A 230,686-nucleotide genomic window follows, 5' to 3' on the forward strand; every position below is an offset into this window, starting at 1 on the left:
GATAAAAGGTGAATTATTAGTGCGGCTGGAATAGTGCATTTTTTTTATGTAAAATGGCGATTCCGGCATCAATATTAAAAAAATAAAAAAAAATAAACGGTAAGTTGTTGCTTTCGATTATTTTATTAACTTGTGCGCTCTACATCTAAAAATGTGCAAAAAAACAGGTTGTTTGATTATATTTTTATAGTAGAATTGTGCAATCAAGCTTAACTAACACAAAAATCAAAATTAACTTTTTCACTAACTAAAAATTGAATGTCATGGCAGAAACAAAACCATCTGTAAAACCAGCTACTTCGGTACAGGTAAAAAAATCTAATAATGCAATTTCTTTGTTGGCTCCTGTTGTGTGTGTAATAGCAGGTTATTTGATCTGGCGATTCCTTTTGGGTAGCGCAAGCAATTTCACCAAACCAGGAACAGGTGCATTCTGGCCAAACCATGAAGGACCTAAAACTGCCTTGAGCAAAATGTATTTGGGAGGTATCATCGTACCGATCCTGATTGGATGTTTTTTAACTGTAATCACTTTTGTGATCGAACGTTTTTTAACTATCAGCAAAGCAAACGGAAGTGGCAACAATGCCGATTTCATCCGCAAAGTGCAATATCACCTGGCTAACAAAAATGTTGATGCTGCCATTGCTGAATGCGATAAACAAAAAGGAAGTGTTGGTAATGTAATGAAAGCAGGTTTACACCGCTACAAAGAAATGATCAGCAACTCTGAATTAACTACCGATCAAAAAGTACTGGCTATCCAGAAAGAAGTGGAAGAAGCTACTGCACTGGAACTGCCAATGCTGGAAAAGAACCTGGTATTCTTATCAACTATCGCTTCTGTAGCAACCCTGATGGGTCTGTTAGGAACGGTATTGGGTATGATCCGTTCATTCTCTGCCCTGGGTGAAGGCGAAGGCGGTGGTGATGCTGCAAGCAAACTGTCTGTAGGTATCTCTGAAGCCTTGTATAACACTGCATTAGGTATCGGTACTTCAGCTATTTCAATTATATTCTACAATATGTTTACCACCAAGATCGATGGTATTACCTATGGTATTGATGAAAGCGGCTTTACGCTGACCCAGAGTTTTGCATCATTGTACAAATAATTTTGGTACAACAGGTGTATGGATTTTATCAATATTTGAATCTAATTAATAAATAATCAATCATGGGAAGAGCCAAAATACCCCGCAAGAGTACCAATATAGATATGACGGCGATGTGCGACGTTGCGTTTCTGCTGTTATCGTTCTTTATATTGGCTACCAAACAAAAGCCGCCTGAAGCTGTGGCTGTTGTGGCGCCAAGTTCCGTATCATCCAAGGCAGCTCCTGAAAAATCTATCCTCATTACTTTAACAAAAGAGGGCAAGGTTTTTTTGATGATGGGAGATGACACCAAAAAACTGGATATCTTAAATGATATCAATAAAACCAAAGCACTCGGGCTTTCTGACGCAGAAGTGAAAAAGCTGGATAAAATGAGTTTTATTGGTATGCCACTGAATAAATTAAAAGGCCTTGCCGACCTGGCGGAACCTTTGCCAGCCACTAAAATGGAAGGTATTCCTATTAAGGACAGTGCCACCAACGAAATGGTTGACTGGATAAGGAGCATTACCAATGCTTATGCCGGCGGAAGCCAGAAAGAGCTGGAAGAAATGCTGCTGCTGAAAGGAGACGGGGATGCATTGTATCCTGATTTCAAGAACATTAAATATGCTTTGAAAAAGAATAACATATTAAAGTTCAAGATCGTAACTAATTCAGAAAGCGCACCAGTAGGTTCCGAGTTATATAATTTCAATAAGTCGGGAGCCAAAGAATAATTTTAATTAACTAAAAAATAGTTGCACCATGGCAGAAATGGACACCTCGTCGGGTGGCGGTCATAAGAAAGGCCCCGGCGTCAAGAAACCAAAAAAATTATCTACCAGGGTAGATCTTACCCCGATGGTGGATCTTGGCTTTCTGCTGATCACATTCTTTGTGTTTACCACCACTATGAGTAAACCCACTGCAATGAATATGAATGAACCTAAGGATGATAAACCGGAAGACCAGATGAAAGTAAAGGAATCGGCAGTAATGACGATCCTGCTCGGAAAAGGCGACCAGGTTTATTATTACAATGGTAATTTAACCGCAGATAATGCCACTGAGATATTTAAAAGCACCAACTTTAAAGAAATCCGCCAAATCATTTTAGACAAGAAAAGAGCTGTTCCGGACGGGGACAAATCTAAAAGTGATTTGATGTATATCATTAAGGCCGATAAGGAAAGTAAATTTAAAAATGCCATCGACATCCTGGACGAGATGCAGATCAACAAGATACCTACCGGTCACTATGCCGAAGTGGATATCAACGATGTAGAAGAAATGCTGATCAAAAAGACCGAGGAAGCAAATGGTATAAAATAATTTATGGAATTTACCGGAGTTTGAATCTAATTTAAAAGCAGTATACAATGGATATAAACAAAATTTTAAGCGCAGACATCCTCGATATCATTTTCGATGGGAAAAATAAGCAATATGGTGCTTATGAGCTGCGTAAGACATACAACAGGCGCCTGCTCAAGGCCCTTATCATTACTGCATCCATTGCATTATTGATATTCCTGGGCTCGGTGTTTGCCAGTGTGTTCAAAAAATCGGGCCCTGAGGTCCTGGAAGTAAAAGATATGGAAATGGCCGAGGTTAAGAAGGATGAACCGCCTCCACCACCGCCACCACCACCACCACCAGTACCACCACCACCACCTGAGATCAACCAGGTAAAATTTACCCCTCCTAAAATTGTTAAGGATGAGGAAGTGAAGCCTGAAGAAAAGATCGAAGAGATCAAGGACGACCAGGTGATCAGTACTAAAACCGTAGAAAGTGATAATAAGGAACAGATAGTACAGGCACCTGTAGAAGATAAAGGTACCGGCGCTGTGGAAGTTCCGAAAGTGGAAGATGATGAAGGTAAGATCTTTACCAAGGTGGAAGTGGAAGCAGAGTTCCCTGGCGGACCTGGAGCATGGAATGCCTTTTTAAAGAAAAACCTGAACGGTGATGTTCCTACAGATAATGGCGCTGCAGAAGGTACTTACACTGTAGTGGTAAAATTTGTAGTGAGCAGGGATGGTAGCTTAAGTGATATCACCTGCGAATCTGATCCTGGTTTTGGTATCTGCGAAGAAGCCAAAAGGGTTATCAAAAAAACCAAGAACTGGACTCCGGCTATTCAAAACGGACGTAATGTAAATGCATACCGCCGTCAGCCGATCACCTTCCTGGTACAGGCTCAATAAGCACAAGTACAAACAAATTCGATACGCAACTCCCGGTTATACCGGGAGTTTTTTTATGCCTTACTGTAAGGGCTACACTAAAATTTTAAAAATGTTTATGGAAGAAATTTTGTTTTGTATCTAAATAAAAAAACTACTTATTATGGAAGCAAATAAAATTTTAAATGCCGACATTCTCGACATTGTCTTCGACGGACGAAACAAACAGTATGGCGCTTATGATCTGCGCCGCTATTACAGCAACCGTATGCGCAAAGCGCTGTTAATAACGGGATCGGCTATACTAATTTTGATCTGCGGATCGGTATTCGCTCATTTTTCCGGCAAAGGAAAAAGTGACGGCCTTGAAGTGAAAGATATCGATATGGCAAACGTGAAAGAAACGCCGCCGCCTGTTACACCACCACCGCCTCCTCCACCTGTGCAGGCGCCGCCACCCGATCTTAAACAGGTAAACTTTACGCCACCGGTTATTATGAAGGATGAAGATGTGAAGCCGGAAGATAAGATACAGGCGATAGATGATGATGCAATGATCAGCAACATTAACAAGGAAAGCGACAATACCAACCAGGTGGTGCAGGCCCCTGTTGAAGAACCCAATACCGGCGCTATTGATGTACCTAAAAGCAATGATGATGAGAACAAAGTATTTACAAAGGTGGAAAAGGAAGCAGCTTTTGATGGCGATTGGGGCGGCTTTTTAAAAAGATACCTGAATCCTGATGTACCCAATGATAATGGAGCCCCGGAAGGTTCGTATACCGTAGTGGTAAAATTCATTGTAAGCAAGGATGGCAGCCTGAGTGATATCAGTTGCGAAAGCGATCCCGGTTATGGTATTTGCCAGGAAGCGATCAGGGTAATTAAAAAAACCAAGAACTGGATACCTGCTGTGCAGAACGGTAATAACGTTACCGCCTACCGCAGGCAGCCTATCACTTTCCAGGTGCAGGCACAATAATTTTTTCGCCTATGATCATTAAAAAAACTTCCGGCTTATACCGGAAGTTTTTTTATGTAAATGCTTATGGAAAATAAAAAACAAATGGTCTCATTTAAAACTTACTACTATGGCAGAAATACAATCAACCACTGCAGCAAAACATTCCAAAGGTAAAAGGATGAATAAAAAAAGTACCCGGGTGGATCTTACTCCAATGGTGGACCTGGGTTTTTTACTGATCACTTTTTTTGTGTTCACCACCACTATGGCCAAGCCAAGAGTGATGGGGCTTGTTTCGCCCAACGATAATGACCCTACGGTACAAAGCAATGTTTGCGAAAGCTGTGCTATCACCATCATCCTGGATAAAAATAACAGGATATTTTATTACGAAGGCATACCGGACAATAACGCAGTAGTTAAAGAAACTTCTTTCACCAACGATGCTGTAAGAAAAGTACTGACGGATAAACTTGCCTCTGTGAAAAAAATAAAAGGCACCACGGATGATATGGTGATGATCATTAAGGCCAATGACGAAGCCCTGTTCAAAAACTTTGTGGATATTGCTGATGAAGTGACCATCAACAATGTGAAGCATTATTTTATTGATGAAGTGAACGATACGGACAGGAAACTGATAAAACCGCTGCAATAAGTATCTTTGCGGCATGCAAAATACGCTTTCGGGATGGGATGATACTATTGTGGCCATAGCCACGCCACAGGGCGTTGGCGCCATTGGGGTGATAAGATTGAGCGGGAAGGATGCGATCGCTATTATTGACCGTTTATTCGCTTCTAAAGAGCTTACAAAGCAGGCTACGCATACACTGCATGTGGGCTTGTTAAAAGAAGCAGGCATTGTGATAGATGAAGTGGTGGTATCGCTGTATAAAAATCCTAAAAGTTATACCGGTGAGGATGTGGTGGAGATCAGCTGCCACGGCAGCCCCTATGTGCAGCAGCAGGTGGTGGAAGCCTGTATACGTATGGGGGCCCGCATGGCCAAACCGGGAGAGTTTACACAGCGTGCTTTTTTAAACGGCAAGCTGGATCTTACACAGGCAGAAGCGGTGGCCGACCTGATAGCTGCAGAAACGGAAGCAGTGCATCAAACAGCATTGCAGCAAATGAAGGGTGGTTTCAGCAATGATATCAAACAATTAAGGGAGCAACTGATCCACTTTGCGGCGTTGATAGAGCTGGAACTTGACTTTGGCGAAGAAGATGTTGAATTTGCCGACCGCAAAAAACTGGAGGACCTGGTAGATGAGATTTTACATTCGGTGCAAAAACTGATCCGCTCCTTTAAACTGGGCAACATTATTAAGAATGGTGTTACCACGGTTATTGCAGGCAGGCCCAATGCCGGGAAATCCACTTTGCTGAATGCGCTGCTAAATGAAGAGCGGGCGATCGTAACAGCTATTGCCGGTACTACCAGGGATACCATTGAAGAAAAACTGGTGGTGAATGGTATTGCTTTCCGGTTGATTGATACAGCCGGTATAAGGGAGGCGACCGATGTAATCGAAAAGATGGGTATTGAAAAATCCATGGAGAAGATCAACAGCGCCGGTATATTGATGTATGTATTTGATGTGAATACCAATACAGAAAAAGATGTACTGGACGACCTGGAAAAACTGCAGCAACCTAACCAGCAGGTTCTGATAGTAGCCAATAAAATAGATACAGCTGATAAAGCGCAGTTAGATCAGCTGCATGCAGGTATCCATGCGTTCAATAAAGATAACCGGCAGGTATTTGAAATATCTGCATTGAATAAAACACAAATTGACGAGCTGGTGAATTATCTTCCTTCGCTGGTGCTTTCTGAAAAAATTAATACGGGGCAAACCATCGTGGTCAATTCCCGCCACTATGCCTCTTTACTGGACTGTGAAACTTCGTTGCTGAAAGTACAATCGGGACTGCGATCCGGCATCAGTGGTGATCTGCTGGCGCTTGATATCCGCCATGCCTTGCAGGCGCTGGGCGAAATTACCGGTGAGATACTGCACGACCGGGATATACTGGGTACGATCTTCGGTAAGTTCTGTATCGGTAAATAAATTATTCTTTACAATGACTTTTTTTGAGCGGCAAAAATTATCCATAGCTTCCAGCTTCTTTTGCAGATAAACCATTTCTTTGCAGATGCCTTTTACGTTCTCGCATCCTGCAGTTGTATTGCCTTTTTGTAATGTAAAAAAGATGTGCCTTTCTTTTACCGGATTGGTTGCAGGCAGCATTATACCTGATGTAGAGTTTTTATTGCGCCTGCGCAATACAGAAAATTTAGGCCATACCTGGTACGGCATTTTTTTGATCGATATGCCCATGGCGATCGTGTTCAGTTTTATTTTTCATAATTTGATCAGGGACATAATGGTGCTGCATTTACCTGCTTTCTTCCGGCAACGATTATCGCTGATGCCTGCATTTAACTGGACGGAATATTTTAAACAGCACAAATTAATTGTACTGCTTTCGATCTTCATTGGTATCCTTTCGCACCTGATACTGGATGTGTTTACGCATAAGAATAAATTGATCGGCCATATTTTTAAACCATTCAACAGCGAACTGATGATAGGAGGGCACGCAGTGCACCTGTATTTTATTTTGCAGGTAGGCTTTTCAATACTGGGGTTGCTGTATATGCTTTGGTTTGTTTGCAGGATGGAAAAACAGGTTTTGCTTCCTGCGCCGCCAACCCTGCTGCAGTACTGGATAAGTTTGTTGCTGATCGCTGTTCTACTATTTGCTGTAAGGGTAGTGGTTGACAGGGTGCATCAAAGCAGCGACGATATCATTATTGCTGCAACCGGCAGCCTGGTATATGCTTTACTGATCGTGTCGGTATATTATTTTAAAAAGCAAAAGGCCTTTAAAAAAATATCCCCGGCTGTTTAAACCGGGGATACATACATTTTTATAGATCAATTACCTGAAGCTCCTTTTTTCTTTCGGAGCAAAGGTTCTTTTTCTTTCTCTTCCATGCCCTTCATCATTGGGGCGTTTAAAACCGCCGTCTGCTTCGTTCATACGAATAGTACGGTTGTTGTAACGCTTGCCATCTATTGCTGCGATCATTCTGCCTGCTTCTGCTTTATCCACTTCCACCCAGCTATTCATATCCCTCATATCTATCTTACCCAGTACTTCTTTCTTTAAATTGCTTTCATCTAAAATAAACTGCAGGAAACTTGCTTTATAAAAACCATCTTTTGTTCCCAGGTTCACAAACAATCTTGTATAACCATTGTCTCGCCTGTTGAAATTGCGTTCGCCACGGTTGTCTCTTCCTTCGCCGGAAGATTGCCTTCTTTCGCCACGGAAATCATTCCTGTTAAGGTCTTCAGCATTCTCATAATATTTTAAGAAATGACTGAATTCCAAAGCAGCAACACGTTGCAATACTTCTTCCTTACTTACGTCTGCAAATTTTTCCATCAGGTCGGGGATGTAAGTTTCATAATCGCCATGGCTTACATCTGCCTGCATCAGTTTATCCATAAAGTGGAAGAACTGTTTACGGCATACTTCTTTACCAGTCGGCACATCCACTTTGTGAAACTGTGCATTGATCATCCTTTCCAGCGATTTGATCTTATAAGTTTCCCTGCTGTGGCAGATAGAAAGACAGATACCGGTTTTGCCCGCCCTGCCTGTACGGCCGCTGCGGTGGGTATATACTTCCATATCATCGGGTAATTCAAAATTGATCACGTGCGTTACGCCATCCACATCAATACCACGTGCTGCAACATCGGTTGCTATCAGTAACTGCAGACTTTTTGTACGGAACCTGCCCATTACTTTATCACGCTGCTGCTGTGTAAGATCGCCGTGCAACGCTTCTATTTCGTATCCTGATTTTGCCAGGCGTTCGCTTATTTCCTGCGCATCTACTTTGGTACGGGTAAAGATGATGCCATACATTCCGGGATTAAAATCGATCAGTCTTTTCAGTGCTTCGTAACGGTGCTGTTGCGGCACTACAAAATACTGGTGATCGATGTTAACGTTACCGCTGTTCTTTTTACCTACGGTAACTTCTTTAGGCGTATCCATGTAGTTTTTGGATATGGCCCTTACTTCGGGTGGCATAGTGGCGCTGAACAGCCAGATGCTTTCCCTGTTGATAGTATTCTTCAATACAAAATCAATATCATCACGGAAACCCATGTTCAACATTTCATCTGCTTCATCCAATACTACATATTTTACTTTCTGCAGGTCGATGGCTTTTCTTTCGATCAGATCGATGAGCCTGCCCGGTGTTGCAACAACGATCTGCACACCTTTTTTAAGATTGCGTATCTGCATGGTGATAGATGCACCGCCGTATACTGCTTCGGTGAATATATTCCTGCTGTGTTTCTTGAATTTTTCGAGGTCGTTGGTTATCTGCAGGCACAATTCCCTGGTAGGGCAAACCACCAATGCCTGTGCATGCCTTTGTGATGGATCGATGAGTTGTAAAAGCGGTAAACCAAATGCCGCTGTTTTGCCGGTACCGGTTTGGGCAAGCCCTATAAAATCGGTGGTGCCGGATAATAATACGGGAATGGATTTTTGCTGTATTTCAGAGGGTGTTTCAAATCCCAGGTCGGTTACAGCCTGTACCAATTGTTCGTTTAAGCCTAAGGCTTCAAATGCATTCATTTAAAATTGTTTTGTGATAGCCACATGTTTGTCGCGGTATTCTGTCACCGGATGTCATGCTTTGGCCGTTGGAGAACCTTGCTGGCACCGGGCCCCGGCAAAGGTTATTTGTGATAGTGAAAACTGCTTGCAGTGATCTTCTTTCAACAGCAACTGAGCATGGTCATGTAATTCTCAGTTATTAGTAATTGGGCGCAAAGGTAAGGCTTTTCGGCCGTATAACCAGCTAATTGCCGAAGTTTGCGTTTAATTAACTAAATTTCAAAGGCTGTTAAACTATTTTTGAATTACCGAGTCCAAACCAACTCACCGGATTGTATGCAAAAAATTTACCTTGTCTTATTGCTATGGATATCTGCGGTTCCTGCTATTGCGCAACTGGATTCCCTGTCTAAAAAAGATAAGGCTATGCTGGACTCGATGATGGCCAATGATGAGTTCCTGAAGCTTTTTAAAGAGCAATCTAAAAATTCGCTGGATGTGAGTGTTGGTATCGGCAATGGCGCTTTCAGCAGTCATAACAATGCTGCCAATGCCACCGGGGTGGATAATAAAATGATCTATACGCCTTCCATTGTATACCGTTTAAAAAGCGGTTTTAATTTTGGTGTCACCGGTTTTATTACTACCGACAGCGCTCATAAAGCAGAGCTGTATCAAACCGGTGTTACTGCAGGGTATGATTATTATGGCGATAAGATCAATGCGGGACTTTCGTATACCCGTTACCTGAGTGACCGTGATAAATACAATACCAAATCTTTGTATCAAAATGATATTTACGGTTATATCAAAAAAGCAAAGGGTATTATACAACCGGGCCTTGCCATCGGTTTTGCCAACGGCGATTATAAAGAATACAGTTATACCAGTTTTTCAAAAACGGTACACTTGCTGTTGCCTCTGCCTAATGGAAGAGATTCTACATTCACTGTTTCGGGTAATGATTCCACGGATAATAAAGTAAGTTATTTTTCTGCGTCGGTAAATATTGAACATGATTTTAGTTTTTACAAACTGTTTGATAAAGATGATGAACTGGATTTTACTCCTTCGTTGATATTGAATATGGGCAGTGATCAATTCTCTCAAACGCATACCAATAAAATATTCGACCGGCCCCGTATAAGAAAACTGGCAGGGATTAAAAAAACAGAATCGACCAACCAGTTCCAGGTACAATCCATTGCTGCTTCGTTTGATTTTACTTATGGCGTTGGTAAATTCTTTTTGCAACCCAACTTTTACCTGGACTATTATTTACCTGAAACAACGGGCAAAAGGTTCACTGCGATCTTTGCTGTTACTGCAGGCTTTTCGTTCTGATCCTCTTAACAAAACATTACCGTACGTAAATAACTGTTGGCATATAAGTTGGACGTATTCTTCAACTAAAAACAATTTTATTTATGAAAATCAAACTCCTTTTAACCGTTGCGATCAGCATGGCCACCATCACCGCTTTTAGTCAAAGCATTAAAATAGGTGTAAAGGGTGGCGCCACTATGAACAAATTAACCGGCCAAACCTTTAAAGAAAATTTTTCTTATGGATATCACCTGGGTGGTTTTGTTACACTGGGGCTGGGCAAAAAGTTCGCTATTCAACCCGAGGTATTATTCAACCAGGTAAATGTTGACACTTCTGATAAATTCAGTTCGATCTATCAATTCAATAAACTCAACAGTGTACAGTTGAAATATCTTACCATTCCTATTTTACTCAACTATAATGTAGGCAAGCTGCTGTCACTGCAGGCTGGTCCGCAGTTTGGTATACTAATGAACAAGAGCAATACTTTTATACAGAATGGAAGAGATGCTTTTAAGAGCGGCGACTTTAGTATGCTGGGTGGTGTGCAGTTGAATATTTCTCACTTTAGGTTATATGGCCGCTATGCGGTAGGGTTAAATAACCTGAATGATATTGATGATAAGGATAAGTGGAAAAGCCAGAGCATTCAACTGGGTGTGGGCTTAACGTTATAATATTTCAGGAACGTATGATGGTGAGAGAGCCATCGGCGTTCCATTTTACAATAGCAGACGGTGCTGACGGAGTTAAATCATCCTGGCGGTGTTGAACTATATAGTCAACACCGTTTTTTATTACTATATCCACATCATTGTATACTGACGGTGGCGGATACCCTGAAATATTAGCGGATGTGGAAACAATGGGTTTCTTAAAACGCCTGATGAGCTCCCTGCAAAAATCATCTTTCACTATCCTTATTGCGATGCTGCCATCTTTGTTTACAAGGTTGTTTGCCAGGTTGATAGCACCTTCGTAAATAACCGTAGTAGGTTTATGAATGCCTTTTATATAATCAAACACTTTTGCATCGGCCTGTGTTACATACCGGGGTAATTCTTTTTCTTCTGCCACTAATATAATCATGCTTTTTTCGTCGGCACGTTTTTTTAAACGGTATATAGCAGCCACTGCTTTTTCGTTGGTGGCGTCGCAGCCAATGCCCCAGATGGTATCGGTTGGGTAGAGGATGAGCCCGCCGTTTTGCATGGCGGCGATGCTTTTTTCTATATCGTTGTCAAATCCTACTGGCATATCAGGAAGGTAATGTTTGTAAAAGTTGTTGCGTGGTTATTGTGTAGCCGCATTTAAAATGCTGCAATGGACATTCTTTTTTTCCGTGCAGTCCGCAGGGCCTGCAGGTCAATGTTTCTGTTGTTTCCACAATAAAGGATGCATCGGATAATGGTGTAAAACCAAATGCCGGTACGGTGGAACAAAATATGGCTGTGACCGGTGCGTTGGTGGCCGATGCAAAATGCAGCGGCGCAGAATCGTTCACATAATTCATCACGGCGCTTTGCATTAATGCTGCTGATTGCAGGAAACTTAATTTACCGGCCAGAACAGTTACGTTCTTATTTTTTGCAGCCGACTGTATGGCTTCACATTCTGCCGCATTATCTTTTCCGCCCAGCAGGTAAACTGTATATCGTGCAGGTAAATTATCAATGAGTTCGATCCATTTTTCGTATGGATATTTTTTAGTGAACCATACGCTCGACGGAGTCATGGTAACAAAAGCTTGCTGCGTATATTGCTTTACCGATTCAACGTCATTTGCAGCAGGATACAATTTAGGTCTTATAATAGTGTTATCAGTAAATGCTGCTACCAGGTCGTTGTTCCTTTCCACTTCGTGTTTATAGGGCGCTGTGGTACTGATAATGTGTGGTATCTTTTTGGTAAATAAAAAACTCAAGGGATTTTTATTGAAGCCAATGGTTGTTTTGGCGGCAGAAAAAGCCGTGATCAAACCGGTGGAAAAAAAGCGCTGCAGGTTGATCACACAATCATACTTGGATTTCCTGATCTGTTGAATGATACCAAAAAGATTCCGTGTTTTATGCTCTTTTTTATTCCAGATAAGTATGTTGGTGATATGCGGGTTATTGGCCAGCAATGCTTCGTTGCCTTTGCGTACCAGGAAATCTACCTGTGCATCCGGGAAATACTGACCCAGCTTTTCCACCACGGCAGTTGCCAGTACCACATCGCCTATAAAAGCTGTTTGTATGACCAGTATTTTTTTCATGTGCCCCGCAAAGTTATTGATTAAAATGCTTTTCCGGTTATTGAATCAACATTGTACATTTGCCAAAAATTAGTAGCATGAAAGAAATGATCAATGAAGCCTGGGGCAACAGGGAATTACTGAAGGATGTAAAATATGCCGATGCTGTAAGAAAAGTGATTGAAGAAGTGGATAAGGGCAGGTTGCGTACCGCATCGCCTGCGGAAGATGGCCAGGGCTGGGTGGTGAATGAATGGGTGAAGCAGGCAATACTGATGTACTTTGCTATTCAGCAGATGCAAACCTATACTTTGCCTCCGTTTGAATTTTATGATAAGATGAAACTGAAAAGTGATTATGCTTCGCTGGGTGTGCGTGCGGTGCCGCATGCGGTGGCGAGGTATGGCAGCTTTTTGGCTAAGAATGTGGTGTTGATGCCGAGCTATGTAAACATCGGCGCTTACGTGGATGAAGGCACGATGGTGGATACCTGGGCTACTGTGGGCAGCTGTGCACAGATCGGTAAGGGCGTGCACCTGAGCGGCGGTGTGGGCATTGGCGGTGTGCTGGAACCATTGCAGGCCAGCCCCGTGATCATTGAAGATGGTTGCTTTATTGGCAGCCGTTGCATTGTGGTGGAAGGTGTGATAGTTGAAAAAGAAGCGGTGCTGGGTGCCAACGTGGTACTGACGCAATCCACCAAGATCATTGACGTGAGCGGTGCTGAACCGGTGGAAATGAAAGGCAGGGTGCCTGCACGAAGCGTGGTGATACCGGGCAGTTATACTAAAAAATTTCCTGCAGGTGAATATGGTGTTGGCTGTGCGTTAATTATCGGGCAGCGCAAACCAAGTACCGATCTTAAGACGAGTTTGAATGATGCGCTGCGGGATTTTAATGTAAGCGTGTAATAACAGCGAATGTGACCATATCGAATGTCGAATATTGAATGTTATTTGTATTAAAGGACATTCGATATTCGACATTTTATATTCGATATATTAATGAAAAGGGCTGCTGAAAAAATATCAATCACCGGTTTTATCATCACTTTTATTGGTGCTATTTTATTTTCCACCAAGGCGGTGATCGTTAAAAAAGCATTTGCTGATATTAAAGCCGATGCGTTGAGCCTGCTGGCGGTTCGCATGATCTGTTCGGTGCCGGTTTACCTGGCCGTAGCATTTTATAAAAGCGGGCAGCAGCAGAATGTAAAGCTTACGCGAAAACAATGGTGGCAGTTGCTGCTGTTGGGCCTGATGGGTTACTATATCAGCAGCCTGCTGGATTTTGTGGGCCTGCAATATATTTCTGCCGGGCTGGAACGCCTGATACTTTTTTTATATCCCACCATTACGGTACTGATCACTGCTGTGTTCTTTAAACAAAAGATCACCCGGGTGCAACTGACAGCGCTGGTGCTTACCTATACCGGTATTGCTATTGCTTTTTTAGGTGAGCTAAAGGTAGATGCCCGTAATCCTCATTTTTACCTGGGCAGCCTGCTTATTTTTCTTTGCGCCATTACCTATGGTTATTTTATTGCCGGCAGCGGACAGCTGATACCGCAGGTGGGCGCTACTAAATTTACCGCCTATGCCATGACGGTGGCTTCGATAGGTGTATTGCTGCATTTTGCCATTAACGGCAATTTTACTGTGATCGCATCGGGCGACAACCGTTTCTGGATGTATGGTGTGCTACTGGCCATTGTAGCCACGGTGATCCCCACTTTTATGATATCGGCCGGTTTAAAAAGAATGGGTTCCAACAATGTGGCGATCATTTCGAGTATCGGGCCTATTTCCACCGTGATACAGGCGCATTTTATACTGGGCGAAAGGATCTTTGCTGCGCAGGTGGTGGGTACGGTGCTGGTAATTGCAGGAGTTGTGATGATTGGCTGGAAAACTAATAAAAGATAGTTTTTTGCAACGATTTTTGTTATACATTTGCAACCCGGCTGATAGATCGGTTGATCAAAACAGCTATGGAATGCCCAGGTGGCGAAATTGGTAGACGCACTGTGTTCAGGTCGCAGCGTTCGCAAGGATGTGCTGGTTCGAATCCAGTCCTGGGCACTGAACAGGACAAATCGAAATTTTCTTCGGTTTGTCCTTTTTCTTTTTCGCTGAAACCCTTGCCCAGACTGTATATCAGCTCAACAGCCTCATTGAGCCGGGCGGTTCGAAAATTAAAGCCGTCAAAAACTAACTTTTCAGGATATATCGAACCAATTATTTCCCGCTTAACTTTATTATCGCTGGTTTCGTATACCTCATCCAGTGACCCAAGGGATGTCAACGCATCGTTTATCAGTTTGTCAATGTCATTGGTATCTTTAGACATTTCCATCAGTTCTGCTTCCAGTGCCGTTATCCTCTTTTCATAATCACCTTTTATTATCCTATAATCTGAAGTGTCTAAATCGCCAGCCAATAAAAGTTTACGGGCATTTGAAAGTTCCGTATTGGCTTTTGTCAAAGAGTCCTGCATTTCTTTGACACCTGCTCTTTGTAATTTTGCTTTTGACCGAAACTCTTGTTCTATAACAAGCTTATAGACTTCTGCCATGCCTAGCTTTGGAATTAATCTTTTTAACTCTTTTGAAAATAACTGGTTGGCATTTTCTGCCTTAAATCTGGTTCCGCAAACGGAATTGCAATGGTAATAATAGTATTTGCCATTTCTGCCAGTGGAAGCACTACCGGTTAATACCTTTCCACATTTAGGACATAATAGATAACCTCTTAATTGCAAAATATCAAGGCTTCCAACCTTAGTACGGTAGTTAATTTTTTTGCCATTGAGATAATCCTGTACCCGGTAAAATAAAGCTTCAGAAATAACTGGTTCATGCAGACCTTGCGCATGTTTTACCGGTTCGTCTTTATAAGCTGATATATAGATGCGGCCACAATACACTGGATTTCTTAATGCATTCCAGAAATTTGACTTTGAACATTTGATACCTTTTGCGAAAGCTTCTTTCATGATTTGCTCAATGTTAAACTGTCCCTCATCAATTGTTTCAAAAACCCATCTCATTATATCTCCATCTGGATAACTCGGCGCTATGTACTTCTTGCCATTTTCAGCAACTTTGTTTCTGTATCCTACAGGAGCAGGTCCCATCCAACGTCCTTCCTTCTTTGCTTTTCTCATACCAAGCAATACATTCAGTGCCCTGCGATCATTTTCAACTTCAGGCGCAGCGAGATAAAATGCAAGCATTAATTTATTTTCAGGAACTGAAAGATCTAATGGCTGTTCTATTGCCTGCGGCTCAGCACCAAGGTGTCTGAGTGTATTTATCATTTGGTATGCATCACCTGCATTGCGACTGAATCTGTCCCATTTTGTAAATAGGATAAAGTCTACAGCATTTTTTTGCTTTTTCAAACTCAACAGCAACTCTGACCATCTGGGACGATTAAAGGTTTTTGCCGAATGATCTTCAAAAATTACTTTGCGAATTCTGATCTTGTTATTATCGCAGTATTTTTTCAAACGATCTTCCTGGTCTCGCTGTGAATAACCTTTGTCAGCCTGTTCGTCTGTACTTACCCGTATATATAAATCTGCTGTCATGATTCTTTTTCTTTTTGGTTAATAACTATTTTCGCCAGCTTCTGCATAAATGCTAAAATCAATACCGCCTCTTCCATTGATATTTGCATATCATGCTGCTTTAAAATTTCGACTACCTTTTCAGGATTCACATTTTCCATATCACACCTCCGCTTTAATCTTACAAACACGTTTATAAAATTAATACTCTTTTTTATGGAGGTAATGACTTGACTAAATATCAATCATAAGTCTTTATTAAACTTATTGGCGTTTTGGCCGCATATAAAAAATTATAAGCGGCCAAAACCTATTTTGTTCATTGCCTGAATAAGGTGTTCATGTCTAGGCTTTGTTGTATTAATTTATCTGAATAATCATTTTCTTTAACGCCATAAGTCGTGATCATTGTCATGAATATGGTACTTACGTTACTGTTCTTTTGTTTAAATACACTCTCTTTTTGTTCTAATGTTCTGGCATAAGTTTTATCTATCGTGAAAGCACTGTTATAGAATTTTATTTCACAGAGATTCACAATCCCATCCTTCCTGTCAAGAACTAGATCAATCTGTGCTCCTTTATCTTTACTGCCTTTGGCTGGAACAAAACGCCATACAGAGGCTTCTGCGCCCTTTCTTATTTTAAGGCCTTCAATGATTTGCTCAACATGTTTAAGGCATACGGCTTCAAAGGCTATTCCACACCAGATATTATATGATGGTTCTGCGCTTGCTTTTGACCACGAGTACCTGTCACCCGATTTTCGTTTATCCATAAACTTTAGATAGAAAATTGAAAATTCATCGATCAGGCGATATACACTGTCTTTCACTACTTTTCCGTATGGTATAGATTGCTGGATGAAGCCTGATTTTTCCAATTCTTCAATTACTATTGTAGCCCTGCCACCGGAACTTAAGCCACACTTTTCTATTATCTGCTGCCTTGTTAAACCTTTTCCGTTACGTGCAAGTTCCCGGACTACTTTTATGTGATTAGATGCGAGTTCAAACAAAGAGTTGTACAGTTTATCAAATTCTCCTTTTAAGAGTCCCTGTTTGGAGAAACAGGTTGCTTCAATTACCTGGGTAGGGCTTTTATCTTTGTCTACTGATTTCAAATAGTGCGGAATACCCCCGAATGTCATATAGAGTTGTAATATCTGGTATCTATCCAGTTTGCAACCCTTTGCCCTTAGAAATTCTTCTGTCTCGGCCAATGTAAAAGGTTCTAATACTATAGTTCTTGTTAGCCGATTATATAGCCCACCTTTATTATGAATGATGTTATGCAACATCCAGGATGCAGAAGATCCGCAAACTACCAGGAGAATTTGGGAATGACGGCTCGCCCAATTATTCCAAAAATGTTCAAAAGCAGAAAGAAAACCAGATTTTCTTCCGTCAAGCCAGGGAAGTTCATCCAGAAATACCACAAGCTTCTTTTTGCTTAACAAAGGCTGTAGATACTGTTCTAACGCATTAAAAGCAGCAATCCAACTCGACGGAGCCACCATTGGCAATGCAGCGCCACTGGATTTTTGTAGTGACAGGCTGAACTGGAGCAATTGATTTTTTAAAGATGCCTGGTACATCCCGGTAAGATGAAATGTTATATTGCCTTTAAAATAGGTTTCTATCATGTAAGTTTTACCTACACGCCGTCTTCCATATACAGCAAGAAATTCTGCAGATTTTGATTTCAGTAAATTACCCAGAATCTCTTTTTCGATTTCCCGGCCAATCAATTCCTCCATCTCGTATAAATTTTGTCTCTTAAAGATATGGATTTGGCCAGATATAAAAAATATAAACGGCCAAATATTTGCTATTTAAAACTGTTTTGGCCGGATATAAAAAAATATAAACGGCCAAATTACAAAAAATAGAAACATGGAATATTAGCCTGATTAAAAAATGGCCAGGAGGTGAAACTTAAGATAATAATGTTAGCACTTACATAGAGGCATGGTCTGTCTTAAAGTTTTTTATGGGTATAACCATAAAGGGTGATTAACTCAAAATCTTCTCTCTTTGTTTTTGCAATTGCACCCCTTACTCCATCTGAGGGAACAAAGCCCAACACAAAAGCGAAGGAATGGTTCTCTTCGGTCTTTTCTAAAAAATCTTTCAGTTGGTCTGCCGAATAATTTAATCCTTCAACCCTCACGTCAAGATCATTTAATATGTCCCAGATTTTTAAGTTGACCTTGTTTGCATCCACAGGATTAATTTCCAGGTGAGGGCGCGCTTTCGCTTTTTCTGAAAGCCTGTTATAAGCCTCGTCTGCTTCCGCGGCAAAGATGTGATCGTAATCGTCATAAGTAAGTACAACAACGGATGGCTCTTCGTCTGACGCACCTGCAACAAACTGGACTCCGCTTGCCTGTTTAAATGCATCGCCGATTTCAAAGCTAACCAGGCGAAATGGCGGCGAATTATATTCACATGCCCGGCCTTTATCTGTAATGTCTAACCATATGCCCGTACTAATGAACTTTATGTTATTGTCCTTCAACTTCGCAAGCGGTGGGTAGCTTTTTTCGTCTTTTCCTGTATCAAATCTGAAAGCAAGGTCAGTATCTATAAAATCAAATTGGAGAATATAATTTCCACTGGTTTCATTGATAGAAATTTGCAGATTGAAGGCGTTATGCCGAAAAATATCCATCAGTTTGCTGCTGGTCGCCTTGTCTTTGCACATCAGGATCAGAAGTCCTTGTCCAGTCGGTGTAGTCTGGATGGAAATATCGTTGCACATTGCTTCATTTAGATCTTGCTCAGATAAAGTAGGTTTAGGCATAACTTTGCAGTTGAGAATTATTTTACATTATTACAAATTATTAAATAAAATACAGAATACAAACAGGCGAAAGCGACAAAGTTTAAAGATGTCAACTCACAAGCTCCATATTTTTTCAAAAAACAGGGATGCCGTTGCGGCACAGAAGGGCTACTCGTTTCAACAATTGAAAACTTTGGAAGACTGGATCGAAAACAGGATTGCAGGAGCTGATGAAGAAATTTACTGCGATTTTGAAGACGACATTTTTTCAAGGAATTTATCGAAATCCGAAGTAACGTTCAAACAGATCAAACTCTACAGCACAGATTTTTCTTTTTCATCTGAAGCTATAAAAAAGGCCATTGCTCATTTTTTTTCTTTGTACGTAAAAGGCGAATATAGTTTTGATAAAACAACTTTTTATTTTGAAACCAATGCTTCAGTGGTTGGAAGGGATGTTAAAGATAATGATGCAGCTTTGCTAACCGAATGGAATGAAAATCAGAGCAACATCTCTGACGATTTACTCAAACGTATCAGGATCAGAGTTAAAAAGATACTCGGAGAGTATATTGCCGAAAGAGTGGAAGAGCTAAAAGAAAACGTTGATTTAAAAAGCGATCTGCAAAGGGCTAAAAACATTTATGATAATCTTACCGATGAAGATTTTGATGCTTTTACCAAAAGTATAAACTGGCAATTCGACGACGAAGAGACCAATGAAGCTGTTGAAAATATCCTGGGTAGAATAAGCGGTCTTATACCAAAACTTCCCCTGCCACTGGATGCGGCCAAAACAACTATCTATTCGTCATTGCTGGTCAGTGAAGTGTTTATGCGCTCTATTCAAGATGAACCAGAAGGTAGAAAGCTTACAAAAGATTTACTTGATGCTGTATTGCTCAGCGCGGGTAAAAAGGAAGATCAATGGTATCCCGAAGCAATACAGCAATTTAGAGGAGCTGATATCACACAATTCTATCCTGGAGAATTCCAGGCAGCAATAGCCGGCGCGAGGTATTGCAGATGGAATCAAATGGATGAAGGGCACAAACTTCTTTGGATAGGTGTACTTACTCAATACATTGAGTTGAGTGATATCCCGGATGCAAACAAGCGTAAGGCGATTTACGAATATATCTTCCTGAAGATAGGGCATGATTTAAAACAAAACAGAACAGCCAGTCCCGTAATTGATGATATCGGGCTCATAAATTATTATATCGCCAACTGGAAGCCTTCATACCGCTTAAGAGATATAGAAGACGACGTGTCTTTCCTGCAATTGATCAAAAGTCAGATATTGTTATTGGGACTACCATTCCCCGTAGATCAGGTAACAAAATGGGAAGCTGATATTAAAAATTATCTGGAAACAGAAGCAGCTAAAGAAAAGAAAATTGATCGGCTATGCGAAATACTGGAGATACAGGGGCATCTTGCTCATCAGTGGGATTTTAATGATCGAATCAAGGGGTATAAAGCGGGCTTTGAATATTACAGGAGAATTCCGCCGTTACTGGATAAAACGCAATATTATTCATTGACTGGCCTGTATGACCAGTTGGGAGAGATGACGAAGATGCTGATCAAACATCAAATCGGTGGTGACCTTATACCAATGATTGATGAATTTATGGGTGAGATTCAGGAGCATGCAGATAAAACTGGTCTTAGGCATAAAGCTGCCCAAAGTTTCATTGAAAGAGGCGCACTCTATCTTGCTCATCATGATCTACCCAACTACCTTTTAGCGTTGGAACAGTTTCACAAAGCCAAGGAAAAATGGAGGCTTGAATACACAAAGGAAGGATACATTATTTCTCTTTTAGGTATCGCAAGTATGTATGAAGCATTAGGCATGACTTTCGCCGCCAAATACTACTCTCTGGTGGCTTTTTGGAATACATGGCATTTTGCTGATCCCAAACTTTACAAATACCTTCCAAAGGCATTGTCCCTAGTTTTGGATATTGATCATAAACACGGAGCATGGATATCTGGTATAAATGACTTTGAACATTATCTCTACGCCAAAAGAGAATTCGATGAGAAGGGTTTTGATATGGCAGGCGATGAATATTACGAGAAGGCCGTATTCCAAATGGGCACAATAATGCATGCAATCCCTTTGTTGCATCCGGAAATGAATGAGTTTGTTGAATCTTTGAAAAAATCCCTGGGCTTTATATGGACTGATCAAATCAGCCCATTAATTGACGCGATGAATAAAGAAGCGCCTGATAGGGATTCTCTCATCAAAATTGTGGATCATCATCTCGTTGATTTCCCGTTGAATGATGTGGGAGCGGTAAGAAATATTCATTTCAGAGCTTTGGAAAATAGCTGGCACATGCAGTTTGAGAACAATGAATCGATGGCTCCAATAGCAGAGGAGTTCATCAGTTTTCTGCAGGTAACGCTATGTGAGATAGCCAGGATTAATTCTGCAATACTGAATACCGGCAGGAAAATTTCCATAGTTATTGAAAAAGGGCATTTCCAAAAGCAAATGCACAGTGCAAATAACTGGGTTATCACAATTCCGGAATTTGACAGCAACGAAACAAGAGAAGTTCAAATGCATTATTTGTATATCGGATCGCTAATCATTTCGATTCTGCAAAATATCAGCACTGTTACAAACGATGAGTTCAGACTTTTTTACAATGAAGAACTGCTACACAAACATAATCTGGGGGGCAAAGTTATTGAAGGGGTTTCTTATCAAAGAGTGTTTAGAAATACGACTGGCGCTTCTTCTGAATTAACAAAGCAAAAAGCAGACTTCCCTTCTTTAAATACTGACGGATTTAATAAGCACTACAGGGATTGGCTGGCGGTAAACAAAAATAGGTTGCCCGCAAAGAAATAGCCCCTGGCAATTTTTAGTACTGTCTTATTTACTGGCAAGAATTTTTATTTCCTCTATATTAACTTGATAGATGGTAGGAAGACGAATTGCCCACCTGCTTTAAAAATATAAACGATACCATATTTGAATATGCTATCTCCAAATCGACCCAGTAGGGTGTAACAACAAAGGGTACACTATACGGTGTCTATAATGCAGTGACCGAGTATTTTCAAAATGTGGGCACTTTCAAGAATGATGAAGCAAAAATCCCCCCCTGCGGTATGGCGGAACCGCACCGTTGAGAAGCTAGAAGGCTTTGGACCTTTGCGGAAATTTTGCGAAAGGAAGATCACTGGACTTTATTAATCAATAGCACCTAAAGAGCGAGTAAAGGCATTGGAAACGATGCCTTTATATTGCCTGGAAAGCCCCCGCTGCTTAAAGTAACGTTATTAGATTGCAGGACAGCAAGAACTGCCTTTCATTGCTTACTGCATATTGGTTTTCAAAGGTATTTACAAAAAAAAAGTATTTGTCAAGCTAAATTTAAAAAAATGATATATATTTAACATACATAACTTCTTTTTAACCTAACCAGACTACCTATGCAGATACAGTTTGATTGCACCCTCAAAAAACATGCGAAGACAAATTTTGAGCAAACATTAATAAAACTATGTCTCCAAAATAATCTCATACCACCCTTTTTTGAATCGAGAAAATACGTACGCTATAAAGGGTTGGTGAAGTTTGCGAATCTGGATACGCAAAAAAAATTCTATGGTTATGTCGCCAACTTGCGAGGCGGTGGCAGTGCTTGGTTAGAGAATTATTCTGCAAACTAATTAGTAAAATAGCCCTAACTACATATGCCTAAACCGTCCTTCAAAGTGAGGAGGTTATCAATGGCGAACTCAAATGACGAAAACCTATTACGTAAAATAAATGTCTATTCTACGGAAAGGGAAAAGAGCGCCCCAACCTTCAATACAAATGACAAAACAATTCTTAGTTTCCGAGGAAAAGTAAGACCGAATCCGGATGCCAACTATTTGAAATTCTACAAACAGCATAACGTTTGGCTGAGTAAGGTTATCAAAGAAATCGAAGTTGGCAAAAAAGTAGCATTCGGGGCCTTTAGAAATTATACACATCCGACTGGAGATTTGTTTAGTGGTAGTATAGCGCCAGAAGAATGCTTAATTGGCTCTGTAATTATAAAAAAGGGACATTCAGGGCAAATCGAATTGAAAAATCTCCTAACAGATCATTATGAAATCCGTAAATGTTTTGGCGAGGAATTGACTACAACGGAACAGTTGAGAGCCTATAAAAATAATATACGGCAAAAGTTAATTGACCGCTGCGAAAACTTTTGCTCTTTTAGAAATTATCGTCGAATAGAAATGGAAATTCATTCTGCAAACTATGAATTAATAAATCTCTTTCTAAAAAATGAATACAGAATAATACACACCAGAAGATCAAAATATAACGACAGCGATTATTTTTATATTTTTTCAAAAAATTTATCCAACTTTCAAGGCAACGATCCTTATGACTACCAATTTCTGGTTAAGAATATTCTGACTTTCTACTTTCCGTTTCAAGAAATTAAAATGCCATTGCAATCCTCGGTCCTTGGAGACGACTCAGGAACTTTGCATTATGTACTTAAATCTTCGAATGACAGTGATACTCTGGCCTTAAATAGCATTTTAGATATGGAGGAAAGAAACATCGATTTGCCTGCTGAAACATCAACGTCTCCTGTCTTAGATGAATCTGAAGTTGCGGAGTTAAAAAAGTTAGATTTAACGGTAGAATGCAAAGTCGACTTTGACCTCGCAAGAGAAGGTAATAGTGACAATGATGTCATTATAATAAACGATCAGTTTTTACAAAAATATGATTCATCATCAAATTTGAAAATCCTATTTACTGATAAAAAGGTATTTAAAGAAAATGAAAGTTTGGATGAAGGTAGTAAAGCAATAAAAGTATTGGAGTGGAAAGATTTCGAGAAATTAGAAAATGTAAAAAAACTCTATTTGAATAAACTATTGCGGAAGTCTGAGATAGGCGGTTTTTTGCTTGTTGTTGAAGAGAGATTTAAAGAACGCATTGTCGAATTTTCTAAAAAAGACGACGTGTATACTATATGTATGTTCGACGGTTGTGGAAATTATCTTCAAAATGCTGACAATGTTGATTATCATAAAAATGTTAAGATTTTTTTCTATTCGCATTCTTCTGATAAAAATGTGAAGGAAGGTATTTGGGGATACGCTAGTCTCGAAAGGTATTCAGGTGGGGCTAAAAATTTTTTTGACGACGAGGACGAAGAAAACTACACCCAGCAAGTAGATATTTCTAAATCAATTTATGATGATGCTGACTTAAACTATTTTTCTTTCTATAACGATGAGAAAAACAAAAATGTTATCAAGTTACATATAAGGAATATTAGGTTATTTGATACGATCATGCCTCTTGAACCAAAGATACTTTCTCAGAAAATGATAGAGTACGTATATTATAGAGAAGGAGGCGGTGATCAGTGGTTCGACACTTTCTGGTTTAATTCTTACTTTGATCGTACAACTGTCGAGAATATTTTGAAATACGACCATAATTCACAACCAATTGCAAATACATTGACAAACAATTTAGAAAAATTAGTTACTTCTCAAACACAAGAAAGCGACAACTTAATTAAAGTCGTGATTTTAACGGCTATCATTGAAGAATACTTGGCGGTTAAGGAGCATCTTACAGCGATTAAAGATGCAACCAAAAATGATACAAGTTATGAGGAGGGTATATTTCAATATAATGGAAAAAGGATTGCCAAAGTTATAATTAGAGAATGCGGCCAAGGAAACGCCACTGCAGCGGCCGAAACCGAAAGAGCAATTCAGAATTTCCATCCACAATGCATGTTTTTTGTTGGCATAGCAGGGTCAAGAAAATCTAATGATTTTAATGTTGGAGATGTTGTCTTTCCAGAAAAAATTTATTATTATGAAGGCGGTAAATCTAAATTAGAGAGCTTTTCGGCCAGACCAGATGTAACGAATTTAAGTTTTACTTTTAAGGAGTTGGCAAAACGGGAGCGTAGAAAATCAGATTGGAAAGATTTAATCAAGGGCCATGAAACGTTGAAGAAGAGTATAAAAGCTGATTTGGGAGTTATTGCTTCAGGCGAAAAAATAGTTGAGCATCATTTGTCCGAAGTCGGAAAGATATTAAGTGAACATTATGAAGACACTTCTGCAGTTGAAAAAGAGGGTTTCGGGTTCGCAAAAGTCATAACAACCTTTCAGGGGAGAAACACTGGTCATATTTTTGTTGGAGTAGTAAGAGGAATTTCTGACATTATAAATTTTGAAAGTAATGATGCAAATTTATCTATTGATAAAAGGCCTAAAGGAAATAAACAGGTGGCCTCGGCTACGGCTTCCGCCTTTGCCTTTTGGCTGATACTCAAATTTGTTGAAACTCCAGTTCAATAACAACATCGCTGAAAAATTTGAGATAAACTGATTTATCATGAAATTTGATTTATACTTTTCAAGTATTGAAAATTGTTAAATCTGGTAGTAATTACAGAGGTTAATCAATTCCTTTTTTTCTCCAGAGTTCATTGATGTCATCTTCAAAGGGTCTGATGAAAGTATAATACATATGGAAGTCATCATCGGCTCTTTCAAATTTATCTTTATACATAACAGTTCCTCTATAAGCAAAAATATATTCTATGTTCCCATCGCTGTCAACGGCGTAATCTTCCACTCCCAAAATTTTAAAATTATAGTCTTTAAAGTGCCCATATTGAATAAACCCTCCAACTGAAGGTTCAGTATCGTCATTGCAAACATCACGAAGAACCTTTAATAATTGGTTGTCTACTGGAATGTTATTAATGCTGATATTTTCTGCCGCTTTATCTGTTCCGCTTCCCATGATAATCATATCACCATCATCTACCAGCACCTCGTCAATCATCGCCTTATAATGTGTATTATAATCAACCAGTTCAAATTTGTATACCAATATATCATTCTGTTCAGGACAAAAACCACCTATTAAGAACTCCATCTGGGGATCCCAATTGGAACCGTTTCTTAATTGGTCCGATGTATGTTCAAAAAATTTGGCAATGACTTTACATATTGACTTTAGGGAAAAATCCGTATGTCCCGGAAGCACCTGTAAATGCTGCAGGGCTTCATATATAGTTTCCTTAATCACGTATGCATTAATAGTGTCGCCACAAAAGCACATACCCAATTTATAGTTGTAAATTGTATCTGTGATTCCGGTTTCAGATGAAGTCGGGTTTTTAATAACGACAGGAACATCCATCACCTTAATTGCTATATCTGAATATTCTGCACCACTCACAGATAATCTAGAATCTGATGCGAATTTAATTGCACCACCATTTTTCCATGCAATACAAAGGGTCATAGTTATTTATTTTTATGTAAATGAACGGTATCTTCATCCGGTATATTTTTTAAATAGGTTAAACCATCCATAACGTCCGGTGTAAAAGTGTTCACATCATAAAATAGTTTTCGCTGTTCCTGGATCCATATAAGCCTGTGTAATTTCGCTGCTGTGGGCTCAATTAGATAACTGATCATGTGCATACGAAGGTTAAGATTTGGATGTATGTAGCTGAGATCTCCGAAACGTTTTGCAGGCTCAGCTAAAACTAATCGAAGACCTCCACCGTGAATTCCATACCTGCTGTCATAATAATAATCTACCTTATCGTAAAGAGTATCTATAGATTTTTTTAAGGCAATACCGGCATCCCCGGTATTTGTTTTAACCATTTCGGCTGCGAAGAAATCTGCAAATATTTCTTCTTTCATTGGGCCGGAATTTTTAAATAGCATCGAGTCCAGTGTAATTTGTGACCCTTGTATTTTCTCGTACCCGTTTTTCCCGATGAGGTGACCAAGTTCATGAAGCAAAACAAAGACCAGCGCATTTGTGCGTAAAATAGAATCTTCATCTGTAAGACGGAATGTTTCATTGCAAATAATTCTCCACGAAGAAGAAACAAAAATGGAATTGTTTTCTTTAGAATTCTGGGCAATCGTTTTTGCGGGCAGGCCATCGGGCTGTGTCAAAAAATAATATAACTCTGTTTCATCAAAGACTTTGCATTCCCACCCACACAAAACCGGTTTCAATTTGTGCTGCTGGATTAAACCATTTACAATATCCATTGCACGGTACAACTCTTCTCTTCCGATTACTGATTCTATAAGACCCATGGAAGATAATTTATCTTCAGCAGGTTTAGTTATGCAGGAATATAATGTTGAAAGGATGAAAGTTGAAAATATTATGCTGCGGTATATTTTGTTCATCCTAAAAGCTGCTTTGGAGTTTTAGCTTTTCAATAATTAAAGTTATTTCGTTAGGCTTGGCCTGCTGAATGTCTTTATATGAAGCAATAATCAGATCTCTTATTTCGATTCCCTTAGCCCTTTTTGTTTCAGCTTCTTCTTTAGCCTTAACAGAAAATCCGGTCGAAAGGGTAGTAGCGGCGGCCAGGATGCCGAGAATTTTAGTTAAGGCTACTTTATCTTTTATCGAAGCCTGAAGGTTCTCCATTGAAATGTTATCGGTTTTGAAATATCCCAGATAACCAGCAAGCAAAGTAATGATGCCTCCAAGAAAAAAGGCAATCCATGATGAAACAGTTGATGAACGGCTCCATTTTTTATAGGAAGTTACATTTTCAGCCATTGCCGTTTCCGCTGTAGCAAAGGCTTGCTTTACGGTTGGGTCTTCTAGAATTTTCACATCGGAAAATCCTTTGACATTACCAGGAAGACTAATCGTTGTGCTGTCACTGTAGTGAGCAATCTGGTAAATTGAAAAAATAATGCCGCACAGTAAAAGGGTGATACCTAAAGGTTTGAAAAATTTGATCATACAAAAGCTATTATTTTGGTGTTACGTAAACAAATTGTAGAGTAAGGTTACAATTGATTGTTTTCAATGAATACGGAGATTTAATATTTGTATTCCTGTTATGATATGACACCCAAAAGATAAACAATTATACAAAAACAAAATGATAGATGCTTACGTAGAAACACGGATATTTTAAAGTGATTTAACTGGCTGTGCATCATTGTTTATCGATACGAACAAGTGCTTCTTTTCCCAATCCTAACAATAAAATCAGGCTAGGATTACCAGAAGCAGAGGAGGGAATGTATTTTATATACCCAAACTCATGTAAGTTATTCAGACATTTGTTATAGGTACTTCTGGCATTTATCTTTGCCATCCTCATCACAGCAACCCTCGTTATCCCAAAAGGATTTATGCCACCGTTGGCATTATATATTTGGAGCAAAGAAAGATAAACACTGATATGTGATGTATTGATCCTTACATCATCCTCAATGGCATCGAAGAATTTCGTCAGCGGTTCGAACTGTTCCATTGCCTATTCTATTGCTTTGCCTTTCCTGTTTGCTTTAGCATAATTTCTTTTGCCTTTACTTTCGCTGGTTTGTTTTTGATCCTTTGAAGATTTGTCAGAAGAAAAGGAAGCCTTTGTTTTTATATTAAATTCCTTCACCAGTTTTTGATGGCGCAAAAACCTGATGCACTCATTCACAGTGATGCTTGGCTGATTTTCAAAAAAATAAAATCGTTGCACAAAACCCTGTTTGTCTTTAATTACTTTGAATGGACAATATAGATTATAATATGCAATAGCACCCCAAAACCTCGACCTGATATCGTTAGCATAGGCTTTGCCTTCAGGTGTTTTTTCAAGTTCTCTTACCTGTTCAATGAGAGTAGCAACCCTTTGTTCCGTATCCCAGCTATTTTTATCATCTGCCTTCCAGTCTTTGAATGTTGAAGGATTAAATAATGCAGCCCAGTCAATTTTTTCGAATGATTTTTCCAATTCAGCTAACTGAATTCCATTAATTTCATTTTTTTGAAAATTTTTTTCCGCTGCGAGGATTGCATCATAATACATCAGTTTATATAGTTCATCACTACTAGCCATTTCAAAAGAGATTTCGAAATTCACCTTGTCGTTTTCAGACTCTGATGTAAACGAAAGAAAAAAAGAATGTGGCATAAAGCAGATCTTTCTTAACAGATCATATCGTAAACCGTTGAAGCCAAGTGATTCAAGTTGGACTGCCAGCGCAGCAACGTTTGTGATATTCATAATAACCCAGTTGTTATTTTTAAATGAAGGTTTGGAAGTATTTACTTTACTCCCAAACCTTTTTTATTACTTTCTCTTTTTTTAGGCAGCAGGCTGTCATTATTCTTCTGAGTCTTCGCTTTCTCCTGTTTGTTGTCCGGCTTCAAATCTTTTTTTTTATCCTGTACCTCATCATTTTTCACTGCCACAGCCTGGGTTGTAGAAGGAGCAACTGACTGGTATTTTCCTACAGCTTCCTTTTGAACTACTTTCATATTGCTGTCAAACAGGTTGACGATTTTATCTTTAGGATTTGCCTCAATGAACATCTTATGGCTGCTGCCGTCTTTTTCAATGGTAACGGATTGTACATTGCCTTTCATGAGTGATGCTATCAAAGCTCTCTCTTTATCAGGGTCTTTGAGTTCCGCAATGGCGAATTTTCCAACCGCTTCTTTCAAATCATATCCATGTTTTTCATAGTACGGCTTTATCTCAAAGTTGTTGTGCTTGTCCTTGTTTTCAAAGTCAAGCTGCAGCCAGGCTTTGTAAGGAACATTTTCTTTGTTGACAAGATCCTTATGCACTGCACGGCCATCCAGGAGGTTAAAGGCTTCCTTGGATGTAATTCCTTTTCCTTTGTTGATGTAAAAGGTTTGTTCCATTTTTTCACCGCTGCTTCTTTCCAGTGACGCATTATAACTGTTGAAAAAATAGTTACCGGTATTTTCGGATTTTTTGAAGTTCAATGTGGCTTCAAACGGCTTATTACCGAATTCAGTTGCAAACTGCAACTGGAACTCCGCTTTTCCTTCCTTCATGTTTTTTTCAAGTGCTTCTTTGAGATTCTCACCGAAGCCCATATACTTGATGTTATCTGACAAGTACTGTAAATTCTCGCTGTTCATATTTTTTGTTTTTAATTGTGACTGATCATTATTCTGTTGTTTGGAGTAATGGAAATTTTGCAGGTTTTGATGCATCTGTGTAGCAGTAAGGCCAATGAGGTCTTTGCCGTTGATGGTTACAGTAGAAACATGTTGTCGAACAAACGCAAAATCAATTGGCGAAAATCCAATTCCAAGATGCTGGTTGAATTTGAACATCAAAAGTTCTGCGGCTGCTTTTCCTTCCTTACTATGGGAGTATAGTTGTCCGAGATCACTGATAGCTGAAAAAGTAATATCCTTTTTAGGAGCGTCCATTCTTGATGCAGGGCTAAGCACATTCAGACCTTCAGATTTGTATAACCTTGCTTCCAGTTCCTTTATATCAAGGCCGCCTATGGTTTTTTCCGGGATAGCAATTGAGGTAATTTCAAGTTCTACCTCAACAAGTTTTATTTCTTTTTTTGAATTGGTATGGAAGAAAAGAGCGTATTGTAAAAATTCATCCTTCTGCCGTTGGTACAAGGCAATATGAAAATCATCCACGCCTTTTAGCCCGAACCCCACCGCCTCATTGATGGCTTTTTCGAAACCCATGTTGATCAACTGTTCATTCAATGCTATCGTTACTTTTCCTGCCATGATTATTTTAAGTCTGGAAGCAAAATGGCTTTTACAATTTTGTTGTTGTGTACTTTGAGTAACAGGTGACGCCCGCCGTTCTTTTCATTGATTTCAATGGCCAGGTATTTGGCATCAGGAATTGTGAATTTTTCCAGGGCAATGACAATGCAGCTTTTAGTGTTTGCTTTCACCTGCGTCGTATTACCAGATATATAAAGGGGAAGTAATTCATTTTCCTGTGCTGCCGTTCTTTTACTTTTCTTTTTGTCCCAGATATAAAATCGCAGAAATTCAATATCATAATCGATGCTGCTGTGATTATGCAGCGCAAGTTGATAATACAAGGTGTTATCCTTGATGTATATGCCTGAAACTGCTGCATCCATTTTCCAGCTCTGGTCACGGATACCCCGTATAGTTAGTGGATTGTCGGCGATACCGTTGGCATAGGTTGACACTGCTGTTTTTTGCTGCGGCGGGACCTGGTAGATCCAAAGAGAGGGTTCTGGTGCATATTCAACAGGAAAAGAATACACACTGCCGTCCACAGTCACAACGCTCAGGTTGGTGTAACTGAATTCCTTGCTGGCAGCTTTTACCAACAGGATATTATCGGCATCCTTTACAGGTTGAATCAGTATGTCTTTTGTGCCACGGTCTGCATGCCTGATTGCAAATGGAAATACAAGGGTTGTCGTTTTATCAGTGCTTACCTGCACTTTTTGTGCTGTACATGAAAGCTGCAACATGCAAGCTGTAATAATGGTGAGTAAATATTTCATAAGTATGTTTTTAAGCGTTAAAAATTATTGTTGTTTCGTTTTTAATAAAATTTTGTAGCCAGCTTTTACCTGTACTTTTACCAGTTTCGCCTTGCGGCTTAAGAGTGTTTTTGCAGTCTCTATACCTGCGCTTGCTGCCTGTGCCCCGATGGAAGGATTTAGGCTGCCGAGTGTCACTGACTGCAGGGCATTGTCGCCCGACTGTTTTGCTACATCCCTGGTTATTGCTCCGGGTATATAAATGCCAGCAAGGCCGTCCATATCATACACTTCCATCTTTACAGGGAAAAGGGAGTTGCCGTCCCTGATAGAATTGATATTAATTTCAAGCCGCTCATTATTCAGGGTGGCAATACCGAAAACAAAATTGTCTTTGGGAATACAATGGTCATTGATACAGATAGGAGAGCAGAGCCTGAGCTTTATAACGGCACCGGTTACCAATGTTTGGGTCTCGTGTACCACGGCTTCAATGGAATTTTGAGCCTGTGCGGTGCTGCCATCATTCCAGCTGAAAAATCCGCTACTATTGTTACCGTCAGTTTTTGATGAAGTGTCGATGAGGCTGAAGGTTGAACTGAAGATTGGTCCGCTGATTTTCGATGGCGGCTGCATATCTTCAGCAGGATTGTTCTTTAGTTTTTCCGTTAACCTTTCCGGATGCTGGATATCCAGTATTTTTTCCAGCATACCGTTGAGTTGCTTCATTTCGGGATCTTCCGTTTTGGTATCATTGGCTGCCCGGAGCATTTGCTCCAGTTTTTCTACATCGCTGTTACTGCTTTCACTTGTAGCGTAAGGGTTATCTTTTGCAGTTTCATTGCCGTTGCTACTGCTGTTTGTTTTTAGCACCATATTTAACTGCGCCAGTTTTTGATACACCTTGGCCTCATTGGGATCGTTGTAACTGCTTCCTGTGTAGCCTTTCCTGTAATCCTGCGAAGCATTTTTGATATCAGCTTCACCAAATGATTTATCTGCGAAGGGAGCAAGAATACTGTCTGTGGCTGCAGGCGGTTTAATAAAATAAGGGTCTTCCTTCATCTGCTGGATGATCTTTTCTGAATCCGATTGCGCCTTGTCATAATACGCCATCTTGTCCATGCTCCGGTCATCTTTTAATGCGGCGCTGGGTAATTCAAGGTTCAGACCGGAACTTGTCTTTGGCGTTTCTGTTACGCCACCTTTGCCGCCACCAAGTGCCCAGAAGGCCATCGTAATAAAGGGCAGTACCAGCGCCGGTAATACCAGCAGCATTTTTCTTTGTCTTTGCTTTTTTAATGATAGTTGTTTCATGATTTATTTTTTAATGTTTTGTTGCAATTCATACAATCTGCGTAGTTCAAGGGAACTGTCCAGGAGACCGGGCCGCCGTTGAATGATACTGTCAGCAATTCTTTTTCCTGAAATGGTTTGGTTCAGGCTGTCCATGTAGTGATGAAATCTGACGATCTTGTTGTATTCATTTTCAGGAATAATATTTTTAGTGAATAGCTTTTCATCACCCGTTTGTGTGGCGTGAGAAGAAACATGAATTTTTGAAATGGTGTATGTTGCTTTGGGCTTTTCGATCAGGCTAGCAGCAATTATATACAGGCTGTACACAGAAGCAAATAAAACAATAGCTATTGTTGCAACTTTTTTAGACCTGCAGGATAATCTGTTGCTGGCTTTTTGCATGTATATGGCCCATTTAGTCTGGAATGCTGTCACATTCGTAACGATCTTGGTGGCTACTTTATCCTGAACCAAATCCCGATGCAGCACCTCTTTCTTTTTTCTGAAAAATTTTAACATGTCTACCTGTTTTGAACTTTGATGTCCTTGTTTAAAATTGTTGCCCAGCGCTCGATTAAAAATCCATGCGGGTTGTTGTCTGACCGGGAGATATTCCTTAACCATCCCTCAGTGACTAAGCTTCGGGTTACTGTACTGGTTGTACGAATAATGTATTCGGTGGCATAACAGCGGAAATAATAAGGAGATTGGTTAACATCTACCATAACACTGTCCACGTTAATGGTCTGGCTGATATTACCCGATATTATATTGGTGTAATAACCGCTTTCCTTTAGGTTGTCGTATTGCCTTTTAGCAGAAATATCGGCCAGGTAAAACGCTTTGGTAATATTTGACTGAATGAGTTTTTCATCCGGGTCAAGTGTAAAAAAGTAATAGTGGAAGATCTTGATGTGGTCTTTCGCTTCCACCGGCACATTATCTTTCCTCTCGCCGATGCTTGCTTCCAGGGCTTTGCCATTGGACAGAATATAGATTTTTGACTGGATATGACTAACCAATTGGAAACTTTTATACACTGAATAACAGCAGATGCAGGCGCAGGCGATGATCACCAACAGAGTAAAATTCCTCATATACCTGAAAGCACTGTCAATATTTTTCATTTTTGTAAACATCACGGTCTTTTTTTCTGATTTACTTCCCGGAAATTTTGTTTTTCATATAATCACTTCCGCCTTTGCTGCCAGAGGTATTGTGTGTCGGGGAATAGCTGTCGTAAATATGGCCAGCAATATTGCTGCCTGTGGTAATCGTGTTATTGGTTACACTTCTTGAAGTGGCATTGAAACCGGAAGTCACTTTGTGCAAGAAGCTATTGTGACCACCGGCTTGGATAATATAATTGGCAACACTGGGTATGGTAAAATAGCCTGTAATGCCGATGATCATAAAAACCAGGTATGCCATATCAGTCGAAGAAAAGAAAGTGTCGCCCTGTGTTTCAATCTGGGATATATCCAGCTTGAGCATGTTCTCCTGTATCTTGCCCATGATAGCGCCGAATATATTGGCTACTGGCAACCAGAGGAAAAAATTGAGGTATCGGGCAATCCACGATGTTAGAGTATGTTGGAATCCGTCAAAAACGGCTATCCCGAAAACCAGTGGGCCGAGTATTGCAAGAACAATTAAATTAAACGTTCGGATGGTATTAATACAGAGAGCGGCCGCCTCATAAAATACTTTCAGAATTTCTGACAACCATTCCTTTATGGAATTTTTAAAATTGTAATAAAATTTGCTCATTGCAAACTGTACCGAATTGCCGACCCCTTCAATCCAGCCTTCCTCTGAAGGATCTTCATTGTACGTGTACTGGTACCACTTATCTCTGTCACCTTCGCCTGAAGCCCCCACGTACATTTGCCAATAGATCGTTTTTTTGATTGCAGCCTCTTTCGCTTTTAACAAAGCTGCGATAGCTTTATCCGAATTTTCGACCATGCCTTCCGTCGCTGTTACGGTAGGCTTCATTACGCCATTAATCATAGCAATAACAGAAGGAAAAATAAGTACGGCGAAACCCAATACAAATGGCCTGAACAATGGGTAGAAATCAATAGGTTCAGCATTGCTGATATGACGCCATACCCGTACAGCAATATACCATGTAGCTGCAAATCCTGCAATGCCCCGTCCAACACCAATTAACTGACTGCAAAGTGGCATCATGTCGTCGTATAACCCATCAAGCACGGAATGAAGGCTATGAATTTCCGTTGCGACCTGCGCCTGCATAAAATATGGAATCATCATTCCCACGGTTGCCAGAAAGGCAATTCTCACACACTTTACCATAAAATTATTTTTATCTATTTCACATCATGGAGTTTTTGCATAACGTCCACGTCATTCTTTTCTTTTGACCGCTGGATACCTAGTACTGCAGTATTGCTGTTGAATTGTCGAAGGAAAACCAGCTTATCCTGCATGCCAGTAAATATCTGATCAATCCTTTGCAGCCTTTCGTCGTCACTCATGCGGAGTTTATTGTCGGTGATAACTGTAGCCAGATCGTCCAGGTGCTGCAGGCTTTTGCTGAAAAGATTGCTGTAAACCTTTGATAGGTATTCAATTTCTTCCGGCCTAAACAAGGTGTTGTTTTTGAAACGGCTAAATGCAGCTTTGTACTCTTTTACTATCTGGAGTTGAAGACTGATGATATCAGCAACTTTTTTATACTTCTGTACCGCCGGGCTTACTTTAAGCAGGCCGTCGAGAAAGGTTTGGTGGAGATTAAAATTACCTTCTGAAATATTCTTAATCGTCGTATAACCGCCGTAGAGAATTTCATAAGCCTTCTTGAGGTTAGTCAGTATCTGTTTGAACTGGGCGAGTTTTTCAATATTGAGAGCCAGTTGTTCCAATTCCTGGGCCTGCGCATTTGCTTTGCAAAACGAGCAGAAGAGAACCATGATAATCAATAGCTTTTTCATGTGACCTGTTTTAAATTTATTCAATACACTTTACTTGATGCCATACCAGTCCCTGCTTTGTGCAACTTCATTTTTTTCTTTCATTCGCTGGACGGCCATTATAAGTGTTTCTTTACTGAAATGCTGGGTAAACACAAAACTGTTTTTCATTTCTTCATACAACATATTAATCCGTTTGATTCTCTCATCATCCTTCATTTGATACTGATCCGACGCAAGCACCCTGAATAGTTCTTCAAGATTGTTCGCTGTTTGATCCATGAGTTTGGTAAATACAGAATAGATGTACTTCACTTCCTGTCCTGTGAATTGCTTGCTTTCTTTGATCTGCCGGTAACTGCTTTGATAATTTTTTATTATCTGCATTTGCAGCGTGATGATATCGGCAACCTTTGCAATGTTTTTTATTTTCGGATTGACTGCTTTCAATTTGTCGAAGAAGATGCGGTGCAAACTGAATTCCCCGTTTTTTATATCTCCGATAGTCGTTAAGCCAAATTTTGCAATGCTCATGGCCTTTTTCAGGTAACCAATGAGTACTTCGTTTAGACCAATCTGTTTAAGATAGACTTTTACTTGTTTAGACTGGGACCTTGCTCCGCACGTAATGCAAAGGATGAAAAGCAGTATAGTGAATTGTTTTTTCATGTTGGTTTATTTTATGCCGTAAAGTGAACGGATAACATCCACATCCTGCTGGTCCTTGGCCCTATGCAGGCTGAGTAATTTATTTTGTGTATTGAATTGCACGAGATCTGCATAGTTTCTGTCTACCTGATCTGCAGCACCGTCGATAATTTCCAGTCGCTTCGCATCAGACATTTGAGTATTAAAGGAATTGATCACAATAAATATCTGGTCGATGTTTTTTGCGCTTTGTTCCAGTATGCCGGAATAGACTTTTTGCATGTAGGCAATTTCTGAAGCCGTGAAATGTTTATCCTCTTTGAATAGTGTGAATGCTTTTTTATAAGCCTCCACCAGCAAAATATTTTTTTGCGTGAGATCTTTAACACGCTGGTAACAGGTAATTATATTTTTCACTTTCTGGAGTTCTTCAAAATAATCTTTGTACAGCTTTCGTTGCTTTTCCACCCAGCCGGTTATTTCGTCCAGCTTCAACTTGGACATAACATTCTCCAATTTTTTCTGTGCATTCTGCAACCAGATGGTCTTATTTTGAACTTTCTGCACAGCCAGATCCATAGCCTTAATAATTTTTTTGATGATCTCTGTCCATGGAATTACTGCGTGACTTTTCTGTGTCGGTGCCACCATTAAGCCAAAACTCAATACGGTCACAAGAATAAACTTCTTCATATTGGTAAATTTTGTTGTGATGAAATATTTTTGCGTTACAGTTTTTTATAGGTAATGACTCCCATGATTAGCTGCTTTTTATTCATATCAAACAACAGCACCCGGCCATTACTATTGATGGTTACTGTTTTGTTAGCCGAATTATAAATGCCCAGCCAATTTTCAATCTTATATTCCGGTGGCCGATTCTTTGCAGCATTGATAAAATCCACATGCATCCGGCGGGTGATTCTGTAGCCCTCGCTGCCATTTTCGGCCATCGTCTCTATTCGTAAAGTGTCGTTGGATTCACTAAAAGCTGTCTTCCAACTTGAATAATATATGCCTGGGATAAAACTTTTAACCGAATCATTTTTCATTATGCCATTACATCCTGCCAGCAATAGTGACAAAGCGATAATGATGAGTATTATTTTCATGATTGTTAATTTCATTTTTTAGGATTGTCGCATTTCAGCGGCCATTGCAGCAATACCTTTTTGGATACTGCCGTATTTTTTGGCATAGGCCTGCATTCTTACTTTTTCTGTTTCTTCGGTCGTGTAGGCCAGGTATTCTTCCAATGAAACCTCCGTGCGGTAAACCCTTGAAAGGATACCTCCAAGTGAAATAAATACTTCCTTATATTTTCTAAGGGGATCGTTGGCCTTATTAACTGACAGCACTAGCGCTTTTTCTTTTTCAGTAAGTCCCAGCAATTCCTGGATCAGGTCGAACTTGTTCTGGTACTTGCTCTGATCCAGCAATATTTTGCAATCGCTGTTATTGATGATCGCCTGCTTTACAACAGGGGAGGAGATAATATCTTCCACTTCTTGCGTAACCACAATCGCTTCCCCGAAGAACTTGCGAACTGTTTTAAAAAGGTATTTGATGTATTCTGCCATGCCTTCCTTGGCAATAGCCTTCCACGCTTCTTCTATCAGGATCATCTTGCGTATACCTTTTAGCTTTCTCATTTTGGAGATAAACACTTCCATGATGATAATGGTCACCACCGGAAACAGTATCGGGTGATCCTTGATGTTATCCAGTTCGAACACAATGAAGGGCTGTTGCAGCAGGTCAAGATTTTCCTTCGCGTTAAGCAGGTAATCAAATTCGCCACCGCTATAGTAAGGGCGCAAAACGTACAGGAAATTACTTACATCAAAATCTTTGTCCTTTACATTATCGCTTTGCAGTACGTTTACAAATTCATCTTTAAGGAATTCATAGAAACTATCGAAGCAGGGAAATATATCTGGTTGCTTTTCCAGCTTGTCAAAATAAAGTTGCAATGCATTGGACAAGGCCACATATTCACTGCGGTTAAAGGATTCGTTGTCTTTTTTCCATAAAGCCAGCAGCAGCGTTTTGATGCTCTCTTTTTTTTCAGTGTCCAGCAGGTCACCGTAACCAATATAAAATGGATTGAACCTTATTGGATCTTTTTCTGAGTAGGTGAAGTAATAACCATTCACCATATCGCATAACCCTTTATAGGAATGACCGACATCAACCAGGACTACATGCGTTCCCTGTTCATAGTAGGAGCGAACCATATGGTTGGTGAAGAAGGATTTACCGCTGCCGGAGGGACCAAGTATGAATTTGTTGCGGTTGGTGCAGATGCCTTTGTTCATAGGTTCATCTGAAATGTCTACATGTACCGGTCGGCCTGTGAGGCGTTCTCCCAATCGTATGCCTACAGGGCTTAAAGAAGATTTATAGGAAGTCTCCAGGTTAAAAAAACAGGTGGCTTGAGGTGAGAAGGTATCAAAGGTATCGTTCATAGGGAAGTCCGCTTCATTACCCGGGATGCCTGCCCAGAATATCTGGGCTGCCCCTTCAGTTTCTATTTTCGGATTGGCATCCATCTGTGTCAGTGCTGATGAGCATAGATTACGTATCGATTTCACCTCTTCCCTGTTGGAAGTCCAAGCCATAATATTGAAATGTGCCTTTACCGGAAGGCGTTGTTCGGCAATAGCTTCATTGAGGAATTGATCGGTAGCTTCCTTTGCGATACTGTTTTCCCTGCTATAAGCCGAAAGGGATTGCAGGCGAAGTTTTTTGCTTTCCATCTTTTGCAACAGCTTCGGGGTATCTTCAATGAAAACAAACTGGTTATAGATATGATTGCAGGCCAGTAACTGACCTACCGGTGAGGCAAACCCTACACTGAACTTTGTTTTATCGGTAGAGTATTTGTCATAATTGATTCTTGAACCGCATAGTGAGGGCACATATTCGGCATCAGCCATCGTATATAGCTGGCAGTGATTTTCACCAATCATCCATTCGGGCTGAAAATTGATATCACGGACAATCTGATCATCTGTCTGCAGGTTGACATATTGTACCACCAGTTTCAGTAATTCCTCATCCCCGAGCCGGTGCATCTTTATAAAGCCGCTGTCACTGAGTATCTTTTCAAATTGCCCGATTTGGTTGGAGAACTCCTGGAAATGCCTTGGGCGGATAGTTTCTTCAGGCACTATACTTCTTTTTAAAAGGCTGGAGAAAACAGAAGTAGATACTTTGCGGCTTAAGGGTTTTTTGGTGAGGAATATATAGGAATGGTGATCCAGAAAAGGTCGTTCGTTGAAAAACCTGTCGCTGCTGCGGCTCAGAAAACTTTGCTCAGGTTTATTGAAATCAGGCTTGAATGCAGCCTCAGCAAACCAGTCCTGTTTGTGCAGTATGCAATGTGCAGGCAGTACTTTTATTGCCTTGATCCATGCATGGTGAAAAGATTCATATTCCTCATTACTGAGCGTGAATAATTCAGGCAGGTCGATTTTAAAGCCAATGGTTACATCACCCATTTTGGACAGCAATGCATCATGCTCAGCACCGTATACCGGTAGTATGTCTTTTAAGTTTCTTTCCATCACTATTCTCTTTCACGTTACTTAATTCCTATTCTCTTATGTATTCCTGCAAATGCTTACTACTCACTTTTTTTTTATGATTGTCAGCGAGTAATTCTTTATCACTTTTGGAATTCCTTTTTTGGCAACTTTTTTCATCAACCCGAATTCACCATATTTATGACTTAGCCTGTATACGTACATAAATAAACCTGTTCCTGAAATGAGTATAACCGGAAGGCAGATAAATATATTGATGCCACAGATGTACATAACGGCAAAGACTACCAGTAATGATACCAGGCCGCCTCCGAGGTACCATATGTATTGTGCCTTAAGTCCCCTGAACTCTACAGGCTTATTGATGCCCTTATTGATTTGATAAACGCTGTTGCTCATTTAGAGTTTATTACCTTTACTATATACCGAAAAAGCTTTTTATCACTGTAGCCACAACTACCAGGAATACACAGCTGCCAAACCAGGCCGCTGCAACCTTACCGGTATCATGGTCACCACTGTTCCATTTTTGGTAAACCTTTACCGCCCCGATCAAACCCACAACAGCTCCGACTGCATACATAAGGTTTGTCCCGGCAGCGAAATAACTTCTCACTTTGGTGTTAGCCTCATTAATACCGGCGTTACCATCCTGAGCCCTTGCAATGACATTAAGTACAGATAATAAAAATGCAGTCAAGCTTAAGCGTAAAACCGCCGCTTTGTTTTCATTCATTCTCTTTTTCATTCTTCACTATTTAAAAGTTAAACTTCAATTCAATAAAGCTTCATTCCTGCATGACATTCTCTCGAATATCGTGCAGGAACGAAGCTGTGTAAACCCTCAGCCGTTCCACAAAAAAGCCATATCCTCCTCATCCAATGCAATGGCACAATTGTTTTCGCATGACATTGCAATTGTGCTGTTAATTTCATTCTTGTATGCTGAATCCTTTAATACCGAATATTTGCTGATTATCTTTTGCAGCCCCAATAGCACCTCGGTTCTTTCATGACCACTCCCTGTTGCTTCGGCGAAGGCTATAAGCTCATCTTTAAGCACCGACACCAATGCAGGAATATCATTGTCTGCCGTGTCAATGGAATGTTCAGCGTTGTTGAATTTTTTAAAGGCCCCCGGCTGCTTTAATATCGTAACCAGTTCATAACGGAAATATAAAAGCCCGATAGTGATATAGTACAGCAACAGAGCAATAAAGCACCAGGTGAAGTATGTTGGCCATGAAATGTTTTGTAGCATTGTAAATATTTTTTGTTAGTCAAAAATAATAATCGCTAAAGCGGTTTTCCCTCCCAACCCTCATAGTAGGCCGTTCAACAAATTGATTTTCACATAAAATAAATTTAAAAAATTATTTTTCGTTTTGATCTTGCGGTCCATGGATCACAGAATATAATAAATGATGTAATAATTGGAATTCGATATAATTGAGCTATCAGTCGACAGGAATAAAATAAATCCATATACAATAAAATCGTGTTGTCGTTGACGGTATAGCAACAATGGAATACTCGAAGGGCAACATGCGCATTAAATTGAATTTGCAGAATATAAAAAACGCCCTCCGCATGGAGGGCGCTGGCCATATGCTCAATGATTGGCCTATGTTGAAAACCGCCTTACTGTTTCATCACTTTTGTTGATAGTGTACTGTTTTCACTGCTCATGGAAAACATGTATATGCCCCGGGCAACAGGAGGAATATCAATACTGAACGTATTTATTCCAGCCCTCAACCGTCGCTCCGCTTCAAATACTACTTTCCCATCAACTGAGATCAGTCTGAAGATAGCCAGTGTGGGGTAAAGTGATGAAGTCAAAACCCTTAACTGGTCACCAAACGGTGATGGGGATACGCTAAAACTACTTTTTAAATCAGCCCCTGCCTTCAGCACCAATACCTGCGAATAGAAAGCTGCACCATTTGTGCTGTACAGTTTAAGCCGGTAATAGGAAGTAACGCCCATCTGGTCGTGGAAACTGGAGATAGAGGCTTCGTTTGTGGAATACACTACTGCGTAATTCAGCCCGTCAACTGACCGCTCTAATTCAAGCCTTGCAAAATCACTGGTATCGGCAAGCGTCCAATGCAGCGTATTTACGCTCGGAGAAGAACGAACTCCTTCAAAACCCAGCAGCCGTACCGCTAGCACCGATGGCGTATAACAGCAATTGATCACGATGTTATAATTCGCAGGCTCGCCCAAATCAATGGAAGAACAGTTATAGTAACCCGTTCCCACACATTCCCAGATACACTGCTCCTGCCAGATCAAAACGTGGTCTACCCGCCAGTTATCGCCATAATCAGAAGAAGGAGGCAGCACTGCTGCACAATCATAATTATAAATGATATGGGGATCGTCAATAGTTCCTGACGAGCCAGGCACATCTCTTACGAAGGAAAAAAATCTTGGATCAACGGGTACCGGTATGGTAAAATTCGGATCAGCAAAGAGTTCCATTTTGCAGTCCAGGAAATCTCCTTCTTCAGTGTCATAATGCACGGTGCCGTCGGGGCAGGTAACCGGAGAGGTATTATGAACAGGTACGTGGTAACGGTCAGTCGTGAGCTTTACATAGAAACTGTTTTCCCCGCAGGTAACCAACCCTGGAACAACACGGATAGGTGGTTGTGCACTTGCTTTGAACAGCAATACAATCAAAAATGAAGTCAAAATCTTTTTCATCTTGTTTTATTTTTTTGGGTTTTGAATATTTTGTTCTCATCGGTATTGATTTTGAAAAATTAAAAGTGGCTCCCTCCCCGCATCCTGCTGCACAACTCCTGTCTTCATCGGGTGGGGAAGGAGCCTTTCAGTTCTGCCACAGGATGGCGATATTGTAATCTTCATTGGATATAGGAACATTTTCATGGTACTGTGTCCATGAAATTTTTTGTAGCATCTGTCTTAATATGTTTAATTTCCCTTTGCCTGACAAATGTAATCTTGGAGTATAGTGCCTTTCCCTCCCACACCTCCTACTAGGCTGGTTAACATGTTGATGTTCATAGCAGATAAATTTGAAAGTATTTTCGGGATTATCCGATTTTACGGCTGAGATGTACCAGGCGCATGAGGATATCATAAAGGGAACGCTTGGTCGAAGCATCGATCTTGTAGTACTTACCGTGCAGGTGACCGTAGGAGAAACTCTCTTTATGGAGCGTAGTGAAATGTGCGGCTACAGTCTTAAGGAGTTCGGATTGATTGGGATTGGTGATAAGCTGTTCCTCTTTCAGCAGCCGGAAAAGCAACGCCAGCTGTGGCACAGAAAGCGTGGTGTGTATCTTGCCTTCACTGGTATTGCCTGCTGTGGGCAGTGCGGCTGACAATGTATGTTCCAGCGTATAGAACTCCAGTTCCTCACCAAGCCAGTGCAGCAATTGTTCACGCAATGATGGAAGATCGGGGTACAGGGAAAGTCCCGGATGTACCGGTGCCTGATTGATCTCCTTGGACTGTAGTTTAAGCAGCCTGATTTTACCTTGCACTGAATCCTCCTCCGTCACCATACGGTCAAGCATACCCGTATAATGCCTCACGATTTCAGGAGGGTTATAGTCGAGGCTCACCAGCAGATTGCAAAGCTGTGGACCCTCATGGGCCGCAACTGCGGAAGTGTCCAGCGCAAGAAACGCCGTCGCTGCCGTCCTGATATACTGTGCCGTCATGTAGGTGCTGGAGTCGCTCTGTACAAAGTTTTCCAGGGGCCGAAGAATGATTTTATTCAAATCATCAGGCAGCAGCGCATGACGCAGGACTTCACTTATTGTAGTGATCTGTGATTGCAGTTCCTTTGCCGCATGTTCAATTTTTATAGAAGCCATTTTCTGCCGGTTGTTGAAATACCGGGAATAATGTACCTGGAGAAAGCAAAGCAGTTCGTTGAGTTGGTCGAAAAGCTGTTTTGCAGGGAGCTGCATTTCGTCCTGGCGTTTCAGTGAGCGACGGAAATCATGTAACAGGTCCATCAGCCTGATCAGTACGGCCTGGTATCTGTCAATGATTAGCATGAGAGCTGCTTCGTCGGGTGCGGCGAATACATCCTCCATGATCTTTAGCCGCAGGTGCTCTTTTTCCTGCGCATACTCGGCAAGCAGCGCCGGTATCTTTTCCTTGCCGACAGGTTCACTCGACCTGCCGGCATTTATCAGTGATATGGTAAGCAACTCAAAACGTTCCATGGTGTAATGCATAAACTCCTTTTTACTGTGATGGCGACAGTGGCTACAGGAAAATTTTGCAATGGGAGATAACACAATATATGATGGGGATAATCAAAGGGATTTATCAAATGGGAATATTATCGCATTGAAATTTTTGCCGAATAATTTAAAAGAGAAATAAAAAAACTATGCCGGAAAGAAATAGGGGCAGGCTTTTAATACCTGCCCCTGTTCATGCTTGAACTATCTGTTGTAAAAAATATCAGGAGGTCTCATGAATGGCTTAAATAGGAGGGATCCAACTTGCCGTTCCCTACCTTCGCCTGTCCAAGCAGTGTCAAGCTTGGACAGGCGAAGGTAGGGATTGTTAATTTTAAATACCTTTAAAAAAGAATTACATTTTGCACAAATTACTTTCAAGGCAATTGCCTTTTGTTCCATTTTATGTCGGTGTCTGTTAATGGTGAAGTTGTAACAGGTTGATTGGTAAATTATCATATACTTTTTTGATAGAATTTTCATAGAGAACCGGCACATTACGACACATACTGTTTATAGTTTTGGCTATATTAAGCATATAAATTAATGTAATATTGTTACCTCTTTCCTTATTTTTGTAGCAATGGAAAATGTACATAAGCATATAGAACATTCAATATCAAGTAGAAAGAAAGCTGACTTAATATTCCCATCTGACTTTAGGAATAAAGGTACTCAAACCCCTGTTAAGACAGCATTGTCACATCTGAGCAGGTAATGGAGATTAAAATGGCTGGCGCAAGGGATTTATTATGTATCTAAAGTAGTTCTTTATTGGGTGCCATTTATCCGGTACCCCAAGAGGTTGCTGAAGTAATTGCCACTAAAGAAAAGGTCGGGATAAAACCTCCGCACGGATACACGAATATATCCTGAAACTTTCACGCAAATTAAAGCATAGTGTACTTTAACGCAGGCGCTTATATCTATTTCCTTTTTAAATTCAGCCTAAATGGACGACAACGATATTAAAAGAGTTTCACGGCTTACAGCTATTCTAACCTTACTGCAAACTAAAAGAGTAGTTACTTCATCAACTCTTGCCCGGAAATTTGGGGTAAGTGTACGGACAATTTACAGGGACATAAAGGCACTCGAACAGGCAGGGGTACCTATAATTGCAGAAGAACGAAAAGGATATACTTTAATGGAGGGATACAGGATTCCACCGGTAATGTTTACTGAAAACGAAGCAAATGCATTAATTACCCTGGAGCAGCTGGTGCAAAAAAACAATGATAGCTCGCTCAGTAAAGAATATACCGGGGCAGTCAGTAAAATAAAAGCAGTGTTGGGATATGCTGCAAACGACAAAACAGATCTACTTTCAAAAAGAATTGCTGTAAGCCCTCTGGTGGCCAACACCGGTACCACCAGTTCACTTGCACTTATTCAGAATGCCCTGACTGATTTTAAAGTACTGAAAATCTCTTACAAATCCGAAAGCGAGGGGAAACTCACCAATCGTCATGTAGAGCCATTCGCCCTGTATTATAATTTACAGGAGACGTGGACGCTTATTGCCTACTGCAGGTTAAGGAATGACTACAGGATGTTTAGACTGGACAGGATACAACAAATAGAACAGCTTGCTTTACCATTTCAACCCCATAAATTGACACTGAAGGAATTTCTGGAGGCCAAAGAAAAAAATTTTGGTATACCTGACATACCGTTGTCATAACCCCATTTTAATTTTGTTTTATTAATCAGTAAAAACAAAGAAAAATGAAAAAAACAAATTTGGTATCATTAAGAATTATCACTGCTGACATCAGGCGTTTGGTTGATTTTTTTGAAGTAACAACCGGCATAACAGCGAAATGGTTAACAGAAGATTTTGCGGAGATTGTCACCGATTCTTTTACACTGGCTATTGGCAGTACACGAACATTGGCCTTTTTTGGGGAAGCTGTTGCCCAGGCAGCAAGCAATAAAAGCGTTATTATAGAATTTCTTGTTGAAAATGTAGACGATGATTATGAAAGGATTAAAGATACAGTCAGCGACATTGTTCAAAAACCTACCACCATGCCATGGGGCAACCGTTCATTATTGTTTCGGGATCCTGATGGAAACCTGATTAATTTTTTTACACCAGTCAGTGAAGAAGCCATCAGGAAATTTTCTTAATAATAATAAGCTGCTCTCGGACAAGCAGGTTGGTAAACAACCTGTTTGTTTGTAAACACCACAAGGGATTTGAAATGGCAGTTGTTGAAAATAAATGTAAGTGACAGGAGGCATACCAGTATTGTCAAAGATGGTGTCTTGATAATATAGCTGGGTCAGGGTGGATACCAGCTCGTTGTTTTTGCCAATAATGAAAAAATCACAGCTGCTTTTATTAAGCTTTAATAAATTACTTGTAAAAGGGCTGCAGTATTCTGTATAGTCTAACGAGGCTTTCGCTCCAATCTCCTTAAAGAGGATTTTCGCTGTAATCCTGTATGGTTTTGGAATTGATATTTATAAGAATTTTTTTTTGCCCGAATCTGTCAGTTAATCAGTTTGAGAAATTAAGTTTGGATATTATTAATCAAAAAATTAAAATTATGCAAACTGAAAACATCGATGACAAAAGATTACAACAGCTCGAAAAGGAATTAAAGGAACAGATAAAAATCTATCTTGCTGCAAGGAGCCCAAACCGTACTTATGGGATTGCTGATAACATGGCATTCCTTTTATTTGATGACGACTGGCGCTGGATGGATAAGAAATACGCAATGAAAGAGGACCTGCTTTCATTAATGCAACTAGCTGCTGATGCAAAAGCAGTAGTACCTGGATCAGACTCTGTAGGTATGACAGGTACGCTAATAAAATTCCTGCGTTTACTCGATTCCTTAGATGATGAATACGATGAGGCACTGATTGATCTGTCAATTATAAAGAATGGAGATATTCCAGTGCAACGATTAAATGTAATGATAAAGGATTATCAGATTAAAACAGAAATGGAAAAATTAGGAAATAAGCTACAGAAAAAAAATGCCGTATAGTATATTGAGGTGTAATGAAAGTTACACCTCAATATAATTTGGAAAACCAATTAGGTAAAAACTACCTATTTTTTTCAAGGGGTTTCCGCTAATTTGTCCTGATCATATAAACTAGCAATTAATTTATTATGCTACTTTTCTAAATTAAAAAAATGATGACAAGAGAAGCTGTTGAGAAAGAAATTAAAATCATCGAAGGTACATTGTCTTATTTCATGACTTCAGGTGATACTACTACGAAATCGTACTTGTAAATAATTTGATAAGTGTCTTCCGTAAGTGTTTTGTCATTACTATACCTGATCCTTAATGGCCTCAAATCCACCACTACCCATTTTTCCTTATCATATAATTTTAAAAACTCCTTCGGGTATTCGTTATCGGGATTTTCCAGGTCGTCAATTATTTTTCCTTTTTCAGTGGTGTACCTGTTTACGAAAAATACATTGATGAAATTTGTTTTATTGTGTTGCGAAAGTTCATAGGCTGAGTTGCCTATATCGTATAAATGTGTCATCAAATTTAATCCTTTCGCCAAATGATTAGCGCCCATTTTGAAGAACACTTTTTCATTTTTAGATTTTGAATTATCATAGTAATTGTAAAAGTTTTTCTTCATTAATGTTGCTCTCATCTGGGCATCGTCTTCGTAGTAAATTGTCCGTGATATTTTAATATCATCCAGGACCATTCTGAGATTATTTTGTTTAATACCGTTTTTCAGGCTGTCAAGTAATTTTACTTTAGGCATCCACCATCTTGCAACCAAACTGTCATATACAGCTTTATACTGGGCTTTTATTTTTGCTGGCTGCGCATTGTATACTTTAGCTAAACAATAAGGGAAAGCCATCTGGTATTCCTGATCAATACCCCAAATAGTATAATTATATTTATTAGCCGCTACAATCATTTGTGCATCCTCCCTGGTTTTAAAAAAAGGGAAGGTACCGTATGATCCTTTATCTCTTGATATCTCAACAATAGAATCTGAAGGATTTTTTGTTTTTGCTATGCGCATTAATTCAGATGCCACAAATGGGCTGGTTTCAACGCACCAGGTTTTGAAACCGTATTTCGATGCAGATTCAAGCGCATAACATGACAGTTGAGAAAGCAAAGGCGAATTATGATATTCTCCCCAGGCTACAAATTGATTAGCGGCAAATTGTTTTTCCAGACTCGCCCAACCATCACCAACAGGTTTTTGACCGTCAAAAATGAATGAGGTCGTGTTTTTAATTACATGCTGGTTGAATTTTGCAGAGTCACTGATTGCTTTTTCTGTTTGTGCGGGGCAATAAATAGTTGTTAGGATCCCAACTATAGTTAAAATTTTTCTCATTTAAAATCTGTAATATTGGGCTGTAGGTTAAGAACCGGTTGATTTGGAGGGCAAAAGTACAAACAATGCGAAAATGAAAAAAATGTATTCTATCACATATTAAAATATGTATTTTCAGGAAAATGATAATTGAGCAACTCCTTTTCAAATAAACGGGACGATCAGACGATTAATCATCCTGATATAAGAAGAAAAATATAGTATGTTCAGGCACCAAGGGAAAAACCGCACTTTAAATCATAATTTAAAAATAGCTTCATTATTATCCTTTATTGCGGGGATGGTAAATGTAGCTGGTTTTTTAGCAGTCCAGCGCTTAACCACTAATGTGACCGGGCATTTTGCTTTTTTTGTAGATGAAATTTTCAAACTTAATTTTTGGCTGGGGTTAGTTTACTTCCTTTATATATTTTTCTTTTTTCTGGGTTCCTTCGTATCTAGTCTACTAATTGAAGTTATTTCACGAAAAAATAATCACCATGCTTATACCATCCCCGTTTTAATCGAATGTTTAATCTTATTGTATATAGCTTTACAGGGCCCAAAATTAGTAATGAAAAGCGCTGATACTATAGCATTTGGTTTGCTTTTCGCTATGGGACTGCAAAATTCTCTGGTAACAACAATTTCTGGTGCCAGTGTAAGGACTACACACCTTACCGGGCTTTTTACCGATCTGGGGATTGAAATATCACAATTATTTTTTTATAAAGAAAGAGGACAGAGAAGTAAACTTATATCGTCAATAAAATTACGTTTTACAATCATCAGTTTCTTTTTTATCGGAGGTATTACAGGCGGAATTTTGTATTCAAAAATGAAGCTGCATACTTTACTAGTTGCTGCGATACTGTTGATAATTGGAGTGATCTATGATTCTGTAAAATTCAGGTTGATTAAGATCAGGCGGAGAATTAAAACCAATTAAGTTAGGCGACAAATTAATTATACCCGTTTTGGACATGCCATGACAAATGTTTACTCTAATTGAGATTTGATAATTCCATCTATTATGATGACGGCTCAATTGCTACCATCTCTAAATTAATTCAGAGTAATTGTTTTTTTGTTGAGCTGTAAAAAGAATATATTACTGGAATTAGAACCTTAATGTATTTTGGTGAACACAATAAGCAAGATGAAAAAAATGACAACCCTTAATCTGCATGTATTAAATAAAAGTAAACAATACATTAGACCACTACGGGATAAAATATTGGAAATGCTTGGTGATACTGTTTTTGAATGTGAAACTAAACAGGATTTTGCCTTTGAAGCACTTAGGCTGATGTATCCTGTAAATAAAGGATTAGAAAATAATATCAACTCTATTAATAATGCCTGCGATAAACTATTTACGATTCTGCCTATTTATAGCGGCACCATTGAAGTTTTTACAGTTGGAACCGGCACAAGGGCAATTGTTCCTGAAAAGGACGATCGGGAACCGATGCAAATCTTTTTGGAGACTTATCTGCAGTTTGAAACATCCCCGGGCATGACATTCAAATATCTTGAGCATATTGTAAAGGAAGATATGATTGTTATACAGGGACTTATTAAATGGTATGAATCAACGACGTTTGTTTCTGCCCATCTAAATAAAGGGGTATCTCCAAGGAATCATGAAGAAAGAGTGTTGTATGATTTTTACCAGCGTTGTATAAAACAGCAAAGAACAATTATTGAATATTATCTTTCTGGAATAAAAAAAAGGGCCATCGCAAAGGCTAATTATTGGGGAAAAAGTATAAAACAGTTAATGGCTTTCTCTGAGCGGTACCGGGACAGGCCGTATCATTTCGCTACCTACAGGGGATATGCCTATTATGACTGCAGGAAAATAGACCTTATTGCCAATAAGGTTGCTGATTTCCCAATGGATAGCTCCCGTAAGCTGGAAAACCTGTACGAAAATAACAAGACAAAATTTTACCGGCTGCTTTTTAAAAAACATGATCCGGCAGGTATTTTCCAGGAGTTCAAATTTTATCTCGCCCACCTGCCACTTGCAAATGACAGGACACCAATCTTTAGGGAGTTGGAAGTATTACTTAAAAGGAAAAACTGGATTGGTTATTATTCGTTAGCCCTGACCCAGGTAGAAGGGTTATTTTCTGAAATGTATGAAATATTGAATGCCTCGGGCACATCGGGCGTGAAATCACTACCTGACAAAGTACAATACGCCAGGGATTTCCATGAGATGAGTGACACCTACTTTGATTATTATCAATACCATATTCCCCGGCTCAGGAATAAATTTATGCATACAGGCTATGACGAAGATTTTAAACTGAAGTCTTTTGACCTTTTATTTGATTTATGGCATTTGCTGAAGATATTTTCTGAACTGAATAACCCTTTCGTCAAAATAAAGCGATTGCATACCCGCAGAAATTATGAGGATTTTATCGCCTGTGCTGAATTTGCCACCTATTTCGGATTATTGAATAAACTGTCCAAAAAACAAAAAGAAGATATTGATAAAGAGATAAAAGATTTCGAGCTTAACTTCCTGGTTAAAGAATGTAGTGTTGAGTACATTTGCCTTGAAATAGCGGACACTTTACCAAAGGATATGTCAAAATTTATTGATAGTGCAGAACGGCAGTTATCTGCAAAAGGAAAGAGTTTTGATTTTTCAGAGAGAAATTTTTCAAAGATAGAGGTTGCAATTAAAGCTGATACTGAGCTATCCTCATTACTCTCAGATTGTTACCTTTTTAGTCATCATGAAGCCCAGGCATTACTGGATTGCCAGGTATTTCTCAGTAACTATGCAAAATACCTTTCTTCTTTAGAAAGTGAATATTTGAAAATTCTAGGTGATCTTAATAAAAAATACCAGCTGCCATTACTGAATATTTACCGGGTTAAAAACTTAGTTCGATCGGAGGATGAGGTCTGAAATATAAAATTGGTTATTAATGTTAGTTGCGCTGGTTTCTTATTTGCCAAAAACTACACGGGCGTATAGATAAAATAATATCATAATACTGTTACCTTTTCCTTATTTTGGTAACAATGAAAATGTACATAAATATATAAAGTATCAGTTTTCAATTAGAGAAAATGGCAAAGTGATATTCCGATCTGATTTCGAAGTAAACGTACTTAAGCTGCTGCTAAAACAACGTTCTAGTGTTTAAGGAGGGAGAGGAAATTAACAAGACTGAAAATTGAAAAGTAGAATTATACATTAAAGTTTACCAGGGAAAAGACAAATGGATATCTGAACAAATAAGTATCAACTAAAAAGCCATTGGGTCAAATATTTTGTTTAAATGGATTATCAATCGCTCATAAAAAAATATGAGATCCGGGACATACAGGAACTATATCGGTTGTTTGATCAGGAGATCATTTACGACTGGATTAAATTGTATGAGGATATATCAGTACACGGAGAGATTACCATACAGAATTTCTATGGGTACACATATGCAATTGATGATGGCAACCAGTTTATACCTGCAGGCCAGCAGCCAAAGGAAATGCTCGAAGGCAGGGTAGTAGCGGTATATGGAATCTCAAACAATAAGATCAATCATAGCAACAGAAAAACAATGCGTAAATGGATAGGGCCTACCGGGGAGATCTTCAAACCCTACGGAGATAATTATGATAAAGGACATTTTATTGCGCATGGGCTTGGAGGTCCGATAGACGTTAACCTGTTCCCACAACGCCGGGACATAAACAGGGGATGGAGTGAGAAGGGCAAATTATACCGGCAGATGGAAAAATTTATTGCTGCTAACCAGGGGACCTTTGTGTTTTCAAGACCACTCTATACCGACTTATCGTTTTGCCCGACTGCATTGGAGTTTGGGTATTGTGATAAAGCATTGAATTTTACTGTGAATGAATTTCCGAACAAGTGATTATTAATTGTGATATGCCGTTTCCCGCCGGTGGCAGGACCAGGCTCTTCATTGCAATCTTCTGGCGAAGGATTTACATTGCGATCCTTAACGGATTTATAAACCGTTCATCTGAATAAGCCGATCTAAAGAATTGTAAAGGAGTGGGTTCGGTTATAGTAATCTCGGGGTATTTTTAAAGCACTTTGTATTCAATGGTTTAGTTTGTAACTTTGATAATAAAAAAAATATAAACACTTGGCAGGCATACCGATACCAAAACCATCTTTCCTTGATGAATGTATCTCATCGGGGGCCAGGAATGGTAGTAAACGTTGGAGGTCGGAAAACGGCAAAAGATTATATACCTGGGATTCTTTGCACGGAGAAATTGAGGTTTTTAATGCACAGGGTTATCATTTAGGTGTTTTGGATGCAGAAGGTAATTTTATAAAACCTGCAGTAAAAGGCAGAAAAATCGATGTCTAATTTTATAACATATTGTATTAATGGCGACGCGCTGATGTCAGAGATTGATGATTACATCGCTCAATGGCATGATAATGCCATTGAAACAGAATTGCATGATTTTCTTGGTATGTCAAAAAAGGAATATGCACTCTTTGTTGAAGATGAAAATTATCTTGGGTTAATTATTACGGCACACAGGGACAATATAGATATCAAATTAATTATACGCAATGAAATGGCGATGGTAGCACGCTCAGACAATCCAGCCAAATCAAGGCGCCTGCAAGAATGGCTTGAAAGCGAAGGTATATGGGAATAGTTCACCGTCCGGAAGTTAAGATGGCCAGGAGGCTGATTGAAAAGCACTCATTGGAAATTCCATTTGATTTAAGACAGCTTGTAGAAATCTATGCAGATGTTATTTTTAAGCATATTCCCTTAGAAGGAATTGATGGCGTTTCCATGCATCTTAAGACTGCCGGCAGAAGACCAAAAATAATCGTAAATACAAATGCTTCTGATACAAGACAAAACTTTACGCTGGCGCATGAACTTGGTCATGTGATCATTCCCTGGCATTATGGTACAATTGTCGATGAAATTGAAGAAGGGAAACCCCAGTTCAATTCTCCTTACTGGAACCTTGAACATGAAGCAAATCGCTTTGCATCAGAAATATTAATGCCCTTTAAATGGGTTTATGCTCTATATCAACACTACCCTGATTCGAATTATCTGGTAAGCGAAATATGCGATCATTGCGGCGTCTCTGAAATTGCTGCTAAAATCAGGGTGAGAAATGTCCTTAATGAAATTGAATATATAGTCTTACCCGACACCGTGGTACTTAGAGCGTTTGTAGAATGTAAAGATTTAGCTACCACACAGAACAGGCTTATCAAACTAAGCGGTTTTAATCCGTGGCGGGTAGCCGACATAATGGTTCGCGAATTAAAGGGTAAAATAGCTTACTGTATTGAAGAAAAAGACAAGGTTATAGTATCAGGTGGAAGCGCTGAAGGTCATCCAAATTACCAATACCAGGGCCACGATTTTAACAGAACGCCCTACAAATATTTTAAAGAATACTCTCTGCTTTCTTATGGGGACTTCAATACGCATTGGTGGGATTTGGATGTAACCGTTGCTATTCCTGACGATACAAGGTCATGGAGAGAAATTTTGGATGCAATTGTAAAGGATGTTGCACCAGGTGATGAACAAAAACTAAAAGCTACGGTGAATGGTAAAGTGTCGGGGTCTCACGGCAGCTGGAAAAAAAAGGACAAAGGCAGTGTTGAGGGGTTTATACAAGATGTTATTTCCCGGTTTGATGATCCCAGGTACACAGCTTTATTGAACCACCCTGATTTTTTAACTTTTGTTAAAAAGAGATGCAAGTCCTTTTTCAATAACATATAGTTTTTAAAATACGCAATGTTTTTGTCTTGCAAAGGCGATAACGGAGTCATTTCAAAACCCTCTTTTTGCATTCTAACATCATAGTAACTTTTCTGCATCACGAACAATGAGTTCCGTTAAGGATTCAAAAGGTAAATTTTGATTTTTTCGGATATACTTAAAAATTAACCATCTTAACCTGCTTACAATACGTGGAATTGTAAGTTCAAGTTTAATGTGTGCTTTGGGGTGAAGTAAGTTGGAATGTGTAACGCTGTTTCTTGATTCGTAAAGTTCAAGTAACAGGCTGTGATAATAATCATACATCTTCTGAAACCTTTTCTTGGTATGTTTTTTCCCGTGTATTTTTTTTAATTCTTGGAAGAACGGGTAATCAAAATTATTCAGGAAATATATTGTCTTTTTATCTCCGAGCTTATTGCGTATTGAGATAAACTGTGATGGTGTCATTCCAAAGCGCTTATAGTCAAAATTCCAGGGAAGTGTAGAGCCGAAAAGATAGTCGGTGACATTATGATTTCTTTCCGATTTTTCATTCAGTAATAAAATGGTGGCAATAGTTTCGATAATTGTTTTTGCACCTTTACCGGCAAAGAGGTTTTCAAAATATTTCCAATAACCTTCAATGTCATCGTTTTTAAATGCCGTGATTATAGTTGCTTCCTGTCTTAAAATATGTGTTGTGGATGGCCCAACATAATTGTTTAGAAAAATATATGGAGTATCTGACAATTGATTAGTATCCCTTTTACCAGCCTCTCTGGGTATGGCCAATTTCCAGTACACTTCATCGAAATCTGAAGTGATCATATAGCTTTCAGCATTAATAACAACGTTCCTGTCCATAGACAACCCCAGGAATGCTGCGGCATCCCGGAATGGCTTTAAAAATTGAGATATGATAAGTTCGTCTTCAAAAGAATCTACGGGCATAACTGCGAGCATATGATTACTTGGTTCAAAAAAGAATGCCGCATTTTCTTTATCCAAAGCCCACATCTTTTTTTTAATCGTTTCAAGCTGGGTATGATCAACCCCCAAAAAACGAACAACATTATAACTGAAATCATAGTCTTTTTCCATCGATAAACCTGATGCTTTAAGGATAAGAAATCTTCTTGTTGGAGGTTCATTGATGAAATTGACAATGCCTTCGAATTGCTTTTTAAAATCACGCTGTTGGAGATACTCTCTTTTTTGTTGATCTGTAACCAAATCTTTTGAGAAAGGAAACTTTTCAATGTCTTTGCTGAGTAACCTGAAAAAGACGTTCAGAATTTGACTCTTGCTTCTTCCTTTAAAGTAGGCCTCGCTTACTAATACTTGTGTAATATAGATGATGCTCTCTTGGTGAGTTTCGAGTGGATGATTACAAAGTAGAAATACAACGAGCTCATCAAATGCCCGGCGAATCATCGACTCATCAAGTTCCTTTTTTAGTTCTTCCAATGCGGGTAACAGAGTAGTATTATTCTGAAGCCATTTTCCTCTTTTGGTATGCAAATCGTTCTCATTTCTACCCACGATTGCTTTGAAAACTAAAATCTCTGCTTTAACCGCTGGGTACTTTTTAAATTGTTTCAGGAATGTATCTTCCCTGAAATAATGATGCTCAAAATAATTGTGGACGTAATTACCTTTCTTTATATGGGGGTTGCTGGTTAATTGAAAAATGATTTTTTCAGTTAAGGAAAGGGGATTCTCTGGCTCTGTTTCATAGAATCTTCCTACTTTCTCGGCATAGAACCCGAAATAGTCAGCAAAGAAAGAGGTCTTCCTTTCTACAAGCTTGTTTTCATTGGTTATTATAGCAATTCTGGCCATTATAAAAATTATACTTTACAATTGAAAGTGCTAATTTCTTCATTAGATAATTCCATACTTTTGTAAGTAGAATTTAATCTCAACTAACACCATTCGGAAGTAAAGAGAAAAGTAGTTCGTGATTTATTTTATTTCCTTTTTTGTCTAAGTAAATTTTCTTTCTGATATAAAAATAAAATATTTTAATTAAAATATTTTTGAGCTCAAAAAAGAGTTCATCCATTCCCGGCTTATCACTTGATTCGCTTTTCTTTTTTCTGGAATGTTCCATAAAATCAATAGCGGTATTTCCGTGTACAATTTTATTGCGTAATGTAAAGCAAGTCCTGATTATTTCCCTTGTACTTTTCATGTCTGAAATATTATCAGATATTAATAACGGAATTGTTAAGGTGATATAATCGTTGGAAATATTATCACCGAAAAAACTTTCAATCGTAAAAACCAGCTTTATAAAATTAGTTGATGTAACATAATTGCCTTTTAAGGCATCCAGAAAAAAGTGTATAGAGGAAATATCGTTACACCAGAATTGTGAAGTTGTCCCCATTAAATTATTCATATTATCATTGTTCCGTTCGTACAAAATATAATGAGATAGCAGATCAATCTTTTCTACTTCGAAGTATTGATTTTTATTTTCTGAAGTAACCGTAAATCCTATCAATTCCGCTTTGTCTTTTATCGAGTGCGTATATTGATGCGTTAAAAAATTCAGGTGAAGATTAAATATAAAAAACTGAGCAAATTCACATAGTATTGACTTTATTCTTTTCAACTCATCCCATGATTCGTAATGTTCATTACTTAGGGTGGCCATAACTTTTTCGACATCCTTCTCATCCTTATACTTAAGATTTGAATTAAGTATTTTATCGGAATCGAATTCAGTCTCAATAACAATAATTTTTTGTGCCTCACTTATGCCAGAAACAAAAATTTTATTTTTTTCAATTTTCGATAGGTTTATATATTGTTTTAATATTGATTCATACCCATGGAGATTTGTAAAGGGTGTACGATCAGTATGCACATAAAACTTTACTGATTTTATTTTATCGAAATCAGCTTGCGAAAACTTTTCACGGTATTCAGTTCGATACGGCGTTTTTTCCCAGAGCCTGCTTTTCTTAAAAGTGGGTATAAATGGAGTTAAGTCAAACTCAAACTCCGTTTCATCTTTACAGGCAATATTCGTAGTTGTAAACCAATGTAATTTTCTCATTCAATCAATTTGATATTATTAGTTCAGCTAACCTCAATAATAACAAAACTACTAATTCAAGTTAGTCAAAAGACTATATTTTGCAAATAAAAAACAATAAATTAGAGAATGATAATTCTTCCGACAAATACTGCAAATGACTCACAACAAGACAATGATGTAGTTAAGGCTTGGGAATGGTTCAAGTCTTTTATTCCTGAAAAGGAATGGAAAAAGCGAAAGGCTGACATAGAGAAAACAATTACAGTTGAGTCTCGTACAACCGAACCTTTTTCAGAATTTTTAACCTCTGGGACTCTGCTTTCAATCAAAGATGATGTGATCGGCTGGTACTTATATCTTATTGAGATGTTATTAAATGACCCGCTTAAGTATGAGCCCTTTCAGGGTGCAAGAGTAATTCCAATCTTTAAGCGGTTTGGAATTGACTTAGAATTACTAAAAAACATAGAAGGGATTGAAAGAAGAATAAAAGGCATGATAAAGAAACGAAGGTCGGAAGCTGATGCCATTCTTTTTGAAATATTGACTGCATTACTATGGGCCAGGAATGGTTACAAAGTGTCTTTTGTTCCGGAACGGCACCAAGGGAAAACTCCAGATTTGATAGCTGAAAAGGGCAATGAAAAATTAAGTATTGAATGTAAAAGACAAACGAAAACTGGAGAGTACAGTTATCAAGAGACTGCAAAAAGGCAAAAAATGGTTTCTTTTATCAATGAGCTTTTAATGAAAAACAATATTTTATTGAACATTGTTTTTCATGTGGAGTTAGAAACTCTGCCGGATGATTATTTATTACAATTGCTGAAAACGAAACTGAAATTGGCTATTCCTGGAAAAATAGTTTCCAATAAAGAAGTCGATATTGATCTGTCATTTGTTGATATTTTTGCGATTAAAGAGTATTTGAACAAATATGGGTTTATCAAAAATCCTTCTCCGACATTACACAAACTAATAGGAGGAACTCCAGTTGATAACAAAAGTTTTACTTGCGGCGTGTACGCAAATTTTACGAAACTAGATGATAGCAATGTAAGCAATGCATACATCAGGGACATAAGCAATGCTTACGGAGTGTATTGGGATTGTGATGCGGAAGAAGTTATTTGGAAAAAAGCAAGAGATATAAAAAAGCAGATTTACAAAGCTATTCAACAATTTACATCCGACACCACCGGCGTAATACATGTTGGCATGGAGACCTATGAAAATTATAAAGTGGAAAATAAAAGATTTGAGAAAATCAAGGAAACAATTAAAGATATTGATCCAAACAAGTCCAACTTGAGATGGATATTCTGTCATTTTTTTCAGTCATATACTCCCTCTGATCTAGATTGGATTTTTGACGAAACCGTATCAACGATTTCCCCATATGTAAACAAGGAATCTCCACTTAATCCCAAGTTAATGATTGTTCCTGAAGACAAAGACACGATGAATGATATATTACACTGGGACCGACCTTTACCTTAAGCGTTTTAGTACTGCCAATTAATCGTTTCTTTTGACAGGTTATTTAAGAAATATTCTTTAACGGTAAAACCAGAATCCATCCTTAATTATAATCATGGTTCTTTCAGGCTTTTTAAAGTGACTCGAAACTATTCGGGGAAGTTGCCACAATAATTGTCGTCATAGTCCTTCATTAATTAAACACACAAACATTCCTGTTTTGTAAAATAAGAACTTCCCGTTTCTGCCTCATAGTCTTTTTATTATCTATTGTGTCTATTAAATTCTAACGTATTATCTTATCGCCGATTTGTTAAGAAGGAGAAAACACTTTATACTATTTTGTCTTACTCAATCGCTTCTTTATTAAGGAATATTTCTTTCAACGCATCAATTTCGGGTTTGAATTGCCTGGAGAATTTTTGATAAAAAACAGCATAAGCGCCTTCATCTTTACTTATCAGCTTAATGTAATTTTCAAAATAAGTAACTACTTCGCTGTGCAGCAATCTGGGATTTATTATAAGGAACCCGTTATCGAAATACAGGAAGGGATATTCATACGAAAACTGTCCGCCGTTTTTCACTCTTCCTTCATGCACAAGACCATTGCGGAAATAATCGTCAAAAGCTTTCACCAACGCTTTTTTTTGATCTTCAGAAAAGTTGTCAAGAGAGGGTGATTGCCTGATAAAATCCTTGATATGGTTTTTGCCTCCAATGGAATAGTTGGCTATCGCATCGATGGCCGACATAAGGATAACACCACTGGCAAAAGCGTAACCAAGATGATTCAACTGGTTGGCTGCATCAAGGTAATAGGAAAAGATACGGTCTTTGAATCCGTGGAGGATCTGCTCTTTATTGTTCATCTCTAAATCGATCACCTTTACTTGCGGTGAGAAATAAAGTACATCGTCTATTCTCATGATGTTGTTTTTTTTAGGTAGTTGTTTTGTTTTTGACAGTGCTTAGCTTGAGTTTTTTATTGATCTTCGGCAAAATATAAATACTGATAAGCACATGGTTTACGATTTCCAGCGCATAGCCAAGCTTGTCTATCGATACTGTTTTTAGGTCATGTGTAGCATCATTGCCGATTTGTCTTAGCTTATCCAGTATAGGCAGTTCTGCAGATGATATAAGCCCTGAGATTTGTAAGTTTTCTATTTTGGTCTTTAAAATCCTTCCTGGTATTTTCTGGTGCACGCAGATAGCCTCAACTAATGTCCTCAAACCAATCCCTGCAAGCACTTTACTCTCAGTTTCAAATGCATCAATGATTTCATCATACAGGTCATACAATGCCTGAGGTAACTGCTCTTGGTCAATATCTCTCAGGAAACTATATTCATCATATGTTAAGTCGTCATTGGGGTAGTGCTTGTCGATAACCACTATTTCGTTCTCCGAAGATGGATCTGTAAACATATCACGCTTCATAAAGGAAATGCTGCCGCATCCGCCACATTCCAGTGTCATGAATTCTTCTATTTCAATATCTTTAGCATTGTCAGGATCAGCGGTCTTTACTCTTTTTAAAAATAGAATGCGCTGCTTTGTTTCCCGGTCACAATCTGAACATTCAGTGAGTATCTGTTTGAGAGTGGTCGCCATACTGGTAATGTTATTGGTAAAATTGTTTAGTAATCAAAATAGACTCTTTATGGATAAACTTAAAGAATTTTTTTCAGAAAACGATGTACGTATTGGTATCGGTAAAGATTTTACCACTAATCCCCCGGTTTATTATTCGTCCCTTGACGAAGCGTTTTATCACTATTTTTTGACTTTCAGGGATAAGAAGGAAACCTACCATTTCCTGTTTGATATTCATTCCTGGTCACGGGAAAGCCTGGCCTTTAATTTTACTGGCGGCATTTCCAATATCGTTGCTGCCATTTTAGGTTTTCACCGGTTTATAGAACTGTGGTTAAAGGACATTTTGAGAAGAATCGATCCGTTTTTATCAGTCAAATTTTTGGAGAAGGAGGAAGAATTATTTCAGTACCTAAACGGTAAGCTTGCAGCAGAGGATGTGAAGACAATTGAGTTCAGCGAAGCTTTGAAAAGAATAAAGCAGGCTTTCAAATCTTACGAGGAAACTTCCCAAACATACATCGACCATTTAAAACCCTATGAATTTATCAAGTTGGAAGGTAATATAGAAACGCTTAAATATTTGTCAGAATGGAGAAACAGGATCATGCATAACGGTTCTACGCTACCCAATCTTTTTGCTTTAGAATTTTTGGTATCTCAAAAAGTGATTCCTTTGATCGCTGAAGTGCTGGAAGCCGAAAAAAAATACCTTAAGGGATATAGTCCTCGATATTTTAAAACGCCAACGGGTATCAATGTCATGCAGGAAATACTGACGGTTAAATTTGAAGCCGGAGATTTTAACGATATTAGAAAATCAGATGATCTGGGGTTTGCATTATTGAAACTTGGTCACCTAAAGGAAATAGGCAGATCAGCTTATAATCTTACCTCAACCTTCATCGACGGTAGAGCAATAACAGAGTCTTATTATAACAGTCCTGTAAAAAGAGATGAAAAATTTGCAGCAACCGAGCGTACGCACGAAGATTTCTTTGAATTGAAGAATTGCATTTGTTGCGGTGTTAATGCAATGGTGATTTACAGGCAGGACGTCTTTGACTTTGCTTCAAACAGTAAAACTTTCATCAGCTGGCTGCAGTGTTATCATTGCGGATATTCGCTTAAAAATAATGTTGGAGACCCTGCTTTTTTTGAATTGTGCGACATCCCTTTATTTGCAACAATCTGAATGTTTTGCTGAACTACAGCTTTTCGATGTTTAATTTTATACGTTCCAGCAATTCTTCAAATGGAGGTTGTCCTTTATAATATAATTTTCTGCTTTCCTCGTATCTTTTCGTATAGTCTTTTCTGATATCTTCGGATTCCAGCAAAAAGGCTTGGTTCTCTTTCACCGGGATTTCGTAGTCTGCAGGCGGAAACCTTTTCTTCTTATGCGCTTCGTAATCGGGTGTGCCGATAAATTGGAGGACATCTTCACGGGCTAAAAGAGAATACACATCATAGTATTGCCGCATAAAATTCACCTTCTTTTTATCTCCCAGTTGTTCCTGCCTGTATTTTGTAGCAATGGTTTGTAATTTCTCCACGAACGTGTAGCCGGGATCGTAACAGACAATATCCTTAGCCCTGTTGTCAATAATTTTTATTTCCGTATTCTGTATGGCTCTGTCATATGCCCAGGAACTGATAGTGATTTTGTGATTGGGCGTTACATTGTCAAACCCTGCTTCCAGCAAGATGCCTTCCTTAATACCGTCAATGGGCAGGGTTTTGTTATCATAGCGTAACCTGATGCCCCCGCTTCTATAGTTCTGCTCATCATCGAATGCGGTATCACGCTCTATCGAAACGATTCCGTCAATTTTAATTGTATTGGCGAGCCAGTCATAGAAGTCCTTCCTTTTTGCGCTGTTATTTGGGTTGGTATTTTTAGGATTTTCATTGATGCCAAACGATGCAGGCGGTTTTATGTGAATATCGATATCCTCTGAAAAACGGTCAATAATTTTGTAAGCCTTCGACAAGGAAGTCCCTCCCTTTAATTCAAACTCAAATTGCTGACTCTTTAGTCCAAATAAAACATGCATGATCCAATAGTCTTTTTCCACAAGAAAGGGATTTATACTTTCTTCATCAGCTATGATTCTTATAAGGTCAATAAAATCGCTGCGTTCGTGAAGGTATTGTTCAGGCATGTTTTAATTATCGTAATAGAGGTTCAAATATTTTCTTGGCCCTGTTGCTTCCATATAAATTTACGGAATGCTTTAATTTGGTATGATCCATCAAAGCCACTTTGTTGGAAACATTTTTTAAAACTTCCTCCCGGTCTTCAGCCAGTTTGTCCAAGTTATTAACCAGATCAACCATTAGGAATTCCTTTGTTAGTTTATCGGGGAAATGATGCTTCAACTGGAAATCAAATTTCCTGTTGCCGAGTTTGAATTCTCCATGACGTTTGTGGTTGTACACCGTGCTTTGATTATACAATTGCGTTGTACCGACACCGAGACTGTTATAAACATTCGGAGAAGTAACGAGGAAACGGTCATCTTTCAAAAAGCTGCGTACCAATGTTTCCTCCTCGGGAGGTGTATTACCAAATGCAGATTGCTTTGGAAAATAGTATACCCCTTGGGACATCTTTTCCAACGTGCCGTCCTTAACCAGGGCAGCAAGATGCCTGTCAACGGATGTGGTCCATTGTTCCAGGTCTGAACGCCGGTAAACGTTGCCCTGTTTTAAATGCTTTTTTAATTGATCTAATTTTGCCATATGATTTTTGTGACATAAAAATACTATTTTTTATTGGAATATGAATGATATTTTATTAAAAGTTCATGCAAAAGGAAGTAAATTTAACTACTTGTTTGATTATCAATAATTTCTGTTTTATATTTTCGAGTCGATATTAAAGCCTTAGTATTTAACTAATTCAAGAGCTTAAGCTACTAGTGAAGGCACTATTTTTTAATTGAAGAGACATTAATGTGTTTTAATATAAATCAATAAAAACCGTGAGTGATTTTTTTATAATATGTAGGTATATTTGATGAGTGATACCTTTAATAATAATAAGCACATAATGATCAATATAAATTTTTTACCCTTTAAAAATCAGGAATTTTCTGTAGCTATATTTCGTCGGTTGCATGAAGGAGAGAGAGAAAAGGACGTCTTTTACTACAATTTCTATTCTGACCATGGAACTCCAACGCTATATGAAATCAAATTCAGTCATACGGAAGGCTTTGAAAAATTTGAACTCTCCGGATATCATAATACTAATTTAATAGCTAAGTGCATTTATAATAAATTATTAAATGAGCTTTCAAAAGACGATATTATCGTCAGGAAACCTGGTGATTTCAACAATAAGAAAATTCACTTTATAATAGAGAACCATACAAAAGGAAAAAAGTGCGTATGGGTAGAACCCTATTATATGAAGAGTGGAAATTTATGGGGGCTTTTAATAGATTACAATTTCGTTGTAGAAACAGAAGCAGAAGGAAATCAAAAATTTAAACTGGATAAGGATATTCTGATAGCAAGTGGTACTTTGAATCAGCAAGGGAATAGTAATGTTGATTATTACCTTTTCAAGCACGATTATCTAAAAAAATTTTTAAGGCGTTTTTTAGAAGCGATCAATAATGTATTAGACGTAGGCATATCAGGCGATTTGCTTGAAGTTAATTCAAATCAATTAGCCCCTAAGAGTTACCTTTTTGGAAATAACGCTGTGAATGCTTCTTCTTATATGGGGTTGGTGAAAAATCCCCCGTTAAAAGGCACTGCAACCGACATTAATTTTTATTTTATCTATAAAAAGGATAATCGTGATGTGGCAGTATCATTACTTAAAGGCTTACGAGGCGAAACTAATCCATCAACATTTGCCGGTATGGCAAAACTCTTCCGGCTTGGTTTTTCTAACGAGTTAATTAAAGGAACTGCGTTGGATGTATTTGACGATGCATCAATTGATGCAGAAATAAAAAAGATAAAAGAAATCGGTAGGATTGTTATACCAATAATTATAACCAACGCAAAGAAAGATGAAGACGATGAAAGGTTATATTACTGGCTTAAACACAAATTTACTAATGCTGGAATACCGTGCCAGGTTGTAACTAAAGACCTAATAAGAAATGAATACTCTTTAAAATATTCATTAAGCAATATCGGCCTGCAGATATTTGCGAAAGCTGGCGGGCAGCCCTGGAAAATGAAATCATCAAGTGCAGAGTACCTTATTTTAGGAATAGGGCAATCATATAATATTGAACATACGACCGATGGAAATAAGATAGAAAAGAATATTACCTATTCTGTGTTAACCGATTCAAGTGGATTATTCCGGGATATAAAAGTGTTAGGAGAAGGGGTAGAAGATGAGAATTACTACAACCAATTAATAACAAATATTTCGGCTATTATCAACGGAACAACGTATAAGAAGGTGTCAATCCACTGTCCTTTCAGAATGAGCAAACTCAAGATACTTGAAAAAGTTGTTAAGCGAATTGCACCAGACCTTGAACTGAGTGTACTGGTTATAAACAGCAAAAGCGATTTTTTTGGTTTCGATTATAAAAATAATGGCCTTGTACCATTTGAAAGCACTTACATAAAATTGGCAGCCGACGAATTTTTGGTGTGGTTTGAAGGGCTGCAATATAATAATCCGAAAATAACTAAACGTTTCGGCAATCCATTACTTATCAAATTTTGGTACAGCAATAATGCCCAGGCATTTAAAGAATTCCAATACAAGGAAAGTTTATTACAGGATTGCATCAACTTATCTGGTGCTAATTGGCGTGGTTTTAAGGCAAAACAATTGCCGGTATCTGTTTTTTATTGCCAACGTATTGCTGAATTTATAGCAAAATTTAAAGAGTACGAACTTGAGCATATTGAAATTAGTAATCTTAAACCATGGTTCCTGTAAATATGAGAAAGCAATTTGGAAAAAATAAGATCATTATCTTACTTGGCGCAGGAGCCAGTTGTGACGCAGGATTGTTTAATTCAATCCAAATGATAAATGAGATCGAAAAAAAATTGGATGGAGATTGGCTTCCATATAAAGCACTTTATAACTATATACAAAGTTCGCATTTTCATTTGGAACGGATAAAAGGCATCGCAGCCAAGGAAATTATGTTCAATATTGAAAATCTTGTTGGTTTGTTAGATACCATAATAAAGATTGCAAAAAAAGAACTGGATGTTTATCCGTTTGTTGGAAGTTGGGAAAAAGAATTGCTTTCGGTTACCGGAAATAATTTTGACCAGGCTCAGCAGTTCAAGAATAAAATACTGGAGAAATTGAAAGGAGAATGGCTGGCACCCGCAAATTTTCACGGCCCTTCTAGCTATTATAAAAAATTGAAAGAAACCGGCTATACATACCCGCTAAAAATATTCTCCCTTAACTATGATATGTGTGTAGAGGAAAATCTTCAAAGTGATACGGTTTCTTTAGAAAGAGGTTTTAATGATGAAAAAATTTGGGACTACCGGCAATATGACCTACAGGGAGATAATGTGAAGGATTTTTATTTATACAAATTGCATGGCTCTCTTGATTGGCAAAGAGATGAAGAGAAAAGGCTGACTTATGTTGACCTTATTCAGCGGGTAGTATCCTTTAAGGATGGAAATTATTTTTGGGGTGCAGAATAAGCTACAATCTTATGACCCCTACCTTTTTTACTTCTATGCATTTAGAGAAGCTTCTTTTGATGCGGAACTGATTGTCACAAGTGGTTATGGTTTTATGGATAAGCATATAAACGATAACCTCATTAATGCCTTTAAACTTGATACCTCTAAAAGGCTTCTTGTTAATATTTATGACCGGGAAGATATTGATGGCACTAAAACAAAAAGAGATATATCTCAACGGCTGCAAATACCTGAGGCGCAAATAACCATAGAGAATAAGGCGGCAAAAGATTTTTTTACAACAAACCTGAATGTTGATTATTTTTCATCTCTTTTTCCGGAGGAAGATGAAGAAGAAGTGTTGCCTTAATTTTTTTAAAATTTGTCGTCTTAATAAAACTGCTTTAATGTCGTTTGAGCCAAATAAAATATTAAATCAACATATAATAGAGGCAGCCTATAACATAGAAAGGGATAAGATTAAACTTAATCCTTCGATAGGCTATGATGTCATAATAAATGATAAAAAATATCCGCCAAAAGAAATTGTACGTATTGCTTATCGGCTTGCAACTGGACAAGATGCGGGAGTAATATACGGCGGTGATCAAGTAAACAGCATTTTAAAGAATTTGGGATTTGTAGTGGTTGAGAAGGCTTCGGTTTGGAAATTAGGTTGCAACTGGGGTAAAGGAGCACCGAGCTTTTACGAGTTTATTAAAAATGAAAAAATCGTTCTTGGTACTACTGAGTATGTCTACAAAATTGGCGACCTTATTATTATAACAGAAGGATTTAGAGTTTATGCCATTGCCAAAATTACGGAGGAATTTAAATCAGTCACTTCAGTTGAGCATTATGAAGAGTTTTTCAATTATTATCAGATTGAGTATGAGGAATGGGTAACCTTTGCCCATGCAGAGTGGTATGAATTGTCGGAGACGGAATCATTTATTTATGAATTGCAGCAAGGTATTAGACGTGTACAAAAAAGGGATATTAAAGAAAAAGTATTTAATCTATGGGAGAATAGATATAGTTCAATTTCTTCGTTGCATTTTTATACAAAACCTCATAATGAATCTCCTAAGCAACTTTGGATTTATCCATGCTTAGTGCTTTCAAAAAATTCTTGGGATGACTACGGATATAAGACGTCTTTTGATTTATTTCATTATAAGGATGCAACAAATCGAATAGAGATTGGGCAAGTCAAAATTTTACACGCAATAGAAAAATCTACTTCAGTTGAATCTGATTTTGATAAACTTGATAGTGCATATTGTTCTTTGGGAACAACTTTGGAGTACTACAAAAGACTAAAAAGCGAATTTCCTAATAACTATAAACAGGTTTTACGGGCATTAAATGATGCGGCGTTTTTTGATTCCGTACGCAAAGAGTTTGTAAAGAATGACGGTTTTCAAACATCACTGCTGAGATCTACGGAATCTCAACTGGCATTAAATGATGCAAAAAAATGGCTTGAAGAACCTATTATGTCCAGTAAATTTAAATTCTCATTTGAGTACCAAGTTGATGGAGCCTTGGACTCTCATAAAATTGATTTTGAATTTAATTACAATTCTGCAATATCGAACAACCTTTTTTGTATAGTTGGAAAAAATGGGACTGGAAAAACAAAAATTATCTCCCAACTCGCAAATAAACTAACTGATAACAATGAAGCAGGTATTTTCATGCCGGATCGCCCTTTATTCTCGAAAATAATTGCAATATCGTTTAGCTATTTTGATAAATTTAAAATACCTGAACGGCAAGATACCAGCTACGAATTTATCGGTGTAAAATCTAAAAGCGAAATTTTATCTGATACAGAAATTTCTAACCTGTTATGGAGTTCTTTTAAAAAAATTACTGAAGACAAGGCGAGAAGTAATTTGTGGTTAAACTCCATTAAAAGTTCTTTGGAGAATGAGTATTTAGATTTTAGTCTCGACGAAATTGTCTCTGTGGGAACTAAGAAGGAATTTTTAGAAAAGACAAGTGATATTTTTAGTTCCGGTCAAAAAATCGTTTTTCATTTTATAACGAGATTGATTGCTGTAATTGACAAAAAGTCTTTACTAGTATTCGATGAACCAGAAACCCATTTACATCCTAATATAGCTGGACGACTTCTACGTACTCTGAATTCGATTTTGGAGGATATGAATTCATTTTGCATTCTATCGACTCACTCATCTGTTATTGTACAAGAAATCCCTTCCGAATTTATACGAATTTTCGATCGACAAAATAACTTTCCATTAGTTTATTCTCCTTCGATTGAGACATTCGGTGAAAACCTGTCATTGATTAGTAATGCAATATTTAAAACCGATGAGCAAACTGAATTATATAAGTCTGTATTTCAAAACCTGGTGACAAGATATTCCGAGAAAGAAATTAACGATATTTTTCAAGGCAAGCTGAGTCTAAATGCTAAGCTATATCTTCAAACCCTATTGTCAAATCCTGATGATTAATTGTAAGTATTTAAATTACAATGAAGTGATATCGTTTGGTACTATAGCAAACGAAAAGAATAACCCTGCGAAGACAACTCTGCAAGGTATAAGAACTAGAATTGCAGGATGCTATACAGAATATCTAAACAGATTTGCTACGCTAGTAAATAAAACAAACTCAGAGTTTAATGTAAGTGAGACCGATGAAAAAGCTGCATTACGATTATGCTATTCAAGTCCTACTAAATCGTTCGAGTTTATTAAAGGGAAGATTTTTGCGGAACAGCCTAATCAACTAAAACAGCTTTGCCCTTATTGTTTAATTAATTCGCCTAAAACCCTTGATCATTATATAGGGCAAGCCGAATTCCCAGAATTTGCTATATTAATTCGAAATCTTATACCTGCATGCTTCGATTGCAATAATAAGAAAGGAGAGAATTGGCGAAAAAATAGAACAAGACGGTTTATCCACTTTCACAATGATAACTTTTTAAATCACAAATTTTTATTTGCAAGGTTAATTTACAGAAGAGGTAAAGCTATTCCAGAGATTTGCTTTTTTTTGAACAAACCGGCAGCGATGACAATAGATGAGTTTCGTTTAGTAAAATTTCATTTTAAAGATTTTGCACTCCTTGCCGAATATAATGGGAAAGCGAATACAATATTGTCGTCTGAAATTAGTATCATTCAACAGGCAAAAGCTCGGGGAAACAGTATGCTTATGATTAAAGCAAATCTTTTGGACCGAGGCACTATATTGGCAAGAGACTACGGAGTTAATTATTGGTCTGCTGTGCTATATCAAACTTTGGAGGGGAATTACAGATTTTTAAATTCAGTTTAGCTATTGCGCTTTGCCTGCACCTTAGTCTTATTAATTTGACCAAAGATAAACTTCAAAACCATTTGTACGTCTATGCCAACTAACTCGGCAAATCTTATTAATTCGTTTAGGGTGAAATCGCCTGGACTATTAACTTTATTCCTGAAAGTAATAAATCCCATTCGTAGTTCTGTTGCAAATCTAGATTCAGCCATCACTGCGAATATTTGCTCAAAACTAATAATCTTACCGGCTTCGAAATCGGTTTTAATTGAATCTAGTTTATGCTGACGTTTTCTTAAATCCTCTTGGTTTTTAATTTTTTCTGAAATTTCACGTCTTTTTTTTGCCATCTCAACATTTATTTATGCTGAAAATTTATAACTATACCTAATAATGGCAATAATATTTGATAAAATCTAAATAATAAACTCTATATTAATAATAAAAAACTACATATTGGAGTATTTTACTAAATTTGATATGATAGAATAAATTAATTTTGCAATACTTCGAACTAATTTGAGGTATTTGCTTACAAGTCTCGTCGTACAAACCTGACAGTTTTTAAAGAACACGAGAGTAAGTAAAGTGCCCAATGCCTTACACTAGGGTTGGGCCTACTTATGTCTTTGTGTTCAACCATCGAAAGATGGTGGCCTTGTCAGGGCCAGTACGACAAAGTTCAGGGTAGGTACCAGCTCTATTGTAATTTTATCACTACTGCTGTTAATCTCCTTCGACTTTTGACTTGCATTTTTTAATAGTAAATGTAAGTATAATGATTTCAGTGTTTGACACTAATCCTTCTTATTCTCATTATTATCCTGTATTATATAGATATGCCAGGCTATTAATTAAAGATCATGCAACTGCTATCGAAATGGCGCATAATGTACTTGCTGACCAATACGATATTGATTGGCTTACGCCTTCTGAAGTGCTACGCATCACATTAATGACTGATATTAAGCAACGCTGTTTTGTTTTCAATAAGTCCAAGGTATTTGATCGCCCACAAATTAAAATACCCTTTACCTGATTTTCCTATGAGAAGTGTTTACCATAATCCTCTTGTTCAATGGCTCAAATGTCTGTATGAGCGCAAGCCAAAGAACCCTACTTAGCGGGTTCTGCGGCCACACGATTTAATCCTATTTTTTAATTTTTTAATTGACTGCAATGAAACTGTTTTATTGCTTAATGATACTTCTATGCCCTTTGATGAATATGGCACAAATATCAGCTTTGACGCCGTTAACGATAGGAGATAAGGTGCCCGACCTTAAACTATCTAAAGTACTTGATGTACCATATTCTGTAACAAGCCTTGCTGCCTCTAATGATAAATTGCTGCTGTTGGATTTCTGGGCGACCTGGTGCGCTTCCTGTATCCGGGAATTTCCAAAACTGGATTCCCTGCAAAACCTTTACGCTGGCCAACTCCAGGTAGTCTTGGTGAATAATTATAAAAGCGGGGACGATCAAAAAAAAGTGACCGCATTTTTTGATAAAAGAAAGACCAGTTCCAGAAGCAGGTATAACCTACAGGTGGTATTTGATTCCGGCAGGCTCGAACAGCTTTTTCCGCATAAAACCATTCCCCATACAGTCTGGATATATAAAGGGAAAGTGGTGGCCATTTCAAGCCCGGAAGAAGTAACGGTATCAAATATTGATGCCCTTTTTGACAATAAGCCTTTGCGGGTGACCTTCAAATCCGAACAGCTTGATTTTGATGCACACAAACCTTTATTGCTCAATAACAATGGGGGAGGGGTAGAAATCCTTTTGAGCCGCTCTCTCTTCACCCGCTACATTGAAGGGGTATGGAATTCAACAGGGATTTCTCTTGATATGACCGGCTTTAAGCGTTTATACCTGGTGGATCATTCACTATTACGGATGTACGCCATTGCATATTCCGGCATTGCTGCCAACCGCTTTATCATTGATTCTTCCGTTTACAGGGAGTTGATCAATACTACCAACGACAGGGACTGGAAAAAGCAACATCATTTCTGTTACGAACTGACAATGCCTGTTTCAATTTCACTGCAAGGTATGCACGACCGCATGCGTAAAGATCTGGATAATCAATTTGGATTGTACAGCAGGCTGGAAAAAAGAACTCTTGACTGTTACGCATTGGTGATGCTGCCATCAGCCGGTTCATCATCCATATCAGGTATGACACAACTCGGCAATAAATCTGCTGGTGAAGAGTATTTCCGGCTGGAAGGACAATCGCTATCTGTATTGGTCGAACGGGTAAATGAACAGGTTCCCGCGACAGCCATAAAACCGGTTGTACTGGATGAGACAGGATATAGCGGTAACGTAAACCTGCAAATAAAATCAAAAGACCTGGATGATATTCCTGGGCTTCGACGGGCGCTGCATCCCTTCGGGCTGGACATTGTTCCTTGCAAGCGGGAATTGATGGTGGTTGTTATCTCAAAATCAAATTTCTAATTTTTAAACTAACTGACATGAAATACCTTTTCTGTTTACTTTTTTTAATACCCTGCAGTCATAAGGCATCAGCGCAGGATCAAAAACTAAAACCGGATTCTGCGAAAAAAGCAACTGTCCCTGTACTCGACAGTGTAGTGGTTTTTAATACCGGGTACCAGAATATTTCCAGGTACCGTGCAGCAGGTTCTTTCACCCAGGTTGATAACCGTGTATTGAACTTACAGGTGGGGAGTAATATTATTAACAGGCTGGAGTCAGTAGCCTCCGGTGTATCATTTAATAAAAAGAATTCCACCGTACCGGCACTTGCTGTAAGGGGCCTGAGTACTATTAACGGGCCAACTGCACCGTTGATTATACTGGACAATTTTCCTTTTGAAGGTGATATCAATACCATCAATCCTAACCTCATTGAATCAATTACTATCCTCAAAGACGCAACTGCTGCATCTATCTGGGGTACCCGTGCAGGTAATGGGGTTATTGTTATAAACACAAAAAAAGCACGGTATAATCAGCCCTTTACAATTGATTTCAACTCAATGGTACAATCCATTTCTAAACCTGATCTGTTTTATAGTAAACCAATTGCCTCGTCAGATTATATTGATGTGGAATTATTTTTATTCGGAAAAAGTTATTACAACAGCATCCTCACTGATTTTTTTCGCCCGGCAGTTTCTCCTGTAGTTGAATTGCTGGACAGGCAATCAAAAGGATTGGTAACTCCCGCTGATGCGGCGGCACAGATAGCAGCTTACCGAAATGTGGATGTACGCAACGACTACAGTCGTGGAATTTACCGCAATGCATTAAACAGCCAGTATGCTATCAACTTCAGTGGGGGTAATGAAAGATCAAGCTGGACAGCAGCAGGCGGGTTTGATAAGAATACCGGTGAATTATCCCAGCAGTACCAGCGTTACAGCGCACGTATTGAAAATGTTTTTCGCCCGGTTGCGAACCTTAAATTATACGGCAGTATGTATTATACCGGCAGTGAGGCAAAGACCGGCAGGGAAGGCTACGTATCCCAGCAATATGTATATCCCTACACAAGCCTGTGGGATGCGGCCGGCAATCCTTTGCCTGCAGCAAGGGAATACCGGATGGGGTTTACTGATACACTTGGGGGAGGCAGGTTGCTGGACTGGCACTATTATCCGGCTGATGATTACAGGCACAACGTTACTACTACTGATACACGAAACATACTGTTGAATTTCAGTGCACAATACCAGTTTGCAAAATCATTCAGCGCCGATTTCAAGTACCAGTATGAATACCAGCAGATCAACGCATCAGGGTTGAAAGATGCCCAGAGTTTTGAAGCAAGGGCAAACATTAACCTGTTCTCCCAGATTAACAGCACTACAGGTGCAGTTACCTATATCGTTCCGAAAGGAGGCATATTGGATATCACCAATTCCCGGATCAGGTCAGAAAATTACAGGGGACAACTTAATTATAATAAGAAAACCGGGGAGCATCTTATTGAAGCACTGGCGGGCGCCGAAATCAGGGCGGTCAGTAATAATGCTCAAAGCTACCGCACCTACGGATACGACCCGCAAACGATTACAGGCACAAGAGTTGACTTTAAAAACACCTATCCAATCATTACTACCGGTGATTATAATACGCTGAGTGGCGGTGATAATAATTTTGAGGAACAGTTAAAAAGGTTCGTATCATTTTATGCAAATGGTTCCTATACGTATAAATCGAGGTACACGGTTACTTTAAGTGGAAGGCGTGATGCATCCAATCTCTTTGGTGTTTCTACCAATAATAGGTGGACACCGCTCTGGTCAGCTGGCGGAGCATGGAATATATCCAGGGAACCATTTTACAGGATAGGTTTTTTACCTTACCTGAAATTCAGGGCATCTTACGGCTATACAGGAAATGCTGATCCCAGGCGTTCGGGCATCGTAACAGTGTACGCAGTAAGTACATCAAGCACAACCGGCTTCAGGAACTTTCGTATCCGCCAGTTCCCAAATCCTGATCTCCGCTGGGAACAGGTAGGCATAACAAATTTGGGATTGGACTTTGCAACAAAGGACAATATTTTTTCGGGTAGTCTTGAATGGTATAATAAAAAAGGCACTGATCTTTTTGCAATGGCACCGGTAGACTATACTGCCGGTATCAATGCCAGCGGCATTTTAAAAAATGTTGCCAATATGCGGGGCAGAGGCCTCGACATGGTATTGAATTCCCGTAATTTAAACGGCAGGCTGGGATGGAAGACCAATGTATTATTCAGCTCTAATGCTGATAAAGTTACAAAGTCCTACCTGACAAGCCTTATTGCTGACCGCTATATCAGTACCGGCGATGGTATTTCAGCTCTGGAGGGACAAAGTGTTCATGCGGTAATTGCCTACAAGTCTGCAGGGCTCGACCATAACACTGGAGACCCGCAAGGCTATATCAATGGCATGGTGAGTAAAGATTATGCTTCCCTGACGGGAACAGGTACTTCCATTGCAGACCTTGAATACATCGGGCCGGGAGTGCCTAAATATTTTGGTTCCCTGACCAATTCATTTTCTTATAAAGCAGTATCACTGGATATCTGTATCAGCTATAAACTGCATTATTTTTTTACAAGGACGCCGCTGGTGTACAGCAACCTTTTCAACGGAGACAAAAAAAGTACAGCGGATTTTGCTGCAAGATGGAAACAACCCGGCGATGAATTGCATACAGATGTACCATCAATGGTTTATCCTGTTGATGGCAACAGGGATTATTTTTATGCAAGGTCTTCATCGCTGGCGGAAAAGGGTGATCATATCAGGCTACAGTTTATCAACCTTGCTTATAATTTCAAACTTTCGGCTAAAGCATCTCGAAGCCAGCAGCGTGGCCAGCTCTATTTTAATGCAAATAATATCGGTATTATCTGGAGAGCCAATAAACTGGGTATTGATCCCGATTATGCCGTAACAGATATTCCTCCCTCAACATCATTTGCAGCAGGTATCAGAATTTTCATTCAATAATTTATTTAAAACAAGTATTATGAAAAAATATATGATTTTTGTTTTTTTTACGGCTCTGGGTTTGGGCGGATGCAAAAAATACCTGGATCAAAAGCCGGATCAAAAATTACTGTTGCCCAATACCATAACTTCCCTGCAGGCATTGATGGACGGCGAAAGCACCATGAACCTGAATAATCCGGGTACAGGAGAAGTAAGCGCAGATAATTATTACCTGGCCGATGCAACCTGGTCAGCACTTACCAGTGCGGCACAAAGGAATATGTACACCTGGGAAGCAGACATTACCGTAAACGAATACCCGAATCACTGGTCACGGTTGTACGATGTAGTTGCAGCTGCTAATGTTACGCTGGAGAATATTGCAAAAATACAGCCACTCCCCAATGAAGTGACGGATTGGAACAATGTAAAAGGTTCAGCTTTGCTCTACAGGGCAAAATCCCTGCTAACAGCAATAGGCTATTGGGGTAATGCATATGATCCCAATACATCCGGTATCGACCTAGGTATTCCGGTAAGACTGTCTTCAGACTTTGCAGCATTATCGGTAAGGGCGAGTGTAAAAGAAGGATATGATCAGGTACTTAATGATTTTAAAGAAGCTGCTACACTGTTACCTGCCTTACCCAAACATGTAATGCGCCCTTCTCAGGCAGCAGCATTCGCGTTACTGGCAAGAACCTATCTTTTCATGGGTGTTTATGACAGTGCAGCTGTTTACGCAGATAAATGTTTGGCAATTTCATCTTTGCTGATAAATTACAATACGCTCTCCACCACAGCCTCCAACCCGGTGCCGCTCTACAACGTTGAAGTTTTGATGCATACACTTTATCCTTCTCCTGCTATATTGGCAAATTCGAGGGCAAGGATTGATTCAAACTTATATGCATCCTACGCCGCCAGTGATTTGAGGAAACTGGTGTTTTTTAAAAGTAACGGCAATGGTTCCTATGCATTTAAAGGCAGTTATGCACAGGGTAACGGTATGTTCAATGGAGTGGCAACAGATGAGCTCTATCTTACCAAAGCAGAATGTCTGGCAAGGGGCAATAAAATAAATGAAGCTATGGCTACAATAAATGCCCTGTTGATAACAAGGTGGAAGACGGGAACCTTTATTCCTTTTTCGGCAACAAATACTGCTGACGCATTGCAGGTAATTTTAAATGAAAGAAGAAAAGAACTCATCTTTAGGGATATCAGGTGGATGGATTTGAAAAGGCTGAATAAAGAAGTTCTTTTCCAGCAAACTGTATACAGGAAGCTGAACGGGAAAGAGTATACACTTTTACCGAATGACAAACGCTACGCCTTACCGATTCCGGCAGCGGTAATTGAAATGAGCGGAATGCCCCAAAATCCAAGATAGTTTCAAATAAAACATCCTGCACTGTAAAAGTGCAGGATGTTTTATTACCAGCTGCTTACGGAGCGGCTTTTTCCACTTCAACCGAAACACCTTCGCTGTTACTGTAAGGGTTGGTTGGATTGGGGAAATCAGGATGATTGCCCATACCATCTGTCCCGGGAGCTGAAATAATACATACCACTGCACTTCCCTGGCTGCAACCGCTGCTGGATGAAGTAAATACATAATTAGCAGGGTTATCCTTGCCTGTATTATTTGTCAGCGTGTAACGGTAAAGGTGATTTTCAAGTTTGTTTTTCTTAATGGTTTGCGGAGTAGTGAATGCCGCAAAGCCCACTGCCATTAATACGGCTATTAGGCCGAATGAAAATCTTTTCATAAATGTTTTTTTAATGATTAGGAAAATTGTTTTGTGAAATTTTATTTTGCTGTTTCCTTTAAAACAGCTTTGGTGAATAAAATTGGCTTACTCTTTTAAAGGTTTTCAGCTTACTCCCTTTTACGGATACCCGTTAAGTATATATTGAGAAATGCCAGGACAGTAAAAATGATGTTGAACCATAAATGTTTTCTCCATGTCAATGCCTTCATTACGCCACCGCAGCTGCAGGGTAGTTTTGTTTTGTCACCTGCAAGCATTGCTGCCACATAAATGGTAAAAGCTGTCATCAGAATTGCTGCTATCCATAGGCCAATCCTCATGGTTGGTTTGTAGGAAATTGAAAGGCCTGCAAGAATCTCTATTGCCGGTAATGCAATCGATATAAAACCTGCAAATGGTTTAAGAAATGTTATTGCTTCCAGTTGTTCATGAAATTTTTGGTACTCAATTAGTTTGCTTGTTCCAGTGTAGACAAACAACAATATCAACAGGAAATTAATTGCAGTTACAATCCATTTTGTATTTTTCAAAAGCATACTGTAAATCTCTAAAACTTGATTTATCAATGCGGGCGCAATGTTTATCAGTATGGATTTATTTTTTTTGTTTTTTGATGCGATAGGCGCCGGGAGCTGTTTTGTAGTAATCGGTAAACGCTCTTGTAAAATTGCCGATGTAATGGAAGCCGGTTTCCTTCGCTACCTGCTTGATGGTTTTCTGTGTTTCTCGAAGCAATCGTGCAGCTTTGATCATTCTTTGCTTTCTCAGGTAGGCATAGACGCTGGATTTGTATTTTCCCCTGAATCCTTTCTTTAATTTGGTGGAACCTATACCGACTGTTCTTGCGATATGTTCAATGGAGTAGTGGACACTGGTATCAGTATCAATAAGGGCTTTTGCTTTTTCAATGCATTCGATATCATAATCAGTAATTTCCATAATTTGTTATAATCCTGTTGGCCGTCTGGCTTCACCTGGTGTGAAGCCGTGATAACGCCTAAAAGTGGTCACAAAACCAGCAAAGCTTTCATAGCCACATTCTATAGCAATATCCTTTATTTTATATTGGGTGTTGGTCAACAGTTGATTCGCTTTATGCATCCTGAGTTGCAGTACATACTGGTAAATGGAGATGTTCATTATTTGTTTGAACATTCGCTTTAATGTGCATTCATTGGTACCAGCTTGCCTTGCCAGTTGCTTGATAATAATAGGGCTGCCGATATCCCGTCTGATAATGCAGAGTGCTGTCTCAACGAACAGTATATGCTGGATAAAAGCAGGAGCATGGTTGGTCGCTTGATTTTCCATATTACTCTGCAACTTTTATCTTTTTTGTATTCTTTCGGCTCACAGAAGAATACACGGCAAGTTGTTCCATGTTGTAACTGTCATAGCTGTGCATATAGGCATATACCTTTTGCGCATGTGCACCGAACTTCTGTTTTTCAAGGCCTGCCGAAAACCCGAGCAGTACTTTAGACTTACCCAGCTTCTTTGCCCTTAACATGATCTGATATAAAGCCTGCCGGTAAATATTGAACTCGGCATTTTCTTCATAGTCCATGCCTATGATAAGCGGTATATAACTGTCGCCTGTTTTGTAACTGTAGACCATGCAGCAGGGCTTGCTGTCATTTTGCAGTCCGTCATCATGAAGGGTAAGCTGGAGCACTTCCCAGTTTTCATCAAGAGCAAGATTCTTGAATAATTTTAAAGGCAGTGAGAAGGTATTTAGCTCAAGGCTTTTTTCCTTCACGTTCTGGTAGAGACTAAACCAGTGTTCCACTTCTTCAAGCCAACTGGAAACTTTTACTACTTCAACGTTGAACCTGGCAGTGTGGCGAAGCACCTTTTTTCGGATATGACTGCGGTTGTTGACTGAAAGCGAATCATAGAATTCCTGCGGAGAGTTCCAGGATAGCGATCCGACAACATGGCTATCAGGAAGAGATACCCTGAAAAAGCCGTTATCGACCATAAGACTGTCAAGGTCTCTGTGTATGCCGTGAAAGTCACGCAGTACAATATGATTGGCCTGGTGCAGTTCACGGATCAGGTAAATGCGGTCGAGGATCATCACTACCGCTTCCTTCCAGTGGGCATGATTTCGGTTGATAAAAAAGTGTTCTCCTTCGGTCAATAGAGATCCGCTGCACAATACAGTGCTGGTAAGGTATTCCGGATTTTGCTTTCTTTTTTCCTCTACCTGCTCCGAAACCGATGCAGGCGAGAGCATATCATCTTTCCATATTGCAGTGGTGAGAAAGGTAGCACTTACGGTTTTGCCTTCGATATCTTTAACAACTAAATAATTGAATACCCAGTTATCCTTCGGAAGCGGGTTACCGTTAAAAACAGTCTCCAGGGTTTTTAACCCATCCCAGTCAAAACTGCCTTTGCCTTCGAAAAGATGATTCCATTCAGCTTTATCTATTTCTTTGATCGAAGTGTATTGCCTGATGACAAGGTTATGGGTTGATGCAATATCTACAGGTTTGATATCGCTTGCTTCGGGAATGGCGATCTTGAATCCCTGGTAAATAGATGGAAGTGAAATATTTTCTTCCTTCATCGCAAGGGCAAATTCTTCAGCCAGGGTTTTGATCATTGCCTGTATTTCTTCTCTGGTATGCAGGGCAGTGACGGTAAAACGTACACCGGTCTTGCGCATGGGAACGGTTGGGAAAATACCAAGGTTCACAAAAAAGCCTCTCTTGATCATTCTTGCTACAAGATTATGGCCGAGTCTTGGATAGCTTACAGCGACAAAAAAAATAGCGGCACCGGCTTCTGAGATTTGCGGCAGGTTGTATAGCTTAAGCATTTGTGTGGTGAAGGCAATATTCTGTTCTAATTTTTGCTGCAGCCCTGGCAATTCTTCACTTAGATGGATTTGCGCAGAAGCAATGGCAGCGCCGAGGCCAGATGGTTGCATGGGGCCTGAGCTTAACAACGGGCCTCCTACATTGCCTATTTTTCTGGCGGCTTCCTTATCACCACACACCAACACGCCGCCACCCGATGCGAATGCTTTGTTCATTGAAGTGGCCATTACCATTTTTGGATGTATATCATGGCGGCTTAAAACATATCCACGGCCATATTTCCCATGAATGCTCATGCCGTGTGCATCGTCAATATATAAATGCAGTTCAGGATATTTATCCAGGAAGCTATAGACTGTATCAATCGGGCAGGCATCACCAAACATGGAATAGATACCATCGGCCATGTACCATATTTTCTTATGTAGCAGTCGCAGTTCCATGATACGCTCTTCAAGCTGTTCCATATTGTTATGACGTATGATTTCAACATGCACACCGTTTGGCTTTACCAGTTGGACAGCTGTTTGAACAGAATTATGCACCTGCTGGTCCATGATAACTGCAGCATCATTCTCAATGAGCACCGGAATTGCCGCAATATGTCCGAGTGTAGTGGTTGGTGTTATGACGCAAGGGGCATTGAATATTTTTTGTAAAAGTTCTTCGAGTTGGGCATAAAGGCCCAATGAAATGTAAGCCCTGGATGCGGAGAACTGACTACCATATTGTTCTATGGCAGCCTTGGATGCAGCTTTGATAGCGGGATGAAATTCCAGCCCCAGGTAACTGCAGGAGCCAAAATTAATCAGTGGCTTCTCATCAATGATGATTCTGGTGCCGGTAATAGGTCTCTTTGAAGTGTTAAGATGGAATATTCCCTTTGATATGCCGTAGCAGGCAATCTGGTCGATGGTGTCGTAAAATGAATGCTGTTTACTCATGAGCGATAAAGTTTTTGCAAACCTGCTCATTTATTTTGTGCCTGAAAACGTATAAAAAACTGATTTTTAAATACTTAGATAAAAACTTCCTCTACGTATAAACACGTATAAAAATTTCAAACTATATATTTAGCTTTATTTAATGGAACACGAAAACCCTTACGTGCACCTTTATATCAAGGATCAGATACTTGTGGGAGACTACAAAGAAAAGCTGCACATCAACCTTGAGATTGCAAAGGAGATTGTAAAGTGGAGACTGGAATTTACCGGGGGAAAGCCAATGGCGACAATGATATTAAGCCACGGCATTACCAGTATGGACAGACCTGCCAGGACTTACCTTTCTTCTCCTGAAGCTACTGTCGGACTTATCGCCACAGCTATCGTAATTGACTCGGAATTCCAGCGCATTGTAGGGAATTTTTTTATTGCAGTTAACAGAACGGCAATGCCTGTTCGATTATTTAAGAATCCTGCCAGTGCCCAAAAATGGCTTAAAAAATTCATACAATAAAATTTTGCATGCTATGGACCCACGTTTAAAACAGATCAACGCTTTGATAAGCGGTTACTCCCAGGGTAATTTTGACAAACACATAAAGATCTCCGACAGCCTTGACGAAATCGATGGTATAGCTACAAGTGTCAATATGTTGGGAGAGGAATTAAAAGCTGTTATGATTTCGAGAAACTATTTCACAAATATTTTTAATGCGGTAACTGATATAGTCCTGGTGGTGAATAAAAGCGGGGTTATTGAAGATGCCAACCATGCAGCTGATGTACAGTGCAAATTTGAAAAGGGATACTTGAAAGGTAAGCCATTAAATATCCTGATGTTTAGGGGGATTCCTCATTTTCGAAAAATGCTCGCTATCCTAAAAGAAAGAGGGGCGGTTCATTATGAATCGTGCAGGCTTAAAACTGCACTTGGGAATATTATACCTGTCAAGGTCAACATAGTTTACTTCGAGGACGGTAACAGGAAACATAGGATTCTACTAACGGCAACGGATATCAGTTATCGCATCAGGACAGAGAACCTGGTCATAAGGGCAATGATTGATACGCAGGAACAGGAACGCATACGCCTGGCAAAAGACCTGCATGACAGTCTGATACAGCAAATGTCAGGGATCAAATTTTTTATTAGTACTACTGCCGGTCTCACAAAGGATAAGGGCAAGCAGCAGGTACTCCAGCAGGCAAACACTGCAATGGCTGATATGATCACCGACGTGCGTAATATTTGCTTTAATCTTATGCCACGTTCATTGGAAGAGTTTGGCCTGGTGAAGGCAGTCGAAGTGTTTTGTGATTCGGTTGTTATAGGAAACAATGTAAAGTTTGATATCCGTGAAGAAATGCAGCTGCCTCCAATGCTTTCTTCATTGAATATTGATCTGTACCGGGTAATTCAGGAATTTATACATAACGCAATCGTGCACGGTAAAGCTGATCAGGTAAGTGTTGTGTTCAGGAGTACCAAAAATATGCTTTCATTAAAATTGCGGGATAACGGATGCGGGTTTGACTTGCTTACAGTCTCAAATGGTATGGGCCTGAAAAATGTTGAATCAAGGGTAAGATCTCATGATGGCAAATTTGAATTGACAAGCGTCTTGGGCAAAGGGACGACTTACAAAATTAATATACCCTTAAATTAACCAACATGATCAGCGATGAAACAGATTTACTTACACTCAGCCTGCTCATAATTGATGATCATAAAATGGTTCGTCAGGGCTTTAAGATGATGCTGCAGTCATTGAAGAAATTACTTTCGTTCAGAATTACAGAAGCCGAGAGCGGGGAAGAAGGACTGAAAAAGTCCAACCGTTATGACTACGATCTTATTATTATAGATTACCAGTTACCCGGTATCTCAGGAGTGGAAACCATTTATCGGATTCTCAGACATAAACCGTTAACTAAAATTCTGGTGTTAAGTCACTATGATGAACTCCCCTGTATCCAGGCGATGATGGATGCTGGTGCAAAAGGATATGTGTTGAAAAGTATTGAACCTGCAGAAATCTATAACGCCATTAGGTCTGTATTGGATAATAAACCTTATTTCAGTAACCTTGCTGCGCTGAAGTTGATCAATTCCAGCAAAGAAAACAGTATCATACAACTACAGGAACCTTCACAACTTACTCCACGGCAATTAGAAATTTTGAAAATGATTGCTATGGAAATGACGAACGGCGAAATTGCTGAAACCCTTTCCATCACCAAAAGAACGGTAGACACACACAGGCAGAATCTATTAAGTAAGCTTCATGCGAAAAATACAGCAGGTTTGGTTAAAGCAGCTTATCAATTGAAAATACTGTAAAGGAGAAATGTGATATTTGTTAAAAATCCAATGCTCATTTAATCATTTGCTAATGGATAACAATCAATTTTATGTTCCCTGCCTTGAATGGGAAGCAACTGTATTTCCACTCGAAATTACCAACATACAATTTGAAAAGATTGAGTATGGTATTCCTGCAACTGCAATAATCCGGATTGACCGTGATAACGATTATAAACTCTGTGGAAAAATTGAAACTTTCCTGTCTCAACCTATGGATGTTGAAGAAGACATTTTTGTTGGCAAAGGGAATATCATCAAACAGGATACAGTGACAGGCAATGATAAAAATGGAAATACAATCACACTGTCTGGTTGTATTTTGGGAAACCTTCACAGCAATTCATGGGAAAGGCAGGGTGATGCATACGGCTTTGATATTGATATTCATTTCGATGCACTGCACATCAGTTTTATAGAATCTAATGGGTTAGCTGATAAAACCAGGCTCGAATGGTTTGTATGCCCGCAAATACCTGATCACTTTGACGAGACTACTTACAGGAATTTGAATTGTCTGATTAAAAGGCAAAGAGTAGGGATAGACGAAAATGACAAAGCAGCGGGATTCTACTCCGGTAGTTCTTCATCAAGGGACCATATTCAGGTGAATTTGCCTGAAGTGAAAGTTATTATAGCAAAAGTTCCAAAGGTTTTTCTTGCTGAAGGGATGCAAGGTATTTGTTTTGAATTCCGATCTGTAGAGATTGGAGAAGCATACAATCAATTGGTAAGAAAGCTGAAACATTTTATTTCTTTTATACTGGGAAATAAATTGACACATGTCGGCTATTCCGAAATTAGTGGTGAAGTGTTAACTCAAGCCTTTTTTCATAACGTATCCCGCCTATACCAGGAAGAAAATAAAAGCGCCATGCCGCCGGTAAAATTTAACCGGAAATATGAGTGGGGTAATTTTTCGTGGTTAACAAATCAGTTGTTACCAACTTATTTAAAGCTTGCGGAAATACTGGCACTTAACCAGGTGTTGTCACGGTACTGGATTGCCAAAAGGCTTCCGGTAGGAGTTAATCTTCCTTTACTGGCCAATGCACTCGAAATTTTAGCGGGCAAATACCTGAAGCATACCGGCAAATTCAAAATGGAAAACATGCCTTCAAAACAATACCTGGATTTGATAAAAGAAGAACTGGAAAAACTGGAGAAAAAATTATCTGGCCTCGAATGCGGTAATGTCATGCTCAATAAAATAAAAGGAGCAAATCAAAAAGTACCAAGCGAAAAAATCAATTTTTTCTTTTGTCTTTTGGGATTGGATATAGGTGACAATGAAAAAGCAGCGATCAACCTCAGGAATAAAATGGCACATAGTTCGAGGGATTACAAAGACGATGAAACGGCTTATGACGACTTGATATTAACGAGAACTTACGAAGTATTGTTTAACAGGGTGATATTAAAACTGCTTGGGTATAAAGATTACTATATTGATTACACTATCACGGGTTGTCCCTCAAGGCAGGTTAATGAAAGTTCTGGGAAAGAGTAAATTTGATAAGTATAATTGAACAGGAGTTCTTAGTCTCTTACAATTTTTTGGGCGATGTATTCAAACAATCTGTATTCTTTACGGTTTTTCCAGTCACAGATAAAACCATCGGTAGAAAAATTTTGGGTGAAATTTGAATGTAATTCTATGACAACTGAAAGAGCTTCATACAAATAAACTGATGCCACCAGTTTGTTTTCTAATTTGAAGATCAGTATGTAATGACATGCAACTGGAAGGTTGATACCAATTTCTTTTACAGGGCTGTAATTATCCTTATTTAACGAGGCAAATTTATTATCCCCACCAGTTACAATCCATTGCCTGGGAGGATCGAACTCTTTGGATAAGACAAATTCACTGCCTTTGAGAAAAGCAAGGAAATTAAAAGCCATCTTTCCATAGAGGCGGAAATAGTCAAACGAAAATTTTGCCTTCCCATTGGATTGAGGCATATAGCTTTTATGTTGCAGTGGAATTCCGTTATAGTGCAGGCTCGCTCCAATGGCTTTTATTTTTTCAGCACTAACTGTTATTTCCTCTGAGGCTGTCGCAATGAAGCAGTTAAAATTTTCTTCAATATTTTCTTCAATGCCTATAAGTATCTGATGCTCTGTGAGCAGTTCGCATATAATATTTTTAATGCGCAAGTTTTCAACGTCGGCGCATCTATTTTTAAATTCTGCAATCGCCTGTCCCATATTGGAAACTGTCGTGCTATCAAAGCTTATTGAAAATTCGCTGGTAGAAGTATTCAAAAGAACTTGCGGGATTTCATATAATCTTCCTTTCTTGATATATCCCAGTGAAAAGGTACTGTCTTCATTTAGGCTCTGAATTACTGTTATTGGCGATTTTGTCGCATACTTATCCGCTAATTTTCCCCTCTTGCCAGGGCCTTCCACCTGTCTGGCTATTCCAACAAAAGACTTTCGGATGAAATCCAGTTCCAATTTGGAAATATCATAATTGAACTGATCACTGACTGTACCAGGCAATAGCTTTTGTATGCCTCCGATTGCAGCAGGAAAAATATGTTCTCCGCTGATATAAGTAAGGCCGGTTTTGTCTGTATAGTAGATACACATAGTGATAAATGTTTGCAATTATGGTATTTCACGATTTTTAGTCAATTTTCAAACGGGAAAATACAAAATCAAAAAAATAGGACATGAGCGGCTACAGTTATAGTGACATTATGTAAGCTGGCGACGCTATTAATTGCCAATCAAGGTCGAAATAACTTTAAGTATGAATTTATGATTGAGACTTTCCTGTTCCAGTCTTCCATTTATAGTAAACAATATTTCAAGGGCCTTCGCTTCAGCCTCCGCCAATTCGCTGAATTGCCGATGTTTATAGGCAACCGGCTGAATCCTTATTTCTTCCAGATGGTATTCAACAGTATCGGCATCCATTAATACTCCACGGACCCGCGGATATAATTTTCGGCACTGGCTGAGCATAGAAAAGCCTTCTTCATCTAGGTCTCCCCAATAGTACAATGCAACATCATTGAATAAAGGAATATCCTCTAGTAATTCCAACGCTTTGCCACGGCTCCATATTACTACTGAATGCTCACGCTTATCAAACATGTAAAGCGCCGTCTCATTTTCGACAAGCCACACTTCTTTTACTTGCCAATGCTGTTTTTTTAAATTTTCAGGCGTGATTCCAAAAACTTCCATTCCATGACTGTAGCGTGCAGCCAAAGACTCATCCAACCAGCGAACTGTAAACAAAACAGGTTTTCGTTTTATACCTATGACTCTACTCAACTTAGTATCTTCACTCCTAAATCTCTCAGGATCGAAATGTCGGATCAATGCCAAAATTAGACTTTCATTTTCTTCAATAAATTTTGTATGTACAGGAACCGGTAGATTACGCATGTAAAAAGTAGATACATCATGCAACAATAGAAAATCAATAACTGATTTCAATCCTTGCCATCTATCCAAATATCTCAATATTGCCTCAGGCTGTTCAATAAGCCAACTACTTATTTCAGGTCTCCATTTTCTTAATTCCTCCAGTTTTTGATCAAACAATAAAATCTCGTTTTCTTTTTTTATTAAAAAAAGAAAATCTTCCTCAGTCTGTACCTTTATTTGAGCGGGCCATCTTTGCTGTCCCAGTTTTTTGCTGAACCAATTTTCCCATTCAATATACCAGCCTTTCCTTGTATCATTCTTTTCATACTTTAAAAACAGCCCTACGCTCTCATGCAGGTCGATTGAATTTGAAGGTTTTGCCTTTCCTCCACGCAATACAATTTGCTCGAATTGATTTTCGGCAATTCGGTTTTTTAAAAAGTCCCGGTATCTCTTTTCCAGCTGTACTATGAAATCAAATTTGTTCATTGGCAAATTATACGTTCTCCATTTTATCTTTTAATTCCTTGATCGTCATATTATAGATCACACTGTTTCTGTTGTTGACGCGCTGCACCAGGTGAACATGGGCAATAAAATCCTGTACGATCTGTATCTTATCACTGGGCGTAACGACTAATAGCTGCAGGTGCAGTTGTTTACAGAGTTCCATAAGATAGGTGGCTTTCTCTTCGTCCTGGTTGCTGAAGCTTTCGTCAACGGCTATAAAGCGAAGGCTTTTGCTGTTTTTGCCTTCCTTGGTAATACCAAACTGGTATGCGATGGCACTGCAAAGGATCGTATAGGTTAGTTGAGCTTTTTCACCACCCGAAAGTTGTCCCATCTGCCGATACGTTTTTTTCAGTTCCTCAGTGCTCCTGTATTTTTCGTCCGCCCAGAACTCAAACCAGTTCCTCACATCCAGCACTTTGTTTCTGTAATTTTCATTGGCATCGAGGCTCTCGATCAGCGGATGAATTTTTTGATTAAAGTGCTGTGACTTTTCTTCAAAACTGCTTTGCTGCCAGTTGGCTGCCTGTGGCAGGGCATCCAGTAGCTCTGTTCGGAATTGCCTCACTTCAGTACCCGCCGGAACAGCCTGTTTCCTTAATTGAACATAAGTATCCGGCATCCGGTTGAAATTAATTCCTCTCAGCGATTCATTTAGCCTCGTTATGCTCAGGCTCACATCCCGTTCCCACTTCTCCAGCTCTTCGTTGAGTCCACCGATCTTATAAGTAATGGTGACATTGATGTAATTTTCAAAATCCTTCTTGTATTTCGGCAGATTTTCTGTCGTCAGTTTTTCCATCCACTCCATGTACTCGCCGGCATACTTCACGTCTTCTGGCAGGCCTGTCACATCTCCCAGCCAGTCCGGATATTTGTTGATAATGTCTGAAGGAGGGTTTTTGATTTTATATAACGATTGGCTTAAAGCCTTTTCAGCATCTGTAACCTCCCGGGTCTTTTTCTCCATTTCTGTTTCATTGGCATCCCTGAAGCTCCGGTATTTTTCGTCCAGGTTATCAAGCGATATTGATGATAACATGCTGTTATGCTGTTGCTGAAATTTCAGCAGTTTATCTTTGTCCTCTTCCCGGAACTCCTGAACAACAGTGGTTAACTCTATGATTTGCTTGGCTATACTTTCTTGTTTTTCTTTTGCTACTGCTTCACTTCGCACGTACTGGTCTTTCAGGTCAGATGCCTTACTGGTGCTTTTCTCAATTTCTTCGAGTTGCCTTTTTAACTGGCTTAAAGCTTTGTCCTCTTTGGTAAGTAAATCCAGCTGTTCCTTGATTTTATGCATTGCAAGCTGCAATCCGGCAACATTGAGTTCCTCAAATCCAGGATGCTCCTTGATCCTGTTGTTTGCATAAAACTGCTCCTGCAGGCGTTTTAATTTAGCCTGGCAACGGTACAATACTTCGCGAGCTTTCCCAATTTCTTCAGTCAGTATGTCTCTTCTCTTCAGGAGTGCCTGTTGTTTTCTTTCATTATTCCAACCCATTACGTAATTCAAAGGGTCATTGCTACTTGCGCGATCATCCTTTTCATGCCGCTGGCCGTTTTTACTCAGTCCGTTAATAGTAACTGCTTTGTCAAAACGATCAAAAGTTCGTTCATCCTCAACACATGCATAATCATATAATCTTATGATCTGCTGATTCGCCCATTTACTCAATTTTTGATCGGGGTTAAATTCCAGCTTCTCATGAACCGTTCCTTCTTCACCTAATTGGTTAAGTGTAGTATCTCTTACATGCTCATACACCAGCCTGTTCCTGAGATTTTCTTTATTAACGTACTTGCTTACTTTTTTATAATGCTTATCCGGTACGGCTAAGCGCAGACAAAAGGGCCTCAGTAATTTCTCAAGTGCCGGCTGCCATGACAATTCTTCGGACTTTACCTGCATAAGTTCCCCAGCAAAAGGAAGTTCATCTGTGGCTATACCAAGTGCTTCGCTTATTTTCCTACGAATCTCTACGAGATATAAAGGAATATTGCTTTTACTTAGTAGCATACCATTGAGTTCATTTTCTATATGCGCCTTTTCTCGCTCTCCGTTTTCAGCAATTTTCCTTGAATCATATTCGTCATCCCCGTTGAGCCGCTGCTCCCTTTCGAGGGTAAGCGATTTCCTGTCATTCTCCTTTTTAACGCGTAGGTAAGACGCCTCATCTGAAATGTTGTTTTCAGTCAGATGGAGTTTATTCACCCATTGATTAAATTCCCCAAGTCTCGAAGACGCGAGATCTTTTTTGTCCCCAGTTGCCCGAAGCTCACGCTCCAGATGCTGCAAACGCTTGCCTGCTTCATTCTGGTCTATCTGGTTGCGAAGCTGTCTGCCTTCTTCGGATAGCCTTTTTACTTCTTTTTCTTGAAGCTGTATTTTGTCGGTATACACTGCTATCTCAGCGATTAGCTCATTTGCTACAGTAAACAAAAGGCTATACCGGGTGTATTTATGCCATATCACCCCAGTATCAAGCATTTCCCTGAATTTCTGTTGAGCCTCTTGGGCAGCCGTGTATTTTTCGAAATGTTTTTTTGCAAAGGTCAACATAGACAGCTGCTCCTCGCACTTTTCAATATTCCTCCGCGCATCAAGCAGCGTGGAAAGATGCTTTTTCAGCTCCTGAAACTGCTCTTCTATATTTCGGTACTCCAGCATATGCGTCCTGATAAAATCATCAAGGTTTCCGAGAACCTTGATACCCACCGTTTGATTGAAAAGTTGGAGCGCCTGTATACTTTGCATACCCAGCACAGTTACTATACGCTGCGCATATTTGCTTGCAGTATCAAACCATTCCACAAACTTCCGTGGACCTTTGTTATAACGCTGGTCGATAGTCCGTTTCCAGTTGCCCCCCAGATCAAATGGCTTAAAATCATCTTCAATCTTGATTTGCTTGTGCGCAATACCGTAATACTTTTTCATATCGGCATTGACGAAATAGCGCACCTGGAAAAGGGTTACTGAATGTTCGGCTTCGTTGGCAAAATGTGCGAGTATGATGCTATAAGCCGTTTCCTTATTTTCACGTAGGTATAAGGTCTTTGTTGAGCTGCCGGATTCGGTGTTGATCGACCCGTAACCACCGAGAAGATACGTCTCTTCGGTCCGGTCTCCCTTTTTCTCGCTGCCGCTGCTCTGGTTGTAAAATCGATATCGCTTTTCGGGAACGATAAGAGTAAGTAGCGCATCAACGAAAGTCGTCTTTCCGCTACCGTTAGCTCCGGTCAGTAAGCTGGTTTCGCCGCCGGGATGAATGCTGTGAATGGTTTCATCAAAAGTTCCCCAATTAAAGACTTCCATATATTGTAGCCGGAAGCCGCTCTTTTCATTGTCAGTACTAAATACGTTTAGTTGCATACTTGCTGTCAAACTTTAGGGTCAGGCAATTGTTTTTTTGATCGGTGTTGTGTTAGCTGTAGCGTAAAATCATCGATCTGTTCGCTGCTGATTTTCGCCTTAATGATTTTTTTTATCCGGAAACGCTGCTCATCCAAAACTTCCTGGTCATCAACAAGGGTCAGGAAACCGAAGTCCGCTGCTTTGTCAATGAGACGGTCTATCTCTTTTAGAAATTTTACCCTGCTGGCGTTTTCCTTGAAAAACAATTCAGCATATTCTTTTATCTCCCGCCTTTTCCTGATCAGCTCCCTGTTGCTGCTTTCGCTTGTTTCAAATTCGGCCATCATATCACGGAGAAGAATCAGCATGATACTCTCTTCATAAGTAAGAGAACGCCGGGTGATCCAGCTTACCGCATTTTCATCTTCCTCCTGCGAAGTCTGTTCAATATAGGCGTAGCCGTCTTCTTCCTCTAAAACCAGTTGCAAGCCCATCTGCGGTAAAAAAGCAGTAAGTTCCTTTTTGTATTGTAATAGTTTTTCCCAAATAGACTTTTCGGTATAATCGACCGGTCCCTTGACGAGTTTAATAAACACCCCTATATAAGGCAGTATTTGAGATTGCATGATAAAATTTTTATTTACTGAATAAAAGATAAGGTACTTCTGCAAACCTGGTTGCCTCCGTGTTTAAAGGAATAAGTTCCGTCGCATTACCGATAACCTGCACCCTTGATTTCTTGTCACGCATAAAACCATAGTAACTTACGATTTCTGCGATACCGTTTTCAAGCGGCTGCTCTTCCAGGATTTCTTTAAGCGTTGCAGTTGCTTTTTTTTCAAGGGCGACTTCTACTTTCAGCCATAATTTCTTCCTGTCTATAAAAGAGGTATTGACCATTTTACTGAAACGTTCAGGATCAGCAATCACTTGCTTTTGTGCCAACGGTTGCTGAATAATGCCGGCACCTTTTTTTTGTTGCAGCGTCAGCTTACGTTCCATCACCATCTTTATATTCGGGCCTTCTTCCAGGTACATACCGCACATTACATCGTCATCATCCATAAGGTCAAAGATCAATTCTTTAACTGCTGCGATCTGCCTGCGCAACCTGCGGTGTTTGGTAATCTCTTTTTCTGTAATTATACGGCTAAGCTTTTCTGCCATTTTATCATTCGCGTCATACACTGTTTTACCTTGTTGCAGCAACATCGACTTCACGTTCTGAAGAAAATAGCTGTCGCTTGGAATCTCTCTTTCATTGACGAGTTTAACCACTCGGTCAGTAAGTTCGGCCCAGTGCTGATTACCGACCCTTGATATTAGGAAATCCCAAAACGCGTAAAAGCTTTTTCCCTGCGGGTTTTGTCTCAATGCGTCATAGGCTTCAAAGGCAAATCCCACAATAGCTCCTTTGGACTGTTCCGTTTTGGTATGCTGCTCAACGATACTTCTGTGGATCTGCTTGAAATTGTCTTCGACTTCCCTGAAGTCACTGATCAGCTCATAGCTTAATCTCGTGAATAATTCCAGCCGCTCCTGTACCTGTTCTCCGGAGTAACTTTCAGGTTGCACTCCTAATTCAATTGCTTTAATCTCTTTGTCGATCTCAGCTCTTTTATCTTTTAAAAGCGACAGTCTTTTTTGGTTATCTTCTTCTGTATGCTCGACGATATCCTGCAATGAATTAAACAAAAGACGGAAACGGCTTTCCGTTCCAACATGTTTACGCACTTTAAGGGTCTGCATCCATTGAAAAACTTTTTCAGTGCTGGCGCTGAGTTGATAATACACCAGCCCGTCGGTATGCTGGAAATCTTGCAGCAATCTTTTTTGCACCCAGTTGGTAAGGTATTTACGGCTTCTAGTTTGTTCATCGTCACCAAAGATGATTTTTGCTTCGGATACATCTTCGATGCCGTCCTCATTGGCAATCAGTGTTTCAATCAGTAACTGTATTAACTGGGATTCCTGGAGTACGGCCCGGTTTTGCTCTTTGTAAATACCAAACAGAAAGGGTAAGACCCAATGGGCATTTTTCAGCCGGATGATATGGATTGCCGGATTAGTTATGAATATATCGTAGAGTTCCTCCCTTTTCATGGTTTAAAATACAAAAACTAGTGATACAAAGCGAAATTAAATACGGTGAACGGCAATCGGATTAATTAAGGACCTAATCTTTTTAGGGTTAGGAAAGTGCGTAAAATGGTACAACGTAAATAGTTGTTCGTCAGTTTCCTGCAAACGGATTTTAGTTACTTTTTTTTAAAGAATCCAGATTTCTTGCCTCCTTTTTAATGCCCGGAAATAGATATTCTTTGAAAACATGAGTTGTTGTTTATTTCCGTGTGTTCGTTTTCAGGAAAATTTAGCTATTGCCGAGAAAATATTTAAGTTGTTCCTCTGCTTTCACTAGTTGTGTATTGCCTTTATCGAAATGTAATTTAAAAATATTAACGGCTTTATTTTGCTCAAGTATTGCTTCTTCGATAAGACCTTTCTTAAATAAAAAATAGGCATAATTGTGATGTGAAGCCCCCAGGGAATGGCTGGTTGGCTCATAATATTCCGTCAGGACCAACATTGCTGCATGCATCAATCTGTAGCCCTCATCCCAGTTTTCTTCAAGCTTATAGATCATTGCCAGATCTTCCTGAATTTTCATAGTCTTATGGTGCTCATTGCCAAAAATTTTTGACCGTATTTTTAACGAATCTCCAAAAGAATTTCTTGCATCTTCATATTTGTGCTGTCGTTTTTCTAACTGTCCTTTTAGGATCAACGAGGTAGCCAGCTCTTCTAGGTGATCCTGGTCGGGTGACAGAATATCAACAGCGGTTTGTAAATGAGTCAGGGCGGTTTCCTGATACTTAGAATCTATATCACTCATTTTTTTATAGATCACTCCCAAATTATGGTGTGAGATAGCAATATTAAAATCGTCGGGTGCAAGATTAAGTTGCTGTAATCTCAGGGCTTCAGTCTGCAGATCAAGTGCCTCCTTCAATTCATTCTGGTTTATTTTAACAGCCGCTATTCCACACAGGACTTCGGCAAGGGAAGCTGATCCGGGTTCCTTTTTTTCCCTGTATCTTTTTGCAATGTCATGATAAGCCAGCGCCTCTTTTGGCCTGCCTATATTTCTCAATAATACCGCATAGTTGTAAGCAAGGTTTGCTACGGCAGAATTTTCTGTTTTTTCAAAAGTATCTATGACCGTCTTAATATAGCTGCTGAACAAAAACAGGACAGCTGATGGCATTGCATCGAATGACTTGGAGATATCAGTAAGAGCTTCTATTAGCTTTGCTGTTTTTTCCGGCGTTACATTACTGTATTCCCTTGTAACTTCCTGTATCACTGGATGCATATGATATCCCTTGTCACTTTTCACCAGCCAGCTTGTATCAACCAGTTTTTTCAGCGCGTTATTAAAAATAACCGAGTCGCCTGCGGAAATTTCAAAAATCTTTTCGATTGAGAGGTAACTGATAGGTATAGGCGGTAATACGGAAAAATTTATCAGAATAGATTCCAGAAGGGGTTCTTTAGAAAATCCGTTAATATCGAAAGCAATTTTGAGGCAGGCATTGGTAGTTGTTCGGACAGTCTCCCGACCCGACTTTTCTTGGGCATAGTTAGTCTTTATCTCATAATCCGGCACAGCTTTGATCCCACCTGTTGTCAAAGCTTCCAGTAAATGCTGTATGGTAAATCCGTCATTTTCACGGATTGTTTTGGCGAGTAGCTCAACAGTCAACGTATGACACCATACCGCACTTACTATTTTTTCGACGATAGGCACAGTAACATTTGTTCGATCTATTTTTGCGTAGTAAAAAAAGAGATTTACGGTACTTCTTAAACTAAGGAAGCCTAGACGGTAGATTTCGAAACCCTCTAGAAGATCTCTTGAAGTAACAAGAACTTTCCAGTTATTTGTCAGTGAGAGAACCGGAGCAAGAACTTCCATTTTTTCATCAGCATCGTCGATAACAAGCAGACCATATTTTTCCAGAGTCCTTAGCCTGTTCACTAAAAGATCAAAGCAGCGGTTGATTCCACTTTGTTTACCGTCATTGAGTTTCGCAATTTCTTCTGATATACCGAGATTATCGATCAGGGCTGTGCTATTAATGAAAGCTTCCTTAACGCCGATTTTTGCGTCCAACCAGATCAGGTGTTTGTAACTGTCCTTATAGCGGTTAAATAATGCGTTGGCAAGACTGGTTTTTCCAACACCGCCCATAGCATTGATCAATAATAACCTGTCGGATTTTTCTAGGGATTCCCTCAAAACCTCAAGTTCATCACCTCTTTCAATGAAATCATCCGAGGTCGCGTATTGCGTCAGGATTTTTTGCGGACCGGGCTTTTTTTTTGATCGCTAAAAATAGAAACAAGCAGCTTTTCCATCTCCATAAGATGTTCAGCAAATTTTACAAGCAGTTCCTTTTGTTTGGAACTATCTTTCGGAAGCAAGTGAATTGCATTACAGGTTTGAAAATGGATCTCGGCCTGCATTCGAAGCCTTTCACTAGCGGCTTGGGGAATACTTGAGTAATTAATCTCACCAAGATTGCCGGAGAGCTTTTTACCAGTAACACTTTCGAATGAAGAACTGAAACCTTTAAAATTGAATGTTTTCGTTTTTTCATTAAAAAACATTTCACACGGCTTCTTTTTGCTGAAAATGCTCATAAGTTTCGGGTTAGATTCCTAAATATACAAAAAATATATTATTTGCTAATCGTCTAAATGCGATAGCGGATTAATTTTCGTCCGAACACGCCTGTCACCATACCGGCTTTTTTATTATTTTTTCTCATTAATTTTTGCACAAAGTTCGTCTGTTTTGTTTCTGTAGCGTCACCGAAATTCCGGCATAAACCGCTGCGCTATTTATTCCGTTGCTTCGGCTCCTTGGTCAACAAAAAGACGGGGATGTTTCATAATTAATTTTTTAAAACTTTTAAATTAAATTTTATGAAACAGGAAATGATTGATCAAAAGGATTGGACCAAAGTTGCTGAAGTGGAATTGGTTTACAAAACCAAAATTAAACCATCAGAAAGACCGCTGATAACTTCATCACAAGATATCTATAAAGTGTTGATGAGTATATGGGATAAAAATAAGATTGAGTTCCAGGAAGAATTTAAAGTGTTAATGCTTAACAGGAGTAACAGGATATTGGGAATTTACCCGGTATCTTCCGGTGGTATCACCAGCACTGTTGCAGATCCGAGATTGATCATTGTATCCGCATTGAAAGCGATGGCTGTTTCACTTGTATTATCGCATAATCATCCAAGCGGAAGTATTCGTCCAAGCAAAGCAGATGAAGAATTGACGTCCAAGATTTCAGAAGCCTGCCGGTATCACGATATTCGGGTGATTGATCATCTTATCGTTTCAAATGAAGAATACTTTTCATTCGCTGACGAAGGCTTTCTGTGAAAGAGATTAAGATAGATTCTTGATTTGAAATTCCTGCAGATTTGCTAGGATTTTTTTGTCAAAAAAACTTTCAACCATTCCAAATTAATTTCAAAAAAATGAGAGCAAACTATTCTAGGAAGCTGTAATTTTATTTTGTATCAATCGCAGATTTTAGCGTTCTGATGATTGACTTATCCTGGTCTGTTTTCGGCTCCTCCACGTCATACCAGTTGCCTTCTTTTGTACGGTACAATTTGTAATCAATTCTGGTATCATTATCCATCATCCGGGTAAAATGATATTCCTGTAAAATCGCTACAACATTTTCAAGTGCATTTAGTATTTCGAAGGGAGATATTGTATAAGAAAAACTCTGATTATCCGGTAAGCTTATTTGATGATATAAGGTATGTTGCGAAGTATCAATCATGGCACAATGATAAATGTTTTGTAATAAATAAAAAAAGCGAATTTATCAACATGCCCAATATTTGGTCAGGTAACATTTTCTACTGCTTAGGAAAGTAATTTTAAGGTGTAAATGTTTTACGAACGGTGACTATTGCTGAAATAAGATGTCTTCAGGAATAATGTGCCGGTCTTGCACATGGCAAGATGTACAAACGTGCCACGTTTGAAATCTTGCCCCTTCACTCCGGAGTCGTGCGGGGAATGAAAAGATCATTTGAAATTGTTGAAAACGAAATGTAAGTGAAATGAAAAAAGAGGAAAAGAAAGTGCGTAAACATTTTGTAAAAACCCGTATGAACGATGCAGAACTAAATGCAGTAATTAAACTGCAACAAAAAACTACAGAAAAGGATATCAGCAGCTACCTCAGAAAAATTGCCCTTCAAAAGCCTGTCACTATAAAATACCGTAACCAGTCTGCAGACGATTTTCTTAACGATATGCTTGGCTTAAAAAGAGAGTTAAATGCCATAGGCAACAACTTCAACCAGGCAGTGCACAAACTTCACCTTCTTGAAAAAATTCCTGATTTCCGGCAATGGATAAATCAGTATGACGACCTGCATAAAATCCTCATAGAAAAAGTGGAAGAAATAAATCAAAAAATAAATCGCCTTTACGAAGAATGGTTGCTAAAATAAACATATTGAAAGGAGTGAAAAGTGCACTCAATTACAACGAAAAAAAAGTGCAGCGTGGAGTAGCTGTTTGCCTGCATGCAGCTAACTATTTGAAGGAAGCAAAGCATTTGAACTTTGCGGCCAAACTTTTGGGTTTTGAAAGACGCAATAGTTTAAATGAAAGAGCAGAAACTAAAACCGTGCATGTGTCCTTGAATTTTGATCCCGCTGAAAATATCCCCAATAAAAAAATGCTTGAAATAGCTATCACCTACATGCAAAAAATTGGTTTTGAAAAACAGCCTTTCCTGGTTTACAGGCATAACGATGCAGGTCATCCGCATATCCATATTGTGAGTACCACAATCAAAGAAAACGGGAAGAGAATAGATACCCATAATATTGGTAGAAACCAATCTGAAAAAGCCCGCAAGGAAATCGAAAATACATTTGGTTTGATCAAAGCTGAAGGCAGACAAAATTCACTGGGTGCAGAAATTATACCTTTAAAGCTGCAGCCGGCAGATTACGGCAAAGCAGCAACTAAAAGGGCCATTTCCAATATTGTAAATAAAGTTTTTCAGCAATACCGTTTTAGTTCTCTTCCCGAATTCAACGCAGCATTGAGACAGTTCAATGTGATCGCAGACAGGGGCAGGGAAGAGGGAAGGGTATTTAAACACAGGGGATTACTTTTTAGTATGCTTGATGGTTCAGGAAAAAAGGTGGGTGTGCCAATCAAGGCAAGTTCTATTTCATGTAAACCAACCCTCGATAATCTTGAAAAAATATATGAACGTAATGAGGCGCTTAAGGCACCCTTGAAGACAAGGTTACAAAATGTAATTGATGCCTGCCTTAATCAAAATTTTGGGGATATAGAAGTACTGGCAAGTGTTCTTTCGCATTTTCATGTTTACGCATCCCTTAGACGAAGCCCTGATGGAAAATTGTATGGGGTAACTTTTGTAGATAATGAGAACAAAGCAGTTTTTAAAGGCAGTGATTTGGGAAAAGGGTTTTCTGCTGCTGCCCTTGAAAAACGGATGACTCAAATTCCAGCGCCCGAAATAATAAAAGTTGATAACGAAAAGCCTGTAGGCAGCGGGTCTTTTTCGCAAGGAAAACAGATACACAAACAACAGCAAAAATTGCTGCCTAACATTCCGAAACAGCATAGTATGATCGATATACTATTTACAGCAAACGATCATTTTGAACCTACTAATAATTTACTGCCGAAAAAGAAAAAAAGAAAAAAAAGGAAGAGTAATAGTTAATAAAGAATTGTTGTGTCATTGACAGGAGAAAACGAACAGGGGCTCAGGAAAATCATTGATCTCACAAGATTGGCGGGAATATTTATACTCCTGCTCAATTTTTATTATTACTGCTACAGGGCTTTTGAAATTTGGGGAATCACCAGTCTTATTACAGACCGGTTACTTTCAAATATTGTAAAGACAGGTCTCTTTAACAGCCAAATAAATTCAAGAGTATTGGCAGTTGGATTATTGGGTATCTCACTCATTGGGGCGCAGGGGAAAAAAGAAGAGAAAGTACAAAAGAAAGCTATCTTCTTCTATATCTGTACCGGCCTTATTTTGCTTGTCATTACTCCTGCATTTTTGCGGTTGGATTATACGATTCAAACAGTAGCGATTGTATACATGTCTTCGAGCAGCCTTGCTTTTTTGTTGTTGCTTACGGGGGGAAATTTGTTAAGCAGGCTCATTAGGGTAAATCTATCCAAAGATGTTTTCAATGAATTAAATGAGACTTTTCCGCAGGAGGAAAGATTACTGGTTAATGAATACTCCATAAACCTTAAAGCACAGTATAATCTAAAAGGAAAATATAGAAACAGCTGGATTAATATCATCAATCCCTTTAGAGGATTGCTGGTGATTGGAAGCCCGGGGGCTGGTAAGAGTTGGTTTGTAATTCAACACGTCATCAAACAGCATATTGAAAAAGGATTTTCGATGTTTGTTTATGATTTTAAGTATGATGATCTGACCAGGATTGTCTACAACTGGCTGCTCAAAAATTTGAATAAATATCCTGTCAAGCCTTCTTTCTATGTCATCAATTTTGATAACCTTTCTGTATCACATCGTTGCAATCCTTTAAACCCGGCAGCAATGAATGATATCACTGATGCTACAGAATCGGCACGCACAATACTACTGGGATTAAACAGGGAATGGATAAATAAACAGGGCGATTTTTTTGTAGAGTCTCCTATCAATTTTGTTACCGCCGTAATATGGTTTTTAAAATCCTATGAAGAAGGTAAATATTGTACGCTGCCCCATGTTATCGAATTGATGCAGGTCGAATATGATCAGCTGTTTCCTGTATTGAATACCCAACCCGAAATTGAAGTATTGATAAATCCCTTTATCACCGCTTACCAGAATGATGCCATGGAACAGTTGGAAGGGCAGGTTGCATCAGCGAAAATAGGAATGGCCAGGCTTTCATCCCCGCAACTTTACTGGGTCTTATCCGGGAATGATTTTACGCTTGATATCAATAATCCGGCAGCACCGAAAATAGTTTGCGTGGGTAATAATCCTGAAAAGCAACAGATATATGGTGCAGTGCTCTCCTTATACATTTCCAGACTGGTGAGGCAGGTTAACAAAAAGGGGATGCTGAAAAGTAGTTTGATCTTTGACGAATTCCCCACGATTTATTTCAATAACATAGATAGTTTGATTGCCACTGCAAGAAGTAATAAAGTGGCGACTACTTTGGCCATGCAGGATTTTAGCCAGCTGAAAAAGGATTATGGAAAGGAGCAGGCTGACGTAATAGTTAGCATAACTGGTAATATTATCAGTGGGCAAGTGATGGGAGAAACATCAAAACTGTTGTCAGAAAGGTTTGGAAAGATTATGCAGGACCGGCAAAGCATGTCTATAAACAGGACCGACACTTCAATCAGTCATTCCAGGCAACTTGATAATGCCATACCGGCATCAAAAATCGCAACCCTGTCATCGGGAGAATTTGTGGGGCTTGTTGCGGATAATCCTGATGAAAAAATTAAATTAAAAATGTTTCATTCCGCTATAATAAATGACACAGGTAAACTAAATGCTGAAACAAAGAACTTTAAAGAAATTCCCCAGGTATGTAGCGTAACTAAACAGCAGGTCATTGATAACTTTTATCAGGTCAAACTTGATATCAAAAAAATTATTGCTGATGAAGTAGCCAAACTAAAAGCAAAACAGGATTCAGATTCTGATGCCTGAAGTAGTAATTCCATTAGTGAAAAATGCAGGGATATATTAATCGTGCAATTTAAATGTAGATGTCAATTTTGGGATTACAGAAAATAGTCAGCTAAGAAGAAAGTTACACTCCCTGCACAACTACCCCTCTTGAAGCCGGTATTACGGTTGGGAAAATTTGGTCTGAATACAAATGAAAGGGAAATTACTCAGGCATACCATATCCTTCCCTAATGAACTTTACTAAGCTTTCTGTCACGTGGCCGGTCCACCCAACCTCACAATCTTCGTAACATTCACATCCTGGTAACAGCCCAACATGGATAAAATTAATTTGAGTTTTATTTTTTTCTGATGCTATTTCAAAAACAACATCAGTTCCATTCCATTCTTTTTTGTTATTGATCCAATGCAGGTTACAGTCTGTCACTGTCCAAACTATTTTTTTGCCTGGCACCAATTCAGTTATTTGAAAATCAACGAAAGTTTTACCGAAATCTACCCTGAATGTATCGTTGAGCTTTTCAGATTTTCCTGTTACTTTTTTTGCCCACCATTTGTTTACTAGGTTAATTTTTTTAGTAACTTCTTCTCCGGAAGAATTAACTATTACGGATAGTTGAAAATTTCTCTTTGCCATCTTAATTTGATTTTATCGTTCGTATTTACTTAGATCTTCATTAATGTCTGCCAGTCGAAATACCTGTCCGCCGGGTGCCTGGAAATACAAATGCGGATCAGGCACTTCAAGCACTTTGACGCCGAAAGCAATAATTTTAGCTTTCATCTCTTCTACATCACTTGTCTTTAATTCGAGAAAGATCGCTTTCAGGAAATGATCGGCACTCAATGGTTCATCGGCTGCATAGTTCACGCCTTTATCAGCGCCCTGCCCGTTTCCCGCTGCATATAAAAAGCTGATATAGAAATTGCCGCCGATGCAGATATCATCCTTGCTGTCGAATGTTCGGGTGAGTTTAGCTCCCAAAACATCGAGGTAGAACCTGCGGATGTCTTCTCTATCTGAGACCGGCACTCTTACGGCTGAGTGGTTACCAAAAATTACTTTTATCATGATTATATTCTTATGGTAATAGATCACCTTGTTTGAATTCTCCTTTGCCCATCATCAGGTAAGAGGAGAGCTTCATGCTGATCCAGTGCGTCCAGCCAAAAGAACGATCCTTGAAACATTACTTTTCAGGTCGAAATCCGTCGTGTGTTTTTCCATTTTATTTTGTTTTAAGCATCTCTTCCCGGATCTCGGGAGCTTTGGGCATGTCCGGAGATGCCGCACCATGAGCGATGTAATAGGATAGCCAATCGTTGATGACCATGGTCCACCCTTTGGCACATAATGCATAACATTCGAGGTCAGGGGTAAGGCCCAGGTGGGTGAAGTGCAATGTTTTATTATCATCACTTAGCTCAAAGGTCATTTTAGTATTCGTCCATTCCTTCCTGTTATGTTCTAGCCAAGGCATTTCACTTTCCATTACCAGCCATACCAGTTTTTTATTCCGAATTACCTCCACCACTTTTTGCTTTGAGTAATGCTGGTCAGGGTGATCGATGGTGAACTCATCATCTGATTTACTACAGGCCCCTTCAAAATCCTTTGTCCACCATGCAGGGATACTGTTGATGCAATGGAAAATTTTTTCTGCTGGTGCGAATACTTCAATGGATGTGGTAAAGCTTTCAAGGCATTTATACAGCAGATCTTTAATGCAGTAATCGCATATCTCTTTCAGCTTGTTCTGTTCGTTATCAAAAACAACGCCGTTATAGGTGAATATTACTTTTGTGCCGCCGCCCGTTGGTAATAACTCAAAGATCATCTTCGTGCCGGTCCAGTCGAAATTATCGCTGCTGCGCCGGCTTTCGGTAGTGACCCACGTAAACTTCCTGCCTGGTAGAAATTCGATTACTTTGTTTTTGGAAAAGTGTGCATCACCCATTTTTAAAATGAAAGTTGAATCGGCTTGCAATGCTTCACCCACAAATTCTTCCACCCACCAACCCGAAAGGTTGGTAATAAAATTGAAAACAAGATCCGGTGATTTTGAAACTTCAGTAGATATGGTATAATTTGTATTGAGCATTTTTAAAATTTATTCGGCAATCCTTTGCCTTCGGTGATGAGTTTGTATAAACTTTGCTGGATATAGCCGGTCCACGCATTCATGCACTGGTTACCGCAGTCCAGTTCCGGTAAACCTATATGGGAAAAACTGATCCTGGTAGCGCCATGCTGATTCGAGATTTCCCAAACAATTTCTGTTCCTTTCCATTCTTTGATGTCAGTGTTCCAGGGAAGATTGCAGTCTGTCACAAGCCAAACGATTTTTTTGTCCGGGATAAATTCAGTGATCTTAAAAGATTTCCATGTGGTGCCGGCTGCAACGGTAAACTCATCATGGAGGTGGCTGGTTTTACCATGTACAGTCTTTATCCACCAATCTGATACCCGGCTGATCATTGCAAAAGCTTCGGCAGGAGTAATATCGGCATAGATACTACAATTGAATTGGTTATTTTGCATCTTGAATTATTTTTCATTTAAACCAGTCAAGTTTCCCTTTACCGGTAGCAATTAAACTTTGCAAACTCTGCTGTACAAATCCTGTCCATGCCCAATCGCAGGCTTTATAACAATCATTGGAAGAAACTAAACCATATTGGGTAAACACCAACTCTGTTTTACCACCTTGTTTTAAAATGTCAAAAGTTATCTTGTTTCCTACCCATTCACTTTGGTCTTTGGCGTTTTTGAAATAATTTTCTTCTACCAGCCAAACTACTTTTTTATCGAGGATCATTTCTATCACCTTCATTTTGCTGCGGTGGTTGTCACCGAACTGGTAATTCCACTCGGCATTGAGCTCGTCGGTTGTACCTGTGATCTCTTCGCTCCACCACGCACGGGGATTAGTGATGGCTTTATAAACTTCAGCCGGTGTTTGATCAACAACTATCGAAGTGGTAAAATTTTGATCGTTCATTTTTTAATTTTTTAGTTTGTTATTTAAAATGGATTGAAGCTTCCCGAGTTTTGCCGCCCAGAATTTATCGAAATAGTTGATAAAGTCCTGTACCTCGTCAAATCCATCCTGCTTTAATACACAATGCCTTTCTCTGCCAATATCCTGGATAGTAATAAAACCACCGTTATAGAGGATTTTGACATGCTTGGATACGGCCGGCCGGCTCATATCAAAGTTCTCTGCAATGGAATTGATCGTCATGCTGTCTTTAGACAGCATCATCAGCATCTGCCTGCGGCTTGGGTCGGCAATGATCTGGAATGCATCTAATGTCGCTGTGCTCATTTTTGTTGCTTTATAAGGTTTTCCATTTTTGTTAAACAACTGTTCCAGCCATTGGAATGGGTAAGGATATCTTCCAGGACGTTGAATCCGTCGTGGCTCAGTTGCAGTTCGGTGCCATTCTCTGTACGGGTAAGCGTCCAGGTTACTACTGAATTGTAACTCCTGCTTTTATCCAGTGTCGACCCGTTCCAGGAGTAGGAGAGTTTTGAAAAAGGCGTGATCTCCAGAACCTCGCATTCCACTACCCCGTGGTATTGCGCTTCCGGTTTTGCCTGGAAAGTGAACTGGAATTTTGCGCCCTTTTCAGGTTTGAAATTGGTCTTCATCAGCCATAGTTCTATAAGCTCCGGGTTGGTGAGGTATTCCCACACCTGCTCAGGTGTTGTATTAAACTGCCAGGTTTGTTTGATCTTCTTCTCCATAATATGTAACTTTAAAGTTACGCAAATATATGTAACTTTTGGGTTACGCAAAATTTATTTTCAAAAAAATTTTGAAACGTTATACCAGCTCTTCTTCTTTGATCAATGCCAGGTCGATGCCCATTTTTTTAAACGCTTTCTCGCCTTTGGCAGTTATAAAGAAATGTTTTCTGGTGGTTTTTTCAAGCCATCCGTCAGCAACGAATTTTTCAAACAATAAGGTACCTAGCTTGCCGCCGACATGTCCGAAACAGAGTTTTGCAGGTTTGATTGTCATAGTTATATTTTTTTCTCAAAGCCATCCTGGCTCCAGTTTTCACTACCTGCACCGTGGTGCATAAAGAAGAGACCGGTGGGATCGTATTTCTTTTTCACAGCTTTTAGCTTTTCATAATTATTTCCCCAAAAGGAGTGTTGCCAGCCCGCTTCAAAGAAGCTGCTCTCTGAAACATAAGAACCGCGTTCGGGCAATACTTTGGTGAGTTCATTCATGGATTGGTCGATAGCGGCCCGTGCTGACATTGCTTTCTTCATATCAGGTTCCTTGTCAGTTGTTCCCCCGGCGATGATCGCAAGTGCAAATGATTTGCTGACAAGCGGATTCATGGCAGTATGCGATGCCTCGTTACGCACCGCTTCACTGCTGCCTGCAAGCCCTTTATTGAAATGCAGGGAAACCGTCCATAGCGAACCAGCTTTGAAAATAGCTTCGGCTAAGCGTTCCAGCTTGGCATCGGACAGGAGTTCTTCCGGTATCCAGGCGGAATGATAGGCGTGAAGAAATTGCCCCGCTTCTTCACCATCGCCTGCCCAGTAAATATTACTTTCGGGCGCACCCGGGCGGTCATCAATCTTTATTGCATCAGGAGCATATTTTTTAAGGAAAGCCCCGTTCCATAAATGCTGCGCAGGTAACGCTACCACGTTAAGCGTTGTATCCCATTTTATACCCTGCTGTTCTTTCACCCAGTCCATAAAAGGTTGCCAGTCTACGTTAGCCTGCTCCTTTGTCAATCCTGCGAACATCATATTAATATCTATCCGTCGGTTGGTACGAAATCGGATCTGCTCTCCCCAGTTGGGTTTTAAGAGATGATCACGGTAATGGCTCATCAAGCCGCTGATTAGATGCTTGTATGCTTCATCTGATGAAGCAGATATTTTTCCCGTAGCAGCCCCGAAAAATTCAGGTAATACATGCGTGCGTAATTTCAACTTGATAACAACAGCAAAATTCCCACCGCCACCACCTTTCAATGCCCAGAAAAGATCAGGATCATTTTGCTCATTCACCGTTTTTATTTTCCCGTCTGCTGTAACGACCTCTGCTTCCAGCAAACCGGCTGCAGCAAGGCCGAATTGTTTAGAGAAACTTCCGAAACCTCCGCTTTGTATAAGTCCTGCTACACCTACAGTTGCACAACCGCCCCCCTGCACGTAGCGTTTACCCTTTGTCGTAACTGCATCGTATGCCTGCATCCAGACAGCGCCCGATTCAATAGTTACCGTATCATCCTGCAATTCAATAGCGTTCATTTTTCTTGTCCATATCAGCAAGCTGTCTTTTGAACAGCTGTTACCCTGGTAACTGTGGCCGCCACCTTTTACGACAACGCGCAAACGATGTTGGTTTGCAAATCGTATTGCCTCCGAAATTTCCTGTGCATTATGTGCTTCAAGTACCCATGCGCTTGGATTGGAGGTCCATGCTTTGAACCATCCTCTTGTCTGTGTAAGCGAAGGATTGTCTCCGATGGCGTAAGGGTTTTTAAAAACAGCTTCGTTATAGGCTACATCTTTCAGCGGGTACAGGTGACCGCTAACTGCTTTACTGAGTTCCATCCATTGTGCCTCCGTCGGCCATCCTTTGTCGTCCGGCCGGTTTTTTCTGAACATTGAATCCAGCAACGCCATTCCTGCCTTTACTTTGGATTGCAGCAAAAAAAGTGCTGTTGTGAATGCGGATGCCCGGATGAAGTACCGTCTATGCATATCTTATTTTTTTAAACAAAGTGCAATGATGCAACAGGTTGCCGCAACAAAACTAAAAATCGCTGCCATCGGGAAAAAGCAAATCCATTCCATAATTCCCCAGCATACAAGGAACAAAGTAATTAGCACAACCACTCTCCGGCTTTCAGGACTATTGGTATTGCCCCACCAGAGCAGCAGCATGACAAGCAGCATCGAAATGGTACCAGCCCATCCGTAGCCTTCATAGAATTTCCCGAAACTGCTTTTACGCCCCATGAACATGAATTTGTTGTTTTGCATTGCATCGATGGCAAGCTTTTGTCCTGCTTCCTTCGCTTTTGTCCAGCCCAGGTGCCCGATGGTATGCCCGATGTTATGGATCAGCATGATCACTGAAGCGATCTTCAGGAATATCTGCGCTCTCATTGCTTTTGGATATTTGCTTTGAAAAGATCGAGGATCATGCCCCAGCCGCCGTCCATTTCTTCAAAAGTCTTATGCTGTGAGAATTTAGACAGGCCTCGGTGAGTGAATTTGATCAGCGTATTGTTATCACCTTCCGCAATGAAGAGCACCTCTACTTCCGTATCAAGGTTCGGGTCGTACTGAAACGCTTCATTCACGTTCCAACTGAGGACGAGTCGTTCATATGGCTGCCAAACTTTTACGTTACCAACATTAGCTTCCGATCCGTCTTCATGTGTAGAATACCACCTGCCGTTCACAAAGGGTTCAATGATAAGTTCTTTCATAGGTGCTGCACCGATGTGGTGCGAGGAAGGCCACCAGTTGTTTATCCCGTTGGTGAATACTTCAAAACTGGTTTGTTGAGGAGCTGCTACAAGCAGCTCCTTTTCAATGGTGTCTTTATTCATGGCTATACTGTTTTTACTTTTTCTTTTTTGCTTCGGCTTCTGCAAGTCTTTTAAAATTACTGAGCGCTGTATCCCACAGTTTGTCAAGATAAGCGTGCATGGAGCTGATGCCCTCCGCATTGATTTGGTAAAGGCTCTGTGTTCCCTTTTTATGCATGGTTACCAGTTTTGCTTCCCGCAGTACTTTAAGGTGCTGCGAAACTGCCGGACGGCTTATGGTCATTCCATTATGTATCTGTGCGACGCCCATGCCGCCCCGGCTTAGTTTTTCCATGATCACCCTTCTATTGGGATCGCCCATGGCGTCCCATGTTTTTGCTGTTGCTGTCATATCATTTGGTAAGTATTAACTTACGGTAAGTGCAAACTTACCATATTTTTTTATACTGCCAAATTTTTTTTGAATCTTGGGATAATTTCTATTTGATTAACTGCAAGTGTCAATGGATGTACACAATTATGCGGAACCCTTGTGCAAGGGATAGGAGAAGAGATAGATAAGCAATTTGATACAGAATCAAGCTTTACCAGAGTGGGCAATGGAACATAGGTAGCTTCCCCGAAAAATATTTCAATGGAACTTTTAAGGTCAACAGGACAAGATGGATTCAGTTTTATTTAAACTCGTATATTGGACCAGAAAAAATTTTCATGCTGTAATAACTAATGATAGGTAAACTTACACAGAGACGAAGCATTTGAGCATATTCTCCGCTGAAGTGCAGAAACTAAAATCAATCACAGGTAAAATTTAAAAACTTTATCTGTTAACCGGATGCTTCAATGTTTTACAAGTTCAACAATTGAGAAGCTTGCTGTGACCATAGTAAATGCATACTAAAGCTGCTTGTTTTAGTATGCATTTTTTTTGATCATTTGCTGATATCTTATTTGGTGTACCTGGCCTTTGTTGTCATATCACCCCTTGGCGAAGAGGATTGTGTGACAACAGATAATTCTCCGTCCTTGGTAAGCGTCCACGTCTCTGTTGATTTAAATTCATTGGTTTGCCCGTCTCTTTCAAAACTAACAGTATTGCTGATCGTAAGCGTCTGGCCATCATCAGACCATTTTGCTGTTGACTTGCGTTTGGAACCTCCGAATCCTTCTGATTCAGTTACTTTACCGTCAAAAGTCAGAGTTACCGTTGTGGTCCTGGGATCACCGCCATTAAACCCTGGTGTCGTTCTTGCAATAGTAATAGCGTTATCTTTTTGTTCTGTTTTTAATGCAGTAGCCGTAAAATTTGCGAAATCTCCCAGCTCGCTTTTTGATTCATTTAATTTCCAGTCGCCTGAAAAATTGGCTTTGTCAGTATTCAATGAAAAAGAACACAGCATTACAGCTGGTAGCAATAATAAATAAACTGCTTTGTTTGAAAAGAAATGTTTCATGATCATTAGTTTTTATTTTTTAAATATGAATGAGAAATACGATGCTGCTAAAATGGCCCCGGCAATATTACCGGGGCATGAAACCTGAAACTGTATGAGAAAAAACAACTGCTAAAGGTTACACAATTTTCAATGCTATTTTTTTCTGCTGATCACCTTTTTTGCCGCAGCGACAATACTTAGTGCATCCAAACCATATTTCTTCATTAGCTCTTCCGGTTTGCCACTTTCTCCAAAACTATCATTGACGGCGACATATTCCTGGGGAACAAGGTCATTCGAAACAATTAACTGGGACACACTGTCCCCAAGACCGCCAATCCTGTTATGCTCTTCTGCTGTAACAACGCAACGTGTTTTTGCAATGGACTTCAACACGCTCTCTGTATCGAATGGTTTAATAGTATGAATGTTGATGATCTCTGCACTGATACCTTCGTTGGCAAGCATTTCACCCGCTTGTATAGATTCCCATACCATATGCCCTGTAGCTATTACAGTGACATCCTTTCCTTCGTTAACAAGCCAGGCCTTACCTATTTGAAAATCCTGGTCGGGGTCTGTGAAGACCGGTATAACGGGACGGCCAAAACGCAGATATACCGGACCCTCATATTCAGCTATTGCCATTGTCGCTGCCCGGGTTTGATTATAGTCACATGGATTGATAACCACCATGCCTGGTAACATTTTCATCATGCCGATATCTTCCAGGATCTGGTGAGTAGCACCATCTTCACCTAGCGTAAGACCTGCATGAGAAGCACATATTTTTACATTTTTGCCCGAATAAGCGATACTCTGCCTGATCTGGTCATAGACACGACCGGTGCTGAAATTCGCAAAGGTGCCCGTAAAAGGTATAGCACCGCCAATAGTCATTCCCGCAGCAATCCCCATCATATTTGCTTCTGCAATACCTACTTGAGTAAACCTGTCAGGAAATTCTTTAATAAAGGCATCCATTTTTAACGAGCCTATCAGATCTGCACATAATGCCACAACACGATCATTTTTTTTTGCTGCTTCCAGAAGACCGGCACCAAAACCTGACCGGGTATCTTTTTTTTCTGTGTATGAATATTTTTTCATTTTAATTTTTACTTTTAATAATCGCCAATTGTTTCAGGTAATTGTTTAAGTGCACTTGCCAGTTGCTCATCATTTGGTGCAACACCATGCCATTTATGACTCCCCATCATGAAATCCACGCCGTATCCCATCTGGGTCCTCATAAGATTACATATCGGTTTTTCTTTTCCTGATAGCTGCCTGGCCATTTGCAGGGCATTTACAATATCACTCATGCTGTTGCCATTACTATGAATAACAATCCATCCAAAAGCCTCAAATTTTGCCTGGAGATTGCCTAGCGACATAATTTTATCAACTGGGCCGTCAATTTGCTGTCCATTCACATCGATATTCATAACGAGATTATCAATTTTGTGATGGGGAGCAAACATGGCTGCTTCCCATATCTGACCTTCCTGGAGTTCGCCGTCTCCGTGCAGCGTATATACCAGACTGTTATCACCTTTTCGTTTTTTAGTAATTGCAGTGCCTATTGCTACAGAAAGTCCCTGGCCAAGGGATCCCGAGGCAATCCGGATGCCGGGAAGGTGTTCATGAGTCGCTGGATGTCCCTGTACTCTTGAGTTAATTTTGCGGAAGGTAGACAGTTCACTTATATCAAAATAACCTGCTCTTGCTAGCACACTGTAAAAAAGAGGTGATATATGCCCGTTAGACAAATAAAAAACATCTTCATTAACTGCATCCATATTAAATGCTGGGTCATGTTTCATTTCTTTAAAGTAAAGTGCTACAAGCAGATCGGCACAACCTAAAGAGCCGCCGGGATGACCTGATTGACAACCATGAACCATTCTTACAATATCCCTTCTTACCTGAAAGGCGATTTTTTCTAATTCCTGTATCTCCATTGTTTATTTTATATTTTTAGTATTTTAGAATAAGTTGTACCTAACTGAATTTTTTTGCATCTTCAAGGAAAGTTGCGAGGCCAATATCTGTTAAAGGATGTTTTAATAACCCTAAAATTGGAGCCAGGGGGCAGGTGCATACATGAGCTCCTGCTGCCGCACATTCTATAATATGGTTGGCACTTCGAATAGATGCAGCAAGAATTTGAGATTTAAATTCCTGTATTTTATATATCGCTGCAATCTGTTCTATTAATTGAATCCCATTCCATCCGCTGTCATCAATACGGCCAATGAATGGAGAAATATAAGTGGCACCGGCTTTTGCAGCCAGTATTGCCTGTCCCGCACTGAATATTAAAGTGCAGTTTGTTTTTATACCATTATCCGTAAACCATTTGATGGCTTTTATACCATCCTTGATCATCGGTACCTTTACTACAATATTCGGGTGTAAAGCCGCCAGGGCCTTTCCTTCAGTAATGATGGCATCAAAATCTGTGGAAATTACCTCGGCGCTGATATCACCGTCGACAATTTCGCAAATGGCCTTATAATGGTTGTAAACAGCTTCTTTCCCCTTTATACCTTCTTTTGCCATCAGGGAAGGATTAGTTGTAACGCCATCCAGAATGCCTAAATCATTTGCTTCGCTTATCTGAGCGAGATTTGCAGTGTCAATAAAAAACTTCATACTTATTATTGGTTTATTTGTTTCAATTTTATTAAATAAAAAGGGGAGCGATAGGAATAAAGCTCCCGTGTTGTTCTTGCGCATTACTGCTGCATATGAAAAAAAACTTTTTTAAATAGTTTTTGAACTGTTTTATTTTTTCTGTACTCTGTTAGTAATATCTTCATGATAATTTTTTTTAACAAAACGAATTATTGTACAATCTGCGTTTTTGCTTTAACCGGATCCTCTTCTGGTCTTTTACAGATTTTATCTGTGCACACATAGATTATTGTTTTGCCCGAAACGAATTTATCTTTAAGTAATTGGAATGAATCCTTAACCATACTGCCCATAATCGTACTGGTTGGTAAAAAACTTTGCTGCAGTATTTTGTTTTTCTCAATTGCCTCTTTCCCCATGATGACGATTTCATAGGGCTTCGCAGATAAAAGCCCGGCAACACTGCACCACTCGGTATGAAAGCGTGCCAGTTTTTTTACCCTTTCAGCAACTGAATTATACATTTGTACTCCCATAACTGTATAAACAGAATCTGCGTATATCGTACCGAGTTTATACAAAACCTTTGCCATCACAGCATTTGAAGAAGGAATAATATTGTCAGCGATCTCTGTCTTTCTTATGACCAGTTCCTGTTGACCTTCTGTATAATAAAATAAGCCGGTTTTTTTATTGAGAAAATTTTCAATGGCATAGTCTGTGATGGTTTTACTCAGTTGCAGCCAGTGTTTATCAAAACTCACTTCGTACAATTTTATAAAAGCTGCTGCTGTCCAGGCATAATCATCAAGAAAACCATCTATGGACGTCCCTTTGTCGTTGTAGCTTCTCCTCAGTTTCCCGCCTTTTGCAATCCTGTTTTTTTCCAGGAATGATGCACATGATACTGCCCTGGTAAAGTAATCTTCATTGCCTGTAGCGGCATATCCATCTGCTAACGCTTTAACAACAATTCCATTCCATCCTGTTAATATCTTTGCATCAACACTGGGTTGTTGACGCTTGTTTCTTTCTTTCAAAAGATTTGCTTTTGCTGCATTTAAGGCTGTATTAAATTTATCAAAGGGCAGGTTATTGTCTTTGGAGAACTGTTCTGCTGTTTGATTAGCATATAAAATATTGTTTGCTGTTTTCCAGTTGCCCTCTTCTGATACATGAAAATAATTGGACAGCATAATATCATTCCCTGTGATTGTTGAAAAATCCTTTTTTGTCCAGCTATAATATTCGCCTTCTCCGGTTTCAGTATCAGCATTTAAAGAACAATAATAACCTCCGGCAGGTGCACGTAAGTTTTTATCAATAAAAGAGAGTGTCTCTTCAACAATTTTTTTATAGAAATTATCCTTTGTCAATTGGTAGGCATGTGCATATGTACTCACTAAAAGCCCGTTATCATATAACATCTTCTCAAAATGAGGAATGTGCCAGGTACTGTCAATGGAATACCTGGAGAAGCCTCCGGCTATCTGGTCATATATTCCACCAAGCGCCATCTTTTTCAAAGTGGTAGTTGCTGCAACTAATGATTGGTTATTACCGCTGGTATAGTAATGTTGTAACAAAAAATCAACCAGGGAAGGCATAGGAAATTTAGGAGCTCCTTTTAAACCGCCATTCACCTGGTCCGACCATTTGTAAATGCTGTCAAATAATTTATTGTACGTTTCACGCTGTATTCTTTCAGTAGAAAGGTTAACGGTATCAATAAAAGAAAATTCTTCTTCGCTCATACCATTCACAAGCGCACCGGCTTGCGTGGCAACGAGTTTTTGGTTGGCAGAATAGGCTTTAGATATATTCAACAACAAACTGGTCCAGCTCGCCTTTGAATAATACGTTCCCGCAAAAAAGGGTTTCCCGTCAGGCAAGGCAAATGCATTTAAAGGCCAGCCTGTATTGCTGGTTATAAGTTGCAACGCATTCATATAAATACCGTCTATATCAGGTCGCTCTTCCCTGTCCACTTTAATACAAATAAAATTTTCATTCATAATTCTTGCTACAGCGGTATCCATAAAAGATTCCTGCTCCATTTGATGACACCAGTGACATGAAGCGTATCCGATACTTATCAATAATGGCTTGTTTTCTTTTTTAGCCCTTGCCAAAGCCTCTTCCCCCCATTGGTACCAATCAACAGGATTGTCGGCATGATCTCTTAAGTAGGGGCTGGATGCATCCTTCAGGCGATTACCTTTTTTTTGCACTGAATTGCTGCAGCACATCAAGGCCGGTATTAATCCAAGGGTTATAGATAATCTTATCAACCTCATATTTAATTCGCTGCTTTAGTAACGCTTGTTTTTTGCCATCACTTATTTATTTTTTGCTGAAAACACGCGCAAACGGTCATTGTTTGAACTCACAAGCAGAGACCATTGATCCTGCATTTTTATGAGCTGCATGTCTTTCACATTATAGGGTACAAAAAAGCCGCTTTCCAAAGGTTTATAACTTTTGAAATCATTATTGCCTATTCCTTTGAGAAAAACTCCTACAGAAGCGTCTGCGGGAGTGGTCTCCACTTCAACATCAAATTTGTTTCCCGCAATCAGAATATCTTTTTTCCCATCGCCATCAAAATCTTTTACTATAATGCTATTGGCAGTTGATAACTGGGCTTCCATCGGCAGTTTTTTCTGAACGAACTTACCCTTGTCATTTATAAATAGGACGGTAGAAAATAAATGTGCCTGGTAATGCAGAGCAGACTTTAACTGATCCTCGCCTAATATGCCCGAAAGATCAGAACTCGCAAATGAAAGGTAGGTGGGAAATTTTTCAGCGATCATGGGGCATTGCTGCGAGGTACATTCACGGCCGCGTATCGGCACCATTAAGTCATTAAGATGCTTTGCCAAAAAGATATCATTAGTGCCATTGCCATCAAAGTCTTTAGCATATACTTCAAAAGGCTTTTGCACACTGGCCTGGAATTTATAATTTTCTCCCAGATTACCGGCGATAAGGTCTACATCTCCGTCCCCGTCAATATCTTCCGCTACTAATTTATCCCACCAGCCCTCCGTGTTTTGAAAATTATAACTAGCACTCACATCACTCAATCTGCCTTCCCTGTAACTGAAAACTTTTACCGGCATCCACTCACCGGCAATAACTAGTTCTGGCATCTTGTCTCCATTCAGATCTGCCCATACCGAGGATTTTACCATGCCCACTCTTGAGAGTTCAGGCGCCAGTTCTTTAGTTTTATCTGTCAGCTTTCCCTTTTCGTTTATAAGAAGATAATTTAAAGGAGGTTGCGGGTATTTGTGGGCCACCACCTCACCTCCGCGGAAAATATCCATATCACCATCGCCGTCAAAATCAAAAACTGTAATACATGATCCGCTGCTTAGGGTAGGGGGAAGCGTTGCTTTGGTAAAATTGCCTTTCCCGTCATTGAGATACAACCTGTCCTGGTACATAGCAGAACCTTCATCAAATTCACTGCCACCACTGACCACATACAGATCAAGGTCCCCGTCTCCATCCACATCAAAGAATACCGAACTCATATCTTCATATTTTTTATCAGCCTCAAATACCGGTACAGTCTTTCTGATAAACTTTCCGTCCTGTTGAATATAAAGAGCACCTGCCTGATCTTTTGCTCCTCCAACATAAAAATCCTCCTTGCCATCAGCATTTACATCACCGGAAGCAATAAAAGGACCATCACGGGTGAACTGATGCGGCAATAATACCTGATCGGTGAATTCATTGTAGTTATCCTCTTTGTGAACAAAAGACGGTGATAATGCCTGCTCAGTTGTTTCTGCAAATAAGGGATGGTATACGGGATTGTGGTTAATGCCATCCCTGGCGTCTTTATAATTTACTTTGATCACCTGGTTAGTGCTGATACCCGTCAATGTATTTGATTTGCCATCAGGCCATACTACAATAACGCTGTCAACTTTTTTTACATCCCCCATACCAAAATGTACAATTGGCTCATTGGAAGATAAATAACCACGCACTAACTTCTGCTGAAAGAATTGCTGCAATTTGCCTTCATAATACAGGGAAAGCTTGGCACCGATACCATCTGGATTTTTTAAGGGACCTTCCAGTTTTATCCTCAGGTATTTGTTTTTATTATCCGTAATATTTTTATACAAGTCTGCTTCACCATCCAGATTATTAATAACAAGATCCAGGTCGCCGTCATTATCAAAATCAGCTACTGCAGCGCCATTGGCGAAAGTGCTGTCTTTAAAACCCCATTGTTCCGATAGATTTTCAAACCGCATATCCCCCTTATTGTGAAAAAGATAATTCCTGACCTTGATCGGACTGTATATTTCCATATAATCTTTAAAACCTTTTTCAAACATTTCAGCAGCGGAAGAATATTTATTCATGTTTGCCTTAACATACATGTCCTGCTTTTTCTGGATATCACCATCGAACAGGTCTCTGCGGTAACCGTTCGAAACATAAATATCCCGCTTCCCATCGTTATCAAAATCTGAAGCCAGCGTTGCCCAGCTCCATTCCGTTTTGGCAATGCCTGCCATTTGGGATACATCAGAAAAAAAGCCATTACCCTGGTTCATGTGCAATGCATTGTGCATGTATTGTTTTTCAAATCCACTGTCCACTATGGCCCAGAAGCCCTGGATATCCATACGGGGCATAGAAACTTTAGATCGCTTGTAATCTTCAGAAAGCATTTCCATCACCAGGATATCTTCAAAACCATCGTTATTCAGATCAGCTATATCTGCTCCCATTGAAAAAAGAGAAAGATGATTGGTTCTTTGCTTTACTTCATCCTTAAAAGTGCCATTCTTCTGGTTGATGAACATATAATCATTATCAGCATAGTCATTTCCTACAAATATGTCTTCATAACCATCATTATTCAGGTCAGCTGTCACTACGGATAACGCATACCCGAAAGTATGTTCTACACCAGCCTGTTTTCCTATTTCAACAAATTTGCCGTCGTCATTGCGGTAAAGCTTATCCCTGCACATATCCGGCGGGTTCTTTTTTCCCGTAACCATCCGCGAAAGGCCCAGGTAAAAAGAATCCGGCCTGGTAGTAAGGTACATGTCCAGGTCATTGTCGTTATCCATGTCAAAAAAAGCCGCATGGATAGAGTAGCCTTCATTGTCCAGGCCATACTTTTTTGCCTCCTCTTTAAAAGTAAGATTGCCTTGGTTTACATACAGCACATTTCTTCTTTCTTCACCGGTATCTTTATAGCCCCCTTTACAAATGTAAATGTCAAGTAAACCATCATTATTTATATCAACAAGTGTTACGCCATTTTTCCAACCCCTGCCGCCGTCTACGCCTGCCGATTCAGTAATGTCTTTAAACTTCATATTACCCTGGTTAATGTATAGTTTATTGGGGACTTCATTCCCTGTAAAATATATATCCTGCAGCCCATCGTTATTAAAGTCACCAACTGCCACACCCCCTCCATTGTATACATAGGCAAATGTGTCGAAATAGTTTTTTTGGTAATTCTCATCCACGTTATTTGCGAATGTAATGCCACTCTGTGCAGAGGGTACTTTGTCGAAGATCGGGGCAATGTCAGTAGTGTCCTTGCTTCCTTTGTTTTTACAGCCCGGAGACAGGCTTAAAAAATAAAGCGCTAAAATTACTACCGGTAACGATAACACTATTTTCTTTATCATTTTTTTATTTTTTATTATTTTGGCCAGTATAGTATAAATACTTCCTCCATACTACTGCTGCGATATTCCTGCCCAGTTTAAGGCCTTCTTTATTTTCGCATTGGATATGATATCCCCCAAGCACACGGGAGATACCCGCCATATTTGCGGTCTCGGTGAAACTGGGGAACTTGAGTGTGACTTCAGCGCCGATACGAACAGGTTCTGTCAGTTCTCCCGGCCTGCGTTTTACTTCAATACCAAACTTATCGTCACCGGTAAATAGTTTCAGGATTTCAGCGCAGGCTCCGCTCACAGTACTGTGACCGGAAATATAACTTGGGAAAGGGGGGCATAAAAAGGTTTCGGGTGAATAAGGCCGCCAATCTTGTCCCTTCATATCCACCATTCCTTTCTCCGGACCACCCCAGCCCCTGATGGTTTTATTCTTAAATAAATAGTGAACCAAAGTATAAGGGCGGGCAAAATCATAAGTCATCTTGGTATCCCAACAGGCAATAAATGCATCCATCGCTGCAGCTTCCACAGCAAAGTACATTTTTACGTCCTGGTCTAAAGTATGGTTATCCCTTACCGATACATCCTGTGCAAAGATGAACCAGTGCCCCGCTTGCTGGACCGATTTGGGACCATCACGCATAAATTCAACCAATGCTTTTTGATCATAACTAAGATTAGATTGCAGGTCCACAACTTCTTTTACTTCTTTGTCGAGTTCAACCGAGCCGATTGCCGGTGGGGGTACACAGCGAAACTCATTGGCTGAATCCAGCATCAATGGTTTTACTTTGCCCCAGTGGGGGGTAAGGCAACCTGGCGCAAATCTGCCACCTTTGCCATCAGAAAAATATTTAGGTTGCCAGTGTTCGATACTGTTTAATGTATCAGCACTGTTTACAGGTTTATACCCGGTGTAATCGGAATAAACATTACCGTTAGAACCGGGCATATTGCCCAGTTGATTAGATCCGTCGTTGATCCTTGCTTCAATAACAGTTTTTGCTGCAAGATTTCCTATGCCTTCAGGTGTTGTAGGGTCTAGTGATGCATTATTGGGATCATATCCAAATTCTTTCATTTTATTGCGTAGCATTACTGAGTCAGAATAATAATAGGTAAGCATTGCTCTGTAAGCTGCATAGCTTATTGCAGTTTCTTTATTTTTCAATGTTCTTTGATCTTCGGGTACCCTTTCCACATTTTGAAGATAAACAGGTACAGCATTCGCATCAAACCTTGACCAGGCATCAAATATAGATGTCCATACCAGGCAAAACATACGCGAAGTAACAGTTGGCCGGGGCCTGAATTTTTCTGTGTCATTGGCAGTGGCTTCTAAAACTATTTTACCCCATTTATAAGCAAGATTTGATGCTCCCTTCGGCTCTTCAGTATTCTTTTTATTTTCAGTACAGGATGAAACAATACTTACAACCAATAAAATTTTTATTATTCTTTTCATATGATCTGTTGCTTGAACAAGTATAACATGTCAATACTTTTATAAAAAATGACAAGAAAGTATTCGGTATAAATCTCAATTAACATCATCCTGCATTACACAATTCTGCCAACACTGTTTGATAACAAATTGCACGCTGATTCTTAAAACAAAGTTTGCAGGTTATTTCATTGACGGATTATCCTTTAACTGAGTTATCAGTACTTGTAGAATTTATTTCAATAACTAAAAATTTAATTAAAATAAAAACCGAGGAATAAACAATGTTATCCCCCGGTTTAATTACCATTGCTGCTATTATGAGAAAAGAACTAAATGCCCGTTAATAACCCGGATTTTGCGGAAATGCCGGTCCTTCAGTAACCAAACTGATCTGTGTTTGCGGGATGGGTCTTAGCATATTATAAGACTGTACGCCCGCTGATCCTTCAGAATTCCATAACTGCACACGCTCTACCAGTTTCTTTGTTCGTGACAAATCCCACCACCTGGTATCTTCTGCAAATAATTCACGGCTTCTTTCGTCCAGTATAAAATCAAGTGTCACTTGTGCTGCAGTAATCTGTTGAGCAGCAACTGCGGCTGTATACTGAGCAGGAGTTTGATTGGCTTTTAAAGCGGCTCTTGTACGTAGTACATTGATCATATTGGCGGCATCCTGTAAAGTGGCACCGCCTTTAAATGCGGCTTCTGCAGCAATAAGATACAAATCTGCAAAGCGGAACATGATATAAGGCCTGTCAGAATAATCATTCATATCAGCTCTCGTTGAGTCATCCCATTTTCTCATACTTGGGTAAAAGGCTGTTGTATATGGCACAGTTGCACCTGCTAAATGTTCGGGTTCAAAAATTACTCCCTTGAAAGCAGCTCTTTCGGCCGGAGTTACTATCCTGTCTGCCATCCAGATAGAAGTATCAACCTGGTTTATCAGGGTTCCCCTTGGCGTGGTTACACCTGTTGAGCCCTTTACAGAAGATGCTGTACTGTTGGACAACCATACTGTTTGAAACGTACCATCATACCTGGAGTCTGTGGCTCTGTTTGCAAATGCCTGGTCGATAATATATTTGGTGTTTGGCCTGATACGTTGAAAAGGTCTTCCGTTGGCAACATCCCTTACGGTCATGTTTGCACCACCTGCTGCAGGATAGTTAGCATTAACATTCGTATAGGTGGGGCGCCAAAAGAAATTTGACTGGTTTGCTCCTGCACCGCCACCACCTGAACCAGTTGCATTATTCTGTCCATACTTCAGATCTTTGGTATGGTCTATAACAAACAAAACTTCCTTACCATATTCGTTTCCTTCAACAAAAACTGATGGGAAATAAGGTAGCAAGTCCAGGTTATAGGTGGCTTTGTTATCGATTAAATTTTTTGCCGTTGTATAGGCTGTGGTAAAATCTGTCGTCTGGGCAGCAGCCGACCAGCCTCTCCAGAGATATGTTTTAGCCAAAAGGTATAACGCAGTTGCTTTGGTAGCAGGTTTACCATTGTTAGCAGCCGGTGTATTAGGCAAATCAGCCGCTGCTTCGTTTAAGTCTTTAATAATTTGCGCATACACGTCAGCCAGTGGAGATGGAGCATCTGCAGCTGATGCAGACGTGTTGAAATTAGTGTGCAATGGTACAGCACCAAAGGTGGTTACCAGATAATAATAACAAAAGCCCCGGAGGAATTTTGCCTGTGCCAGCAACTGGGTTTTTGTAGCAGCAGGTATATTGGCATCAGCACCGTATTGCAATATGCCATTGGCAGTATTGATATCAATAAACAGCGTGTTCCAAAAACCAAGATAATCGTCTGTATTACTTTTTATCGCAGGATTGTTGTAAGTAAACCAGTGGGTTACATCAGCGGCAGAACCACGCTTACTTTCATCAGTACCGCTATTGAATAACTGGGTAAATATTTGCGTTCCCCAAAAGCCCCGAAAACTGGAATAGATACCTGCAATACCGCCCTGAAGACCATCAGTGGTAGTAAAGAAGGATGGTGTAAAGGACGTTCTTGGTTGTTCTGTCAATATCTTTTTACAGCCGGAAGCTCCAAAAAGGAAAACAACAATAAGACTGTACCGAAAAAATTTATGTTTCATATGAATGGTTTTGTTATGTTAAAATTTCAGGTTTACTCCAAAAATAACCTGGCGGGTTGGAGGCACACCCATGCCGACTACTGTGATGCTGCCGGTATTAGGCCGTACAGCCGCCTGTCCGCCCTGGGAACCTATTGCATTACCAAAGTTGTTGCCATTACCTTCTGGATCAAGACCCAAACCATCTCTTCTCAGTGGAGCCCATACAATAAATGGATTTTGTGCAGATACGTAAACTCTTAATGACTGAATTTTTGCTTTAGTGAGCAATTTGCCTGGCAGATTATAACCTAAATCAATAGTTCTTAATTTAATAAAAGAGCCATCACGATAAGTAAGCGTAGATGTAAAATTCTGGCCATCCCTTCCTGCATCTGGTTGAGGGAAATCGTTTGTAGGGTTGGTCGGTGTCCAGTAATTTACCTTTAATTGCTCAACCCTGCTGTTACCGAAGAAGGGATACCCCGCTCCGCTACCATCAGCTGACAGGTAAGTTACGACTGCTGTTTGTCCAAAACGGCCAAACAAAACAAAATTCAAATCAAAGTTTTTGTATTCAAAATGATTGGTTAATCCTGCTACCAATTTTGGCTGGAACGTTCCAATTATTTGTCTGTCCGCAGCAGTGATTGCGTTGTCACCGTTAACATCCTGTATTTTGATATCACCTGGTGCAACACCATAAACTGCAGCTTGTGCAGCTTCGCTGGTTTGCCAGATACCAATTTTTTTATAATCATATATCACCGATAGCGGCTGACCAACAAACCATCCGTTTCCAATATCCTGTTGTAAATTATTTTGAAGTGCAGTGATTTTCTCCCTGTTGAATGCTGCATTGAAATCAGTCCGCCACAAAAATCCATCATTCTTAGCACTCTTATAGTTTATACTGCTAAGCGTAAATTCCATACCATGAGAAGTTGTTGCACCAATGTTGGTTGTCTGTGAATTTATACCGAGACTACGTGGCAAACTTTTAGTTAACAAAATGTCGTAGGTATGCGTGGTGTAATATTCTATTGATCCTGATAAACGATTGTTGAATAAACCAAAATCAACACCAATATTGGTGCCTCTGGTTTTCTCCCATCCTAGTTCAGGGTTAGGAGCCGTATTAATTTGATAACCATTTTGATTGTTGGTACCGAAATTATAGAAATTTGAGGTTAAGCTTCCCAGTGTGGTATACGCACCTATACCAGCGTTAGAACTGATACCCCAGCCTGCTCTTAACTTTAAACTGGACACGAATTTCACATTTTGCATAAATGATTCTTTGTCAATATTCCATCCTGCAGATACCGCGGGATAGGTCGTCCATTGATGGCCGGGCGCAAGTACCGAAGCACCATCTGTTCTAACCGTAGCAGTAACTAAATACTTATCATCAAAAGAATAAAGAGCTCTACCCATATAACCGATCAAACCAGTTTCATTGAAGTTTCCGGCTTGTGGTGTAACCGTAGTGACCAACTGCCAGTTATAATTTTGAATAAAATCAGCCGGAACGCCAGTGCCATTTATTTGCTGTGACTGGAAATGATTTTTTTGCACTTCCTGTAAAGCCAGTACCTGCAGTTTGTGTTTTGAAATGGTTTTGTTATACTCCAATGAATTGTTAATGGTGTACTGCCATCCTTCTGCATTAGCCTGGCTCAGGCTTGAACCAGCCGTTGTAGCATTGGTATTAAAAACGGTATTGGGACCCGTGTAATTGTCATTAAATGTTTGAGACCAACCATAACCGAACGTTGTCCTGAATTTAAGGTCTTTGATTATTTTCAATTCACCATACACATTATACTGAAACTGGTATCTCCGCTGAAAGGCCCTGATCAGATCATTGTTACCAATGGATGTAAGCGGGTTGATCTGGGTTTGATCAGCACCCTGCTGAATGGCAGGTTGAAAATTGAGCGAACCATCGGCCTTATAGGGTTCAAACAAAGGCGATAACCTGGTCGCTGCACCGTAAGCGTTTGTACCAGTTCTGTTTGACCTGTTCATGGTATTGAAACTACTGAAACCCACCTTAATTCTTTCAGACATTTTATGATCAATATTCACATTAAATGAATAACGTTCCAAATATTGACTGGCTATTACACCTGTTTCTCTGTAATAGCCCATACCAAAAAAGTATTGCGTCTTATCATTTCCACCCCTGACATTTACATCATGACTTGTTCTTATCCCGGTTCTCAATAATAATTTTTGCCAGTCAGTACTTACACCTTTTGCAAGGTTGGCAGTTTCATCCGCTGTAAGAGCATATAAATTCTGACCTGCAGTATTTGAGTTGCCTACTGCAGCATCTGTTTTAAACTGGGCATATTCAGGACCATTAAACAATCTGTAAGTGCCGATAGCATCTACCAGTCCTACATATCCATTGTAACTTGTCACTGCTTTTCCAGATGTACCTCTTTTTGTTGTTATAATGATTACACCGTTAGAACCACGTGAACCATAAATCGCAGTAGCAGATGCATCTTTTAAGATATCAAGCGTTGCAATATTTTCAGCATCAAGATCATTAAGGCTACCGCCATAGGCCATACCATCTACAACAATCAATGGACTATTATTTCCGCTTAAAGAGCGGCTGCCGCGGATAAGGATTTGACCGGTTGCACCGATGTTGGAACTGTTGCTGACAATATCAACACCGGCAGCTCTTCCTTGTAACTGGTTATAAATATTAGGTGCTTTGATTTCATTAAGTGTTTCTCCTTTCACAGACACAGTGGCTCCTGTAACATCCTTTTTCTTCTGTGTACCATAACCAATAACCACTACTTCGCCTAAAGCTTTTTCGGTACTGGTTAATGCAACTTTCATTAACTGGTTTGCAGAAGAAATTTTAATTTCCTGGGAAAGGTAATTAACACTACTTATTATCAGGGTGCTTCCTTTAGGCACGCTAATCGAAAAATCTCCGTTTGCATCTGTGGTTGTTCCGCTTTCAGAGCCTTTTATAGTAACAGATGCTCCTGATAAAGGCACTCCCTTATCATCTGTTACCCGTCCTTTCACAGACAAGTTTTGAGCAAAAGCTACGAATGCAAAAAGCTGAAGTGCAATCGTCAGGCAAAATAGCTTTGCTTCTTTTCTTTTAATCATAATTTAGGTGTTTTTGTTTTAAGCATTTTGTTTGGTAGTATTGATTATTATCTTTACTAATTGAATTTTTTTATGAGGTGGTTTTTAAACAGCATTTTATCCTGAGAGAAAGAATAATTCAATTTTACTTCGGGGAAATACAGTAAGTGGAAAATTTGGGTGAATATGAAAGCTGCGAATAAACCTGTTAGAACTAAATAGCATGCAAAGGTTAATAATACTCTTGCAGGTATTATAAGAATATGAAGTTTGATCAGATGGGGATACCCAAATTTTCATATAGTTGCAGTTGTTTTAATAATCAGCCAGCTTATCTACAAATGTAATCGGTTGCATTAATGGCTGTAATTATACACTTTTGCATCAATTTTCTGAGGAAAATTTGAGAATGATGGAAAATAGCAACTTTACAACCTGCGAGAAATTACTTTGCAACAAATCAATCTTCTTAGTCCTTTTCTATTGATAAAAACGTCTTTAGCAATCCTTTTTGAGCCTGTCAGTATAGCAATTTCATGCAATGTAGATAAAAAATGTTACAAAATGTAACCGATTACATTTTTTTTGCAAAAAAAACTTACTTTAGCTAAAATATCTGCCCGCCACTAACCCAAGCTATATGAAGAAGGACATTACCATTTATGACATTGCCCGGGAACTTAAATTGTCAGCGGCTACCGTTAGCAGAGGTTTAAAGAACAGTAAGGTCATCAACGCGTATACAAAAAAAAGGATACTGGAAAAGGCAGAGGAACTGGGCTACCGTCACAATACTTTTGCCAGTAATCTTCGTAAACAGAAATCACATACCATTGGAGTCCTTCTCCATGAACTGAATAGTAATTTTATTACTTCAGTTTTAGCCGGTATTGAAAATGTAACAACAAATGCGGGCTATGATATAATAATAACCCACTCAGCAGAAGACTACAATAAAGAAGCAGCAAACCTTATTAACTTATTTCATAAGCGTGTGGATGGAGTAATAGCCTCATTGTCTTTTAACACAAAAAGCCTTGACCATTTCAAACTCTTTTTTGAAAAAAAAATCCCGGTGGTATTTTTTGACAGGGTTGATGAACACAGTGATAATACTCATGTGATTATCGATAATTATAAATCAGGGTACGTGGCCACTCAACACCTGATTGAACAGGGATGCAAAAAAATAGTTACGTTAACGGCAAGTTTAAAACGGAATGTATATGCACAGCGCCATGCAGGATATACTGATGCATTGTATGACGCAGGGATACCTTATGATAAGCAATTGGTCTTGATAAAGGACCTGACTGAAAAAAGTGCACTTGAAGCTGCTCATGAAATTTTAAAGATGTGGCCAATACCCGATGGGCTTTTTGTAACAAATGATTTTATTGCAGCTGTTTGTATGCAGGAATTAAAAAATAATGGTCTTAGAATACCACAGGATATCGCAATTGTCGGCTTTAATAATGATTCAATAAGCAAAATTATTGAGCCACAGCTTACAACTATTAATTATCCAGGTAAAGATATGGGGGAAATAGCTGCAAGGAGCTTAATTCATCACCTTAAAGGAACAGGTAATATTGCAGCTACTAACAGGATAATAATTAAATCAGACTTGATTGTAAGAGGCTCATCATCGAAAAAAGGTAAAAACTGATATACATGATCACTATTATCCGGTTGGACGCAGGAGAACTTATGTAAAATATAAAAGAGATAATATTAAATGAGAAGACAAAAATTAGCCATTATCACAGGTGGTGGTAGCGGTATTGGTTTTGCAATTGCGCAAAAGTTTATCGAAAAAAATATCGTCTGTGTTATTGCAGGCAGAAATCCTGAAAAGCTTGAATATGCGAAAAAAAAATTGGGCGAAAAATGTTTTAGTGTACCGTTAGATGTTAGTGATCTTAACGCTATACCATTATTTGTACAAAAAGTAGTTCAACAATTTGGATACATTGATATACTTGTTAACAATGCAGGTATTAATATGAAAAAGGAATTTGTAGAAGTAACCGATGAGGATTTTCAAAATATCCTTAACACTAATCTCAATGCCGTTTTTTCCATGAGCCGTGAAGTGGTGAAGCATATGCTGGCAAATAATTCCGGTTGTATCATAAATATCAGCAGTATGGCAGCACAGTATGGACTGCCAAAAGTAATAGCCTATACAGCCAGTAAGACTGCAATAGACGGAATGACCAGGGCGATGGCAGTTGAATTATCTCCTTCAGGTATACGTGTAAATGCTATAGCGCCGGGCTTTATTTATAGTGAAATGACTGCAAAAGCATTGGATAGCGACCCCGAAAGAAAGGCAAAAGTATTTGGCCGTACTCCAATGGGTAAGATGGGAGAACCAGAAGACATTGGAAATGCCGCTTTGTATTTGGCTTCAGATGCAGCAAAATATGTAACAGGTGTCATATTGCCTGTAGATGGAGGCAACAGTATCGGTTTTTAGTTTTAAATCTTAAATGCATGGTAAAATCAGTAACTATAATAGTATTATCCATTTGTTTGTCTTTTATAAATAAATGTGTAGCCCAAATAAAACTTCCCGCAATAATAAGCGATAGCATGATTCTTCAAAGGGATTCCCGAACAAATGTCTGGGGCTGGTCTTCTCCTGGAGAGACAATAATGCTTAAACTTAACAACAAAAATTATCGGACAAAAGCAGATGATAAGGGTAACTGGAAAATTATACTTCCCCCTGTGAAAGCGGGAGGGCCCTACACTATGGAATTCACCGGGAAAAATAAAATAATCCTCAATAACATCTTATTTGGTGATGTGTGGTTTTGCAGCGGGCAAAGCAATATGGTGCACCAGATGAATGTCCATGATGTGCGTTATGAAAAAGAAATAGCTACGGCTAACTATCCTATGATCAGACAGTTCTGGGTACCCAATAATGCAAACATGATGGCGCCACAGGATAATTTACCTTCCGGAAACTGGCAGGCTGCCATTGGGAATAATGTTCGCCCGTTTTCAGCAGTTGCTTATTTTTTTGCAAAGAAAATTTATGAAGAATACAATGTCCCTATAGGAATTATTAATGCTTCTGTTGGCGGTACGCCGATAGAAGCCTGGATCAGCGAAACAGGGCTTAAGGATTTTAAATCTTTATCTGCAACCCTGCAGCGAAACAAGGATACAGCTTATATCAATAGTCTGTCTAACAGGAGAAACGGTAATTTTCAACGCAGGCAACAAAGTGACAGGGGGCTTACAGGTGAAAAAAAATGGTTCGATACAGATTATGTACCAGTTGGTTGGCGTACTATAAATATACCCGGGTACTGGGAAGACCAGGGCTTAAAAGATCTTAATGGAACTGTATGGTACAGGAAGGAGATAAACATCCCTGCTTCAATGACTGGCAAGCCCGCAAGGCTTTTTATGGGTAGAATTGTTGACGCAGACGAGGTTTATATTAATGGAAAATCTGTTGGTAGTACCAGTTACCAGTACCCGCAAAGACGATATGCTGTTTTGCCGGACCTATTAAAACCTGGAAGTAATATTTTAGTAATTAAAGTTTCAAATACTTCCGGTAAGGGAGGTTTTGTTCCCGATAAACCTTATTGCATTTTTGCAGGTGGGGATACAGTTGATTTAAAAGGCACCTGGCAGTATAAAGTGGGAGAGGTTTTCAGACCTTTTTTAGGTGGCGGTGGCGGAGGCGGGATTGCTGCACAAAATCAGCCTGGAGCATTATTTAATGCCATGGTATCACCTGAAGTTAATTTTACTATTAAAGGATTTTGCTGGTACCAGGGGGAGAGTAATGCTGGTAACGCAGCAGAATATACGCAATTGCTGCCAGCCCTGATTAATGACTGGCGAAATAAATGGAACAGCGCTACCGTATTGCCTTTTTTGTTTGTACAATTACCCGGGTTTATGGACTACAACTATTTGCCTTCGGAAAGCAGTTGGGCACAGCTGCGGGAGGCGCAGCTAAAAACATTATCTGTTCCGGCTACTGCCATGGCAGTAGCTATCGATTTGGGTGAATGGAACGATATACATCCTGATCGTAAAAAAGAGGTAGGGGAGCGGCTGGCCCTGGGGGCACTAAAAATTGCCTATGGAAAAAATATTGTTCATTCAGGGCCCTTATATCAGTCTGCAACTATAAGTGAAGGAAAGATAACAATTCAGTTTTCTGAAACAGGAACCGGGTTGATCACAAACGACAACGAAGCGCCGGGAGATTTTGCCATAGCAGGAAAAGATAAAAAATTTGTATGGGCAAAAACAAAAATTGAAGGGGATAAAATTATTGTCTGGAGCAGCGATGTTCCGGATCCCTTATATGCAAGGTATGCATGGGCTGATAATCCCGTTCAGCCAAACTTATATAATAAGGAGGGGCTTCCCGCTTCTCCATTCAGAACCGACCAGTAGCGGGGATCATCTTTGCCTGCATAAAAACAACAGTTCTATTCCGTAGCTCTTTTTTAAGCAGGCATTTTATATCTCCTATATCGCAGTGTTAGTTTTTGTTTGATTTTCTCATGGTACTGATGTATTCCGAAGGTAACATATTGTATTTCGCACGGAATGATTTAGTAAAGTAATTGGGGGTGGAAAAACCGACAGTATAGGCGATTTCGGCAACATTCATTTCACTGTTTGCCAGCAGTTGCGCCGCTTTATCCAGTTTAACTGACCGGATAAATTCAACAGGGGTTTGCCCGGTCAATTCAAGCAATTTGCTGTAAAGTGTACTCCTGCTCATACCCACGTGTTTACTCAGGTTCTCTACAGACAGCTGCGTGTCAGTGAGATTTTCTTCAATATATGCAACGACCTTTTGAATGAGTTTATCGGATGCGGATTCAGTTTCAGTTTCTATTTTCGGACTGATGAATTCAACCTGTCTGCTGTAAGTTGATTTAAATGAATCATTCAGTAACAAAAGATTTTTGATCTTCGCATTGAGTATCTCAAAATTAAAAGGCTTGGTTATATAGTCACTTGCACCTGTTTTCAATCCTTTTAATTGTTCCTGCTCACCTGTAAAGGCAGTTAATAATATAACCGGGATATGCGAAGTCCTTTTATCTGCCTTGATTTTTTTACAAAGGTCAATTCCATCCATATCCGGCATTCCTATATCACTGACAATTAGTTTGGGGTGTGCGGACAAGGTCTTCTGCCAGCCTTCTACACCATTTACTGCTTCAATAACCTTATAGTGTAAACGAAGATTTTCTTTTAAATAAAACCTGAAGTCATCATTGTCTTCAACCAGGAGGATTGATGTCTTTTTCAGGTCTTCAGCAGCAATACTGCTGTCTGTAACTTCTGCCGGTTGCACAAGCTCTTCATCATACTGCGCATTGTCATTATCTGTTACTGGATCGACCGGCTCAGCTGTCTGGGGAATATCATTAAACTCAATAAAAGGAAGTCGGACAGTGAAGGTGCTTCCCTTACTGATTTCACTTTCCACTTCAATGGTTCCGCCATGCATTTTTACGAATTCTTTGGTAATAGATAAACCTATACCGGAACCCTGGTTTAAAATTGACGATGGAGAATGTGTTTGAAAGAAACGCCCGAATACGGCCTCTTTTTTATCTTCAGGAATACCAATACCGGTATCTTTTACCTTTACTATTATCCAGGCCTGATCTTCGCCACTCCTGTTTTCCTTTTCAACACTGAAAGTGATGATGCCTCCTTCAGGAGTAAATTTAAAAGCATTTGAAAGCAGGTTAAATATGATCCTTTCTATTTTATCATGGTCAAATAGCGTGGTAAAACTTTCAATTGTACTGTTAAAAACCAATCCTATTTTCTTTCTTTCAGACAAATCCTGGAAGGAATCCACTACGTCCCTGATAAAAGAAATAAGCTCAGCTTTTTTAGCCTGAAGCTTCAGTTCCTGCTCTTCCATTTTTCTGAAATCCAGCAGCTGATTCACTAGATTTAACAACCTTTTCCCGTTTCTTTTAATTATACCCAGTTGTGCTTTTGAGTTGTCGCTTTTCTCCTGCGTAATCAGGCTGTCAACAGGTCCCAGGATAAGCGAAATAGGTGTGCGGAATTCATGACTTAAGTTTGTCAGGAACTTAAGCTTTAACTTATTAAGTTCGTGTATGCGTTCTGTCTCCTTACGTTCCTGCTCTGCAAGATATTTCTCCTGCTCAAGCAAATACTTTCTGCGTATCTTCTGTATGCCTTTATACCTTATAAAAACAAAAGTTCCAAGTACAACCAAAATATAGAAAATGTACGCATAAGTTGTTCTCCAGAATGGGGGATGTACATAAATTTTTATTGATGTACTTTGGGTACTCCACTCTCCGCTGCTATTGCCGGCTTTAACATAAAAAACATAATTGCCCGGATCGAGATTTGTATATGAAGCAGTATTGGATGATCCTACATAATTCCAGTCTTTGTCAAAACCCTCAAGCTTGTAAGCATAAATATTTTGTTCAGGAGTTGTATAATTTAAGCCCACGAAGCTCAATGTAAAATTTTGTTTGTAGTTAAGGTCTATTCTTTTTGCAATGGAGATATTTTCTTTAATAGCAGCGTCTTCACCAGGGAACACAGTTTTATTGGAGATTTTCAGGTCAGTAATCAAAACTGCAGGAGTGGGACTGCTTCTTCTTAACAGTTGGGGATTAAAATAATTAAATCCTTCCAGTCCTCCGAAAAATAAATATCCTGTGGATGATTGTAATCCCGAGCGATTGACAAAGTTGCTTCCCTGTGTTCCGTTATGGTAAGTATAATTAGTAAACTTGCGTGCAATGGGGTCAAAAGTGCAGAGTCCTTTATTGGTGCTGATCCATAATAACCCTTTTGAATCCTCAACAATTTTACAGACCGTGTTATTGAGTAGGCCGTCGGATTCCGATATAGTAGAGAACTGATGTGTTGCTTTATTGAATAATCCAATTCCCCCTCCCATGGTCCCAACCCATATATTTCCATGACTGTCCTCTACTATAGTTATTACTTTGTCATTGGGTAATTTACTGTCACGGGTGGTATACACTGTAAATCTCCCTGTTACAGTTTCAAGGAAGGCAATTCCGCCACCGTGTGTAGCAATCCAGAAATCTCCGTTTTTATCTTCAGTTATATAACGTATAAATCCATTCAAGGGTAAGCTTTTATCGTTGGGTTGTCGGGGAGTGGGTGTATATCTTAAAATAACCTTATTGTCCTGGTTGAGTACATTGATGCCATCACCATTTGTGCCTACCCAGCGGTTTCCTTTACTGTCTTCTTTTATACAAAATATCTCATTTGAATTGAGATCATCAGTGTTATCGCCTTTTGTTATTTGCCGGTATTTGCCGCTATTTCTATCAAGAACAAATAACCCGTCAGCAAAAGTGCCAACCAATAGCTGATTATTTCGGGTATTGGTCAGTGCTAATACAGCAAGCCTTGCTTTTGTTTTTTGTAAGCTGGATATAAGTTCAATTTGCTGGAAGGATTTTTTTTGAGGATCAAAAATTGAAACTCCGCCCCCGTCTGTTCCGACATATACCTTACCGTTGTCGGCATCAGCGAAAGAGGTAACTATCGGGGCAATAAGGCTTTTATTATCAAATGGATTACTTTTAATAAGATTAAAAAGATTCAGATTTCTGTCATATTTATTAATACCTCCGCGATAGGTTCCCATCCAGCAAATTCCCTGCTGATCCACAAATATTGACGTCATGGATTTGGCGCTTATACCTTGTCCGTTACGGGAGTCAAACATTATTCTCAGACTTTTACCACTATTCTTATCAAATAGATTCAAACCATCAGAAGTTCCTATCCATAATTTGTTTTCACCATCAAGTGCCAGAGCATTGATATGACTATTACTAATTGATTCTGGATTGCCTTCGTCGTGCAGGTAATTTGTAAAATGATTGCTGTTATGGGCAAGCATACTGAGGCCGGTTTCAGTACCAATCCATATATTCTTTTCTTTGTCTTCAACAATACTGTGAATGGTATTCCCGCATATACTTGTAGCATCAGCCGGGTCATGTAAAAACTGTTTTGTTTGCCCTGTAGACTCATTATATACGAAAAGCCCTTTGGTCAATCCTATCCACATTTGGTTCTGGCTGTCCCTGAAAACACAAATTACTGACATAGTAAGGGTTAAGCCAGAACCAGGAGAAAAAACAGAGAAAGCCTTTGTAGCTGGGTCAAAAATCTTCACCCCATTAAAATGAGCTATCCATAATTTTCCATGTGCATCATTACAAATACCTCTTATTACAGTGTTATCTGGCAAATCAGGATTTTCTGAGGAAGAGTAGTTGATAAAATTGTCATTTTTCCTGTCATAAAGACCTAAAGCTCCTCCACTGGGTCCTATCCAGAGATTTCCCGCTCCATCTTCAAATAAAGCGGGAATATCATTGGACTGAATAGTTTTTTGATTGCCCGGAACATGCCTGTAAACAGTAAAATTTGTTCCATCGAAACGATTAAGGCCGTCTTCAGTTGCAAACCACATAATGCCATAACTGTCTTTAACAATGGCATTAACGGAATTTGAAGACAGTCCCTCCTTTGTCGAAATAGTGGTAAAATTAATATCCTGTTGACCTAAGGTCTTAATAAAAGGTATAAGTAAGCAAAAAAAGACAACATATAACTTTTTAGAGATCATCTTTGGTAGATAGTATTATTCTGATATATGGCAAAAATGGGATATTTTCCCGTAATAGCGTTTGGTGCAAGAAAAACATCCGGCATCAAATTTTAGTTTTGGCAATAAAAAAAACTACAAGCAGGTTAACTACGGGAGTTTCATATTAATGCAGCCGTTAATAGCCAAATTATTTTTAACCTGCAGAATAATTGCAACAGATTTTATTTAATTATTTGGCCATTGAAAGTTTCTCCTAAGCAACTGCAAATTAATAAATCTTACGGACACTATTGTAATTTGCTGATATTAAATTGGTTACAAAACGGCTGTTTTCTATAGATTTAAACATTTACGCTATTAATTTCAACAAATCTACTCTCAAAAAAATAGTGCAGCGGCTAATTTCGTCATCAACAAGTTCAAAAATCTGCAGTCAAACTTCTTCGTCAGGATGATTTAGGTTGATGAACTTTTACCAGAACGATAAAGCTTAATATATACTGTTTATGTCGATTGCTAAACTTTCCAGCTATTTTTTAGCCCAGCATTTTTAATGTGGAATTTTTTATTGCCAGGTTAACGGCAGACTTACAATGCTGTCATCCTGAGTCATAGTCTTATGCTTATTCAAGTGTTTTAAAGCTTTATTGATCAAAGAATATTGTTAACAAGTAATAAAAAACGAATGATTAATTATCTTTTTTGTCAGAAGCGTACATTACGAATGCTGTTTTTATTATGTCTTGCCCTGCCATTTTTTCTGAGTTGTAAAAAAGGTTTTGATAAATATTATGACAATACCGGCCCTGCGTCTGTATATGTTTATGATAGGCTGAAGCAGGACAGCAACTTTTCTATGTTTGCTGAAGGTCTGGACAGGGTGGGTTTAGTCAATTTGATAAACAGGGGAGGTTTGTATACGGTATTTGCTCCTGTCAATAGCGCCTTCCGGGATTATCTCTCTTCGAAAGGCTATGCTTCAATGAAAGATATACCGGCCGATACGTTATTTCAAATATTAAATTACCATATTACCAATAACCTGTGGTATTACTATTCCTTTCAGCAACGGTATAAAATTTACGGAGACAAATTATTCCTGACCCGTGGTGGAAAGTTTGTACTCATAGACGTAACATCTAATGACACTTTAAAAGTGAACGATATACCGGTAATCAAGAGCCTTCGGGATATAAGTGCGGATAATGCCGTAATTCATGGAATTGGTAAAGTATTGATTCCTAAAATAAACCTTGAACAGTTGCTTGCAAGCGATGCCCAGTTCAAAAACAGCACTTTTTACAAAATGCTTCAGGTGGTGGCAGACAGTGCCTATGACAGGTTTAATAGTTATGACAGGGACGGAGATACGAGAATTGACTCCGTATTTTATAAAACCTACAGCCTGCTTACCAATGTCTACACCTCCATAGAATTCAAGCAGAACACAACGACAACTGACCAGGGAGGCGATCCGGTTTATACGAATATATTGATGCCTATTGATGATTCACTCAATGCTTTTATTGCACCAGCTCTTGCAAGGATCAGCAACACTGTAACCAATAAAATTGCAGCACTTTCACCCACTTATGTCCAGGCGGTATTGCTTCCTTACTTCGTGGCAGATACTGCGGTTGGGTATACGGCAAACAGGTTTATTACAAAACCTGCAGGAGTTAATTATTATTCAGTGAATAACCAGGTTATACCAACCCTTACAGCGGCCTCTTTTTTAAGGACAGATGTAGCCGCAAGCAATGGAATGGTACAGGTAGTTAAAATGAATTTTCCTGCATCTGACCGGTTGATAAGTGCACTTGGACAGGCTTCCATGGATCCACAGCTCTCTATGTTTATGGAAGCATTGCAGAAATCAAACCTGATGACGACTTATGAAACAGCCGGCAAAGTGGTAACGCTCTTTGCACCGACCAATGATGCATTTATCGCAGCCAAATTTGATGTTAAAAAAATGGTGCTCGACGGGGTGAACCTAACATCAACTCAGTTTGCCAATATTATTAAAAACCACATTATTGAACAGAATCTTGCGACACCCGCATCATTGACAGGTAGTATTACAACAGTATATGCCAATAATAATACGCTGACTTTTACCAATAGCGGCACCAATGCAACTACTGTTCTGGGAGCAACTGCAAACATTACCCAGCCCTATTCTTACAAAGGACCAACGACAAACGGTTACGTTTATAAGATAGATAAGCTGCTTGTTCCTAATCAATAAAAAAATTGAATATTATTAAATATAAAAACAGCTGAAGTTCTCTTTTATTAAAAGGTATGCCTATTAAATTAAATTGCTTATGAATAAAGTTACTCAACGATTGAAATGTTTTTTGGCATTGCTTGTCATTATGGTAGGCTTTAATGTCCAGGTATCTGCGCAAACAAAAGTTGAAATAAAAGGCCGGGTTACAGACGCTGCTACCGGTAAAGCACTTGGAGGCGCTTCAATTACTGAAATAAATGCAAATGACCGGCAGGTTAGCGGTGTAAGTGCTGACAATGAAGGTAACTATTCGCTCAGGATAACTGATACAAAAAATAAAATGCGTTTTGCTTTTCTGGGTTATGAGTCAAAAGTTGTCGAGATCAATGGTCGTACTGCCATCAACGTTAGCCTTATGAGAGATACTTCCAATAAAATGGATGCGGTTATTGTTACCTATACTAAAACCCAGAAAGTATCCAACGGCTTTGTTTCTACAGCAAAAAGAGACCTCACCGGATCTGTTGTATCCATTAAATCAGATGTTATTGCGGAACAACCAGCTACTTCCATTGACCAGATGATACAAGGAAGGGCTGCCGGTGTGCAGGTTGTTTCCAGCTCCGGCGATCCGGGGGCAGGTGTGGATATCCGTATCCGTGGAGCCAGTTCTATCGGCTCAGGCAACGACCCACTATATATAATTGATGGAATTCCTATTATATCAACTCCTTTCGATAATACCAATTCGGCGCAGGCAGGTGTGGCAAGGATTAATCCTATTGCTGATTTAAATCCTTTGGATATTGAGAGTATTGATATCCTTAAAGATGCAAATGCATCTGCTATTTATGGTGCAAGAGCTGCAAACGGAGTTATCATTGTCACTACAAAAAGAGGTAAGAAGAACCTGACAAATATTACATTAAACACACAGTTCGGGTTACAGGAAGCCCCGCCTTCAATACCAGTGTTAAATGGTTCTCAATACAAGGTAATGCGTCTTGAAGCTGAACAAAACAATGGTAATATTAATCCATATAATGACGCTACACGGGCCTTATTGAATGATCCTACTTATTTTTCATACTGGTATTATCAGTCGGATACTAAATGGCTGGATTATCTCACCAGGCTGGGGTCTACTAAAAACTTCAACCTTAATGTTAGCGGCGGAGGAGAATCTGTAAAATATTCTTTTATTACTTCCTATAATGACCAGGCAGGTGCTTTTGTGAACACCGGGAGTAAACGTTTTACAGGAAGATTTAACCTCGATTATAAGGTGTCAGACCGGTTGCGCTTTTCAGCCAATATTTATTTCGCAAGAAGCAAAGTGAATAATTATGCCAACTATGGACAGGGATCCGTTTATTATATAGGGCTGATTAAAAATCCTTCCATGCCGGTATATGACGTTGATCTGAATACGGGGAAACCTCTTCAGAATTATTTATCCTTGGGAGGTATACAGGGTGGTACTGATAACCCCGTTGCTTTTGCAAAAACTGTCACTAACGATGCTTTCAGCACTAACCTGAAACCTAACGTAAGACTTGAATATGATATCCTGAAAGGATTGAAATTTACGAGCAACACATCGCTGGATTTTGTTGGTGAAAATGGATTCCTATATCTTCCTTCTGAAGCAACAGGATTAATATGGAATGATAATAACTTCAATCGTATTGACACCAGGGATTTTGAAAGAACCCAGGTAATAGTGGATAATTTATTATCGTACAATAAAAGTTTTAAAGAAGATAAATTTAAAACAGTCTTCCTGTTAGGTAACACTTTTAATTCCTTTACTTCGAGCCAGCTTTCTGAAAGCGGGTATGCGAATCCGTCAAGCCAGATACAGACATTAAACGGGCCTGCACGTGTAAGGAGTATTTCCACATCTTTGGGTTATGATAATATCCTTTCATTTTTTGCAAAGGCAAATGTCATTTATAATGATAAACTCAGCTTCGATTTCACCATGCGAAGGGATGGGTCTTCAAAGTTTGGAGACTCCAAAAAATTCGGAAACTTTCCTTCTGTCGGAGCTTACTGGCGTGTTTCAAGCGAGCCATTTATAAGAAAGAATTTCACCTTCATTTCAGACCTCAAGCTCAGAGCCTCGTGGGGGCAATTGGGAAATAGCAATATTCCCAACTACGCCTACATCAGCCAGTATTCAGCAGGAGCCAATTATTTAGGCTATACCGGTATCACCCAATCTAATGCTCAACTGAATAACCTGCAGTGGGAAGTGGTGGAGCAAACGAATTTAGGTTTTGATCTGGAAATGTTTAAAAGCAGGCTTATTATGTCAGTGGATGTATACAATAAAGAAACCAAAAAATTATTGTACCAGTTGGCCTTGCCAAGTTCGAGCGGTATCCTTGGTCCCAATTATACTACTGGCGGGACTATTTATACCAATCTTGGAAATATTCAGAACAGGGGTATAGAAGTGGATTTGAATTATGATATCCTGAAGTCTGCCAATAAAAATAAACTGAGATGGAATGCGGCCTTTAATATAGCCCGCAATATGAATAAAGTTACCAAGCTCCCAGGGGGAACAATTACCTATACCGGAGGAACAGGCGGTTTCGTAAACCAGGTTAAGGAAGGCGACCCTCTTGGAACTTATTATGGGTACAGATATTTAGGCGTATATGCAACAGATGCTGACGCTATTGTAAGGGATGCAAAAGGAGGCAAGGTATATGAAGCAGATGGCGTAACTCCAAAGTATATGAAAATTGGTGCAGAGAATGGTAACCCCTTTAAAGGTGGAGATGCAATCTACGAAGACTTTAATCATGATGGAATAATAGATGACCAGGATAAAATATTGATCGGAAATGCAAACCCGCTATTTTTTGGAGGCCTCAACAACAGGTTCGATTATAAAAATCTTTCCTTTTCTTTTTTCATACAATATCAGTATGGCAATGACATCATCAATAACTTAAGGTATAATCTTGAAAAGATGAACAGTACTGATAACCAGGCAGTATCAGTACTAAGGCGCTGGCGTAAGCAGGGTGATGTAACAGATATCCCCCGCGCCCTGGCCAGTGATACCAGGAATTCCCTTGCCTCCAGCAGGTGGGTAGAGAACGGATCTTATGCCCGTTTAAAATTTGTGACACTGGCGTACCGCTTCCCGGCTAAAATGATTCAGCGGATAAAACTCAAATCAGTGGACGCATTTATTACTGCCAATAACTTATTTACCTGGACTGATTATAAGGGAGCCGACCCTGAAATTGGAATCAGCGGCAGTCCGTCTTTTATTGGTGTTGATTCCGGGTTAAGCCCCCAGACAAAAGGTTACACACTGGGTATAAATATGCGGTTTTGATAAACAGGAAATCAATTTATTAAAATAATAAAAAATAAAATGAAGCTGAATATTCGATCAATAACAATCATAGCCACTATAATGGTTACACTATTATTGAGTGGCTGTAAAAAATACCTAGACCTGAAGCCGCAAAATTCAATTACAAGAGAGAATTTTTTTAAAACCAAAGATGATGCTGTCGCTTCAATAGTGGGAACCTACGATGCATTGCAGGGATGTGTGACACAATTCCTGAACTGGGGTGAATACAGGGCAGACCTGGTGGCAGCAGGATCAAGTAACGATGTAACTTATCCTTATTACCAGTTTATGGATAAACTAAAACCTGTCTCAGACTGGTCTGCTGTTTATAATATGATCGGGAGGGCTAATACCGTGATAGAGTTTGTTCCAGGAATTCCGGCCGTCGATGATAAATTTTCTGTAGACGACAGTAAAAAAATTGTAGCGGAAGCCCAATTCCTCCGTGCTCTTGGTTATTTCTACCTGGTTAGAACTTTTAAAGAAGTTCCTTTGGTTTTACAGGCACCCAGTAATGACCAGGTTAATTTTTTTGTACCTAAGGCAACGGCAGATTCTGTATTAAACCAGGTTGAAGCTGATCTTACTGCTGCCGAAGCAGTTATTCCAGTCACATACGAAAAAAATAATGATACCCGCGGACGGGCTACAGCAGGAGCTGTACACGCATTACAGGCTGATGTATACCTGTGGCGTGGTAAATACCAGCAAGCAGCTGTTGCTGCTCAGAAAGTGCTTGACGCAACAAGTATTTATTCTCTTGTACCGTCGGCCAGTTGGTTCAATATCTACAGTCAGAAAAATACAGCGGAGAGTATTTTGGAAGTACAGTTTGATAACTCCATACAGGAAACAAACGGTTTGATCAGCTCTGCAAATAACTTCACCATGAACAATGTGCTGAAAACTTATTTCGACGGCGCTACCGATGTCGTGCGGGGATTGAACAATACCTATATAAATGGAGCCACCTGGTGGAAGTACAGTGGTTTGACTACCACTACAATGGTTGCACGTCCGACTAATGATCCGAATTTCATTTTATACCGACTTCCGGATATTATGCTTATGAAGGCAGAAGCCCTTTCACATTTGGGAAGCTTTGATCAAAAAACAGAAGCAATACAATTAATGGACGCAGTTCGTGTACGTGCTGGTGTTAGTCCTTATGGCATTTATCTGGACGGCAATGCGCCTTATTCACTGCTGATAGAACTGATCGTACAGGAAAGGGCCATGGAACTTGCTCTGGAAGGAAAGAGATGGTTTGATCTGGTACGTATTGCCACAAATGATAAGAACCCTGACTTCTTAATAGACAGGGTGGTAAAGTCCCGTTCAGTTGGAGACCGTTCTCTGATCAAAAGCAGGATTATTGATCCAAGGAGTTGGTACATGCCAATTTCCCAGTATGAACTTAACCGCAATCCTCAACTTGTTCAAAACCCTTACTATAAATAATTAATTGCTAACTGTTAAAATTAACGTTATGGATATCAATAAAGTTTCAACGATTTTACACCGCTTTAAAATCCCTTCATTATTAAGTGTGTTGTTAATAACTGTTTTGTTGATTGGATCCTGTAAAAAAAAGCTGGACTTTTCTTACCAGGTACAGGATAGAAAATACCTGATGTTCGATGAAATGAAAAAAGATACCAGTATGTCTATACTGGTCGAAGCCCTGGAAAGGACAAAATTATCAGGTGTATTGAATTCTTACGGACCCTATACGCTCTTTGCGCCCAACAACGAGGCGTTCAGAAAGTATTTTAAACTCAAAGGCAAAGCCGGGCTGGCTGATTTCAGCGATTCTGTACTCACGGGTATATTGCGGTATCATATCCTGCCCGTGAGATTAAAAGCGGGAGAATTTATCCAGGGACCGCAGCTGACTCCATCCTCGAGCGGAGATAATGTAAACATTGATATTTCCAAAGGCTATAAAAATACGGCCGTTGCTAACGCCATTGCATTGATTTATGAAACCGATATAGAATATTATAACGGCTATATGCATAAAATGGATGGAGTTCTTGATCCACCGGTACTTACTATTGGAGAATTTTTGAAAGGTAATCCTGACAAATACAGCATTATTACCGCCGGTTTGACCAAGGCAGGGCTAATGGATACCCTGACCAACTTGGTGGATAATTTAGGGGTGAGAATAAAACTGACACTTTTTGCTGAAACTGACGATGTGCTGAAAGCTGCGGGCGTTCTTAACTATAACGGATACACGCAAGATAGCCTGGTAGCTTATATGAGAAGTCATATAATACCCGGCAATGGTGTGAGATCGGGCTATACACATTTTACTGCTAAATGGACCCAGTTGGGACTGATAGAACGTTATGATAGCGCCGTATCTGTGCTTGATGGACAAAACTGGATTTATTTCGACCTTGCTGCACCTCACCTGATTGATTCCACTTCTGATTTTACTGCGAGCGATCTTAGTATGCGTAACGGACTCGTGCATAATGTTAATAAGCCGCTCGTGTATACTGGCAAGACAAAGAAAAGGACACAGATTTATCATCCATTCTGGTCAAACGCTACTTATTGTTATGGTATACCGGGATTTGCTAACGGTGCTTCACCAACTCCGAACGCGAGTGCAGGTAATTTCAGGTACTATTTCGATGGTATAACTGTAAACGGTTCACAAGTTACCTACCTGACTTTTGTACAACCTGATGGTATAGACGATTCTCTCGTAACTGTAGTTAAAAATGTTAAAAGGGGTAAATACCAGATCGAAGTTTGTGGAAAAGGGGGCGGTAGGGGAACCTTCCAGCTTAATTACCGCAACGATTCAATCACCACTTACAATTTCAGCTTTTTAAATCTGCCGACTTACCGTCAACGTTATGTTTTGGGAACTTATGATTTTAAAACGAGCGGGGATAAGAGGCTGAATTTTATAACAAAGGTTGTAGGAGGGCTAAACCTGGAATGTCTTGTATTAACTCCTGTAGACTAATACAAATTATTTAATAAATATCATAATACAGACCATTCTAAATTTTAAATAAAACAGATGTTTAGATTAAAAAAATATTCGGTTGCTGGCTTGCTTGTTCTTGTTCTCGGGTTCACGGTTAATGATACTGCTGCACAACAACAACAATCATTATTAGATAAACTGAAAAAGAAAAGTGATTCGCTGCAGGCAGCAAAAAGTGAAGTTGAACTTATTAACATTGGTTATACTTCGATAAACAAAAAATTTGTAACAAGTAGCATATCTACGCTTGTTAATGACAACACCATTAAAGGAATGGTACCGCTTTCGGCAAATACCATGCTACAGGCTCAGCTTCCCGGTGTTAGATCAGTGTCTACTTCTGCTATCAGTGCATTGACATATATCAGGGGCGCCTCCAGCCTGAATGCTGGCTCAATACCGCTATATATTATAGATGGTATTCCTGTAAAAGTTAACCGGTTTGCTAACCCGCTAGCTAAAAATGTGGACAATGATCCCCTGTCAGATTTACATCCTGAAGATATTGCAAGTATCACTGTGCTAAAGGACGGACAAGCGACTGCTATCTATGGCATGCGGGGTGCAAATGGAGTGGTGCTGATTACAACTAACGGAGGTACGGCAGGTAAAACTTATCTGGATATTAGTTCTTATACAGGGCTTATGACGGAACCTGAACTGGTTTCGGTTTTGGATACCGCACAATACAGGTCATTTATTTTGGCGAAAGAAAGAGCAAGCGGCGTGTCGGAATCCGATATTTTAAAAGGGGTTGGGAGGTATTTATTATTATCCACCCCTGCCAACCAGGTAGAACGTTATAATAATAATACCAACTGGCAGGACCTCGTACTCAAAAATGGTTTCGTTAGTAACTCCCACCTTACTTTACGTGGAGGTGATGCGGTGGCTAAATATTCTCTCAATGTCGGGTATTCGAAATTAAACGGAGTTATTACCAATACTGATTTTAACAGGTTTAATGTACGTTTTAACCTTGATTATAAGGTGACAAAGAAATTGAGCTTTCTTAATAGTCTTAGTTTCAGTAATACACATAAGAAACTGTCCGATGCAGGTGGTGCACCCAATACAAACCAACTTTTTCTTACTACACTTAAGGCTCCGACACTTACCCCTTTTCAGCAGGATCTTACAGGAGCTAACCTGGTATATTATGATAGTGCGGATTATAATAATCATAATAATCCCAATGCGATATCAGGTAGAATGATCAATAAAAATAATTCTACGCGTATTTCCGGTAAAACACTTGGTCAATATACGCTTTCTCCAAACCTGGTGTTGCGCATGGGTGTACTGTTTGACTACAATCGTCTGGACGAATCAAGGTTTATCCCTTCAGCCGGTTTTGTAAAGACAGGTTATATTATCCGTTCTTCCAGTAATCAGAAAAGTACAGAGCTGATGTTTTTAAATGAGAACACACTCACCTACTCAAAGAAATCGAAATCAGGTAAAGGAGATCTTAATGCAGTAATTGGCAGCGCACTTCAATCTACCACACTTGATTCGAAGTATGGAAGAGTGGTGAATTCTGCAACAGATCAGCAAATTACTGTTAATACATCTGATCCGTTATTACTGGATTCAATTGGCAGTATTTCGCCGGCCTGGAAATTAGCTTCGTTTTTTGGCACCGTTAGTTATGCTTATAACGAAAAATATATTTTCGGTGGTAACTTAAGAGCAGATGGTTCCAGCAGATTCCGTGAAAAAGCAAGGTGGGGCTACTTTCCTTCGGCTTCATTTGCCTGGAGATTGAGTAAAGAGGATTTTTTGAAAGATGCGAAATTTATAAAGGAACTTAAATGGAGGGTGAGCTACGGTATTGCAGGAAATGACAACGTTGGTGTTATTAATGCTTTTAATTCATTGGTAGCTACCCCGTACATATTTTCTGCTGTAAGTATCGGGATACTGGGAAATCCCAATTTTCAATGGGAATCGACAAAACAGTTTAATACAGGAATAGACCTTGAGGCCGCCAATGGCAGGTTAGGATTAAGCGTTGATTTTTATAACAAAAAAACTGATCATCTTTTTAACGTTATCAATCTGCCAACAACCAGTGGATTTAGTAATTACGCAGTAAGCGAAGGTGCAGTAAGAAACAGGGGGATTGAGACTGCTCTATCATGGCAGATACTTAATAACCCCAAAGGCCTTTCATGGTCAACAAGATTTAATTTCACCTATAATAAGAATACTGTATTATCCATGCCCAGCAGAATGGATACAACTTTTGCCTATGGAGATTATTCAGCAGTTGCTCAACCGGGTACTTCAATTGGTTCCTTCTGGGGTTATAATGCCCTGGGAGTTTATGCAAGAACGTCAGATGTGAATGTAAAAAATGGCCCTGACAATCTTATTCCCTTCAAAGGTGGTGATGTCATTTTTGAAGATTTAAATAAAGATGGCATAATCGATTATCATGACCAGAAAGTGCTGGGTAATGTAAACCCCGATGTATATGGAGGCTTTTTGAATACACTGTCCTATAAACATTTTGACCTGTCTGTTTTTATTGATTATGCTTTTGGTGGCAAAATCTATAATGCACGCCGTGCCACACTTCAGGCTATGTCAAATTATAGTAACCAATCTACAGATGTACTGAGATACTGGAAAAATGAAGGTGACCAAACTGATATACCCAGGTTGCAAAATGGAGATCCTGTAGGTAATGCACGTTTTTCTTCCCGCTGGATAGAAGACGGTTCATATGTACGGTTCAAAGCTGTGACACTGTCCTATAATTTCCCGCTAAATAAATCTCTCAAAGGAGTATTTAACAGTGCAAGACTGCTAATCACAGGGCAAAACCTGGTTACATTTTCAAAGTATAAAGGGTACAGTCCTGAAGTGGGAAATTTTGCAAACCCGGTTATGTATGGGGTTGATTACGGAAATGTTCCGCCTTTAAGGGCAGTTGTTGTTGGAGTACAGTTAGGATTATAAAAATAATTTTTTAAAAAAATAATAATAGGGTATGAAAAAATATTTTAAAACCAAAGTGCAATCGCTAGGAATTATGCTATTTATAGCATTGGCTGTTTCAGGTATTTCTTGTAAAAAGTTTTTAGAGCCGACTCCTAAGGATGTAGTGTTGGAATCTAACTTCCCTAAAAACTACTGGGATGCAGAATTTATGTTGCGGGGTGTTTACCAGGCAATGCAACCCTTAGTGAACTACAGGGTGGTATTGGGTGAAATGAAAGCTGACTGGGTTACCCCAGGTCCGGGCGCCAACAATGATATATTGGAGCTTGCTAATCATAAGGTAACTGATCAGAATCACTATACCGACTGGCAGCCGTTTTATACATTGATAAACAGGGCTAATTATGCAATTAAGAATATCCCTCGAATTCCTCTTGATTCTAACTATTTTTCTTCCTTTATCCGCAATCAATATATTGGGGAGGCACGATTTCTGCGTTGCTATGGTTACTTCCACTTGATACAGAATTTTGATAAAGTGCCATTTATATGGGAAGCGATTGATGATATCAGTAAAGTGGATACTTTATTTAAAATACCCCCTTCCTCACAAGATGTGATTCTTGATTCATTAGAAGCAGATTTAAAAAAGGCGTTTGCTGCAACTGATGTAAATATTTACGTGCCCAATAGTTTTGATGCGGGCTTCAGGATGAGTGGTGAACAAACTATTATGAGGGTGAGGAAGCAAGCTGTGGCCGGATTGCAGGCCGAGATATATTTATGGAGAAATAAATATGCTGATGCAGTGGCAGCGTGCCAGGCTTATTATAATACCGGTATTGATAATGTTCCCGGAAGTGGTAATGCAGCGTGGTTTGATATCTTCAGGTATAATTTTGATGCGACATCCTATGTATACGGCGAACAGATTTTTCGTATAAAATTTGACTTTAAAGCAAGGGAAACAAATGATTTAATGATGCTGACTTCAAACGATCCGGCATCTGGTGGAAGATATATGATAGCGCCGTCACTAAATGGTATTAAAACATACAACCCTTATTATCCGGACAGTCTGCCCAATAATAATCTTGCCAACGAAATATATCGCGGTTTCGGTGCTTCGTATACAGGTAGTGCTCCTTACTATAATCGCTTAAAGAGTGATCCGGTTATCTGGAAATTTTTAGGGTTAGCTACTGTTACGCCAGGTGTTATCGATGTGCCTCAAACATTGAGAGCACCTTATCAGAGCGATTACCAGTTTCATATATTCCGGCAGGCAGATTTATACCTGTTGTGGGCGGAAGCTTTAAACAGGGCGGGCGATAAAGCCAATGCCATTTCAAGAATCAATTTAATAAGAGGAAGAGCTGGTATGCCTACCGCCACCACTGTAAACAGGGCTAATGATACGATTTCGGTTAACTCTTCAGTCGAGAAAATAGAAAATTATATCCTGCGGGAAAGAGGATTGGAATTAGGTTACGAAGGCAGAAGATGGTATGACTTAATGAGAATGGCGAGGCATCGCGGTACATCGCTGACAAGCCCGGATACGCAATTTATAATTGATGCGATTAAAAAACGTGCACCATCAAGTTTATACAGTTACCTGCAGTCAACTTTATCTGATGTCAAAAATTTGTATCTCCCTTACAACAGTGAAGAAAAAAAGCTTAACCCTAAACTTATTAAATGATGTTGTAAATATTAGGATCGTATTAATATCAGGTAAAGACCACTGCATGTCAATGGTCTTTACCTGTTAAAGGGAGTTAAAGAAAAAGTGATTGAATTCCTTTTATAGTTGCCTTTACCAGGTACGACATTGGTAAAGGGCTTAATTTTCTTAAGACGTATTTTTTGAAACTATTAATTATTTAAGAAGAGAAGATGATGATTCAATATTGTTTTTTTAAAAATATTTTTCGCAGGCATTTTTGTCTGATCTGTTTGCTGCTATTGGTATTCATTACTTCAGACGGATACAGCCAGACCGGTAAAGATGACACACCCAATGCCAACTACCAGGAGGTGAATACTTATGTAAATCCTGTTTTGCCCGGAGATCATCCGGATCCCACTATGATTAAAGTGGGAGATGATTTTTACCATTGCGGTTCAAGCTTTCATTTTACACCCTACCTGCCCATATATCATTCAAAAGATATGGTGCACTGGAAAGTAATCAGTAGGGTAGTGGCACCATCTAAGAGTGACTGGGTAACTGACAAGCCTTCAGCCGGTGTCTGGCAGGGAGCCATCACTTATTTTTATGGTACTTACTGGATTTATTTCTCAGCTAACGGACAATGGTTTTCCAAAGCCAGCTCACCTTACGGACCATGGAGTGAACCGGTGCAGGTAAAAACCAATCCAGTTACAGGTCCTTTAGGGTATGACAATTCTATTTTCGTTGACGATGACGGTAAGCCCTATATGGTTATTAAGAATGGCCAGAAAGTTAACCGCATACAGGCTCTTGGCAACAATGGACAGCTAACCGATACCGTTATTAATCTTGACTGGATAAATGCAAAATTGCAATACAGCTGGGCTGAAGGACCGGTTATGTGTAAACGCAATGGATATTACTATTATTTTCCAGCAGGGGATGTATCGGGGGGGCAATATGTTCTGAGAGGAACTGCATTGACAGCCGATTCGACTAAATGGGAAAGGCTGGGTGATTTTTTTAAACCAGTAACAGATCCGGGCACCGGCTTCCGTCGTCCCAATCATATTTCAGCGCCGCTTCAACTGGCTGATGGAACCTGGTGGACACTAGGTCAGAGTTATGAAAGATATGGAAACGATGATTGGTCTGGGAAGGGGCGTCAGACTTCATTGTATCCTGTCATATGGGAAGGTGACCGTCCCTGGGGAATGGCGCCTTCAACGGCTCCAATCGAAATACCTGAAGCAACAGCAACAGACATTCCATGGAGGAGTGTTACAACAGATTACTTTGAAACAAACAACCTTGGTTTATGGTGGCATTTTTTAACTAAGAAGGATGCAGCCCGTTATTCCCTCAACGCACGAAAAGGTTGGCTCCGCCTTATTCCTGACAGTGGAAGAACCAGCATTATGCAAAAGGAAACAGATCATTATTATACTGCTGTCACAAAAGTTGAATTGAATGCTGCAGATACTACAACAAAAGCAGGATTATATATATCCAACGGCAATCAGAAAGTATCTGTGCAGCTTTATTCAGGATTTAATGATAAAAAAGAAATCGTATTCAGGTTTGATACGGCTGTTCGAAAAATCCCCAACAAATTTGGAAATACCGTTTGGCTGAAAGTTGAAAGAAACCAGCATCAGCTTACCGGGTATTGCAGCGCTGACGGGAAAAAATGGACTGCTGTTGGTTCTTCAATAAGTGCTGTGAACCTGGATAAAGTGCAACCAGGCTATAATTCCTGGGTCGGAACAAGTGTTGGTTTATTTGCGGAAGGTAAACCAGCAGATTTTAACCTATTTATTTGTAAGGATGGTTTCTCAACAATGCCTGTTGCCGGTTACAGTAACTATTACGGAGTGGAAAAAATAAATGGTAAAGAGATTACAAGTGTAACTAACACCTCTGCTTATGGTGGTTGGTGCATGATCTCCGGAGTTGAATTTGGAAAAAATAATAAAGGGACACTTCAGGTGGAACTTACAGCTGCAGTTGCAAAAGCCGGTGATGTAGAAATATGGCTGGATGATTTAAAGTCGGGTACATTGATCGCTAATATAACTCTTACAGCAACGGGAGGAGAAAGTAATTGGAAAATATTTAATAAAACAATTAAAAACATATCGGGACAACATGATGTATTTATCAAATTTCCAAAGAGCAATAATCATTCGATTTTTATTAAAGACATCCGGTTTTTATAAGTATTAAAGAATTAAGTGTTGCTTTTGATATACAAGGCTATTTGTTGATAGGCCTCGGGGGATGAAAGACACCCAATGAATTAGTTTAATAAAATAAGAGATGAAAAAAAGTATTTTAATTATTGGGTTGATTGTTTCGATTCATAGTTTTTCGCAAAGTACTGGTAACCTGAAACTTTGGTATAATACCCCTTCGGGTAAAATATGGGAAAATGCTTTGCCAATCGGAAACGGAAGACTGGGTGCTATGATTTATGGCAATGCAGATACCGAAGTAGTACAACTGAATGAACACAGCTTATGGAGCGGCAGTCCTAACAGGAATGATAATTTATTAGCGCTGGATTCTCTTCAGCAAATACGCCAACTTATTTTTGACGGAAAGCAAAAGGATGCGGAGCGGCTTGCGAACAAAGTAATAATAAGTAAGAAATCACAAGGTCAAATGTTTGAACCCGCTGGCGAACTTCGCCTTGCATTCAAGGGGCATAATAATTATGATAACTATTACCGCGAACTGGATATAGAAAGGGCCGTTACAAAAACTATTTATAGATCAGGTGGTATTACTTATTCAAGGGAATCGCTGGCGTCTTTTCCTGATCGTGTAGTTGTAATGCAATTAACAGCCGATAAACCCGGAAGCATATCATTCACAGCTTCATACTCTTCCCCGGTACCGGGACTCTCAGTTAAAACGACTCCTGAAAAAGAACTTACTTTTAGTGGAACTACTATCGACCATGAAGGCGTTAAGGGCATGGTTCGATATAAAGGAATTATCCGTTTCAGCAATGATGGTGGAACGGTTATGTCCACCGATTCTTCTTTAATTGTTGCCAATGCAAATACGGTGACTGTTTATATTTCTGTAGCCACCAGCTTCAATAATTATAATGACCTTACCGGAGATGAGAATCAAAGGGCTGCATCTTATCTGAGCAAAGCTGTAAATAAATCTTTTGCTGAGATACTCAAAGGACATGTTGCTGCATATCAAAAATATTTTAACAGGGTTAAGCTTGACCTGGGAACTGCTCCATCGTCACAAAAGCCAACCGATGAAAGACTCAGGGAATTTAATACGGTCAATGATCCTGAATTTGTAACACTGTATTATCAATACGGCCGGTATCTTCTTATCTCCTCATCACAACCCGGAGGGCAACCCGCTAACCTGCAGGGAATATGGAATAACAAGGTACGTCCGCCATGGGACAGCAAATACACCATCAATATTAATGCTGAAATGAACTACTGGCCGGCAGAAAAAACGAACCTGTCTGAACTTCATGAACCTTTTTTACAAATGGTGAAGGAACTGGCTGTTACAGGAGAGAAAACGGCAAAGGAAATGTATGGTACAAGAGGATGGATGGCGCATCATAATACTGATATATGGAGAGCAACAGGAGCGATAGATGGTGCGTTCTGGGGAGCATGGGTCAATGGCGGTGGATGGCCGGCACAACATTTATGGGAACACTATTTATATACCGGAGATAAGAAATTTCTGCTAAGCGTTTATTCAATACTGAAAGGTGCTGCTTTGTTTTATGCTGATTTGTTAATCGAACATCCCAAATACCACTGGTTGGTGATATGTCCCGATATGTCTCCTGAAAATGCACCAAAAGCACACCAGGGATCCTCGCTCGACGCAGGTGTTACGATGACCAACCAGATTGTTTTTGATGTATTCAGTACAGTAATACGTTCAGCAGCTATATTGAATACTGATAAAAATTTTGCTGATACACTAATTAAACTACGCAGCCGCTTAGCACCTATGCATATAGGACAATTCGGCCAGTTGCAGGAATGGCTTGATGATATTGATAACCCCAAAGACAATCACCGGCATATTTCTCATTTGTACGGATTATTTCCCTCCAACCAGATTTCTCCTTACCGCACACCTCAATTATACAGTGCAGCAAAAAATACTTTGATTCAGCGTGGTGATATCTCAACAGGCTGGAGCATGGGGTGGAAAGTGAACTGGTGGGCAAGGATGCTGGATGGTAACCATGCTTACAAACTAATCCAAAACCAGCTTACACCAGTCGGCATTGCCGAAGGAGGTACCTATAATAATCTGTTTGATGCACATCCTCCTTTTCAGATCGATGGAAATTTTGGATGCACTTCAGGTATTACCGAAATGCTGATGCAGAGTGCAGATGGCAATTTGAGCCTGCTGCCTGCCTTGCCGGATGTATGGGAAGATAAAGGCAGCGTTGAAGGGCTTTGTGCTAGAGGAGGTTTTGAGATTGTGAAACTGGAATGGAAGAATGGAAAAATTGTAAAAACGATCATCAAGTCAAAACTGGGTGGCAATTTGAGATTAAGAGTGACAACAGAGATGAAATTAAGTACTGGTGCTGCATTGAAAGATGCTGTTGGTGAAAATTCCAACCCTTTTTACCAAACAGAAATTATCAAGCAACCGGTGATTTCAGAAAAGGTAATCAGTGATCCTGTTGTAATGACAAAGACTTTCCTTTACGATATACCTACAAAGCCCGGGCAAATATTAACACTGATATCGGGTAAGTAAATAGAATAATGGGATAGCTTAAAAAATCAAAAAAATGAAAATTAAATCTTTAACATTCGTAATTGCAATTATGGTAAATGGCATCTTATGTTTTAGTCAAAACAATCAGCCTGCTGTAATTGAGGATTTTAAACCTTCATCATTAAACCAGCCCGGACAGGAATATCCGCAAGTAAATTCCCAGGGCTATGTACGGTTTAAGATAATTGCACCCACAGCAGACAGTGTCAGAGTTAGTCTTGGGCTTGGCGGAAGGGGTGGTACTAAACTTAAACAGGCAGCAGATACCTCCTGGATGGGTACTACAGAAGGGCCGATGGATGAGGGCTTTCATTATTATAACATAAGGATTGATGGAGGTAAATTCAATGATCCCGGTGCAAAGAATTATTATGGTTCTGTTCGTTGGGAAAGTGGTATTGAAATACCCGCACATGATCAGGACTTTTATGCACTTAAAAATGTTCCACATGGCAATGTGGTGCAGGTGCTTTTTCCCTCACCAAGTACAGGCACTTCAAGAAGAGCTTTTGTATATACTCCACCTGGTTATGATAGTAAATCAAAACAGCGTTACCCGGTACTTTACCTGCAGCATGGCTGGGGGGAGGATGAAACTGCTTGGAGTAACCAGGGGCATGCCAACCTGATTATGGATAACCTTATTGCAGAAAATAAAATCACTCCTTTCATCATAGTGATGACATACGGCATGACTAATGAAGTTAGAATGGGCGGTATGAGAAATTTTAAAATTGAACCATTCCAGACAGTGCTGATCGATGAATTGATTCCTTATATCGACGCCAATTTCCGGACTATTGCAAAACAGTCGCAACGTGCAATGGGTGGACTTTCAATGGGCGGAATGGAAACGCATACTATCACCCTTAATAAACCAGAAGTGTTTTCTTACTATGCATTATTGAGCGGTGGTACTTACACACCTGCAGAGATTAAAGATAAATCGAACATTAAACTTATTTTTCTCAGTTGCGGAAGCAAGGAGCGTCCGGATGGTGTTAAGAATGCCGCAGCTGCACTTAAAGATGCAGGGATTAATGCAGTCTCCTATGTCTCTGAAAATACTGCTCATGAATTCTTAACATGGCGTCGCAGTTTACTGGAGCTTGCGCCGTTGTTGTTTAAAAATTAAATGTTATTGGTAATTATGCCATCGAAATAAAAATGAAAATGATTTTGTTAAATATATCGCTGAAAAGGAAATGCAGGTATTTGTTTTTTCTTGCTGCTATTAATTTTTTATTCGAGGCTGATATTACCGGACAAACAAAAAAAAATGCTGTAGGCACCAACCCAGCGATTGTAACTGGTAAATATCCTGACTTGTTTAAAGAAGCAGGATACAGCCAATCAGATATCGACAAAAAAATACAGAAAGCATTTTATGATGTTTTTGAGGGACCGGGCAAGGTTTATTTTGAAGTGGGAGATAGTATGGCCTATGTGTCTGATTTAAAAAATCATGATGCAAGAACAGAAGGACTTTCATACGGTATGATGATAGCGGTGCAACTGGATAAAAAAAATATGTTTGACAGGATATGGCGCTGGTCAAAAAAATACCTGCAGCACCAGGATGGACCAAGAGAGGCATATTTTGCCTGGAGTATTAACCCACAAACAATGAAGAAAAATTCAGAAGGTTCTGCTTCAGATGGGGAACTGTACTATATCACCAGTTTGCTTTTTGCAGCCAACCGCTGGGGAAATAATACCGGCATTGATTATTATGGCGAAGCCAGAAAGATACTGGATGCCATGTGGAAGAAAGATGGTACGGGGAACATATTTAACCTGATTAATACTACCTCGAAACAAATCAGTTTTGTTCCTGAAGGTAACGGATATACATGGACGGACCCTTCGTATCATTTGCCTGCCTTTTATGAAGTATGGGCATTATATGCAAAGGATGGTCATGAACAATTTTATAAAGATTGTGCAGATACATCACGTGCATTTCTTCACAGGGCCTGCGACTCTGTTACAGCTTTAAATGCAGATTATACAGAATTCAGTGGTAAAGCACACACTACAAGATGGGCACCGGCTGCATTCCGTTACGATTCTTGGCGTGTTCCAATGAATATCGCAATGGATTATGTATGGTTTGGAAAAGATAAATTATGGCAGCAGGATTACGCTAAACGTCTGCAGCACTTTTTCCGTTCAAAAGGAGTAAACACATTTGAAGACCAGTTTAATACTGATGGTTCTGCACCCGAATTTATTCTGCAGGCTGGAGGTTTTAAAAAGTTAAGGCATTCTATCGGGCTTGTTGGCACGGTGGCATCTACAGCACTAATCAACAAAGAAAAAAATAGTACTGAATTTATAAACGAATTGTGGAATGCAAAACTGCAACCTTATGAAGACGGATATTTTGATCCTTATTATGATGGCTTATTGTACCTGTTTAGTTTAATGCACTTAAGCGGCAGGTACCAAATCATTAAACCAAAATAATTTTTAAATACAAAAGCGCAATACATGAAGCAGGTTTTTAAATTAATGTTATCACTGTTTTTATTTTGTTCCACTTCGTATGCCCAGGACGCTGTGAAACCTTCAACTACGGGATTTGACACTGTACGTCCTGCTGTATCACATGGACTCGTTGATACTATTGAATATAATTCAAAGACTGTTGGCACAAAAAGAAAGGCAACTATCTACACGCCACCAGGTTTTTCAAAAAGTAAAAAGTATCCTGTACTCTATTTGCTGCATGGAATTGGCGGAGATGAAAAAGAATGGCTGAACGGGGGGAAGCCACAAGTAATATTAGACAACCTGTATGCGGAAGGAAAAATTGAGCCTATGATTGTAGTCATGCCCAATGGCCGTGCCATGAAAGATGACCGTGCTACCGGTAATATTATGGCATCTGATAAGGTACAGGCATTTGCAACTTTTGAAAAAGATTTGTTGAATGACCTGATACCCTTCATTGAGAAAAAATATCCTGTTATAGCTGATAAGGATCACAGGGCTGTTGCGGGACTTTCAATGGGAGGTGGTCAGTCACTGAATTTCGGATTGGGTAACCTTGATGTGTTTTCATGGGTAGGGGGCTTCTCTTCTGCACCTAATACAAAATTGCCACAGGAATTATTGCCGGATGTTGAAGCGGCAAAAAATAAACTCAAGCTCTTATGGATATCCTGTGGTGCCAGCGACGGACTGATTACTTTCAGTAAAAGGACACATGATTATTTTGAGAAAAATAATGTGCCGCATATTTATTTTATTGAGCCTGGTGTACATGATTTTAAAGTGTGGAAGAACAGCCTTTATATGTTTTCACAACTTATTTTTAAACCGGTTGATCCATCCACTTTCTCAAAATATCCTGTGGCAGGTGCGCCTGCGTCTACTAATATACGTAATGGTGCTTACCCGCAAATCATGACTGACAGCCGCGTGAAATTCAGTATCAAGGCACCGGATGCAAAAAGAGTTCAGGTTGATCTTGGAAAGAAATATGATCTCGTAAAAGATAACAATGGGGTATGGTCGGTTACCACTGATTCCATCGGTGAAGGATTTCATTACTACTCACTATTAGTTGATGGCATAGCAGTGGCAGATCCTGCAAGTGAATCGTTTTATGGAATGAGCCGTATGGCAAGTGGCATTGAAATTCCTTTTCCGGGAGGTGCTTATTATGCTATGAGAAATGTTCCGCATGGTGATATCCGTATCAAAAAGTATTATTCAAAAATTACCAATTCCTGGAGGCAATGTTACGTCTACACGCCACCTGCTTACGATTCTAATATTACTGCAAAATATCCTGTACTATATCTGCTGCATGGTGGTGGGGAAGATGAAAGAGGATGGGCACAACAGGGTAAAACAGATGCAATATTGGATAACCTTATTGCTGCAAAAAAAGCAATCCCCATGATCATTGTTATGATGGATGGTAATTTCGGCAGCGGTGGTATCGCAGGATTTGGTGAGCAGTCACTGAGAACATTTGAAAACGAGTTGAAACAAGCTGTGATACCATTTATTGAAGCCAGTTTCCGTACTGAAAAAACTGCAGGCAACAGGGCACTCGCCGGATTATCAATGGGTGGTTTGCAAACATTATACGCTGGTATAAAAAATACCGACATGTTTTCATACCTGGGTGTTTTCAGTTCCGGGTGGTGGGCCAATCAACCGGCGCTTTCAGATCCTCAATACGATTTTATGAAGCAGCACAGCACTTCTATCAATGGTAATTTAAAAAGCCTCTGGGTATCACAGGGAGGCAAGGAAGATATAGCCTATAATAATTGCAAAATAATGCTGGCGAAGTTTGATGAAATGGGCATAAAATATACCTATAGCGAATATCCAGGCGGGCACACCTGGCCGGTATGGAGAAACAATCTTTACAATTTTGCACAACTGTTATTCAAATAGTTTTAAATATAAGCTGACTAGTTAAAAAAGAAAATATGAAAGCAAGCAGTATTAGGGTTTTATTATTGACAGGCATTCTGTATTGTATTAATTTAAGTGTTGTAAGGGCACAAACACCAACGGTTACACTTGATTTTACAAAACCGGGAGCCTCCGTAAGTCCAATGCTCTATGGATTAATGACAGAAGAGATTAATCACTCTTACGATGGGGGATTGTATGCCGAATTGATAAGAAACCGGATTTTTAAAGACAACAAGACCAATCCTGACGGCTGGAGCTTGGTAAGAACAGATTCTGCTTCCAAAGCTTCCATAAAACTGGTAGCCGCAACACAGGAAAATGTACCCTTTGATGAGCGTCGCCATGCAATCACAGGAGCACTCACCACTTGCTTGCGTTTAACTGTTGAAAAAGAAGGTGGGAGAATCGGAGTTGCTAACGAAGGTTTTTGGGGAATTCCGGTAAAACCTGCCACCACCTATAAAGCTTCGTTTTATATGAAAGGCTCAGGTAGTTTTCAACCACCCAGAAGACCAGGACAACCTGCTCCTGCAAACCCCGCACCGGTAATTAATGATAGTACCCCGGGGCCGGTTACAGTAAGCATTGAAAGCAATGATGGTAAAACAGTTTATGCGTCTGCCATTATTAACCTCGATAAAAGTATATTCTGGAAAAAATATGAATTAACCCTTACCACAAAGGCAGATGTACTACCGACAACGAATGCCCGCTTTGTTATATCTACTGACCGGGTAGGCCTTTATTATTTTAACCTGGTTTCCTTATTTCCACCGACTTACAACAATCGTCCCAACGGGAATCGCCCCGACCTCATAAAAATGATGACAGATATGAAACCTAAATTTTTAAGGTTCCCCGGTGGTAATTATTTGGAAGGCCCGTTGATTACAGATGCTTTCCCTTGGAAAACAACTTTAGGCCCCTTGGAAAACCGGCCGGGGCATAATGGATCATGGGGATACAGGGCCTCTGATGGAATGGGTTTGCTGGAATTTTTATTATGGTGTGAAGAAATAGGGGCCGAACCTGTACTGGCAGTATATGCAGGATATTCCTTAAACGGTGATCATATTGATGCAGGCCCATTGTTGAAACCATATGTAGATGATGCAATCGATGAAATTGAATATGTGATTGGTGACGTAAATACATATTGGGGTGCTAAACGCGCCGCCGACGGTCATCCCGCTCCTTTTAAATTAACCTATGTTGAAATCGGTAATGAAGACTGGTTTGACAGAACAAATAGTTATGACGGCAGGTTTACTCAATTTAGAAATGCAATTGAAACCAAGTATCCCAAATTAAAATGCATTTCAACCATTGCCGATGCACAATATCCAAACCTGAAAGTAACAAGCGGTAAAAAACCAGAAGTTTTGGATGAACATTATTACCGTGACTCCTGGTCCATGTGGGAAAATGCATCACAGTATGATAAATACGATTGTAACGGACCTAAAATATTTGTAGGAGAATGGGCTACCCGTGAAGGGGCTCCCACCACGAATATGAATGCAGCTTTGGGAGATGCAGCATGGATGACTGGCATGGAAAGAAATGCAGATTTGGTAATAATGTCTTGCTATGCACCTTTGTTTGTAAATGTAAATACAGCTACTGCAACGGCACCCAAAGCATGGCAATGGGATTCTGATTTATAGGGTATAATGCACTAAACAGTTATGGATTTCCTTCCTATTACGTACAACAGCTATTCGGTAATTATCTGGGAGATAAAATTATTCCTACTACTGCTGAAGGAATTCCAACTCAACCAAGACCACTCTCCAGAAGAGATAGTGCAAACGGAGTTACCAAGGCACCACTGGTTCCTACTGTTTTCTACAGCGCCACACAGGATGAAAAAACAGGTACAGTTTATCTCAAACTTGTTAATACAACAGGGAAAAAGCAACCGGTTAATATTAATCTTAACGGCACGGTAAAAGTTACACCAACGGCCACCTTATTGGTAATTAAAGGAGATAAGCCGCAGGATACTAATACTATTACAGAACCTGAAAAAATCATTCCGGTCAAATCAGGTATAAAAGGAATTACAACAAAATTCACCCGGGTACTTGATTCATATTCTGTAAGCATAATTCAACTACAGACAGTGAAGTAGTCACAAAGAGAAAGCCCGGGTAATAAAAATGAGCTGAAAATTAAAGTTTTAATGATGCGATTTGCAAATCAAATATTACTTGGGATACTGGTAACATTAATTGCGCTGAGTACCGAAGCGCAAATACAGGCAAGGATGCCGGGTAAGCAAACAACCATTTGCAACCCGGTTAATCTCAGTTATCGTTTTTGCCTTGATACTCCTTCAAGAAGAGAAGCGGCAGACCCCACCATGGTGCTGTATAAAAATGAATATTATTTATTCGCATCTAAATCGGGTGGGTATTTTCATTCCACAGACATGATTTCATGGGATCTTATTAAAACAGATGATTTGCCCATCGAACATTATGCACCCACAGCAATAGCAATTAAGGATACTGTTTTTTTTATTGCCTCAGCACCTTCTTCAGTAAAAATATACAAGACCTCCGACCCCAAATCGGGTAAATGGGAAATTGCTAACCCATCCTTTCCTATAGGTATGATAGATCCTGACTTGTTTTTAGATGATGATGGGAAACTTTTTTTCTATTATGGCTGTTCCGATATCAACCCGATTTACGGTGTTGAACTTGACAGAAAAACATTAAACCCTGCTGGCAAACCGGCTGTCTTGTTTAACAGTAACAAAGAAGTAAATGGATGGGAAAGGAAAGGTGATTATAATGATAAACTTGGAAGACCGTGGATAGAAGGGGCGTGGATGACAAAACATAATAACCAATATTATTTGCAATATGCTGGCCCCGGTACTGAATTTAAAAGTTATAGTGATGCTGTCTATATTTCCGATAAACCCCTTGGCCCGTTTACATTAGCTCCGAACAACCCGGTTTCCTATAAGCCGGAAGGCTTTATCGCAGGTGCCGGTCATAGCAGTACTTTCCAGGACAAGTACGGAAACTACTGGCATGTCTCTACTATGAGCATATCACAAAAACACATGTTTGAAAGAAGGTTGGGCTTTTTCCCCTTATTTTTTGATAAAGACGGCTTGATGTATGTCTATACAGGATTTGGAGATTTCCCTTTTAAACTGCCTTCAAAAAAAATCAGCAGCCCTGAAGAATTATTTCCCGGATGGATGTTGCTTTCATACAACAAGCCGGTGCAGGTTTCTTCCGAATTGATTGATCATACAAAACAATTTGCTGCAGATGAAGAAGTACGTACTTACTGGAGTGCCCGGACAGGCAACAAAGGAGAATGGTTAAGTATAGACCTGCAAAAAAACTGTACTATTAATGCCATTCAGATAAACTATGCTGAACATAATACTCACCTTTTGGGGCGTAATCCTGGAATATACTACCAGTACTTGCTGGAATATTCTGCTGATAATAAAACTTGGAAAACGCTGGAAGATAAAACACTCAGCAATACTGATGCACCGCATGATTACCTGGAATTAAAAACTCCGGTCAAGGCAAGATACCTGCGTATTACCAATTACAAGGTTCCCGATGGAACATTTGCTTTAGCGGGTTTAAGGGTATTTGGTAATGCAGGAACTAAAACACCTCAGGCAATAACTGCTTTTACTGTAAAAAGAATGGAGGACCGTTGCGTGGTAAAATTAAACTGGCCAAAAGTGCCAGGTGCCGTGGGTTATAATATCAGGTACGGTACTGCAAAAGATAAGCTATATCAAAATTATCAGGTATTGGGATCTGAATCAATAAGTATTAATAGCCTGAATAGCGACCAGCAGTATTATTTCGTAGTGGATGTATTTAATGAAAGCGGTATTACAAAGGGAAAAAGTATAGTGAAGGTGAATTAATAAAAAGAAGTAGGAAAAAATATTAGTTAAACAATTAAAATAAGTTGGGATGAAAGTAAGTCTGAGATTATTTGTACTGGCAATTGTATTGATGCCTGTTATGAAGGGTTTTTCACAGGATAAGAAATTCTATATTTTTCTGAGTTTCGGCCAATCCAATATGGAAGGTAATGCCAAAATCCGGCCGGAAGATACCTTGAATATAGACAGCCGGTTTCAGGTTATGGAAGCAGTAGACTGTCCCAATCTTAACAGGAAAAAAGGTCAATGGTATACTGCTATACCACCCCTTTGCCGTTGTCGTACAGGCCTTACGCTTACCGATTTTTTTGGCCGCACAATGGTAGCCAATTTACCCCCGGATGTAAGAGTGGGAATTATCAACGTCGCAGTTGGAGGTTGTAAAATAGAACTATTTGACAAAGACAATTATCAGTCATATGTTGAGAAAGCGCCTTCCTGGATGACAGGTATGATTAAAGAATATGACGGAAATCCCTACGCGAGATTAGTAGAAATGGCAAAACTGGCGCAAAAAGATGGAATAATCAAAGGCATATTGTTACACCAGGGAGAATCAAATCCCAACGATTCATTATGGACTCAGAAAGTAAAATTGGTCTACGATAATCTTTTAAAAGATCTTAAACTAAAAGCAAAAAAAGTACCGCTCCTCGCCGGTGAAACTGTCAATGCGGACCAGGGAGGTATTTGCGCAGGCATGAATAAAATCATAGCAACACTTCCCCAGTCAATAAAAAATGCTTACGTGATATCATCTGCGGGGTGTACCGATGCAGCAGATAATCTGCATTTTAATGCAGATGGGTATAAAGAATTAGGAAAACGATACGCAGAAAAAATGTTGTCACTATTGGGTTATAATGTAACAGCAATGCAATAGCTGTCCATTAACAAGAAACTAACCGGAATAAAAAAAAGTTACTGAACCAGTGCTAAAACGAATAATAATGAACTTAAAAGCAAAGTCATATTGCTTGATAATATTGGTTGTATTCACCGGTTCTGTAATACAGGCTCAGCATACCGCTAAGGACGTAAGTATAGAAGTGGATCTTTCAAAAAGAACAAATGAACCTGTAAAGGCTATCTGGGCATGGTTTGGGTATGATGAACCCAATTACACTTACATGAAAGACGGGAAAAAACTACTTTCAGAAATAGCTGCATTAAGCCCGGTACCTGTTTTTGTGAGAGCGCATCATTTGCTGGTTACCGGAAAAGGAACGAATGCTTTAAAATGGGGATCAACCAATGCTTATACGGAGGATGCAAATGGTAACCCGGTTTATGACTGGACGATAGTTGACAGTATTTTCGATACTTACATACAACGTGGTATGAAACCAATGGCCCAGTTTGGTTTTATGCCTGAAGCCCTTTCTTCCAATCCGCAGTCAGATAGTTTTCAAACAACTCCTGCAAAAGAAAAAGTTTATCATTATATGGGATGGGCTTACCCTCCAAAAGATTATAAGAAATGGGCAGACCTGGTATATGAATGGGTAAAGCATTGTGTAGAACGATATGGGAAACAAGAAGTGGAAAGCTGGTACTGGGAATTGTGGAATGAGCCGGATATCTCCTATTGGAAAGGCACTACAGAAGAGTATATAAAACTATACGACTACACTGCAGAGGCTGCAAAACGGGCTTTACCCGCATTAAAGATCGGTGGTCCGGAAACCACTAACCCAGGTGGGGATAATGCAGCAAAATTTTTGATAACTTTTTTGGAACATGTCGTTAATGGGAAAAATTATGTGACAGGTAAAAAAGGATCACCACTTGACTTTATAACCTTTCACGCCAAAGGGCAACCGAAAGTAATCAATGACACGGTATGGATGAATATTGGTGTGCAGTTAAAGCATATTGACAAAGGCTTCCAGATCATTGCTTCTTTCCCCACATTAAAAAGCTTACCGATTATAATTGGTGAATCAGATCCTGAAGGATGCGCTGCGTGCCCTGCTGATATCTATCCCAACAACGGATACAGGAATGGAACACTCTACTCAAGTTATACAGCAGCATCTTTTCCCCGTAAATTGGAAATGGCAAAGAACCGTGGTGTTAATTTACTCGGTGCTGTAACATGGGCCTTTGAGTTTGAAGGTCAGCCCTGGTTCCGTGGCTTCAGGGACCTTGCAACAAACGGGGTGGATAAGCCGGTGCTGAACGTGTTCCGGATGTTCGGTCAAATGGAAGGCAATACAATACCTGTTAGCTCAAATGCAACTTATAATTACGCTTCAGTTCGTGATTCAAGCGTACGTGGAAACCAACCTGATGTAAATGGCATAGCATCTGCCGGCAACCGTTCCGCATCAATATTGATTTGGAATTATCATGACAAAAATGATTTAAATGTTCCGGCTTCTCCTGTTACTGTTTCTGTTAAGCGTATTCCCTCGAAAAAAATATTGCTTACACATTATCGAATAGACCAGGAGCATAGCAACTCGTATACAGCATGGTTGAAAATGGGTTCACCACAAAATCCAACTTCCGAACAATACGCAGCTTTAGAAAAAGCGGGACAACTGGAAATAATGGGTTCACCACAATGGGTAACTATTAAAAATGGAATTGCAGTCATCCCTTTCTATTTACCCCGGCAGGGAGTTTCATTAATTAAAATGGTATGGTAATATAAAATGACAAGTAAAAAATTCATAAAGCAAAAGCCCGGACAGGATTGCAGCAGAAAGAAAACACTAGCTGCAGCAATAATAATACTGCTTACTGTTATTAGCTGTTTTGATGCAAGGGCACAGGATAAACTGTATCCTAACGAATTTCCTTTGCATGATGTCAACCTCCTGTATGGGCCTTTCAAACATGCCCGCGATCTTAATATTGAAGTGTTGCTGAAATATGATGCTGATAAATTATTGGCGGGCTACAGGAAAGAGGCAGGATTGCCTGTAAAGGCTGCATCTTATACCAACTGGAATGGACTGGATGGTCATGTCGGCGGTCATTATTTATCGGCGCTGGCTATGAATTATGCGGCAACAGGTAATGAAGAATGCAAAAAACGCATGCTGTATATGCTGGCAGAACTGAAGGCATGCCAGGATGCAAATACAATTAATAATCCCGGTTGGGGTAGTGGATATGTTGGGGCTGTTCCCGACAGTAAAAAAATATGGAGCACTTTACAAAAGGGGGATTTTACAGCTTTTCGTGCTGCATGGGTGCCCTGGTATAATGTACATAAGATGTATGCAGGTCTCCGGGATGCATGGTTATATACCGGTAACGAAGATGCGAAAATTATTTTCCTGAAATTCTGTGACTGGGGTATTAATATCACCGCAGGACTAACAGAATCTCAGATGCAATCAATGCTGGATACAGAACATGGTGGGATGAATGAGGTTTTTGCAGATGCTTACCAGATGACGGGCGACATAAAATATTTAACTACCGCAAGAAAATTTTCTCATAATATGCTGCTTTCTGCAATGGCAACGGGAATAGATAATCTTGATAATAAGCATGCCAACACGCAGGTGCCAAAAGTTGTGGGTTTTGAAAGGATTGGTGAGTTAGCGGATGACAGCCGGTATAAAAATGCAGGTAGTTTCTTTTGGCAAACAGTTACTGGTACACGTAGTTTGGCATTTGGTGGAAACAGCAGGCGGGAATTTTTCCCAAGTGTTGCAGCATCCGTTGATTTTGTAAGTGATGTGGAAGGACCGGAGTCCTGTAATTCCTATAATATGCTGAAATTAACCGAGGACCTTTTTCGGTCTAACCCTTCTGCAAAATATGCTGATTACTATGAAAGGACATTATATAATCATATTTTATCTACGCAGCATCCTGTTCACGGCGGGTATGTATATTTTACCCCTGCACGACCAAGACATTACAGGGTATACTCCTCTCCCAATGAGGGTATGTGGTGTTGCGTAGGCAGCGGAATGGAAAACCACGGCAAATACACTCAGTTTATCTACACTCATACGAATGATTCTCTTTACTTAAATCTTTTTATTGCTTCATCGCTGAATTGGAAAGAGAAAAAAATAAGTATCCGCCAGCAAACCAGTTTCCCTGAAGAAGAAAAAACAAAGCTGCTAATAACAAGCGGTTCGTCAAAATTTAAGCTGATGGTGCGGTATCCTTACTGGGTTGCAGACGGTGAGCTGAAAGTAACAGTGAATAATAAACAGGTATTGTATAAAGAACATCCTTCGTCCTACATCTGTATTGAACGCTTGTGGAAGAAGGGGGATATAATAATGATTGAAATGCCGATGCATAATAGTATTGAACGGATGCCCAACGTATCAAATTATATAGCGATAATGCATGGGCCGGTGTTGCTGGGTGCAAAAACCGGAACAGAAGATTTAAAAGGTTTGGTAGCCGACGATGGCCGATGGGCGCATATTGCGGGCGGTAAAAAACTACCGCTTGATAAAGCACCTGTTATTGTGGAAGACAATCTTGATGAGATTGCTGCTAAACTTACGCCAGTTGCAGGTCGCCCTTTAACTTTTACTACGGAAAAAATAAAACTCGTCAATTCCGCTGAAGCCGTGCTGGAGCCTTTTTATAAAATTCACGATGCAAGGTATATGATGTACTGGATGGCCTTATCCAATTTGAGTTACCGAGAATACCTTGATTCAATATCTGTTGAAGAAAAAAAGAAAATGGAACTCCAAAAACGTACAGTGGATTTCGTTGCGCCGGGAGAGCAGCAACCGGAAGCAGATCACTTTATACAAAAACAAAATTCCAATACAGGTAATTATCTCGATGAATTTTGGCGGGATGCACGCAATGAAGGTTATTTCAGTTACAGCCTATCTACAAATAACGAAACCAACTTAAGCCTGGTGGTACGCTATTGGGGTAACGAAAGAAACAACCGGAGGTTTGATATTTACATTGATGAGGTAAAGCTGGCGACTGAAGATATTAATAGTAAATGGAACCAGCAGCAATTTAAAGAAGTTGAATATGCCATACCAGATACATTGTTAAAGGATAAAAAAACAATCAGGGTAAAATTCCAGGCCCAGGCTGGTAATACGGCTGGCTCGGTTTACTATGTACGTCTTGCAAGAAAAAGCAACACAGAATAATTATAATCGTGATTAAAGAAATAGATAATGAATAGATAACAATTTAAAATACAATCAATGAATTCAACAGAGTATATGATGATAAAATGTACTAATGCTTTTTTACGAACAGCTGTTGCGATGTGGCTCGTGCTTGCTACAATAAGCCTGCAGGCACAAACCTATCCGCCGTCCTGCGTGATAACAATGCCATTTAATAATGCATATTTTAAAGCAGGTACTGATGTTGATATCCGCGTATATGCAACAGATTTTGGAAAAAGTGCCAATAACGGAACAGTTACTGCCGTGGAGTTTTATAATGGTACTAAACTGCTTGGTAAATCTGTCTCCCAAACTGCTAATATATACAGCTGGTTATGGAAAAACGTACCAGCTGGAAACTATAACATCACTGCCAAAGCAACCAATAATAATAAAGTTTCTTTTACTTCTGTTGGTGTTATCATTACTGTGGGAAGAAATGAGGTCATTCAAAAAGGTTTGAGCGCAGGCAGGGGAAAGTATTTGGCAAATATTCGTCAGCCAGGCGTATCAGTTAGTTATGATACTTACTGGAATGGCGTGACAGCCGAAAATGCCTGCAAATGGGGTTCTGTAGAAGCTGTACGTGGTCAATACAACTGGCGATATGCCGATAGCGCTTATAACTATGCCAAGGAAAGGAATATAATGTTCCGCTATCATGCGGGTGTTTGGGCAAGTCAGTATCCTCAATGGTTGCTTACACTTACAACAGATGAAGCAAGAGCTGAAGTAGTACGGCATCTGAAAACTATTGCAGAACGTTTTCCCTTAGCCGATCAAATAGACCTTTTGAATGAACAACTATTCCAGCATCAGAAAGATAATCAAAAATTCAGGGAACTGCTTGGAGGCCTTGGAACAAAGGCGGATGACTATTCATGGCAGATCTGGCTCTTTGAGCAGGCAAGAGAAATATTTCCCAATACCAAATTGGTATTGAATGATTATGGCCTTGAAGGAGATGCTAAAGCCATTAAAGCGCAACTGGAATTATTTAAAGTATTAAGGGACCGTGGTATTGTTGATGGTTTCGGTACACAGGCACATGCCTTTAATGTTGACAGGCCGTCTGCAGACACCATTAAAGCATCCCTTGATCTTATGGCTACATCAGGGCTGCCTATTTATGTGACGGAACTGGATATGAACGGAGGTGTTCGTGGCCGTCAGCCCAACGATAATTTACAATTGATAAGTTTTAAAAAAGCGTTTCCTGTTTTTTGGGAGCACCCTGCGGTAGCAGGAATTACTTTGTGGGGTTATGTAGTAGGCTCTACCTGGATGACCGGTACCGGGACAGTAAGCAGGGAAGGTGTTGAAAATCCGTCAATGTTGTGGTTAAAAGAATATATGGTCAGCCGGCCTGTTGTCGGATACCCGGCGTATGGAATTAAAAAATGAAAATAAGCCTTTAAGTCTAATTGATTTTTTAAAACAATGATATGCGGATAAATTTTTTCTTAATCATGCTTTTGCTGCACTGCTGGAGTATTGGAATTTGCCAAAACTCCGGGTCTAATGCGCCGGTAAGAGAAAAAATTAATATCAACCGTGAATGGAAATTTAAACTGGGAGATTTTAAAGAAGCAAGTAAGGTGCAATTTGGTGATGCTGACTGGGATAATATACATCTTCCGCATAATTTCAGTATACCCTACTTTCAATCTGCTCAATGGTATACCGGTTACGGCTGGTACAGAAAATATTTTAATGTTCCCGAAGCATGGCACTCCAAAAGAATATCCGTGGAATTTGAAGGTGCATTCAGGGAAGCAGAGATTTTTGTAAATGGTGAGTTGGCTGGTTCTCATAACGGAGGCTATACAGGTTTTTCAATTGACATTACTAAGCAATTAAAAACAGGAAATAATGTACTCGCAGTAAGATTAAACAATAATTACAATCCAAGACTGGCACCCCGTAATGGCGATCATAATTTTACAGGTGGGATTTACCGGGACGTATACCTGGTAATCACTAATGATGTGCACATTACTTGGTATGGAACTTTTGTTACCACACCTGGACTATCAAAAAATTCGGGGCCGGTAAGGGTACAGACCGAAATAAGAAACGATGGAGATAAAGAAAAAAAATATACACTTAAAACAATAATTGCTGATCCCAACGGCAAACCGGTTAGTACTGTTTCATCTCAGCAAAATATTACACCCGGCACAACAGTAATCTTTGATCAAACAACAGATCCCGTCAAAACTCCAAAACTCTGGCACCCGGATCATCCATCAATGTATAAAGTTCTAAGCATTCTGAGCGATGGGAAGAGGGTACTTGACAAATATGAATCTCCCTTTGGCTTTCGCTGGGTAAAGTGGACTGCCGATAGTGGTTTTTTTCTAAATGGGGAGCGCTATTATTTTAAAGGAGCAAATGTGCACCAGGATCATGCAGGTTGGGCAAGTGCCGTAACCAATGCAGCTATTGCACGGGATGTTAAAATGGTGAAGGACTGTGGTATGGATTTTATAAGAGGATCTCACTATCCTCACGATCCGGCATTCTCAGAAGCGTGCGACAATTTAGGCGTATTATTTTGGGAAGAAAATGATTTCTGGGGTTCAGGTGGTAATCAAAAAGAAACGGATAACTGGTATAGCGGAGCCGGGGCTTACCCAGCGAATAAAGAAGACCAGTCATATTTTGAAGAAAGTGTAAAATCTGATTTGAGGGAAATGATACGCATTCATCGCAATCATCCTTCCATTATTGTATGGAGCATGTGTAATGAACCATTCTTTACAGGTTATGGAACAATCGAAAAAGTGCGTTTATTCCTAAAACAACTCACTCAGTTGACACACCAGTTAGATGCTACAAGACTGGTGGGTATTGGTGGTTGTCAAAGGGGTGGCATTGATACACTGGGAGATGTTGCAGGTTATAATGGAGATGGGGCAAGGCTTTTCATTAATCCCAAAATACCAAACGTAGTTACTGAATATGGTTCAACAATTGCAAAAAGACCGGGCAGGTATTTTGCCGGTTGGGGAGATATGGCAAAGCAAAAAGATTCTGTTTTTGCATGGCGAAGCGGTGAAGCACTTTGGTGTGCTTTTGATTATGGTACAAGAGCATCCGGCGATTTTGGATTAATGGGCATGATTGATTATTTCCGTGTGCCTAAAAACCAATGGTATTGGTACAGGAACGAATATGCTAAAATACCACCACCGCCCAATACCGTAGAAGGTACAGCTTATAAATTGAGACTTACTGCCGATAAAAAAATAATAAATGGTACAGATGGGACAGATGATGTATTTCTACTAGTAACCGTCTTGGACAAAGATGGTAAAGCTCTTTCCAATTCTCCTGAGGTTACATTGAAAATAGTTTCGGGACCCGGCGAATTTCCAACTGGTACTTCTATTACTTTCAATAACACATCAGACATCTATATAAGAGATGGAAAAGCCGCTATTGAGTTCCGTAATTATTATGCAGGCAATACAGTTATTAAAGCTTTTTCGCAAGGTTTGCAAAGTGACTCCGTCGCTATTAAAACAATAGGAACGGGTAAATATGTAAAAGGAGTTACACCTGAGATGACTGAGCGACCATATGTCCGCTATGTGCTTAAACAAAATAATGGAGATAGAGCTGCCATTAGCATTGCAGCCCAGAAACCAACCAGAGCAAGCAGTGAAGCAGTCGGTAAAACAGCCAATCTCGCCAATGACAGAGACTCAGCAACAGCATGGCAATCAAACAGCACCGGTGAAATCAAATGGTGGCAGGTGGACTTGGAAAATTTATATACAGTTGCAGAAATAAGGTTGCTGTTTCCTTCAATTGATCCTGTTAGTTATAAAATTGAATTGTCAAAAGATAATCAGTACTGGGAAAAAATCGCAGAGTCCCGTAACACTAACTCGGGCAATAAGCAGAAAGTCCATACCAGCAGCAGCAATTTTACCGGTAGATTTTTGCGCATCACATTTACAGGATATGATGGTAAAGTGGTAACACTTAATGAAGTGGAAATTTTGGGCAAAACAGCTAATTAAAATTATAAAAGACTATTTACTGTAATAATGAGTAGAGTAATAAATACGATGATTGATTCACATATCAGAAAGCTGGTTGGTGGAACTCTTTTTTTTATTATTGCCTGTGCTGTAACATCTCATGCTCAAACTATTATTATTGATGGAAAAGCTGCAGGAAAACGTTTTGATGGGATTGGTGCAGTAAGTGGTGGCGGTGCCACATCGCTTTTACTAAAGGATTATCCTGAACCACAGCGTAGTCAGGTGCTGGATTTATTGTTCAAACCCAAATTCGGCGCCTCCATGTCAGCGTTACTTGTGGAAGTGCCGGGAGATGGTAATTCAACACAAGGTTCAGAACCCAGCCATATGCATACAAAAACAGATGAAAATTATTATCGTGGATATGAATGGTGGATAATGAGCGAAGCAAAAAAAAGAAATCCATCCATTACTTTGGATGCCAATGGGTGGAGTGCACCAGGCTGGGTAGGCAATGGTAAATTCTGGTCGCAGGATATGTGCGATTATTATGCAAAATGGATTAAGGGTTTGAAAAAAATCCATGGGTTGGATTTAGATGCTATTGGGTGCAGAAATGAAAAAGGAGTAAGTAAAGAATTTGTAAAAATATTTCGCACCACTCTCAACGCCGAAGGCTTTTCTAACGTAAAAATTCATGCATTCGATAACTGGACACCTGATAAGTTCAATTGGGTAAAGGACTTGCTTACCGATTCTGCATTAAGAGCTTCGGTCGATATTATCAGTGCACACACCATGTCTGAAATACCAGTTCCCGCAGATGTAATTAAGCTCAGCGACCAACTTAATAAACCTATCTGGAATTCTGAAGAACATAACGCCAGGAAAGGTTATGAAGCGGAAATAAATCTGGTAGAATGGTTCAACAGGAATTATACAGAAAATGGGGTAACCAAAATTGTTAACTGGTTTCTTGTAGGCTCCACCTATGCCATTGAACCCTATTCTGAAAACGCCGCTACCATGATTGCAAGGGAGCCATGGAGTGGATATTACTATACCAAACCTGTTATCTGGGGCTATGCTCATTACGGACAATTCACCAAAGCAGGTTGGAATTACATAAACGGGGCATGTGGTAAACTTGACAAGGGAGGTACTTATGTTACATTGAAATCTCCACAGAATGATTACAGTATAATAGCGGAGACCAGGCTTGCCAAGGAATCACAAAAAATAAGTTTTAAAATTATTGGTGGGCTATCCGGTAAAAAGCTTTGTGTATGGAAGAGCAACGATAAAGAACAGTTTATACGGTTGGCAGACCTGAAACCTGTTAATGGTTACTTTGAACTTACTGTAGAGCCTTACTCTATCTATTCTGTTTCTACAACCACCGGTCAGCAAAAAGGTTCATTTAAAAATATTCCTCCTTCAAAACCTTTCCCCTTTCCTTATTACGAAACATTTGAACAATATAAAGATTTGCAACAGGTGGGATATCTGCCCAGCTATACAGCAGATATAGCCGGAGTATTTGAATTGGCGGAACGGTCCGACAAAAAAGGGAAATGTATTCGACAGATGATAAACGAGAAACCTCAAAGCTGGGCACCTGAATGGTTACCCTATACGATAATCGGCGATTCTGCATGGAATAATTATGATGTTAAAGCAAATGTCTTTATTGAGAATGAAGGGAAGGCCGGCGTTATGGGAAGAGTTACAGGTACAGGAGAAGGATTTGGTTGTAAAGCCTCCGGTTATTATATGTTATTGTCAGATAGCGGGGAGGTTGCGCTTTACATCATTAATATGAAAGAAAAAAAATCTGCAGGCAGATTGCTTGTTAAACATAAGGCAACTGGTATTGCTGCAAACCAATGGCATAATATCATGTTACGTTTTACCAATGATATTATTGAAGGGTTTGTAGATGATATACAGGTTTTAAAGATTACAGATACTACCTATTCACATGGAATGGCAGGCTTAATTACCGGCGAAGTGTCTGAAAAAAAATATACTACTGCTCAATTCGACGACCTTATTATAAAATCAGCTACTGATGAAAAGTTGATACCTCGTACAACAGAGATGAAAGTGTGGCCGATTTATAAAAAAGAAAGTAAATAACTGTAAATAATTAAAATGTATTAAAAGTATGAAGCGTATCAGAATAGCATTCCAGTTGGGTTCAGCGATTTTGCTTGTAGTTCAGTCAGCAGCAGCTCAAATGATAAAAAAAGCTGAATACAGAACTCCCTTGCAATATATCCAGCAGGTAAAATCAACTGGTGCTTTCACTATAGTTGCGGATGGTAGGGCAACAACAATATTTATTGATCCCTCAGATGATAAAGCTGTGATACGTGCAGCAAAAGATTTGGGAGATGATATTAAAAAGGTATCAGGCATACCTGCAGAAATTACAACAGGCAATCCTCAGCCTTCATCTATCATCATCGGTACTATTGGCAAAAGTAAACTGATAGACAGGCTGATTGCCCAGAAGAAAATTAATATTGCAGATATAAAAGGGAAATGGGAATCCTTTCTAATTCAAACCGTAGATGGCAATCTTATAGTAGCAGGCAGCGACAGGAGAGGTACTATTTATGGTATTTACGACATATCTGAAAAAATCGGCGTTTCCCCCTGGTACTTTTGGGCAGATGCACCCGTAAAAAAAAGCAAAGCCCTTTTTGTAAAAGCAGGAAGATATATTCAGGACCCGCCGAAAGTAAAATACCGGGGTATTTTTATAAATGATGAAGCGCCTTCCTTTACTGGCTGGTGTAACACAAGATTTGGTGGCGTTAATTCAAAAATGTACGCCACTATGTTTGAACTGCTGCTTCGCCTCAAAGCAAATTACCTCTGGCCTGCCATGTGGGGCAAAGCTTTTAATGAAGACGATACATTAAATCCTGTGGTGGCAAATGAATATGGTATTGTAATGGGCACATCGCACCATGAGCCCATGATGCGTGCACAAAAAGAATATTCAGTGAGAAGCAAAGCTGTTGGTCCATGGGATTTTGTTACTAATTCAGAGGAATTGAAAAAATTTTGGCAGGAAGGGATAAAAAGAAATAAAGATTACGACAACCTGATTACGATGGGTATGCGCGGTGATGGTGATGTAGCGATGGGCAAAGGAGACGATAAGGAAAATATTAAAACATTAGAGGAGGTAGTGAAGGCACAACGTGAAATAATTAAGAATGTTTATAATAATGACCCTTCAAAATACCCTCAGCTATGGGCTATTTTTACTGAAGTACAGCGTTATTACGATGCCGGTTTAACAGTACCTGACGATGTTACTTTATTATTCTGCGATAATAACTGGGGCTATATCCGACGTACAGAACCGCTCAAAGAAAAAAACAGGAAAGGCGGCAGTGGGTTGTACTACCATATTGATATGAATGGCGGGCCTTGGAACGACAGGTGGATCAATACCACAACAGTTCCAAAACTTCGGGAGCAACTAAATCTTGCCTATCAGACCGGGCTTGATCAGATATGGATTATTAATGTAGGTGATTTAAAACCTAAGGAATTACCTATAGATTTTATTATGCACTATGCATGGAACCCCGATGCTTACCCTGCAAATAAGACATTTGATTATACAGTTGACTGGGCTGCAAAGATATTTGGCCAGCAACATGCTAAAGAAATCGCTGAAATAGTCTCCACCTATCCTAAATATAATCTCTGGCGCAAGCCGGAAGCACAGGTGCCTGGCATTTTTAGTTTGGTGAATCATCATGAAGCCGATAGTGTTATTAAGCTTTGGCAGAATTTGAGCGCAAAGGCCGAAGCATTAAAAGCTCAAATACCTTCTGAAGCACAGGATGCCTATTACCAGTTAGTATTGTATCCGGCCAAAGCCTCTGCAGGCGTCGCGGAAATGTATATAACTGCCGACATTAATAATCTCTATGTAAAACAAGGGAGGACTATTGCTAACGATTATGCGCAACGTACCCGTTATCTCTATACCCTTGATTCGCTGTTAAGCCGGTATTATAACGATACAATGAGTAATGGTAAATGGAAAAACATGATGTCGGATATTCATATCGGTTACAGGCAGTGGTCTATGCCGAGAACTGCTACAATGCCTGCTGTAAAAGATATAACTCCTTTAACAGCATCTGCATGGGGTATAGCCCTGGAAGGAAGTGAAGAATCCTGGCCTTCATCAACAACTAAAGCTGCCCTTCCTGTTTTTGACGGGCTGAAGAAGCCAACCTATTATATTGATGTGTTCAACAAAGGAACAGGTTCTTTTCAGTTTGAGGCAACCGCAAGCCAACCCTGGATAAAACTGAATGTAACTAAAAGAACAGTTTCAACAGAGCAGCGCATCTTCGTAACTATTGACTGGACTTTGCTGAAGGATGGGGAATCATACGGAATGGTGGATCTGAAGAAAGGGGACAGTAGCTTCCAGGTACAGGTCACTGCAGTTCAGGCTACACTTCCGGAATTTAAGGGAACATTCTTTGGTAGCCTCACAGGCGAGTTTGCTATTCCTGCCAGTAAATTCAACGATAAAATACCCGGCAAAGATGCTACATGGGTAGTATTACCCGACCTGGGAAGAGCAGATGCCTGTATGGGTATTTATCCTGTAACAGCACCAAGTGCCACACCTGCAACAGCGCCAAAGCTGGAGTATAAAGTATATATCAATCAGGCAGGAAAAGTTTTCCTGTTACTGGGTATCCTGCCTACGCAGGATGTATCTCCGGAGCGTGGGTTACGGATAGCTGTTTCAATTGATCAAGGAGATACTGTGGTATTAGATGCAAGAAAAGGATTGGTAGATACCTTCAACGAGTACACGCAAAAGAACCTGTCTGATTCCAAAGTGTTGAAGCCGCTTCCTCCGCTTAATAAAGACATTACTTTAATTGGTAATGGCAGGCAGCGCCGTAGTGAAGTATTTGATAATATCCGCTGGCTGGATGTACAATTGGATGTAGCAAAGGCAGGTTTCCATACCATCAAAGTATTTATGATAGACCCTGAATTGGTATTGGAAAAAATTATTGTAAACCCGGATAATAATCATCCAAGTTATTTTGGTGCGCCTGCGGTTGAATTAGGTTCGAAATAAACAATAAATATTGAATAGTATGAATAAAATATTTAAATATCAATTGATAAATCTGCTTACTGTTTGCATATTGTTAACGGCCAAGAGCATTGTGGCTCAAATAAATCCTTTTGGCCTGCCTCAGGCTTCCACGTTCAAAAATGAATTCAAGTATACCAATCCTGTTACAAGAGATACTGCCATTTCAATGCGGGATCATTTCATTATTAAAGTAGACAAGAAGTGGTATTGTGTAGGCACTTCCGAACCGGTGTGGACAGGCCCCAATCCCGGAGTTCGGTTACTGGTGTCCGAAGATTTAATTAACTGGAAACAGCATTCATTTATCATTGATGCAAAAAAACTCCCCCCTGATTGTCCTTATAACGGGCGGTTCTGGGCACCCGAAATTCATTTCATCAAAAATAAATACTATCTGACAGTTAACAGCGGAAAAGTAACAGCAGAAGATCCGAAGGGCATGAAGACACATAGTGTATGGCTGTTTTCAGCCGACAGTGTTACCGGTCCTTATAAGCTGGTGAACGGACCTTTAACGCCCCAATATAATAACGATGCCACTTTATTTGAAGATGAAGACGGACAAACTTATCTCTATTGCAGCGGGAATGGTTTATTCCAGGCAAAAATAGATTTGAATACCGGTACACTTACTACGCCGATTGCGAAGTTCCTGGATAAAAAGCAACCCGGCTGGCCGGAGTGGATGGTAGGTGGTATAGAGGGGCCTTTTGTTATTAAAAAAGAAGGCACCTATTTCATGTTCTTCTCCACCTGGACCCGTGGCTATGAAGTAGGGCTGTTAAAATCAAAATCACCTCTTGGCCCCTGGGAGCTGGCTTCCCCTGAGCCAATTTTTGGTACAAGAAAAAAAGGCTATCGTCCCGAACTGGCTAAGTCCGGCGGTTACGAAAATCTAAAATTCACCGATACGCAGGATCCCTACCAGGAAACAGGACATAATGCATTGTTTATTGGACCAGACGGGCAGCTATGGAATTCCTGCCACTATTTTATGTATGAAAAAAGACCCTATCCCTATAGTCAGACATTCGAAGCATGGGAAAAAACACCGCAAATGGGTATTGAACCCGTGCATTATAAAAAGGGAATGTTTTATATAAACGGGCCGACATGGACGGAGCAAAAGATTCAATATTAAGAAAGATGTGTTGTTGTTGACAAAATTTTTATAATGAAAAATAAAAAAAATATTTACCTCTTGCTGATTGTAATTACAACCTGTATGATCAGCAGGGCGCAAACAAACGTAGCAGATTCCGGTGTGCATCGCCTTATTGCCTTTGCCACCACTATTAACCCGGAGCAACAGGTGCAGCAATCAAAGGAGCTTGCAAAATTATTTACCAAAGAAAATTCAAACCAATGGAGAAGTAAAGGAGATCAGCTTCGCAGTTATTATTTCCAGGCAGCAGGAAGTAATATGCCTTACAGGTTATATGTTCCCGCTACATGGGATGGAAAGACTACACTTCCTCTGGTTGTATTTCTTCATGGGGCCTGGAATGATGAAAGTTCCTATGTAACCGCGAATGATAAACAAATGATCAGGCTGGCTGAACAGTATGGATTTATCTTGGTATCACCGCTTGGTTACAGCAAACTCGGAGGATACGGAAACAGTCTTCTGTTGCCTGCTCTTTTTGGCAAGCCTGCAGAAGTTACAAAGATTATGGCTTCAGTTACAAGTGAAAGAACGCATACCCTTGAATTGAGTGAAATGGATGTTATCAATGTTATCGAGCTTGTTTTAAACGAATATCCTGTAAATGCTTCCGCCATGTATTTGACAGGACACTCAATGGGAAGTGGTGGTACATTATACATCGGTGCGAAATATAACAATTACTGGAAAGCGCTGGCTCCTATGTCGGGACCTTTTGTGGATGAAAAATTATATCCCTGGAACCGTATCAGTACAATACCGGTTTTTATAAGTGAAGGGAATAAATCAACGGCATCTTTGGAAAGCAGCAGATTGCTGGCAACGTGGATGAAAGAACATAATTACAAGGTGGAATACAGCGAAGTGGAAGGAGACCATGCAGGTATGGTTCCTGTTGTCTTGCCCAAGGTTTTTGATTTTTTTAACCGTTGTTATCAAAAGATTAATTCGAAATAAACAATGTAAAATATATTCGATGTTTTTTAAAAATTTAACGGCACTACTTTTTGGGTTACATTTAAGCTGTTGGGTGACTGCACAGGTTTCACAAAAAGTAAAAGATCGTGTATCCCACCAGGATAGTACTAGTTTTACTAACCCTGTAATCTGGGCGGACATTCCGGATATGTCGATCACAAGATCGGGCAGTGATTATTACCTGATCAGTACTACGATGCATTTAATGCCTGGCGCTCCTGTTATGAAATCCAAAGACCTTGTGCATTGGGATATGGCCAGCTACGTCTTTGATAGTTTGCATGATAATTCAAAATACAACCTGCTGGGGGGGACAGTTTACGGAAGGGGGCAATGGGCTTCTTCTATCCGTTACAATAATGGTAAGTACTACGTACTGTTTTCACCAAATGATCAGCCTTTTCGTGCTTATATCTATTCCACCGGCAATCCGGCGGGTAAGTGGGATCTTGTTTCAAGAACAAAACACTTTCATGACGCCTCGCTTTTTTTTGATGATGATGGAAGGGTATATATATTCTCAGGTACAGGAGCTTTACGTGAAATGAAAGAAGATCTTTCCGACGTAAAGCCAGGTGGCGTAGATACAACAGTTTTTAAAAGGGATGCAGATGAAACAGGTTTGCTGGAAGGAAGCCAGGTAATAAAATACAATGGAAAATATTACCTGCTGATGATCTCCTGGCCAAGGAATAAACCCCGCAGGCAGGTTTGTTACCGGGCAGATAATATTGCAGGGCCTTACGAAAAGAAAGTAATACTGGAAGATAACTTTGCTGGTTTTCCTTATTGCGGGCAAGGCTGTATTATTGATGATGCAAAGGGTAATTGGTATGGGTTGATATTCCAGGATCGTGGCGGAGTAGGACGGGTACCTTTATTAATGCCGGTACGCTGGACAGATGGTTGGCCGATGCTGGGTGATGAAAATGGAAAAGTACCCCTGCGCTGGAAAACAGCGCTGAAAACATACGACAATGGTAAACGTATTGTTGAAAGTGATGACTTCTCAAAAAAACAATTAAAACTCCAGTGGCAATGGAACCATAATCCTGTTAACACTGCATGGTCATTAACAGAACGTAAAGGATACCTGCGTCTTAAAACCAGCAGGGTGGTGGAAAATTTATTCGCAGCTCCAAATAGTATTACCCAACGTATGGAAGGACCCCGGTGCAGTGGTACCATATCACTTGACATTTCTAAAATGAAAGATGGTGATGTCGCCGGTCTCAGCGCATTCAATGGCGATGCAGGCGTATTGAGTATAATAATGGAGGGCAATAAAAAATATCTTTCCATGCAAACTAATTCCGTTGTTCTGGACAATTCCACAAAAGCAATAAAAAGTGTTACTGTAAACGAAAAAGAAAAAACAGCAATTACCAGCAATGTGATATATCTGCGTGTTGAGGGAGACTTTAACCTTAATAAAGATACTGCTGCATTTTTTTACAGCTACGACAATAAGAACTGGAAATCAATAGGGGGCTCCTTTAAAATGATATTTGACTACAGGCGCCTTTTTATGGGTACCAAATTCGCCATATTTAATTATGCTACAAAAAATTTAGGAGGGTTTGTGGATGTTGATTTTTTTAATTATAAACTTTTAAACTGAGATACTCTATTGTTCAATAGTTAAAAATATTTAGTGATTATGACCATAAAATATTATTTCTTGAGCCGGGGTATTAAAATAATTGTGTTGCTGTTTTCAGTCGTATCTGTGCGGGCTCAGGAGAACTATATAGCGCCTGTAAGACCAGGCAATGAACCTGTTGCACCAGGGAAATTTGAATCCAGCTGGCAATCATTACAACAATATGAAGTGCCTGAATGGTTTCGTAATGCAAAGTTTGGAATATGGGCACATTGGGGGCCTCAGTGTCAGCCCGGCCAGGGTGACTGGTACGCTCGTTCCATGTATAATGAAGGCAGCCGTCAATACAAATGGCATGTAAAAAATTACGGACATCCGTCAACGTTTGGATTTAAGGATGTGGTGAACAGTTGGAAAGCAGAAAAATGGGATCCTGAAAAATTAGTGGCATTGTATAAAAGAGCCGGTGCACAATATTTCTTTGCCATGGCCAATCATCATGACAATGTTGATATGTGGAACAGTAAATACCAGCAATGGAATACAGTAAATGTAGGTCCGCATAAAGATATCCTGGCAGGCTGGGCTAAAGCAGCAAAGAAAAATAAATTACCCTTTGGCTTAAGCGTACATGCTGCACATGCGTGGTCATGGTATGAAGTTGCACAGCGTTCAGATACCAGCGGAGAATTAAAAGGGCTGCCTTATGACGGCAGACTGACTAAGGCAGATGGTAAGGGTACCTGGTGGGAGGGACTGGATCCGCAGGAATTGTATGCACAAAACCATCCGCTTAGCAGGAACAGTGAAAATATAAACGCAATCCATGGTCAGTGGAACTGGGGCAATGGTGTCACACCGCCTTCACAGGAGTATTGCGAAAAGTTTTATAACAGAACTGTAGATATGATCAACCAGTTTCATCCTGATCTTTTATATTTTGATGATACAGGTTTGCCATTATACCAGGTAAGCGATGCAGGTTTGAAAATTGCGGCGCATTTTTATAATAGCAATATGGCTTTGCATAATGGCAAACTGCAGGCCGTCCTTTTTGGAAAAATCCTTTCTGAAGAACAAAAGAAATGTATGGTCTGGGATGTAGAACGGGGGGCACCAGATAAGATACAAAATATTCCCTGGCAAACCTGTTCATGTATTGGCGACTGGCATTACAATACTTCAGTGTATGAAAATAACCGTTATAAGTCTGCCAGAGATGTAATACATATGCTTGTAGACGTAACAAGCAAAAACGGTAACCTACTATTAAATATTCCTGTTAAAGGCGACGGCAGTATTGATGAAAAGGAAATTGCAGTGCTCGAAGGAATCGCTGCATGGATGGATATTAATAAAGAGAGCATCTTCGGTACACGCCCATGGAAAATTTTTGGTGAAGGCCCTGCAGCAGATAAAGCCAATCCGATCAATGCGCAGGGATTTAACGAAGGCCGGATTAAATTTTCTTCCAAGGACATCCGGTTTAACCAAAAAGGGAAAATACTTTATATCACCCTGTTGGGTGCACCTGATGAAAAAATTTTAATTAAAAATATGGGATTACAAAACAATGCAGATACAATTTTAAAAATTGAACTGCTGGGTAGTAAAGAAAAAGTTATATGGAATAGAACTGAAGAAGGCCTTGAAATAAATAAGCCTGTAATAATTCCCAATGCTATTGCACTGGTATATAAAGTGTATCAAAAATAATTTGGAGAAGGTTTTATAAAACGGTAAACAATGAAACAACAATTAGTTTTTTTTCAATGGCATAAAATGAAAGCCGTGTTTCTTTTTGCATGCATAAATTTTTTTATTATTTCAGCGGGGCAATCACAAACCGGAATTAAGGTACAGCACAGCAAAAAGATAAGCACCGACCTCTTTGGTTTATTTTTTGAAGATATCAATTATGCTGCGGACGGAGGCTTGTATGCTGAACAGGTGCAGAACCGTTCATTTGAATACAGTCCCACCGATAACCGGCAATGGCATTCATTATCTTTCTGGGAATATATCACTCCCGGATTTTCTTACGGTAACCTTAATGTTGAAACAAGTGCTCCCGTGCATATTAATAATCCCCATTATGCAGTGCTGAATATTGAGCATATCGGTACAGTACCTGAAAAAGCCAACCAGGGTCAGCAATCTTTACCTGCATCTATTACCACAGGAAGGCCCGGTGTGGGTATCAGAAACACAGGCTTTGGTAATATGATTACAAAAAATGGGGAACAATTTAATTTCTCTCTGTTTGCAAAACTACTTTCTGATAATCCGGTAGATATGTACATAAGTCTGCAGGACACAAAAGGTAAAGTACTTGCAGAAAATAAACTTACAATCAGTAAAAAAGATTGGATTAAATATAATGCATTGCTCACCGTTACAGGAGAAAGTGACAGCACTCAAATTGTATTGTTAGCAGTTAATAAAGGTAAGCTGGCATTGGACCTGGTTTCTGTTTTTCCTGTCAATACATTTAAAAACAGACAAAACGGTCTTCGTGCAGATTTGGCTCAATTGCTGGCTGATATGAAACCCGCCTTTATCCGTTTCCCGGGTGGTTGTTTGGCACATGGGGATGGAATAGGAAATATGTATCGTTGGAAAAGCACAATTGGACCACTTGAACAGCGTGTGGAACAAAAAAATCTCTGGGGCTATCATCAGACTGCGGGACTTGGTTATTATGAATATTTCCAGTTTTGTGAAGATATCGGTGCCAAACCATTACCTGTACTACCCGCTGCCGTTAGTTGCCAGAATTCTGGAGGTACCTGGCGTATAGGTGGCACCGGTCAGCAGGCATTACCATTGGAAGAAATGCAGGATTATATACAGGATGTATTGGACCTTGTTGAATGGGCCAATGGTGATGTAACAAGTACCTGGGGAGCTAAAAGAGCAGCAGCAGGTCACCCGGCACCATTTAATCTGCAATATATCGGCATTGGTAATGAAGATAAGATTACACCGGAGTTTGAACAGCGTTTTAAAATGATCTTCGAAGCAGTAAAAGCAAAACATCCTGAAATTACTATAATCGGTACAAGCGGCCCTTTTCATTCAGGGGAAGATTATGATAAAGGATGGAAAGTAGCAAACGATCTTAAAGTGCCCGTAGTGGATGAACATTATTACGTACAACCGGATTGGTTAATCAAAAATCAATACCGTTATGATGGATACAAAAGAAATGCTGGAAAGGTTTATCTCGGTGAATATGCATCATGGGGTAACCGTTTAGAAAATGCAGTTGCTGAGGCCCTTTATATGACAGGCCTTGAACGTAACGGTGATGTGGTAAGTATGGCCTCATATGCACCACTGTTTGCCAAAGCAAATTTCACACAATGGAAAACCGATATGATTCTTTTTTGACAATGACGGTTATTACCTCACACCAAATTATTATGTCCAGAAAATGTTTTCTGCAAACAGTGGAGATTACTATATAGATAAAGTAATAACAAAAAATGATACCGATTCCTTGCTCTCGGGATCGTGTGTTTATAACAGTAAATCCGGTGATATTATTATAAAACTGGTGAATGCCGGGAAAGAAAACAAAGCGTTCAAAATAAACCTCGGTGCATTTTCAAAAAATCTCCAGACAGCTACCGTTACACAATTAAGTGGTGCTGCAACTGCAGAAAATTCATTTAAAAAAAGAGAAAATATTATACCGGTTACAACAGTGTTTCAAGCGGCTAAGAAATTTGCGTATTCGGCACCTGCGGTCTCGGTAACGGTTATAAGTATTAAAACAAGATAGAAAATTGAAATAATAACAATTTATAGTCAGTCAGAAAAAATCAAATGGGTATGAAAATTTTTCCCAGGTTAATATTAAGCCTTTTAGGTATGGTGTTTTTATTTAAAAGCTATGCCCAGGACATCAGTGTTTCCAGTCCCGCAAAACAATTAACCTTAAATATAACAGTAACTGATGGCAAACCATTTTATACAGTCGTGTATAATAATAAGACCATGCTAGATAAATCCCCGCTTGGTATTAAGACCAATGAAGGAGATTTCAGTACAGCAATGAAATATAACGGAAGAGAGGATACAATTATTGATAAAACTTATAATCAGGCTAAGATTAAAAAATCTCAGGTACATTATTTAGCCAATCAGCTTACCTGCAATTTTGAAAATGCACAGCAACGTAAAATGAAGATTGTTTTTCGAGTGAGTGATAATGATATCGCCTTCCGGTATGAACTGCCTGCTATGGGACAGCGTTTTGCCTGCGTGGTAGAAAAAGAAGAAACCGGGTATAAATTTCCTGCAACCACCACTACTTTTTTATCACCCATGATGGCTCCAATGACAGGTTATGCACGTACTGCTCCCAGTTATGAAAGTGGGTACCAGGCCGATGCTCCAATGATAAATGCAAATTACCGAAGCGAGGGATTTGTATTTCCGGCTCTTTTTCATGTGGGTAATGACGGATGGATATTACTTTCTGAAACCGGTGTCAGCAGTTTATACTGTGGTGCACATCTTAGTGACTGTTCAAAAGAAACAGGTGTATACACTGTTGAGTATCCTAATCCAAAACAAAATAATGGTTTTGGCAGCAGCGGCGCTGCTATCTCACTACCTGGTGTTACCCCATGGAGAACAATTACTGTTGGCGAGAACCTGAAACCAATCGTTGAAACCACTATTCCATTTGATGTTGTAGAGCCGTTATATGAACCATCACGCAATTATAAATTCGGTAAATCAACCTGGAGCTGGATTGTTTGGCAGGACCCCAGTATGAACTATGACGACCAGGTAAAATATATTGACCTTGCCGCTGCTCTAAAATGGAATTATATCCTCATTGATGCTTTCTGGGATACTAATATTGGTAAAGACAAGATGAAGGAACTGATCAAATATGCCAAATCAAAAAAGATAGGTGTTTTATTATGGTACAATTCCAATGGAGCTGAAAACGATGCCCCGCAGGGCCCAAGAAATAAGATGAGTACGTCGGTAGAGCGCAAAAAAGAAATGCAGTGGCTGCGTGATGCCGGGGTGGCTGGATTGAAAGTAGATTTTTTTGGCGGCGACAAGCAGGAGACAATGCGGCTCTATGAAGACATTCTCTCAGATGCCAACGATTATGGATTAATGATCGATTTTCACGGAGCTACATTACCGAGAGGCTGGGAGAGAATGTATCCAAATTATATCGGAAGCGAAGCCGTTGTCGCATCTGAAATGCTGATATTCTCACAGGGAGTAAGGGACGCTGAAGCATTTAATGCCACACTGCATCCATTTATCCGCAATGCGGTCGGAAGTATGGAATTTGGAGGAGTGCTGTTAAATAAATTCCTTACCAAAAGCAATCAGGGCCGCAATAAACGCCTTACTACAGATGCTTTTCAACTGGCTACTGCAATTCTTTTTCAAAACGCTGTACAGATGTTTGGATTAACACCGAATAATCTGACAGACGTGCCCTCATTTGAAATTGAGTTTATGAAAAAAGTTCCTACTATATGGGATGAAACGGTATTTGTTGATGGTTATCCTGGTAAGTATGTTGTAATAGCGAGAAGACAGGGAAGCAAATGGTATGTAGCTGGTGCCAATGCAGGAAAAGATGTATTGAAGGTTCCACTTAAACTGCCCATGCTGGCAGGTAGAAAGGCCACCCTGTATAATGACGACTTAGAAAAGGCTCCTTACACAAAAGAAATATCAATAAGCGAAACCGGCGAATATGAAATTGAAATACAGCCTAACGGCGGATTTGTGTTAAACAATAATAATTAATTGAACGATGAAGATCAGTATAAAAAAAGCAGGAGTTATAATAATGGCCCTTTTTAGTATGGCTATTATAACCAGGACAAATGCACAGACATGGACACCTGATAATGCTAACGGCACTTATACCAACCCGTTATTCTATGACGAATTTTCTGACCCGGATATTATACGCGTAGGTACGGATTTTTATCTGGCCGGCACTACCATGCATGCCTTTCCGGGCCTGGTAGTATTGCATTCAAAAGATCTCGTAAACTGGGAATTTTCCAGCTATTGCTTTGATAAACTGAATATGGGAGATGACTTTAAACTGGAAAACGGAAAAGAAGCCTACGGACAGGGTATCTGGGCACCTTGCATTCGTTATCACAATGGCACATTTTATATTTTTTCCAATATCAATAAGCACGGTTTGCAGGTATTTATTTCCAGTAATCCTAAGGGGCCGTGGATACGAAAATCTATTGACGCAGAGATATACGATTTGTCAGTATTGTTTGATGATGATGGAAAAGTATATGCAGTACATAAATACGATGAAGTAAAGATGGTTGAATTGAAACCCGATTTCAGCGGAATTGTGGAAGGTACAGAAAAGGTGATCATCCCTAAAGGTAATGCGATGGGTGAAGGACATCATATTTATAAAATAAAAGGCAAATACTATATCATCAGCGCCAACTATTCTCCATCAGGCCGTATGCAGTGTGCAAGGGCGGATAACCCTTATGGACCTTATGAAACAGTCGTGATAAGTACTGATGAGACAATGGGTACTGAACGTGGTGCCGTTGTGCAGAACGTTAGCCTCGGAACGAAAGTACCAGCACCCGGATTTAAATTCAGGATTTCAAAACCCGGAGTCAATGAAATGGGTGCTGTGTCTATGCACCAGGGTGGTGTGGTTGATTTGCCTAATGGTGACTGGTGGGGCTTTTCCATGATGGATGTGTTATCAGTAGGCCGTACTACCTTTCTTTCCCCTGTAACATGGCAGGATGGATGGCCTTATTTTGGTTTGCCTGGTAACCTGGGGCGTTCTCCACGTACGTGGTTGAAACCAAATGTTGGTGTTGAAATAAAACCAACAGCTACCTATATACGAAGTGATGATTTTTCCGGTGCCAGGTTGCAAAATATATGGCAATGGAACCATGAGCCGGTGGATGCTAAATGGAAACTGGACACAAAGAAAGGACGGTTGTTGCTGAACACTCTTCCTGCAGCTGATTTTTTATGGGCTAAAAATACATTAACACAAAGGGTGGTTGGCCCTCAGTCCTATGCTACTGTGCAAATGGATGCTAACGCACTTAAACAGGGCGACTATGCCGGGCTGGCTGTATTGAATATGCCTTATGCTGCTCTTGGCATAATACGTAAAGCGGATGGATATTTTTTGCGTTTTTATGACCAGTATAGTGATAAGACGACAGAACAGAAACTGGCATCGCCCAAAATCAGTTTGCGTATGAACGGCGATTATGAAAAAGACATGGCACAATTCAGCTACAGCACAGATGGAAATAACTTTATCAGCATTGGTGATTCTATTCGTTTGCCCTACCAGTTAAAAACCTTTCAGGGCAGCCGTTATGCACTATTTGCCTATAATACAGATGCAAAAGAAGGAGGTTATGCCGCATTTGATGATTTCACTGTGACAGAGCCTTTTGCTGACCGGTCACAAAATATTCCCGCTGGAAAAATTATTACCCTTACCAACCTTGCAACAGGCAATCAACTATGGGCGAATCCTCATGGCATGCTGCACACCGCCTGGCGTGGTACAAAGGAGGAAAATGGACCAGGCACACAGTTCCGGGTACACGACAGGGGTAAGGGTCGTGTAGTGCTGGAAGCGCTTAATGGTACAGGTTTTTTAACAGTAGTGGGATTAGGGTTGACAGCTGATGTGCGCTTGTTGAAAGACGAATCAGAGGGAAGTTTATTTCAATGGCAGGATATGTTACACAACCAGTGCATGTTGCTGTCATTGAAAACAAACCGCTACGTAGGGCTGGTACCGGAAACAAGAACGCCTTATGCGGCCAACTTTGCCGGTACCCGTCCGGATAGAAAAGATGGGACGGTATTTAGCTGGAAAGTGGTGGAAATGAAGTAATCAATTGTCTTGATTCAGCAATACATTTTGAAAAAGAATAAATGAAAATAATAAATAAGCAATAATAGAGGAAGCAGTATTGGGTGTTAAGTGCTGCCCAGTTTAATAAATTTTGAAAACAGTAAATAGTAATTTGAAGATGTCAAAATATAAGATTGTTTTTAGTGTAATGATGTTTTTTTTAATCAGGGAGATATATGCCCAGAATCCTGTAATACAAACTCATTACACCCCTGATCCGGCGCCCATGGTATACAAGGACAGAATGTATATCTATACCGGTGATGATGTGCCTGGCTTCGATTTTTATTATATGACCAAGTGGCGGGTATATTCATCTGCTGATATGGTAAACTGGACTGATCACGGGGCACCCATCAGTTTGGAGACTTTTTCCTGGGCGATGGACAGGGCCTGGGCATCGCAGTGTATTGAGCGTAACGGAAAGTTTTATTGGTATACCTGTGTACAGACTGTCCAGAACAATATGGCAATCGGCGTAGCTGTTGGCAACAGTCCAACCGGCCCTTTTAAGGATGCTATTGGCAAACCATTAGTTACTACCGGCAGTTGGTCGAACATTGACCCGACTGTTTATATTGATGATGACGGGCAGGCATACATGTACTGGGGCAATAGTAAACTTTTTTATGTAAAACTGAATGCCGATATGGTTTCTTATTCAGGCGATATTGTTGAAGTGCCGTTAACGGTAGAAACCTTTGGGGGCGTACCCCGCCAGCGGCCGATGCCTGGGCAAAGCAATCAAAGCACACAGACAGCCCCAACCGTTCCCAACAAAGATATGTTTGTCGAAGCCCCATGGTTTTACAAACACAGCGGCATTTATTACCAGATGTTTGCAGGAATGGAAAAAGGTAAAGAGTGTCTTTCCTACTCTACAAGTACAGGTGCTACAGGCCCATGGAAATACCAGGGAAGGATTATGGTTGACCAGCCCACCAACAGTTTCACCAATCATGGAGGTATTATCGACTTCAAAGGAAAATCCTATTTGGTATACCATACAGCATTGCTCCCTGGTGGAGGAAGTTATGGCAGATCGACAGCAATAGAGGAATTTAAATACAATGCAGACGGCACTATTCCTAATATTAATATAAGCAGAGAAGGTCCGGTAGCTGTAGCTAACATTGATCCTTATAAACGCACTGAGGCGGAAACGATTGCCTGGTCTGCCAAATGCAAAACCGACGAAGACGACAAAGCGGGTGTGTATGTTTCTGAAATACGCAGCGGCGGATTTATAAAAGTAAAGTCAGTGGATTTTGGAACTACCGCTCCGAAAAATTTTACAGCCTCACTCGCAGCAGGTTTAGATGGGGGCATTTTAGAAGTCTATGTGGATAGTGTGAACGGACCAAAACTGGCCAGCATCAATCTTACCCGTACAGGCGGATGGAACAAATGGAAAATATTCAATAGTGAAATAACGGCTGACGTTACTGGTATTCGTGACCTGTATTTCTCTTTCAAAGGAAAGAACCTCACCGCAGGACGCAGGTTGTTCAACTTCGATTATTGGTTGTTTAAAAAATAATATAAATGAAAAAGAAAACGATATTAGTTGTATTAATGATAATGGGGTTGATACTGCCTGCAATGCTAAACGCACAAAATAACCCGATCATCAAAAATATTTTTACTGCAGATCCTGCGCCGCTGGTATATAAAGACACGGTTTTCCTGTATGCGGGAGAAGACACCGCTGCTGTCTCAACAAATGGCTACAGGATGCCTCACTGGAAAGTATTTTCTTCCACTGATATGGTAAAATGGACCGACCGGGGTGCAGCATTGAAGCCAACGGATTTTTCGTGGGCAGCTAAAGATGCCAATGCCGCACAAACCATTTACCGTAACGGAAAATTTTACTGGTATGTATCGGTGCTGCATAAAAAAGATGATAACAGTAATGGAGGTGTAGCCATCGGTGTGGCTGTTGCTGATCATCCAACCGGTCCATTTAAAGATGCCATTGGCAAAGCGCTTATCACTAATGATATGACCCGCGATCAGAAACATTCCTGGGATGACCTTGATCCGACTGTATTTATTGACGATGACGGACAGGCATATATTTTTTGGGGCAATGGCAGTTGTAAATGGGCGAAGCTGAAGGATAATATGATTGAGTTACAGGACAGCATACACACTTTTAAACCACAGAATTTTACAGAAGCTCCCTGGATATATAAACGCAACGGTTTGTATTACCTGGTATATGCCGCCAACTTTCCTGAAACTATAGAATATTGTACCTCAAGAAATATTACCGGACCATGGGAATACCGTGGCCTTATCCAGGACAAAGTAAAAAACAGCACTACTACACATCCGGGCATTATTGATTATAAAGGGAAGTCTTATTTCTTTTATCATAATGGCAGCCTGCCAACCGGCGGCAACTTTAGAAGGAGTGTTTGTATTGATTACCTGAATTATAATGCAGATGGTACTATCCAAAAAATTCCGGAGACCACGGAAGGTGTGGCAGCAGTCGTTCCAACACTTGCCGTACCTAAGAAACCGGATCCTAAGTTTTTCATCTATCTCTGCTTTGGTCAGTCGAATATGGAAGCAGGCGCAAAGCCAGAAAAACAGGATAGTGCAACCGTTGATAAACGTTTCCTGATGCTGGCCACTGTTGACAATTTTAAACTGGGCAGGGCAAAAGGCAACTGGTATGTTGCCGACCCCCCCATTAACAGACCAGAAAATAATATGGGGCCGGTGGATTGGTTTGGTCGTACAATGGTAGCCAATTTGCCTGAAGATTACCGTGTAGGTGTTATCAACGTATCTGTAGCAGGAGCCAAGATTGAGCTCTGGGGTGAGGACACTTATAAAACCTATCTTGACAGCGCTGCAAAATGGATGCAGAATATATGTAAGCAGTATGACGGTAACCCGTACCAGCGGCTGCTGGAAATGGCTAAAATAGCTCAGCAATACGGTGTCATAAAAGGCATACTGATACACCAGGGTGAATCAAATTCAACAGAATCCTGAATGGCCAAAAAAGGTGAAAGGTATTTATAGTGACCTTCTAAAGGAACTGCATCTCAAATCCAAAAAAATACCACTCCTTGCCGGTGAATTGAAAAGTAAAGAAGAACACGGGATTTGTTATGCATTCAATACAACAATACTGCCGCATCTGAAAGAAGAAATTGCTAATTCATATATCATTTCCTCCAGGGGAGTAAAAGGAACACCGGATCAGTTTCATTTTAATGTTACAGGTATGCGTGAGTTGGGACGCAGGTATGCTGTAAAAATGCTGGAATTGCAGGGCTTTTCATACAGCGAAAATAAAGGGCCGGCTCCTGCAAATTAACTTTAAAAAAACCGGACAAGGAAAAATGTAATCAATAAAACAAGTGTCATGAAGTTTAAACTTATTTCTTTTACAGGTCTTGCATTAACTCTTTGTGTTGCTGGTTTGCAGGCACAAACAAAAATAACAGTTGATGTCAATAAAACAGAACATAAAATTTCACCAACATTGTTCGGAATATTTTTCGAGGATATTAATCTTTCTGCTGACGGTGGTATTTACCCCGAACTCGTGCGCAACCGTTCTTTCGAAGATGCAGACAGCCTGCAGAACTGGAAGTTTACTTCCGTACACAAATCCACAGCAACAATAAGTGCCGCAGAGGTTTTATCAAGAAACCCAACAGCACCACTAAATCCCTTTAACCGTAAATCTCTTTTGATAAATGCAGCAGGTGATTTTAAATTAGAAAACACCGGCTATTGGGGAATCAATATCATCGCAGGCAGTAACTATGCTTTTACAATTGCGGTTCGTACTACAGCGACAGAAAATTATAAAGGGCCTTTAACGATAAGGCTGGTAAGTACCGGTGGCGCCACACTTGCAACTGGTGAAATAAAAGATTTCACAACAGCATGGAAATATCATCCCCTTACATTAACAGCATTGGCAGGCGACCCCAAAGCATATTTAGAAATTTCAGGTGAAGGAAAAGGCAAACTCTTTATTGATATGGTGTCATTAATGCCGCAAAAAACATGGAAGGATCATGGATTGCGTACCGACCTGGCTGAAGCCGTTAATGCATTACAGCCAAAATTCTTACGTTTTCCCGGCGGTTGTTGGGTGGAAGGCGAAGATTTTGAGCACATGTACAAATGGAAAAATACTGTAGGCAACCCTGATACAAGATTGCCTTTATGGAATATCTGGGGATACAATGCCACTAATGGTTTAGGTTATCATGAGTATTTGCAGATGGCAGAAGACCTGGGTGCAGAACCTTTATTCTGTATCAATGCTGGTGTATCGCACAGGGAAACTGTAACGGGAGAAAAGCTGGGGCCATGGATTCAGGATGCGCTGGATGCTATTGAATATGCTAACGGACCGGTTACTTCCGTATGGGGTAACATCCGTGCAAAAAACGGGCACCCGTTACCGTTTAATATGAAATATCTCGAAATCGGTAACGAGAATTTTGGTAAAGAGTATTACAGTAATTATGAAATGATTGCGAAAGCCGTGCTGGCAAAATATCCAGGCATGAAACTTATTGCCAATGACTGGTCTGGCGGTCATCCTGCAGAACCGCAACCAGAAATTATTGACGAGCACTATTATAATAATCCGGATTGGTTTGTTTTGAATGCAACGAAATATGACAGCTACAACCGCAAAGGTCCAAAAATTTTTATTGGAGAATATGCAGTTACCGGCAATACAGGCAAGGGAAATTTACGAGGTGCCATTGGCGAAGCGGCCTGGATGACAGGTATGGAACGTAACTCTGATATTGTTGAGATGGGGTCTTACGCACCATTGTACTGCAATACTAATCACCAGCGCTGGCCGATTAACCTGGTGAATTATGATAATTACCGGTGGTATGGTTTGCCCAGCTATTATGTCCAGCAGTTATTTGCTGCCAACCAGGGAACAGTAACCTTACCGGTAACTGTCGAAGGAGCCCCCGCAATTGAACTTCCCAATGCATCAGGACGTATTGGTCTGGGCACATGGAATAATGCAGCAGAGTTTAAAGACCTCAAAGTAACTGCACCTGATGGTACTGTTTTATTTCAGCCTGATTTTTCAAAAAACATTGATGAATGGACTAAAACGGGCCAGGGTGATTGGTCAGTACAGGATGGTATACTTAGACAATCGGCGCAAACACCAGGTGTTACTGCTTATGCAGGTGATACTACCTGGAAGGATTACACGATTGCATTGAAAGCACGTAAACTTTCAGGTGAAAATGGTTTCCAGATCTATTTTCATAACAAACGTAACAATGGCCGTATCCGGTGGGATATAGGAGGTTACAATAATTCCACCAACGAAATGCAGATCGGATTGAATGCGGGGAGTATGAAAGGAGAGGTCGAGACAGGGCGCTGGTACGATGTTAAACTGGAAGTAACAGCCAGCAGCGTGAAAGGATATTTAGATGGTAAACTTACGCAGGAGGTATCTGTAAGTAACCTGAATACAAAAGCTGTCTGCGCAAGTGCAGTAATGGATGAAAAATCAGGTGATATCATTGTCAAAGTAGTGAACACTTCTGACAGAGCTGTCAAAACACAGGTTTATTTAAAAGGTGCTGTGTCACCAGGCGTCCAAGGAACCGTGACAGTATTGACATCTGCCAGCCCACTGGACGAAAATTCACTGGACACTCCTATGAAAGTAGCCCCTAAAACTGAGACTATTACTGTGAAAGGAATGACCATCAACCGTTCGTTTCCCGCAAATTCATTGACGGTAATACGGCTGCCAACGATGAAACAGAGTATGGCGATAAAATGAAAAATCAGGAAAAGTATTTAACATTTAATAAAACGAATAAAGTAATGAAAAAAAATATTGCAGGATTTGTTGCCATCAAATTTGCCCTGTTTTCAGTTAGTGTTGCGACAGCGCAGCAGAAAGCGCATAACCCCCTGATATTCGCCGATGTGCCTGATATGTCTATGATGCGTGTAGGTAATACCTACTATATGAGCAGCACTACCATGCATTTCAATCCTGGTGTACCTATAATGAAATCGAACGACCTGGTAAACTGGAAACTGATCAATTATTGTTACGATACATTGGCAGATATCCCATCACTAAATCTTACTGATGGACGCGGCACTTATGGCCGTGGTTCATGGGCAAGCAGCATCCGTTACCATAACGGCACTTATTATGTTTCCACTTTTGCGCAAACAACCGGCAAAACATATATCTATTCCACAAAGGATATTGAAAAAGGTCCATGGAAAAGAGTAGCCTTTAAGCCAAGCTTTCACGATCATTCCCTGTTTTTTGACGATGATGGGAAAGTTTATATGTTATATGGAAATGGAAAGCTGAGCCTGGTAGAGTTAAACGAAGATCTTTCGGGCGTAAAAGAAGGCGGTATTAACCAGGTGGTGATAGAAAATGCAAGCCTGCCTGCTCTTAAAGAAGGCCAGCGTGGAGGCTTGGGTGCAGAGGGGTCACAACTTTTTAAAAAAGATGGTAAATATTACCTGTTCAATATTTCATGGCCTCCGGGAGGAATGCGTACGGTGCTTTTACACAGGGCCGATAAACTTACCGGGCCGTGGGAAGGGAAAGTAGGCTTTCAGGATCTTGGTGTAGCTCAAGGTGGATTAATAGATATGCCTGATGGTCGGTGGTTTTCTTATCTCTTCCGGGATTATGGTTCCGTAGGTCGTATACCTTACCTGGTTCCTGTTAAATGGGAAGATGGATGGCCGGTACTGGGAGTAAATGGTAAGGTCCCAGAAACACTTGATCTGCCATTAAACAAGAGTTTAATTCCCGGCATCGTTGCCTCCGATGAATTTAACCGTAAAAAAAAGGAGCCTGCATTACCGCTGGTATGGCAATGGAATCATAATCCCGATAACAGTTTATGGTCAGTCTCAGAACGGAAAGGTTTTTTGCGCTTAAAAACAGGAAGGGTAGATACATCATTTTTACTGGCACGTAATTCATTAACGCAACGTACAATCGGGCCGCTATGTTCAGGTGTTATTTCACTTGATGTGTCTGGTATGAAAGACGGAGATTTTGCAGGGCTTGCCTTATTACAGGCTCAGTTTGGACAAGTGGGTGTAAAAGTGGACGGCAGCAATAGAAATATTGTAATGATAAACGCCAGCACCAAAAAGCCTGTACAGGCAGCTAGCATACCTCTCAGTCAAAACATAGTTTTCTTTAAAGCTGAATGCAATTTTACCGATAAAAAAGATGTGGCCGATTTCTTTTATAGCCTGGATGATAAAACATGGTTACCCATCGGTACACAATTAAAAATGGCATATACCATACCTCAGTTCATCGGGTATCGTTTTGCACTTTTTAACTATGCGACCAGGGATACAGGAGGTTTTGCTGATTTTGATTATTTCAGAATTACAGAAACAATTTCAACAATAAAATAAGTCTTGGCTAAAACCAAATAATAATTGCAAATGAAACAACTGAATATAATAATTCTGGGCACAAGCCTCTTGCTCTCTGTCTTTAATGTAACAGAAGCACAAAATCCTATCGTGCGAAATCAATATTCTGCAGATCCTTCGGCCCGGGTATTTGGAGACAGGGTATACGTTTATCCATCGCACGATATACTGGCAACTGAAGGGAAAGGAAGGTTGGGATGGTTTTGCATGGAAGATTACCATGTCTTTTCTTCGGACAATTTAACAGAGTGGACTGATCATGGAATGATTATTTCGCAAAATAAAGTACCCTGGGTTAAACCGGATAGTTATAGTATGTGGGCTCCTGATTGTATTGAACGCAATGGAAAATACTATTTTTATTTTCCTACCTCCGCAAAGGATACCACAGCTTATGGACGTGGTTTCAGGATAGGCGTGGCTGTTGCTGATAAACCTACGGGGCCTTTTATTCCCGAGGCAGCACCTTTAAAAGATGTCCGTGGTATTGATCCCAATGTATTTATTGATAAAGATGGTCAGGCATACCTGTTTTGGTCTCAGGGAAATATTTATGGCGCAAAGCTAAAATCTAATATGCTGGAGTTGGATAGTGAAGTGAAAACACTTGGCGAACTGCCCGTAAAAGGATTAAAGGAAGGTCCCTATATGTTTGAACGTAATGGTACATACTATCTAACCTATCCGCATGTAGAAAATAAAATCGAAAGACTGGAATATGCTACAGGCGATAGTCCACTCGGACCATTTAAAGTTACCGGAGTTATTATGGATGAATCTCCAACAGGTTGCTGGACTAACCACCATTCTGTTATAGAATTTAAGAATCAATGGTACCTGTTTTATCACCACAACGATTACTCTCCTAAGTTTGATAAAGCACGTTCTATCAGGGCCGACAGTTTGTTCTTTAATGCTGATGGCACTATCAAAAAAGTAATTCCAACATTCAGGGGAATAGGATTAACTAAAGCATCAACTGAGATTCAGGTTGACAGGTATACGATGATAAGCGATAAAGGAGCATCTGTCGCATTTATTGATACGCTCAATAAATTTCAAGGATGGAAAATATTGTTTACAAACGCTGAAGCATGGACGCAGTACAATAGCGTTGATTTTGGTCAAAAGCCGTTTAAGAAAATTACAGTTCGGGCAAATTCGCAGGCAGGGGGTATGTTGCAGATCCGGGTGGGAAATATAAATGGAACTGTACTGGGGCAAGTAAACATTCCTAAGAGTGCAGATATGAAGATAGTCACTGTACCATTACTGAAATATAAAAATGGTATTCAGGATCTTTTCATCATTTCGAAAAATGACCAGCCATGTGAAGTCGACTGGATAAAATTTGAATAGCATTTACATGTTACTGATGTACGAAAAATGGTGATTAGTTAAATAATGTTAGAAATAATTTTTTATACAAATAAATTAATATCATGAAGGCGATAGTAGTTAATTTCTTGCTGCTTTTTTTTATTACAGGAATTTGCGCCCAGGATTCCCATCAATTGTGGCTAAGAAAAAAAACGGCAATTCCTGTAAACGTAATATGCACTAATAAATCAGCAACGGCAACTATAGCGATAAAGGAATTGCAACAGGGATGGCAGGGAAAGCGGGGAGCAAACATATCGCTTTTAATAAAAAAAGATAAGGCGTTAAAAGCTGATGGTTTCAGGCTGACGCAATCAAGTGTGGAAGCTAATACTGAATTAGGAATTTTATATGGAGCGTTTGAATTGTTACGAAGGCAACAAACAGGACAGCCGATTACCGAGGGCATCAGTAACCCTTCCTATGAAATAAGAATTCTGAATCATTGGGATAACCCCAATGGATCAATAGAAAGGGGATATGCGGGCTCATCAATATTCTGGCACAAAGACAGTTCGTTGATAGTTACGGATAATGATAAAATGCTTTGGCTGGAATATGCACGGGCAAATGCGTCAGTCGGCATTAATGCGACAGTATTAAATAATGTTAATGCTTCACCTTTAATGCTCTCTGCGGCCTACCTCGATAGAGTGAAAGCAATTGCAGATATATTTCGGCCCTATGGTATTAAGGTATACCTGTCAATAAAATTTTCATCTCCGGCTTTACTTGGAGGGCTGAAAACTGCTGACCCACTTGATACAAAAGTTATAGAATGGTGGAAAGAAAAAGCAAGGGAAATTTACTCGTTGATTCCTGATTTTGGTGGCTTCCTGGTAAAAGCAAGCAGTGAAGGGCAGCCTGGGCCACAGGATTATGGACGCACACATGCTGATGGGGCAAACCTGCTTGCAGATGCCGTTGGCAAATATGGAGGTATAATAATGTGGCGTGCTTTCGTGTACAGTCCTAACGATAAAGACAGGGCAAAACAGGCCTATAATGAATTCATTAATCTTGATGGCAAATTTCATGACAATGTAATCATACAGGTGAAAAACGGACCGATTGATTTTCAGCCGAGAGAACCATTTAGCCCACTATTTGGTGCACTTAAGCAAACATCAGTTATGCCTGAATTTCAGATAACGCAGGAATATCTTGGACATGCTGAACACCTGGTTTTTCTGTCGACAATGTGGGAAGAATGTCTGCAAAGCGATACCTATCAACAAGGCCCCGGCAGCACGGTTGCACGTTGTACAGATGGAAGTATCTATCTGCAAAAACACTCAGCTATAGCCGGAGTTGCCAATATTGGATTAGATACAAACTGGTGTGGACATGACTTTGCCCAGGCTAATTGGTATGCCTTTGGAAGGTTGGCCTGGAATAATAGTTTAAGTAGTGATCAAATAGCCGATGAGTGGATAAAACAAACTTTTTATCCTGATGTAACTGAAACGAAAATTTCGGCATTATACTCAAGCGAATGGCAGGTTAACTTTTTGGCCCCGGTAAAACAAATGATGCTGGAAAGCCGGGAAGCGGCTGTTAATTATATGATGCCACTCGGTTTTCATCATATTATGTCAGCAAATGAACATTACGGCCCGGGCCCCTGGTGGGCTCCTGCAAGGATGAGGGCAGACTGGACACCACCATATTACCACCAGGCAGATTCTGCCGGAGTCGGCTTTAATCGTACCAATACCGGCAGTAATGCCGTAAGTCAATACAGGGAGCCCCTTGCTTCACAATTTAATAGCGTTAACGATTGCCCGGAAATTTATTTGCTATGGTTTCACCATCTTCCATGGACTTACAAAATGAAAAGTGGAAAGACATTATGGGAAGAGATATGCTACCACTATGACAAAGGAATAAAACAGGTGCGGCAGTTTCAGAAAATTTGGGATAAAGTACAGCCGTATGTTGATAAAGAGCGATTCCTGTCGGTACAGCGTAAGCTGCGCAATCAAACTTCTAATGCTGTTTTATGGAAAGATGCTTGCTTACTCTACTTTCAGCAGTTTAGTCATATGCCCATACCCTATGAAATTGAGCGCCCCGTTAGCAACCTCGATGAAATTATATCGAATGATATGCGGAGGAGGAGATAAGACAAAACATAAAATTTATATCTAAAAAATAAAAATTTTTTTATGAAAAAATTACTCTTTGCAACACTTTTTGTAATGCCTTATAATTTAGTTGCTCAGACTGCGACTATAAAAATTGATGTGGAAAGAGTCATCGGGACAATTGATCCAAAAATCTATGGCGTTTTCATGGAGCCCATTCAAATCAGTGGAAGACGGGGTTTACCCGATTCACCAAGGTTAAATACGCTTTATGGCACTTTATATGATCCTTTGTCGCCAATGGCAGACGAAAATGGATTTAAGAAGAATTATATCGATGCAATGAAAGAACTAAAGGTGACCAATATGCGCTGGCCGGGAGGTAATTTTTTAATGGGCTATAATTGGCAGGATGGTATCGGTCCTAAGGACAAACGGCCTGCCCGAATCAATATGGCATGGGGAGGCATTGATGATAACCAAGTGGGAACTGACGAATGGTTTGCGTTAAACAAATCTTTAGGAACTGAAAATGTGGTTGCAGTTAATCTTGGTCTTGGCAATATTCAGGATGCAGCATACTGGCTGGAATACTGTAACTATCCGAAAGGAACATATTATTCCGACCTGCGTGCAAAAAACGGTCACCCCATACCTTACAAAGTTAAGATTTGGGACCTGGGAAATGAGGTAGACGGAAAGCCCTGGGAACTGGGACATAAAAATGCTGATGATTATGTTGAAGTAGCTAGGGAAGCTGCAAAAGCTATGCAGGCGGTTGATAATAGTGTTGAATTTGTTGGCTGCGGTTCTTCCTGGTATAGCAAGAATGGATGGGATGACTGGAACCGTAAAGTTTTAACAGGTATTGGAGACAAAATAAAATACCTTTCAATACACAGTTATTGGGAGAATTCGCCGGATTATTATATACATATGGGAGATGGCTCCAGAATTTTCGATGACAGGATTAAAATAACTGCCGGCGAGATTGAAGCAGTGTCCAATACACAGGGTTTTAAAAATCCCATTTATCTTTCTGTTGATGAATGGGGTGCTTTTGGAAGAAATTTTATGAGTGTCCTCCCAGTCGCGCAATCTTTCAATTCTTTTATACGTCATGCAGATGTTGTAAAAATGTCCAACTTCACGTTGCTGACATCACTCTTATCTAACAATCCTAAACAGGGAACATTCAAGTCTCCATTGTTTTATTTATTTAAGGCATATTCTAACAATTGCCTCGGTCTTTCAATTGATACTTATGTTGCTTGCGACACATTCAATACAGAAAAATATAAAGGCATACCTTATTTAGACGTTAGTGCAACTTATTCCAAAGACGCTAATATCGTTTTTGTAAATGTAGTGAACAGGCACAAGGACAAAGCTATCACTGCAGATGTTATAAGTATTTCTGGTGATTTTACTGGCAAAGCTGAAGGAAACGTCATAACCTGTAAAGACTTACAGGAGGCATTTGTATTTGAAAAAAAGGATCAGTATGCAACTTTAAAAACAAACACTGAAACAAAAAATAACAAGCTTACTTATAGCTTTCCTGCTCATTCTTTTACTCAGCTAAAGATTATGATCAAACAGAAATGATGTTAAAAGTATAAGTACGATAGTATTTAAACCAACTATTTGGAATATGAAACATAGAACAACAATTTATGGACAAAAAATAAGAGTGTTATTACTGACACTTCTGATATTCACTTTTATAAAAAGCAAAGCTCAACTGGTTTCAACTCAACCAACAAAACTTAATCTTGCTGATGCGGCAATATATGTAGACAGTTTAGAGGAAATACTCGTAAAGAGAGCGGCAGTATTATTGCAAGATGATATAGCAATGGTGACAGGTAAAAGACCTGAAGTGATTCATTCAATAAATAAGTTTTCTAAAAATATTATTGTTATTGGAACTTTGAATAGGTCTTCTTATATACAAAAACTGCAGAACCAAAAATTACTTCAACTGGATTCACTAAAAGGAAAGTGGGAAGCATACAACATCCGGACAATTGATGTATCAAAAAAAAATGAGCTGGCAGTAAACCTGTTTGTCATAACGGGAAGTGACAGGAGAGGAGCAGCTTATGGTGTTTTTGAATTGTCGAAACAGATTGGTGTTTCACCATGGTACTGGTGGGCCGATGTGCCGGTAAAAAAGAATGCAAATATTTATATCAATACCAAGATCGTTATTACAGACGCCCCCAAGGTGAAATACCGTGGTTTTTTTATTAATGATGAAGCGCCCTGTTTAAGTAACTGGTCAAAAGAAAAATTCGGGGGCTTTAATCACTTGTTTTACGAAAAAGTTTTTGAATTGCTGCTGCGCAATAAAGCTAATTACCTGTGGCCTGCTATGTGGGGTAGTGCATTCAATACTGATGATACTTTAAATCCTGTATTAGCTGATGAGTATGGAATTGTAATGGGTACCTCACATCATGAGCCCATGCTTCGGGCCCAACAGGAATGGAAAAAATTTGGTAAAGGTGCCTGGGATTATACCAAGAACGATACTGTTTTACGTGATTTCTGGAAAAAGGGTATTGAAAATATGCAGCAGCATGAAAGTATTGTAACCGTAGGTATGCGGGGAGATGGTGATATGCCAATGACGCAGGGAACTGCTACAGCGTTGCTGGAAAGAATTGTAGCCGATCAGCGTAGTATACTGGAAGAGATTACTAAAAAGCCGGCATCATCTATTCCCCAGTTATGGGCTCTGTATAAAGAGGTGCAGGATTATTATGATAAAGGAATGCGGGTACCCGATGACGTTACATTATTATTGTGTGATGACAACTGGGGTAATATACGCAAGCTGCCGAAGTTGGATGATAAACCAAGAAAAGGGGGATACGGCATTTATTACCATTTTGATTATGTAGGCGGGCCGCGAAACTATAAATGGCTTAACACAAATTCAATTCCAAGGGTATGGGAACAAATGCACATTGCTTATGAATACAATGTAAGAAATATCTGGATTGTAAATGTAGGTGATATAAAGCCAATGGAATATCCGATCAGTTTTTTTCTTGATTATGCATGGAATCCAGAAAAAATTGCAGCAAAAGATTTACAAAACTATGCTGAGCAATGGGCAGCAGCGCAGTTCGGAAAAACTTATGCCTCTCAAATTGCTGATATACTTTCTAAATACAGCATATATAACTCGAGGCGCAAACCGGAAATGGTGGATGCCAGTACCTATAGTTTTAATTATAACGAGTGGCCACGGGTGGTTGATGAGTATAATGAACTATTAAAAAAGGCTGAACATATCAATGAACTTTTGCCTGCCGCTTACAGAGATGCATATTTTCAACTGGTATTGCATCCGGTTAAAGCCTGTGCCAATTTAAATGAAATGTATTACAATGTGGCATTGAATAAAAAAGCTTACACCAATAAATGGGCTGTAGCCAATCAGTATGCCGATAAAGTAAAACAGTTATACATCAACGATTCTTTAATAACTCTTCAATATCATCAGTTAAATAACGGTAAGTGGAATTTCATGATGAGTCAGAAACATATTGGCTACAGAAGCTGGCAGGAACCAAGGTTTCAAACTATGCCGGAAGTAAAATACCTGTCTGAAGATTCCGCAATAGCCTTTGTTGATTCCCTGGTTAAACCGGTAAAAGCACAAAACCTGACTCAGGTATCCTACCCGGTTTTTTATGAACAGGATAAATATGTTTCAATTAATGCAGGGAATTTTTCCAAAGCTATTAACCGGCATGATATAAAATGGGAGTTATTACCTGCTTTTAGCAGAACAGGTACTATGGCAGTTACTACTTTGCCTGTTACAGCTACTCCCGTTCAACTGACTGGTAACTCTCCCTGTCTTGAATACGAATTTTACACGTACAGTAAAGGGCACTTTAGTTTAAATACTTACTTTTCTCCAACACTTAATTTTTTATACCTGCCTGACGGTTTTGAGTATGCGATTTCGGTTGATGATGAGGCGCCCCAGGTTATCAGTGTAAACAAAGAAGATAAGCCAACAGAAGGCGGAATAAACTATAAATGGGTTGGCGATAATATCATCATTAAAACATCTTCACATAATATACCATCCGCAGGAAAACACACGGTGAAATATTGGATGATAAACAGCGGACTGGTATTGCAAAAACTTACACTGGACTTTGGGGGCCTTAAGCCAAGTTACCTGGGGCCGCCGGAAACAATCAAATTGAATAATAATAAAAAATAAATTCTATGACACAAAGAAATGCCTTTGCAGCAGTATGTTATCTGTGCTTATTTGTTGCAGGATGTACATCAGGCAGGAAAGCTACCATCACTAAAGAGCCCCCTTCCTTAAAAGCATTGTACAAAAATGATTTCGGGATCGGTACTGCACTTAATACCGAACAGATAGAAGAAAAAGACCCTAAGGCGGCCGAATTGATTGCACGGCAGTTTAATATGGCTACTCCTGAAAACATCATGAAAGAAGAGATTATACATCCGGCCTGGGACACCTATAATTTTGATCTAGCTGATAAAATGGTAGAGTATTGTAAAAAGAATGACATCAAAGTGAATGCGCATACTTTGATATGGCATAGCCAAATGCCAGCCTTTGCGCGTAGAATACAAAGTGTGGATTCATTCAGGACATTTTTTACCAATCATATTAAAACTGTCGCAGGAAGGTACGATGGAAAAGTATATTCATGGGATGTAGTAAACGAAGCGTTGAATGAAGACGGTACTATGCGTAAATCAGTATTTCTTCAGAAACTGGGGGATGATTTCGTAACCGATGCTTTCCGAATTGCACAGGAAGCTGCACCACATACGCAACTGTATTATAATGATTACAATAATGAGCAGCCTGCAAAACGTGCAGGTTGTATTGCACTGATTAAAAAAATTCAGGCTGCAGGAGTACGTATTGATGGAGTCGGGATACAGGGGCATTGGCATCTGGGTAAGATCCCGTTAAAAGACATAGAGGAAAGCATTGTCCAATATTCAGCACTTGGTTTAAAAGTAATGTTCACCGAACTAGATATAGAAGTGCTTAACCGTAACTTTTCTGGTGCAGATGTAAGTCAGACCATGCAGGGCGGCTCATCAAACAATCCTTATGTTAATGGTTTACCCGACAGTGTGCAGCAAAAACTGGCAAGCGATTATGAAGCGCTATTCAGGCTGTTTCTTAAATATAAAAACAATGTTTCGCGGGTCACACTATGGGGGGTACATGACGGTCAAAGCTGGCTTAACGGATGGCCTGTGAGAGGAAGAACCAATTACCCTTTATTATTCGACAGAAATTATTTACCCAAGCCTGCATTTTATGCGGTGGCAGCTTTAAAAAAATAACCAACATTAAACCAGATTCAAATGAGTTCAAGCAATCAAAAATTATCTGTACTTGAAAAAGTGGGATACAGCCTTGGAGACCTGGCTGCTAACCTGGTTTTTCAGACATTAGTTACCTGGATATCTTATTACTACTTAAATATTTTTGGTTTGAAGCCCGAGCATGCTTCCATGCTTACACTAATAGTAGGCCTGGTGGCTGCATTTGCCTTTAATCCCGTTATGGGAGCCGTAGCAGACCGGACAAAAAGCAGGTGGGGTAGATTCAGGCCATGGATATTGTGGACTGCTGTACCATTAGGGGTGGTTTCTCTCCTTGCATTTAAAACACCTGCCTTTTCCTACCAGGGCAAAGTTATTTATGCCGTTATCACTTACGCGTTGCTGTTATTGTTGTATGCTGCAAATAATTTACCCTATTCTGCGTTGAGTGGTGTAATCACCGGTGACATGAAAGAACGTAACAGTATCGGTGCTTACCGTTTTGTTGCAGTAATGTTCGCACAGTTTTTTGTGCAGGTATTCATGTACAATTTTATTATTAAAGCAGGTGGCGGCGATAGCGTTGAAGCCAAAGCTATCGGAATTTCCAAAGTGATGACCGTGTTGGCCATTATAGGTACTGTTATGCTGGTAATATGTTTTTTAACTACCAAAGAAAGAGTAATTCCAAAACCGGAACAAAGATCAAGTTTAAAAGAAGATCTTGCTGATTTATTTAAAAACAGGCCCTGGATAATTATGCTCGTGGTGACGACCCTGGTATTTATAACGCTCGCCATGAAAGGAGGCTCTTATGTTTATTATTTTGAGAACTACGTCGATAAAACAGAACTAAGTAATTTTTTAGCACCCTTCAAAAAATTCCTGCCCACTTTTGAAAGTGATACTGCATTGGGCCTGGGAGTATTTAATGGTGGTGGTATTCTGGTAGGCCTGGTGGGTATTATGTTATCACAAAAGTTTGCCAATAAATATGGCAAACGCAATGTATTCATGACGTCATTATTCATTTCAACATTATTTATCGATTTTTTTTACTTCTTCCCGCCAAAATCAATCGGAGTAATTTTTGGTGCACAAGTATTGCATGGCTTCTTCTATGGCATCAGTACACCAATATTATGGACTATGATTGCTGACGTGGCTGATTATAGCGAATGGAAGAATAACCGTAGGGCAACAGCCATTATTTTTTCTGCTATGATGGTTGGGTTGAAAGCCGGACTCAGTATTGGCAGTTCATTAGTATCATGGATATTAGGTACATACGATTATGTGGCCAATAGTACTATAGGTCAAACAGACAGGGCTATTAGGGGTACAAAAATGCTGGTTAGCATTTATCCGGCAATTCCATTTCTTATTGCTGTAGGATTACTTTTCTTTTATAAAATAAATAAGAAAATGGAAGTCCAGATTGAGAGTGATTTAAAAGAAAGAAGAAAATAATTTCATAACTATAATCATAAAAGACAATGCCTGAGGATAACATTGATCATGTCAATTTTGATGACTTAAGCAAGAGAGCCATTTCGCAGCCTTTGATATCCCACATTTATACTGCGGATCCCTCGGCTCATGTATTTAATGGAAAAATTTATATTTACCCTTCACATGATATTGATGCCGGGGATGCTTTTGATGATTTGGGAAGTCATTTTGCCATGGAAGATTATCATGTCATATCAATGGATGGACCTCAAGGCGAAGTGACAGATCATGGCGTCGTATTGCATGTAGACGATGTACCCTGGGCGGACAAACAAATGTGGGCCCCGGATGCAGCAGAAAAGAATGGTATTTATTATTTATACTTCCCGGCAAAAGGCCATGACGGTATTTTTCGTATTGGTGTGGCTGTTAGCAGCAGACCTTATGGACCTTTTAGCCCGCAGCCTGAAGCGATCAAAGAGAGTTTTTCAATAGACCCTGCTGTATTCAAAGACGATAATGGAAAGTATTACATGTACTTTGGCGGTATTTGGGGCGGGCAATTACAACGCTGGAGAACCGGTACATTTAAAAGTGAACAGGCAGAGAGCCCAGTTGCATTTTTACCATCAGATGATGAGCCTGCTTTGTGTTCTAAAGTCGCAAAGCTTACTAGTGACTTACTGGAATTTGCTGAAACCCCGCAAGATGTATTGATCATTGATGAGGATGGTAAGCCATTATTGAGCGGAGATAAAGACAGACGGTTTTTTGAAGCTTCGTGGATGCACAAGTATAACGGCAAATATTATTTTTCTTATTCAACAGGGGATACACACTTTATTTGTTATGGTATCGGCGATACTCCGTATGGCCCCTTTAAATACGCCGGAAAAATCCTTGAGCCCGTAGTGGGCTGGACATCTCACCATTCAATTTGTGAATTTAGTGGTACATGGTATTTATTTTACCACGATAGTAGTTTAAGTAAAGGGGTTACTCACTTAAGATCAGTGAAGGTAACACCCTTGGAGTATGATGAGAATGGGTTTATCAAAACCATTAAACCTTATTTGTAAATTAAGAGTATGCTTTATAAAATAGTAAATAATGCTTCAGGTATCGTAAAAGTACAATTTATGAAATACTTTTCTTTCCTGCTTTTTATGCAACTGTTAGCAAAATTAGCCATCGGGCAGGAGTACAAAAAATATCCGATGTGGGATTATAACTTGCCCATGGAACAACGGGTAAACGATGTAGTTAGCCGTTTAACTCTTGAAGAAAAGGTACACCAAATGCTTAATGCCACGCCAGCTATACCACGACTTGGCATTTTAGCTTATGACTGGTGGAATGAGACATTACACGGAGTTGCAAGAACTCCCTACCATGTTACTTCTTATCCCCAGGCCATAGCCATGGCAGCAACATGGGACAGTAATTCTTTATACCGCATGGCTGATTATTCCGCTATGGAAGGCAGGGCGATACAAAATATGGCGATTGAACAGGGTAAAACAAAAGACCGCTATGTGGGATTAACTTACTGGACTCCCAACATAAATATATTTCGTGATCCACGCTGGGGAAGAGGGCAGGAGACTTATGGAGAGGATCCTTTTCTGACGGCCATGATGGCACGTGCTTTTGTAAGAGGGTTGCAGGGTGAAGATCCCAAATATTTAAAGGCTGCAGCCTGCGCAAAACACTTTGCAGTTCATAGCGGGCCAGAACCAAGCCGTCATGTGGATAATTTCGATCCCTCCACGTATGACCTCTGGGACACGTATTTACCTGCATTCAGAGAATTGATAACAAAAGCAAATGTGGCAGGTGTAATGTGTGCTTATAATGCTGTTAATACACAACCCTGTTGCGCCAATGATTTGTTAATAAATGATATCTCTGCGCAAGCAATGGCAATTCAATGGTTATGTTACCAGTGACTGCTGGGCCATTGATGATTTTTTCAAGTACCATAAAACGCATAAGGATTCCATTACTTCTGCAGTGGATGGTGTAATGCACGGAACAGATATTGAGTGCGGTACATCTGTATATTATACATTAATAAATGCCGTGAAACAAGGCCTGATCAGTGAAGCGCAAATAGATGTTTCGGTACGCCGCTTATTCACTATCCGCTATCGTTTAGGCATGTTCGATCCTCCGTCAATGGTAAAATATGCCAATGTATCTGCTTCCACCCTCGAAGCGCCGGAACATAAAGCGCTGGCATTAAAAATGGCTCAACAGAGTATTGTACTATTAAAAAATGCTGGCAATACATTGCCCTTAAATAAGAACAGCATTAAAAAAATTGCAGTAATTGGTCCCAACGCAGATAACCGGGTGGCGGTATTGGGTAATTATAATGGTATACCATCACAAATTGTTACCGTGCTCGATGGTATTAAAGAAAAATTGGGCGCAAATACTGAAGTAGTTTATGAAAAGGGAACAACATTTATTAACGATACCTTGCTTGTTTATGCTGATGTGAGCAGACAATTCAACTGGAATGGGAAACAGGGTTTTAAAGCAGAGTATTTTAATAACCGTGACCTGCAGGGCAATCCCGTTTCGACATTGACAGAGGCTTCTATCGAACATGCATGGCAGGAAGGTCAGGCTGTTATTGGAAATATTGTTGCAACTAATTTCTCAGCCCGGTATACATCTGATTTTACTGCAACAGCAGATGGTAGTATAACATTTGAAGTAGACGGGGATGATGGGTACCGGTTAAATATCAATGGAAAAGATGTGATTAACACATGGCTCCGTAACCGTATGGGAGCAAGAACTTTCAAGTTGCAGACAAAAAAGGATTCTGTTTACAGGCTTACGCTGGAATATTTTCAAGGTGCGGGAAAAGCGAATATTAGCTTACGGGCAGGAAATTTTGACCGTACCGATTACCTTTCATTGACTAATCGTGTAAAGGATGCAGATGTGATTTTGTATGTTGGAGGAATTTCTCCGCAACTTGAAGGCGAAGAAATGCCAGTTAATGCGACAGGTTTTAATGGGGGAGATAGAACCACGATACAACTGCCCGCAATACAAACTGAAATGATGAAAGCTTTGCATGCTACCGGAAAACCAGTAGCGTTTATTATGATGACCGGGAGTGCAATTGCAACACCCTGGGAAAGTGAAAATCTTCCTGCCATTATTAACGCCTGGTATGGAGGGCAAAGTGCCGGAACTGCTATTGCTGATGTTTTATTTGGGGACTATAATCCGGCTGGTCGGTTACCTGTTACATTTTATAAAACAGAAAAGGATTTGCCGGGATTCAGTGACTACAGTATGAAAGGCAGAACGTATCGTTACTTTAATGGAGACGCACTTTACCCTTTTGGATTTGGGTTAAGTTATTCATCATTTAATTATTCAGGGGCTAACATACCCGCCACGCTCAAAAAAGGGCAGAACCTGGTAGTTACATGCACTATTACCAATACAGGAAAGAGAGATGGCGAAGAAGTTGCTCAGCTATACCTGGCATATCAGAAAATACCGGAGCGTGCTCCTTTGAAAGCTTTAAAGGGATTTAAAAGAATTTTTCTAAAGGCAGGGGAATCAACAAAGATATCATTTACACTTAATCCTGAACAACTGTCCCTGGTAGATATAAATGGAAAAATGTATCAGCCTTCAGGAAAACTGAGCGTAAGTGTTGGAGGAGGGCAACCAGGAGTAAAAAATAAAACCACATCAAACGTTTTAATAAAAACACTAACCATTCAATAATGAAAAGATTTTTAATAATTGCCTGCTTTATGGCATTTACTGCCATAGCAGCCGCTCAAAACACTATCTCGATTGATGTAACCGGGGCAAAAGATACGATTAGCAGGTTCATTTACGGCCATTTTTCAGAGCACCTTGGTCATTGTATTTATGATGGATTTTATGTAGGAGAAAACAATAAATCGATACCTAATAAAAATGGTGTAAGGCTTGACGTTATTGCGGCACTTAAGAAAATGAAAATACCTGTACTTCGTTGGCCGGGTGGATGTTTTGCAGATACTTATCATTGGCGTGACGGCGTTGGGCCTAAAGAAAAAAGACCAAGCATGCTTAATGTGTGGTGGGGTAATGTAAAAGAAGATAACAGCTTTGGAACAAACGAGTTTCTAAATATGTGCGAAGAGCTAGGCGCAGAACCTTATCTAAGCGGAAATGTTGGAAGCGGTACACCACAGGAATTGACTGATTGGGTGAAATATACCACTTATCCAAACGGCAGCAGCCCTATGACAGATTTTCGAATGGCCAATGGTAGAACCACACCATGGAAAGTTGGTTTTTGGGGGTTGGGTAACGAAGCCTGGGGCTGTGGTGGTAATATGAAAGTTGAACACTACGTAGATGTGTACCGCCAGTATGCAACTTTTATGACTGACTGGAACAACAGCGATAAATTATATCGTATTGCCAGCGGTGCAAGTGATAATGATTATCACTGGACAGAAGTATTGATGAAAGAATTGCCTGCCAATATGTTTGATGCATTGGGATTGCATCATTATAGTGTGATTGATTGGAATAAAAAGGGGCCTTCTACTAACTTTTCAGAAAAGGAATATTTTATTACCATGCAAAGAGCTTTACTTATGGAGGAACTGGTGACCAAGCATAGTGCTATCATGGATAAGTATGATCCTAAAAAGAAAAAAGCATTGGCTGTAGATGAATGGGGCGGATGGTATGATGTTGAACCGGGAACCAATCCTGCTTTTTTATTTCAGCAGAATACAATGCGGGATGCTATGATCGCTGGCAGCAACCTCAACATCTTCAATAATCATGCGGACAGGGTGAAGATGGCTAACCTGGCCCAGGTGATCAATGTATTGCAGGCAGTGATTTTAACTGACAAAGAAAAAATGATCCTTACACCTACGTATCACGTAATGGAAATGTACAACGTACACCAGGATGCATTAATGCTGCCGCTCAAAGTTACTAGCGTAGATTATGTTTTGGGTAAGGATAAATTAAAAGCAGTGAATGCTTCGGCATCAAAAGATAAGAATGGACTGACACATATATCTTTAGTAAATATCGATCCCAATAAAGAACAAACTGTAACTATTAATATTAAGGGAGCTTCTTATAGCTCAGTTAGTGGCAGGATTTTAAAATCAGGCCGGATGCAGGATTATAATAGTTTTGATAACCCTGAGAAAATAAAACCAGTAAATTTTGAAGCGGTAACACTGGCAGGTAATAAGCTAGTCGTAAAAATTCCTGCAACAAGTGTTGTAGTTCTTGAATTAAAGTGATCTGCAGTTGATTTCTGTAATATAGTAAGTTGCTCAAACGTGGATAAAAATCAGTATGATCGGCAAATAGTCATGAATAATTTACAGTACAGTAATTATTATCAGGGGACCTGGGAACAATTATTTTATAAGTTCAAATGATAAACATACAACTTAAAGATATTGCAGAAAAACTGGGGCTTTCAATTTCCACCGTATCACGTGCGATTCAGGATAAGCCTGGGATAAGTATAAAGACAAAGAAACGCGTAATTGAATTGGCACAAATACTCAATTATCAACCTAATCCCCATGCCCGCAGTTTGCGGATAAAGAAAACCAAAACGATTGCAGTTTTAGTACCTGATATATCAAATCATTTTTTTTCATTGGCACTTAAAGGAGTTGAAACAATTGTACATAAAGAAGGGTTTAATTTAATGATCTATCAGACAAATGATGACTGGCTCATTGAAAAAAAAGTCCTTCACCTCTTAGAAACCGGGCTCGTAGATGGTATTTTACTTTCGGTTTCAATGAACCCGCAACACAATTATTCTCATATAAAACAACTGGTTGGCCAGATTCCTCTTGTTTTTTTTGACAGAGTGGTAGAAGACTATGCTGTTCCATGGGTGGTTTCAAATAATTTTATTAGTGCTTACCATGCTGCAACACACTTAACTGAAAAAAAATGCAAAAAAATCTACTTTATTGGAATTGATGGATCTATTTCTTCAATAAAAGAACGACTTAGTGGTTTTGAAAAAGCACTGGCTGATAAAAATGTCAAAAATGCTGAGGTGCAAATCCTTTTCTATGCAGATAACGATGAGGCTTACAGGGAACTGAAAACAATTCTTATAAAAGATAAGAAAGGGATAGCATTTTTTTGTTCAGTTGATCGTTACGCACTCCAGCTGTATAAACTATGCGATGAACTGGAATTAAATATTCCACGGGATATACGGATTATTAGTTTTTCAAACAATCCATACGCACAACTTCTTTCGGCTCCTTTATCAGTAATAGTGCCGCCTGCCTTTGAAATGGGTAAACAAGCTGCAGAAATGATTGTAGATTTAATAAACAATAAAAAAGTGGAGTCAAATCAGGTAATATTTACCAATGACATGGTGTTTAGAGTTTCTACCTCTGCAAGAAATCAGCATTAAAAGGGTTAAAGCTTTGATAGTTTTAATACTTCACTTTTTAAAGATGATTTTCTTATAACAAGTTGAGAATTGAGAACAATACTGTTAGTGTGGCTTATATCTTCAGCACCTGATAGTTGTTTAAGTAAATGTGTTGCGGCAACAACACCCATATCAGAGCCAGGGTAATTAATGGTAGTTAGCTGCGGCTCAACTATCTTACTAATGGCATCATTGTTAAATCCTACTATTGCTATATCTTCTGGTATCCGTATTCCTTTTTCTTTGAATACTTGTATACAAACAGCTGCCGTTTGATCATTCCCGGCGAAAACACCATCTGGTAAAGGTTGCATTTCGGCGATTTGGCGAGCTACAGCACTAATTGAATCATCATTTAGGTCATTGAGGAACAGATAATTTTCGTTAAAACGAATCCGATTATCTTTCAAGGCTGCCCGGTATCCCTGGTAACGTTGTTCGTAGACATTTCTTTTAAGGTTGGAGGTGATGTGAACGATCCTTTTACAGCCCTGTTCTATCAGATGTTGGGTAGCACTGTAACCAGCTTTGAAATTATTGATAATGATCTTGGTGCCTTTGCTATCTTCCTCTACCCGGTCAAAAAAAACTACGGGAATATTCCTTTCGAAAAAGGGTTCATAATGATCAAGATTTTGTGTATCAACCGCAAGTGCTGCCAGGATCCCATCAACCCTTTTATGATAAAAGTTACTGGCATTAGCTACTTCTTTCTCAAAATGCTCTGAAGAATGTCCTATAATAAGGTCATATTTAGAGAGAGCCGTCACTTTTTCAATACCTGAAAGAACAGATGAGATAAAATTACTATTTAACTGTGGTACGATTACACCAATTGTATGGGTCTTTTGTTGACGTAAATTGCTGGCAAAACTGTTATAGCGATAACCAAGTTGTTCTGCTTTTTCTACGATCCGCCTTTTAGTTCTTTCTGTTACAGCAGCATCATTGTTAAGAGCACGGCTTATGGTTGCTGTGGAGAGATTTAATTCTCTGGCAATATCATAAATAGTGATCTCTTTTTGCATGAAAAATGTAAGTAGTTGATATAGAGTATTTTTACTTCTTTCTAAACTTGAAGTTAAAACATTTGTTCCATAGAATTGAACAAATTTATCATGATTATTTCACCTTAAAGATAATTTAACTGATAAAATAAGCCGTAAAATTCATAAATCAACCTGATTTGGCAAACAGTGGTTGATACCTGTATTGGAAATCCTCACAGATTTTTTATATATTAATAATAATTATATATAATATTTGTTGAGCTCAGGAGAAGAAATTATTGGGAGGAGGCTGGATAACAGGAGAGCAATTGTTTTCTTAATAATTCTGTGACAATAAGACTTATATCAAAAGAAAGCGATTTTGTAAAATCTTACAATAGGCAATTATTAAGTAGCTGTTTAATTCATATTCCTAAATTCGAGCGGCGTCATCCCTGTTTTGGACTTAAATAATCTTGAAAAATATTGGGGATATTCAAAGCCCATTGAAAAAGCTAATTCGGCAACAGTTTTTCCAGAACTTAAAAGTAAATTTTTTGCTTCTTCAATGAGATAATAATGAATACGATCCTGCGCATTCATACCTGTTTCCCTTTTAAGCAGGTCACTTAAATAATTGGGTGAAAGGAAAACCTGGTCTGCTAAATCTTTGACGGTGGGTAATCCTTTTTCGCTCAGATCAGTTGATTGAAAACGCCGGGTTAGAATATCTTCAATTTTCATTAACATATCCCTGTTGGCATTCTTGCGTGTAATAAATTGCCTGTCGTAATACCTGGTACAATAGTTAAGCAACAGCTCAATATTGGAAACAATAAGTGTTTGACTGTGCTTATCAATATTGTCAAACAACTCTTCATCTATTTTTTGTACGATATTGTATAGTGTTGCCTTTTCTTTTTCTGAAAGATGAAGCGCCTCATTGGTTTCATAAGAAAAAAAGGAGTATTCTTTTATGGATTTACCTAAAGAAGTGCCCCTGATCAGATCCGGATGAAAAAACAATCCCCATCCAGATACGTCTGCCGTTTGTTTTACAGGTTCATCAAGTGTTATAACCTGCCTGGGGGCTATACAAACTAAACTGCCTTCCTGAAAATCATAAGATTGCTGCCCATATTTCATCTTATTGACACAAAAATTTTTGAACATAACGGAATAAAATCCCAACGTTATTTTCATCCCTGAATAAAATTGTTCCTGGTATTTTGAAAAGTCAACGACAGCTGCTAAAGGATGCTTTACATTTGAATGCGGAAGCATTTTATGCATATCCGAAATTGTCTCTATATGTGTAACTTTATTCATTTGCTTAATTTTAAAAAAATGGTTTCCCTGTTTCACTAATCGTATCCAAAATTACTTTATAATATATTTCTGCTCTTTCCTGAGAAAAATAATCTACTATTAAACCAGCAATAGCAAATATTGTAAGGCCAATGCCCCAGCCCTGAAGTGACGCGTTTTTTGTAAACCAGAAAATACAGAGTGTGACAATAAAAAACAATGTGGCTACAACTTTTGAAATGCTGTACATGTATTGAAAATCCTCTACACGCTTCTTTTCGGCTTGTATAAATGCTACTTTGTTAGTAATAAACTTTTGTTGAAAATTCTGTAAACGCTTTTGATTAGAAATATATAATGATCCACTTATTACAATATATATAAGACCTGCCGTAATTAAAGGCAGAATCAGCGCTTTGGCATTCAGGGTTACACCGAATTTCCAGAACAGCAATCCGCAAACTATTGTAAGCAGCCCAAAGATAAAAATCAAGATACTTTCAAAAACCTCCCCCTTTATCCATGCAGTGGTGTTATTGAAAAAATTAATAATCATGAAATATTTCTTTAGCTTAATTATTGATTGTAGGGATGGAAGGTTGCAGTTTGACCAAATAATGAGACGCCCATATAGCCTCTGAGATTTAATTTACCATCCTTGATCCATACTTTACATTTGTAAGTGTCGCCGGAAGGAGGGTTGTAAATCTTTCCACCGCTATATTCATCATCATCCCATTTCAGACCTGTTACATTGATAATTCCAATGATATTTCTTGTGCGTAAAGTCTTGTCCGGATTTTTACTGTCTTTTTTTGAAGTTACACCGTCACTTTCAACTATTTGGTTGCCCCATAATAGTCTGGCCTGATATTCATTTCCCGATTTAAAAAATTCGAGCTTGACATCTTTTTTATCTGACTCCCATTTACCTATAATTGCATTTTCGGTTGTTTGTGCAATTACTTTAGACGCAAACATAAGTGTTAATAAAACTAGTATCTTAAGTGATTTCATACTTTTTTCTTTAAATTTTAAATGATTGTTTTTACATCTGGCTCATTACTATTTTGTCAAATAGTCTGTCACCCAAATAAGTTCTCATCCAAACCATTGGCTTGGCAAATTTTCCAACCCTGTAACGTGTCTTGGGATTTTTACTGCTGACGATTTTACTGATAGTATCGGCAATCACGGATGGTTTTGAAGAACCATTTCCCTGAGCAGCTTTTTTCGTGCCATCAATAATTTTAGTCATCATACCACTATATGCACTTTGGCCTGAAATTTTTGAAAAGTTATTAATCAGGACAGAACCAAATTCAGTGGCAATAAAACCTGGCTCCAGTACCACTACTTTGATGTTGAATTGTTTTAATTCTAATCGCATGCAATCACTCAACCCCTCTACAGCATGTTTGCTGGCATGATACCATGCACCCATGGGGAAATACATTTTGCCTCCCATAGAGGAAGTGTTGATAATTATACCTGACTTTTGCTTACGCATTTGAGGCACAACTTTTTGGGACATGGCTGCGATTCCAAAGACATTTACTTCCATTTGTTTTCTAGCTTCTTCAAGAGATACATCCTCTACTGAACCGTATAGACCATACCCGGCATTATTCCAAAGTACATCGATCTTACCCTCCTTTTTTAAAATACTTTCTACAACATTTTGTATGTCATTTTCATTGGTTACATCCATTTGCATGGGATAGCCTCCCAATGATTTTAAATTCTGCATTTGATCAATTCTTCGTGCAACCGGGTAAACTGAATGACCTTCCTGAATAAGCTTTATGGCAGTTTGTTTACCCATACCGGAACTTGCACCAGTGATTAAAATTACTTTTTTCATTTTTTGTCGTTTTATTGTAATGCAAATTTCAGCCGGTTACAGGAGTTCCTGGTAACACAAATACCAGATGTTTGTATACTTATTCTCTTTTATTGGCAGCGTAATATCAAAGGGACTCTTAATTTTAGTCCAATGAAGGATGCTTTTATGAAAAACCCAATTAAGAAGTAGGCTGTTTTCAACAGTTTACATTTTCAAGGTGAAAACCCGTTTAAAAATTGCGGGAAACACCTGTTTTTTTCACACAGGAATTATATACTTTAGCCTTACCCAATAGTACCGCCCCTTTCAAACTGTTTCCACGATTCTTGCTACTTGGATCAATAAAAATACGCCCGCTATACAGCAGGGTGGGGAACATTTGACCTGATACCAGAACTTTAAAACCAAATGACATGACCTACCGTTTATCTGCCCGCTTATTGCCGGCCCTGCTGGCAATTTCATTGCTGCTGGCTAACTGTAAAACGCCCGCATCTGGTTCTGCTGAACAGGTGAGCTATCTTGATTTTCCGGATACGCTTTCACCGGTTACACCTTACGACGTGGATACATTACTGGAAAAAAAATTACTGGATAGTAATAAACTGCCCGAAGCGCAAAGGATATTTGATATTCTATCCTGGCAGATGTTTATTTCGCTGAACTGGCCCGTGGATGAACACGGTAAACCCATGCCGGAGATTTCGGATACAGGACACCGTGTGTGGGAAAAATGGAAAGAGAGTTACGAGATATTCCGGGAAGATGGCAGCAGGCCGCAGGGCTGGGCATCCGCAACGGAGTTGCCGGAAGAATTGCAGTCGAAGATGAAAGGAAAGGAAGATGCGGAAGTATTGTTTCGCACCAGTAAGTTTCCGGCTTTTGAAGAAGATAAATGGAAAAGGACAGGAAAGGGTAGAAGTGTCAACATGCCCGAAGATGAAGTGGACCAGGCTTTCACAGCGCCCATCTGGGACCAGAACGGTAACATTATCCGGTATGAGATACGACTCAATAAATTGGGCGTGGATTATATTATTAGTAATGAGCTTTACAACCTTGATGGCCAGATCAGTTTCAGTAAAATGGGAAAAACGGTGAGTTTTCCTTCTGGCTCCCGTAAAACAGAAGGAGTTATAGAACTGAAATTTGCATGGAAGATCATTGTTCCGGGAAAGGATTTTGAAGAACGCTATTTCACCAAACCAGCATGGGTATTGAATACAAAAGGAGAGCTGGAAAAAGTAACGGTGGGGCTTGTGGGAATGCATATCGCTGCTAAGACCAGTTCATCACCCCAGTGGATCTGGGCCACTTTTGAACAGGTGGACAACGTGGAGACCAACCTGTTGGAGCAGGTACATGGTAAGAGTCTGCGGCCTTCTTTTTATGACCCGGAATGCCTGACCTGCCCGGTGAATGTATTACCGGACAGCACGCTAAAGCCGCTCAAAAGCCAGATTATGCGGGTATTGCCCATTCCCGGTATGACGCAGGAGTTGAATCACCAGGTGCAGGCCCTCCTGAAAAAGAAAAATTCCTACTGGCAGTATTACCAGTTGATTGGTACCCAGTGGCCTACTGATCCTTCAGCACCTGCTTACCCATTGAATGCAACAGTGTATAAGCTGCCGGACGCGGTCACCAACAAATCAGGAGGCAAACCTGTTCCCACCTTTCTCACCAACATGGTGATGGAAACCTATTTCCAGGGTGGCACTATCGTCGGAGCAACAAAAGCAACATCCTATTATAATAAATACATCGCCAATGAACCGGCATTCTTCCAGATCGAAGGTGGTCCGCAGAACGTCGATACAGCAAATACCAGGAGACTGATCTTCGGTACCGAAGGCTGCGTCAACTGTCATTCATCGGCGAGTATTGCAGTAGGAGATACTGTCGTGGATGGGGTACGTACCCCAAAATTTGGCTGGCCGCGGACCGCTGATTTCGAGTGGCTGTTGCAGCGCAAGGCGCATTTTAAAACAACTGCTTCAATCATTAATAAATAGTACCTATGGCATACAAATTCGTTAACGTGAACGAGTTCACACCTAATGCAGGGCAATGGACACCGGTTGGTAACATCAGCGGATATACGCAATCAGGCAATGTGTTTACACTGCAATTGGAAAACGATCCTGCTTTAAAATTGATCGTCTCTGTATTATCTGCTGTATCATTCCGCATAAGATTTAACCCTGCGCCCAACTTTAATTACGCGGTGGAAACATCGGTAGCGGTGATTAATCGCAACTTAGGCCAGGTAGTGATTGACACTAGTGGCTCAACGCCTGACATGCTGGAGATCAAAACACCGCAGTTACGCATCTGTATATTTTTAAAACCATACCAGGTAAAAGTCTATAGGGGCAGCCAACTGATCAGCCAGGACATGCCTTCCTATAATATGGTGTATATCCCCGGCCAGGAAGTGGTGGCTAATTTCAAAGCCTATCCTGCAAATGCCAGGTATTGTGGTTTTGGTGAAAAAGCCGGCAGCAGCCTGCTGAAGAACAATTACACGATGACCTTCTTTAATTTTGATAATTACATTTACGGTTCGGGTATCATTCCTTCCGGTACGCAAGGAGGCCCTTTGAACCCGGCGGAACCATTATATGTTTCCATTCCCCTGTTGCTGGAAATAAATCCGCAGCCGCTGGATGAATACATCGGACCATCTTATGCCTATGGTATTTTCTTTGATAATCCTTCCCAGTCTTATTTCAATATCGGGGCCAGTGATTACTCAAATATGTTCGGAAAATATTATTACGGTGCGCTTTATGGCGATATGGATTATTATTTTTTTTACGGTGATGACGCTGCAGGGGTATTACAGCAATATACCACACTCACGGGAACTGCACCTATGCCACCCCGATATATACTTGGCTATCACCAGGGTGGCTATGGTTATTACAATAGTACGATCCTTTCTGCAGTGGCAACTGCCTACCGCAATGCAAAAATTCCGATTGACGGCCTTCATATCGATGTGGACTTCCAGAATAACTACCGCACATTCACCAGCAGCAATATCAAGTTTCCGAACGTCGCACAACTGATGAATGGCTTACATGTTGCCGGTTTTAAATGCAGTACGAATATTACGCCATTAATGAACGATTACCCATTGGACGAAACGGGCAACCCCGTGCCCTACACGCAGCGGGAAGCAATGCTGTCGATAAACGGCTTGATTTTCAATACAAGAGCGGGTCAGGCACCGGATCCGGCGCTCTATGAAGGAACGGTTTCCTACGGTGTGAATCCCGGTACCAATCCCTTCCCGGTATTTCCCTCTCATCCCAATAATGATGGCTTGGTACCCTTGGGTGCTGCAGGCAATTACCCGGACTTCAGCCGGAAGGAAGTGCGGGAAAAATGGGGAGAGCAGTACCAGCACCTGATCAACGAAGTGGGGATGGACATGATCTGGCAGGATATGACCGATCCCGCGATATTGAATAAGCCCCAGAATACTTTCCCCCTGGATCTGCAGGAGGATAATGGGCAGGGTAACTTTGTGCCACACGCGAAGATCCACAATGCTTATGCACTTAATTTGCTGAACGCTACCAATGGTGGACTGAAAAAATTGAGACCAAACAAAAGACCCTTTATTATTGCCCGGGGCGGTTACGCAGGAATGCAGCGTTATGCCGCTTTATGGACCGGGGATTCTGCCTCCAGCTGGGATTTTTTGCGCATCAATATTCCCGAAGTACTCAATATCGGTTTATCTGGCGTGCCTCTGAGTGGTTGCGATATTGGCGGTTTTGCAGTATCCTCAGATCCTGCAGGAACCACCACCGACTTTTTTGCGCAGAACGGCAAGATAGTGGGTGGTATCACCAATTATGAACTGCTGACAAGATGGGTGCAGCTCGGGGCATTTTTACCCTGGTTCCGTAATCATTACAATGGCTACAACAAACAGTTCCAGGAAATTTATGCCTATGGGGAGCCGGTACCAACCAACTGTCGTAAATACATAGAATTGCGCTATAGACTGTTGCAGCTCTTCTATGACGCTCTATACGAGTGGAAACTGAGCGGTATGCCAGTAGCAAGGGCACTATTCCTCAACGACGGCCATGACCAGGGAGTATATGGTCACCTGGACGACCAGTTCTTTGTGGGCAAAGATCTGCTGGTGGCACCTGTATTGACGCAGCATGAATCCCTTGCTGCACCAACAGTTCCTTTGCGGGACGTATACCTGCCTTCCGGCAGCAACTGGTATTCCTTCATGGATAATAAATATCCCCTTGAATCTTCTGTGCCAGGTGGTACACTAGTGACCGGTTATTTTGCAGGACTGGATAGGGTACCCCTTTACGTCAGGGAGGGGGCAATCATTCCCACGCGGGAACTGGAACAATATGTGGGAGAACTGAAGGTGAATCCGTTGACGATAAATATTTACCCGGGCAAGGACAGCAGCTATAAACTTTACCTTGACGATGGGATCAGTACAGAGGCAGAGCTGGAGAATAAATACCGGTACGTACAGATCGATCAGCAGCAATCCGCGAATACAAGGAGAGCAACATTTACAAGATTGACCGACAATTATACGCCGGATGAGAATTACTATTTCATAGCATTCCTCGGTACCGAAGCACCAAAGCAGGTCTCAATAGACGGAAACAATATCCCGAATGTTTTCTTCCCTGCAGCACTCCAGCAGTCACAACAAAATAGTTATTACTGGAACAGCAATATCGGGATTACATTTGTAAAACTATTCGATAATGCGGCAGTGCTCCGGGTGGAGGCTGATTTTTAAAATAACAAATAAGATACAACTATGGGACATATCATATTTACAGCAGACTTTCATGAAATCATCCGGGGAAAGCTCTCAGAAGAAAAAGAATCAAGAATAGCTTATGATCCCCTGCGCCTGGTGGCGGGAAAACCAGCAGCGCAACAACTGTCAGACCCGGGTTTTCATTTTAAGGCAAACCTGGTATTTGAACCATCAGGAGCAACCATTGCAATACCACTTGTATCAGAAACAGGCAGGCTTGAAAACCTAGTGGAACGTATAGACGGAACCGGGAGCATGTTATCGGGTACTTTCGTTATACCTGTAGGCACAGAAGAGATCAGTGCCTGGGTGGAAATGACCACTTCATCAGGTCAAATGGAATTTGATAGTGACTTCGGGAAGAATTTTCATTTCCGGATCGCCGAAAATGATCTGCAGGTTTTATCAGTGGAAATTAATAACACTAACGACCAATTATCCTCTGTATTAAATATCCAGGTGAACTCGGTACAAGCAATTGAGAAAATGTTGGTAAGATACCGGATCGCAAACAGTAAAGAGCCTTATTCTGAATTTGTCGCTGAACTGGTACCTTCTGTAGAAAATGAGCAAAAGAGGTGGATCGGAACTGGTATTCAACTACCGTCGGATGCGGTTATTATGTACGAACTGATCTATTTTGTAAATGGAAATAGGTTCAAGGTGGAAAACAACGGTAAATACTTTATTGCGTCTGCCGGTGATATTGTTTCATTGAAATAATTACTAAACTCTAAAGCAAATTATAGACTCCAAGACATAATTTTTTATTAGCTTTTAATTAAAATATATAATAGGTTGCTTTTATAAAACTTATTAGGAATAATAAATTAATTTACTAGCTCGAAAATTGCATGGACACCATCTTCCAAAAGTTTAAGATCCCTTAAAATATGGGGTATATTATTATAATATTTCAGCTTAAATGTCGCTTCTTCGTCTATATAATTTTCGCATTGAGTAAATGTTTTAAGTGATTGGATGGTAAGTGGTGGATGTTTCCTTAAATCTTCCTTGCTTTTAATATAATTTCTGAATTGTTCAGCAATATTTTTTTGTTACAAATTTGTTTTTTTTCGTTTTTTAAAGTAAACGTTGAAACTGCAAAAGAAGTCTTCAGGAACAAGCCGGAAAACAGTTGACAAACTAATGTATGATGTGGTCTGTTCTGATGTGAAGGCTTTCAAGGAAGTGTTTAAAAAATGCAATTTGTCAACAATTGAGTATTGGGGTGAATATAATATAGAAGCTATTGCTTAAAGTGTGGTTCATTTCATTTAAGACAGTATGTTTCTGCCTCTAAATTTCATTAAGGCTGGCAGATTTTTTGCAAAGTCCGTAAAGGACAAGTCTTTTTTAATATCTACATTCATTACTTTTTTTGCCATTGTATAAATCTCTTGAGGTGTATCTTCTATTAAATTAATACCCAAAGGCGGTTCAGGAAAATATTCAATCAGTAGCTGATAAGATCTTGCTTCATCAATGCCTGCAATCTGCGATGCGATATACAAAGCCATATCAATGCCCGCCGAAACACCTTGTGCAGTAATAATTTTACCTTCCTGTATAAATCTTTTGTTGGAAGGAATGGCGCCATACTCCCTTAATAAATGTAATGCGGCCCAGTGTGTAGCAACTTGTAAACCTGCCAGGAGCCCTGCAGCTGCTAATATGAAAGATCCGGTGCAAACACTTGCCGTCCAGATAGTGCTTTCATGAATCTTTCGTATCCATGCTTTAATGGTTTCTTTTTTTATTTCTCTTACAAAACCAATAACAGAGCCGGGTATAAGTAAAATATCTGCTGTTGAAATTTCTGAAATATCATATTCGGCAATTAATTTTAAAAAATGGTTATCAGAAACGATAACACCTTTTTCTTCCGCTACAAATTTTACATTGGCTCCTGGTAATTTGCTCAGTACTTCATAAGGCCCGATGGCATCCAAAGCAGTAACACCGTTGTATAAGAATATAACTATTTCCATGTTGCAACCGGAGCATTGAATATGTTTTTAAAGTCAAACACTTTTTCAGTAGCGCCGTTTTTCTGCAGGTAATCCAGGTTATCAATGGCTTCCTCCACAGTGGGAAATTTACCTGCAGGTGTCCACCACATGGCGGTATACAATTTTCCAAAACGATGAAACCATTCCCTGCGCCGCTTCATAAAATCGGCATGCCATGTGTTGTACATAAAATCCCGGAGCGTCTCTATATCTTCCCAAACAGAAATATTAATAATAACTTGTTCGTCATTAAAGGGATTGAAAGCTGTCGCGTTATTACTGTCATCTTTAAAGCGCCAGATAAACCCGGGACTGTTCTCTGCAAGCGCATTTACAGCATCTAAATTATCAACAAACTCTTTCATAACCGGGTCGTTGATATTGATGCCTTTCATGCGGGCAATATTAATTTCTGCAAGCTGGTATTGATTCATAAATTATGCAATTGATTTTGTTCATGCATTGTTGGCTGTTAAAGAAAGATACAACCTTAAAAAAGCGCCCTGTAGCTTTGAAAAAAATGAAGGTTTTTTCTCATTATTATAGGCCGGTAGAAATTTGTTTTTGGCAAATTCCTCCAATGTAGTGGTAGTTGTATTTGCTGCTGTACGAATTTCTCCATGAACTTTGGAAGCATTAATCTTTTCATTTGTTTCTACTAACAATTGAGCAACATTGGCGGAGATGGTTCCGGAACTTTTAAGTCCCTGTATCATTACAGACTTTGGAAACTTTATGTATTTTAACGAAGGTTTGCCAATAGCTGTACCTAATATTTTAGTAACCTCTTTCATGGAGTAATCTCTTGGTCCCTGCAAATAGTGTATGTTTTTGCCTGTAAAATCAAGCACAGAAAGATAATGGGCAGCCACTACACCAATGTCTTTACTATCAATACAGGGAAATGAAAAATCAGCATCTATTGAAAGCCCGTTAATCCCTGCCATTTTTATTAAGCCAATGTTGTAAATAAAGTTGTCCATAAACCATACGGCTCTCAGGTGTACTACATGTAAACCTGTTATTTGATTGAGTAATTGCTCCATTAAATAACAACCGTAAATGGTGCCCGATTTTTCGGCGAGTTCCGCACCCCAGCTACTTAAAAAAACTACGTGCGTTATACCGGCATGTTTGATGGCTGTTACTATATGTTCATTGTTTTTTCGTTGTTCTTCGTGCAGATCTGGCGAAGCAGTGTCCCCGGGCGTAAGTATAAATGCCGCTTTAGCATTTGTAAAAACGGTGTTCATAAAATCCTGCTCTTCTATGGCACCTGTCCATATCTCAGCGCCCTTTTCTTCCAGGGGCTTTAATTTTTCTGTATGCCTTGCTACGGCCCGTACGGCAATTCCTTTGTCAAGCAAATGGCGGGCAACAACATTGCCCACCCTGCCGGAAGCTCCCAGTACAACTATTGGTCTTTCATGATTTTTTATGGCGGTATTCATTGATCTGTTGGTATAAATTTTTGGCGTACCTGTTGCATAGAAACCTCTCTTACTATTGATGTAAAAACACTGCTTTAAAACAGCGCGTCAAATGATTGCTGCGTACTAACTTTCTTCACCAGTTTATCCAACTGATTATAGGATGCCTTGTATAAAAAAACAGCCATACTAATCCTTTTTACGCCACAGGCTGCCAATGATGGTATAGAAGAAAGTTTGGGTGTACCCACTACATTTAAAGGCAGTTGAACAGCTGAAGCGATGGCTTTAATAACAACAGGATCCGAAACCGCCGTTACAAATAAACCATCCGCCCCGGCATCCTTATAAAGCTTTGCTCTTTTTATGGTTGTTTCAAGCGGTGCGTTAACCTTTAATAAAAAACCGTCTGTTCTTGCATTGATGAAAAGCTGTTGATTGTTTTTTACCAAATGGTTTTTTATAGCGGACAGTTTTTTTAAATAGATGTCTTCCCCCTGCGCATCTTCCAGGTTAATGCCGGCTACGCCAATATCCACAAGCTGTTGGATATTGCCGGTTAACTCTTGCAGGTCATCTGTATATCCTCTCTCCAGGTCAACTGACAAAGGAATATTTGTGCCGGCTTTTATTCTTTGTATCATATAAAGCAGTTCACTAAAGGGCATTTTTTCGCCGTCTTCATATCCCAATGAATTGGAAATAGCACCGCTTGATGTACCGATTGCTTTATAACCATTTGCTTCAATTACCTGCGCACTTTTTACATTCCATGCATTGGCAAGAATGAAGGGTGTTTCCCTATGATGTAATTCATAAAATGTTTCGTAGTGGGACATTAAGTAGTTTTTAAATAAGTAAGTTTTTCGGGCCGGCCGGTCTGCGCTACAGCCGCTTCCAGCGATCCAAATTGTTGTATGGCAGCAGCGGCACCCTGCATCATTTTATGCCGGTATTCTTTTATCATAGAATAATCCGACTGCTGCAGTAAGTTGGTGATTGTTTCTTTACCAGTATCTGCGCAATAAGCAGGCGCCCCTGGTTGCAACTTCCACGAGTTGGATAAAGGTCCTGCATCTATTGTATCAAAACCAAAAGCGTTTATTATTTCCGACAGCCTGTCTTTATGCGCATTGTCATCGCCGGCAACGGGCATGCACAAACGCCCTGTTGTATTTTCCGGCAGCCCACGCGTAGCAAAACTCAAAGCAGTCATGCAATTAAATGCTTTTATTACCGGGTGTCCCAATTGCTGCGATACCCATTCGCTTTCTGTTAGCCCATTTTCTATGTCGGGTATTAAAGGGTCACGTACCGTGGGAAAATAATTACAGGTATCAATCACCATAACATTTTTTTCAACCCCCGATAAAAAATGGAGTGGAAGTTTTACAACAGCTTTTACGGGCAATGCAATAATGATGATTTGTTTTTCCCGTATCACTTCTTCCAGCGTTACGGCAGTAATACCTTTTTTTTGAAAAGCATAGGCAGCAAGTGTTGCCGGTCCGCGGGAATTGGTAATGGAGACTTGACAACCCAGCCATGCAAAATATTCTGCCAGCATACTACCCATGTTGCCTGCGCCAATAATACCTACCTGCATATTTAATTTTCGTGTATTCATTTACTTTAGGTGTTGTTCCTGTTTAAAGCCAGCGGCATTGTAGCCGGCGATAACCGGGTTAGTAAAAAAACTGTTCTGAAATAATTTTACCATCTTTTACCTCGTAAACAATCACTTCATCCATTTTTACCCTTCCGATATCTTCCACCTCAATATCCATTCCCCTGCCTATTGAAAAATGATTACCGGCAACCACGGGAGCGGTTGTGTATGTTCCGTGCAACGCGGTTATTTTGCTTACCCATGCTTCGCCTTTTTGCCGTACCGGTCCTTTTCCTTCGGCATTTTTTAAATGGGGAGCATGTGGAGGTTCTATACTGATTACATTATCTGCGAAAAATTCATCCTGTATGTCAAACCATTTTTCCTGTTGTGCAAGTTCATTAAACCGAACTGCAATTTGTTGTGTAGTCATTGTAGTGATTTTTTATTTTTTAAGAAGGTGATCCTGTACCTGTTTCGCAATAGGATTTTAAACTCATCATAAAACGGGCCCAGGTATAGTTGCACTCAGCATAGAGGTCTGTAACAGCCCGCCAGCCGTTATGGTCAAAACGTACAATGGTTTTATTATTATCCTTTGCCTCCAGTTCAAAAGAAATAGTGGTGCCTACCCACTCGCCTGTAGAAGCGATGATTTCCCATTCCACTTTTTTATTGGGAACAAGAGTAGAAATCTTCATCTCATTTTTTACTGTGCCGAAAACAAACACATTTACAAAACCTATTTCCGGTTTTGCAACGGTTTGTTTGGCCCACCAGTTTTCTAAACCCTGTTGGGTTGTGATGGCATTGTAAATATTATCCGCGGTACTGTTTATTACCAATTTGTGTTTGATATCTGTCATGACTTTTAATTTTATTTTAAAATACTTTTACGCCTTTGCCTGTTGTAATAAAGCTAAGCAGGCTCTGCTCTATCAAATCACCCCATGCTCCTGCGCAGCCACCATAACATTCAAATGTTGGTACCAGCCCGTAATGAGTAAAAGTGACCTTTGTTTTTTTGCCTTCCGTACTAATATCAAATTGTAATGTAGTATTCGTCCATTCGTCTTTTTTAGCAACAAAACTCAAATTGCTTTCTGTGACCAGCCATACTACTTTTTTGCCAGGTATTAATTCAATTACTTTTTGTTTTGAAAAATGAACACCGGGTACTTCATAGGTAAACTCTTCATTTAGTTTATCTGTGTTGCCGGTAAATTCACCCTGCCACCAGCCGCGGGTATTATTGATTGCTTTAAATACTTCTGCTGCTGATTGATCCACCAGGATTGATGTTGTAAAACTTTTTTTCTTTTCCATATTACCTGTTTTAGTTTGTTTATGCGATCGTGTACATTGTTGCATTAATGCTGCAGTAAGGCAGCTGCCAGCTTACCTTATATTACCCCGGACTCTTTCAATTTTTTCTCAGTTTCAGTTTGTGGCGCACCCGTTTTATTCGGTTCACCTTCCCCTGAGGTTATATATTTTTTTAAGCTGCTTTGTATGTAGTGTGTCCAGCCTTGATTGCAGGCCTCATAGCACTCATATTCGGGCACTAAACCTATATGGGTAAAAGTGAGCTGGGTTTTATCTCCTTGTTTGGATATATCAAATACAATTGTAGTATTCACCCATTCGGTTTTATCCTGTGTAAAATTGAAATCATTTTCAAGTATTTGCCATACCACTTTTTTATTCGGAACCAGTTCCAGTACTTTTACTTTACACTTATGGATATCCTCAAAATGATAGTCAAAAACATCATTAACCCTGTTGGTATTACCCTCTATCTCAGTTGACCACCAGGCAAGGGGATTGTTAATGGCATTGTATATTTCTTCCGGTGTTTTGTTTACTAAAAAAGTAGTTGTAAAATCCTGCGTTGTCATAATATTCGTTTTATCTTTTGAATGATTTTGTTTGTTGAATAACTATGCGATTCTTATAATGATTAGTTTTAAATTTCTTTGGCATTAAAAATCAACCCAACATTTCCTTCATGCCAAAAGCAGTCAAAAAGTGCCCGAACTGCTCTTTCACTTTTGTGTTGGCTATTTCAGAAAATGAACCGGTAACCGGATCAACAACTGTTCTTAAAGGCCTTTTGCCTTTGGGTGTATCAATCAGTTTTACAATGGCATCGGCAACCAATTGAGGATCTGGTTTTAAGGCTTCAAACATTTGGCTGATACCTGCGCCAATCTGTTCGGGCACTTTTGCCAAATCTCCATATCCTTCCAATACCGAAGTATCAGAACCTGTGGCTGTTTTTCCGAATATCTCCGTTGGAAATGCACCGGGTTGAATCAGCACTACGTCTATGCCTAATTGTTTTGTTTCATAGTGTAAGCCTTCTGTTAAACCTTCTATCGCAAACTTGGCTGTGTTATATGGCGTTTGAAAAGGAAAAGAAAACCGGCCTGCCACGCTGGAAATATTAATGATCAAGCCATCTCCCTGCGTACGCATATGAGGTAAGGCTGCCCTTATAATTCTCCAGGGGCCTGCTACATCCACATTCAGTATATTGTCTAAATCTTCTTCTGTAAATGATTCAGCAATGCCAACAGCATAGATGCCGGCATTGTTTACCACCACATCAATCCTGCCTTCTTTTTTAATAATGGTTGCAATGGCATCAGTAATAGATTTCCCGTCTGTTACATCCATCTCCACTACCTGTATGTTTGCCTGTTGTGTTAAAGCTTTTGCTTTTTCTGCATTACGGCCTTTTGTGTCACGCATAGTGGCATATACAGTATGCCCTAAAGCTGCACAGCTGTTGGCGGCCAGCCAGCCAAAGCCGCTGTTTGTTCCTGTTATTAAAATGACTTTTTGTTCCATGATCTATTATTTTTCTATTTACTAATGAAATTTATTTTACAGTTATGACATAGTAGGAATATGACTTATGCCACCATCAATTGCATATTCAGCACCTGTAATGAACGAGGCTTCATCAGAAGCAATAAACAGGATGAGTTTTGCAACATCAGCAGCAGATCCCAATCGTTTTAGTGGAACCCGGTGTTGTATTGCTTTTGCCATAGGAGCCAGCTGCGTCATAGGCAAACCAATTTTTTCGAAAATGGGTGTTTCGATTGGTCCTGGGCTTACTGCATTTACTCTTATTCCTTTAGGTGCCAATTCAAAACTTAGGCTACGGGTTAAAGAATTTACAGCTGCCCGTGTACTATTGTAAACTGATGTACCTTCAACTGATGCCGTTGTAGCTCCTAATGCAGAAATTAGAATAACAGAAGCATTGTTATTAAGGATCGGCAGAAATTTTTGAAGTGTGAAGAATACGCCTTTAAGATTTACATTGAGAATAAAATCATAATTTTCTTCTGATACCGCTTCAAAAGGGACCACTGAAAATATTCCTGCATTGATAACGAGAATATCAACTTTACCCAGTTGTTTCCTGCTGTTGTCAATTAAATCATCTATATGAGAAAGTTTCGACTGGTCGGACATTATACCGATTGCTCCTAATTGATTTGCTGCTTCTGCAACAAGTTGCTCACTTTTTCCTGTGATAAGAACTTTTGCACCTTCTTTGATAAATTCCTGCGCTGTAGCGAAACCAATACCGCTATTACCACCCGTAATTACGGCAACTTTGTTGTCTAATCTTTTCATTGTATCCTTTATTTTATTATTGTCAAGCGGCACTTTTTTAATGTATCACTGCTGTCGGCTTATTTATTTTGCCATCTTTTTCTTCTAATCCGCGATAGCACCAAAACTCATATTCACAATGGTACCGGCCATAGCACTTGCATGGCCGCAAGCCATGAAGGCAGCAACTTCTGCCATTTCCTGTAAGGAGGGAGAACGCTTAAGATGATTTTGCTGTTCAATCATGCCCCGGAATTGTTCACGGGTAATACCATAAGCATTCGCATGAAGACCGTGTACTTCTTTGATCGTATCACTGTCATACATACCCTGTGGACGAAGTCCTAATACTCTAACACCATGCGGACCAAACTCTGCAGAAAGATTCCTGATTAAAGCTTCTTCTGCCGCCATTGCTACCGCTACGCCTCCCATAAGCGGTATGGCTACACGGGATGGAATGGAAGTAACGGTCATGATTACCCCAGCACCTTTTTTATTCATATACCTGCCTGCAAGGCGGGCTGTTAAAAAATTAGACTGTATATGTGATAAAACGGGCGCCATGAATTGTTCCAGTTCAAGGTCAACCAACGGGACACCCTGCAGTTTGGTATTACGTAGCCCAACTGCATTGAAGGAAATATCGACAGCTCCTGTTTTTTCTATTACCATCTGGAGATGATGCTCTATTGCTTTTTCATCAAGTGCGTCAACCTGGGCGGCTTCAGCAAAGCCGCCACCGGCATTAATTTTATCGGCCAGTTTATCAATAACTGCTTTATTACGACCGGTGAGAAAAACCTTTGCTCCTTCCCGTGCAAAAGTTTCGGCAACCGTACTTCCCACTGCTCCCCCGGCTCCGTAAATGATGGCTATTTTGTTCAACAATATCATAGTTATATTTTTTTAAGTGAGTAAACTTTCAGAATTGTAAAACAAAATTAAAGTCTTACCAAGGCAGTAAAACGGTGTGAAATGGACTTTTTGCCGGGTTGATTTGGACATCATCTCATACTACCTTTGTGCAAAAAATAATTGCAATGAAGCACGTAACCATCGTAGTTCCGCAAGGCAAATCAAACCTGAGCAGTATAGCAGGCTCCTATGAAATTTTAAATGGTGCAAAAGCACATTGGAGAAGAATGGGGCACAGGCCGGTATTGGAAATTTCTATAGCCGGGTTTGTAACAGAACAAAAACTGGATGCCGGTTTTTTCTCTATTCACCCGGCAGATATTTTAACCATTAAGAAAACAGACCTCCTGATAATACCTTCTGTTTCTTACGATGATAGTTTGATTAGTGATAATGCTGAATTGATTAACTGGATAAAAGAACAATATAAAAACGGGGCTGAAATAGCAACCATGTGTTCGGGTGCATTTTTATTGGCAGCTACGGGGTTGCTGGAGGGAAAGACATGTTCTACTCACTGGAATGTAGCGGATAAATTCAGGAAACTTTTTCCCGATATTAATTTACAGACCGACAAGTTGATTGCGGTTGATAAAGGCATATACACTAACGGCGGCGCCTACTCCTTTTTAAACCTGGTGCTTCTTCTGGTAGAAAAATATTTTGACAGGCCTACAGCGATTTACTGTTCAAAGATCTTCCAGATTGATATGGACAGAACATCCCAATCACCTTTTTTTATTTTCCAGGCGCAAAAAAATCATGGTGATGAGATGATATGCGAAGCGCAGAATTATATCGAGGAAAACCTAAGTGAAAAGATTTCCTTTGAAGAACTTGCCTCAAAACTGGCCACCAGCAGGAGGACTTTTGACAGGCGTTTTATAAAAGCCACTGGTAATACACCCGTAGAATATTTACAGCGGGTAAAAGTAGAAGTGGCTAAAAGCACGTTAGAAAAGGGCAGGAAAAATGTAAATGAAGTAATGGATGAAGTAGGCTACTCGGATGATAAAGCGTTTAGAGAAGTTTTTAGAAAAGTAACGGGCATGTCGCCGGTTGAGTATAAAGAGAAGTATAACAAGGAAGCAATAAGCTGACAGTGCCTGGCCTTGCGGCCGATAATAATCTCAGCTGTTATTTTCCTGCTGCCTGCAGTGAAGTATTTTGCTAAAGATAAACGTTTTATCCGTTGTTGATTTTGCCAGTGTTAAAGCATGTTCCAAATGCCCAATTGCTTTAACATAGTCAATACCGTTATAAAGCTCTCCTAATAAAGAATGGTATAAATAATTTCCGGTAAGGTTTATTTTTTCTGCTTCTGTAATGGCTTCCATTTTCCCTTTTGCCCTTGCAAGCGCATAGGTTCTGTTTAATGCTGCCACGGGCGAATATTCAATAACGAGCAGGTGGTTATACAGTTGTAAAATATGATGCCATTTCTCTTTGGAGTCAGTTGTAGTGGTATGCCAATAAGCGATGCCGGCTTCCAAATGATATTTCGAAAGCGTATTGCCCTGCGAAGCCTGGTTTAAAAAATATGCGCCTTTGCTAACGAGGTCCTGGTTCCATAAGCGGGTATCCTGGTTATCATATAAAATAACCTCACCATTTTGATTTAACCTTGCATCAAATCTTGATGCATGAAAATACATTAAAGAAAGCAATGCATTCGCAGGCGGTGTATTGGTCTTTTTATTTTCAACCAGCAGGCAAGTTAACCGCATTGCTTCCAGGCAAAGGTCTTTACGTAAAGAAATGTCTTGGTTTAAAGAAAAATAACCCTCATTAAAAAGCAGGTACAAAGCCATCAACACAGCAGGCAGGCGTTCATTTATCTCAGCTAGGGCGGGCTGCTCTATTTTAATTTTTTCGTGCCTGAGTTTTTCTTTACCGCGTTGCAGTCGTTTGTAAATAACTTCTTTGTTTGTTAAAAAGGCAGTGGCTATTTCATCAACGCCAAAACCACAAAGCATATTTAACACTAAACTAATTTGCGTTTCCGCGCTGTTGCAAGGATCACAAACAACAAACATCATTGCCAGCTGGCTGTCATTAATATTTTTAACCGATAAATCGATTTCTATTTCTTCTGAAACTGTAGAGCTGTATTTTATTTCTTTGGAAATATTTTTTGAAAAAAGTGCATTACGTTTTAAATAATCCTTTGTTCTATTTTTGGCAACTGTATAAAGCCAGGCTGTTGGGTTTTCGGGCAAGCCTTTCAAACCCCATAATTCAGATGCGGAAAGAAAGGTATCGCTTACAATATCTTCTGCAGCTTCAATGTTTTCAATACCAAATAATTTACTCAATACAGAAACTATTTTTCTATATTCTGTTCTGAATAAATGCGGAATGATATCTGGTTGCTTCATAAAAAATGCCGCCGTAAAAATACAAAGGCATTCATTGCTTTTAAAAGTTATGCTTATATCACACTTATCTCTCTTACTTCCACGGTTCCCCCAATTGCTAATACCGGGCATCCTTTTGCCAGCTCTGCGGCCTCTTCAATAGAAGCAGCTTTTACAATACTGTAGCCAACTATAAATTCCTTTATTTCCGTATAAGGGCCATCAGTAACTACATTGTTGGTCTTTACAACTTTTCCCTGTGGCGTTAACCTGTTTCCCCGGTCAGTTAATTTATTTTGTGCGGCAATACCTCCTATCCAGTCCATCCAACGGTTCATATTGGTTTGCATTTCTTCAGGAGACCTCAGCGAGATGGCCTTCATAGTATTTTCGTCTGTTCTGTATATCAATAAGAAATCTTTCATTTTTTATTTTTAAAATTTTTTAAAACGGTTAAATGTTTTGAATGCTATCTGCATTTTGATAGTGAATAATATGAGCACCAGAACTTAATTCTCTGTAAGCTACATATTTAAGTGAACACGGCTTATCCAGATTCAAGCTATTAAAAAAACGGGCTTCACCTTTACCAGGAATGATTGGCTGAATATTGAAATAATAATCATCTACTACATTCATTTGTATTAATGATTCAATGATACTCAGGCTGCCAAAAGTAAGTAAGCCCCCTTTATGCTCTTTTTTAAAGGATTTAATATAAGCGATATCGAGTTCAGTTGCGATTGTCGAATTGTTCCATCTGGTAGTTTTCAATGTAGATGAAAACACAATCTTTTGTATGTCATGCAGCGACTGAGCCATTTTCTTTATCCAGTCAGGACTAGTTTCATCTTGCAGCCTTTCAATCCACCTGTCCTGAAACTGTTCAAATGTTTTTCGTCCAAATACAACTGCATCTGAATGCGATAACAGCGAATGTGTGAATTCAAAAAAATCAGGTTCTATAATTACATTTCGAGAATCTGCAAAACCATCTGGCGTTGTGCTGATTAAAACTATTATTCTACCCATATTATTTTCTTTTTTTTTTAGACGCTTTGAATTTGCCGAATTTCGATAGTTGCATTTGTATGTAAGATTGGACATGCTTTAGCGATTTCAACAGCCTCATCAAAATCTTTAGCCAGTACAATGGTACAGCCTCCAATAATTTCCTGAGCCTCAAAAGGATTGTCATTTACAATTTTCATTGCACCATTAACCTTTTTTCCCGCTCGTTTCAACTTTTCACTTGATACATGTTTACCTTTTTTGATAAGGTCGGCAACCCAATCTAGCATCTTTACTGTAAGGGCTTGTAAAGCTTCCGGGGGTTGACTTGGTTCATACACCTCACTACCTCTAAATAAGAAAATAAATTTTTCCATTAGCTATAATTTTGGGTTGTTATAAACTAATGACGATTGAAATTTTAAAAGTGGACAAAATTTTAGAATTTATTTAAATAGCACAGTTTCAAAGAATGTTTCAAAATGACAGAAAAACCTAATAATTGAAGATAATCAAGGCAATTATTATCCTAGTTGAAGTTAAGGACAAAATGTAAAGCGCTTAGGTGAAAATGGCACCCATATTTATTTTAGTATCAGGCAGTTGCCTGATTATTAAATTAGCAAGCCTCTTCAAATCCGGTATAAAATGGTTCGAGAATTGTACTTCTGGGAGCACCAACAAAAGGACAAACCTAATTATTGGTTTGTCCTTTTTCTTTTATGGTAATAAATATTTATAAAGTGTCAGCAAGGGTTATTTAACCAACCCCATTTGCAAAGCCAGCCTTACCAGCGCCGCTGTATTATTTACCTTCATTTTCTGTAACAGGTTTTGACGGTGGGTATCAATAGTGCGCCGGTTAAGGAAAAGTTTTTCGGCGATCTGAACATTGGTGAAACCCTGTACGATCAATAACAACACTTCTAACTCTCTTTCTGATATTTTGTAGCGGCCTAACTGCTCAGAGGTAGTACGATCTTCTGCGGCAGCGATCATTACAAGGGCTACTTCGCTGCAGAAATATTTTTTACCTGCCAGTACCGACCTGATG

Annotated in this window: 185 protein-coding genes, 1 tRNA gene and 4 pseudogenes (1 of these 190 cut by a window edge); 96 read left to right on the plus strand and 94 right to left on the minus strand. The window is 39.7% G+C overall.

The window, feature by feature from the left end:
• Window positions 1-263 precede the first annotated feature (263 nt).
• The 8 genes from QM738_RS13180 (at window position 264) to QM738_RS13215 (ending at window position 7,178) form a co-directional block, all read left to right on the plus strand.
• Entirely contained in the window at window positions 264-1,115 is an 852-nt protein-coding gene (locus tag QM738_RS13180) for a MotA/TolQ/ExbB proton channel family protein (RefSeq protein ID WP_462277190.1), read from the plus strand.
• A 62-nt stretch (window positions 1,116-1,177) separates the two neighbouring features.
• On the plus strand, window positions 1,178-1,837 hold the full coding sequence (locus QM738_RS13185) for an ExbD/TolR family protein (protein ID WP_462277191.1): 660 nt from the start codon (window positions 1,178-1,180) through the stop codon (window positions 1,835-1,837).
• Between the two features lie 28 nt (window positions 1,838-1,865).
• Complete coding sequence (locus QM738_RS13190) at window positions 1,866-2,432, plus strand: ExbD/TolR family protein (RefSeq protein ID WP_462277192.1); 567 nt, start codon at window positions 1,866-1,868, stop codon at window positions 2,430-2,432.
• Between the two features lie 47 nt (window positions 2,433-2,479).
• Window positions 2,480-3,310 (plus strand): energy transducer TonB, encoded by an 831-nt coding sequence (locus QM738_RS13195; RefSeq protein WP_462277193.1) that lies wholly within the window; start codon window positions 2,480-2,482, stop codon window positions 3,308-3,310.
• Window positions 3,311-3,452: 142 nt separating this feature from the next.
• Window positions 3,453-4,274, plus strand: coding sequence for an energy transducer TonB (locus QM738_RS13200; protein ID WP_462277194.1), 822 nt, complete (start codon window positions 3,453-3,455; stop codon window positions 4,272-4,274).
• Between the two features lie 109 nt (window positions 4,275-4,383).
• Window positions 4,384-4,914 (plus strand): ExbD/TolR family protein, encoded by a 531-nt coding sequence (locus QM738_RS13205; RefSeq protein ID WP_462277195.1) that lies wholly within the window; start codon window positions 4,384-4,386, stop codon window positions 4,912-4,914.
• 13 nt (window positions 4,915-4,927) lie between these two features.
• A complete protein-coding gene (mnmE, locus tag QM738_RS13210) occupies window positions 4,928-6,334 on the plus strand; it encodes a tRNA uridine-5-carboxymethylaminomethyl(34) synthesis GTPase MnmE (RefSeq protein WP_462277196.1) in 1,407 nt (468 codons plus the stop codon).
• A gap of 85 nt (window positions 6,335-6,419) precedes the next feature.
• Window positions 6,420-7,178, plus strand: coding sequence for a DUF4184 family protein (locus QM738_RS13215; RefSeq protein ID WP_462277197.1), 759 nt, complete (start codon window positions 6,420-6,422; stop codon window positions 7,176-7,178).
• A gap of 30 nt (window positions 7,179-7,208) precedes the next feature.
• Here the strand turns inward: QM738_RS13215 and QM738_RS13220 are convergent, their stop codons facing one another.
• On the minus strand, window positions 7,209-8,933 hold the full coding sequence (locus QM738_RS13220) for a DEAD/DEAH box helicase (protein WP_462277198.1): 1,725 nt from the start codon (window positions 8,931-8,933) through the stop codon (window positions 7,209-7,211).
• A gap of 318 nt (window positions 8,934-9,251) precedes the next feature.
• Here QM738_RS13220 and QM738_RS13225 point away from each other — a divergent pair, with 318 nt between their 5' ends.
• Together QM738_RS13225 and QM738_RS13230 are read left to right on the plus strand one after the other, a co-directional pair.
• Window positions 9,252-10,259 carry a hypothetical protein gene (locus QM738_RS13225; RefSeq protein ID WP_462277199.1) on the plus strand — a complete coding sequence of 336 codons (1,008 nt, stop codon included), beginning with the start codon at window positions 9,252-9,254 and terminating at the stop codon, window positions 10,257-10,259.
• A gap of 83 nt (window positions 10,260-10,342) precedes the next feature.
• Window positions 10,343-10,921 (plus strand): porin family protein, encoded by a 579-nt coding sequence (locus QM738_RS13230; RefSeq protein WP_462277200.1) that lies wholly within the window; start codon window positions 10,343-10,345, stop codon window positions 10,919-10,921.
• A gap of 4 nt (window positions 10,922-10,925) precedes the next feature.
• Here the strand turns inward: QM738_RS13230 and QM738_RS13235 are convergent, their stop codons facing one another.
• Window positions 10,926-11,501: an L-threonylcarbamoyladenylate synthase gene (locus QM738_RS13235; RefSeq protein ID WP_462277201.1), complete on the minus strand. Its 576-nt coding sequence runs from the start codon at window positions 11,499-11,501 to the stop codon at window positions 10,926-10,928.
• A gap of 1 nt (window position 11,502) precedes the next feature.
• Complete coding sequence (locus tag QM738_RS13240; protein WP_462277202.1) at window positions 11,503-12,501, minus strand: glycosyltransferase family 9 protein; 999 nt, start codon at window positions 12,499-12,501, stop codon at window positions 11,503-11,505.
• 77 nt (window positions 12,502-12,578) lie between these two features.
• On the opposite strand from QM738_RS13240, the gene QM738_RS13245 reads away from it, so the two are divergent.
• The 3 genes from QM738_RS13245 (at window position 12,579) to QM738_RS13255 (ending at window position 14,561) form a co-directional block, all read left to right on the plus strand.
• Window positions 12,579-13,391 (plus strand): 2,3,4,5-tetrahydropyridine-2,6-dicarboxylate N-succinyltransferase, encoded by an 813-nt coding sequence (locus QM738_RS13245; RefSeq protein ID WP_462277203.1) that lies wholly within the window; start codon window positions 12,579-12,581, stop codon window positions 13,389-13,391.
• Window positions 13,392-13,484: 93 nt separating this feature from the next.
• The gene (locus QM738_RS13250) at window positions 13,485-14,405 is read left to right on the plus strand and encodes a DMT family transporter (RefSeq protein WP_462277204.1); all 921 of its coding nucleotides are present in this window, start codon (window positions 13,485-13,487) and stop codon (window positions 14,403-14,405) included.
• Window positions 14,406-14,477: 72 nt separating this feature from the next.
• Window positions 14,478-14,561, plus strand: a tRNA-Leu gene (locus QM738_RS13255).
• 739 nt (window positions 14,562-15,300) lie between these two features.
• Here QM738_RS13255 and QM738_RS13260 read toward each other — a convergent pair.
• The 4 genes and pseudogenes from QM738_RS13260 to QM738_RS13275 all read right to left on the minus strand — a co-directional run.
• Window positions 15,301-16,071 (minus strand): annotated as a pseudogene (locus QM738_RS13260) (recombinase family protein); the annotation flags it as partial.
• On the minus strand, window positions 16,068-16,211 hold the full coding sequence (locus QM738_RS13265; protein WP_462277205.1) for a hypothetical protein: 144 nt from the start codon (window positions 16,209-16,211) through the stop codon (window positions 16,068-16,070). The gene QM738_RS13265 and the pseudogene QM738_RS13260, both read right to left, overlap by 4 nt.
• A gap of 158 nt (window positions 16,212-16,369) precedes the next feature.
• Window positions 16,370-17,809 carry an AAA family ATPase gene (locus QM738_RS13270; RefSeq protein ID WP_462277206.1) on the minus strand — a complete coding sequence of 480 codons (1,440 nt, stop codon included), beginning with the start codon at window positions 17,807-17,809 and terminating at the stop codon, window positions 16,370-16,372.
• A gap of 221 nt (window positions 17,810-18,030) precedes the next feature.
• Window positions 18,031-18,855 carry a hypothetical protein gene (locus QM738_RS13275; RefSeq protein ID WP_462277207.1) on the minus strand — a complete coding sequence of 275 codons (825 nt, stop codon included), beginning with the start codon at window positions 18,853-18,855 and terminating at the stop codon, window positions 18,031-18,033.
• Window positions 18,856-18,943: 88 nt separating this feature from the next.
• Between QM738_RS13275 and QM738_RS13280 the strand changes: the two genes are divergently transcribed.
• The 3 genes and pseudogenes from QM738_RS13280 to QM738_RS13290 all read left to right on the plus strand — a co-directional run bounded on the left by QM738_RS13280 (window position 18,944) and on the right by QM738_RS13290 (window position 25,209).
• On the plus strand, window positions 18,944-21,712 hold the full coding sequence (locus QM738_RS13280) for a hypothetical protein (protein ID WP_462277208.1): 2,769 nt from the start codon (window positions 18,944-18,946) through the stop codon (window positions 21,710-21,712).
• A gap of 173 nt (window positions 21,713-21,885) precedes the next feature.
• Window positions 21,886-21,996: pseudogene (locus QM738_RS13285) on the plus strand (hypothetical protein); the annotation flags it as partial.
• A 567-nt stretch (window positions 21,997-22,563) separates the two neighbouring features.
• Complete coding sequence (locus QM738_RS13290; protein WP_462277209.1) at window positions 22,564-25,209, plus strand: 5'-methylthioadenosine/S-adenosylhomocysteine nucleosidase family protein; 2,646 nt, start codon at window positions 22,564-22,566, stop codon at window positions 25,207-25,209.
• Window positions 25,210-25,309: 100 nt separating this feature from the next.
• On the opposite strand, the gene QM738_RS13295 is transcribed toward QM738_RS13290, so the two are convergent.
• From QM738_RS13295 to QM738_RS13395, 21 genes are all read right to left on the minus strand, one after another.
• Window positions 25,310-26,167 carry a hypothetical protein gene (locus tag QM738_RS13295; RefSeq protein ID WP_462277210.1) on the minus strand — a complete coding sequence of 286 codons (858 nt, stop codon included), beginning with the start codon at window positions 26,165-26,167 and terminating at the stop codon, window positions 25,310-25,312.
• Between the two features lie 2 nt (window positions 26,168-26,169).
• Window positions 26,170-26,988: a hypothetical protein gene (locus tag QM738_RS13300; protein WP_462277211.1), complete on the minus strand. Its 819-nt coding sequence runs from the start codon at window positions 26,986-26,988 to the stop codon at window positions 26,170-26,172.
• 97 nt (window positions 26,989-27,085) lie between these two features.
• Entirely contained in the window at window positions 27,086-27,655 is a 570-nt protein-coding gene (locus QM738_RS13305; protein WP_462277212.1) for a hypothetical protein, read from the minus strand.
• Window positions 27,656-27,854: 199 nt separating this feature from the next.
• Entirely contained in the window at window positions 27,855-28,175 is a 321-nt protein-coding gene (locus QM738_RS13310) for a hypothetical protein (RefSeq protein ID WP_462277213.1), read from the minus strand.
• 3 nt (window positions 28,176-28,178) lie between these two features.
• Complete coding sequence (locus tag QM738_RS13315) at window positions 28,179-28,922, minus strand: hypothetical protein (protein ID WP_462277214.1); 744 nt, start codon at window positions 28,920-28,922, stop codon at window positions 28,179-28,181.
• Window positions 28,923-28,963: 41 nt separating this feature from the next.
• Window positions 28,964-30,430 carry a hypothetical protein gene (locus QM738_RS13320; protein WP_462277215.1) on the minus strand — a complete coding sequence of 489 codons (1,467 nt, stop codon included), beginning with the start codon at window positions 30,428-30,430 and terminating at the stop codon, window positions 28,964-28,966.
• 2 nt (window positions 30,431-30,432) lie between these two features.
• Window positions 30,433-31,194: a conjugative transposon protein TraN gene (gene traN / locus QM738_RS13325; protein WP_462277216.1), complete on the minus strand. Its 762-nt coding sequence runs from the start codon at window positions 31,192-31,194 to the stop codon at window positions 30,433-30,435.
• 24 nt (window positions 31,195-31,218) lie between these two features.
• Window positions 31,219-32,490, minus strand: coding sequence for a conjugative transposon protein TraM (gene traM / locus QM738_RS13330; protein WP_462277217.1), 1,272 nt, complete (start codon window positions 32,488-32,490; stop codon window positions 31,219-31,221).
• A 3-nt stretch (window positions 32,491-32,493) separates the two neighbouring features.
• Complete coding sequence (locus QM738_RS13335; protein ID WP_462277218.1) at window positions 32,494-32,991, minus strand: hypothetical protein; 498 nt, start codon at window positions 32,989-32,991, stop codon at window positions 32,494-32,496.
• A gap of 2 nt (window positions 32,992-32,993) precedes the next feature.
• Window positions 32,994-33,611: a conjugative transposon protein TraK gene (gene traK, locus QM738_RS13340; RefSeq protein WP_462277219.1), complete on the minus strand. Its 618-nt coding sequence runs from the start codon at window positions 33,609-33,611 to the stop codon at window positions 32,994-32,996.
• A 19-nt stretch (window positions 33,612-33,630) separates the two neighbouring features.
• Complete coding sequence (traJ, locus tag QM738_RS13345; RefSeq protein ID WP_462277220.1) at window positions 33,631-34,794, minus strand: conjugative transposon protein TraJ; 1,164 nt, start codon at window positions 34,792-34,794, stop codon at window positions 33,631-33,633.
• 14 nt (window positions 34,795-34,808) lie between these two features.
• Complete coding sequence (locus tag QM738_RS13350) at window positions 34,809-35,432, minus strand: TerB family tellurite resistance protein (protein ID WP_462277221.1); 624 nt, start codon at window positions 35,430-35,432, stop codon at window positions 34,809-34,811.
• 30 nt (window positions 35,433-35,462) lie between these two features.
• The gene (locus tag QM738_RS13355; RefSeq protein ID WP_462277222.1) at window positions 35,463-36,080 is read right to left on the minus strand and encodes a hypothetical protein; all 618 of its coding nucleotides are present in this window, start codon (window positions 36,078-36,080) and stop codon (window positions 35,463-35,465) included.
• A gap of 6 nt (window positions 36,081-36,086) precedes the next feature.
• The gene (locus QM738_RS13360) at window positions 36,087-36,752 is read right to left on the minus strand and encodes a conjugal transfer protein TraI (RefSeq protein ID WP_462277223.1); all 666 of its coding nucleotides are present in this window, start codon (window positions 36,750-36,752) and stop codon (window positions 36,087-36,089) included.
• Window positions 36,753-36,787: 35 nt separating this feature from the next.
• Window positions 36,788-37,171, minus strand: a complete 384-nt coding sequence (locus QM738_RS13365) for a hypothetical protein (RefSeq protein ID WP_462277224.1) — start codon at window positions 37,169-37,171, stop codon at window positions 36,788-36,790.
• An 18-nt stretch (window positions 37,172-37,189) separates the two neighbouring features.
• Complete coding sequence (locus tag QM738_RS13370) at window positions 37,190-39,628, minus strand: TraG family conjugative transposon ATPase (RefSeq protein ID WP_462277225.1); 2,439 nt, start codon at window positions 39,626-39,628, stop codon at window positions 37,190-37,192.
• 63 nt (window positions 39,629-39,691) lie between these two features.
• Window positions 39,692-40,006, minus strand: a complete 315-nt coding sequence (locus QM738_RS13375) for a DUF4133 domain-containing protein (protein ID WP_462277226.1) — start codon at window positions 40,004-40,006, stop codon at window positions 39,692-39,694.
• Window positions 40,007-40,025: 19 nt separating this feature from the next.
• Entirely contained in the window at window positions 40,026-40,355 is a 330-nt protein-coding gene (locus tag QM738_RS13380) for a DUF4134 domain-containing protein (protein ID WP_462277227.1), read from the minus strand.
• Between the two features lie 96 nt (window positions 40,356-40,451).
• Window positions 40,452-40,868 (minus strand): hypothetical protein, encoded by a 417-nt coding sequence (locus tag QM738_RS13385; RefSeq protein ID WP_462277228.1) that lies wholly within the window; start codon window positions 40,866-40,868, stop codon window positions 40,452-40,454.
• A gap of 380 nt (window positions 40,869-41,248) precedes the next feature.
• Window positions 41,249-42,319 (minus strand): T9SS type A sorting domain-containing protein, encoded by a 1,071-nt coding sequence (locus QM738_RS13390; RefSeq protein WP_462277229.1) that lies wholly within the window; start codon window positions 42,317-42,319, stop codon window positions 41,249-41,251.
• A gap of 353 nt (window positions 42,320-42,672) precedes the next feature.
• The gene (locus tag QM738_RS13395; RefSeq protein ID WP_462277230.1) at window positions 42,673-43,830 is read right to left on the minus strand and encodes a hypothetical protein; all 1,158 of its coding nucleotides are present in this window, start codon (window positions 43,828-43,830) and stop codon (window positions 42,673-42,675) included.
• A gap of 961 nt (window positions 43,831-44,791) precedes the next feature.
• Between QM738_RS13395 and QM738_RS13400 the strand changes: the two genes are divergently transcribed.
• From QM738_RS13400 to QM738_RS13410, 3 genes are all read left to right on the plus strand, one after another.
• Entirely contained in the window at window positions 44,792-45,523 is a 732-nt protein-coding gene (locus tag QM738_RS13400) for a helix-turn-helix transcriptional regulator (RefSeq protein ID WP_462277231.1), read from the plus strand.
• A 44-nt stretch (window positions 45,524-45,567) separates the two neighbouring features.
• Window positions 45,568-45,972 carry a VOC family protein gene (locus tag QM738_RS13405; protein ID WP_462277232.1) on the plus strand — a complete coding sequence of 135 codons (405 nt, stop codon included), beginning with the start codon at window positions 45,568-45,570 and terminating at the stop codon, window positions 45,970-45,972.
• 422 nt (window positions 45,973-46,394) lie between these two features.
• Window positions 46,395-46,844: a hypothetical protein gene (locus tag QM738_RS13410; RefSeq protein ID WP_462277233.1), complete on the plus strand. Its 450-nt coding sequence runs from the start codon at window positions 46,395-46,397 to the stop codon at window positions 46,842-46,844.
• A gap of 208 nt (window positions 46,845-47,052) precedes the next feature.
• On the opposite strand, the gene QM738_RS13415 is transcribed toward QM738_RS13410, so the two are convergent.
• Complete coding sequence (locus QM738_RS13415) at window positions 47,053-48,189, minus strand: hypothetical protein (protein WP_462277234.1); 1,137 nt, start codon at window positions 48,187-48,189, stop codon at window positions 47,053-47,055.
• 202 nt (window positions 48,190-48,391) lie between these two features.
• Here QM738_RS13415 and QM738_RS13420 point away from each other — a divergent pair, with 202 nt between their 5' ends.
• From QM738_RS13420 to QM738_RS13445, 6 genes are all read left to right on the plus strand, one after another.
• Entirely contained in the window at window positions 48,392-49,117 is a 726-nt protein-coding gene (locus tag QM738_RS13420) for a YoaK family protein (protein ID WP_462277235.1), read from the plus strand.
• Between the two features lie 219 nt (window positions 49,118-49,336).
• Window positions 49,337-51,100, plus strand: a complete 1,764-nt coding sequence (locus QM738_RS13425) for a hypothetical protein (RefSeq protein WP_462277236.1) — start codon at window positions 49,337-49,339, stop codon at window positions 51,098-51,100.
• Window positions 51,101-51,476: 376 nt separating this feature from the next.
• On the plus strand, window positions 51,477-52,076 hold the full coding sequence (locus QM738_RS13430) for a DNA/RNA non-specific endonuclease (RefSeq protein WP_462277237.1): 600 nt from the start codon (window positions 51,477-51,479) through the stop codon (window positions 52,074-52,076).
• A 237-nt stretch (window positions 52,077-52,313) separates the two neighbouring features.
• Window positions 52,314-52,544, plus strand: coding sequence for a colicin E3/pyocin S6 family cytotoxin (locus QM738_RS13435; RefSeq protein ID WP_462277238.1), 231 nt, complete (start codon window positions 52,314-52,316; stop codon window positions 52,542-52,544).
• Complete coding sequence (locus QM738_RS13440; RefSeq protein ID WP_462277239.1) at window positions 52,537-52,845, plus strand: hypothetical protein; 309 nt, start codon at window positions 52,537-52,539, stop codon at window positions 52,843-52,845. Before QM738_RS13435 ends, QM738_RS13440 begins: the two co-directional genes overlap by 8 nt.
• A complete protein-coding gene (locus QM738_RS13445) occupies window positions 52,836-53,948 on the plus strand; it encodes an ImmA/IrrE family metallo-endopeptidase (protein ID WP_462277240.1) in 1,113 nt (370 codons plus the stop codon). Before QM738_RS13440 ends, QM738_RS13445 begins: the two co-directional genes overlap by 10 nt.
• A 78-nt stretch (window positions 53,949-54,026) precedes the next feature.
• Here the strand turns inward: QM738_RS13445 and QM738_RS13450 are convergent, their stop codons facing one another.
• Together QM738_RS13450 and QM738_RS13455 are read right to left on the minus strand one after the other, a co-directional pair.
• Window positions 54,027-55,772: a hypothetical protein gene (locus tag QM738_RS13450; RefSeq protein ID WP_462277241.1), complete on the minus strand. Its 1,746-nt coding sequence runs from the start codon at window positions 55,770-55,772 to the stop codon at window positions 54,027-54,029.
• Between the two features lie 79 nt (window positions 55,773-55,851).
• The gene (locus QM738_RS13455) at window positions 55,852-56,997 is read right to left on the minus strand and encodes a hypothetical protein (protein ID WP_462277242.1); all 1,146 of its coding nucleotides are present in this window, start codon (window positions 56,995-56,997) and stop codon (window positions 55,852-55,854) included.
• 108 nt (window positions 56,998-57,105) lie between these two features.
• On the opposite strand from QM738_RS13455, the gene QM738_RS13460 reads away from it, so the two are divergent.
• On the plus strand, window positions 57,106-58,479 hold the full coding sequence (locus QM738_RS13460) for a hypothetical protein (protein WP_462277243.1): 1,374 nt from the start codon (window positions 57,106-57,108) through the stop codon (window positions 58,477-58,479).
• Between the two features lie 326 nt (window positions 58,480-58,805).
• On the opposite strand, the gene QM738_RS13465 is transcribed toward QM738_RS13460, so the two are convergent.
• Together QM738_RS13465 and QM738_RS13470 are read right to left on the minus strand one after the other, a co-directional pair.
• Window positions 58,806-59,387, minus strand: coding sequence for a hypothetical protein (locus QM738_RS13465; RefSeq protein WP_462277244.1), 582 nt, complete (start codon window positions 59,385-59,387; stop codon window positions 58,806-58,808).
• 13 nt (window positions 59,388-59,400) lie between these two features.
• A complete protein-coding gene (locus tag QM738_RS13470; protein ID WP_462277245.1) occupies window positions 59,401-60,075 on the minus strand; it encodes a DUF4145 domain-containing protein in 675 nt (224 codons plus the stop codon).
• A gap of 49 nt (window positions 60,076-60,124) precedes the next feature.
• Here QM738_RS13470 and QM738_RS13475 point away from each other — a divergent pair, with 49 nt between their 5' ends.
• The gene (locus tag QM738_RS13475; RefSeq protein ID WP_462277246.1) at window positions 60,125-61,252 is read left to right on the plus strand and encodes a hypothetical protein; all 1,128 of its coding nucleotides are present in this window, start codon (window positions 60,125-60,127) and stop codon (window positions 61,250-61,252) included.
• Window positions 61,253-61,265: 13 nt separating this feature from the next.
• Here the strand turns inward: QM738_RS13475 and QM738_RS13480 are convergent, their stop codons facing one another.
• On the minus strand, window positions 61,266-62,222 hold the full coding sequence (locus QM738_RS13480; RefSeq protein WP_462277247.1) for a nucleotidyl transferase AbiEii/AbiGii toxin family protein: 957 nt from the start codon (window positions 62,220-62,222) through the stop codon (window positions 61,266-61,268).
• 7 nt (window positions 62,223-62,229) lie between these two features.
• A complete protein-coding gene (locus tag QM738_RS13485) occupies window positions 62,230-62,802 on the minus strand; it encodes a DUF6088 family protein (protein WP_462277248.1) in 573 nt (190 codons plus the stop codon).
• 310 nt (window positions 62,803-63,112) lie between these two features.
• On the opposite strand from QM738_RS13485, the gene QM738_RS13490 reads away from it, so the two are divergent.
• Genes QM738_RS13490 through QM738_RS13510 form a run of 5 tightly spaced genes read left to right on the plus strand, consistent with a single transcriptional unit; the run spans window position 63,113 to window position 69,024 of the window.
• Complete coding sequence (locus tag QM738_RS13490) at window positions 63,113-64,984, plus strand: Piwi domain-containing protein (RefSeq protein ID WP_462277249.1); 1,872 nt, start codon at window positions 63,113-63,115, stop codon at window positions 64,982-64,984.
• A 2-nt stretch (window positions 64,985-64,986) separates the two neighbouring features.
• Window positions 64,987-65,721 carry a hypothetical protein gene (locus QM738_RS13495; RefSeq protein WP_462277250.1) on the plus strand — a complete coding sequence of 245 codons (735 nt, stop codon included), beginning with the start codon at window positions 64,987-64,989 and terminating at the stop codon, window positions 65,719-65,721.
• Window positions 65,693-66,073, plus strand: coding sequence for a hypothetical protein (locus QM738_RS13500; RefSeq protein ID WP_462277251.1), 381 nt, complete (start codon window positions 65,693-65,695; stop codon window positions 66,071-66,073). The genes QM738_RS13495 and QM738_RS13500 overlap by 29 nt, the downstream gene beginning before the upstream one ends.
• Window positions 66,074-66,110: 37 nt before the next feature.
• On the plus strand, window positions 66,111-68,192 hold the full coding sequence (locus QM738_RS13505; protein WP_462277252.1) for an AAA family ATPase: 2,082 nt from the start codon (window positions 66,111-66,113) through the stop codon (window positions 68,190-68,192).
• Window positions 68,185-69,024 carry an HNH endonuclease gene (locus QM738_RS13510; protein ID WP_462277253.1) on the plus strand — a complete coding sequence of 280 codons (840 nt, stop codon included), beginning with the start codon at window positions 68,185-68,187 and terminating at the stop codon, window positions 69,022-69,024. Before QM738_RS13505 ends, QM738_RS13510 begins: the two co-directional genes overlap by 8 nt.
• Here the strand turns inward: QM738_RS13510 and QM738_RS13515 are convergent.
• Complete coding sequence (locus QM738_RS13515; protein WP_462277254.1) at window positions 69,021-69,356, minus strand: hypothetical protein; 336 nt, start codon at window positions 69,354-69,356, stop codon at window positions 69,021-69,023. The genes QM738_RS13510 and QM738_RS13515 overlap by 4 nt on opposite strands.
• A 428-nt stretch (window positions 69,357-69,784) precedes the next feature.
• Between QM738_RS13515 and QM738_RS13520 the strand changes: the two genes are divergently transcribed.
• The 4 genes from QM738_RS13520 (at window position 69,785) to QM738_RS13535 (ending at window position 75,870) form a co-directional block, all read left to right on the plus strand.
• Complete coding sequence (locus QM738_RS13520; protein WP_462277255.1) at window positions 69,785-70,045, plus strand: hypothetical protein; 261 nt, start codon at window positions 69,785-69,787, stop codon at window positions 70,043-70,045.
• A 188-nt stretch (window positions 70,046-70,233) separates the two neighbouring features.
• Window positions 70,234-71,478 carry a TlpA family protein disulfide reductase gene (locus tag QM738_RS13525; RefSeq protein ID WP_462277256.1) on the plus strand — a complete coding sequence of 415 codons (1,245 nt, stop codon included), beginning with the start codon at window positions 70,234-70,236 and terminating at the stop codon, window positions 71,476-71,478.
• A 17-nt stretch (window positions 71,479-71,495) separates the two neighbouring features.
• Window positions 71,496-74,495 carry a SusC/RagA family TonB-linked outer membrane protein gene (locus QM738_RS13530; protein WP_462277257.1) on the plus strand — a complete coding sequence of 1,000 codons (3,000 nt, stop codon included), beginning with the start codon at window positions 71,496-71,498 and terminating at the stop codon, window positions 74,493-74,495.
• Between the two features lie 19 nt (window positions 74,496-74,514).
• Complete coding sequence (locus QM738_RS13535) at window positions 74,515-75,870, plus strand: RagB/SusD family nutrient uptake outer membrane protein (protein ID WP_462277258.1); 1,356 nt, start codon at window positions 74,515-74,517, stop codon at window positions 75,868-75,870.
• 55 nt (window positions 75,871-75,925) lie between these two features.
• Here the strand turns inward: QM738_RS13535 and QM738_RS13540 are convergent, their stop codons facing one another.
• The 5 genes from QM738_RS13540 to QM738_RS13560 form a co-directional block, all read right to left on the minus strand.
• A complete protein-coding gene (locus QM738_RS13540; RefSeq protein WP_462277259.1) occupies window positions 75,926-76,249 on the minus strand; it encodes a hypothetical protein in 324 nt (107 codons plus the stop codon).
• Between the two features lie 110 nt (window positions 76,250-76,359).
• Complete coding sequence (locus tag QM738_RS13545; RefSeq protein ID WP_462277260.1) at window positions 76,360-76,818, minus strand: MauE/DoxX family redox-associated membrane protein; 459 nt, start codon at window positions 76,816-76,818, stop codon at window positions 76,360-76,362.
• A 28-nt stretch (window positions 76,819-76,846) separates the two neighbouring features.
• Window positions 76,847-77,191: a helix-turn-helix domain-containing protein gene (locus tag QM738_RS13550; RefSeq protein ID WP_462277261.1), complete on the minus strand. Its 345-nt coding sequence runs from the start codon at window positions 77,189-77,191 to the stop codon at window positions 76,847-76,849.
• A gap of 6 nt (window positions 77,192-77,197) precedes the next feature.
• A complete protein-coding gene (locus QM738_RS13555) occupies window positions 77,198-77,563 on the minus strand; it encodes a helix-turn-helix transcriptional regulator (RefSeq protein WP_462277262.1) in 366 nt (121 codons plus the stop codon).
• 1 nt (window position 77,564) lies between these two features.
• Complete coding sequence (locus QM738_RS13560; RefSeq protein ID WP_462277263.1) at window positions 77,565-80,024, minus strand: aminotransferase class I/II-fold pyridoxal phosphate-dependent enzyme; 2,460 nt, start codon at window positions 80,022-80,024, stop codon at window positions 77,565-77,567.
• Window positions 80,025-80,166: 142 nt separating this feature from the next.
• Here QM738_RS13560 and QM738_RS13565 point away from each other — a divergent pair, with 142 nt between their 5' ends.
• From QM738_RS13565 to QM738_RS13580, 4 genes are read left to right on the plus strand one after another with little or no spacing between them, the layout of a single operon-like run.
• On the plus strand, window positions 80,167-80,541 hold the full coding sequence (locus tag QM738_RS13565) for a DUF7793 family protein (RefSeq protein WP_462277264.1): 375 nt from the start codon (window positions 80,167-80,169) through the stop codon (window positions 80,539-80,541).
• A 13-nt stretch (window positions 80,542-80,554) separates the two neighbouring features.
• Window positions 80,555-81,694: a PAS domain-containing sensor histidine kinase gene (locus QM738_RS13570; protein ID WP_462277265.1), complete on the plus strand. Its 1,140-nt coding sequence runs from the start codon at window positions 80,555-80,557 to the stop codon at window positions 81,692-81,694.
• A gap of 5 nt (window positions 81,695-81,699) precedes the next feature.
• Window positions 81,700-82,368, plus strand: coding sequence for a response regulator (locus QM738_RS13575; RefSeq protein ID WP_462277266.1), 669 nt, complete (start codon window positions 81,700-81,702; stop codon window positions 82,366-82,368).
• 52 nt (window positions 82,369-82,420) lie between these two features.
• Entirely contained in the window at window positions 82,421-83,899 is a 1,479-nt protein-coding gene (locus QM738_RS13580) for a hypothetical protein (RefSeq protein WP_462277267.1), read from the plus strand.
• A gap of 29 nt (window positions 83,900-83,928) precedes the next feature.
• On the opposite strand, the gene QM738_RS13585 is transcribed toward QM738_RS13580, so the two are convergent.
• The 7 genes from QM738_RS13585 to QM738_RS13615 form a co-directional block, all read right to left on the minus strand.
• Window positions 83,929-85,005: a hypothetical protein gene (locus QM738_RS13585; RefSeq protein ID WP_462277268.1), complete on the minus strand. Its 1,077-nt coding sequence runs from the start codon at window positions 85,003-85,005 to the stop codon at window positions 83,929-83,931.
• Between the two features lie 111 nt (window positions 85,006-85,116).
• Window positions 85,117-86,265: a Wadjet anti-phage system protein JetD domain-containing protein gene (locus tag QM738_RS13590; protein WP_462277269.1), complete on the minus strand. Its 1,149-nt coding sequence runs from the start codon at window positions 86,263-86,265 to the stop codon at window positions 85,117-85,119.
• A 7-nt stretch (window positions 86,266-86,272) separates the two neighbouring features.
• Window positions 86,273-89,605 (minus strand): ATP-binding protein, encoded by a 3,333-nt coding sequence (locus QM738_RS13595; RefSeq protein ID WP_462277270.1) that lies wholly within the window; start codon window positions 89,603-89,605, stop codon window positions 86,273-86,275.
• Between the two features lie 65 nt (window positions 89,606-89,670).
• On the minus strand, window positions 89,671-90,270 hold the full coding sequence (locus tag QM738_RS13600; protein ID WP_462277271.1) for a DUF4194 domain-containing protein: 600 nt from the start codon (window positions 90,268-90,270) through the stop codon (window positions 89,671-89,673).
• Window positions 90,271-90,280: 10 nt separating this feature from the next.
• Window positions 90,281-91,747, minus strand: coding sequence for a DUF3375 domain-containing protein (locus QM738_RS13605; protein ID WP_462277272.1), 1,467 nt, complete (start codon window positions 91,745-91,747; stop codon window positions 90,281-90,283).
• Between the two features lie 268 nt (window positions 91,748-92,015).
• Entirely contained in the window at window positions 92,016-93,944 is a 1,929-nt protein-coding gene (locus QM738_RS13610) for a tetratricopeptide repeat protein (RefSeq protein WP_462277273.1), read from the minus strand.
• Between the two features lie 53 nt (window positions 93,945-93,997).
• Complete coding sequence (locus QM738_RS13615; protein ID WP_462277274.1) at window positions 93,998-94,348, minus strand: hypothetical protein; 351 nt, start codon at window positions 94,346-94,348, stop codon at window positions 93,998-94,000.
• Window positions 94,349-94,633: 285 nt separating this feature from the next.
• Between QM738_RS13615 and QM738_RS13620 the strand changes: the two genes are divergently transcribed.
• Window positions 94,634-95,107 carry a JAB domain-containing protein gene (locus QM738_RS13620; RefSeq protein ID WP_462277275.1) on the plus strand — a complete coding sequence of 158 codons (474 nt, stop codon included), beginning with the start codon at window positions 94,634-94,636 and terminating at the stop codon, window positions 95,105-95,107.
• 130 nt (window positions 95,108-95,237) lie between these two features.
• On the opposite strand, the gene QM738_RS13625 is transcribed toward QM738_RS13620, so the two are convergent.
• On the minus strand, window positions 95,238-95,519 hold the full coding sequence (locus QM738_RS13625; protein ID WP_462277276.1) for a hypothetical protein: 282 nt from the start codon (window positions 95,517-95,519) through the stop codon (window positions 95,238-95,240).
• A gap of 286 nt (window positions 95,520-95,805) precedes the next feature.
• Between QM738_RS13625 and QM738_RS13630 the strand changes: the two genes are divergently transcribed.
• From QM738_RS13630 to mobC, 3 genes are all read left to right on the plus strand, one after another.
• Complete coding sequence (locus QM738_RS13630) at window positions 95,806-96,201, plus strand: plasmid mobilization protein (protein ID WP_462277277.1); 396 nt, start codon at window positions 95,806-95,808, stop codon at window positions 96,199-96,201.
• Between the two features lie 89 nt (window positions 96,202-96,290).
• Window positions 96,291-97,460 carry a relaxase/mobilization nuclease domain-containing protein gene (locus QM738_RS13635; protein ID WP_462277278.1) on the plus strand — a complete coding sequence of 390 codons (1,170 nt, stop codon included), beginning with the start codon at window positions 96,291-96,293 and terminating at the stop codon, window positions 97,458-97,460.
• A 12-nt stretch (window positions 97,461-97,472) separates the two neighbouring features.
• Window positions 97,473-99,446 (plus strand): conjugal transfer protein MobC, encoded by a 1,974-nt coding sequence (mobC, locus tag QM738_RS13640; protein WP_462277279.1) that lies wholly within the window; start codon window positions 97,473-97,475, stop codon window positions 99,444-99,446.
• Between the two features lie 184 nt (window positions 99,447-99,630).
• Here mobC and QM738_RS13645 read toward each other — a convergent pair whose 3' ends face one another.
• From QM738_RS13645 to QM738_RS13745, 21 genes are all read right to left on the minus strand, one after another.
• Entirely contained in the window at window positions 99,631-100,065 is a 435-nt protein-coding gene (locus QM738_RS13645; protein WP_462277280.1) for an SRPBCC family protein, read from the minus strand.
• Between the two features lie 12 nt (window positions 100,066-100,077).
• Complete coding sequence (locus QM738_RS13650; RefSeq protein WP_462277281.1) at window positions 100,078-100,500, minus strand: VOC family protein; 423 nt, start codon at window positions 100,498-100,500, stop codon at window positions 100,078-100,080.
• Between the two features lie 157 nt (window positions 100,501-100,657).
• On the minus strand, window positions 100,658-101,530 hold the full coding sequence (locus tag QM738_RS13655) for an SRPBCC family protein (protein WP_462277282.1): 873 nt from the start codon (window positions 101,528-101,530) through the stop codon (window positions 100,658-100,660).
• Between the two features lie 2 nt (window positions 101,531-101,532).
• Window positions 101,533-101,970 carry an SRPBCC family protein gene (locus QM738_RS13660; protein ID WP_462277283.1) on the minus strand — a complete coding sequence of 146 codons (438 nt, stop codon included), beginning with the start codon at window positions 101,968-101,970 and terminating at the stop codon, window positions 101,533-101,535.
• Window positions 101,971-101,983: 13 nt separating this feature from the next.
• Entirely contained in the window at window positions 101,984-102,430 is a 447-nt protein-coding gene (locus tag QM738_RS13665) for an SRPBCC family protein (protein WP_462277284.1), read from the minus strand.
• A 3-nt stretch (window positions 102,431-102,433) separates the two neighbouring features.
• Entirely contained in the window at window positions 102,434-102,757 is a 324-nt protein-coding gene (locus QM738_RS13670) for an ArsR/SmtB family transcription factor (RefSeq protein WP_462277285.1), read from the minus strand.
• Entirely contained in the window at window positions 102,754-103,179 is a 426-nt protein-coding gene (locus QM738_RS13675; RefSeq protein ID WP_462277286.1) for an SRPBCC family protein, read from the minus strand. Before QM738_RS13675 ends, QM738_RS13670 begins: the two co-directional genes overlap by 4 nt.
• Window positions 103,180-103,258: 79 nt before the next feature.
• On the minus strand, window positions 103,259-103,456 hold the full coding sequence (locus QM738_RS13680) for a hypothetical protein (protein WP_462277287.1): 198 nt from the start codon (window positions 103,454-103,456) through the stop codon (window positions 103,259-103,261).
• Between the two features lie 2 nt (window positions 103,457-103,458).
• Entirely contained in the window at window positions 103,459-105,171 is a 1,713-nt protein-coding gene (locus QM738_RS13685) for an FAD-dependent oxidoreductase (RefSeq protein WP_462277288.1), read from the minus strand.
• Window positions 105,172-105,174: 3 nt separating this feature from the next.
• A complete protein-coding gene (locus QM738_RS13690) occupies window positions 105,175-105,579 on the minus strand; it encodes an LIC_13387 family protein (RefSeq protein WP_462277289.1) in 405 nt (134 codons plus the stop codon).
• On the minus strand, window positions 105,576-106,028 hold the full coding sequence (locus QM738_RS13695) for an SRPBCC family protein (protein WP_462277290.1): 453 nt from the start codon (window positions 106,026-106,028) through the stop codon (window positions 105,576-105,578). Before QM738_RS13695 ends, QM738_RS13690 begins: the two co-directional genes overlap by 4 nt.
• A 13-nt stretch (window positions 106,029-106,041) precedes the next feature.
• Complete coding sequence (locus tag QM738_RS13700) at window positions 106,042-106,359, minus strand: ArsR/SmtB family transcription factor (RefSeq protein WP_462277291.1); 318 nt, start codon at window positions 106,357-106,359, stop codon at window positions 106,042-106,044.
• Between the two features lie 556 nt (window positions 106,360-106,915).
• Complete coding sequence (locus tag QM738_RS13705) at window positions 106,916-107,422, minus strand: hypothetical protein (RefSeq protein ID WP_462277292.1); 507 nt, start codon at window positions 107,420-107,422, stop codon at window positions 106,916-106,918.
• Window positions 107,423-107,557: 135 nt separating this feature from the next.
• Window positions 107,558-108,514, minus strand: a complete 957-nt coding sequence (locus tag QM738_RS13710; RefSeq protein WP_462277293.1) for a transketolase family protein — start codon at window positions 108,512-108,514, stop codon at window positions 107,558-107,560.
• A gap of 14 nt (window positions 108,515-108,528) precedes the next feature.
• Window positions 108,529-109,368 carry a transketolase gene (locus QM738_RS13715; RefSeq protein WP_462277294.1) on the minus strand — a complete coding sequence of 280 codons (840 nt, stop codon included), beginning with the start codon at window positions 109,366-109,368 and terminating at the stop codon, window positions 108,529-108,531.
• A 40-nt stretch (window positions 109,369-109,408) separates the two neighbouring features.
• A complete protein-coding gene (gene fsa / locus QM738_RS13720) occupies window positions 109,409-110,062 on the minus strand; it encodes a fructose-6-phosphate aldolase (protein ID WP_462277295.1) in 654 nt (217 codons plus the stop codon).
• Between the two features lie 191 nt (window positions 110,063-110,253).
• Complete coding sequence (locus QM738_RS13725) at window positions 110,254-112,341, minus strand: thioredoxin domain-containing protein (RefSeq protein WP_462277296.1); 2,088 nt, start codon at window positions 112,339-112,341, stop codon at window positions 110,254-110,256.
• A gap of 42 nt (window positions 112,342-112,383) precedes the next feature.
• Complete coding sequence (locus tag QM738_RS13730; protein ID WP_462277297.1) at window positions 112,384-115,728, minus strand: VCBS repeat-containing protein; 3,345 nt, start codon at window positions 115,726-115,728, stop codon at window positions 112,384-112,386.
• A gap of 4 nt (window positions 115,729-115,732) precedes the next feature.
• Window positions 115,733-117,190 (minus strand): vanadium-dependent haloperoxidase, encoded by a 1,458-nt coding sequence (locus QM738_RS13735; RefSeq protein WP_462277298.1) that lies wholly within the window; start codon window positions 117,188-117,190, stop codon window positions 115,733-115,735.
• Window positions 117,191-117,512: 322 nt separating this feature from the next.
• Complete coding sequence (locus tag QM738_RS13740) at window positions 117,513-119,291, minus strand: RagB/SusD family nutrient uptake outer membrane protein (RefSeq protein WP_462277299.1); 1,779 nt, start codon at window positions 119,289-119,291, stop codon at window positions 117,513-117,515.
• Between the two features lie 18 nt (window positions 119,292-119,309).
• Window positions 119,310-122,417 (minus strand): SusC/RagA family TonB-linked outer membrane protein, encoded by a 3,108-nt coding sequence (locus QM738_RS13745; protein WP_462277300.1) that lies wholly within the window; start codon window positions 122,415-122,417, stop codon window positions 119,310-119,312.
• Between the two features lie 619 nt (window positions 122,418-123,036).
• Here QM738_RS13745 and QM738_RS13750 point away from each other — a divergent pair.
• From QM738_RS13750 to QM738_RS13760, 3 genes are all read left to right on the plus strand, one after another.
• Window positions 123,037-124,065: a LacI family DNA-binding transcriptional regulator gene (locus tag QM738_RS13750; RefSeq protein WP_462277301.1), complete on the plus strand. Its 1,029-nt coding sequence runs from the start codon at window positions 123,037-123,039 to the stop codon at window positions 124,063-124,065.
• A gap of 69 nt (window positions 124,066-124,134) precedes the next feature.
• On the plus strand, window positions 124,135-124,878 hold the full coding sequence (locus QM738_RS13755; RefSeq protein ID WP_462277302.1) for an SDR family NAD(P)-dependent oxidoreductase: 744 nt from the start codon (window positions 124,135-124,137) through the stop codon (window positions 124,876-124,878).
• A 179-nt stretch (window positions 124,879-125,057) separates the two neighbouring features.
• Complete coding sequence (locus QM738_RS13760; RefSeq protein ID WP_462277303.1) at window positions 125,058-126,833, plus strand: sialate O-acetylesterase; 1,776 nt, start codon at window positions 125,058-125,060, stop codon at window positions 126,831-126,833.
• Between the two features lie 88 nt (window positions 126,834-126,921).
• On the opposite strand, the gene QM738_RS13765 is transcribed toward QM738_RS13760, so the two are convergent.
• The gene (locus tag QM738_RS13765; protein WP_462277304.1) at window positions 126,922-131,076 is read right to left on the minus strand and encodes a hybrid sensor histidine kinase/response regulator transcription factor; all 4,155 of its coding nucleotides are present in this window, start codon (window positions 131,074-131,076) and stop codon (window positions 126,922-126,924) included.
• 643 nt (window positions 131,077-131,719) lie between these two features.
• Between QM738_RS13765 and QM738_RS13770 the strand changes: the two genes are divergently transcribed.
• The 45 genes and pseudogenes from QM738_RS13770 to QM738_RS13990 all read left to right on the plus strand — a co-directional run bounded on the left by QM738_RS13770 (window position 131,720) and on the right by QM738_RS13990 (window position 207,673).
• Window positions 131,720-133,309: a fasciclin domain-containing protein gene (locus QM738_RS13770; RefSeq protein WP_462277305.1), complete on the plus strand. Its 1,590-nt coding sequence runs from the start codon at window positions 131,720-131,722 to the stop codon at window positions 133,307-133,309.
• 79 nt (window positions 133,310-133,388) lie between these two features.
• A complete protein-coding gene (locus QM738_RS13775; protein WP_462277306.1) occupies window positions 133,389-136,655 on the plus strand; it encodes a SusC/RagA family TonB-linked outer membrane protein in 3,267 nt (1,088 codons plus the stop codon).
• 39 nt (window positions 136,656-136,694) lie between these two features.
• The gene (locus QM738_RS13780) at window positions 136,695-138,140 is read left to right on the plus strand and encodes a RagB/SusD family nutrient uptake outer membrane protein (RefSeq protein ID WP_462277307.1); all 1,446 of its coding nucleotides are present in this window, start codon (window positions 136,695-136,697) and stop codon (window positions 138,138-138,140) included.
• A gap of 28 nt (window positions 138,141-138,168) precedes the next feature.
• Window positions 138,169-139,668: a fasciclin domain-containing protein gene (locus tag QM738_RS13785; RefSeq protein WP_462277308.1), complete on the plus strand. Its 1,500-nt coding sequence runs from the start codon at window positions 138,169-138,171 to the stop codon at window positions 139,666-139,668.
• Window positions 139,669-139,725: 57 nt separating this feature from the next.
• Window positions 139,726-142,659 carry a SusC/RagA family TonB-linked outer membrane protein gene (locus QM738_RS13790; protein WP_462277309.1) on the plus strand — a complete coding sequence of 978 codons (2,934 nt, stop codon included), beginning with the start codon at window positions 139,726-139,728 and terminating at the stop codon, window positions 142,657-142,659.
• A gap of 31 nt (window positions 142,660-142,690) precedes the next feature.
• Window positions 142,691-144,346 carry a RagB/SusD family nutrient uptake outer membrane protein gene (locus tag QM738_RS13795; protein ID WP_462277310.1) on the plus strand — a complete coding sequence of 552 codons (1,656 nt, stop codon included), beginning with the start codon at window positions 142,691-142,693 and terminating at the stop codon, window positions 144,344-144,346.
• A 194-nt stretch (window positions 144,347-144,540) separates the two neighbouring features.
• The gene (locus tag QM738_RS13800; protein WP_462277311.1) at window positions 144,541-146,538 is read left to right on the plus strand and encodes a family 43 glycosylhydrolase; all 1,998 of its coding nucleotides are present in this window, start codon (window positions 144,541-144,543) and stop codon (window positions 146,536-146,538) included.
• Between the two features lie 100 nt (window positions 146,539-146,638).
• The gene (locus QM738_RS13805) at window positions 146,639-149,098 is read left to right on the plus strand and encodes a glycoside hydrolase family 95 protein (protein ID WP_462277312.1); all 2,460 of its coding nucleotides are present in this window, start codon (window positions 146,639-146,641) and stop codon (window positions 149,096-149,098) included.
• Between the two features lie 34 nt (window positions 149,099-149,132).
• On the plus strand, window positions 149,133-150,254 hold the full coding sequence (locus QM738_RS13810; RefSeq protein ID WP_462277313.1) for an alpha/beta hydrolase: 1,122 nt from the start codon (window positions 149,133-149,135) through the stop codon (window positions 150,252-150,254).
• Between the two features lie 32 nt (window positions 150,255-150,286).
• Entirely contained in the window at window positions 150,287-151,588 is a 1,302-nt protein-coding gene (locus tag QM738_RS13815; protein WP_462277314.1) for a glycosyl hydrolase family 8, read from the plus strand.
• A 24-nt stretch (window positions 151,589-151,612) separates the two neighbouring features.
• A complete protein-coding gene (locus tag QM738_RS13820; RefSeq protein ID WP_462277315.1) occupies window positions 151,613-153,538 on the plus strand; it encodes an alpha/beta hydrolase-fold protein in 1,926 nt (641 codons plus the stop codon).
• 35 nt (window positions 153,539-153,573) lie between these two features.
• Window positions 153,574-155,229, plus strand: a complete 1,656-nt coding sequence (locus QM738_RS13825) for an alpha-L-arabinofuranosidase C-terminal domain-containing protein (RefSeq protein WP_462277316.1) — start codon at window positions 153,574-153,576, stop codon at window positions 155,227-155,229.
• Window positions 155,230-155,294: 65 nt separating this feature from the next.
• Window positions 155,295-155,696 carry a hypothetical protein gene (locus QM738_RS13830; protein WP_462277535.1) on the plus strand — a complete coding sequence of 134 codons (402 nt, stop codon included), beginning with the start codon at window positions 155,295-155,297 and terminating at the stop codon, window positions 155,694-155,696.
• Window positions 155,697-155,831: 135 nt separating this feature from the next.
• Window positions 155,832-157,481, plus strand: coding sequence for a family 43 glycosylhydrolase (locus QM738_RS13835; protein ID WP_462277317.1), 1,650 nt, complete (start codon window positions 155,832-155,834; stop codon window positions 157,479-157,481).
• Between the two features lie 49 nt (window positions 157,482-157,530).
• Complete coding sequence (locus tag QM738_RS13840) at window positions 157,531-158,385, plus strand: sialate O-acetylesterase (RefSeq protein ID WP_462277318.1); 855 nt, start codon at window positions 157,531-157,533, stop codon at window positions 158,383-158,385.
• 67 nt (window positions 158,386-158,452) lie between these two features.
• Window positions 158,453-160,156: a GH39 family glycosyl hydrolase gene (locus QM738_RS13845; RefSeq protein WP_462277319.1), complete on the plus strand. Its 1,704-nt coding sequence runs from the start codon at window positions 158,453-158,455 to the stop codon at window positions 160,154-160,156.
• 6 nt (window positions 160,157-160,162) lie between these two features.
• The gene (locus tag QM738_RS13850; RefSeq protein WP_462277320.1) at window positions 160,163-162,610 is read left to right on the plus strand and encodes a beta-L-arabinofuranosidase domain-containing protein; all 2,448 of its coding nucleotides are present in this window, start codon (window positions 160,163-160,165) and stop codon (window positions 162,608-162,610) included.
• A gap of 57 nt (window positions 162,611-162,667) precedes the next feature.
• Window positions 162,668-164,038, plus strand: a complete 1,371-nt coding sequence (locus QM738_RS13855; protein WP_462277321.1) for an endo-1,4-beta-xylanase — start codon at window positions 162,668-162,670, stop codon at window positions 164,036-164,038.
• 41 nt (window positions 164,039-164,079) lie between these two features.
• Window positions 164,080-166,665: a glycoside hydrolase family 2 protein gene (locus tag QM738_RS13860; protein ID WP_462277322.1), complete on the plus strand. Its 2,586-nt coding sequence runs from the start codon at window positions 164,080-164,082 to the stop codon at window positions 166,663-166,665.
• Between the two features lie 27 nt (window positions 166,666-166,692).
• Entirely contained in the window at window positions 166,693-168,768 is a 2,076-nt protein-coding gene (locus tag QM738_RS13865; protein WP_462277323.1) for a galactocerebrosidase, read from the plus strand.
• A gap of 28 nt (window positions 168,769-168,796) precedes the next feature.
• The gene (locus tag QM738_RS13870) at window positions 168,797-171,769 is read left to right on the plus strand and encodes a glycosyl hydrolase 115 family protein (protein ID WP_462277324.1); all 2,973 of its coding nucleotides are present in this window, start codon (window positions 168,797-168,799) and stop codon (window positions 171,767-171,769) included.
• Between the two features lie 19 nt (window positions 171,770-171,788).
• Window positions 171,789-172,931, plus strand: coding sequence for a glycoside hydrolase family 43 protein (locus QM738_RS13875; RefSeq protein WP_462277325.1), 1,143 nt, complete (start codon window positions 171,789-171,791; stop codon window positions 172,929-172,931).
• A 33-nt stretch (window positions 172,932-172,964) separates the two neighbouring features.
• Window positions 172,965-173,912 (plus strand): carboxylesterase family protein, encoded by a 948-nt coding sequence (locus tag QM738_RS13880; protein ID WP_462277326.1) that lies wholly within the window; start codon window positions 172,965-172,967, stop codon window positions 173,910-173,912.
• A gap of 19 nt (window positions 173,913-173,931) precedes the next feature.
• A complete protein-coding gene (locus tag QM738_RS13885; RefSeq protein WP_462277327.1) occupies window positions 173,932-175,554 on the plus strand; it encodes a glycoside hydrolase family 43 protein in 1,623 nt (540 codons plus the stop codon).
• An 87-nt stretch (window positions 175,555-175,641) separates the two neighbouring features.
• A complete protein-coding gene (locus tag QM738_RS13890) occupies window positions 175,642-177,252 on the plus strand; it encodes an alpha-L-fucosidase (RefSeq protein WP_462277328.1) in 1,611 nt (536 codons plus the stop codon).
• Between the two features lie 357 nt (window positions 177,253-177,609).
• Window positions 177,610-178,929, plus strand: coding sequence for an alpha-L-arabinofuranosidase C-terminal domain-containing protein (locus tag QM738_RS13895; RefSeq protein ID WP_462277329.1), 1,320 nt, complete (start codon window positions 177,610-177,612; stop codon window positions 178,927-178,929).
• 43 nt (window positions 178,930-178,972) lie between these two features.
• On the plus strand, window positions 178,973-179,323 hold the full coding sequence (locus tag QM738_RS13900; protein WP_462277330.1) for an alpha-L-arabinofuranosidase C-terminal domain-containing protein: 351 nt from the start codon (window positions 178,973-178,975) through the stop codon (window positions 179,321-179,323).
• A gap of 50 nt (window positions 179,324-179,373) precedes the next feature.
• Window positions 179,374-181,332, plus strand: coding sequence for a glycoside hydrolase family 97 protein (locus QM738_RS13905; protein WP_462277331.1), 1,959 nt, complete (start codon window positions 179,374-179,376; stop codon window positions 181,330-181,332).
• Window positions 181,333-181,390: 58 nt separating this feature from the next.
• Complete coding sequence (locus QM738_RS13910; RefSeq protein ID WP_462277332.1) at window positions 181,391-183,454, plus strand: glycoside hydrolase family 43 protein; 2,064 nt, start codon at window positions 181,391-181,393, stop codon at window positions 183,452-183,454.
• Window positions 183,455-183,593: 139 nt separating this feature from the next.
• Window positions 183,594-185,015, plus strand: coding sequence for a glycoside hydrolase family 43 protein (locus QM738_RS13915; protein WP_462277333.1), 1,422 nt, complete (start codon window positions 183,594-183,596; stop codon window positions 185,013-185,015).
• A gap of 62 nt (window positions 185,016-185,077) precedes the next feature.
• Window positions 185,078-186,815 (plus strand): annotated as a pseudogene (locus QM738_RS13920) (family 43 glycosylhydrolase).
• A 48-nt stretch (window positions 186,816-186,863) separates the two neighbouring features.
• Window positions 186,864-189,290, plus strand: coding sequence for an alpha-L-arabinofuranosidase C-terminal domain-containing protein (locus tag QM738_RS13925; protein WP_462277334.1), 2,427 nt, complete (start codon window positions 186,864-186,866; stop codon window positions 189,288-189,290).
• Between the two features lie 44 nt (window positions 189,291-189,334).
• Entirely contained in the window at window positions 189,335-190,921 is a 1,587-nt protein-coding gene (locus QM738_RS13930; protein ID WP_462277335.1) for a glycoside hydrolase family 43 protein, read from the plus strand.
• Window positions 190,922-190,951: 30 nt separating this feature from the next.
• Window positions 190,952-192,301 (plus strand): family 43 glycosylhydrolase, encoded by a 1,350-nt coding sequence (locus QM738_RS13935; RefSeq protein WP_462277336.1) that lies wholly within the window; start codon window positions 190,952-190,954, stop codon window positions 192,299-192,301.
• Window positions 192,302-192,384: 83 nt separating this feature from the next.
• On the plus strand, window positions 192,385-194,448 hold the full coding sequence (locus QM738_RS13940) for an alpha-glucuronidase (protein WP_462277337.1): 2,064 nt from the start codon (window positions 192,385-192,387) through the stop codon (window positions 194,446-194,448).
• Window positions 194,449-194,490: 42 nt separating this feature from the next.
• The gene (locus QM738_RS13945) at window positions 194,491-196,017 is read left to right on the plus strand and encodes an alpha-L-arabinofuranosidase C-terminal domain-containing protein (RefSeq protein ID WP_462277338.1); all 1,527 of its coding nucleotides are present in this window, start codon (window positions 194,491-194,493) and stop codon (window positions 196,015-196,017) included.
• 46 nt (window positions 196,018-196,063) lie between these two features.
• The gene (locus tag QM738_RS13950) at window positions 196,064-198,661 is read left to right on the plus strand and encodes a glycosyl hydrolase 115 family protein (RefSeq protein WP_462277339.1); all 2,598 of its coding nucleotides are present in this window, start codon (window positions 196,064-196,066) and stop codon (window positions 198,659-198,661) included.
• Window positions 198,662-198,666: 5 nt separating this feature from the next.
• Entirely contained in the window at window positions 198,667-199,782 is a 1,116-nt protein-coding gene (locus QM738_RS13955) for an endo-1,4-beta-xylanase (RefSeq protein ID WP_462277340.1), read from the plus strand.
• A gap of 21 nt (window positions 199,783-199,803) precedes the next feature.
• Window positions 199,804-201,234 (plus strand): MFS transporter, encoded by a 1,431-nt coding sequence (locus QM738_RS13960; protein ID WP_462277341.1) that lies wholly within the window; start codon window positions 199,804-199,806, stop codon window positions 201,232-201,234.
• Between the two features lie 26 nt (window positions 201,235-201,260).
• Window positions 201,261-202,295, plus strand: coding sequence for a glycoside hydrolase family 43 protein (locus QM738_RS13965; protein WP_462277342.1), 1,035 nt, complete (start codon window positions 201,261-201,263; stop codon window positions 202,293-202,295).
• A 9-nt stretch (window positions 202,296-202,304) separates the two neighbouring features.
• Complete coding sequence (locus QM738_RS13970) at window positions 202,305-203,165, plus strand: glycoside hydrolase family 3 protein (RefSeq protein WP_462277343.1); 861 nt, start codon at window positions 202,305-202,307, stop codon at window positions 203,163-203,165.
• A pseudogene (locus tag QM738_RS13975) lies at window positions 203,116-203,298 on the plus strand (hypothetical protein); the annotation flags it as partial. The gene QM738_RS13970 and the pseudogene QM738_RS13975, both read left to right, overlap by 50 nt.
• Window positions 203,299-204,978 carry a glycoside hydrolase family 3 C-terminal domain-containing protein gene (locus QM738_RS13980; RefSeq protein WP_462277536.1) on the plus strand — a complete coding sequence of 560 codons (1,680 nt, stop codon included), beginning with the start codon at window positions 203,299-203,301 and terminating at the stop codon, window positions 204,976-204,978. It abuts the pseudogene before it with no gap.
• A complete protein-coding gene (locus QM738_RS13985) occupies window positions 204,978-206,519 on the plus strand; it encodes an alpha-N-arabinofuranosidase (RefSeq protein WP_462277344.1) in 1,542 nt (513 codons plus the stop codon). Before QM738_RS13980 ends, QM738_RS13985 begins: the two co-directional genes overlap by 1 nt.
• 137 nt (window positions 206,520-206,656) lie before the next feature.
• Window positions 206,657-207,673 (plus strand): LacI family DNA-binding transcriptional regulator, encoded by a 1,017-nt coding sequence (locus QM738_RS13990; RefSeq protein WP_462277345.1) that lies wholly within the window; start codon window positions 206,657-206,659, stop codon window positions 207,671-207,673.
• A gap of 5 nt (window positions 207,674-207,678) precedes the next feature.
• Here QM738_RS13990 and QM738_RS13995 read toward each other — a convergent pair whose 3' ends face one another.
• The 6 genes from QM738_RS13995 to QM738_RS14020 form a co-directional block, all read right to left on the minus strand.
• Complete coding sequence (locus tag QM738_RS13995; RefSeq protein WP_462277346.1) at window positions 207,679-208,722, minus strand: LacI family DNA-binding transcriptional regulator; 1,044 nt, start codon at window positions 208,720-208,722, stop codon at window positions 207,679-207,681.
• A gap of 381 nt (window positions 208,723-209,103) precedes the next feature.
• Entirely contained in the window at window positions 209,104-210,012 is a 909-nt protein-coding gene (locus tag QM738_RS14000) for a helix-turn-helix domain-containing protein (protein ID WP_462277347.1), read from the minus strand.
• Window positions 210,013-210,022: 10 nt separating this feature from the next.
• Window positions 210,023-210,547 carry a hypothetical protein gene (locus tag QM738_RS14005; protein ID WP_462277348.1) on the minus strand — a complete coding sequence of 175 codons (525 nt, stop codon included), beginning with the start codon at window positions 210,545-210,547 and terminating at the stop codon, window positions 210,023-210,025.
• A 20-nt stretch (window positions 210,548-210,567) separates the two neighbouring features.
• On the minus strand, window positions 210,568-211,008 hold the full coding sequence (locus QM738_RS14010; RefSeq protein ID WP_462277349.1) for a DUF2147 domain-containing protein: 441 nt from the start codon (window positions 211,006-211,008) through the stop codon (window positions 210,568-210,570).
• Window positions 211,009-211,039: 31 nt separating this feature from the next.
• Window positions 211,040-211,855: an oxidoreductase gene (locus tag QM738_RS14015; protein WP_462277350.1), complete on the minus strand. Its 816-nt coding sequence runs from the start codon at window positions 211,853-211,855 to the stop codon at window positions 211,040-211,042.
• Window positions 211,856-212,066: 211 nt separating this feature from the next.
• Window positions 212,067-212,252: a hypothetical protein gene (locus QM738_RS14020; protein WP_462277351.1), complete on the minus strand. Its 186-nt coding sequence runs from the start codon at window positions 212,250-212,252 to the stop codon at window positions 212,067-212,069.
• Here QM738_RS14020 and QM738_RS14025 point away from each other — a divergent pair.
• The 3 genes from QM738_RS14025 to QM738_RS14035 are packed head-to-tail and all read left to right on the plus strand — an operon-like array spanning window position 212,251 to window position 217,385.
• Entirely contained in the window at window positions 212,251-213,852 is a 1,602-nt protein-coding gene (locus QM738_RS14025; protein WP_462277352.1) for a hypothetical protein, read from the plus strand. The genes QM738_RS14020 and QM738_RS14025 overlap by 2 nt on opposite strands.
• Before the next feature lie 5 nt (window positions 213,853-213,857).
• Window positions 213,858-216,638: a glycoside hydrolase family 31 protein gene (locus QM738_RS14030; protein WP_462277353.1), complete on the plus strand. Its 2,781-nt coding sequence runs from the start codon at window positions 213,858-213,860 to the stop codon at window positions 216,636-216,638.
• Window positions 216,639-216,659: 21 nt separating this feature from the next.
• Window positions 216,660-217,385: a DUF6209 family protein gene (locus tag QM738_RS14035; protein ID WP_462277354.1), complete on the plus strand. Its 726-nt coding sequence runs from the start codon at window positions 216,660-216,662 to the stop codon at window positions 217,383-217,385.
• Window positions 217,386-217,939: 554 nt separating this feature from the next.
• Here QM738_RS14035 and QM738_RS14040 read toward each other — a convergent pair.
• The 12 genes from QM738_RS14040 to QM738_RS14095 form a co-directional block, all read right to left on the minus strand.
• Window positions 217,940-218,653 carry a DJ-1/PfpI family protein gene (locus tag QM738_RS14040; RefSeq protein WP_462277355.1) on the minus strand — a complete coding sequence of 238 codons (714 nt, stop codon included), beginning with the start codon at window positions 218,651-218,653 and terminating at the stop codon, window positions 217,940-217,942.
• Window positions 218,644-219,108, minus strand: coding sequence for a DUF3291 domain-containing protein (locus QM738_RS14045; protein ID WP_462277356.1), 465 nt, complete (start codon window positions 219,106-219,108; stop codon window positions 218,644-218,646). Before QM738_RS14045 ends, QM738_RS14040 begins: the two co-directional genes overlap by 10 nt.
• Before the next feature lie 21 nt (window positions 219,109-219,129).
• A complete protein-coding gene (locus QM738_RS14050; protein ID WP_462277357.1) occupies window positions 219,130-220,125 on the minus strand; it encodes an NmrA family NAD(P)-binding protein in 996 nt (331 codons plus the stop codon).
• Between the two features lie 74 nt (window positions 220,126-220,199).
• Window positions 220,200-220,943: an isocitrate lyase/PEP mutase family protein gene (locus tag QM738_RS14055; protein WP_462277358.1), complete on the minus strand. Its 744-nt coding sequence runs from the start codon at window positions 220,941-220,943 to the stop codon at window positions 220,200-220,202.
• On the minus strand, window positions 220,943-221,731 hold the full coding sequence (locus QM738_RS14060) for an NADPH-dependent F420 reductase (RefSeq protein WP_462277359.1): 789 nt from the start codon (window positions 221,729-221,731) through the stop codon (window positions 220,943-220,945). Before QM738_RS14060 ends, QM738_RS14055 begins: the two co-directional genes overlap by 1 nt.
• Before the next feature lie 58 nt (window positions 221,732-221,789).
• Window positions 221,790-222,146: a SnoaL-like domain-containing protein gene (locus tag QM738_RS14065; RefSeq protein ID WP_462277360.1), complete on the minus strand. Its 357-nt coding sequence runs from the start codon at window positions 222,144-222,146 to the stop codon at window positions 221,790-221,792.
• 19 nt (window positions 222,147-222,165) lie between these two features.
• Window positions 222,166-222,579, minus strand: coding sequence for an SRPBCC family protein (locus QM738_RS14070; RefSeq protein WP_462277361.1), 414 nt, complete (start codon window positions 222,577-222,579; stop codon window positions 222,166-222,168).
• Between the two features lie 16 nt (window positions 222,580-222,595).
• The gene (locus QM738_RS14075; protein WP_462277362.1) at window positions 222,596-223,039 is read right to left on the minus strand and encodes an SRPBCC family protein; all 444 of its coding nucleotides are present in this window, start codon (window positions 223,037-223,039) and stop codon (window positions 222,596-222,598) included.
• A 77-nt stretch (window positions 223,040-223,116) separates the two neighbouring features.
• The gene (locus tag QM738_RS14080; RefSeq protein WP_462277363.1) at window positions 223,117-223,611 is read right to left on the minus strand and encodes an SRPBCC family protein; all 495 of its coding nucleotides are present in this window, start codon (window positions 223,609-223,611) and stop codon (window positions 223,117-223,119) included.
• A 91-nt stretch (window positions 223,612-223,702) separates the two neighbouring features.
• Entirely contained in the window at window positions 223,703-224,566 is an 864-nt protein-coding gene (locus QM738_RS14085) for an SDR family oxidoreductase (RefSeq protein WP_462277364.1), read from the minus strand.
• A gap of 42 nt (window positions 224,567-224,608) precedes the next feature.
• Complete coding sequence (locus tag QM738_RS14090; protein WP_462277365.1) at window positions 224,609-225,367, minus strand: SDR family oxidoreductase; 759 nt, start codon at window positions 225,365-225,367, stop codon at window positions 224,609-224,611.
• 84 nt (window positions 225,368-225,451) lie between these two features.
• On the minus strand, window positions 225,452-226,243 hold the full coding sequence (locus QM738_RS14095; protein WP_462277366.1) for an SDR family NAD(P)-dependent oxidoreductase: 792 nt from the start codon (window positions 226,241-226,243) through the stop codon (window positions 225,452-225,454).
• Between the two features lie 146 nt (window positions 226,244-226,389).
• Between QM738_RS14095 and QM738_RS14100 the strand changes: the two genes are divergently transcribed.
• Window positions 226,390-227,364, plus strand: coding sequence for a GlxA family transcriptional regulator (locus tag QM738_RS14100; RefSeq protein ID WP_462277367.1), 975 nt, complete (start codon window positions 226,390-226,392; stop codon window positions 227,362-227,364).
• A 30-nt stretch (window positions 227,365-227,394) separates the two neighbouring features.
• Here the strand turns inward: QM738_RS14100 and QM738_RS14105 are convergent, their stop codons facing one another.
• The 5 genes from QM738_RS14105 to QM738_RS14125 form a co-directional block, all read right to left on the minus strand.
• Window positions 227,395-228,642, minus strand: coding sequence for an RNA polymerase sigma factor (locus QM738_RS14105; RefSeq protein WP_462277368.1), 1,248 nt, complete (start codon window positions 228,640-228,642; stop codon window positions 227,395-227,397).
• Between the two features lie 53 nt (window positions 228,643-228,695).
• Complete coding sequence (locus QM738_RS14110; RefSeq protein ID WP_462277369.1) at window positions 228,696-229,046, minus strand: YciI family protein; 351 nt, start codon at window positions 229,044-229,046, stop codon at window positions 228,696-228,698.
• A 28-nt stretch (window positions 229,047-229,074) separates the two neighbouring features.
• Window positions 229,075-229,653: a dihydrofolate reductase family protein gene (locus QM738_RS14115; RefSeq protein WP_462277370.1), complete on the minus strand. Its 579-nt coding sequence runs from the start codon at window positions 229,651-229,653 to the stop codon at window positions 229,075-229,077.
• A gap of 17 nt (window positions 229,654-229,670) precedes the next feature.
• The gene (locus QM738_RS14120) at window positions 229,671-230,009 is read right to left on the minus strand and encodes a YciI family protein (protein ID WP_462277371.1); all 339 of its coding nucleotides are present in this window, start codon (window positions 230,007-230,009) and stop codon (window positions 229,671-229,673) included.
• A gap of 379 nt (window positions 230,010-230,388) precedes the next feature.
• Window positions 230,389-230,686 carry the 3' end of a response regulator gene (locus QM738_RS14125; RefSeq protein ID WP_462277372.1) on the minus strand. It continues 371 nt past the right edge of the window, so only the last 298 of its 669 coding nucleotides appear in the window; its start codon lies off the right edge, out of view — the gene reads right to left on this strand; the stop codon is at window positions 230,389-230,391.

Origin of the sequence: Ferruginibacter sp., from assembly GCF_049840995.1 — a bacterium.
GTDB lineage: Bacteria > Bacteroidota > Bacteroidia > Chitinophagales > Chitinophagaceae > Ferruginibacter.

Bases quoted from the DNA above. Each gene is read 5' to 3' on its own strand.
- QM738_RS13180 (WP_462277190.1), top strand. From the start codon at position 264: ATGGCAGAAACAAAACCATCTGTAAAACCAGCTACTTCGGTACAGGTA.
- QM738_RS13185 (WP_462277191.1), top strand. From the start codon at position 1,178: ATGGGAAGAGCCAAAATACCCCGCAAGAGTACCAATATAGATATGACG.
- QM738_RS13190 (WP_462277192.1), top strand. From the start codon at position 1,866: ATGGCAGAAATGGACACCTCGTCGGGTGGCGGTCATAAGAAAGGCCCC.
- QM738_RS13195 (WP_462277193.1), top strand. From the start codon at position 2,480: ATGGATATAAACAAAATTTTAAGCGCAGACATCCTCGATATCATTTTC.
- QM738_RS13200 (WP_462277194.1), top strand. From the start codon at position 3,453: ATGGAAGCAAATAAAATTTTAAATGCCGACATTCTCGACATTGTCTTC.
- QM738_RS13205 (WP_462277195.1), top strand. From the start codon at position 4,384: ATGGCAGAAATACAATCAACCACTGCAGCAAAACATTCCAAAGGTAAA.
- mnmE (WP_462277196.1), top strand. From the start codon at position 4,928: ATGCAAAATACGCTTTCGGGATGGGATGATACTATTGTGGCCATAGCC.
- QM738_RS13215 (WP_462277197.1), top strand. From the start codon at position 6,420: ATGCCTTTTACGTTCTCGCATCCTGCAGTTGTATTGCCTTTTTGTAAT.
- QM738_RS13220 (WP_462277198.1), bottom strand. From the start codon at position 8,933: ATGAATGCATTTGAAGCCTTAGGCTTAAACGAACAATTGGTACAGGCT.
- QM738_RS13225 (WP_462277199.1), top strand. From the start codon at position 9,252: ATGCAAAAAATTTACCTTGTCTTATTGCTATGGATATCTGCGGTTCCT.
- QM738_RS13230 (WP_462277200.1), top strand. From the start codon at position 10,343: ATGAAAATCAAACTCCTTTTAACCGTTGCGATCAGCATGGCCACCATC.
- QM738_RS13235 (WP_462277201.1), bottom strand. From the start codon at position 11,501: ATGCCAGTAGGATTTGACAACGATATAGAAAAAAGCATCGCCGCCATG.
- QM738_RS13240 (WP_462277202.1), bottom strand. From the start codon at position 12,501: ATGAAAAAAATACTGGTCATACAAACAGCTTTTATAGGCGATGTGGTA.
- QM738_RS13245 (WP_462277203.1), top strand. From the start codon at position 12,579: ATGAAAGAAATGATCAATGAAGCCTGGGGCAACAGGGAATTACTGAAG.
- QM738_RS13250 (WP_462277204.1), top strand. From the start codon at position 13,485: ATGAAAAGGGCTGCTGAAAAAATATCAATCACCGGTTTTATCATCACT.
- QM738_RS13265 (WP_462277205.1), bottom strand. From the start codon at position 16,211: ATGGAAAATGTGAATCCTGAAAAGGTAGTCGAAATTTTAAAGCAGCAT.
- QM738_RS13270 (WP_462277206.1), bottom strand. From the start codon at position 17,809: ATGGAGGAATTGATTGGCCGGGAAATCGAAAAAGAGATTCTGGGTAAT.
- QM738_RS13275 (WP_462277207.1), bottom strand. From the start codon at position 18,855: ATGCCTAAACCTACTTTATCTGAGCAAGATCTAAATGAAGCAATGTGC.
- QM738_RS13280 (WP_462277208.1), top strand. From the start codon at position 18,944: ATGTCAACTCACAAGCTCCATATTTTTTCAAAAAACAGGGATGCCGTT.
- QM738_RS13290 (WP_462277209.1), top strand. From the start codon at position 22,564: ATGCCTAAACCGTCCTTCAAAGTGAGGAGGTTATCAATGGCGAACTCA.
- QM738_RS13295 (WP_462277210.1), bottom strand. From the start codon at position 26,167: ATGACCCTTTGTATTGCATGGAAAAATGGTGGTGCAATTAAATTCGCA.
- QM738_RS13300 (WP_462277211.1), bottom strand. From the start codon at position 26,988: ATGGGTCTTATAGAATCAGTAATCGGAAGAGAAGAGTTGTACCGTGCA.
- QM738_RS13305 (WP_462277212.1), bottom strand. From the start codon at position 27,655: ATGATCAAATTTTTCAAACCTTTAGGTATCACCCTTTTACTGTGCGGC.
- QM738_RS13310 (WP_462277213.1), bottom strand. From the start codon at position 28,175: ATGGAACAGTTCGAACCGCTGACGAAATTCTTCGATGCCATTGAGGAT.
- QM738_RS13315 (WP_462277214.1), bottom strand. From the start codon at position 28,922: ATGAATATCACAAACGTTGCTGCGCTGGCAGTCCAACTTGAATCACTT.
- QM738_RS13320 (WP_462277215.1), bottom strand. From the start codon at position 30,430: ATGGCAGGAAAAGTAACGATAGCATTGAATGAACAGTTGATCAACATG.
- traN (WP_462277216.1), bottom strand. From the start codon at position 31,194: ATGAAATATTTACTCACCATTATTACAGCTTGCATGTTGCAGCTTTCA.
- traM (WP_462277217.1), bottom strand. From the start codon at position 32,490: ATGAAACAACTATCATTAAAAAAGCAAAGACAAAGAAAAATGCTGCTG.
- QM738_RS13335 (WP_462277218.1), bottom strand. From the start codon at position 32,991: ATGTTAAAATTTTTCAGAAAAAAGAAAGAGGTGCTGCATCGGGATTTG.
- traK (WP_462277219.1), bottom strand. From the start codon at position 33,611: ATGTTTACAAAAATGAAAAATATTGACAGTGCTTTCAGGTATATGAGG.
- traJ (WP_462277220.1), bottom strand. From the start codon at position 34,794: ATGGTAAAGTGTGTGAGAATTGCCTTTCTGGCAACCGTGGGAATGATG.
- QM738_RS13350 (WP_462277221.1), bottom strand. From the start codon at position 35,432: ATGAAAAAGCTATTGATTATCATGGTTCTCTTCTGCTCGTTTTGCAAA.
- QM738_RS13355 (WP_462277222.1), bottom strand. From the start codon at position 36,080: ATGAAAAAACAATTCACTATACTGCTTTTCATCCTTTGCATTACGTGC.
- QM738_RS13360 (WP_462277223.1), bottom strand. From the start codon at position 36,752: ATGAAGAAGTTTATTCTTGTGACCGTATTGAGTTTTGGCTTAATGGTG.
- QM738_RS13365 (WP_462277224.1), bottom strand. From the start codon at position 37,171: ATGAAAATAATACTCATCATTATCGCTTTGTCACTATTGCTGGCAGGA.
- QM738_RS13370 (WP_462277225.1), bottom strand. From the start codon at position 39,628: ATGGAAAGAAACTTAAAAGACATACTACCGGTATACGGTGCTGAGCAT.
- QM738_RS13375 (WP_462277226.1), bottom strand. From the start codon at position 40,006: ATGAGCAACAGCGTTTATCAAATCAATAAGGGCATCAATAAGCCTGTA.
- QM738_RS13380 (WP_462277227.1), bottom strand. From the start codon at position 40,355: ATGAAAAAGAGAATGAATGAAAACAAAGCGGCGGTTTTACGCTTAAGC.
- QM738_RS13385 (WP_462277228.1), bottom strand. From the start codon at position 40,868: ATGCTACAAAACATTTCATGGCCAACATACTTCACCTGGTGCTTTATT.
- QM738_RS13390 (WP_462277229.1), bottom strand. From the start codon at position 42,319: ATGAAAAAGATTTTGACTTCATTTTTGATTGTATTGCTGTTCAAAGCA.
- QM738_RS13395 (WP_462277230.1), bottom strand. From the start codon at position 43,830: ATGCATTACACCATGGAACGTTTTGAGTTGCTTACCATATCACTGATA.
- QM738_RS13400 (WP_462277231.1), top strand. From the start codon at position 44,792: ATGGACGACAACGATATTAAAAGAGTTTCACGGCTTACAGCTATTCTA.
- QM738_RS13405 (WP_462277232.1), top strand. From the start codon at position 45,568: ATGAAAAAAACAAATTTGGTATCATTAAGAATTATCACTGCTGACATC.
- QM738_RS13410 (WP_462277233.1), top strand. From the start codon at position 46,395: ATGCAAACTGAAAACATCGATGACAAAAGATTACAACAGCTCGAAAAG.
- QM738_RS13415 (WP_462277234.1), bottom strand. From the start codon at position 48,189: ATGAGAAAAATTTTAACTATAGTTGGGATCCTAACAACTATTTATTGC.
- QM738_RS13420 (WP_462277235.1), top strand. From the start codon at position 48,392: ATGTTCAGGCACCAAGGGAAAAACCGCACTTTAAATCATAATTTAAAA.
- QM738_RS13425 (WP_462277236.1), top strand. From the start codon at position 49,337: ATGACAACCCTTAATCTGCATGTATTAAATAAAAGTAAACAATACATT.
- QM738_RS13430 (WP_462277237.1), top strand. From the start codon at position 51,477: ATGGATTATCAATCGCTCATAAAAAAATATGAGATCCGGGACATACAG.
- QM738_RS13440 (WP_462277239.1), top strand. From the start codon at position 52,537: ATGTCTAATTTTATAACATATTGTATTAATGGCGACGCGCTGATGTCA.
- QM738_RS13445 (WP_462277240.1), top strand. From the start codon at position 52,836: ATGGGAATAGTTCACCGTCCGGAAGTTAAGATGGCCAGGAGGCTGATT.
- QM738_RS13450 (WP_462277241.1), bottom strand. From the start codon at position 55,772: ATGGCCAGAATTGCTATAATAACCAATGAAAACAAGCTTGTAGAAAGG.
- QM738_RS13455 (WP_462277242.1), bottom strand. From the start codon at position 56,997: ATGAGAAAATTACATTGGTTTACAACTACGAATATTGCCTGTAAAGAT.
- QM738_RS13460 (WP_462277243.1), top strand. From the start codon at position 57,106: ATGATAATTCTTCCGACAAATACTGCAAATGACTCACAACAAGACAAT.
- QM738_RS13465 (WP_462277244.1), bottom strand. From the start codon at position 59,387: ATGAGAATAGACGATGTACTTTATTTCTCACCGCAAGTAAAGGTGATC.
- QM738_RS13470 (WP_462277245.1), bottom strand. From the start codon at position 60,075: ATGGCGACCACTCTCAAACAGATACTCACTGAATGTTCAGATTGTGAC.
- QM738_RS13475 (WP_462277246.1), top strand. From the start codon at position 60,125: ATGGATAAACTTAAAGAATTTTTTTCAGAAAACGATGTACGTATTGGT.
- QM738_RS13480 (WP_462277247.1), bottom strand. From the start codon at position 62,222: ATGCCTGAACAATACCTTCACGAACGCAGCGATTTTATTGACCTTATA.
- QM738_RS13485 (WP_462277248.1), bottom strand. From the start codon at position 62,802: ATGGCAAAATTAGATCAATTAAAAAAGCATTTAAAACAGGGCAACGTT.
- QM738_RS13490 (WP_462277249.1), top strand. From the start codon at position 63,113: ATGATCAATATAAATTTTTTACCCTTTAAAAATCAGGAATTTTCTGTA.
- QM738_RS13495 (WP_462277250.1), top strand. From the start codon at position 64,987: ATGAGAAAGCAATTTGGAAAAAATAAGATCATTATCTTACTTGGCGCA.
- QM738_RS13500 (WP_462277251.1), top strand. From the start codon at position 65,693: ATGGAAATTATTTTTGGGGTGCAGAATAAGCTACAATCTTATGACCCC.
- QM738_RS13505 (WP_462277252.1), top strand. From the start codon at position 66,111: ATGTCGTTTGAGCCAAATAAAATATTAAATCAACATATAATAGAGGCA.
- QM738_RS13510 (WP_462277253.1), top strand. From the start codon at position 68,185: ATGATTAATTGTAAGTATTTAAATTACAATGAAGTGATATCGTTTGGT.
- QM738_RS13515 (WP_462277254.1), bottom strand. From the start codon at position 69,356: ATGGCAAAAAAAAGACGTGAAATTTCAGAAAAAATTAAAAACCAAGAG.
- QM738_RS13520 (WP_462277255.1), top strand. From the start codon at position 69,785: ATGATTTCAGTGTTTGACACTAATCCTTCTTATTCTCATTATTATCCT.
- QM738_RS13525 (WP_462277256.1), top strand. From the start codon at position 70,234: ATGGCACAAATATCAGCTTTGACGCCGTTAACGATAGGAGATAAGGTG.
- QM738_RS13530 (WP_462277257.1), top strand. From the start codon at position 71,496: ATGAAATACCTTTTCTGTTTACTTTTTTTAATACCCTGCAGTCATAAG.
- QM738_RS13535 (WP_462277258.1), top strand. From the start codon at position 74,515: ATGAAAAAATATATGATTTTTGTTTTTTTTACGGCTCTGGGTTTGGGC.
- QM738_RS13540 (WP_462277259.1), bottom strand. From the start codon at position 76,249: ATGAAAAGATTTTCATTCGGCCTAATAGCCGTATTAATGGCAGTGGGC.
- QM738_RS13550 (WP_462277261.1), bottom strand. From the start codon at position 77,191: ATGGAAATTACTGATTATGATATCGAATGCATTGAAAAAGCAAAAGCC.
- QM738_RS13555 (WP_462277262.1), bottom strand. From the start codon at position 77,563: ATGGAAAATCAAGCGACCAACCATGCTCCTGCTTTTATCCAGCATATA.
- QM738_RS13560 (WP_462277263.1), bottom strand. From the start codon at position 80,024: ATGAGTAAACAGCATTCATTTTACGACACCATCGACCAGATTGCCTGC.
- QM738_RS13565 (WP_462277264.1), top strand. From the start codon at position 80,167: ATGGAACACGAAAACCCTTACGTGCACCTTTATATCAAGGATCAGATA.
- QM738_RS13570 (WP_462277265.1), top strand. From the start codon at position 80,555: ATGGACCCACGTTTAAAACAGATCAACGCTTTGATAAGCGGTTACTCC.
- QM738_RS13575 (WP_462277266.1), top strand. From the start codon at position 81,700: ATGATCAGCGATGAAACAGATTTACTTACACTCAGCCTGCTCATAATT.
- QM738_RS13580 (WP_462277267.1), top strand. From the start codon at position 82,421: ATGGATAACAATCAATTTTATGTTCCCTGCCTTGAATGGGAAGCAACT.
- QM738_RS13590 (WP_462277269.1), bottom strand. From the start codon at position 86,265: ATGAACAAATTTGATTTCATAGTACAGCTGGAAAAGAGATACCGGGAC.
- QM738_RS13595 (WP_462277270.1), bottom strand. From the start codon at position 89,605: ATGGAAGTCTTTAATTGGGGAACTTTTGATGAAACCATTCACAGCATT.
- QM738_RS13600 (WP_462277271.1), bottom strand. From the start codon at position 90,270: ATGCAATCTCAAATACTGCCTTATATAGGGGTGTTTATTAAACTCGTC.
- QM738_RS13605 (WP_462277272.1), bottom strand. From the start codon at position 91,747: ATGAAAAGGGAGGAACTCTACGATATATTCATAACTAATCCGGCAATC.
- QM738_RS13615 (WP_462277274.1), bottom strand. From the start codon at position 94,348: ATGAGCATTTTCAGCAAAAAGAAGCCGTGTGAAATGTTTTTTAATGAA.
- QM738_RS13620 (WP_462277275.1), top strand. From the start codon at position 94,634: ATGAAACAGGAAATGATTGATCAAAAGGATTGGACCAAAGTTGCTGAA.
- QM738_RS13625 (WP_462277276.1), bottom strand. From the start codon at position 95,519: ATGATTGATACTTCGCAACATACCTTATATCATCAAATAAGCTTACCG.
- QM738_RS13630 (WP_462277277.1), top strand. From the start codon at position 95,806: ATGAAAAAAGAGGAAAAGAAAGTGCGTAAACATTTTGTAAAAACCCGT.
- QM738_RS13645 (WP_462277280.1), bottom strand. From the start codon at position 100,065: ATGGCAAAGAGAAATTTTCAACTATCCGTAATAGTTAATTCTTCCGGA.
- QM738_RS13650 (WP_462277281.1), bottom strand. From the start codon at position 100,500: ATGATAAAAGTAATTTTTGGTAACCACTCAGCCGTAAGAGTGCCGGTC.
- QM738_RS13655 (WP_462277282.1), bottom strand. From the start codon at position 101,530: ATGCTCAATACAAATTATACCATATCTACTGAAGTTTCAAAATCACCG.
- QM738_RS13660 (WP_462277283.1), bottom strand. From the start codon at position 101,970: ATGCAAAATAACCAATTCAATTGTAGTATCTATGCCGATATTACTCCT.
- QM738_RS13665 (WP_462277284.1), bottom strand. From the start codon at position 102,430: ATGAACGATCAAAATTTTACCACTTCGATAGTTGTTGATCAAACACCG.
- QM738_RS13670 (WP_462277285.1), bottom strand. From the start codon at position 102,757: ATGAGCACAGCGACATTAGATGCATTCCAGATCATTGCCGACCCAAGC.
- QM738_RS13675 (WP_462277286.1), bottom strand. From the start codon at position 103,179: ATGGAGAAGAAGATCAAACAAACCTGGCAGTTTAATACAACACCTGAG.
- QM738_RS13680 (WP_462277287.1), bottom strand. From the start codon at position 103,456: ATGACAATCAAACCTGCAAAACTCTGTTTCGGACATGTCGGCGGCAAG.
- QM738_RS13685 (WP_462277288.1), bottom strand. From the start codon at position 105,171: ATGCATAGACGGTACTTCATCCGGGCATCCGCATTCACAACAGCACTT.
- QM738_RS13690 (WP_462277289.1), bottom strand. From the start codon at position 105,579: ATGAGAGCGCAGATATTCCTGAAGATCGCTTCAGTGATCATGCTGATC.
- QM738_RS13695 (WP_462277290.1), bottom strand. From the start codon at position 106,028: ATGAATAAAGACACCATTGAAAAGGAGCTGCTTGTAGCAGCTCCTCAA.
- QM738_RS13700 (WP_462277291.1), bottom strand. From the start codon at position 106,359: ATGACAGCAACAGCAAAAACATGGGACGCCATGGGCGATCCCAATAGA.
- QM738_RS13705 (WP_462277292.1), bottom strand. From the start codon at position 107,422: ATGAAACATTTCTTTTCAAACAAAGCAGTTTATTTATTATTGCTACCA.
- QM738_RS13710 (WP_462277293.1), bottom strand. From the start codon at position 108,514: ATGAAAAAATATTCATACACAGAAAAAAAAGATACCCGGTCAGGTTTT.
- QM738_RS13715 (WP_462277294.1), bottom strand. From the start codon at position 109,368: ATGGAGATACAGGAATTAGAAAAAATCGCCTTTCAGGTAAGAAGGGAT.
- fsa (WP_462277295.1), bottom strand. From the start codon at position 110,062: ATGAAGTTTTTTATTGACACTGCAAATCTCGCTCAGATAAGCGAAGCA.
- QM738_RS13725 (WP_462277296.1), bottom strand. From the start codon at position 112,341: ATGAGGTTGATAAGATTATCTATAACCCTTGGATTAATACCGGCCTTG.
- QM738_RS13730 (WP_462277297.1), bottom strand. From the start codon at position 115,728: ATGATAAAGAAAATAGTGTTATCGTTACCGGTAGTAATTTTAGCGCTT.
- QM738_RS13735 (WP_462277298.1), bottom strand. From the start codon at position 117,190: ATGAAAAGAATAATAAAAATTTTATTGGTTGTAAGTATTGTTTCATCC.
- QM738_RS13740 (WP_462277299.1), bottom strand. From the start codon at position 119,291: ATGAAACATAAATTTTTTCGGTACAGTCTTATTGTTGTTTTCCTTTTT.
- QM738_RS13745 (WP_462277300.1), bottom strand. From the start codon at position 122,417: ATGATTAAAAGAAAAGAAGCAAAGCTATTTTGCCTGACGATTGCACTT.
- QM738_RS13750 (WP_462277301.1), top strand. From the start codon at position 123,037: ATGAAGAAGGACATTACCATTTATGACATTGCCCGGGAACTTAAATTG.
- QM738_RS13755 (WP_462277302.1), top strand. From the start codon at position 124,135: ATGAGAAGACAAAAATTAGCCATTATCACAGGTGGTGGTAGCGGTATT.
- QM738_RS13760 (WP_462277303.1), top strand. From the start codon at position 125,058: ATGCTTAAACTTAACAACAAAAATTATCGGACAAAAGCAGATGATAAG.
- QM738_RS13765 (WP_462277304.1), bottom strand. From the start codon at position 131,076: ATGATCTCTAAAAAGTTATATGTTGTCTTTTTTTGCTTACTTATACCT.
- QM738_RS13775 (WP_462277306.1), top strand. From the start codon at position 133,389: ATGAATAAAGTTACTCAACGATTGAAATGTTTTTTGGCATTGCTTGTC.
- QM738_RS13780 (WP_462277307.1), top strand. From the start codon at position 136,695: ATGAAGCTGAATATTCGATCAATAACAATCATAGCCACTATAATGGTT.
- QM738_RS13785 (WP_462277308.1), top strand. From the start codon at position 138,169: ATGGATATCAATAAAGTTTCAACGATTTTACACCGCTTTAAAATCCCT.
- QM738_RS13790 (WP_462277309.1), top strand. From the start codon at position 139,726: ATGTTTAGATTAAAAAAATATTCGGTTGCTGGCTTGCTTGTTCTTGTT.
- QM738_RS13795 (WP_462277310.1), top strand. From the start codon at position 142,691: ATGAAAAAATATTTTAAAACCAAAGTGCAATCGCTAGGAATTATGCTA.
- QM738_RS13800 (WP_462277311.1), top strand. From the start codon at position 144,541: ATGATGATTCAATATTGTTTTTTTAAAAATATTTTTCGCAGGCATTTT.
- QM738_RS13805 (WP_462277312.1), top strand. From the start codon at position 146,639: ATGAAAAAAAGTATTTTAATTATTGGGTTGATTGTTTCGATTCATAGT.
- QM738_RS13810 (WP_462277313.1), top strand. From the start codon at position 149,133: ATGAAAATTAAATCTTTAACATTCGTAATTGCAATTATGGTAAATGGC.
- QM738_RS13815 (WP_462277314.1), top strand. From the start codon at position 150,287: ATGAAAATGATTTTGTTAAATATATCGCTGAAAAGGAAATGCAGGTAT.
- QM738_RS13820 (WP_462277315.1), top strand. From the start codon at position 151,613: ATGAAGCAGGTTTTTAAATTAATGTTATCACTGTTTTTATTTTGTTCC.
- QM738_RS13825 (WP_462277316.1), top strand. From the start codon at position 153,574: ATGAAAGCAAGCAGTATTAGGGTTTTATTATTGACAGGCATTCTGTAT.
- QM738_RS13835 (WP_462277317.1), top strand. From the start codon at position 155,832: ATGCCGGGTAAGCAAACAACCATTTGCAACCCGGTTAATCTCAGTTAT.
- QM738_RS13840 (WP_462277318.1), top strand. From the start codon at position 157,531: ATGAAAGTAAGTCTGAGATTATTTGTACTGGCAATTGTATTGATGCCT.
- QM738_RS13845 (WP_462277319.1), top strand. From the start codon at position 158,453: ATGAACTTAAAAGCAAAGTCATATTGCTTGATAATATTGGTTGTATTC.
- QM738_RS13850 (WP_462277320.1), top strand. From the start codon at position 160,163: ATGACAAGTAAAAAATTCATAAAGCAAAAGCCCGGACAGGATTGCAGC.
- QM738_RS13855 (WP_462277321.1), top strand. From the start codon at position 162,668: ATGAATTCAACAGAGTATATGATGATAAAATGTACTAATGCTTTTTTA.
- QM738_RS13860 (WP_462277322.1), top strand. From the start codon at position 164,080: ATGCGGATAAATTTTTTCTTAATCATGCTTTTGCTGCACTGCTGGAGT.
- QM738_RS13865 (WP_462277323.1), top strand. From the start codon at position 166,693: ATGAGTAGAGTAATAAATACGATGATTGATTCACATATCAGAAAGCTG.
- QM738_RS13870 (WP_462277324.1), top strand. From the start codon at position 168,797: ATGAAGCGTATCAGAATAGCATTCCAGTTGGGTTCAGCGATTTTGCTT.
- QM738_RS13875 (WP_462277325.1), top strand. From the start codon at position 171,789: ATGAATAAAATATTTAAATATCAATTGATAAATCTGCTTACTGTTTGC.
- QM738_RS13880 (WP_462277326.1), top strand. From the start codon at position 172,965: ATGAAAAATAAAAAAAATATTTACCTCTTGCTGATTGTAATTACAACC.
- QM738_RS13885 (WP_462277327.1), top strand. From the start codon at position 173,932: ATGTTTTTTAAAAATTTAACGGCACTACTTTTTGGGTTACATTTAAGC.
- QM738_RS13900 (WP_462277330.1), top strand. From the start codon at position 178,973: ATGTTTTCTGCAAACAGTGGAGATTACTATATAGATAAAGTAATAACA.
- QM738_RS13905 (WP_462277331.1), top strand. From the start codon at position 179,374: ATGAAAATTTTTCCCAGGTTAATATTAAGCCTTTTAGGTATGGTGTTT.
- QM738_RS13910 (WP_462277332.1), top strand. From the start codon at position 181,391: ATGGCTATTATAACCAGGACAAATGCACAGACATGGACACCTGATAAT.
- QM738_RS13915 (WP_462277333.1), top strand. From the start codon at position 183,594: ATGTCAAAATATAAGATTGTTTTTAGTGTAATGATGTTTTTTTTAATC.
- QM738_RS13925 (WP_462277334.1), top strand. From the start codon at position 186,864: ATGAAGTTTAAACTTATTTCTTTTACAGGTCTTGCATTAACTCTTTGT.
- QM738_RS13930 (WP_462277335.1), top strand. From the start codon at position 189,335: ATGAAAAAAAATATTGCAGGATTTGTTGCCATCAAATTTGCCCTGTTT.
- QM738_RS13935 (WP_462277336.1), top strand. From the start codon at position 190,952: ATGAAACAACTGAATATAATAATTCTGGGCACAAGCCTCTTGCTCTCT.
- QM738_RS13940 (WP_462277337.1), top strand. From the start codon at position 192,385: ATGAAGGCGATAGTAGTTAATTTCTTGCTGCTTTTTTTTATTACAGGA.
- QM738_RS13945 (WP_462277338.1), top strand. From the start codon at position 194,491: ATGAAAAAATTACTCTTTGCAACACTTTTTGTAATGCCTTATAATTTA.
- QM738_RS13950 (WP_462277339.1), top strand. From the start codon at position 196,064: ATGAAACATAGAACAACAATTTATGGACAAAAAATAAGAGTGTTATTA.
- QM738_RS13955 (WP_462277340.1), top strand. From the start codon at position 198,667: ATGACACAAAGAAATGCCTTTGCAGCAGTATGTTATCTGTGCTTATTT.
- QM738_RS13960 (WP_462277341.1), top strand. From the start codon at position 199,804: ATGAGTTCAAGCAATCAAAAATTATCTGTACTTGAAAAAGTGGGATAC.
- QM738_RS13965 (WP_462277342.1), top strand. From the start codon at position 201,261: ATGCCTGAGGATAACATTGATCATGTCAATTTTGATGACTTAAGCAAG.
- QM738_RS13970 (WP_462277343.1), top strand. From the start codon at position 202,305: ATGCTTTATAAAATAGTAAATAATGCTTCAGGTATCGTAAAAGTACAA.
- QM738_RS13985 (WP_462277344.1), top strand. From the start codon at position 204,978: ATGAAAAGATTTTTAATAATTGCCTGCTTTATGGCATTTACTGCCATA.
- QM738_RS13990 (WP_462277345.1), top strand. From the start codon at position 206,657: ATGATAAACATACAACTTAAAGATATTGCAGAAAAACTGGGGCTTTCA.
- QM738_RS13995 (WP_462277346.1), bottom strand. From the start codon at position 208,722: ATGCAAAAAGAGATCACTATTTATGATATTGCCAGAGAATTAAATCTC.
- QM738_RS14000 (WP_462277347.1), bottom strand. From the start codon at position 210,012: ATGAATAAAGTTACACATATAGAGACAATTTCGGATATGCATAAAATG.
- QM738_RS14005 (WP_462277348.1), bottom strand. From the start codon at position 210,547: ATGATTATTAATTTTTTCAATAACACCACTGCATGGATAAAGGGGGAG.
- QM738_RS14010 (WP_462277349.1), bottom strand. From the start codon at position 211,008: ATGAAATCACTTAAGATACTAGTTTTATTAACACTTATGTTTGCGTCT.
- QM738_RS14015 (WP_462277350.1), bottom strand. From the start codon at position 211,855: ATGAAAAAAGTAATTTTAATCACTGGTGCAAGTTCCGGTATGGGTAAA.
- QM738_RS14025 (WP_462277352.1), top strand. From the start codon at position 212,251: ATGACCTACCGTTTATCTGCCCGCTTATTGCCGGCCCTGCTGGCAATT.
- QM738_RS14020 (WP_462277351.1), bottom strand. From the start codon at position 212,252: ATGTCATTTGGTTTTAAAGTTCTGGTATCAGGTCAAATGTTCCCCACC.
- QM738_RS14030 (WP_462277353.1), top strand. From the start codon at position 213,858: ATGGCATACAAATTCGTTAACGTGAACGAGTTCACACCTAATGCAGGG.
- QM738_RS14035 (WP_462277354.1), top strand. From the start codon at position 216,660: ATGGGACATATCATATTTACAGCAGACTTTCATGAAATCATCCGGGGA.
- QM738_RS14040 (WP_462277355.1), bottom strand. From the start codon at position 218,653: ATGGAAATAGTTATATTCTTATACAACGGTGTTACTGCTTTGGATGCC.
- QM738_RS14045 (WP_462277356.1), bottom strand. From the start codon at position 219,108: ATGAATCAATACCAGCTTGCAGAAATTAATATTGCCCGCATGAAAGGC.
- QM738_RS14050 (WP_462277357.1), bottom strand. From the start codon at position 220,125: ATGAATACCGCCATAAAAAATCATGAAAGACCAATAGTTGTACTGGGA.
- QM738_RS14055 (WP_462277358.1), bottom strand. From the start codon at position 220,943: ATGTCCCACTACGAAACATTTTATGAATTACATCATAGGGAAACACCC.
- QM738_RS14060 (WP_462277359.1), bottom strand. From the start codon at position 221,731: ATGAATACACGAAAATTAAATATGCAGGTAGGTATTATTGGCGCAGGC.
- QM738_RS14065 (WP_462277360.1), bottom strand. From the start codon at position 222,146: ATGACTACACAACAAATTGCAGTTCGGTTTAATGAACTTGCACAACAG.
- QM738_RS14070 (WP_462277361.1), bottom strand. From the start codon at position 222,579: ATGACAGATATCAAACACAAATTGGTAATAAACAGTACCGCGGATAAT.
- QM738_RS14075 (WP_462277362.1), bottom strand. From the start codon at position 223,039: ATGGAAAAGAAAAAAAGTTTTACAACATCAATCCTGGTGGATCAATCA.
- QM738_RS14080 (WP_462277363.1), bottom strand. From the start codon at position 223,611: ATGACAACGCAGGATTTTACAACTACTTTTTTAGTAAACAAAACACCG.
- QM738_RS14085 (WP_462277364.1), bottom strand. From the start codon at position 224,566: ATGGAACAAAAAGTCATTTTAATAACAGGAACAAACAGCGGCTTTGGC.
- QM738_RS14090 (WP_462277365.1), bottom strand. From the start codon at position 225,367: ATGAAAAGATTAGACAACAAAGTTGCCGTAATTACGGGTGGTAATAGC.
- QM738_RS14095 (WP_462277366.1), bottom strand. From the start codon at position 226,243: ATGATATTGTTGAACAAAATAGCCATCATTTACGGAGCCGGGGGAGCA.
- QM738_RS14100 (WP_462277367.1), top strand. From the start codon at position 226,390: ATGAAGCACGTAACCATCGTAGTTCCGCAAGGCAAATCAAACCTGAGC.
- QM738_RS14105 (WP_462277368.1), bottom strand. From the start codon at position 228,642: ATGAAGCAACCAGATATCATTCCGCATTTATTCAGAACAGAATATAGA.
- QM738_RS14110 (WP_462277369.1), bottom strand. From the start codon at position 229,046: ATGAAAGATTTCTTATTGATATACAGAACAGACGAAAATACTATGAAG.
- QM738_RS14115 (WP_462277370.1), bottom strand. From the start codon at position 229,653: ATGGGTAGAATAATAGTTTTAATCAGCACAACGCCAGATGGTTTTGCA.
- QM738_RS14120 (WP_462277371.1), bottom strand. From the start codon at position 230,009: ATGGAAAAATTTATTTTCTTATTTAGAGGTAGTGAGGTGTATGAACCA.